Source organism: Bacillus manliponensis (assembly GCF_000712595.1).
Classification (GTDB): domain Bacteria; phylum Bacillota; class Bacilli; order Bacillales; family Bacillaceae_G; genus Bacillus_A; species Bacillus_A manliponensis.
In genome coordinates this window covers 57,672-288,357 of record NZ_JOTN01000004.1, presented here as the reverse complement: position 1 = coordinate 288,357, position 230,686 = coordinate 57,672, and the positions used below count along the sequence as shown (strand labels likewise).

Here is a 230,686-nt window from a genome sequence, read left to right as displayed (position 1 = left end):
AACTTCCCCCATACAATGCGGCGAGCTGCAAGTTGTAATTTCGCATCACGATGCACAATACATGGACTTTTCCCGCCAAGCTCTAACGTAAGTGGAGTCAGTTGTTTTGCTGCTGCTTCCATAACAATTTTCCCAACAGATGTACTTCCTGTGAAAAAAATATAATCAAATGGCTGCTCAAGCAAAATCGTACTCTCTTCTACACCACCCTCTACAACCGCTACAAGTTCTTCTGGAAATACTTCTCGTACTAACTTAGTAATGATACTCGATACGTTGGGTGTTAATTCTGATGGTTTTAATACAACAGTATTTCCTGCTGCAATTGCACCAACGAGCGGTGCTATCGCAAGCTGAAATGGATAGTTCCAAGGAGCAATGACAAGCGTTACACCATACGGCTCTGGAACAACTTTTCCTTTTGATCCAATATGAGTAATCGCTGTTTTTACTCGCGTTGGTTTACTCCATGAAGATAAATGCTTACAAATAAAAGAAATTTCTTTTAACGTATAACCCACTTCCGTTGTATACGACTCATTCTCTGATTTATTTAAATCTAGCTTTAACGCCTGAAAAATCTCATCCTCATAGCGCTGAATGCCCTCATATAGCTTTTGTAAATATTTTTTTCTTCCTATTATATTCCTCGTATTTCCATTGTAAAAATAATCCTTCTGTTTCACTACAAGAGAAGAAATGTTCATACATGCATTCCCCTTCCATCTCTATACTTCTATTTATATAAACTCATTTTCTCTAATTCAACATGCTTTCCTTTCATTATATATTACTTCATTCACTAGTTCGTACATATTTGTTCAAAAAAAATACTGCTGAAAAGAGTTCTTTTCAGCAGTATTTTCGATTAGCGACGTAACCAAACTGCACCTGCAGAATGATCATCCGCTTCTCCAACAACTTCAAATTTCAATCCGAACTTCGGAAGCTTGCGCCCTGCATCTGGAATTGTATTATTAATATATGATTTTGAATCATCAAATTTCGTGACTCCTGCTAAACCTTTATAATCATACACTCCGTTTGTTAAACTTGAAACTTTCCACGCTGGAGTGTTCTCAAAAGAGAACGCAGCGTCAGCAATTTGATAACGAGTTCCTCCAACTACCGGCTTACCATCTAACTGACCAACTACTGCCTCTTGATGAGAATCCACAACTCCTAAGAAACCTTCACCAGGGTGACTACCTACCCAGTTGTCTTTATAATTTTCGTCCGCATACCAAACGACAAGACCTCTGTTATATACTGGTCCACGTGAGTGTTTCAGCGCTTCATCAGATCCAGCATAGTTTCTCCACTCTAAATAATAGTAGCGCTTCTTCTTTTCAATTCCGTTTGACACAACAAAGCCGTCTAACTTAAATTGCGGTTCACCTTCTGCATCATCAGAGAATACAACTTGTCCATCTACAGTTAAAGATGCATTATCAAGTCCAAAACCATCTGGTGCTACGGCAGGATCCGTCGTATATTCAAATACAAGTTTCACCTTTTTCCCTTTAAACTGACTTAAATCATATGACTTATCAATCCATTTACCGTCAGTTGTATCATTACCATTTTTAATATCTTCATCACCTAACACATCCACTAACGTTTTTGTTCCATCTTCTGCTACCGCATTTACTTCTAAGAAATCATAACCTGCTTCAATTTCATATAGCGTTTTAAAATCAAACTTCGCATTTGTTGCACTTGTTAAATCGAACAAAGGCGTTTCCATTACTGTATGAATCTTATCGTCTCTTGTACTGTAATAAAACTTTTCACCAAATGCTGGTTGTACTCCTTTTATTTCTTGATCCGGTAAATTCACACGAATCATACCTGGTCGCTTTGTTTTAGAGACACTTTGATCTAAATACGTTGCTAAACCGATACCTTTTCCTAACTTTTCATAATCAACCTCTACGATATTCGCCCAGTTTCCACTTATGTTCTTTTGTAAAAACTCTTTATTTTGTGGAGAAAAGCTTGTTGGTGTTGTACCAGCAATTTTACCATTCCAACTACCACCACTCATAATTGACCATGATTGAACTGGTTCACCTTTCCCCGTATACTGCGTATCATATTCATCCGGAAGGCCTAAGTCATGTCCATATTCATGTGCAAATACACCAACTGCACCATCTTCTGGCTCAATTGTATAATCAAATGCTGCCATCTTTCCGCCCCAATATGGAACTGACGCCTCTGTACCATCAATTGCGTACGGTGTATTTTCATGAATTGTCCAGCGATGTGACCAAATTGCGTCATCACCTAATCGACCACCACCTGCTTCTTGACCAACACCAGCATGAACTACCATTAAATGATCGATAATTCCATCTGGTTCATTATGATTTCCATCCTTATCTCTATCAGCTAAATCGAGTTCATCAAAATCAGCTAAGTTCATTCCACTCGCAACAGCTGCATTTAAAGCATCCTTTACAAACCCACGTGCTCCGTAAGGACCTTTGTTATCACGTCCTCCGTTAGGATGATCGCCACCGTAATCAGCAGCATTCCCAGGAACTGTTAACCAATCTGAAACAGTTCCGTCTACTGTATAACTTCCGCCAGACTGTTCTTCAAAATATTGTTTGAAAGTATCAACTTTAGAGCCATCAAACAATGTAAACTGTTCATCACCAAACAGCATTTTTTCATAATGTTCTTTGTTAAAATCATCTGCATACATATAGTTTGGTACTTGATCAATATTGTTACGTTTAAAATCATTAAACTCTACGAGTAATACAAGAACTTTATCAGTCCGAACTTCTCCATTATATGGAACTGCTTGCGCGGGAGTAGTTGGTACCTTTCCGTTCAATTTTCTATTCGGATTAACAGGCGTCGCTACACTACTACTAGGCTCATGAAGTTTTTCTTTTGCCTTTTCATTTGCATCATTTACCTGTTTCATAAATTCAGATGCTTGCTCCGTTACGCTGTCTTCTTTTCCAGAGCTCTCCCCTTGCTTTTTCTCAATATACTTTTCTAACGCCTTTTCTGTCTCCTTTTTGGAAGCATTTTTGTCAATCACACCACGTTCTTTTAGAGCATCTGCTAAGCGCTCCTCTGGAATAATGTGATGATCGATTGGACTTGATGGCAGCGCTTTAGCTGATGACGCTTCAGCTGCCTGTCCAAATCCAAAGGTGCAACTTAGCACCGCTGCCGCAGTTAATGTCGACAACACTTTAAATGGCTTCTTTCTCATCTCTGTTTCCTCCCCCAATATAAAATAAGTACTACCGCTAAAATATATTAAAAATTCTAAAAATTTTCAACATTTATTTTTATATTTTTTCAACTATCAACTTATATTCCTAATGGGTGGATATAGCGATTTAATAATGTTTTCTGAAAATATTGATAAATAAAGATGGAAATATTACAATTTTAGTAAATATAAATAAACAGCACTATGATCCATAAAAATACATTACATAGTGTTGAATAGGCTTATGTCGTATGTCAGTTATTACAGCTATTACTAGGGAGGAATATAAGTTGCAAAAAGAAAATATCGAAGTACTAGATCAAGAATGGCTTCGCTTAATGCACGAAGCACAAAAACTCGGATTATCAATCGAAGAAATTATACAATTTCTGAAAAATCCCATTCTACCAAGCAAAAACTAATCTAACATTTTTTTAGGAAAAATTTATGCTATAATCATTACATCATAAGTCGATTACATACATAGGAAAGGTGCGCTAAAATGATTGGAGAACGTATAAAAAGACTTCGCTTGCAAAAAGGAATTTCTTTAACAGAGCTTGCCGAAAAAGCCGGCGTAGCTAAATCTTATATTAGCTCTATCGAACGAAATCTACAGCAGAATCCTTCCATTCAATTTCTTACAAAAGTAGCTGCTGTTCTACATGTTCCTGTTGACGTCCTATTACATGACGAGCCAACAGACAAAACTGAGCTAGACGCCGAATGGACAAACCTTGTAAAAGAAGCAATGAACTCCGGCGTTTCAAAAGAACAATTCAAAGAATTTTTAGAGTTTACAAAGTGGAAACAAAGTCAAAAATAATATGATAAAAAGATTACCTTCTAAAAACAGAAGGTTCTTTTTATTTTAAAACAGAAGCGGGCACACCCCGCTTCTGTTTTCTTATATTATCTTTCTTCACCTTCAGTTTGCTCTGCTTCAAACGTCCATTTTAAGTTCAGAGAATCACCTTGGAATTTATTTTGATCTTGCTTGTTATCTACAAATTCAAACTCTACCCATAAATAATCATCAGTTCCAGCTTCAAGGCCAGACTTCTCTCCCCACTCCGGTGAGAATAAATCTTTTGCTACTGCATCTGGAGTCATATCTTTTAATTCTGCTAATGTTTTAGAGTATACTGGCTCAGCTTCTTTATCCCAGTTCCAGAAGAAGTTTACAACGATATGATCTGCAAGGTCTTCACCATTGTTATCACCTTTTGCATCTTTTACTTCATAGTCAGTTAATAGGTTTACAGTTTTAATTGGTAAAGAGCCATCATTTTTCAATAAGAATTCTCTCTTCACTGTGTCACCAGGCTTTAAATTATCCAGATCTACTAATACTTGTGGATCAACATTTAAATCTAGTGTACCTGCTGCAAATGTGTTATTTGTTTCTGCTTTGTCGCTAAAGAATGCAAATGTTCCTCCACCAATTAAAGATAATCCTAATGCTGCAGATGCAACTCCCATACCTAACTTTTTCTTTAAAGTCATTTTAAATTTCCCCCACTCTTTTTTTATTGTTAGCTCTTATGTAACTAAGAGATGTAACTAATAGAGTAGCTGCTTATTTCAACGGTGTAAGGTGCATATCGCTTTATCTATGTTCTTTAACAAGCTCTACACTGTTCATTATAAAGAACAATACTTTTGACAGAAAGCTGAAAAAAAGAGTGAATTCTTGGTTTTTCATGTCCTTTTCTTTAGTTTTCTTTCTTTTTCGATAATTGGCTTATATTTTCTCTGTTTTTCATTCTCTTATTATTATTTACAAATTTAAAAAATATCTTTCTCAAGTATATATCGTATTTTTCTCTTGACAAAAATATTAGTATATAAAATAGTCATAATATTCAATCCATTATATTCGTTATTTTCTTTGTTTTACATATAAAATTCATACAGTGAATAAGATAAAGACCAATAACTAACCATATTTTTACACACTAACCACCTGTACGTGGTAACATTATATTTTTACTTAGTATTAAATCTTCTAGAAAATTATCTTTTTCTCTACAAAAAATAAAGTGAAACTTCACTCAGTGGGGGTTTTCTCCATCCCTCACTGAGTGTTAGCCCGACCAATCGGGCTTTTACATTCAAAAGCGAAGACGACTGTTCAAGCACGACAAGTACAAGAGATAAGCCTTGGCGTGGCGAAGTTTTCCACAGAACGGCTTATCTCTTGTACTTAGGAGTCGTAGCTAGATTCGGGCTGTTAATCTCCTACCTAAACTTCTTCGCTTTTTCTCAAGTTTTGAGGTGGCAGTCCTACAGCCCGCAAATAGCGGGATAAAGAACATCTTTACCACTTTCTCTCCCATTGTGAGAGCTTTATACCATTTTCTAATACCTCCATCAAATGTTATGTGTTTATATCATGGCTTTAGCTAATTCTCAGTTTAAAATGAAAAAAAAAAGTGGGTTTCCCCACTTTTTTGTTTGCAGTATATTATCTTTCTGTACCTTCTCCTTGCTTACCTTCAAATGTCCATTTTAAGTTCAGAGAATCGCCTTGGAAGATATTTTGATCTTTACCATTTTCAACAAACTCGTATCTTACTAATAAATCATCACTATCCCCATTCTTTAATCCACCATTCTCAGCTAACCAACCGCCAAAAATACTTTCTTCTACTGCATCTGGAGTCATTCCTTTTAAGTCAGCTAATGTTGTTTGGAAGACTGGAACACTTAACTTATCACCGTTAATGATAAATGATACTTCAATATGCTTTCCAAAGTCTTCTCCGCCATTATCACCTTTTGCATCCTTCACAGTATATTCTGTTGCTAGTTTCACAGATTCAATATCCAAGCTACCACTGTTTGTTAATTTGAACGTACGGTACATAAAGTCACCAGGTTTAATGTTATTTACATCGATAATTGTCGTTGGGTCTACGTTAAGATCTAATGTACCTGCTGCAAACGTATTATTTGTTTCTGCTTTGTCACTAAAGAAGGCAAACGTTCCACCGCCAATTAAAGATAATCCTAAAGCTCCAGTTGCAACACCCATACCTAATTTCTTTTTTAGACTCATTTCGTATTTCCCCCAATTATATTTATATATTTGTTAACCTCCAAAATGGAGAGTATAACCACCGTATTGATAAATCACAATTTCATTAGTTATTACTTGCTGACTGCTCTTGTTCAGTAGGCTGAGTAGGTTCACTTGGTTGTTCCGGTTGCTCTGGCTGCTGTAATTCTGCTTGTTTCTTCTCTTCTTCCGCTTTCTTTAATGCCTCTTGCTGTTTCTTTTTTTCTTCCTCTAACAATCTCTGCTTTTCATCTTCAATCGCTTGTCCTAATGCTGCAATATTTGAATCTATTGTCTGAAACATAGCCTCTTCACTTATACCATTCGTCATATGTTGCACTTGTTCAAAACCAGCTTGTACATACTTTAAAACGTCATGTGCAGATGGTACATCGTTTTCCTTTACATTTTCTGTTGCCATGTTGTAATACGATTCAATCTCGGCATAAACGGTATGTAAAGCTGTAAGCTCGTTTTGAATGTCTCCCTTTCTTTGCTGCCATAGAGAATATTGTTCTTCCATCTCTATGACCGTTCCATGTCCAATCGCTGCATTGTTTATTTCGCTGTAATAATGAGATATTGTACTACTATGCCCTTCTGCCTTTCTTACTAAGTCTTCAATTGTTTTTGGAAAAACAATTGCTGCTGACAACACTGGTTTCACTACTTGCTGCGTAGAAAAGGCTGCTTCTGTATGCGTTACAATTTGTGATCCCATATAAAAAGCAATAGAACATATACACGGTAATACGAGTGCGCGTTTTACTTTATTAGGAGTTTTCGGCATAACTATCCCTCCTACCACATCTATTTTCTTAATAAAGAACCTGCAATTTCATTATAAAGAACAAAAAATAAAAAACAATCGTAAACTTTATATAAATTTCGACATTTTTGTTCACATTTTACATAATCTGTTATAAAGAAAATGATATGCATCCTGTACTCTATAACATAAAAAGACTATCAAATTGATAGTCTTTTTATGTTATTATCTGTCTTCACCAGCTTCTTGTTGTGCGTCAAATGTCCATTTCAATTCAAGTTTGTCGCCTTGGAATTCATTTTGATCCTTCTTATTATCAACAAACTCAAATTTCACTGTAAATTTATCATTCTTTCCAGCAGAAATACCTTTCTCATCCCAGAACCAAGCTGAAAGATCGTTATCTACCGCAGTAAGTGTATCACCTTTTAATTTATCTAACGTCGTTTGTTTTACAATTGTTTCATGCTTATCAACATTTTTTAAGAAAGTAACTTTAATGTGCTTACCAAAATCCTCTTTATTATCACCTTTTGCATCTACTACTTTGTAATCTGTCTTCAGCAATACTTTTTTAATATCTAATGTACCTTTATTTTCTAATTTGAAATCACGCTTAATTGTATCGCCAGGTTTTAAATTACCTACGTTTACAATTGTTGTTGGATCTACGCTAAGATCTAACGTACCTGCTGCAAATGTGTTGTTTGTTTGCGCTTTGTCGCTAAAGAATGCGAACGTTCCTCCGCCGATTAAAGATAAACCTAGTGCTGCTGATGCAACGCCCATACCTAATTTCTTTTTTAAACTCATTTTCTACTTCCCCCAATTATATTTATATATATTTGTTAACCTCCAAAAATGGAAGGCATAACCGAGTTAGACAGACTGTTCCGCAGACTTCTTTTTATCACTATCAATACTACGAATAGCACTAAAAATAGAAATTGCAGAATACCCTAGTAAAAACACTCCTGGAATAATGAGGAGCAGCGCTGCACCAGCTTTAGAATTCGCGTAATTTAATAAGTAACCAACATAAGGAACTGTAATATCGGCATACTTCCCAATTACATTTTGCGCAAGTACTGGCTCGGAATCTGGCCCATTATTGTTATCACCCTTCGTTTCATACATAACTTGTCCATTTACGTTTTTCACATCGATAATACGGTGAGTAACAATACGATCTTCTTTCTCTTTGTACGTAATAACGTCATCTTTTTTATATTGAGAACCATCTTTCGTTGGCTCAATCGCAATAATCGATCCTGTTAAAAATGTCGGCTCCATTGAACCTGATAATACCGTTTTAAATTGGTAACCCATCACAGTAGGAGTACCACCACTTGCTTTCGACGAAATAACAACAAATGCTAAACAAACCATCACTGCAAATAAAACAAATGAGATAATATTACTAATTATCTTCCAAACAAATTTCATTCGTCTCGTCTCCTATTCATGGTTTTATGAACTCTATCATTTCACAAAATAAAAGTTCTTTATAAAGAACTTAATTTCATATTATAACGAACTTTAGGATAACACAATAAAAGTTTTACATTTTCTCACAATTAATATCCTCCATTTTTCTACTTAAATAGACAAAAAACACCACATTACTCAAATAAAAAAGAAAGTTACTACTTTATTTCCTAGTAACTTTCTTCCTTACAACATACATTAACTTATCTGCTTTTCTTTCTTAGAAACAACATTCGTTCTGCGTCGTCTGCCAACATAAATTCCAACTATCGCAACTATAATCACGCCAGCCCCAATACCTGCAACTAGCTTCCATGAATAACTTTTCACAACTGGATTGCTTGCTTTTTTTGGACTTTCAAACGCTATATCTTCTGTAGAAAGAACATTTACACTTTCTAACGTTTCATTATTTTTCATCACATCCACCGTTCCAATCACATCTCCGCGGTGAATACCTGTTTCATATAATGATTTTTTATCAATTTCACTTTGTTTAAAAACAGCCTTTACATTTTTACCTTCATTTTGCTTCATTACAAGCTCAATACTTTTCTCTAACTCACCGTCAACTTGTTCTTCTAAATAATTAGCTTCCTCGTTCCAACTATTTTTATCAAGAACCATCTGTTTTGTAAACTGTGGAAATGCAAAATCAGCAAGCTTTTTCATATCTTCATAAATAGCTGGTCGATGAGAAGCCATCACCACGTTAATAATACGATTTCCATCTTTCTCATTTAATTGAACAAGTGTATTACGTGCTTCATCTGTAAATCCTGTTTTTCCACCGATACAATATGGATTTTCGAAATATCTACCTTTATTAAAGATCGAAGCCGTTTGCAATGAAGTTGTAACAGTCGTTTCTTTTGTATTCATTGCCGTCAAAATTTCAGGATATGGAAGGACTCCTCTCGTAATCATTGCCATATCATAAGCAGTTGTATAATGATTTGGATCGTGCAGACCACTTGATGTTACAAAGTTACTATCTTTTGCTCCAAGTTGTTTCGCTTTCGCATTCATCATAGCTGCAAAGTTCTCCGCAGTTCCCCCAACATGCTCACCAATGGCATATGCAACATCATTAGCACTTAGCACCATTAAAATCATAAGCGCTGTATCCCGGTCTACCGTTTCCCCCACTTGTAACTCGATTTGATAATTACTTTTCACCTGATCTAACGCTGTTTGTGAAAATGCAATTTGTTCGCCTTTTTCCGTATGTTCCATTAATAAAATGGCAGTTAACACTTTCGTCATACTGGCAGGATATGCATATGCATATGCATTTTTATCATATAATACATCCCCTGTCCTTCCATCAATAGAGACCGCAAACTGACCTTCTACCTCTGGGACAAGCTGACCTTCTGCATACATTGTTACAGGTGTAACAAAAAATAGTAGACTTGCAACTACAAAAGCAAACGCTTTCTTCCAAAATACCATATTCCTCTCCCTTTTCTTCCCCGCTTCACTTCCATACGTATACAAGCAAAGCCATTTTCATTACTATCTATTTCATTCTCTATTTATTTCCATTTTTGACTATATCATATTTTAAAAAGAAAATATATATAGTGACTGAGTTTTCATACAATTTATTGGTATAAAAAATCCCCTTCTACTATAATGTACCCTTTTATTTTTCGCAATGTATTTTTATACAATAAAAAGCAAAAATAACTAAAATAATAGAAAAAAGGACACTCTTCATTGAAAGTGTCCTTTTAAAATTATCTTCTCTCTTTACGTTTTTTCATATACCAAACTAACACGAAAAGGAATACAAGTCCTAAGATAATATAAGTAACTGTTGAAAAAATATCCATATAAGCAACAATATCTTTCCAAGAAGCTCCCACTGCCGCTCCTAAGTTTACTAACACTGTATTCCAAATTAACGTTCCCGCTGTTGTAAAGACAAGGAACAACGGAAAATTCATATTAGACATCCCCGCAGGAATCGAAATTAAACTACGAATAAGTGGAATCATTCGGCAAAAGAATACCGTCCAAATTCCATATTTATCAAACCAAGCATCTGCCTTATGAATATCTTCCTTTGTTAAACGAAGTATATATCCATAACGATCAATAATTTTCTCTAATCGCTGCACATCTAACAAGCGACCAACACCATATAACAATACAGCCCCAACAACCGAACCAATTGTTGCCACTGCAATAACACCCGTAATCGTTAAATCCGACGTCGTCGTCACAAACCCACCAAACGTCAAAATTACTTCTGATGGAATTGGTGGAAATAAATTCTCAAGGGCAATTAAAAAGAAAATGCCTAAGTAACCAAACTGCTCCATAATTTGTGTAATCCAAGCTTCCATGTTTGTCTCCTTCTACAAAAAAACAATATAAATATAACCATTCTCTTACTTACAACTCTCTCAAATTCCCTTGACAGAAAAATAAGAAAGATTATATCCCTCGATTATAAATGAAAAAAATAAAATAAACTACTATGCTTACATTACATTTTTGTAATGTTTTTGTAAATTTGATGCTTATTTATCCCGCATTAACGGGCTGTAAGACTTCCAACTCAGAACTTGAGAGAATGCGAAGCAGTTTAGGTGGGAGATTAACAGCCTGATTGGTCGGGCTAACAATCAGTGGGAGATGGATCCACTGATTGAAGGTTCACTTTATTTCCATATTTCAATCAAAAACCATTGTAAGATTTCACTCAATTCTGTATAATTAACCTAATAGAGTTCCAAAAGAGATTTAAAACTCTCTACATATCATGATCCCGTAGCTCAGCAGGGAGAGCGCCACCTTGACAGGGTGGAGGTCGCTGGTTCGAACCCAGTCGGGATCATATCATACGACAAAAAAGCGTTTTATTAATTAATAAAACGCTTTTTTGTCGTATATTTAGCCGCTCATGATATAGAAACAATTCGTTGACAAGTTTAATAATATTTTAATACCTAAAAATGAATCTGCTTTTTCTAGTGTAACTAGTTCAACATCTAATTTTGAAGATACGTCCAAATATTTATTATTGATGTTTGGATACATGAATAACACTTACACTGTGTAGAGACACTGGAACCAGTTTTAATTATTATGGAATTAAAAAGAACGCCTCCTTAAGAATAGGTAAGCGCCCTAAGTTTTCAATAAATCAACCTGTATCTCCATGAGCTGAGCTCTGTAGAGTATTAATAGCTGCTTGAGTGTTAACTGGAGTCTGTGTGCCTATCGTTACAATTGTCATCAATAACATTCCTAATAATAGCTTTTTCATTTTAACGCCTCCTTTTTAAAAATTTCTTTTTTAGCTTCATAACTTAAGTAAAAATATTTACTTCCTTGTTCAAAGCTTCCTTCTTTATGGAATTGGACTGCTAGTTCTTCCATGTATTCTTGAACGTATTCCCATAATCTTTCGTTTTTAAGATAGCCCATTCCTGCTAGTACTGCTTTTTCTAATTCTTCAGCAGCAACTTTTTTGTTTATTTCTCTTAGAATTGTAAAGTGATACTGATATTCTTCGTTTCCTAATTCTTTGCAAATAGTTAAGCCTTTTTCAATGAGTTGAGATGCAATTTCTTCTTCACCTAGTTTGACATGTTCTTTTGCTTTAACAAAAATAGCTTTATAATGATGAGGTTTCTTTTCAACAACTTCTGAAAGATATCGAATTGCTAAACTAGAAAGGTTTTGACTTGCATACATAAAGCCCAAGTTATGACGAACTAGTAAGATTGCTTTCTCATTCTTTTGCTTTTGAAATGTATCCATTGCAGTAACAAAGTATTCTTCAGCTAGTTCAAATTCCTTTAGATGCGTACAAGCTAACCCTAATAAATTATCGCAATAGGCTGCTTTTAATTCATAGTTTTCATGTTTAGCAAATATATCTCTAGCTTTTGTGCCGTGCTTAATGGCTAAAAGCGCTTGATAAATATGATAATGATATGTTGCTAAGTTATAATGAAATTCTGCTTCTTCCAGTTCATCAGGAATGTGTTTGAGTAAAAATTCTGCTTTATCATAATGTTCTTTAGCAAGGTTATAATTGCCGATTGCATTTGAATGAACAGCCTTATAAAAATGATAGTAATAAGATAAAAAGTTATCGGCGGGAATATCAAAAGATTCAATTTTATCAAAGCTATTCTTTGAAACACTTAAATTATCGACTAAATATTTATAACCGAAATCTAACAGGTAATAGTAAAGTAACATGTTTGAGTCTACTTCGTTATTGTGAATGATGGAATTAATTTCTTCTTTTAAACTATGGGCATTATCTATATTACGTGAACGTATTTCTTGATACCAATCGCTTAGTAACTTTGAAATTTGTTCATTCCCCTTTATTTGAACGTTCATGAAATCCCCTCTCTTTTTGAATATTCCTACAAACAATGATAGCAAGAATACAGTTTAATGAAAATTTACTTTTATATTTCTCAACATTCGTTTGACAATTCCAGCTTTAAATTCAATAGCAGAATGCAATTCTATTATATGAGTCTTATTAACACTTTTCATTTTAGTAGGTGAAATGGCTTGGTACTGTGAACTAGTCTCATATGGTATAATTTGTTTATGAAATAAAAGGGAAATTAGGAGTTATATTATTTTTTGATTAAGTTAACGACTGAAAGTTTCGTACAGGAGGTCAACCCATGAGTCTAAACATGTACATAGGGGAAGTACAGGCACAAACAGAAAGCATGAATGCTTTTTGTAACGCAACAATTCAAGGGATGGAAGAAGTAATTCGTTCAATTGATGCGTTTACAGGTGACATCATGCTTCAAGGTAAAACGTATGATAGTGCAAAAATATTCTTTGTGCAAACGTATCGGCAGTTAGCACAAGGAATTATTTATTTATGTGAAGAATTAATTCGCCAAAACGAGGTATTTCCAAGTGACTTTCAATCAGAGGTTGCTACAGTAGATGTGATTGAACAAGAAATACTTGAACAAATTCGAGAACTACAGCAAATGATTGCAGCCATTGAGGCAATGAGTGAACTAACGCCTGAGACGGCAGCAATGCTACAAATTTATCATGCGATGAAGCGAAAACTAGAAGATAAGTTAGAACGTTTACATCAATTTAACGCGTCTTCTAGCAATAATTATACTACAGCCCTTCAGTTAGCTACTAGTATCGCAAAAGGGCTTGCAGAAGTACAAAGTGGAAAAGGATTTCAAGCTGTCAGCGGAACATTTCATATCGAAAAATTAAATATGGAATGGGCAAAGCCAATTCAAGTGATTACGGAAGAGAGAAATCGTCAAGCAGAGAAACTAAAAGTTGAAGTGAATGATAATAATACTGAAAAATCTTTATTAGAGAAAATTTTGAGGGGTATTTATTATGGTTCGGGAAAAGTGATTGAAGGTATTGAAGAGGGGTTCGATTCGCTAGATGATACAGTAACACAAGAAAACCTTAAATATGCTGTAGGTCACCCTATAGAAACATTTTTTACGATGTGGAATACCTTATCAGATTCATTTATTAATGACGTTGTGCATGGTGATGCTGAGAGTACTACAAGTTGGATAATATCTGCGTTTATGGAAGTTGGTTTAGGGGTGGTTAGTGATAAAGGGATAAGTAAAGTAAGTAAAATAGGTAAAGTAACTACACTAGGAGAAGATACGAATGTATCTAAATTCTCCGAAGTTGTTTCATCTATTACAAATAAATTACCGTTACAAGACCGATTTGCATTTGTTGGTGCTAGTGAATTTAAAAATACTCAGAGAAATCCTATTGGTTATTTAAAAGAAGCACATGATACATTTGTGTTCTTGAAAAATGGGAAAAGCAAGATTAAAGATGTACAAGAAGTAATAAAGGATTATGCTGATAAAGTACTTGATAGAGTAAATGTAAAAAATGAATATCCCGATTCATATACAGCATCTAAAGTATTACGTGAAGAACTTAAGGATGCAGGAATTGAACCACCACCGTATCCTAATGCAGCACATCACATTGTACCTTGGAATGATGGTAGGGCTGTGGAAGTACAGGAATTATTAAAAGAGATTGGAATAGACCCTGATTCTGCTGCAAATGGGGTGTTTTTACCTTATCAAGTGAATGATTATGTGACCACTGAAGTTTTACATGTAGGTAACCATTCTAAAGAGTACATCAGAGAGGTAACAGAAAGGCTGAATAGTGTTATAGAAATGGGTGGCACTCAAGCTGATATAGCTGAAGTTTTACATCAAATAAGACAAGAGTTATTAGAAGGTAAAATAAAACTAAATGAACCAAGAAAATAACTATATCTTAGTAAATAAATAGCGAAGGAGAATATACATATGAAAATTTGGCAATTAAAAAGTTCAACTGACGATTATCAAACCTTTCAATTATTAAACTATGAAGAAGACAAGGGATATTTTAAAAATACTTTTAATTCTACAGTGAGTTTATCAGGTTCATGGACACCTAAATTTATTGAGATAACAGATGAAGGATATCAAAGTGATTGTCCTATTTTTTGGGGGAAATCTGGTGTACAAATAATTAGTGAGAAAGCTAAGCAAGTATTAGAACCTTTAGTAGGTAACAATGTTGAATTTCTACCATTAATCCATAAAACAACAAACGAAAAATACTATGCTATTCACATTTTACATGTATTGGATGCACTTGATATTAATAATACAATATTCAAAAAGTTAAGTTCAGGTTTAATAATAGGCTGTGAAAAATTTGTATTTATTCCTAGTGTTGTTCAAAATGAAATGATTTTTAAAGTGTATATAAATAAAAGAGTTCACCCAAACTACTTTTTTGTATCAGATGAATTTAGAAATGCAGTTTTAGAAAGTGATTTAAAAGGTTTTGAATTTGTAGAAGTATGGGATTCAGAATCAGACATGTGAAACTAAAATATTTTACAAGTAGTGAAAAGGATATATTTAAGCATGTAAAGATGCTTTAGAATAAGCAAGAAACCCTTGTTAAAATGAATAGTAAAAAAGCGCTTCTATATTATGTGATTTATCCATAATATAAAATTCTCGAAAATAGTATAACAAACCACTTCACTACATTTTCCAATTACTATAAAAGTATTTTAATTAGAAGGGTGAAGAGGGCTAGTTCGAACCCAGTCGAGATCACATACACTTCACTTACACTACAATGAAAAAACATTCTATCACCGTATAGAATGTTTTTTATTCACTGATTCAAACAATACAAAAAGAGAGGGCACATAAGTATCCCTCTCTTTCAGATAACTGATATCAATCTTCTTCCTCATCCAAAATCTCTTCAAAAGCAGCAGATACTTTTTCAAAATCCTCGTCGTTCTCAATGTATGAAAACTCACCATCTTCTTCTACTCGTAAAAAGAAAATATCAATGTCTTCTTCTGTTTCTTGTTGAATGTCTTCTACGAAACCAACAGCGATGTATTCTGCTCCTTCAACGCTCATTACTCCAAGCACTTCAACCTCTTGCTCTTCGTTACTCTCATCGCTAAGAGTAAAAACTTCTCCTACTTCAATTTCTGCCATGTTCATGTGCCTCCTTTCATACTGTTACAAAAAAATTCAAGTCGCATACATACTAACATATTTTCCCACAAAAAACTAAATTCATGCGTAAAAAATATAATTTTTTCACTACCATTATGCATCCACCTTCAGATATTTTTGAAGAACGTTGCCATAATAAAAAACAACCTACAATTCAGTTTAGCTGAATTACAGGTTGTTTTTTCTAGATTGTTTGAATGAATCAACCGCCAGTATTTCCATCTGCCATTGTTTTCAGTGTACTAGCAACTTTGTTATTTTCTGTTGAACCATGTACACCAAATGTTAGTGTGAAAATTGTTGCAAGTCCCATTAAACTAAGTACTACCTTTTTCATTTTAATGCCCCCTTTTTATGCACTTCTTTTTTAGCTTCGTAGCTTAAATAAAAATATTTGCTCGCCTGTTCAAAACTCTTTTCATTATGATACTGCACAGCAACTACTTCAGTATGTTCTTGAACATACTCCCATAATTGTTCTCTTTTAAAGTACTCCATTCCTGCTAAAACTACTTTTTCCAGCTCACTTGCTGATTCTTTTTGCACTACTGATTTTAAAATTGCCAAACGATACTGATATTCAGCATTTTCTAATTCACCACATATTGTTAATCCTTTTTCAATCAATTCTAAAGAAATTTCTGTTTCGCCCATTTTAAATTGTTCTCTCGCTTCAACAAATAATGCTCTATAATTATTTGGCATTTTTTCATTAACTTCAGATAAATATCGAATTGCTAACGGCGAAAGGTCTTGATTGGCGTACATTAACCCTAAATTTTGACGGACCATAAGGATAAAATGCTCTTCCCCAACCTTCTGAAAAGCATCCATTGCAGCAGTCAAATACTCCTCAGCTAGTTCCCATTCTTTTAGATGGACACAAGCTAGCCCATACAGATTTTCACAAAATGCTAGGTTTAGCTCATTACCATCATGTTTAGAGAAAATCTCTTTCGCTTTTGTTACATGAGTAATCGCCAACAATGATTGATACACATGGTAGTGAGATGTCGCTAGTTTGTAGTAAAACTCCGCATGCTCCAGCTCATCCTCAACATAATGTAAAAACGATTCTGCTTTCTCGTATTGCTCTTTCGCTAGTGTGTATTCCCCAATTGCGTTAGCATGAATCGCTTTTAGAAAATGATAATAGTAAGCTAATGCGTTGTTTGTTGGTACACCAAAGGAGTCAATTTCTTTAAAACTATCTTTTGACACTCCTAAGTTATCAATTAAGTAGTTATAGCGGAATTTGAATAGTAAAAAGTTCTGTTGTAACTCTGGGTCTTCGTTAATCTCATTTATGTTTAATTCTACTTTTTCTTTTAAGTTGTTTGCTTTTTCTAAATGTCTGGAACGAATTGCTACGTACCATTCGTTCAACAATGTTGCAATTTGTTCATGCCCCTTTGTTTGAATGTCCATGAGTACCCCCCTCTGCTCTTTATATGTTTCTTTACTAAACAATAACAAAAACCAACATAGAAAAAATGTGACAATTTTATTTCTCAAGAATTTTCAGATAATTAATTAAGAAGTTGGTTTTTCTTTTCTAAAAGGTTTTCCCTCCTAAATACTACTTGTAGGTGAAATGAACATTATATCTTGACTATAAATATATCGGAATTCTTTCTCTTATTGAATTGAATTTTTTATTTTTCTCCTATGCAATCTATGTTAATCTATATTAAGTAATATTGAAAAATAAAGTGAAACTTCACTCAGTGGGGGCTTTACAGCCTGTTAATGCGGGATAAACTTGAAAGAAAGGTTTTTATATGTATTACAAACAGCCAAGTATACTTCATAAATTAATTGAACCTACTATTGTATTTTTAGCACTAGCAATGAGTTCTATTTCTTTTAACCTATTTACACCTATATATGAATATTTCATACTTTTATTCATTTTATTATTTTTTGCAAATCATTATGGCATAAAAATCTCTTTATTTGTATTTTTAGAAATAGTGATTTATGTATTACTCGTTGGTACATATAAAGGAGAAAATATTTTATTATACTTCTTTTCACTAGAGTATTGGCTAAGTGGATTATTTTTACTCATTATTTGTATATATGTTGGTAGTATGAGTACTTCTCATAAAGAAAAATACAGAAATATTTCTAAAAAAAATACTAAACTACAAGATGACAATAAGCATTTACAACAAACGGTAAAACAACTAAACGAAGTAAGAGTAGCATTGCGATCACGTGCAATCGAATCAGATAATCATCTATCAAAAATGTTTCATATGTTTAAATCACTCAATAATACACATCCTGAAATTGTGTTAGACGAAGGAATGAACATATTAAAAACTTACTTCGGAGCAAAGAAAATAGCTATTTATTACGTTGATGATAATAAACAATCACTTCGTATTAAGCTACGACTAGAAACAGGGGAGCAATCTTTTCCACAATCTATATTAGTTAATACAACTTCGCAAGTAATTAAAAACGCTTTAGCATACAACAAACCTTTTTTCCGAACAAATAATGATTTTGATTATGCACCTCTCTTAGTTGGACCTATTTCCGTCCAAAAGCAAATTCGTTATTTAGTCGTATTAGATGAAATTGAATTTTCTAAACTTACATCGGATCAGTTTGAGCTCTTTATTTGGTATTTACGTTGGATGGGAGATACATTGCAATATGCTTCAAATGCTTGGTTAGAGGAAAAACATACTCGAACATTTCCTAATACAAATCTTTATCGCGCAACAGAATTTAAGCATTTACTTCATATTGAACAAAAGCGCTTTAAAACATTAGCGCACCCTTATTCTTACTTTGAAATTCAGTTATGTAATCCACCTTTACTCAAATTAAATGCTATTTTAACAGCAAATTTACGTGAAATTGATATTTTCGGATACGATCTAGAAGAACAGAAATTAATGGTGTTACTACCAGGGACAGAAGAGCAATTTTTACCTCGAGTAAAAGAGCGTGTTATAAAAGCTGTTGCATCCGAAATGAAGGTACCAAAATAGATTTAATAAAGCATAGATTCACTTTATTAAATCTATTTCTAAATACTTTCCTACTACCTTATCAATTGCATATAAACCTAAAAGTATACCCCTGGCTATAAATAATAGACCGGGGGTATACTTTATCATAATTGTTTTAACAACAATCCCAGTTATATAAAACGTTAGAGAAGTTTAAATTTCGCAAGTCGTCTTCCTTAATGAAGAAATTTGCCACACCTGAATCTCCCCACATAATATCATTTTCCCCATCATCCGTATCTATTTGAAGAAGTAATATATTATGGCTAGAGTAGTTATTCTCCCTTTCTCTTGGATCAGTTTGTGTAAAGTACGGATAGCCTCCTATTTTATGTCCAGTGCTATGTAAATATTCTGCACACACTTCCCACATATCAATTGTTTCACCATCCACTTCAACCATTTCATCCAAATCTATAATTCCCTCAGTTAATTCTTCAAAGCGATAATCATACATACTCATTGCTTCATATTTTGATTGAAAGGATAGCCTGTATTCATCTGTAAACGGGAGCATATCTTTATCAATTTCATCCATATAATCAAAATCTGTTACGAGTAAAGACTCATCTGTTATAACATCTTCATAGTAAACAGTGCGAAAATTTTTCTGGCTTGTTTGTTCATCAAAATCCATACCGTACACATCATCTTCATATGAAATGAAAAACTGTAAAATCCCCTTTTCAGGCATATTTTCTAGTTTAGGCATCTCCGTAAAATTCAACTGTGCTAATAACATCATAGCTTTCCCATTCTCGTCTTTTGGATGTTCCACTGTTAAAGGAAGGTACGGATAACCACCAAATTTACTTTGAACCAAAGAAGTATTTCCTTTATGCGCCTTAATTTCTACATAAGGGCGTATTGTTGTTTCCAATATATCTTTATACGACTGTAAAACCAATGGCCATTCAACATGAGATTTCAAACGAACGCCTCCCCTTTTCATATACCTCTAAATAGAACATTTGTTCTCATCCTGATTGTACAACAACTCTAGAATAAGTTGCAAGAAAAAAACACACCTTCTAAAAAAGAAGCTGTGCCTTCTTCTTTATGACGTAATAAACTGCATAAGTTCCCAATTCATATTCACTCTTTCTTCTATAAATAAACCGTGGCCACTATTTTCAAACGGAACGAGTTTAGAGTTTTTAATTCCTTCATGCATCAACTTCGCAAAGTCGAACGGACAGATTTTATCATGCACGCCGTGAAAGATGGCAGTTGGTACTTTAATTTTTGCTAAGTCTTGCCGTAAGTCTTCGTCACGAAGTGCTTTGGCCGATTCAATTACGCCGTGGCTCGAAGATTCTAGCCCTAATCCATATGTCCATTGCTTCAAAAATTCATTAATTGGTCTTGAGAAAAATAGTTCACTAAAATCATGCAGTGCTTTCGGCCTATTTTCATATATCCCTTTAATTAATTCATTTACTGCTTCTTTCGTCATGCCGTATGGATAGTTTGGCCGCTGTACAAATGACGGCGCCGCAGCTCCCCAAAGGATAAACTTTTTAACATGATGTCCACTGTGACGGGCCATATAACGAATCGTTATTGCGCCACCCATCGAAAAGCCAATAAGTATAATGTTTTGTAATTGTAGTTTATCAATAACTACACGTATGTCATCTGCCATTCTATTATACTCATACCCCTTTAACGGATGATCTGATTTTCCAAAACCTCTTAAATCAATTCCTATAAAACGATATCCCTTTTTTAAGATAGTTTCCATTTGATATTCAAACATTTTTTGATTTAATGGCCATCCATGTATACAAACGACGGGTGTTCCCTCTCCTAAATCCTCGACATGCAGTGCAACTTCTTTTTCTACCTTTATATAATGACTCATTCCCTTCCCCCTGCTCCATCTCCAATTTTTTATTTCCATAATGATGTGTATGAAGAAGAAAGGAATTTAGAACTGCAGCTTACAGAAGCGGTAGTAGCATAAAGGTTATCCTATTATAATAAAAATATTTAATTATAAATTCTAAATATTTTATTTTTTGTGTTATATTTCGTTTTATTGTTGTATAATAATCTTGCAAGCGCTTATTATTTTAATATACATAATCCAAAAGGTTATTAATGGAAAATATTTTATACAATTTTCACTTATCAAGATGTGATGCAAGCATTAAATCCATTTTCTAGTAAGTTGTTTCATAACATAAACTGTTTACTTAGATGATAAGAAATTGTGAATGTTTTTTTACAAAGCACATAAGTAATAACGTTTGGTATTGTGTAAATTATTGTAATAACATATAGAGTAAAGAAAAGAATTTATGTAAATCCAAGAAAAAAGACAGAAACCCTTCTTTTTAGGTAGAATAGAGCATCCGGCCATGCATAGTAACGGTCAGTGCCTTTTCCTACCCCATGCCACGTGAAAACAAAAGTAGTAAGTGAGATCACTTCTCTTGCATTTTGACGTAGCAGTGGTTTACATGGCTAGAAATTAAATTGGATTTATATGTATGTTACTGAGCAAAGATTACGAAAATGAAAAAGAGCAAAAATGCATCATTCTTGTCCCAAGAAAGGAAAAAGAAAATGCATTGGGAGGTTTTGTCAAATGACGAGTAATAATACGAACCCTTGGATGAAATTCCACGGTCCGAACCTCGGTTACGTCATTGAGCAGTATGATCTTTACGTAGCTGGCGCAGAGTCTGTGGACCCTGAACTAAAAGAACTTTTTATAAATTGGGGAGCTCCTCCATTTTATAATGTTACAGCGGAGAACAATACGCATACAGCTGTTCCTTCTCAAAACGCTGCTGACATTCAAAAAGTGATTAAAGCAATGAAAACAATTGAAAGCATTCGTTCACACGGACATTTATCCGCACAAATTAACCCGCTAGCAGAGACAGCAGAAGGACAGTCTATCTTGCATGCGACAATGAACGGGCTTAGCGAAAACGATTTGAAAGCGATTCCAGCGAAGATGGTTTGGGAAGATGCACCAGCAGAAATCCAAACTGCTTTTGATGCGATTAATAGATTAAAAGATGTATATACAAAATCATTAGCTTACGAGTTCGCCCACGTACAAGACCATGAAGAGCGTGCATGGTTATATAACATGGTAGAGTCTAATAAGCTACGTCAACCATTACCAACGAAAAAACGAACTGCATTGTTAAAACGATTAACAGCAGTAGAAGGATTCGAACAGTTTTTACACAAAACATTTGTTGGTCAAAAGCGCTTCTCGATTGAAGGCGTTGATATGCTTGTACCTGTACTAGATGAAATTGTGGCTGAAGGTGCAAAGGGCGGCGTAAATGATGTCATGATTGGTATGGCTCACCGCGGACGTCTTAGCGTACTTGCACATGTATTAGAAAAACCATATAGCAATATGTTTGCAGAATTCAAACATGTAGACATTGAGTCTGATGAGAAAAACAGCAATGCTGGCTGGACTGGTGACGTAAAATATCACCTAGGCCGCAAGCAAGTTGTTGGCTCTGACACAGTTCAAACTCGCGTAACACTTGCAAACAACCCAAGTCACCTTGAATTTGTTGATCCAGTTGTTGAAGGTTATGCACGTGCTGCACAAGAAAGCCGTAGTAACTCTGGTCACCCTGAGCAAGATATTTCAAAAGCATTTGCAATTTTAGTACACGGTGACGCTGCATTTCCTGGTCAAGGTATCGTGTCAGAAACATTAAATTTAAGCCGATTAGATGGTTACCATACTGGCGGATCCATTCATATCATTGCAAATAACGCAATTGGCTTTACGACAGATAGCTCTGACTCTCGTTCGACAACATATTCAAGTGACCTTGCAAAAGGCTTTGAAGTACCGGTTGTGCACGTGAATGCTGATGACCCGGAAGCCTGCCTTGCAGCTGCTCAACTTGCTTATGAGTATCGCACTCGTTTTAACAAAGATTTCGTTATTGATTTAATTGGATACCGCCGCTATGGACATAACGAAATGGATGATCCAGCAGTGACGCAGCCACACGTTTACAAAAAAATTACGAAACACCCTACTGTTAGAGCATTATATGCAGAGCAATTACAAAACGAAGGTGTTTTAAATAAAGATGAAGTTGAAACAATTACACAGTTCATTCAAGAACAACTAAAATCTGACTATTTACAGCTTCCAGCTGCAAATACAGATGATGTCCCAGCTGAAGTAAACATTCCAGAAGTTATTGCAGCTGGTATTCCAAAAATGAACACAGGTGTTGCACTGAATACGTTAACGCAACTCAATGAAGATTTACTACAATGGCCAGAAGGCTTTAACGTATATCCAAAGCTGAAGAAAATTCTAGAACGCCGTAGAAATGCACTTCAAGACGGTGGAAAAATTGAATGGGCACTTGCTGAAGCGTTAGCATTCGGAACAATTTTGCAAGATGGCACACCAATTCGCCTAACAGGACAAGATTCACAGCGTGGTACGTTCGCGCAGCGCCACATTATGCTGCATGACGCAGATACAAATGAAACGTATTCACCATTGCACCGCTTACCAGAAGCGAAAGCATCTTTCGCTGTTCATAACAGCCCGCTTTCAGAAGCTGCTGTTGTAGGTTATGAATATGGTTATAACGTATTTTCACCAGAAACACTTGTTATGTGGGAAGCACAGTACGGTGATTTCGCAAATACAGCACAAGCATTATTCGATCAGTTCGTTTCAGCAGGAAGAGCGAAATGGGGTCAAAAATCAGGTCTTGTCCTTCTTCTACCACACGGCTATGAAGGTCAAGGTCCAGAACACTCTAGCGCTCGTCCAGAACGCTTCTTACAACTCGGCGCTGAAAACAACTGGACAGTCGCAAACTTAACAAGCGCAGCGCAGTACTTCCATATTTTACGTCGTCAAGCTGCGATTCTTGGTACAGAAGCTGTTCGTCCGTTAGTGATTATGACGCCAAAGAGTTTATTACGTCATCCATTAACAACTTCAGCTGCTGCTGACTTAAGCGAAGGAAGCTTCCAAACTGTACTTGAGCAACCAAACCTTGGCACAGATGTAAAGAAAGTAAAACGTCTTGTGTTAACAACTGGTAAGATGGCAATTGATTTAGCAGTAGAAATTGAATCTAATAAAGAAGCACATAATTTAGATGAAGTTCACATTGCACGTATCGAACAACTTTACCCATTCCCTCTTGAGAAGGTTCAAGAAATTGTGGATCGTTATCCAAACCTTGAGGAAATTGTATGGGTACAAGAAGAACCGAAAAATATGGGTGGTTGGCACTATATCGCACCAACGTTATACGAAATTGCTGCCAGCAAGTTAAAAGTTGGTTATATTGGACGCCCAGACCGTTCCAGCCCATCTGGTGGTGACTCTTACGTTCATAAAAAAGAACAAGAGCTTATTATAAATCAAACTTTAAATATGCATTACGCAAAAAAGCAAGATCCTATTCACAATAAATAAGGATAAGCGGGACTTCCCCGCTTACCTTTATGAAATACCAATGAAGATTACGAATATCAAACATAATGTTAGGCAAATAAGGGGAGGACATGAAAAATGATCGAAATTAAAGTACCTGAGCTTGCGGAATCTATTACAGAAGGAACAATTTCACAATGGCTTGTCAATGTTGGCGACAAAGTTGAGAAAGGCGAAAGCATTGTTGAGCTAGAAACAGATAAAGTTAACGTAGAAATCATTGCAGAAGACTCAGGTATTGTAACAGAGTTACGCGGAGAATCTGGTGATATCGTAGAAATTGGTCATGTTATCGCGGTATTAGATGCAAACGGTACGGCTGCAGCACCAGTTGCAGTTGGCGTAGGTAATGCAGAAGAAGCAGCTACAGTTGTAGAAGAGCCAAAACAAGAAGCAGCACCTGCTCCTACAACAGGCGCTCAACCAATGCAAGGACTTCCAAATACAAATCGTCCAATCGCATCACCAGCTGCTCGTAAAATGGCAAGAGAGCTTGGCATTGACTTAAATACAGTATCTAGCAGCGATCCATTAGGACGTGTACGACCACATGATGTAGCAGCACATTCAGCTAACGAAGCGAAAAAAGCTGAAAAACCAGCTCCAAAACCAGCTGCTCCAACTCAAGCGGCTACTGATTTTGAAAAGCCAGTTGAGCGCGTAAAAATGTCTCGTCGTCGTCAAACAATTGCAAACCGTCTTGTAGAAGTTCAGCAAACAGCTGCAATGTTAACGACATTTAACGAAGTTGATATGACAGAAGTTATGGCGCTTCGTAAAGACCGTAAAGATGCATTCGAAAAGAAACATGATGTACGTCTTGGTTTCATGTCCTTCTTCACAAAAGCAGTTGTTGCAGCGTTAAAACAATTCCCATTATTAAACGCTGAAATTCAAGGTGATGAACTTGTACTTAAGAAGTTCTATGATATCGGAATCGCTGTTTCAGCTCCAGAAGGTTTAGTTGTTCCTGTCGTTCGTGATGCAAACAAACTAAACTTCGCTGAAATCGAAAGAGAAATTAGCACACTTGGTAAAAAAGCTCGTGACAACAAATTAACATTAAAAGAACTACAAGGTGGTACATTCACAATTACAAACGGTGGCGTATTCGGTTCTCTTATGTCAACGCCAATCTTAAACGGACCACAAGTAGGTATTCTAGGTATGCATACAATTCAACTACGCCCAGTTGCAATTGATGCAGAGCGCATGGAAAACCGTCCAATGATGTACATCGCATTATCTTACGATCACCGCATCGTAGACGGTAAAGAAGCAGTTAGCTTCCTTGCAACAGTAAAAGCATTACTAGAAGATCCAAAATCTCTATTATTAGAAGGTTAATAATTAAAGCCCCGCCTGCATAAGCAGACGGGGCTTTTTTATTTAGCTTCCAACTCCAACTTGACTCTGTAACAAGTGCCGAAATACTCCCCTTCTCTCATTTGCTAATTGCTGAAATGATCCTGTTTGTACAATTTGTCCTTTATCTATCACAATGACTTGATCTGCATTTCGAATTGTCGACAATCGGTGCGCAATTACAATAATGGTAGTCTTCCCTTTTAATTGTTCTAACGCCACTTGGATTTTCTCTTCATTTTCTGTATCAAGTGCGCTCGTTGCTTCATCTAAAATAAGAATAGATGGCTTTCGTAAAATGGCACGTGCCAATACAAGCCGTTGCCTCTCTCCACCAGAAAGTCTCACTCCACGATCTCCAATCACTGTATTGATGCCACTTGACAGTCCCTTAACAAATTCAGAAGCTGCTGCAAACTGTAATGCTTCCCACATCTGCTCTTCCGTCGCATTCGGTTCAACCATAAGTAAGTTGTCTCGTATGCTTGCATTAAATAAAAATGGATCTTGTGAAACATAACTAAGAGTTCGCCTTAGTGACAACACATTCTCATTCGTAAGAGGTGTACCATCGATTAATACCTCTCCTGTTTCTGGCTGCAAAAGCCCCATTAAAAGATCAATTAACGTACTCTTCCCCGCACCTGATTTTCCAACAATAGCAGTCATACTATAAGCAGGAATATTTATATTAATATTTTTAAGTGCATAAGTATCACTCGCCAAGCTGTAACGAAATGAAACATCCCTACATTCTATTTCCTGTTCTAAAGACAGTCGTTCCACATGCTCATATTGCCTCACATGTTGTAATTCTGCTTCCTGCCCACACTCTTCCTGCAATTGAATTAAAGATTGAAAAGCTGGTATGCTTGCTGCTAATTGTTCAAGGTTTGATTGAATCGTTGTAAATTTTGGCCATAGTCTGGAGAAGATGAGGATAATTAGTAGTAGTTGTGTTGGTTGAGCGTGAAACATCTTTATAGATAAAAAAATAAAAAGTGCAATTAATAAAGCGGATGTAACTTGATAAACAAATTGAGACATCGTTTTTACATGTATATACTCATGTTGTTCTTGCTCCATTTTTGTTGTCAAATTACGAATCCAGTTCAAATGGGATACTTCTAAATAATTCGCTTTAATATCTTTTATGCCGTTCAATTGATCTGTTACCCCGGCTAAATACGCTTTGGATAACTCAGATGTTTTACTTCCTAGTGCTCTAGATCGCTTAATAAACTTCTGAGAAAAGAAGGCAAGAGCAAAACCAGAACAAAGTACAAAAAGTGTAATTGGTACAGATACAAGAAATGCTAGTCCTACTTGTACAATACTGAAAATGAAAGAGGTTAATAATTGCATAGCTAAACGAACGCCTCCACTAACACGTCCAATCTCTGTTGTTAGTATATTAATAAGATCCGTTTTTCTCTTTGTCACAAAAAAGCTCCAATTTGAACAGAGCATTTCCTCATACACCCTTAACCGTAAATACCGAATAAAGCCTTGATGAATCTTCATATTTCCAATTGTTATACTGCGTTGCATGAGGCTCTGACTAACAACTAATAAAACATATATACATAGAATAAGAGGTAAACTTACTGCTAGAGGAAGGTTTTGAAAGAATGCAAAAGCTTCAAAAACAGTACTATCCCCTGTATTTGTTATTCCGCCTATACTTAACATAGGAATTAACAAGAAAATACCCATTCCTTCAAGAAAACTAATAAAAATCATTCCTGAAAGATTAACATAAAGGCTCTTTCCTGCAAAAGAATGTAATTGCTTTACAAAATATAAAATATGATCCATTTTTACATCCTCCTACGATAAAACACGCTTCCTCGTTTTTCTCCAAGCCCATAACATAGGACGTAAAGGGAAATATAAAAAATGTAATATCTTTGGTAAAGGCAACGTTTTTGTGTCCTCTGCATATGGATATAAAAAACTAACGATAAAAATAAATTTTTGTACGTTTGTTTTTAAAGAGAACAAATAACGTTCATGATACTTACATACTTCTTCTGGAACAGGTTCTGTATGTAAATTTACCATCCTTTCCAAATAAAATATTGTACTTTGTGCCAATCTCCTAGGCTTCCTTTTTATTAAACAGGAAGATATGCTCTCTGGTATGACTGTATTAAATAATTGAGAAGATAAAATAAGTGCCTGACCAGCTATATGACGACAGTGATATTTTTTTAATAACTTATTAACTACGTCCCACTCAATGTCCTTTTTACATAACTGGTCGATATCAAGTAACCACCGCAACCTAGACCAACCGTGACGACTTCCATGGTTTAACAGGAAGATAAACAAATCTTCTTTTCCTAAACAATATATTGGATATGTTCCAATATAACTTATTCGCTTTCGTTCCCAAAGTTCATGAAATGTCGGTTCCTTACAAGGACCTGGATGCAATCTCCAATGAATCTCTAGTTTCATTTTTTTCTCTGGGTGGTAATATGTTACATGATGCCGCCGCCACTTCCATTCACTTAAAACTGTTTCAAAGTCAGCTTCTTTCACATACCCAAGAGGTAAAAGTAATTCATGCACCTTTTTTAAATCTTGTATAGGTACGATAACATCAATATCTCCCGAAGTTCTTAAAGAAATATTTTCATAGAAATCCGCAGCGATAACTGGCCCTTTTAAAAACAGGCTACGTATTTTCCTTTCTGAAAACAACCTACTGATTTCTCCCATTTCTCTACTTAAATACAACATTTTAAATGTATTATTTTTAAACTTCCTACACAACTCCTGTATAACGTACGCTGGAATTGTCCCCTCATCAACTTCTTTTATTTTTGGATATAAGAAGGGATAAATGCGATGATGTACAGAAAGTGCAAGAAATTGACTCCAGTCAATTTCCTCAAACCATTTTCTATTAATAGTTTCCATTTCTTTCGAATTGCTTTTTTTTATCATTTCCAATTGTAACTGCAGTTCTTTCGATACATGTAATAAATCTAAACTACAATCATTATTCATCAAAGTCTCGTTTACACTCTGTTTGGCGAACTTACCAACAACTGTGAACTTTTCCATGCCTTCTAATCCAGTTACATAAAAAGAACCACTGCGTAACCATGCATGGGCAATCATCCTACCATCTGTATCTTTTGCTGTCCCAAAATACAAGGTACTTTCTAATCTCCTTCTTTCTAGCATCTTCATAGCTGCAATTGCTTTAACAAGACAGTGACTTTCCCAAAAGGTATAAACACTCATTATATGTATTGCATCAGAAACCTTGCTTACTACAGATTGATTAATATGATCACGACTTACAGGTGTCTCGTCCATATAGACCCCTAGTTTTGGAGCGAGTTTATAAAATGGCATAGCCTTTAGAATTCGAGCCCATCCTAAATAGAAAAAAGCCTCTAAAAGTAAAAACTGTTTCGCTCGATCCATTGATAAAAAACGCTTTATCTTTCTGACAATGTCCATTCACTCTCTCCTCCCATTCATCAATCTTTATGTTTAATGCAAATCAAATCTTCCTCATATAATTGAATTAAAAAAGAACGTACTTGTTCCTCACAATCCTCTCTTTCTACATCATACTCTGACATAAGTATGGTAACGACCTGTTCGATAGAAACCGGTTCCTTCATTATATTCCAAATTGCGCCGCCTATTTTTCCTAAGTTGTAATACTTACCATTCTCCACACTCATCATCACAGTCTCTCCATCCATATCACTGACTATGTTTCCTTCACATTGAGCAACAATACTACTTAATGAAACTTCCCTTAAATTAATCATTCTTTCTCCCCCTTACGTATAGAATCTAATACTACATCCACTAATTCATTTGCCGTAAAACCATCGTTTGGCCTTTGCAATTGAAACATATCAATCTGATTTACGATATTAGCACACATTTTAAAATGCCACTCTAACAAACCTAACCGGCCAATTAAAAAATTACGATAAGTGTGAGAAAACATAGTACGAAATCGTTCTAATTTTTTAATACTATGAATTTGAATGTCATCTCTTTCTCCTTTTACTAGTTCAAACAAACCCGCTAATGGTAAAGTCTCATTTACAAAACGAGAAGAAACCGGTACAGCATATTTTGTTTCTCGTTCAAATAACGGACTATACTCTACCTTGTTCATACCAAAGGCGTAAATACTTTCTTCCCACAATTTTTGCTGCGGATAAGATGGTGTAACAAACGGAATGCCTTTTTCAGAAACCGATACAGGAATGACATCGTCACTTATCAGTTCATATCCCTTCTTTAAGAAAGCCGAAGCTAAGGTTGACTTTCCTACACCAGAATTTCCAATAAAGGCATACGCCTTTCCATTAATAGCTATTGCACTCCCATGTAAAGGAAGTATCTTTCGCTGCATTAATAAGGCACCCATACAAGTACCAAGAATATAAAGACGTAATTTTCCTTCATCATACTTTTCTATTGGTGAAACAATGATTTTTTTCCCTTCTAGTACAGAAAATATAGCAGTGTCCGTAATTCGAAACATCACCATACGGTCTGTCACAATAAATTTTCTTGTAGAATTGGCTAACTCGTTCCACACCTTTGTTAAATCCTTAACTTCAATTACAACATCTGCTCTACCTATATCGATCTCATACGTTGACAGTTCTGGCAGCAAAAATTCACTACATACAGTTAATCCAAACGCTTTATAAATCTGCCTTTTTATTGTTCTCATCTTATTCACTCCAACTAGTTAAAGCATACAGTTTAAAAATAAGCCCTCATACTTAATGTATAAGGGCTCTCTATACTCATTTTGTTAAAGATGATTACATTAACTATAGTGAACATCTTCGTCTGGATCAGTCTGTTCGGCATCAGCAATTCTCAATCCTGGTCCAGCCATTGTCATATGAATAGTAAGTATTTCTAATTCTGGTTTTTCCCATTGTTCTTTCATACTATCACCTCCTTTCAAACATAATTTTTTAGAAAGCGATATACAATTAAACTGCGCATCAACACTTTAAATTCTGCATCAAACGCGTACTCTGGACGAGGTCCATTTTGAAATTTTGCAATTGCCTCATGAATAACATTCATATTTATAAGTTCAATCATTTCTTTATCTTTAGTAAGCTGATGTACTTCCTCTAAAAAAGATGACCAATGAGGAAACATCCGCTGTATACCATCTGCACCTTGAACACCTCTTGTTCTTTGATTCAATCTGACTGTATCAGGAAGAAACGTTTTTGTAGCTCTACGGATGAGTGCTCGATCCATTCCATTTTGTACAAATTGTTCATTTGGAACAGATAAACAAAATCGTACAACTCTTAAGTCATTCGTCGGATCACGGTTCCACAAACCATAACGTAAAGATAGTTTTGCGTTATTTGTCCCACTTATTTGCCATGATACAACTTCATCAAATTGCTTCTTTCTTGCTTCGTAAAAATTAGGTAGAGCCGAATCCGTTATATCCATCCCATATTGCTCGAGCTGCTGAAAAACGTTAGTATCCTTTGCGAATTCAGGATTAATAAGCACTGGAAATTGATATAGATTACGAGGTTGGAATAACTTATTTACCCATGGACAAGCTCGCTTTCCTACTAATGACAAAATTCTTTTTCTCCCCACACCTTTTTTATCACTAAACTGCTGTAACTCATTATAAAAGCGAATCCATTTCAAACTTCTTAAAAGAATGGCGTAATAATCTAAAGCCGCTCCAAAAGAAACAGTATAGTTCCCTCTTCCACCATTTAAAAGTACTCCAATTCCTTTATTATTTGCTTGTTCATAAATACCCTTTAACCAAAATGAATTCTCAAAAAACTTATATGGCATCTCTAGCATCTCTAGGTAATCATCAACTTCAGAGAAAGGACTCATCTCTTTAAAATCCATATAGTAATCTTTAATATTCCCAACATATTGCACAGTTTTTTCAATAAAAGGCTTTTCATTTGCCACTCTACTTTTAGGTGTCCAATCTGTAAAATCTTCTACAGGAATATAACTAAACGTATGTAACGCTTTCTCTTCCTTTCTCAACTCTCTTGCTGCAAAACTAACGACAGATCCTGAATCCAAACCGCCACTTAAATGTGCACCTACATTACGATATGTCCGTACTCTTGCTTTTACAGCATTTTGAAACACTTCTCGAAACGCCTCTTCATATTCTTCATTCGACTTTAACCTTAATTTCTCCTCAATAGAAAATGTACAATATCTTGAAAATTTCATGCCATCTTTAGTAACGGAGATAGCGTGAGAAGGAGGAATTTGATCTATCGAATAAAAAACAGACGAAGCTGCCTCAACCGTATCAAGAGTCGTAGGAATCGCTAAAAACTGAGCTAGCCACTGTGTATTTAACTTTTTTTCAATATAGGGTAATGTAAATAGTGGCGTTATAGCTGTACAAAATACAAATCGCTGAAAATCATGATAATAATATAGCGTCCGATTCCCTGAAAAATCTCTTGCTCCAAAAAGCTTTTTCTCTTTCTCATCCCAAATCATAAACGCAAAATCACCAACTAAATACTTCGGGGCATCTTCTCCCCACTTTTCATAAGAAAGTAAAATTAATTCACTATCGGTCATCGTTTTTCTTTTGTCATGGTTCATTTGCAGTCTATTGAATAGTTCATCACGATTATCAATAATGGCATCAGCAGTAATCGCTAATTTACGAATCGAATCATAATAAGGTAATTGTTCATGAATGGATTCTGGGGTAATCCACTGTGCATGGCAACCAAAGAAGATTTCTTCCCTATGCCACATTTGTATATCATTAGCGGGAAATTTTTTTAATGCATCCATTAAACGATTTCCTTGTTCAACGGGTACAGGATTATTATGGAAATGTAAAATACCAGTTATAGCACTCATCTTTTTCCTCCTATTACGGTACAAATGCGAACATTCAATACAAACAGAAGTTGCCTTGCTATAACTACTATATGAAGAGAAGAAATCTAATTCATCAAAAATAGAAGAGAATATTTGTAGGTTTGTTCTATAACTTGTTATTGTGGACAAAATTCGTTCTATACAGAGAACTTATGTGAATGACCCCTCCTTAACACTCTTTCGAGTTGTTTGAAGAAGGGGCTTCCTGTTTCATTGACCGTCGCATAGCGGATCATCCGACTCTGTCTTACACAATCTCCACAGGCGTAGATTATACTGTTCGGACACAACCTTGCCCTACAGTTTATGTGATTTTGTTTGCCTCAAATAATTCTTCTAATGCTTTTTGTATGATGTTGAGACTTGCATTATGGTCTCTATCAAGAACTGTTCCACACTTCGTACAAATATGGGTACGAATAGAAAGAGATTTCTCTACTCGATTGCCACAAGAAGAGCAATCTTGAGAAGTGTATTTGGGTTCTACTTTGATAAGTAAGCCGCCATTTTTTTCACATTTATAAGCAAGCATATTTCGGAATATGCCCCAGCCCGCATCCGAAATAGACTTAGATATTTTTCTGTTTCTAACCATATTTCGGATATGTAGATGTTCTACAGCGATGATAGAGTAGGCTTTTGATAAGTTACGGCTTAGTTTGTGCAAGAAATCTCGGCGCTGGTTCGCTATTTTTTCGTGGAGTTGCCGGACACGTTGTACTTGTTTTCTATAATTAGCAGAACCCTGTTTCTTTTTAGAAAGCTTTCGTCCAGCTTTCTTTAATTGGTTTTCTTTCTTACGAAGAAACCTAGGATTTTCATATTCTAAACCATTAGATAGAACGGCATACTTATGAAGTCCAACATCAATGCCTATTGCGTTATTCGTATCAATAGTAGGTGGTGGTGCCTGTCTTTCGACACAGAAAATAGCGTACCACCTTTTGCCTTGACGCTTGATGATAAGCTGCTTAATTGTTCCTTCAATTGGTCTATGAATCAGAGCATGTATTTCACCTAGTTTTGTATGATATAATTTACCATTAGGAGAAAAAGACATCGCCATTCGATTCCCCTTTTTATTGAACCCAAATTGAGGGAATGTCATACTGGAATACTCGTTATACTTTTTCTGTTTTGGGTATTTTGCATCCTTACGAAAGAAGTTATCAAATGCTTTTTTCAAACGTACAAAAACTTCCTGTAACGGTTGTGAAGGCACTTCCTTTAGAAATGGATACTTCTTTTTATCAAGGGTAAGTTGTCTTTGCATATCATAACGATTGTAATTTTCCTTGTTTTGCTTATATTTACGTTCCTTATCTAAAAGAGCAGCATTGTAGGTTTGACGACAATATTGCAACCAGCGGTCTAACGTTTCTTTTTGTTCTTCTGTTGGAAACATTTCATACTTTTGATTCAACAACACTGTCATCCCTCCAGTTCAAGTCTACTTTGTAACAAGAACAGAATAATCCGCACTCCAAAAGGAAACGTTTGTTCTGTTTTTTATTATAGTACATAGCAAGAGAAACATGCAACAGATATCCTTTGGCTAACGCCAACGAAATTCATCCCCTCCCTACTCATTGGGCTTCACCCTTCTCACTCCTTGAGGAAGGGGACTTCTTTCGGAACGCGTTAAAATTAAATTATCACTTAGCTTGTATCCTGTCAATTAAAAAACGAAATTTTCTGTCTTTTAAAACTCATCTTTTATTTCACGTTATTAAACTCTATCCATCTCTCGAATTACTCCATTTAATGAAGTCTATCAATATTTGATATTCATGAATTTTTTCTTTTTCAACCCCAGCTTTTTTTAGCTCAAAGATAAACTCTATCCATTCTCGCTCAGGTGCATGTTTCATTTCTGCATTCGTATTGATTGTAAGCAATGTACTAAGATCCACGTCTAATACAAGTGCAATTTTTTTTAAAACTTGTACCGAAGGATTTTTATTTATATCTCTCTCAATATTACTTAAATAAGACTTAGAAACTTTCGCTTTTTCAGCTAACTCAGATAAAGTAAGCTTTCTCTTTTTTCGAAGCTTACAAATATTTGTCCCTATCATTGTATTACCCCTTACTCTCCTTATTTTTATATCTCTATTTACAAAAAAGCATCTCTTAAAATACAAATATACTTAAGAGGTACTCTATGTTATAAAATATTTTGGATACATTGAATAACCCTTTCTTGATCTTCAACTGTCATATTTGAACCCGAAGGAAGGCAAATTCCCTTCTTAAATAATTCACTACAAACATCTTCACCTTCACTATGAGAATAATATTTACTCTCCCGAAAAAGCGGCTGCAAATGAAGTGGCTTCCAAACCGGACGCGCTTCTATATTTTCCTGTTCAAGCGCCCTCAATACATCCTTAGCAGAAACGCCCTCTTCTTCAATTGTTAATGTTGTAAGCCATCGATTTGAGTATGTATTCTCAAGTTCACGTATAAAGTGAAACCCTCCTATATCGGATAATTGTTTGGCATATCGCTGGAATATATCCCTTCTCACTTTTATTCTTTCTTCTAAAACCTCTAATTGCCCGCGGCCAATCCCTGCTAATATGTTACTCATCCGATAGTTGTATCCTATACTACTATGTTCATAATACGGGGCTGGATCCTTCGCCTGAGTCGCAAAAAAGCGTGCTCTTTCCAATGCTTCTATATCATTAGAAACGAGCATACCTCCGCCCGAAGTTGTAATAATTTTATTTCCGTTAAACGAATATACCCCAAACCTTCCAAATGTACCGCTTGCTTTTCCTTTGTATGTAGAACCAAGTGACTCTGCTGCATCTTCAATAATTGGAACACCATATTCATCACAAAGTGAAATAATCTCATCCATTTTTGCACTTTGTCCATATAAATGAACAACAATAACCGCCTTTGGTAATCCCCCTTCTCGCGTAGCATCTACTAACGCTTTTTCCAAAGCTTGCGGCGACATATTCCACGTCTCAAGTTCTGAATCGATAAATACCGGCTCAGCTCCTAAATACAAAATTGGATTTGCACTTGCAACAAATGTAAAGCTAGAACAAAATACTTTATCTCCTCGCCGCACATCTAATAACTGAAGCGCTAAATGAATTGCTGCTGTTCCAGAACTAACAGCAGCACCACCTCCAGCCCCCACAAAAGATGCTAGCTCTTTTTCAAAAGCATCCACATTTGGACCAAGCGGGGCAATCCAGTTTGTATGGAATGCATCTTGTATGTATTTTTGTTCGTTTCCACTCATGTGCGGGGAGGAGAGGTAGATGCGCTGTTTGTTTTTAATCATTTCCATATCATCACAACCTTTATATAGGCTTTTGTTCAAGTAAAAACATGTGACGCAATACAGGAATGGTACAAAGTTCTTTTAAATTACTAATTTCATAATGGGCCTTATGATCTTCTTCCACTATAGAACCATAATAAATGCCATCTTTTCGATTAATGTGAACTGTCGTCCAACCTAACTTTTTAGCGGTGACAAAGTCTTTTGTTAAATTATCTCCTATGTATACACATTGATAAGAAGAAACTTGAAGTGATTTACTCATTTCTTCATAAGGAACTCGACTTGGTTTCCAATATTCTTTTCCAAGCTGATCTGTAAGAATGATAGAATGCAATCTTTCAGGCAATTTTAATGCCTTCACTTTCTGTTCTTGTGTAACCAAATACCCATCTGAAATAAGACCAACTTTAACGCTAGGAAACAAATTATCTAATACCCACTCTGCCTCTTCTGACAATGTAATGTTTGGTTCATGTGATCGATAGTGTTCTATCATAGAACTTATTAAACATTCTTCATAAAGAACATCCAATTCCTCAAGTACCTTATTAAAGATAAACTTCCTTTCTCCTTGATTAAATAATTCAATTGCAGTGTGATAAAACCCCGTTTGTCTATGATTTTCAACAAACCAATTATCTACCGCTTTTAACCCACTGACTACATAATCTTTCTCGTTATACAACGTATCATCCATGTCAAAAACAATTGCCCTTATGACCATATAGAAACCTTTTCCGTAAAAGTTGCTTCATCATACCTAAGCATCATTACATTTTCTCTCCAATTAAAATCCTGTTCTGTGAATACTAATCCTTGAACCATTTGAATACTCCATAAAGGGAAATTTGCTCCTGCTTCTATTGATAACGGTATCCCACCGCCAAACCGAGGGTTAATTTCGATAAAAACAATTTCTCCATTATCCTTTTTAAAGCATTGTAACGTAATACAGCCCGATGGGTTCGGCAAAGCTTGTATTACACGCTCTACTGCTTCAATAATCTCATCATCTTTCTTTGTAATTCCTTTACTAACCTCACCAGCCCTTGTTTCAATACGCAATCTTGGAACAATCGTCTTTATATTACCGTAAAAATCTATCATCACATCTACTGTATATTCTTCTCCACAAACGTACTCTTGCACCATCGCGTTCTCAATATAATCTTTAAAAAAATACAATTCCTTTTCATTCTTTACTTTTGTAACCCCTTTACTAGAACTTCCATCGTAAGGCTTAATTAATAAAGGAAAGCTATATTGACTCTCTACTAGCTCTTCATTGGTATATACTTTCGGAGTAGGGATGTTATAATTGGTAAAAAATTTGTATGTTTTGATTTTATTATTCGCAATTTCATTTAATTCTTTACTAGAAACAAAGACTTTCACACCCTTCTCTTCAAACATGATTTTATTTTCAGCCAAAAGAATCAACTCAGTGTCGATTAATGGAATTAATAAATTAATATTTTCTTCTTCACAAATCTTCAACAACTCTTCTACATAACTCTTATCAGTTACCTTTGGAACAATAAAATGTTGATCACTAAAAAAGGCAGTTGGAGCTGTTTCTTTAAAATCTGCAGTAACAATTTTCCCATTAATATTTTCTTTCACAAATACTTCCTTAAACTTTTTTAACAAAGCTACCCTTCTTCCAGAACTAGTAAACAGAATATTGATATTATTTTTCACCATGTTCTATACTCCCTTTGAAAATTGGCATTGTTACATGATTTCCGTTTTGTATCCCCTCTGATCTAATAACCTTTGCAAAAGTCATATATAGAATTTTCAAATCCAACAGAAAACTCCAATTCTCAACGTACCATATATCTAGGTCAAATTTTTCATCCCATGAAATGCTATTCCTTCCATTCACCTGAGCCCAACCTGTAATTCCCGGCTTTACATCATGACGTTTCGCTTGCTCAGCAGAATATAAAGGTAAATACTCCATTAATAACGGTCTCGGCCCTACTAAGCTCAATTCTCCTCTTACAACATTTATAAGCTGCGGTAATTCATCTAAACTATATTTCCTAAGAAACTTTCCGAAAGAAGTTAAACGAGATGAATCTGGTAACAAATCACCTTCAGCGTTTTTTTCATTAGTCATTGTACGAAACTTGTAAAGGTAAAAAGGTTTTCCATGTATTCCTGGTCGCTCCTGCTTAAATAGTATTGGTGAGCCAAGTTTTAGCCGAACTAGGATTGCTACTATAAAAATAACGACAGAAAAACATAATAATAACGATAAGGAAATACATACATCAAATATTCTCTTCATCCGTCATCCGCTCCTCATTATTTTTAACTATGTTCTTTTACCTTACAAACCTGAGGTATTACTTTCTCATTAAAATCATTTTCATCCACTTGTATTAATAAACCCACATTGCTATACATTTTTCGTACTCAAAGAATTTTTCTGTAAACTTTCCTCACTAAACAATTAACTCAGTTATATACCATATGTTTCTTGCAATATGATTAGAGCTTCTATTTTAAGATTCAAAGCATTTCCTACCATAACAATTTCACAAATAAATAAAAACATATGGATTAACCACATGTTTTTAAATGAAGAAATATATTAACTGTGACGTCACTCCAAAAATTTATAACTTTTCTTAAAAAAAGTATCAATTTAGAGTAATATCTGTGTTTTCTATCATTCGAACACCATCACGTACTGAAATCATAACATTATTAAAAATACATTTTGCGATTGTCATATGGTTCGGTTTCGTTAACCAGTTCAGATTAATTTTGCTATTCTCTAAATAACTTGTAAGAAGAATTGAAGATTCTAGACCACTAGTTGACTTCCCAATTCCCACTCTTATGAAATTACTATTAGTCATTACAACCTTTCCTTCAAAATTAACGTCTACATTTTCAAACAAACAACAATCTACCTGTATTCGTCTCCGATATTTTGTATCAGTGGAACCAAATATTATATCGCCTCCCATCCTCTTCGCTTTTGCCTTTATAAACTTACCATTACTTATATTACAACATTCTAAATTAGCTGCACCTTCGATTACCGTTAACCCTTCCACTGTTATAGGCCTCCCAGCATAATTAGCTGGTGGTTTAATATCTACATCATAATTCTTAACAGTAATATTTCTAACAATTCCTCCTGTCATGAGTAAGGTAAGTCCAACATCAACTGCAGTATTAGTTCTCCAATCCTTCTCGATTACAATATTTGATATATAACATCTCCCATAATTGTATCGACTAATATTAAACCCAGGCTCTCCTTCATCTGTGATAGTAACAGGCGTACCTCCTTCTACTTCAGATACTTGAAAGCTTGTATTTGTTCTATTTACAACATAATATAATTTATTTACATCAATCCCTGCTGGGACCTTGCCCTGCCATTGTTCAAAGCATATTTTTGCTGTATTTCCCATTCCATGCGGCACATTAAAAGTAAAGGTTCCAGTAGTGGCATTAACCACCGGTGTTCCAAAATATCCGTAAACACTAGATACTGTAAATGCCCCATCTTTTATGTGAACGTTTTGTACAACAGAACCCTCAACTTCCATCACTCTACACTGCCCATTCGTAAAAGTAGCTCCATTAACAAAATGGTCTCCTTTAACAATCAATGAACAGTTAATAAAAGTGTTATTAAGATACTTTATTCCCATTGTTTTCTCATAAGAGCTGACATTCCCTATGTTATAACCCTCAAATATATTATTTTCAACAATTACATAGTTCCCATCAACATTTACAAAATGCCCACGTTCATTGCCATAAAGATGGTTATTAAATACATATATTCTAAAATTTAATTCTAATCCATCCTTTTTATAGTAAGGAAACTTATAAGGAATATTACTTTCCCCTACCATAGACTCAATATCTATCCCAAACATAGGAGCAGTACCATTTCGGAAATCGGATGTAACCCCATCCTCCGCTTTGCCAATATGATGTATTTCATTTTCAAAAACATACGTATCATTTGAAGCAGCTAGAGTAATTCCTTGTCTTCTACAATGATGTACATTACAGTGATGAATGTAAATATGTGATCCCATCTCCTCTTGAGTATACTCTTCAGGATTCAATCTATACTGTAGCCACCCTGTCGAAATTCCATCACCTGTAAAATCTCTTATTTCTACATGATGTATTTCAACATAATTTGCACCAAGTATTTCTATGCCTTGTCCCCACTCATGAGTATAATTTTGACTATCAACCTTTGCATTGATTTGAGCGATTTGAACATCACTTAAAGATGAGGATGTAATATCAATAACAAAAAGCATTTTATTTGCTGCTTCTATAGGAGCAAACCATCCACGGCCAGTTGAAGACGCCGGGGCAAATTGACCATTTGTTCGAGCACCAACTAACGTACTACTTGAAACAGTATCTTTATACTGATAAAAACTATATCCTGAAGCTTTTATACTAGATATAGACCATAATCTGAATGCTCTTAATAACCCAGGGTTATCATATCTATCAATTACCTCACTACGAATAAAGTTAGGATTGTTATTTAGGGATCCATCTACATTTACCCCACCTCTAACAAACCTAACTCCAATTTCATAAATATGAGTCTTTTTATCCCCAACAATTTCACCACCCGTAATCTTTACATTCTTTAAACCTTTAACTTCAAAGATCCGATACCACGGTGATGAATTTGTTTCTAATTCTAGTGTACAGCCATCCATCATCTCAAAATGTATACCACTTTGCATAACAATACAAGAAAATGATGTATCGTCTACCTTTAATTTATATGTCCCACTAGGTAATATAATGTGATTATATCCTTGCAACTTCCCCCATACTAATGCATCATTTATCCCTTTTGTAGTGACAACAGCATTTGTCCCATCATTTCTAATCCCCCATCGCTCTAATTCTACTAGGTACGAATTAGAAGAAGATTCTACGATTGAAGATTGAAATGCTTTTGGAATCCACCTCGAAGTAACACCATCATAAGTCAGTACATCATGATGAACAGGAAGCGTAGTGGACAAATCTATATCGTCAAGATCACTAAGATTCGCTCTAATCACCATTATCAAATTACACCTCTTTAGTTTTTTTATATAGTATGTAACAAGATAAGGATTAGATTGGATGGACATTCCTATAGTAGATATATTTTTGTAAAACAATGGAGCTTATCCTATCTTCCTGATCACTTCACATTATGAATGATTTGTTTTCTTATAACTCCGGTTTGCTTGATTAGATTTAAATCTTGTAAGCAAAGTTTCTATAATATTTACAGCTATGTCAAATAAGTATTTAAACTCCTTAGTTTTATAAAAAATACATATATATATGCAATGCGGGATAATAAAACAAATAGCTCCCCTAAGAATTAAAGTGTATAAATTATTAGCTGCAATGATACTACATACGAAATTTGTTAATAGGAAAGTCCCAATACCTACAGCTACATAATAGAAATACTTAATGTAATAGTGACTAACAGGCTTAGAAAATACCTTTTTATATACTAAATTAGGTGTAAGCCAAAATGGAACAGCTAACATACTTACAAGTGTTCCAATAAAAACGCCTATTATACCAATATATTGAACCAAAATAATAGAAATAATAAGATTAATAGCTGCCTGGACTAAAGGAGCATATCGATCTTCATGAAAAATACCAGCTGTCGTTTTCATTGTAGTTATCGCATTTCTCATGCCTCTTTCATAAAAGATGATTATTAGTATAATTAGTACACTCTTATCCATTAAATATTCTGATCCTAACCACAAAGTAATGAAAGGTTCTAACATAATATATAAAGAAATAGTAAAAAAAGAGTATAACCAAAAATTGAGAAACATATACACTTTATATATACCATAAATTTTTTCTGCATTTTCATTCGCCACTAAATTCCCTACACTATGATAAACATTATTAAAGATTTGATTAATAAATGTTCTACAAATCTCAATCAACATATTATAATTAGCATACAATCCAACTGCTGCAATACTGACAAAGGAAGAAATTATAATATTATCAGTGCCAAGAACTAAGTAACTACCTACATTTTGCAATACTATCGCTTTCGTATTTTTCATGATGCCAGCTCTTGTTTCTTTATCAAGCTTCCCCGACACTTTCTTCTTTAAAAATGGATACATTTTATTTGCTATATGTGACAAAATAATAGTGGTAATAATAGTAAGTGTACCCTCTATTATTAAATATAAAATGTAGTTTTGTGTATAATATAAAATTCCAACTTTTAACGAAGTGGATAAAATTGAAGATATTGAATATACCCCTGTTACTACATAACCCTTTTGACATACGTTCAAAAAAGAATTTTTATGTACAAAGAAATATGTTGCAACTGTATTAAATAGAAATATTACATAAATGAGGTGGATATTTTCAACACTTGAATCTTTAACAAAAAACTCAAGAAAAGGCATGATAGACAGTCCTAACAATAATATTATAGTAGCTATGACCATATATACATTTCGATAAAACTTCATTAACACATTGATTTTTTCTTGATCATTTTCAGCAACAGGTTTATAGAGACTGTACATGATACTAACCCCTATTCCCGCTTCTGCCAACGACAGCATAGCTACTATGTTAGTAAGGAGTCCGTTTATTCCTAGATATTCAATACCTAAACTGTTGATAAACACAGTTCTTGAAATAAAACTTAATGATGTAATAATAAGTTGACTAGCTAAACCTGCAGATATGTTAATGATAGAATTTTTTGTTCTCATCTTCTCTCCACTTTTATTTTAATAATTATACATTTTCTGTAATGTACCCCCAGCTATGTGTTATAAATACTGTTATTTCTTTCTCATCCCTCATTTTTATTTAAATATGCACTAATTAATCGAATACAAAAACCTTGTGTGAAAGGTAATATGTTGAACAAAGTAGAATAAATTCCTATATCTTTTGTATCGCCTTGAGAAAAGTCCACAGCTCCATCCCTTCTAGTAACCCTCATTAAGTAACCTATAGCTTTCTCTGTACTTACTAAACACTCTTTAGAAATCCCTTCTATTCTCGCAGCATTTAGTAAGTACCACGCTAATGTAGCTGTAGCAGACGAATCACTTCTACTCTCATCTCTAGTCACAGTCCAACCCCAGCTCCCATCTTTTTTTTGAAAACTCATAGAAGCTTCAGCAAATCCCCTTATAATTACTTCTAATTTGTTTTTATATTCATTATCTCGTGGCAATTCATTCCAGGAATCGATAAGGCCTATTGCAAACCACCCAAGCCCTCTTCCCCATCCATATAATCCAAGCGGTACTTTCTCTTCTATCTCATAAACATGACATGGTATATAATGTTTATTTAACATGCCATATTGCTCATACTCTTTAATTTGTTTTACTGCTAAATCTATACATTCTTCTTTTTCAAATCGAATACCATAACAAATTAAAAACGGGCATATGAACCCTATTGTATCCACATATCTGTAATTGTTCATAAACTTTCTATATTCCACAGTCCCATCTGCCCCTGTATGTTTTTTTATTATCTCCCACGTATAATCTAAAGCAGGTCTATACTGACATACATCAATAAAATCCAATTTCATAATCGCATAGGCAAGTATAGCAGCATCTATATTCTCAGGCTTTTCAATCCATTGACCGTTACTATCAAATTTTAAGTCTAAAAATTTTAACACTTTATTTTGGACCTTTGTATCTTTCTCCCCTTTATAAGTTTCAGACAAACCTAAAATTAGAGATGCTTCTTGCCAATATTGTATAGTGCTTTTCGTATAATTCCCTTGCAACATATCGATTATGACTAATCTCGTATTGTCTGTTACTTTTATTTTAGGTATATTCTCTAACCATCTCAGTCCTTTTTTTGTTATCGCTTTATTCCATTGAGACTTATCCTCATATCTTCCAATATGAATTCTTAATGCCCAATCTTTCATTAAAGGTATTATGTCTATTAAAATAATTATTAAACTAATAAAAGATATACTATAGATTAAACCTGTTAATATCATATATACACCTTTCTATCTAAGTTTATCCCGCTATTTGCGGGCTGTAAGACTCCCACCTCAAAACTTGAGAAATACAAAGAAGCTTTGAGCCCGATTGGTCCAACTAACAATCAGCGGGGGATGGCCCCCCCACTGATTGAAGTTTTACTTTATAAATTATTCACTCTACGTATCCGACAGCATGATCTAATTCTCTCTTCATCTTAATTCCCATATTTAGTGTAATATTTTCATCTATCGTCCAGCTTCTATCATAAACGTGTGCTGTTTCCATATTTAATCTATGCTTATTAATATAATCCTCAGTTCTTCCTAACACTTTAGCTGGATTTCCCCCTACTATATGTCCGGCTGATACTGATTTCGTAACTACACTTCCTGCAGCTACAATTGCATTCTCTCCCACTATAACCCCAGGCATAATTAAGGATCTTGCACCTATAAAAACATTGTCTTCTATTTTTATTTTCGCGATTTTTGTATAATTTAAATACCGTTTAGTACTAGCATCATGTGCAAGAAGATACACCTGTGGTGCAAATGTAACATTATTTCCAATCTCTATTAACCAACAATGTGCATAATCAATTGTACTTCCAGTCAATCCATGACAATTTTCCCCAACTTTCATACCTCTTCGTAAACAAGCTTCTAATGTTAACTCTTCACGAGAGATCTTTCCTAATCTTATCCTTAAAAATTTTTTTATTCGATTAAACATAATTTCCTCCAAATCATTTCTATTATTAAATCCATAACCGACCAAAATCACTTACAAATGAAGTAAACTATATAAAGACTCTACTTCTTTTTCTGTTCCAAAATCCTCCCCTTGAAGGTTATGAACAAACTTTTTTCTTAAACTTTCTTCTGTGATTAATAACTCAAGACTATTTGCCACCGATTCAGGGTTCATTTCTGCAATCATTCCATTAATATTGTTTTTTATATGATTATTAGCTGTTGTAAAATTCGTAATGAGTATTGGTTTTGTTAATATTTTCGCTTCATCTATAGAAATAGACTTCCCTTCATATCTAGATGTCTGTATATATATGTCCGAATGTTTTATATATGGATATGGATTTTCCTTCACACCTAACAACTTTACTCGTTCTTCTAGTTTTTTTTCTCTTATTCCTTCTATTAATTGCTCTCTCTCATTCCCCTCTCCTACTACATACCATTTAATGTCGTATCCTTTTTTAACAAGCATATCAATTGCTTGCAAAGAGATATCGAGACCTTTTTCTTTAGCCAATCTTCCTACAGAGATTAATGCAATCCCCCCATCCTCTTCTTTAAAATTTATTTGCTCACATGACATTTTCTTTATCATTCTTGAAGAAACAATATTGTGTATACATGTAATTTTCTCTTGATACTTCGGAAATTCTTCTTTCAAGATATTCACTAGTTCTTCTGACACAGTCACTATATAATCCAGCTTCTCAAAATAAAACATCTCTTTGCTATGATTAAGCCCTAACTTATTGTAATCGGTATGTATCCACCCGATTTTACGTTTCGCTTTTACCTTATCTATACAAAAATAAATAGGATTCTTTTCTTGGAATCCTATTGCTACATCATATTCTTTATTTATTTCATGAATTGAAGTTGACATATGTCTCCATAACTTTTGCTCAATCACAGCACTATTGGTTTCTGTTTTAGAAAAATACCCCAACATTATTCTTGAACAAATTGTTTTAAAACTTCTTTTCTCCATCAATTGTATTAATGATTTTTTAAAAGGCATATCAAAATACTTATAATTAACGGGCTCAGGTAATAATCTAACCTCTGAAGGAATTTTCTTAAAAAACATTCCCGTGTGCTTAAATAAAAACAAGTCCACATTATATTTAGAGTAATCCATAACTTCTAACAAAGAAATTAGGGCTTTTTCTGCCCCACCACAATGCAAACTATTCATTACAAACAACACATTTTTTTTCATGAAAATCACCTATTAAAAAATTTCATATAGTTTATATATCTCATCTTCCGTTCCTAGCTGCTCATTCAATAAATTGTTTACTAGCCTATCTTTTAATTCACTATCTCTTATAAGTTTCTCAATCCCTTCTGTAATCGCTTGAGAATTCATATCTACAATTAATCCATTTATACCGTTATCAATTTGATCTTTTGCAGTACTAAAGTTTGTAACAATTATCGGTTTTTTCATTATCTTAGCCTCATCAATTGCGATTGACTTTCCTTCAAATCTAGATGTTTGCACATAAATATCTGCTTGCTTCATATAAGGATAAGGATTAGATTGTAAACCTAATAAATGTACTCTATCCTCCAATTTGTTCGCCTTTATTAATTGAATTAAATGCTCTCTTTCTTCTCCCTCACCTATAATATTCCACCGCACTTTATATCCTTTATTTATCAGCTCTTTACAAGATTCAATGGCCAATTCAAAAGCTTTTTGGTAATGTAGTCTTCCTATTGAAAGAATAATGATTTCATTTTCCTTTCTTCGGTAAACATCTCTTTGTTCTCGCTCTGCCATTTCATATAACATATTTGGCGATACAACATTATATATAACACGCACTTTGTCTTTTTCTTCAGGGAATCGGTTCATTAAAATAGTAGCGCACTCTTCAGATACCGTAACAATATGATTTAACTTACAAAAGTACATTTCATCAAACTGTGAGTCCATGCCTAATTGATTATAATCAATGTGTATCCAACCTATTTTTTTATGAGCTTTTATTTTATCTACACAAAAATATGTAGCTGTTTTCTCTAAAAACCCAACAGCGACGTCATACTGCTTTTCTATTTCATTTAATGAACTGGAAATATACTTCCAGCTATATTGCTCCTTCATTGATATATTTTCAGCCCCTCTATTCTTGATAGAGAACATTATCCTGTTATATGCCAACAATATTTTACCTTTTAAAATAAACTCTTTAACGGATAAGAATAACGGTAAAGTAAAGACAGAATACTGATCTGGTATGGATAGTACATTAACTTCTTTTGGTATCAAATCCATAAATATACCTTTAGGATTAAACAAAAACAGATCTACATTATAAATATTATAATCTATTTGAGAAAGTAAATTTACTAAACTCTTTTCACCACCGCCAGCAGACAAACTCGGCATAATAAATAATATATTTTTCTTCATTTATCTACCTCGTTGAGTTCAGTTCTTTCAAATACTCTACCGCTTTATAAGAACGCTTTTTTATAGTAGGAATAGACTGCTCTAATAATTTTTTTAACCCTTCTTCTTCTCTAATCATCTCATCGAACATAAATTTCAACTTATCACAATCCGAAATCTCATCTATGCTTAAGACTAATTTCTCTTCTCCAAATAAGTCCTTTGCTATTCCTTTTGACTTTACACTATAGCCTAACACCATTGTCGGAACATAACTTGAATAGGCAGCTATCGTAGCATGTGTTCTTGCTCCTATAAAAAAGCGCATCCTGCTTATATACCCCTTATACTGAATTGCATTTAATTTATCCGATAAAAGTAATACTCTACCCGTATCTTTAAATTCCCCATAATAGTCAGATAAAATATCGTAATCATTATTCCCATCTTGTATGACATGTGGCGTGAGAGCAATTGTAAAATCTGTTGTACATAATATATGCTGAATGAGTTCTCTAACCGCTATTTGGGACTTACCATTCCGCTTCAAAATGAGTGGACTAAAATTTAGACCTATTGTTTGTCCATCACGCCATCCTTTAGGTAACTCTAATTCTTCTTTTTCCATAGTAAATGCAGCATCCGCACTTAATTTCACGTTATTTAAACCTCTACTCTTTAACATGTTATAAGTCAATGTTTCACGAGCTATTATTAAATCAAATATACGTAAATCTTCTAACTTTCTTTCAGACATATCCTCTTCTCCTATGGAGCATCCCCATAGAACTAATTTCTTTCCCTCTGTTTTTACTTTCTTATCAACCTCATACCATCCTGGTTGCTCTCCATAGCAATAATTATCTCCACCAATAGATAAACACATATCTACATCTTTTATACGTTTCATTACATTATGATGAATTTTACTTAAAGCATAAGATTCATCATTAAAAAACTTCACCTTAAGTGAAGAGATAAACCAAGCATGAGAATATTTCTTTATCTGTTGATTCGATCCATCATATATATCATCTAACTGTGTTATAATTCTATCTGTTTCTGGTTTATCTGATGCTAAATAGACCTTTGCTCCTTCAATTTTTTCTTTTATCATACTGGTCGAGGAGCGAGCAATTGCTTCACACCCCCTATTTAGACTACCACCGTGAAAAAACATCATAATCTCCATTATAAAATTCCTCCATGCCTTATTTATTTCTAAACCTACTATAGAGCATTGCACAATATAGCCCTAAAATAAATTCTCTTTTCATCATAGCAAGTATACATTTTTCATATCTTCCTAAAGCATTTTGGACTTGTTTATGATAGATTGGTAATGCCTCTTTAACATACTTATTTTGCACCATCTTTTTTATATATTTATACCTCTTTCTAAAACTCATATCCTTTGATGGAAGGAAATAGATATAAATATATGACATAACATTTTTTATTAACTTAATTGATTTTAGCTGTTGTATTCTTAAAATACCCATCTTTTTACGATATATTTCTGGCAATGTTGTTTGGTAAACTTCCAACGATCTATTAAAGTAATCCTTTTCTACTCTATTTCTTGTTGCACTTCCTTCTACTTCTCTATAGTTATAACCTGTATAATCTATATACTGTGTTCTAATAGCATGACCAAAAAAACTTTGATTAAATATTCCATCCTCTCCTAATAAAATACTTTTAGGAAATTGCACATTCGCTTCTCTTATTAATTGATTTTTATAAATTTTATTGCATACAGAATTTAAGTTATCTTCTTTCAAAAAATAAGGTAATAGTTCTAGTTCAATATAATCCTTTTCAAGAACAACATTCATGGGGAAGGGGTATTTTATAATTCCTTTAGGGTCATCTCGCTCACTTTGAAGGTTTGATATAACTACATCACAGTCGCTTTGTTTTGCTATATTGTATAACATCTCATACATATCTTCTTCAACATAATCGTCAGCATCAACAAATCCAATGTATTCTCCAGTAGCAGCTTTTAAGCCTGCATTCCTTGCAGTACTTACCCCTTGATTTTCTTGATTTATAAATTTAATTCTGTTATCTACCTTTTGATACCTTTCAATAATTTTTTGGCTATCGTCCTTTGAACCATCATTTACAAATATGAATTCACATGATTGAAGCGTTTGATTTAACAGTGATACGATACACTGTTCCACATATTTTCCTGCATTATAAACCGGTATGATTACACTTACTTTTTTATCCATGATTGAACCACACCTTTATTATTAATCTCTCACATTAAAAAATTTTCACCTTGTTACACTTCTATAATTCTGTCTAATTTTTTTAATTCATAACCATTGCTATAATCTCTGTTTTGTAGATTTTCAATTAGTGTTTTTCGCAGTTGACTATTTTTGTATAAATTTTCAACCCCTTCAACTAAAGCTTCAATACTCGCCTCACAAATTAACCCTTCAATCCCATCATCTAACTGGCTACTCGCGGTAGGATAGTTAGTAATTAATATTGGCTTTCTTAAAATTTTGGCTTCTGTTACAGTAACAGCCTTACCTTCATATCTAGATGGTTGTACATATAAGTCACATGCTTTTACGTATGGGTATGGATTCCTTTTCTTTCCTAATAATATAAAGCTGTTCTCTAAATTTAACTCTAATATCATTTTTTTTAGATATACTTCCTCAGAACCGTATCCTACTACATACCATTTTATGTTATGAAGACCTTTGTCATGTAATATACGAAGAGCTTTTATAGCAATATCAAATCCTTTAGCATACGATAATCTTCCAACAGACACGATGTGAAAATTACTATCTTCGCATTTTGAAAAACACTCCTCTTTAACAGCCATTTCCCATATAAATTCTGGTGAAGTAATATTTTCTATAAGAATAATTTTTTCTTTTAACAATGGATATTGAGATAAAAATGCACTTGTACACTCCTCAGAAATAGATGCAATATGATCAAAATGATTCCACATAGTAAAATCTATTTTGTTATCAATTTCTAACGTACTGTAATCTGTATGAATCCACGCTATTTTTTTTTCTGCATTTATACTATTAACTACAATATCATGAGGCCACGCATAGCTAACAGCAACATCATATTTTTTCATCTGTTCAGGCAAAAAATATGATATATATTTTAAAACCAATTGCATTTGTATATATCCGGATCCTTCTGTTAAATTTTTACGTTTTGATTTCATCTCAGCTAGAATCTTACTGAATATTCTAATTAAAGAAGTTAAATAATGCCCCTCTCTCATACATTGTATAATTGTTTTTCTAAACACCGTATATTCAGCAATCTCTGGCAGGATATTCACTTTTTCAGGAATTAAACTCATAAATTCACCTGTATGGTTACATATCAATAAATCTACGTCGTATTTATTAAAATCAAGGTTTGCAAGCATATTAATTAAACTTCTTTCTATCCCACCAATCTCCATATCATATATAGAAAATAAGATTTTTTTCTTCATAATGCACCCTCACTAACTACTTGTGCCCATATAATGAATTAAAGTGTTATCTCTTTTATTAACAAAGAGTGTATTAGAAGGAATCTCTCCTTTTACTACACTACCAGCGGCTACTACGACATTATCACCAATAATTGTATCTTTTAAAATAACCACATGTGAACCAATCCAAACGTTTTCTCCTATTATAACCTCCCCTTTTATCATATGATCACCTGGTAAGCCTTTATAATTGTGATCATGATCATTGATACATACATAAGGAGCAATTTTTGTTCCTCGTCCAATCGTTACCTTGTTTATACAATTAATATTACAATTATCATTAATGAAGGTTTTCTCTCCTACACTTAATACCCCATCAAAATCCATTCTTATACTTACATTTTTTCTTATGAATACAAACTTACCTATACTTATTCGCGAATTTTTATTAAAAATCTCTATTGTACTATTCCTCTGAAGTGAAAATATAGAGCTGTTTATATTGCGAAAGTAAATAACTTTATAAAGTCCTCCTCGTAAAACGCCTACTAAATGCGCTATATTCATTAATAAAGTCAAATATACTCCCCTATTTCGTCCTTCTTTAAATAACGTTTGAATTATTTTCTTTAATATACTAATCATCGTGTTTCTCCTTCAACACTTTCCCATTATCCAAGCGCTCTCTTAATTTTGCTATATTTTCCCCTCCTATAAGTTTAGACAGCATGTATTTTAGATTACTTTTCAACCTTGCTTTTGGTGATAACCAACTTTTATAAAAATGATGCATCGCATATGTCTCCTTAGTGATAAACTTTCTGCAATTAATATAATCGTATGGAGAAAAGTATGTTTGTGGATAAAAAACTCCTAAACCTTCTAATTGTTGATACTCTCCGTTTTTTTTCAACCCCTTTTCTTGGAGCATCTTTGTTACCATTGCCACATTCGTGAAATCATCGTAACTACCATCCTTTTGTATGAACTGCTTCCCCTCATACAAATCTAGAAATTGCTTTATAAGTGGATTTCCTTTCGCAGCCCCAATTGTACTGGTTGCAATATAGTTCTCTTGCTCAAATCCCCAAAACGACTCGTGATGAAGCATGTCGTCAAAAGACTTGAACACTTCAACATCAGTATCTAAGTAAATTCCCCCATATTGATAAAGAACGTATACTCTCACATAATCACTGACAAATGCAAATTTTTTAGCTTCATAAGCTTCTTTTACATATAAATTACAATTGATATCAAAATTCTTTTCATTCCACTCCTTAACTTCATATCCTGATAAATTTCTTTCCCAACTATTAATACATCTTTTCACAATATCAGGTTTTTCTTTACCCCCAAACCAACAATAATGAATAATACGAGGTACCTTTTCTATGCCACTCACCACCAATAGCTTTCATTTTGAAGACTTCAGAAAAACTCACTCTTATAAACAATCCCCAGTATAAAAACATGTTCATAAACAAAATAAATGAAGTAACACACTAAAATGGCGTAGTAAATCAACTTCTGATCCTTTTCGGTGAATACTTTTACAACCCAAGATATGAGTATTAACTGATATAATCCAAAATAAATAGAAAACCTCGCAAAGATCCAATTTTGCGTTGAAATCAACATAAATACTGCTCCAATTAATGCCATATTTACGATATAATCACTTTTTGGAAAGAGCTCTCTTAGTTTGTCTCTACCAACATAAGCAAGTGTAAGCGGTGCTGCTTCAACTGCTACGCGAAGTATATTTGCACCACCTTCATGAAAGTCTTTGTAGTGGCCATATTGTGTATCTCCTATCGTTGCAAAAACTACTTCAGAAAATTGGTTAAATCCTAAAACAATTAATACTGCTCCAAAAATAAAAAGAAATGTCATGGCTGACCAAGCTTTTCTTCGAACTAAAAAATATATTGGCAGTAGCACAAGTGCACTTTGGTGAAATGTAGATGCGAATAAAACAACTAGCGTATATTTTTTCCAATTTCCATCGAGAAGGTATTTTGTTGCAGCAAAAATAATAGCCGCTGCTAAATATTGTCTAATACCGTTCATTGAGGTTAAATACATGCCTGATGTGATGTACACATATAAACTAAGTTCAAGTAATCGCGAATATCGATATAGAGTAAAAACGATGAGAACATTCGTAATAATTGCAGTAATAAAAACCATCACTTGAGGGTCGTTTGTATAATTTTTCAATGCCATTTGAAAGACACTAAATCCCCAATCCTTATTGTTTTGAACATATTCCCAATTAAAATCAGTAACCGTATAGGCATGCATGTAGAAATATGTGTCTCCAATATTATTACGAAGACCAGATACCAATACGAGAGAAAAAGCGGCTAAAATGACAAATAATTTATTAGATTTTATTTGTATAGCATCCATCGTTACTGGTACCGCAAAATATCTTGCGAACAAAGCAAAAGTGAAGACGATAGCAAGATTCATCCAAAGTATAGTCATGTATAAGTCCCTTTCAGCTTATTCCAAGATTTTTCGTTTTATCTGTTGTTTTATTCATAATGTAATAGTGTAATAACGCACCAAACGGAATTGCGAGTATAGTAAGTGTTTTACAAGGTGACTCACTTATAAACTTTTTGTTCTTACTTATAAAACTACTAGAAACATAGTGAATCGCTTGCCTATATTTAAAAGACCAATTTGCAAACGGTAATTTCATTAGCTCTTTACGGTAAAATGCAAAACCTTTTGGGTTCTTTCTATATTGCTTCAACATGTTCATTGATGAGCCATCTGGCATGTATTCTACGCAGCAAAGGACTTCATTCATTAATAACATTTCATATTGTTGATCAAGCATATGATATTTGTACGCTAAGCCGACATACTTTTCATTTTGAAAAAGAGGATACGGATATTGTTTTGTTAGTTCTGTTCTGTATACAAGTTTTTTATCACCCGTTACACCGTACTTGTTATAAAGCGAAAATAAAGTCGCACGTTTTAAATTCCCAGGAAACGTTGAACCAATTATCCGCCCATTTGTATCAGAATCTAGTCCAATAATACCGCTCACTTCAGGATTACCGTATCTTTCCCAAAATAAAATGATTTTCTCTACAGCATCACTTGGCATATAATCGTCAGAATCAATACATACATTTAATTCTGTCACTATCCTTTCATAAGCACTGTTATGAGCGCCATGCATCCCTTGATTCTCTTGCCAATAATATTGTATTTCAATTTCATTTTCTTCTATCCATTCTTGCACAAGTTCTTGCGTATTATCACTAGACCCATCGTCTATAATGAGCCATATAAAGTCTTTACATGTTTGATTTTTCAAACTTTCATAACAATGATGAAGACAATATGCCCGGTTATAAGTAGGTGTAAAGATTGTTAGCTTTTTCAATACATTCACCTCGCCATTGTTATATAAAAATCATGTGTTAATTCTGCAGTCTGCTTTATGTCATATCCCGCATCATGTAAAGCTTTCTCGTTTACCTCTCTCGAAAAGCCATTAACTTTAATTTCATTTATCCCTTCTAGCCATTCCTTTTCGTTATAAAGAGATATACGCTTCACTAAAGCCATCCCCAAATCTACTTCTTTTGTAATCGTATTTGAGATTATACAAGGTAACCCTGCTCCTTGCGCTTCTATAAGTGTTACCGGCAAACCTTCATGAAGCGATGGAAATAAAAATACATCAAATGCTTGAAGCAAATGATGTATTTCACTACGAACCCCGAGAAACTTTACGTTCTTCTCTATATGTAGCTCCTTTACTCTTTCTTCTACCTTAGATCGAAGAGGTCCGTCACCCACTAGTATAAGCATCGAATTAGAGTGTACTTTAAGTACTTGAGCAAATATTTCTACAAGAAACAAATGATTTTTTTGGTATGCAAACCTTCCCACATGCCCAATTACAAACGTATCGTTATGAAGTTCTAAACCTTGCCTCATCTCTTCTCTAATTTCCTCAGAAAATGCAAACTTATCATATTCAATTCCATTTTTTAATACTGTAGCTTCTCTTTCAAATAACCATCGAGCAGCTGCTTCTGAACATGCAAATAAATGTGTAGCGCTAGGCAAAATAGCATTTCCAGCGTACCATTTATATAACTTAGCTAATGCGCTCCCCTCACTACTTGTATTATGACTATGAGCAATTCGGTGTGGAATTCCAGTCCGCTTTGCTTCTCGAAGTACAAGCCCACTCATTTTATCCATATGTGAATGTACAATTTTATATTGCTGATTTTCTGTAAAAAAGGAACGTAACGCTTTAATATATCCCCAATGCCCAACATCCGTCACATATGGAATGCGATAAACTTTTCCACCTAGCTGCCTAATTTCTTCATCAAATACTCCTTCTTTACAAGTTAAAAAATCAAATTGGACTTGAGAGCGATCTATGTTTCGATATAAATTCATAATCATCGTTTCTGCTCCGCCGCGGTTCATATTCACAGCAGCATGTAATACCCTTAACGGAACGCCCATCTTATTTCCTCCGTTTCGCTCCTAAATGTACTATAAATTGTTTTCTGCTCTTCTAAGACTTGCATCACGCTATATTGCCTTTCTACTTTGGAACGCCCACACTTCCCTAATTCCTTTACTAGGCTTGGTTTCTCATACAATAACTGTATTTTATTAGATAGTTCTACAGCGTTGTTAGGGCTTATAACCCATCCATTCTCCCCATCCCCCACAAGCTCCCGATGCCCCCGATTATCTGTAGCAATAACCGGTAAGCCGCAAGCCATCGCTTCCATAATATTTACTGGTAAGCCTTCGCGTAGACTTGAGGCAACAGCAATGTCACACATTGGTAAGATACATTCAATATCATTCCGATAGCCAAGAAAGTGAACCATGTGCTCAACATGCAACTCCATTGCTAGTTGGCGACAGTCTTCTATGAGGGGGCCATCTCCTGCTAGTAAAAGCTTTGCTGACGGAACTTTTTCTTTAATAAGTGCTAATGAACGAATGAGTAATTGTTGATTTTTATTTTTGTTAAATTCTGCAGCATAAAACATGAGAAAGTCATCTTCGTTATAGCCAAATTCCATTCTTAGTGACCGTTTATGAGACATTTCTATCGGCCGGAAGCGTTCTGTATCTACTCCAATTCCATGGATTCGCTCGATACAATTTGCTTTGAAGCGATGTTTTATCGCCAAATTATAATCTTCTTCATTGATTGTAATAAGACAATCCGTATGACGAGCTAGTCCTTTTTCAATTGGATAGTAGAGGATCCAATTCATAAGTGGTGACCCTTTACAAAAATGAAATCCGTGAGCAGTGTACAGTACTTTTGTTCCTTTTTTTCTCGCTAAACGGGCGGATAAACGAGCGAGTACTCCACCCATCGGTGTATGGCAATGGATAATATCGTATTGGTTATCGTTAATAATAGAGGTAAGTGCTTGATATGCACGAAAGTTTTTAAGTTTTAGAGGAGATCTTTGAATAGGAATGTTATATTTTTTATTTACATATGGAAGATTGATATTACCATTTGCCGCAACATGTACTTCCCAGCCTTGTTCTGTGAACCATTTCATATATGGTAAATGAAATGACTTGAAATGGTAATCAACTGTTGCACAAAACAACACTTTGTTAGACACGTTCATCACATCCATCTCACTATTTTTGATAGATTTTTGATCTATTGTGATGCTATCTTTCTTCTTTTTTAATTTCCATTTACATATGTAGGTAGTAACGGTTTTGGAAGTTTATCGTTGTTGGCTACATATAATAATTTATTTCGTAACTCCTCTTTATTTAGTTCTTCGTATATAGAAAGAATATTTTCAATTTCTTCTATATATATGTTTGTTTCTTTTCCAATGTAAATTCTAGGATGGATTTGTTCTTCATGAACTTCATCATCTGTTAATAATTCTTCAAACAGTTTCTCACCGGGTCTCATCCCTGTGAATTCAATTCCAATTTCATCTATGGAATTACCGGATAGTTTAATAAGATTTTTAGCAAGGTCCACAATTTTCACCGGCTCACCCATGTCTAATACAAAGATTTCCCCACCTTTTGCTAAAGAGCCAGCTTGGATTACAAGCTTTGAGGCTTCTCGTATCGTCATAAAATAACGAATCATCTCAGGATGCGTTACAGTGACTGGGCCACCCTTTTGAATTTGCTTTTTAAATAAAGGAATAACGCTTCCTCTACTTCCTAATACATTTCCGAAGCGGACTGCTACAAATTTAGTATGACTTCCTTTGTCCTGTTGCTGAACGATCATTTCAGCTAATCTTTTTGTTGCTCCCATCACGCTAGTTGGATTCACCGCCTTATCAGATGAAACCATAACAAATGTATCAACATCATATTTTTTCGCTGCTTTTGCAACATTCATCGTACCTACTACATTATTTTTCACAGCTTCTTCGGGATTATATTCCATAAGAGGTACATGTTTATGGGCTGCCGCATGATAAACAACATGCGGACGATATTGATGCATAATTGATAATATTTTCCTCTCATCTTGTATATCCGCAATTTCTGGGATAAATATTGTCTTCATATCACCATAAGATTCTTTTAATTCCATATGAATAGAATAAATACTATTTTCACCGTGACCTAATAAAATGAGTTGCCGTGGCTGAAATATTGCAACTTGCCTACATATTTCTGATCCAATTGATCCGCCAGCGCCCGTGACTAACACAACTTTATCTTTCACATATTCAGAAATGCTATTTATGTCTAATTCTACTGGCTCCCTACCTAATAAGTCTTCTACTTGCACATCACGAAATTCATTCACCGAAACTTTTCCGGTCACTAAATCTTCTAACATCGGTAAAATTTGCGTTTTCACTTTTGTGTTGGAACATTCTTTAAAAATTTCATTCAATTCCTTTTTTCCAAGAGAAGGAATTGCGATAATAATACTCTCAATACGTAATCTCTCTACTATACTTTCAATTTCCTTTACCCCACCAACAACTGGAACACCTAAAATATGCAATTTATGCTTTTTCACATTATCATCAATAAATGCAACAGGTAGTAGCTCTGCCTCATTATTATGTAATAACTGTCTTACAACCATTGTCCCTGCAGAACCGGCACCAATTATTAAAGCCCTTTTCTTCGTACTCTTCTTTTGAAAATAAGAATCTCGCATGAGCCTCCAAAGAAAACGTGATCCTCCGATTAATAAAATATGCATCATCCAAGTGACAAGAAGTAAACGAAAATATACTTCCTGTAAAACTGCTTGTTGCAAAATAGCTGTCGTTACAATTGATAATGTAACGGCTTTAAAAATAATGAGTAGTTCCCCAACACTTGCGTATTCCCAAGCCTTTTTATACAGCTTATAAATAAAAGCAAAAAAATGATGACTAACTAATAATGTAATAGAACTCATGACCGATGAAAACGCAATAACATGGAAACTCGCATTCACAAAAAAAGAACTAAAGAAAATCGCGCTTAATACAATTACTGAATCTATAATGAGTAATAGCGATATCCTTTGCTGGTAGGTCACACCTCATCCTCCTTAACCCTTTTCATTTCGAAATCATGTGAAACATTTAACAAACAAAAGAATAACAAATGGAAACTGCTCACTACTGAATTAACTACGCAATCAAAACTTAAAATAAAAATATTGGGCATCTAACCCTCCCTCACATCACACTCTCGACGACTTGCGTCTAAGGTTTTCAATAACCCACAGTATGACCGAGTGCCCCCATTGATAACGGTAAGGAGACATCACCATATATCAAACCGAAAAACTATTATGTTTTTTCGTTTAAAATCGCTCCGACTAAGCGCCCTTTTGTGAACCCTAGTATTCTTTTCGCTTCTAAAGCAGATTCATTCGCTGTATGATGACAACTGACTACTAACAGTACACCGTCACATTGATCCGATAAAATACTCGTATCTGACACCTCTAAAACAGAAGGAGAATCAAATAAAATGATGTCATACTGCTCTACCGCCTGTTTTATCAATATTTCCATCGCCTCTGAACTAAGCAGTTCCGCTGGATTAAATGGGATTGGTCCGCTTGTTAATACATAAAGGTTTTCAACTTCTGTCTTTTTTACCGCTTTCTCTAAAGTGGATCTTCCAATTAAAATCGTCGTTAATCCTATATCATTTTCAAGATGGAACATGCTATGAATGGATGGGGATCGTAAACTTGCATCAATAACCAATACTTTTTCTTCTTGTCCTGCAATAGAAACTGCAAGATTGGCCGTCACAGTTGATTTTCCTTCTCCTCCATTGGGAGAAGTAATGACGAGTGTTTGATCTTTACGAATAATAGATGAGAATTGAAGGTTTGTACGAATGGTACGATATTGTTCAGCAATCTTACAATTTGGAGCAGTATGCGTAATTAAGCTTTTTTCCTTGAATCTTTTTCTTCTTTTAAAAACCACCTTTCTACCTCCCTTACAGGTGCAGATACTTTCTTACTATACTTATCTACTGTATTTCTTTTATTCATTTTTGAAATACTCCCTAACGTAGGAATATCTAATAACATTTCAATCGATCGCTCTGATTTAACCGTGTCGTCTAAAGAATCTAATAAGAAGATAAAACCGATACTTAATATAAGTCCAATACAAAAAGCCATCATAATTGTTTTTTGATGGTTTATATTCATCGGTACTGCATACTGAGAAGTCTTTGCTTCTGATAAAATACTAACATTTTCAAAATTCAATATGTTAGCAGCCTCTTGCTTGTAAACAACTGCTGTCGTATTGGCAATTTTAGCTGCCAGCTTAGAATTTGTATCGACAACATTAATTTTTACAATTTGTGATCCCTGTACATTTTCGGTACTAATTTGACCACTTAAAGCACTTGCAGAACGGTTTATATTTAGTTGTGCTGCTACTTTTTCTAATACGGCAGGTTCATTTACCATAACTTTAAGGGTACTCATATTTTCGTTATTTGCTGGAATAATAATTCGAGAGGATGATGCATATAAAGGAGTTTTGAAGAATAGCGTATAAGCTGCTCCAATTGATGTAGCGATGATTATAAACATAGCCATAATCCATAATCGTCTTCTTACAATAGTAAATACGTGCTTAATATTTATTTCTTTTTCCATACTTCTCCTCCATTTTCTTTATACTTAAAAATATTATAAGTAGAAGGATGATTTTTTATGGATATGATAGATTTATGAAAAGCTCGTTCTATTTAAAGTAAATTTTAGTTCTTTATACAAAACGAGTCAAGAATTATTTTTAGAAAATTCCAATTTATATATGGCATATTTTCAAACTTACATTTATACTCTCCTAACTCATTCATTTATTATAGTTAGGAGAGTATAACTCATTTATTCCCCACGTCTTGCCGCCTGCTGAATCGGATCCCATACGCTGTTATATGGAGGCGAGTAACTTAAATCAACATCTTCTAAATCGTGAAGTGTCATTTTATTGAACAATGCCATCGCAAGTACATCTATCCTTTTATCGACCCCTTGCTCTCCAATAAATTGTCCACCTAACAGTTGCTTTGTATCAGCACGATACAATAGCTTTACATGTAACGGCCTTTTACTCGGATAATATCCAGCAATGTTTGTGGAATCCATTTTCACAGTTTTATACGGTATATGCAGGGCAGTGGCTTCTTTTTCATTTAAGCCTGTTCGTCCTAACGTGAGTTCCATAAATTTAATAATGCTCGTTCCGATGATACCTTTAAACGCTCTTCGTTTATCAACCATATTCAATCCAGCAATCCGCCCTTGCTTATTTGCTGTTGTCCCAAGCGGAATATGGTCATGTATTTCTTTTATGATGTGATAATGAGTAGCACAATCTCCTGCTGCATAAATATCTTCTACATTTGTTTGCATATAAGCATTTACGACAATTGCACCTTTTTCATTTGTTACAATCTTTGTTCCTTCTAAGAAATTCGTATTTGGCCTCACACCAGCCGATACTAACACAAGCTCTGTTTTATATGTCCCTTTATCTGTTTCTACAAACTCAACTTTTCCGTTTCCTTGAAATAATTTCACGTTTTCATTTGTCAACAACTCAATATTATGTTTTGCCGCTTCTTCATGAATATAGGCTGCCATATCCGCATCGTAAATCGTACCAACATGTTCATTCCGTTCGATAATCCGCACCTTTTTATCCAGTTCTACAAACGTCTCCGCCATCTCAAGACCAATTGCCCCGCCGCCGATAATTGTTACATCTTCAACAGTTTGATTTTGAAGCGTCTCCATAATTCGCTTTGCATCTGGAATTGTCTTTAAAAGATGAATCCCTTCTAAATCATTTCCTTCCCACTTTGGCATAACGGGACTCACGCCAGTTGCAATTAACAAACGGTCATATTCATACTGAAATGGTTCAAAAGTTTCTGTATGTACACCATGCACAATCTTAGTAGATGGATCAATGCGAGTTACTTCATGCTGGACTTGTGCATCAATACCGTATTTATTCCGAAATGTATCAACATCTCTTGCAATTAACTTTTCCATCTCTGAAATTACACCGCTAATCGCATAAGGAAGGCCACACTGCGCGTAAGAATAAATATTTCCTTTTTCTAACGTAATGACCTCTGCTTCTTTATCGTTACGAACAATTTGCATAGCCGCACTCATCCCGGCTGCATCTCCTCCGATAATTACGTACTTCACACTATCACTCCTTCTCTCGGTTACATTTCCCATATTGTGTTATATTTATCAAATCATCCAAAGTCTTCTTTTTTATTGTCCCATTCATATAACCCTTGTTTCAACTAAAAGCACTTCTCTATTTCGTTACATGAAAGCCAGACTTCAAGTTAACTTACCACATAATAAAAAAGAGGATCAAACATGTTGATATTTCTCTCGGTTTAAATTAAAATCAATTAAAGATATAAAGGGTCTTTAATATACTTTTATTAAAAATAATAATTATAGGACTTTCTTATAAAGGGAAACTTCACTCAGTGGGGTTTTCTTCATCCCCCACTGAGTGTTAGTTGAACCAATCGGGCTTTTAATCTCCCACCTAAAACTTCTCTGAATCCTCTAAGTTTTGAGGTGGGAGTCTTACAGCCCGCAAATAACGGGATAAAAATACGTAATCAAACAATGGAGGTTATTCAACATGAATGAAAAATTTGCATTCAATTCTCAAATGGTCCAAACATACGATAAAAATACTCGCGTCTCAGTTCCTACATATGATATGTTGCTTGCGATGATTCAATCCTATTTTCGAGCTCAACTAGGTGAAAAGGAGGCATCCTTACTTATGGTTGGTGCTGGTGGTGGGAACGAGCTCGCTGCATGGGGACAATCCAATCCAAAATGGACGTTCACCGGAGTTGATCCTTCCGAAAAAATGCTGAATATGGCTAAGCATAAAACGCTTCAACTAGGCCTTGAAAATCGAGTCAAACTTATCGAAGGAACAATTGATAATCTTCCGGATACGGAATCGAAGTTCGACGCAGCAAGCTGTATTTTAGTTCTTCACTTTATTGAAGATATGCAAGAGAAGTTAAATCTACTCAAAAACATTAAAAATCAATTGAAGCCTGGAGCACCATTCGTACTCGTTAGCGCCTACGGTGACCGAGAGAGTTCCGAACTGCAGGACAGAATAAATGTATGGAAAACTTTCTACCTAGATATTGGATATGAAAGAGCTAAAGTAGACAGTATGGGGAAAATCATTATGAATATTTCTTTCATCCCTGAAAATCAAATTGAATCGTTACTAAAAGAGTCTGGCTTTACAAATATAACTCGCTTTTATTCGACTGGACTTTTTGCAGGATGGATTTGTCATGCGTGATGATTAATTACTATATGTACAACGTTAGTAATCTTTTTGTTGGATTAACAAGAAATGAAATGAGAGCATGTTTTGATTATTTTTCAAGCATGCTCTCATTTCATAACAAACATCAGCTATATGTTGATGTTATGGGATAAATCGTAAAAAGCCTTGCTACATAGCAAGGCTTTCATTTCACTCACATTATAAAACGCCACACGACCACTTCAAGCAACACAATACAAACTGTCCCAAATATCATAAGCGTTGTCTTCTTTAATAACTCGTTTTCCTGAGATGTGATATTACATAGATGTGCTCCAAGGGTAATGCGAGATGGGCAAGCAATTGTCGCAACGGAAGAACTTGTATTTTGCACTGTCGTCACAAATTGCCATGGCAGTCCTACATTTTGAGCCGTTTGCATTTGGAGCTTAATAAACATCGCATTCGACCCAGCGTTACTGCCCGTTAAAAAGCCCCCCATCGCTCCAATAAATGGTGCGATAAATACAAACAACGTTCCAAATGCAGCACCAGCTTCTTTCGCCAATAACGTATGCATCCCTGCAGTTCCCATCACTTCTGAAATACTAATAAACATTGTCGTTGTAATCGCAAACGGAATCCATTGTTTTACCGTTTGTTGTAATGATTCTTTTATGACAGTAGCCGGGATTTTGAAAAAAACAACCGTAAATATACAAGTAACGCCAAGCCAAAAGCCTGGTGAGTATAATAGTTCTAACTTGTAAGAATAAGATGGCAAATCGAGAACTACGTGTGATTGAAGGAATGTATGTACAGATGGAATAAGGCGAGACAGTAAAATACATACTGTTAAAAATAAATAAGGACTGATTATTTTTATAATCGAAACTTCTCTTTGACTCGCTGCTGCATGTTCTGAGTAAACTGCTCTTTCATGCCTCTCCGTTACTTTAATGATGAAAAATCCAAATGTAATTGTAACGATTGCACTTAAAATCCCCGCAAGTTCCACGCTTACATATACATTACATAAATACATAGATAAAGAAAATAATAGGAAAAAACCTGTCGCTTCTTTCCACTTTTGAAGTAATGCACGCTTTCCACCAACAATATAAAGCGCAAGAATAATAAAGTATGCAAAAATTGGTATCGTTAATATCGCTGTGCCTGTTCCAAGCTCTTTCAATGGCATTTCAATTAATCCTGATCCAATAATCGTTCCCGTTGCCATCGCTCCCCATGAACTAGCCATTAGCCCGATAAACGATAAGAGTACAGATTGAAACGGTGTGTAACCAAGTGATAGAAAGATAGGTGCAGCAACCATAAAACCAATCCCAAACCCACTTACCGATTCGATAAGTGGACAAACACCAAAACACATAAGCAGCATTTGTAGTAAGCGATCATGTGTAACATGTTCCATAAAGCGGGCGACTTGGTCAATATAACCCATTTTGTTCATAAGGTGAAATAAAAAAATACCAAAAAAGAGAACGTACCCAACAATAAAACAAATAAGACCACCTTTAATCGTTGCATGAACAACTTCCTTAGCTTGCAGCCGAAATGTAGGTAACAACAAAACGATAAAGCAGCATACACCGTACGAAATAACAGAAGCCTTCAACGATGTTTGCTTAAACATAAATAAACAAACAAAAATCATTATAAGTGGCAGGAGAGCAAATAGTATCTCCATATCATCATCCCATTTCTAAAAATATACAATTTCAACTATTATATAATAAAATACAGAAAATTCAAATTTTAACAAAAAAAATCTACTGCACATTATTTGAAATAAGATTGCCTCATGATTTATTGTAAAGAATATATATTTCCTATACTTACCTGAAAGGGAGTGTAATTGTTGCGCAAAACTTGTGTCCCAACTGGGGTTGAACTAAAAGACACTGGCTTTGGCTATACGTTGTCTTTAGTAGCTGGCAAATATAAAATGATCATTATATATTGGTTGTCTGAAAACGAAGTTATGCGATATAACGAATTGAAGCGAAGTATCGGTACCATTTCTTTCAAAACACTAAGTATCATGTTAAAAGAATTGGAAGCAGATGATCTTATCATACGTAAAGAATTTCCCCAAATTCCTCCCAAAGTTGAATATTCACTATCTGAACGTGGTCGTTCTCTCATTCCATTATTAAATATGATGTGTGAATGGGGAGAAAAAAATCGTTTACAAGCTTCGGAGTAACAGCAGCTAGCCTTTTAAATGAAGAGAAGTATCCCCTCATTAAGGAAATACTTCTTTTCATTCATCTTTCCTTCTCACAAACTATTAATAAAGTCCAAATAACCTTGAGCGCTTGCCTCCAATTTTGTTGCTTCTAGTTCATTTTCTACTTCTTCGTTTTCACCCGGTGCACTTTCCTTCCCATAATAGGCAAAGAAAGAACGATAGTCTGCATGACAATACAGGAATGTCATTTCAAATGGAAGTAATATTTGTTCAAGGGTGTATTGGTACCTTCCACTTTCCTTATAATCTTCTTCTCTAATTCCTGCTGATACACTTAAACCAACTTTACGATTCTTTAATTTATCTCCTCCATTTGAACCATAAGCCCATCCATAAGCTAAAACATCGTCAAACCATTTCTTTAGGAGGGGCGGACAATGAAACCAATATATAGGAAACTGAAAAATAAGATTACCATGTGATTCAACCAATTTTTGTTCCTTTTCCACATCTATATTTCCATGAGGATAGATTTTATACAATTCGTGAACGGTATACTTTTCCGGATACTTTTTTAATTCCTCTACCCATCGTTTATTAATAATGGATGTTTCTATAGTAGGGTGCGCTACAATAACAAGAGTTTTCATAAATTCGTCCTCCTTAAATAGTATCTATATCTCGATATTAAAGCGCATACTAAAAATATGTAAGTACGCACTTTTATTACAGGTACTTTCATAAAGGTAAGTATCAAGTTACATGCAAAAAAGCCCAAAGTTATTCACTCTGAGCTTTTTTGCAATAGATACCCCTCATAACAGAAACTCCGCTTTTATCACGCTCGCTACTTCTGCTGCGTCCAAATGTGTATTGTTGATTTTTCATATAAAACTCTTTCGTAATTTTCTCTAATTCTTGTCCGGCATTCATCTTTCCCACAGCTTGTGGTCCAAATAGTAATACTAACTTCATAACACTCTCCCTCTATTTCACAGCTAAAACAAGATCCTCTAACTCTTTAAAATTCCCCTCTTGTAACAACTCAATTACTTTACTCCCAACAACAACGCCGTCACATGTATGAAGAAGTTCTGCAATTTGATTTGTCGTTGATATTCCAAATCCTGCAACAACAGGCAAATGAACATTTTCCTTTACTTTTTGTAAATAACTGTGCAGCTCCTCTTGAAAGTCACGTCTTACGCCTGTTACACCAGCTACTGTAACAGCGTACACAAATCCTTTTGCTTCACTTGTAATCTTTTGAACACGCTCGCTTGGACTTGTGACGGTGACAAGCGGGATGAGAGCGATATTTGCTTCTTGAAGAAGCGGTGCAATAATTGCTTGTTCTTCATATGGAAGATCAGGAACGATAATTCCATCTACCCCGGCTTCTATACACTCCTTTACGAACCGTTCTTTTCCGAAAGCTAACACTGGATTTAAATATGTCATCATAACAAATGGAATCTTTACATCCATTCTCACTTCTTTTAAAGCTTCAAAAATACTACTAAGTGTCGTTCCATTTTGCAGTGCGCGCATTCCTGCTTGCTGAATTACCTTACCATCCGCTACAGGGTCTGAAAACGGAATCCCAATTTCAATTACACTTGCACCAACCTTATCAAAAAAGCGAATATGCTCTTGTAATTGTTGTAAGCCACCATCACCTGCCATTACATATGGAATAAATGCTTTCTTACCATTTTGAAATGCTGCTTCAATTCTCTCTACTCCCATTTTTTACACTCCTTTTATATAATGTTGTACACTCTCTACATCTTTATCACCGCGCCCAGATAAGCAAATAACCAATCCTTCATCACGTTTCATTTTTGGTGCTAATTTCAATGCATATGCAACTGCATGTGAGCTTTCTAATGCTGGGATAATTCCTTCTTTTCTTGTTAACAGCTGAAACGCTTGAAGCGCTTCTTCATCCGTAATGGAATGATAAGAAACACGACCGATATCTTTCAATAAACTATGTTCAGGCCCAACACCTGGGTAATCAAGACCAGCGGAAATGGAATGCGCTTCTTGAATTTGTCCTTCTCCGTCTTGAAGAAGATACATCATCGAGCCATGTAAAACACCAACACTTCCTTTCGTTAACGTTGCGGCGTGCTCTTTCGTATGAACACCTTTTCCCGCTGCTTCTACGCCGTAAAGCGCAACTTCTTCGTCCTCAACAAACGGGTAGAACATTCCCATCGCATTACTTCCGCCGCCAATACACGCAACAACCGCTTCTGGTAATTTCCCTTCTAACTGTGCGTATTGTTTTTTCGTTTCGCTCCCAATTACACTTTGGAAGTCACGAACCATTTGCGGAAATGGATGTGGCCCAAGAACTGATCCCATGACATAATGCGTATCGTGCACATGAGCAACCCAGTAACGAAGCGCCTCGTTTACTGCATCTTTTAACGTACCGCTACCTGCTGCAACGCTTTCTACTTTTGCTCCTAATAACTCCATTCGAAACACATTTAACTTTTGCCGTTTTACATCTTCTTCTCCCATAAAGATGACACACTCTAAGCCAAGCAGCGCACAAACAGTCGCTGTTGCCACGCCATGCTGACCTGCCCCTGTTTCGGCCACTACTTTTTTCTTGCCCATTCGAACGGCAAGAAGCGCTTGCCCAATTGTATTATTAATTTTGTGAGCACCTGTATGATTTAAATCTTCACGTTTCAAATAAATTTTGGCACCGCCGCAGTAATTTGTTAAATTTTCTGCGAAATAAAGCGGTGTTTCTCTACCGATATATGTTTGTAAATAATACTGCAGTTCGTTCTGAAACGTTTCATCCTTCATCGCTTCTTCATAAGCTTTCTCTAGTTCTAATACAGATTGCATCAATGTTTCTGGTACGTAACGTCCTCCATAAATTCCGTAATGTCCCTTTTCATCTGGATATGCATATGTCATCAGTAACACTCCTTCACTTTTTTTATAAACTGTTTTATTTTCTCGATATCTTTTTTCCCATTCGTTTCAACACCGCTACTTACATCAACCATGTACGGTCTCACAATGCCAATGGCTTCGGCAACATTTCCTACATGTAAGCCACCTGCTAATATGCTTTTTCTTCTTAATTCATCTGGTAAATTTTTTACGATTTCCCAAGAAAATGTTTTCCCATTTCCTCCGTAATATTTCTCTTTTGGACTATCAAACAGTAGAAAATCTGTTTCATATCGCGCAGCTTGCTCCACATCTGCACTTGTATGCATTCCAAGCGCTTTTATAGACGGAATATTAAGATTTTTAACAAGGTTATTGTCTTCCTCTCCGTGTAATTGCACGTGTGTTAATCCGCAATACGATGCGGTATGTTCTATTTCTACAGGAGATTCATTCACGAAAATGCCAACTTTCATAATATGACTCGGAAGCTTTCCAATCATTTTCCTTGCCTTTTCTTTTGTGACCTCTCGTTTACTTTTCGCAAAGACAAATCCAACTGCATCTGCTCCCGCTTCACATGCAGCAAGCGCTGTTTCCATATCAGTAATTCCGCAAATTTTTACTTTCATGATGTCACCTGTAACATGTTGAAAAAGTCGCTTACAGAAGGAGCCTTCATAAATGCCTCTCCAACAAGAATACCATTTGCACCTGCTTGTTTAACGCGTATGACATCTTCTTTTGTATGAACTCCACTCTCACTAATCCAGCATAAGTTTCGCTCGTTTAACTTTCTTCCAAGCGTTTCAGTTATTTGTAAATCAACTTCAAATGTTTTTAAATTTCGATTATTAATCCCAATAACATGTGGCTGTAGTTTCATCGCCACTTCTAACTCCGCTTCGTTATGCACCTCGACAATTGCTTCTAGACCTAGCTCATTTACATAGTTATATAGCTCTACTAACCTTTCTTCTGATAATGCGGCTACGATTAATAAAATAATGTCCGCTCCTGCTTCGTATGCCCGGTCAATTTGAATTTCATCGATAATAAAATCCTTACAAAGAAGCGGAAGGTTTACATGTTCCCTTGCAGTTTGCAAATCGTGAAATGATCCTTTAAAAAATTGTCCGTCTGTTAAAATTGAAACAGCTCCTGCTCCGCCTTTTTCATATAGCTTTACTTGTTCTTTTACGTTAGCATGTAAATTGATGTCTCCTTTCGACGGAGAGGCTCGCTTCATTTCTGCAATAACAGTAAATGTCTCGAGCGCCTTTACGAGAGAACGCTTTTGTCGTTCCTTCCGTACAGGTGTATATCCCTCATACAATTCTGCTACTTCTTTTTTCTTTTGTTCAATAATCTTTGTTAAAATTGTCTCCATCTTAATTCACCCTTTCTAACTTTTTATGACTTTCCTTAAGAAGTAAGTGTAACTTCTGAAGCGCCTTCCCAGAATCAATGCTATCAGTTGCAAACTCTATCCCTTCTTCAATCGTATCTGCTTTTCCATTTGCAAATAGGGCAAGCCCTGCATTCAATAGAACCGTATCACGGTATACACTTTGTTCTCCTTGCAGTACGCTTAGCGTTATCGCTGCATTTTCTTTTGCCGATCCACCTTTAATACTTTCATTATCAACTTTTGAAAAGCCATATGCTTCAGGAGAAATAACTACTTCTTGTAATTGATTTTGCTTTAAAACGACAGCGTAATTTTCTCCTTGGAGTGATGCTTCATCAAGAAAGCCACTGCCATTGACCACAACCGCTTGTTTTCGCCCTAACTTTTGCAGTACTTCTGCAACAGTGCGAAGCATATCACGCTTATAAATCCCTACAAACTGCGTCTCCAATTGAACCGGATTTGTTAATGGCCCAATTAAGTTAAAGATTGTTGGTACATTTAATTCTTTGCGTACTTTCATAATGCGGCTAAGTGCAGGATGCATCGCTGGTGCAAATAAGAAAGCAATTCCAACCTTTTCAAGCAGGCTATCAATATGCGAGACACTGCACGTAATATTAACGCCAAGTTCCTCTAATAAATCTGCGCTTCCTGTTTTACTAGAAACAGCACGGTTTCCATGCTTTGCAACTTTCACTCCAGCTCCTGCTAATACGAAAGCTGCTGTTGTGCTTACGTTAAACGTTTGTGCACCATCCCCGCCTGTACCACAGTTATCCATCGCTCCTATAACTTCCTTGGAAAATGGAATTGCTTTTTCACGAAGAGCACGCACAAGACCGTACATTTCATCTGCATTTTCTCCTTTTGCTTTTAACAATGTTAAAAACGCTGCAATTTCACTTTCTCTTACATCATCCTCTAATAACTTAAGACCAGCTTTATAACTTTCTATTTCCGTTAAATCTTTGCCTTCTATCAACTTACGAATGTACTCATTCATACACGTTCCCCCTCTTTCACATCGGATAAAAATGCTTCGATTAATTTTGCGCCTTCTTCCGTCGCAATCGATTCTGGATGAAATTGCAATCCAAAAAGCGGATAATAATTATGACGGACTGCCATAATTTCACCGTCATCCATCGCTGTTGCGAGTACATCAAAACAAGCTGGAAGCGTACTTCTTTCCGCTACAAGCGAGTGATAACGCATCACACTAAGCGGTTGCCTCGCGTATGAAAACATTGCTGTACCGTTATGTTTTATAAGCGATGTTTTTCCGTGTTTTACCTTTTCTGCTCTTACAACTTTCCCACCAAAAGCTGTAACAATCGCTTGATGACCAAGACAAACACCAAGAATCGGAACACGATTATAAAAATGTTTTACAACATCAACACAAATGCCTGCATCCTCTGGTTTACCAGGACCTGGAGATAGGACAATTGCTTTGGGTTTCATTTCCTCTAATTGCTGAATTGTTACTTCATCATTACGAAGTACAACAATTTGCTCCTTATGAGCTGCTAGCAATTGATACAAGTTATATGTGAATGAATCATAGTTATCAATTAAAACAATCATTTCATCACCTCTAAAAGTGCTTTCGCTTTGTGTAATGTTTCTTCATACTCTGCCTTTGGATCAGAGTCATATACAACGCCCGCTCCCGCTTGCACATATGCAGTTCCATCTTTTACAACCATCGTGCGTATTGCTAGTGCCATATCCATATCTCCTGAAAAAGAAACATATCCAACTGCACCGCCGTATACATTTCTCTTCTCTGTTTCAAGGTCATTTATAATTCCCATCGCCCTAATTTTTGGAGCACCTGATACTGTTCCAGCAGGTAAGCAATGGGCTAATGCATCAAATCCACTCTTATTTTCTCTTAATATTCCGTAAACTTCAGATACAATGTGCATCACATGAGAAAATTTTTCTACCTTCATATATTTTCGAAGAGCAACAGAACTTACTTCACTCACCCTGCCAATATCGTTTCGTCCTAAATCAACAAGCATCATATGTTCTGCTCGCTCTTTTTCATTTGCAAGCAATTCTTTTGCAATTTGTTCATCTTCTTCTCTCGTTTTCCCCCTAGCTCTCGTTCCGGCAATTGGATTTGTCATCACTTCATCCCCTCTTACCGCAATTAAGCTTTCTGGTGATGAACCAAGTACAACATACTCCTCGAAATCAATATAAAACATGTAAGGGGAAGGATTTGCCGTGCGAAGCTTCCTGTATAATTGAAATGGATTTCCAACAAACTCACTTTGCAAACGTTGCGATAATACTACTTGAAAAATGTCTCCCGCTCGAATATGTTCTTTCGCTTTCTCCACCATTTCACAAAATGCCTCTTCTGTCGTCACAGATGTGAACGATAAAGAAAATACACGATCCTGTTCGCATGTTTCTCGGTCATATAATAACTCTCGTTTGTAAGCTTCCATCTCTTCATATATTTCTTCATAAGTTAAAGAGTCTGTATTTTTATACACATATACTAACGACACTTTTTGTTTTACATGGTCATATACAACAAATTGACGATAAAGGAGCAAATGCACTTCTGGGATTTGTAAGGAATCCTCCAGCTCATCCCCGATGTGCTCATACTGACGAATGACATCATAACCAATGTAACCAACCGCACCGCCGCAAAATGGGAATAAACTTTCAAACCTATTCGTTACTAACATCCCTTCTAATACTTTTAAAACATGTGCTTCTCTTACTTCGGAAACACCTTCCTTCGTTATTTCTACAGTTCTCCCGTCACTTTTTATTTCACCATATGGATTACATCCTAAATAGGAATAACGCCCTTGATCGTGATGTAGCTGCGAACTTTCTAATAAAAACTTTTTCTCACCTTTCATGCGCCGGTACAGTGTAATTGGTGTTACGCTGTCGCCTTCTTCTTCTTGCACGATGAGAAACGTCTCTCCATTTTCTTTTCTCGTTAGAAACTCTTCTTTTGTTAACATATCTTCTCAGCTCCTCTATAAAGTGAAACTTCAATCAGTGGGGGTTTTCTTCATCCCCCGCTGATTGTTAGTTGAACGAATCGGGCTTTTACGGGCTGTTAATCTCCGACCTAAACTTCTTCGCTTTCTCTCAAGTTTCGAGGTGGGAGTATTACAGCCCGTTAATGCGGGATAAAATAAAAAACGCCCTCTGCATATCTAAATATGCAGAGGACGATAAATTTTTACCGCGGTACCACCTCTTATTGGATGCATAGCATCCCGCTTTGTTCAGGTACAATATTATACCCTATCCTTGTAACGGCGGAACCCGTGTATACCTACTATTCGTTCAGCATACCTCTCGTAAGCCCATTCTGTATATCGTATCGCACTGGGCTCTCACCTAATCCCAGCTCTCTGAAGCGCCTATTATATACATACTCTTCTTACTCATCGATTTTCTCTATTCTTTTTTGCAAAACAAAAAGGGAGTCCTGTCCTATAAAAAGGACGGGAACTCCCGTGGTGCCACCTTAATTCGTTACAAAAGTAACGCACTTTACCGTATCGATTATAATACGTGTCTCTTGTAACGATGAGATCTTTTCGCCAAAGCCTACTCCTTACGTTTCGGTTTGGAAGCTCCGAAGCCCATTCAATATTACATCCATACTGATTCGCACCAACCATCAGCTCTCTGAAATATCCGCAATATTTACTCTTCTTCATCAACGCTCACTTTTTTAAGTTGAACTCATTATATGATTTTATTTTTCTAAAAGTCAATACCTTTTTCCTAAAAAAAATTTTCTGTACATTCAATATTATATTGACAAAACAACCTATTTTTATGTAAATATAATAAATACTCTATTCATTTTATGTATCTGCAGTACGAAAATCTATTTTTTAATTTCCTATATACTCTCCAGGTTATAGTTGGAAATAGAGGGAATATAAGTTTAAAACACATAAAAACAAATAGATTATGATATATCACAAAAATAAAAAGCACCTCAAAAACGCTTACAATTCTGAAAATTCTTATTTGTATATAGATTTTTCAGAATTATCATGTTACATTATATTTATGCAATTCATCAAAAGAGAAGACTTAGAAAGGGGATTTACAAATGGATACGCAAATTTTAATTTCCATTTCGATCTACATGATCGGGATGCTCGTAATTGGCTATTTTGCCTACAAGCGAACATCCAACTTAACAGATTATATGCTTGGTGGTCGTACATTAGGTCCCGCAGTTACTGCATTAAGTGCAGGAGCTTCTGACATGAGTGGCTGGCTTTTAATGGGATTACCCGGTGCAATGTTTGCAACTGGACTGAGCAGCAGTTGGATTGCCATTGGATTAACTCTTGGCGCCTACGCAAACTGGTTATATGTCGCTCCTCGCTTACGTACCTACTCAGAACTTGCAAACAATTCTATTACAATTCCTGAATTTTTAGAACATCGTTTTCATGACAAATCTCATCTGTTACGTCTTGTTTCCGGGCTGGTTATTATGATTTTCTTTACTTTTTATGTATCTTCCGGACTCGTATCAGGTGCTGTTTTATTCCGCACTACATTTGGAATGGACTATCATACAGGTCTATTCATCGTCGCTGCTGTTGTTGTTGCCTATACATTATTTGGCGGCTTCTTAGCAGTAAGTTGGACAGACTTTGTACAAGGCATTATTATGGTTATCGCACTTATTCTTGTTCCTGTTGTTACAATTATGAATGTAAATGGGCTTGGGTCTGCATTTGATACAATTCAATCGATTGATCCAAAACTACTTGATATTTTTGAAGGAACTTCTATACTTGGCATTATTTCTTTATTCGCTTGGGGTCTTGGTTATGTTGGACAACCTCACATTATCGTTCGCTTTATGGCAATTTCATCTGTAAAAGAAATTAAAAGCGCTCGCCGCATCGGCATGAGCTGGATGATTTTCTCCATCATTGGTGCTATGTTTACAGGTCTGATTGGGATCGCGTACTTCTCACAAGAAGGTATGACATTAAAAGATCCTGAAACTGTATTTTTAAAACTTGGAGAAATTTTATTCCATCCACTTATTACAGGATTCCTGTTAGCAGCAATTTTAGCAGCGATTATGAGTACTATTTCATCACAGCTTCTTGTTACATCAAGTGCTGTAACTGAAGATTTATACCGTACATTCTTTAAGCGCTCCGCATCTGACCGCGAGCTTGTGTTTGTTGGAAGAATGGCCGTACTTGGTGTTGCACTTATTGGTATTGCTCTTGCCTTTAAACAAAACGATACAATTTTAGCACTTGTTGGCTATGCATGGGCTGGTTTCGGTTCTTCATTCGGTCCTGTTATATTACTTAGCTTATACTGGAAGCGCATGACGAAATGGGGCGCACTAGCTGGTATGATTGTCGGTGCAACGACAGTTATTTTTTGGACACAATCTGCATATTTAAAAGGATTTTTATACGAAATGATTCCTGGTTTTGCAGCAAGCTTAATCGCAATTATCATTGTAAGCTTATTAACGAAACCATCAAAAGAAGTACAGCAACAATTTGAAGAATTTGAACAAACGCAGTAAATAAAAAAAAAGCCGTAAATTTCTCCTAGGAGGTGCTTACGGCTTTCTTTATTGTTCGACAATTTTTTTCCTAAACTTAACAAATTCTTTATATTTCGTTAAATTCTCGCTAACACTACGTATATATAGTGGAATTAAAGAAACGAAATAGAAAGGAGAGAACAATACGATGACACCTTTACAATCCAAGCTTTCTTCTCGCATAGCTACTTCCTATGCAAAAATATATAAGACTCCTAACTATCATAGCTCCCTGCCCTCTTCTGTTACACCTGTTATAGGTATATACGTGAATTTAGAAAAGTTAAAAGTAAAAATTGGTCATACAGTAAGCGTTAGTGCTGCCGTTCTCCCTTTGCACGCCACAAACACAAAAATCACTTGGAAGAACATGCACCCTCATATCGCTTCTATGAAAGTTCAAGGAAATACCGCAACTGTAACTGGTAAACAAGCAGGGCAAGCAGTACTTATCGCTACAACAGCAGATAACGGTTTCCGTGATTTATGTATCGTTCACGTCCAACCTTATATGACAAAGCGTGATTAACTATAATGTTCCGTTTTTTGCGTATGCAGCGCCTTTCCCATTCCTTTTTGCTGTTGCATTAAGAAAATTGATACTCCAAGAAGTACGAGCATGCTTCCAATTACTTGCATCATATTTAATGTTTCTCCTAATAAGAAGAAAGCAAGAATCGTCGCTCCAACAGGTTCTCCTAAAATACTCATCGAGATTGTTGTCGCATTCACATAATTTAATAGCCAATTATGAATCATATTTGATAAAGTTGGCACTGTTGCAAGTAAGAAAAACATTGACCAATCCCATGAAGAATAACCGGTAAACGGAATACTTAATGCGATGTTATACACCGTTAAAAATAACGCTGCAAATGCAAACACCGTAAAGCTATAAATCCAGTGTGACACCTTTTTCACTGTCGTCTGTCCAATGAATAAATAGCCAACAACTGCAATCACACTGAAAAAGGACAAAATATCTCCAAAGAGCGCTTGCTCACTTAAGCCGATATCTCCCCAAGCAATAAAGGCTACTCCAAAAATCGCAACCCCCATTGTTAATATAGCAGTAACCGTTGTTCTTTCTTTAAACAGAAAAAAACCACCAATTAACGAAATAATTGGCTGAAGTGCTAAAATCATTGTAGAACTTGCTACAGTTGTGAACTTTAATGATGCAAACCAAAGAAGAAAATGAAGCGCTAAAAAGAATCCAGATCCAGCTAAAAACAACCAATCTTTCCTCTCAATCCACTTAAATTCCTCCCGCTTCATCCAAGCGACCGGAAGCAATAAAAGAACCGCAATCCATAAACGGTACATACTTAAAATAGATGACGGTGCTGATGATAATTTAACGAAAATAGCAGCAAACGAAATGGCAATAATAGAAATCGCTAACGGCAACGCAATCGATCTTTCCTGTTTCAAATGTTTCTACCTCCTGGTGCTATCATAATTATATTTATCGTAAACAAATTTACTTTGTTACATCAAAATGTATAAATACTTTGTATTATTTCAGAATAAGACCGCTAAAAGCCATAAGAATGTTTAATGCAGTATGCCAAATGATTGCAGGAACAATACTTCTAGATTGAACAGTAATCGCTCCGTAAAATATTCCTCCGATAGCAAAAGCAATGCACATCCCCCATGGAAAACCGAGTGAATAATGCTGTAATCCAAAGCCTAAGCTCGTTATCACAACTGCCCATTTTTCACCTAACTGTTCTGAAAATCGGCTCAAAAGGCTACCTCTCCAAATCAGTTCTTCAAATACAGCATTTGTAATTGAAAATATAATAGCTAATAACCATATTTCTTCAAAAAAAGAAGGGGTATTTCGAATGATAAATGGCATAAAGATAACAATGTTAACTACTAATGCGATTAACAGAAAAGCCTTAACACTTATTCGGTGAAAACCCGACCAAATGAACGGAAAATAAATAAATTCGTTCCACTTCGGCTTTTTCCAATATGTAATACACGGAAGCTTAAAAGCAAAAGAGAAAATGAACAAGGGAATCAAAATAAAAACTAGCGATGCCCGATTGAAAAATAAACGTAATTCCTCTAATTGAATTTGTATAATCCAATTAGAAGAGACATACAGATACACGAAAAATCCAATGCCAAATAAAACATTTGTGACGACAAACAATTTCATACTTTTATCAAAAATAACAAAAAGAAAAATAGCAACAGCTACCCATATAAGAATAAACAGATAATTGCTTAATTGTATCAAAATGATAAGTGTCACAAATAAAAATAAAGAAGCTATATTTCTAGTTAAGGTATTATCCATAACTCCCCCCTTTGAAAGAGTCGTTCTCAATTGTTTCACACAAGCCTTCATGTCTCTTATACAAAACAAGCTTCTCTCTCTCCATACATTCTATATTATACTTTTCTAGTAACACCCATGCCTCTCAGACAATACATGCTCTTCTCTCACTACCTACCTGTGTTTCAAACACGAGTGGTGGCACAAAAGGGCACCAACCATTACTACGCATGGCAGCTCCTCTCTACAACCGCAAAAACGAGGTTTTAAACTTTTTCGCTCTTTCCCCACCTCATTATATCCATTTTCCATCCCCTCCGAAATACTAATTTTTTAGATTCTTCACATTCTTATGGTAAGATACAATTGTAGTAATTTTTTATTATAGGAGAGATGGCAGAGATGAAACAAACAATGGGGAAATTAGAGGAGATTTCATTTTATAGTACAGCGCTGCAAGAAGATGTTCAGCTTCTTGTTTATTTACCAGCAAATTTCACACCGCTTCATAAGCATACGGTTGTTATCGCTCAAGACGGAAAAGACTATATACAATTTGGAAAAGCGCACCGCGTAGTTGAACAGTTACGTGAGACGGAAGAAATCGATCGTACCATTATCGTTGGTATTCCATATAAAAATCCAGCAGATCGTAAAGAAAAATATCATCCAAATGGCTCACAAAATGCAGCATACATTCGCTTCCTATCTCATGAGCTCGTTTCTTACTTAGATGAACAATACCCAACATATCAAATGGGTAAAGGTCGTGTATTAATTGGAGATTCGTTAGGTGGAACTGTCTCCCTTATGGCAGCACTTATGTATCCGCATACATTCGGCAAAGTCATTATGCAGTCACCGTTTGTAAACGAGGATGTATTAGAAAAAGTACGTTCATTTAAACAACCAGAAACACTTGATTTATATCATATTATCGGCACAGAAGAAACAGCTGTAAAAACAACAGATGGCAACATTTCTGATTTTGTTACGCCAAACCGTGAACTACATGCACTTTTAAATGAGAAAGGCTATTCTTGTTACTATGAGGAGTTTGAAGGAGACCATACGTGGAAATATTGGCAAAAAAATGTACCACATGCCTTCCAAACGATGTTATCTATGAAATAAATAAAGAAGTTTTCTGAATCATCTGATATAATGTAATGGGAAACTTGTTTCATACATGTATTCACGTTCACAAAGGGAGGAATTGAGACATGAAACTAGGTATTGTAATTTTTCCATCAAAAATGATTCAAGATAAAGCAAACGGACTGCGCAAGCGTTATGATCCGCACTATGCGTTAGTTCCCCCGCATATTACATTAAAGACACCATTTGAAGCGCCAGAAGAAAAATTGGAAACGATTGTGCAGGAACTACATACCATTGCAAGTAAAACAAACGGCTTTACATTGCACGTTGGAAAAGTAAGTTCATTTGCACCTGTAAATAATGTGCTATATTTTAAAGTAGAAAAAACACCTGAACTTACATTTTTGAATGAAGAAATGCATAAAGGTATTTTCACACAGGAGCGTGAGTACGCTTTCGTTCCGCATCTTACAATTGGACAAAAGCTGTCAGATGCAGAGCACGCTGACGTATTAGGGCGCTTACGTATGAAAGATTTTTATTATGAGCAACCGATTGATCGTTTCCATTTACTGTACCAATTAGAGAATGAAACATGGACAGTATACGAAACGTTCCATTTAGGAAAGGGGCAACAATAACTTGCACACTGAAGTCGTACAAAATGAAACACAACTAAACGATGCTTTTTTCGTTCGAAAACAAGTATTTGTAGACGAGCAACATGTATCGGCTGAAGAAGAATATGATCAATATGAAAAAGATGCCCAGCATGTCGTATTATACGATCAAGACATTCCTGTTGGGGCCGGTCGCTTTCGTATTGCCCAAGGCATTGGTAAGATGGAACGCATTTGTGTATTAACTTCTCACCGCAAAAAAGGCGCTGGGAAACTAATTATGGATGCTTTAGAAAGTGTCGCGAAAGAGCATTCTCTTTCAAAACTAAAGCTACATGCACAAACGCACGCTGAAAATTTTTATCATAAGCTTGGGTATGAAACAGTTTCCGATGTATTTATGGAAGCGGATATTCCTCATGTTGTTATGGTAAAATCCATATAAAAAAGCGCCAATGAAGGCGCTTTTTTATATTGGTTCAACTCACAATTAATGGCGGATAAAAATATTAATTGCATTTTCACTTTATAACTTTTGCTGTTTTAACGCTCCTACTAAGCTAGTAATTTGTGAAATATAAGAAAAAATTTCTGTTGAAAATATAAATTTCTCTTCTGCAAAACGATGTAAGTTCTCAATTTGTTTATCTTGCGCGATAAATTGAGTAGAAACTTCCTGCAATACAGTAGAAAATGCTCTCACCTCTTCATGAGTAAGCGCTGTTTTCTCTTCAATATATTGAATTTGCTTAGTTAATTGTTTTTCACACTTTGAAATTTCATTAAATATATGACTCGCTGTACTTGTAAGGATAATTGCTTGATTTAAATCTTCTACGCGGTGCTTCATATCACCTGATAATGTATGTACGGTTTCATCAATACGTTTTACTTTTTGATGAATTTCTCCTAGCGCCTGTTTACTTTGATCAGCCAGTTTTCGCACTTCATCTGCTACAACAGCAAATCCTTTTCCAAACTCTCCTGCTCTAGCCGCTTCAATAGAAGCATTCAGCGCCAATAAATTTGTCTGCTCAGCAATTTCTTCCATCGTATATGTAAAGGATGAAATTTCTTTAGCATCTGCATTTAGCTGCACAATTGTTGGTTCTAACTGATGAAACATCTCATTCGTATGCTGCATTTGCTTAACTAGTTTTCCAACACTGCTCTGTCCCTCTTCTACAGTCTTAATATTTTGTTTATTTTGAAGAGTGATCTCTTTCGTTACCTCTTGAACATTGTCTGTATATTGTACAATTTGGTCAATATTTTCAGTCGTTTTCTGCAATACTTGTATTTGTTCTTGTAAATCATCTTTCATATGAGATGCATATTCCATCATTTCACTATCTTTAAAAGAGTTTTTATGGCTTACTCCTTTTAATAATGTAACGAGTTCTTCCATTCCACCTATAATTTGATCCATTTCTTCTTTCGTTAACCGCTCTGCCTCTTCTATTACTTGTTGTTTACTTTCGTCATTCAGTTTCTTTTTAAATAGTTGTAATCCCAGCATATTATCCCCTCCTCTTTCCAAAGGCTAGCATTACTAACGTTTGATTTAACTGCTGTTTTCCAAGTTGTTCCCCGTAACTAGAAAATCCAGACAAATTCGGCACTTTACTTAAATGTGTATTTAAAAGTGGAATACTGCCTTCCAATTCAAACTGTAACTTACGTAAAATACAGTTCATCGCCAGTACACCTTCTATTTGCACCATCTCTTCTTCTAACTTATGAATACTCTCCTGCAATTTATCTACTGCTGATTCTACTTGTAATAACTCAACTGTTTCGTCCTGAAATACTTGGCAGTAAAACTGAATAGAGCCATCTGACATTACTTGAAATGGAGAAGCAATCCAAATATCGTTATGAATTCTACGACCAATCGGATTTTTCATAAAATAGTTTGATAAATTCGCAGGCGACACTCCAAGGAGGCGCGCATATTCACTACTAGCCGTTCTACCATTCATTTCATGTATAATACGCTTCTCCATATCAGCCTTCGTAATTTTCATCTTTTTCCCTGTGGAAGAAAAAATATTTTCCTTCTGAATAGCGATATGTAAATCTGTCTTTAGAAAAACGACAGCACCGCCTTGTGAAGAAACAACCCCATTACAAGATACAAATGTTTGTTCAAACTTTCCATCATCGCCAGCTGTACCACCGATAACAGGGAATTCGTCATATGTAAAAATAGAATTCACAACCGATAACATCTTCTCTTCTCCCATAACTAGACCATTTGGGAAGACAAGGGCAAGCTCCGATCCTCTTGCTGGCTTTCCATTACGGTTAATACCAATACTGTTTGCTGCTTCTATTAGCTTTTTCCTCGAAAAGATTGGGTATTTTACAATATCGTCCATTAGTACCGCTTTTGCTTTACATGTACCTTCATAAAATGCCATGACAGATAAGCTGTTATTAGCGAATCCTTTCGCATGAATCTCTCCTGTTGTTGAAACACCAACAATTTCACTATCTTTATATTCTTCATGAAATAACGCCGTTAACTGAGCGAAATCATATTTTGTACTCGAAAAAAACAAAATGAATGCAGGCTTCTTATTTAATTGATTACGAATGGATGAAAAAGCTTCTAACGAAGTATTGTGATTTGCATGTAATGAAGTGATTTTCGACATATCTTCCCTCATCTCTTTTCTCTCTAAAATGTAAAAACTTCCTTTTTTACATAATATTCTATTATAGAGATTAAATAAACTATTATTACGCTTTACTCTCACAAATATTTCATTTCCATTGCCTTTTCTCTTTTCTTCCGATAAAGTTATATTTTGATCCCAATAATTGAAGGTGAAGGTATGACGAAAAAGACATTTTCACAACAATCATTAACTCATTCTAGTACGCCACGTGCGACTTATCATATTCCAAAAACATCTACAGATCTCATTCAAGAGCATGATTCGGACGCCCTTTATTTTCGTGCGCTTGAAGAAAGAGGAATTTATTTAAATGAAAAGCAAGTACAAGCCGTTCGCCAAACAGAAGGTCCCGTTCTTACACTAGCTGGTGCTGGAAGTGGAAAAACATCTGTTTTAACGACACGTGTTGGCTATTTAGTGAATGTAAAAGGTGTTCACCCGCGCAATATTTTACTATTAACTTTCACTCAAAAAGCAGCAGAAGAAATAAGAAGCCGCGTTGCAACGTTACCTGGTATGACAGCTACTGCAAGTCAATATGTCGTTGCCGGTACGTTTCACTCTGTTTTCTTAAAATTGCTTCGTAGCCAAGGATATAATCAACAAATTTTATCAAACGAAAAACATAAACAAGTCATCATCAAGAAAATTTTAAAAGAATTACGATTAAAAGATGACTATGATGCAGAAACAATACTAGCAATGATTTCTCTTGAAAAAAACAAACTGAATCGCCCCAAAGATGTAAAAGCGAAAACGCCTGTTGAACGTGAATTTCAAGAAGTATATACACGTTACGAAGAAGTAAAACAACAAAATAACTATATCGATTTTGATGACATTTTATTAGAAACGTTTTACATGCTAGAAAATAACGCACCATTGCTATTGCAGTTACAAAATCGATTTCATTACATCGAAGTTGATGAGTTTCAAGATACGTCGTATGCACAGTATGAAATTGTCAAACTATTAGCGACGCCGCGAAATAATTTATTCATCGCTGGTGATGATGATCAAGCAATCTACGGATGGCGCGGGGCAAGTCATCAAATTATTCTTTCATTCCCAAAAGAATTTGAGAATACAACGATTATTTCACTCGACACAAATTATCGCTCAAATCCATATATCGTTGGACTTGGTAATGAAGTCATTAAATTAAACCGAGAGCGATTCGAAAAAGAATTATATACAGTGCGCGAAGAAGGCGTGAAACCTTTTTATATAAGACCTGATACAACACTCGAAGAGGCAAATCATATTTTAGAACTTATTCAACAAAAAGTTGAAAGCGGAGAGCGAAAGTACCGTGATTTTTGTTTACTCTACCGTACTCATGCCGTGAGTCGTTCACTACTTGATCAACTCACAATTCATGAAGTACCGTTTATTAAATACGGGGCAAGTCAGTCTTTCTATGAACATTCTCTTATTAGACCTGTACTTGACCATTTAAAACTCATCGTAGAACCATTTAACTTAGAAGCATTGTCTAGCATTTTACCAACGATGTATATTGGCCGTGATGCATGTATTTCTTTCATTGAACGAGAGCAATGGAAATATGGTGAAGGACGTTTCCCTTCTTTACTTCATTTCTTATTACTAAATCCACACTTAAAACCGTTTCAAGTGAAAAAAGTAAATGAATGTATCGATTTCCTAAAATTTTTGAGAGAGCTTGAACCGAAAAAAGCGCTAAAAGAGATTATTAAAGGAAAGGGTAAATATATCGAGTACTTACAAAGTAATGAACGCTCATCCTTTACAATGCAAAAAGAAATACAAGAAGAGATGTTAGAAGAGCTTATCGAATCTGCGACCCGTTTCACAAGTATTCCAGCATATTTAGAATTTGTCACAGCAGCTGTGCAAAACCAAAAGGAAATGGAAGCATTAAAAACAAACAAGCAGCAAGATGCAATCTCACTCATGTCGATTCATAACGCAAAAGGACTTGAGTTTCCATGTGTCTGCCTTCTTGGCGCAAGCGATGGGATACTTCCGCACTCTTCTGCCTTACAAGAAGCGAAAGATCGTGTTACGGACTCATTAGAGGCATTAGAAGAAGAACGAAGACTTCTATACGTTGCGATTACTCGTGCGAAAGAAGAATTATACATTTCATCACCACAATTTTTCCGCGGGAAGAAATTAGATGTCTCTAGGTTTTTATTTTTAACAAGAAATGATGTAAAAACATCTAAAGTGAAGCTGTAGTTGTGGAAAAATAAAGTGAAACTTCACTCAGTGGGGCTTTTCTTCATCCCTACTGAGTGTTAATTTTACCTATTCCTCTTCTTACTCCATGTTAATGTGGGAATCAAATGATCTATCCCAAAATTAATCACGTCGTTTCCAGTTAAAACCATCTAAAGCGAATAGCAAAAGAAGGCTTACTCCTATTTGAATAGCGTAATATCCCCCCTAATATATTCATATTCTAAGAGTATATAAGAACGTGGAATAAGGGGTGAATACAATGAATGAACATTTCAACGACGAAAATCATCCGCATTTAAATTTTCACTGTGTATGTAGTGTTGTTCGCTTTATACATGAACTGCAAGAGTCTGCATCTGCTACATGCCAAGCCGGCTGTGATGTTCCATTCTTAGGTGCACATTATGAAGCGAACGCAGCAAATACACGCCCTTTTATTTTATATACAAAATCCGGAAAGCCATTTGAAGCATATGTTCCTTCATCAAATATGACAAACTGCTTATCACCAATCTTCCGAGTAGAAAGCATTGATAATGACTGTTATGCTGTATTACGTGCATTAACTGTATATGTAGACGGTGAACCTTCCGATGCCAATCCTATTAATACGTATTTAAGTTTACCGCATACAGCATTACACTCTACCTCTTCTTGCGTCATTGTTGATTTAAATTCTTTTTCTGGCATTCAATGTTTACGGGACACATATGTTGCTAATTATTAAATCTACTTTTTCCGAAAAAATACTCGTAATAGTCTATTTGAAATTTCTTCACTACCACATTTCTGAAATGGGTAGTTGTCCTCAATGTTGTAATGTTATCAATGAACTTTAAAAAATGGTTTCGGCATAGCACCGAAACCATTTTCTATATTTCTACAAATTCTGTTATTACATCACGTACTTTATCCCGCTATTTGCGGGCTAACAATCAGTTGGGGATGGAGACCCCCGCTGATTGAAGTTTCACTTTATAGAGATTCTGTACCGAACTATGAACAGTCTCCTTTTTCTATCTTTGTTTCTTTTGATTTGAATTATTCTTCTTACCACCGCAATTGCAACCCTTCTTCTTTACATATCCTTGCTGTTGTAAGTTTTGCTGTTGCGCTTGATATTGATTCCATTGTTGAGCCGACTGTAAATTTTGATACTGGCGTTTCATATAAACATCTCCTCTACTATACAATCTCAACCAATTTAGTATATGAACAACCCTTCTGCCCTGTTCCCCTATTTTATTACCTATATGCAGAAAAAATCATTTCCAATACTCTAAAAAAGGAAGGGACTATACAAACTAAATGCCCGTAGAGCACCGAGGAATGCAGCTACCCTTAAAAGGAGGATGAAAAAGCACTATGGAAGCTTCACCTTCATTCTTCTATAAACCGGCTTAAAATCGTCTCAATTATTGCTGCAACACCAGCAATAGCTAATATATATATAAATGGCTCTGCAATTCGAGGGATCCAGTAATATAAAAGAAGTAAAAATGCACTTATCCATACACCTGTACACCAATAGCAACTCAACAATTCACCGATCCACTTTTGTAACCCACGCCCTTTTGCTTTTGTGTATGTGGATACTGTGCCATCTGGCTCGGTAATTTGTAATTCTTCAATAAATGGTGCACGTAAAAAGGATGTAATTTTATCATAAACAATAAGACGTGTTAACCGAAACGTTGCACAAGCAAACACAACAAATAATAACCAGCTATTGATTAGCATTCTTCCACCCATCTCTCCTTTACATCCATTCTTGCCTATTTGTAAAAAAAAGCTTAAGAGCAGTAACCGATTTATCTCCTCTGTAATATCCTACTAATGTAAATCAAACTTAATGATAAGGAGTGAAATCGATGACTTGTAATGATAACGGCCACTCATCGTCCAATTGCGTATGTGAAGTTGTGAGGTTCATTAATGAACTACAAGATTCTATTACGGACAATTGTTTAACTGGTTGTGACACGCCATTCCTCGGCGGAAACTGCAATACACCATTTGCAAATACTCGTCCATTTGTAGTATTTGATAAAAGCGGTGACTTATTTGTCCCTGCCAGCTGCTACTCTGTACCAGGCCTAAGTGTTCCTCTTCCGTCACCATTACTACGTGTTGAAAGTGCAGATGACTGCTGCGCGGTATTACGCTCGTTAATACCTGATGTCTCTTGTTTAACTCCTGAAGACATCGAATTACTAGCAGCTAGTGTAAACCCTGTTCTAGGTACAGCGAATGTAATTGATGTAGTATCTAGATTATTAGTCTGCCAATATTCAAATGGTATCACAAGAGCTGATGGTGCTTCAGTGCTACAAATTCCTTTAAAAGCTTCTCAATTCTGTATCACAGTAGACTTAAGTTACTACAGCTCGATCCAATGCTTACGCGACGCTCACGTTCGTGGAGTATAATAATTGTAAATACAAAAAACTATTAAGGTGGTAGATTCGTCTACCACCTTTTCATATACTTAAAAAGCTAGCATCTGAATCGAAAGAATATCCTCCATCCTCACTCTCATTTCTCTAGGCATTAAACGTTGTAAATTCCCCCTCTTTGGCAACTCAATTAATACATACCCGGACTCATATTTAACTACAAATCCAACAAGTGTATCATGCTTTGTCTTCACCCGGCAGCGAATTGATTTAATATAATGGGGACGATCAATTAAAAAAATGATCTTTTCTTCATTCGTCATATCTTTAAATGGCTTATTGCGATGTAGTTGTGAAATCGGGACTTTTTCTGGTTGACCTACATTTTTTATTTCCTTTTCTTTTGTTTCCTCTATTTCATCTAATACCTTGGTTTCCTTTAGTGCTTCCTCTTCCTTCATTTCAGCATTTACTTCTTCTAACACTTCTGCCTCTTCTACTTCAGCATTCTCTTCCTCTAACTCCTCTGCTTCTGTTATTTCAGCCTTCTCCCCCTCTAGCCTCTCTGCTTCCTTTATTTTGGCCTTGATTTCCTCGAATATCTCTGCCTCTGCTATTTCAGCATTTACTTCCTCTAACTCCTCTGCTTCTTCTATTTCAGCATTTACTTCCTCTAATTCCTCTGCTTCTTCTATTTCAGCATTTACTTCCTCTAACACTTCTGCCTCTTCTGTTTCAGTATTTACTTCCTCTAACTCCTCTGCTTCTTCTATTTCAGCGTTTACTTCCTCTAACTCCTCTACCTCTTCTGTTTCAGCATTTACTTCCTCTAGCTCCTCTGCCTCTTCTGTTTCAGCATTTACTTCCTCTAACTCCTCTACTTCTGCTATTTCAGCGTTTACTCCCTCTAACACTTCTGCCTCTGCCATTTCAATATTTACTTCCCCTAATACCTCTGCTTCCTTTATTTCTTGTTCTTGAACCGGTACTACTTTCGTCCCTCTCCCCTCAACCCTTATATTCCCTTTTTTCGAGTACTCATAATTTTTAGTTGTATTTGCTGTCTGCTTTATCTCTTTCTTCGATTTTTCCAACGAATCATGCTCTGATTGTGGTTTTGCAACAAACGTTTTTTGTATATGGGTACCCTGAAAATTTTGTCCTGCTGTATATATTGTCGGAGATGGATTGTTGTTTTTACGCCTACCCTTCACCGCTGATCCCTCCTACATGTAAAGCATCGCTCTGTTATATGTATATTCACGAGTGAACCGAACTTGCATGTAATTTTAAACAATATGCCTAAGCAAAAAAATTTGTAAATTCAATGAAAACCTATCACACATCTCTATTCCCTAGCAAAAATACCTATCATTCAATAGAACACTCTATCGCATCACTAGGTTTCTATCACAACAGCTTATTTTCTCTTAAAAATACACTTTTGTCCTGTCGCCAACCTTATCCCAAGTGCATTTACTATATTAGATAACAGATAGGGGGTGAAAGAAAATGTCATATCCACAATCATTTTCATTTGCGTGTCCATGTCCAACACCGTGGGCGCCACCAGCTAAGAAAGAAGAGCATAAAGGCTGTAATTGTCAATGTAAAAGTAGTTGTAAGGACTGCTGTGATGTTTGCTTAAAAGAAAAATGCTGTGATGAAGCAGCTGTTCACCTTGCAAGTGCTTTATCGCTAAGCCTAGGTACAGGGTCAGTAGTACCTTTACAGACAGTTGCACAATCACCAGATGGAATTAGAGTTATTTCACCAGGCATCGTACAAGTTGAAGAATGTGGAAAATATTTAGTCGGCTTATTTGTAACTGTATCAGTAGGCGTAATATCTCCACTGGAATTAGTTCTTGAAAGATGTGATGGATCTATCCGTGTACTTCATATTGTATCGACTCTTCTAGTTGTAGGATTAGCTGATACTTTCTCTGCAATCCTTTGCTTAGAGCCAAGTGATAGACTATATTTACGTAATCCATCAATAGCAACCGTGCAAGCTGGAGTATCTCTTTCTGTTGCAAAACTTTGCTGTGACTAAACTGAGATAGATTAATTCACTAATTAGATTACAAAAAAGAGCTGTTTCATAAGTCAATGAAACAGCCCTTTTTGTAATAAAAATTGATAGGATTTCAAAATAGCAAGCTCTATAAATTAAAATGCTTGCAAAACTAAACAAAGAACTAAAGTCAAGTGGACTTTAACTAATACATTTGAAGAGAATCTACTATGATAAAAAGTAAAAGAGACAAAAGAAAATTTTCAGCAGATTTTAAGCAACAAATGATTCAACTATATCAATTTAAAAAACCCAAGAAATGCATTGTTAAAGCATAGGGGTTAATTCCATACTCCATTATCAATAGCCAACCAAATTAGTATATTTGACTCATTGTAAGAGCAGAATAACAATACTGCTAAACAGCTGGAATTGAAAGCACTAAAAAAACAACTTCTTATAGAAAATACCGTTTCAAAGTAAATGTCTAATTTAATAATTTTTTATTATATTTCCTCTTTCTCTTTAAGCATTTTGCTTACATACTTTCTATTAGCCTGAACCAATTCATTATCTGGTACAAATACAGCAGCCTTCTCATTATGTTCATAAGCTTTCTCATAGTCCTCAACATGGCAATAACAAATACATAACTGCAAATGCGGAAACCATGTGTGACAAGCCCGATCAACAAGAGGACTGTTTGTAGGAACGGGAACTTCCAAAGCATTTTTATACCAATATATCGCTTTCTCATACTCCATCTTTGCCGAAAGAAAGAAATAGCCTAATCGGCAACATATTTCAGCACGTGGAATATCATATTTTAATGCCAACAAGCAACTATCAATAGCTTCATCCCACTTGCCAACATTAACATAGCAATCTGCTAATTTTGAACAAGCATAAACCTTCTCTTCTATTCCATATTGATCTTCTTTCGTAATGTTATTGTATAGCTCAATTGCTTTTTCAAACTTCTGATGCCCCAAGCACTCACCAGCATAATGAATTACTTCTCTCGTTGTTAATTGCCGTCCTCGCTCGATTGCTTTTTCAAATATCTGCAAGTTCCGATCTGTTATTCTTTTTTCTTTTTTATGCACAATTCCAATATTACTTTTCAATATATTTCCACTTACATCTAAGTCTTCATGTACGACTCCACTCCACTGGAACTTACGCTCTCTCTTTACTAATCGTTTCCGATCTGTACTGATAACTGGATTTCCATGCTTATCAAAAGTAACATGATACAACATCGAAACTACATCAATATTTTTACTTAAGCTCTTTTTTAAATCCAAAAACTTTTCTTTCTCCTCTTTCGGTAATACATCATCTGCATCCAACCACAGAATATAATCCTTCGTCGCTTTAGAAAATGAAAAATTACGTGCTGCTGCAAAATCATCAATCCACTCAAAATCAAAAACTTTATTTGTGTACTTCTTTACAATTTCCTTCGTTTGATCGCTTGAGCCAGTATCCACAATAACAATTTCATCGACAACTTCTTGAATTGAATCTAAACATCTGGCGATTGTATCTTCTTCATCTTTTACAATCATGCATAAACTGATAGTAGGGATCTTCTTTTTCACGTTTATTACCTCCCACCTTAAAATATAATCAGCATCTTGTTTTACATTGTAATTATGTCCGCTTCTCTTATGAAATCTTATGTATTTTTCATGTCCTTCGTTCCTTACAAGTCATACTTTTAAAATTCAATAAATCATATATAAAGAAAACACAAAAATATTATTCATTTATTAATTAATTGAAGATATGTCCATCAAATACGAACCACACAGTTCTCTGAGTAACATATCTCCTATATCAGCATAAAGTAGTTGTAAATGGGCAAATAACAATAAATTTATACTCATACTTAATAAATATATTAATGAACAACTTTTCTATTTCGTGAAAATTCATATTCATTTCAAAGAAAGGAGATGAGTAGTTGGTGAACGTGAAACAAACCCCAGCTATCTCTATAGTTACGCTTGTATTTAATGTGGAAAATTATATAAGAGAATGTGTAGAAAGTGTATTAAATCAGACATTTACTAATTTTGAATGGATTATTTTAAATAATGGATGTACAGATAAAACTAACGACATTTTAGATGAGTATGCAAAAAAGGATAACAGGATTAAACTATTTCGCAATCCAAAGAATAGTGTTTTGCATAACGAACCGTTTAATCCAGATTTTGTTTATTATATTGAGCACCTTACCTCTAAATACTATTGCATGCTTGATAGTGATGATTACCTTCACACAGATTTTTTAAAGGATTTATACACAGCTGCCCAAATATATGATGCTGATATCGCTATTGGTGGTACTGAAATGTTTATGGATGAAAATGTACAAATTTTCCAAACACGGATTCCTCCTAAATTTTATACAAAAGATATAGCAAGTTTAAGTGATATATTGCCACAAATCTACGGTTGTTTTAGACCAGTGTGGGGGAAGTTGATTAAAGTTACAGTTGTAAAAAAACAACAGGAATACAGAAAGCAATTTCCACTGAACCTTACTAATGGATCGGATACTGTATTTAACTTAGATTGTTTAAGATTCTCTAACACCGTTGTAGGGATTGATAAAGTACTTTATTATTACAGAATTAGAAAGACATCATCTTATCATACACAGATCGACACAAACAGGTACCTAGATTATGTAACCATTTATGATGAAAGCACAAAGTTATTAAAACAATGGAATAAACTAAATGATTCAACTTTAAATTTTATTAACCATGTCTTATATTTATCAATTTATGAATGTATAGATATGACGGCTAACTCTCTAGTCCTTCCCCTATATGAAAAAATAAATATTATTGAAGCAATTTGTAATGATCAATATTTATATGGAATTCTTAATCAGAATGGATTAACCATCAATTTATTCATAGATACACAAAAAAGTGTAGAAGGAATTATAGAAGAACTGACAAAAGATGAGTTCCAAGTTGCAGTCCAACACTACATTTATAGACTTTTCACATCAATAAAGATGGAAAAATCTAATCCCTTAAATAAACATCGAGCAATCTCCCTGTATCTTTCCGCCCTATGTGATGAAAAAAACCGAAACAGATTCGGATCGGCTTTTCTATATGACCTTTTTACATTTCTAGAGAAGGATATACTAGCTGACTTAAAAAACTCTGGTCTAAAGAGTGCATTTTTAGCTTCTAGTCCTGTTTTACTGCGCGAATTAGTTAATTCTCAATTCGCTCATGTAATCCAGATATGCGAGGAACACTCTGGGGATAAAAATTATGCTCTAATTAAAGAAGAACTTCAGCGAGAAAGTAAAGATGTTAACGAATCGATACCTCAAGTAAACGCATCTATCCAAAAAGAAATGTCTGATACAGAGCTGGTAAAAGAAATGAATTTGCTAATCAGTATTCTTGACCACTATCCACTTGATAAAGAAGCTCTTTCCTATAAAGTAGAACTTCTAATTTTACAAAAGGATATGAAAATGGCACTAGAAACAGCTGAAGTTTTACGTGTGTTCTACCCTAATGACAGTACTACAATGATAGCAGTTTCTCATGCATTTACGTATGCAGGACAAAAAAATACAGCTAAAAAACTTCTCAAGCAAGCATTGAATATATGCACGGACAACAAAAAACGGTTAGAGATCATCAAACAGCTTGAAAATTTTTAGAAACGCATTGGAAGGTGAACAAGACATGAAAGTTGTGATTTTAGCCGGCGGATACGGGACTAGAATCAGTGAAGAAAGCCACTCGAAACCAAAGCCGATGATTGAAATTGGTGGGAAACCAATTTTATGGCACATTATGAAAATATATAGTCATTATGGATATAACGACTTTATTATCTGCCTTGGATATAAAGGACATGTAATTAAAGAGTTTTTTGCAGATTATTATTTGCATACTTCAGATGTGACTTTTGATTTTGCGAATAAAAACATGCTAACGATACATAACAATGTATCAGAGCCATGGCGCGTAACACTCGTAGATACTGGACTAGACACGATGACAGGTGGCCGAATTAAACGAATAAAAAAATTTATCGAAAATGAACGGTTTATGCTAACTTACGGTGACGGTGTTTCAAATGTAGACATCAGCGCCCTAGAAGCTTATCATGCACAAGCGGGTGGCCATATTACGCTAACTGCAATTCAACCTGGTGGACGTTTTGGTGTACTTGACATAGATGATAACACGAACCGCATAGAGCGTTTTGTAGAAAAATCACTAGAAGACGGCGGCTGGATTAATGGTGGATTCATGATTGTAGAGCCAGGAGTGTTTAATTATATTGAAGGTAATCAAACAATTTTTGAACGTAGTCCATTGGAAAGGATAGCAAGCGAAAAGAAATTAAACGCTTATAAGCATTACGATTTTTGGCAGTGTATGGATACCCAGCGTGATAAAGACATACTTGAGGGTTTATGGAAAAAGAATATTGCACCGTGGAAAGTCTGGGAATAGCATTACTTTTTAAAAAATGGGGTGTTTGTTTGGATATATCAAAAATAACAAGAGAAGATATGTCGTTCATCTATCATTCCCTATCAAATGCAGATAAACAAAAACTAAAAGAAACCACAATATTCATAACCGGCTTTGCGGGTTCACTAGGTTATTCTCTGCTATATTTTTTTGCCGAATATGGTGAACAACTTGGGATAAAGAAAGTTTATGGTATTGATAATTACATGTTTGGAAAACCTAAATGGATCGAATATATCTCTAAGCATCCTCTGTTTGATTTGCGTGAACACAATGTTATTACTTGTGATTTTGACTTCGCTAGTAGTGCAGACTTAATTTTTCATATGGCATCACTTGCATCGCCTGTTTATTATCGCCGACACCCTATTGAAACAATTGATGCCGATGTTACTGGGCTTCGCCGTTTGCTTGATTTTTACAAAGACAGATCTTTACAAGGTTTTCTGTTTTATTCTAGCAGTGAAATTTATGGAGATCCTAATCCAACTTATATCCCTACTTCAGAAAGTTATTGGGGTAATGTCAATACTTGCGGACCACGAGCATGCTATGACGAATCAAAACGCTTCGGGGAAACACTTTGTTATAATTTTGCACAGCAATATAATATGTCCATCAAAGTAGTACGCCCTTTTAATAATTATGGTCCTGGTATGAAGATTAATGATCAAAGAGTTGTGGCTGATTTCGCAAAAGCTGTAATGGATAATGACGATATCATTATCTATTCAAACGGAAAACCTACCCGCACTTTTGCCTATATAGCTGATGCAACAGTTGGATATATAAAATGCGCATTGTACGAAAAATTTGATATATTTAACATCGGTTCTGATACCCCTGAGCTTACAGTTTCACAATTAGCAGAATTGTACCAAAAGATAGGTGCTAATCTATATGGCTATAGCGGGAGCGTTGTTTTCAAAACTCATTCAGATAAAGAATATTTGACAGACAATCCCCATCGACGCTGTCCTGATATAACAAAAGCAAAACAACTACTCCAATATAAACCGCAAATTCCTATTGATAAAGGAATTAGAAGATACCTTCAATATTTAGGAGAATGCGATAGGAGTGAATATGAATGGTAGATGAATTTTCACTTAAAATGGTAACAAAAGAGAAGAGCCCCCTCCCTCTATTAAAAAATATATATTCTAATCTACTAAAAAAAGACAATAAAGCAATTGTTTTGTTTGGAGCTGGCTTTATGGGAACCTCCTATTTAAAGTTTTTAAGAGAAATCACTTCTAACAAAATATTCTTTTGTGATAATAACCCCCGAAAATGGGGAACATTTATAGAAGGGGTTCCTGTAATCAGTTTGCATGATTTGAAGACAAAGCATCATAATAGTCTTATTATTATAACTTCTATAGCCTATTATGACGCAATACTCCTCCAACTCAAAGAAAGCAACTTACACAATAACTTACCTCACAACTTATCTAATAAACTAGCCAAGGATATACTAGCATCCGATATTTTCAATTATAAAAATTATAAAAATTACTTTAACATAGTACAAAAACATTTTTCTAAATTTAAAGAAACATATAGTATCCTTTCTGATAATTGTTCGAAAGAAATTTTTTGTCAAAGAATTAATTATTGCATTACGTTAAATTCGAAATATCTCATTCCTTTAAGAAGTACATCCGCTCAATATTTTGAATCACCTATCATCTCTTTCTTAAAAGATGAAATATTTATTGATGGTGGAGCGTATACAGGAGATACAGTAGAAGAATTCCTAAAACACACCAAAGGAAACTTCAAAAAGATCTATTCTTTTGAACCAGAGGAAAGTAAACATAAAGAATTTCTCGAGAATTTTTCTGATATCACCAATATTACCCTTATATCTTATGGCCTTTGGAATAAAAAAGATGTACTCCGTTTTAATGCCAGAAATGACGGTTCAAGTGGTGTAAATAAAGATGGAAACATAGAAATTCCTGTCACTTCTATTGATGAATACCTTAATGGAAAACCCGTTACTTTTATAAAAATGGACATTGAAGGTGCAGAACTTGAGGCTCTTAAGGGAGCGGAAAATACCATTAAAACATATAAGCCGAAGCTTGCTATCTGCATATATCACAATCCTCTGGATATTGTTGAAATACCGCTTTACCTAAAGAGCATTGTGCCTGAATATAAATTCTATTTAAGACACTACGGTAACGGCATAAGCGAAACTGTTTGTTATGCTGTCACTACCTAAAGAAAAAGGGAGGATAGAAATGAACAATACATTTTCTCTTAATGTACTAGAAACAATGATACAAGACTCAAATACATTTATACAAAGAGAGATCTACGAACAAATAAATAACAACAAATCAATAATATTATTTGGAGCTGGAACTTGGGGAACTAGCTACTTAGAAGCAATAAAGAATTCTTTTAATACAATTTTATTTTGTGATAACGATCCATCAAAATGGAAAGATACTGTAGAAGGAATACCTGTCATTGGTTTTGATGAATTAAAAAAATCATACAACAACTATTATATAGCTATAACAACCTTGCAATATTATGATGAGGTTCTACAACAACTAGAAAAGAATCATTTAACTGACAAATTAGTACATTTAGACGTCCTCTTAACCAGAAACAATTATGATAGCTTTGTTAAAGCCTATGATTTACTTGCCGATGAACATTCTAAACAAATTTTTTATGAAAGAATTTGCTATTGTATTACTGCTAATCCTAAATATCTTATTCCTTTAAGGAGTAAAGGCCCTCAATATTTTGAACAAAATATTCTCTCTCTGTCAAATAAAGAGGTATTTATTGATGGAGGTGCCTATACAGGAGATACAGTAGAAGAATTTCTAAAACAAACCAAAGGAAACTTCAAAAAAATCTATTCTTTTGAACCAGAAGAAAGTAAGCATAAGGAATTTTTGAAGAAGTTTTCTCCCTTAAAAAATATTAAACTTATACCTTATGGGCTTTGGAAGAAAAACGATGTATTACGTTTTAATTCTAAAGATGATGCTTCAAGTAGTGTAAATAAGAATGGAAACATAGAAATCCCTGTCGTTTCTATTGATGAATATCTTGATGGAAAACCTGCTACTTTTATAAAAATGGATATTGAAGGTGCTGAGCTTATGGCTCTGAAAGGAGCAAAAAAAACCATCAAAAAATATAAACCGAAGCTTGCTATCTGTGTATACCATAAACCACTTGATTTAGTACAAATTCCCCTATTTTTAAAAGAGCTTGTACCAGATTATAGAATCTATTTAAGGCATTACAATATTAATCATTGTGAAACGGTTTGTTATGCCATAATAGACTAAATCTATTAAACACAATGCTAATTTAAATAGGTACTGAACCTAAAATGGTATTGTTTATAAATGAAATACTAATCAATCTAGGTGTAATTTTAAAAAATGATGGATATTTACGGAAGACTAATAGAGAAAATCTTTTGATTGACTTTGTTACCAAGAAGAAACAGAAAGGATAATTCTATGATGAAATTAAATTTTGCAGTGAGAAGATATTCATCTTTCCAAAAATACAAAATGTTGCGCGAAAGAAAAATGAAATATCAATTATCTAACGTAGCACTTCATATACAACAAGCATATTTAAAATACACAATATCCGGAGTTCTCTCCAATCCATAATTGAAATGGTGGGTAGCTTAAAGATGAACTATACTATTACAGTGTTAGGACTTGGTTTTGTAGGACTTACTACAGCTTTAACATTCGCTGAAAAAAAACATAAAGTTTATGGTTTTGATATAGATAGTTCTAAGATGGATATAATAAAATCTGGAAATCTTCCTTTTATTGAACCTGAACTTAATCGTATTTTACTTCGTCACAACAATCATAATTTTATAGTCACAAATGATATAGAAGAGGCTGTAATAAACAGTGAATTTATATTTTTATGTGTTGGAACACCTTCTAAGGACAATGGGGAAGCAGATTTAACATACATCTATTCTGCACTTGATATGTTTACCTCTGTTCTACATGATGGAAAATATAGAGTAATTGTTATTAAATCTACTGTTCCCCCTTCTACAACGTCAGAAAAAGTAATTCCATATTTACAACAAAAATCACTAGCTGTTGGCGAGATATTTAGCGTCGCTAATAATCCTGAGTTTTTACGTGCAGGAAAGTGTTGGAATGATATGATAAATGCAGATCGAATTGTTTGTGGTGTTTCTGATCAAAAAGGAGAAGATATGCTTCGCTCGTTATACAGTCGGTTCAACAGTCTTTTTTTTCCTGTATCCTTAAATACTAGTGAATTTATTAAATATTTATCAAATACACTTCTGGCCACTATGATTAGTTACGCAAACGAGATGTCAAAAATCGCAGATACAATCGGAAATATACAAGTAAAAGAAGCCTTTCATATCTTACACATGGACCATCGTTGGGGTGACTGTGATATGCGAAACTATGTTTATCCTGGTTGCGGATATGGTGGCTATTGTCTGCCTAAGGATACGCAGGCAATGTATGCGCAAGCATTATCAAAAGGCTATGAGCCTCATCTCCTTAAGAACGTTATTGCAGTAAATAATACTATGCCTCAATTTATGGTAGATAAGATTATGCGTATTGCCAAACCATTCGATAAAATAGGTATACTAGGACTATCTTTCAAACCAGGCTCAAACGACGTTCGTGATAGTTCATCTGCAAAAATTATTTCACTGTTACTAAAAGCTGGTTATAACAATCTAATGGCTTTTGACCCTCTGGCAAATGAGGCTTTTGATAGAGAATATAAACTAAATCAAATTCTATATTGTGATAGTCTGGAAGATATGTGTGAGAAAGCTGACATTCTCGTTCTCACCACGGCATGGGAAGAGTTTGCTAAAGCAGATAAAAAATATCCAAATAAACCAATTATCGATTGTCGATATTTCCTATGAGGTGATGTATTTTGCCAATTTTAAGTATCATCATACCCATTTTCAATGTTGAGAAGTATTTAGATAAATGCCTGGGCAGTATACTAAATCAGGATTTCAATGATTATGAGATTATCTTAGTTAATAATGGATCAACGGATTCAAGCGGAGAAATCTGTGATATATATGCTTCAGAGCATAATAATATAAAGGTAGTACATCTTAAGAAAAATTTACTTCCTGCTGGTGCACGGAATATTGGCTTATTAGCTGCCGTCGGTGAATATATACATTTTTGTGATAGTGATGACTATTATGTAGCAGGAAGCTTTTCACGCATTGCAGATTTATTGTATGATCAACTTCCATCTGTGTTGATGGGACAATTTATTTGTGCGCCTGAGAAAGGTGCTTTTATTTGTAATGACATTCAACTGAATCCAGAAGTGTTTACACATAGAAATGCGAGTATAATGGCTGAGTATCTTCTCAGTTTACCCAATATGCTATATGCACCATGGAGACTTATCGCCAAACGAGCACTCTTAATATCTAATAAGCTAACATTCCCTGAAGGCTGTCATTCAGAAGATGAAGAATGGTTTCCAAAAGTAATATGTAGCGCTGGCTCATTTGCTTTACTAACTGAACCTTTTTATTATTACCGTCCTAGAGTTACAGGTTCTGTTACTTCAAGCAAAACATTTTTAAATAGTAAATCTCACCTTGCAGTAGCAATTAACTTATTACGCTTTTTATATAAAAACAAATACACGGATGCTCGCCGAGATTTTATTTACTCTCGTGTTAATTTTTTAATTGGGTTATTCGCAACACGATGTGATACCTTTAACACAAAACAGTTACACGAATTAGCTGACTTAATCGAAAATAACTTGGATTTACTTCCTATGTTAGATGAACTATCTTATTCAAATCATTTATTCGAATTTATAAATAATCATGGGTCTTACATAGGAGTATGTCTCTATCAAACACTTGTCATAAAAACGACACTTAAACTAATATATGGGAAAGAGAATAAAGATATTTATATATTCCCGACTGGATACAACGGAGAAGGAACAGCACGTATACTCAAAAATGCTGGTTATAATGTGAAAGGATTTATCGACAACAGTATATTAAAAAACGAATGTACAATTGATGAATTACCAGTAAATCTACCTAGTATTTTGAAAAATATGCCCCCAGAGAAACGAAATCATATATTTGTTATGGTAACTACACAAAGAGATAACGTTGCACAATCTGTAATGAAGCAGCTATCTGATTTGGGACTTGATAAATCTCAGTTTGTCAGCAGGATCTATTAAACTGTTATGGATGAAGGAGTATATAAAAATGTCAAAAACACTTCCTGTAATCAGTGTTATTATGTCCACATATAATCGAAAAAATTTTCTACCCCGCGCGCTAGAAAGCATACTCTCTCAAACATTTAAAAACTTCGAATTGATTTTAGTAAATAACGGTTCTACTGATGGTAGTAATAAGATATGTGAGGAATACAAAAAGAAAGATTCTAGAATAAAAGTAATTACTGTAAAAGAAAATCTTGGTGCTCCTATAGGTAAAAATGCAGGGCTTGATGCAGCCTCATCTAAATATCTTACATTTGTCGATGATGATGATCAATGTGAACCACAAATGCTAGAATTTCTCTGGGATTTAGCAAATGAATACCATGCTGATATCTCTTTATGCGGTAGCTGGAATGTTTTTAACGGAAAAAAAGAACCATATTTTATCTTTAAAGAACTTCTAGTACTAGATAAAGTGCAAGGTATTGATGAACTGTTAAAACGCGAAAAATACAATGTGGCGCCACCAACTAAACTATTCCGTAAGTCTCTGTTTGAGGAGATACGTTTTAAAGAAAATGTAATCGTTGATGACATTCATATCATTTATAAGGTTTTTTCCAAAGCGCATCGTGTAGTAGCACATGGCAGACCTCTTTATCATTTTACAAAACATAACAATAATATGACGAGTTTTATCCAAACAAATAACCTTTCGCCTGAATTACTTAATGAATACTTATCAGCCTTCCGTGAACGAACAAAATATCTTAGCACTGAAGTACCAGAAATTACGATGAGAGCAAAGTATTCAGAATGGTCTTTCATGCTTTCCATGTGCTACAAGATTAAAAAATACAACTGCACATCATGTGCGAAATTGTATAATGTAATGGCTGAATCAATACGAGCAAGTTATCAAGAATGGTTAGATAGCCCATTTATAACAAAGAGAGAAAAAAAAATACTTCCTAGCATCTTAAATCTCTCCTCCAACTTGTTCGATACCACTTAATAATGAAAATAAAATCTGATTATAATTATTCGTATTATAAATCTTTATGAATAATCAAATATAGACTTTATTAGTTAGTTTCGATAAATGACAAAATGATACAGGATGAAAATTATTTTGTCATTTATTAAAAACAATCCAAATATAACATTTTAAAAATCTATAAAGTTGCCTATATCATTTCAGTCACCTTGTGCATTTAATATGTATTGAAAAGCTGTTGGAGGTGACTACATGAAAGAAAATGAATTATCTAATAAAACTTATTTAAAAGGGCCAATCTTTTCTGCTGCAATAGGCCCTGGGCCGGCCGGACCTCAAGGGATCCAAGGCGATACTGGGCCTCAGGGAGTCCAAGGGCCTATCGGTGATACTGGACCTCAAGGGATCCAAGGGCCTACCGGTGAGACCGGACCTCAAGGGATCCAAGGGCCTACCGGTGAGACCGGACCTCAGGGAATCCAAGGGCCTCAAGGCGACACTGGACCTCAAGGACTTCAAGGGCCTCAAGGCGACACTGGACCTCAAGGACTTCAAGGGCCTCAAGGCGACACTGGACCTCAAGGACTTCAAGGGCCTCAAGGCGACACTGGACCTCAAGGACTTCAAGGGCCTCAAGGCGACACTGGACCTCAAGGACTTCAAGGGCCTCAAGGCGACACTGGACCTCAAGGACTTCAAGGGCCTCAAGGCGACACTGGACCTCAAGGACTTCAAGGGCCTCAAGGCGACACTGGACCTCAAGGACTTCAAGGGCCTCAAGGCGACACTGGACCTCAAGGACTTCAAGGGCCTCAAGGCGACACTGGACCTCAAGGACTTCAAGGGCCTCAAGGCGACACTGGACCTCAAGGACTTCAAGGGCCTCAAGGCGACACTGGACCTCAAGGACTTCAAGGGCCTCAAGGCGACACTGGACCTCAAGGACTTCAAGGGCCTCAAGGCGACACTGGACCTCAAGGACTTCAAGGGCCTCAAGGCGACACTGGACCTCAAGGACTTCAAGGGCCTCAAGGCGACACTGGACCTCAAGGACTTCAAGGGCCTCAAGGCGACACTGGACCTCAAGGACTTCAAGGACCTACCGGTGAGACCGGACCTCAAGGAATCCAAGGGCCTACTGGCGACACTGGACCTCAAGGACTTCAAGGGCCCACCGGTGAGACCGGACCTCAAGGACTTCAAGGGCCTACTGGCGACACTGGACCTCAAGGCGATACTGGGTCTCAAGGACCTCAAGGGCCTCAGGGCATTCAAGGGTTTCAAGGCGATACTGGACCTCAAGGGATTCAAGGACCTACCGGTGACACTGGACCTCAAGGACCTAAAGGCATTCAAGGTCCTCAAGGCGATATTGGGCCTCAAGGACCTCAAGGCATTCAAGGGTTTCAAGGCGACACTGGACCTGAAGGGATTCAAGGACCTACCGGCGACACCGGACCTCAAGGACCTCAAGGACCTCAAGGCATCCAAGGGCCTCAAGGCGATACTGGACCTCAAGGATCTCAAGGCATCCAAGGACCTACTGGCGACACTGGACCTCAAGGTATTCCTGGCGGCCTCCTTGCTGCTCTAAGCGCAACAAATAATGCTAAATCAGAAGCCCTTTCAATAACAGCAGGTAGTCCAGTTCCATTTAATACTCCAGGTACTTCATTTGGAACTAGTATTACTCAAGCCGGTACCACATTCAATATCAATGCTGCTGGGACGTATAGGGTTACAGCTATATTGTCCACAGCCCTTCTTTCTGCATTAGGGGGGATTATTGCCGAAGTGGGTGGAAATCCTGTTGGGGCACCCGTTACACTTATATCTGCCGGTACACAACTTGTACTTGATACTGTGTTCACCACTGAAGAGGCTACTACTTTAGAAATCGTTGTAACTGGTCTCGCACTCCTTCTAACAAATGGAACTAGCGCAAGTATTATCATTGAACGACTTAACTAATTAAGAGTAAAAAGGAAAACTATCAAAAAAGCCGTTTCCATCCGATGCAACCCCGGACAGAAACGGCTTTTTTAATTTAAGTTAGGCACTTTTTATCCTAAAATATGATATCCAGAATCAACATGAATATTCTCTCCAGTCACACCACTTGCTAAGTCACTGAATAAAAATAGTGCTGTATTCCCTACTTCTTCTTGCGTTACGTTACGACGAAGTGGCGCACGCTCTTCAATTTGTTTTAAGATGCTGTTGAAGTCGCCAACACCTTTTGCTGATAGTGTACGGATTGGTCCTGCTGACACAGCGTTTACACGAATGTTATGCTGACCTAAGTCGTTTGCTAAATATTTTACGCTTGCTTCAAGCGATGCTTTTGCAACACCCATTACGTTGTAATTCGATACAACGCGCTCTCCGCCAAGGTATGTTAATGTTACGATGCTGCCGCCTTCTGTCATTACTTCTTTTGCAGCTCTTGCAACAGCTGTTAATGAGAATGCGCTAATGTTTTGTGCAAGTAAGAAACCATCGCGAGATGTATCAACGAACTCACCTTTTAAGTCATCACGGTTTGCAAAGGCAATACAATGCGCTAAGCCGTGGATCGTACCGACTTCTTCTTTAATTGTTTGGAAGCACTTTGCGATATCTTCATCGCTTGTTACGTCACATGGTAATACAAGTGACTTCTGTCCTTCTAATGATTCTGATAAGTCACGTACATTTTTTTCTAAGCGTTCTCCAGCATACGTGAAAATTAAATTTGCTCCTGCATTATGTAATGCACGTGCAATTCCCCAAGCGATACTGCGCTGGTTTGCAACACCCATAACGACGATATTTTTACCTTGTAAGTTGAGAAGATTCATTTTTTATCCTCCTATATATCAATAAATATTAGTTGTTATTAGTACCTAATACTATTTTCATATTACCATAAAATGTTCGAAAGGCAAACAAAAAATCACTCACACATTTTGTTACTGATTTTTTGTTTCGATAAAGAAGCACTCTAATCCTTCTTACCAAGATAGTATTTTCATAAATCCGCTCTGCTATAATGTGTTACAATCACACACACTTTCATCTAGAGACTCCTTTTAACGGTAGCCACCACTTCTCGTTTCGTTCATACCAACGTACCGTTTCTTCAATCCCTTGTTCAAACGTATAAGCTGGTTCCCATCCTAATTCTTCTTTCATTTTTTCTGCATCAATTGCATAGCGTCGGTCGTGTCCTAACCGGTCAGGGACAAATTCAATGCTTTCTTTCCCCTTTCCAAGTAATGAAACAATGTTCTCAACAATTTCGATATTTGTCTTTTCATTATTACCACCGATGTTATACACTTCTCCTAGCTTCCCTTTATGTAATACAACATCAATTGCATGGCAATGATCATGCACATGAAGCCAATCTCTTATGTTTAATCCATCTCCGTATATTGGTAATTTCTTTCCTTCTAGTACCTTTGTAATCATAAGTGGAATTAACTTTTCTGGATATTGATATGGTCCATAGTTGTTAGAGCATCGCGTCACAATAATTGGTAATTGATATGTTTTGTAATAAGATAAGGCAATCATATCTGCGCTTGCTTTACTAGATGAGTACGGACTACTAGGATCTAAAGAGGTTGTCTCTGTAAACTTCCCTTCTTTTCCTAACGAACCATATACTTCATCGGTTGATATTTGAATCATTTTGATATGAGGATACTTTTTCACTATCTCTAATAACGTAACGGTTCCAATGACATTACTATCATAAAAAGGAATCGGATTTTCAATACTCCGATCTACATGTGATTCTGCGGCAAAGTTAATGATTGCATCCACTTCATATTCCTTTACGACATGTTCTACTAATTCACGATTTTGAATACTACCTTTTATAAAAACATAGCGAGAATCTTGCTCCACAGCTGTTAAGTTCGCAAGATTCCCACTATACGTTAATGCATCATAGTTAATAATGCGGTAATTTTCATATGTTTGTAACATGTAATGAATAAAATTACTTCCAATAAATCCAGCTCCGCCAGTTACTAATATATTCATTTACAACTCTCCTAGTTAAAATAAGAAAAGCAAGTGAGTGTAAGACTCTTTCTATTCTCCATTAAATTCTTTTTCAAAGTTTATAATTTGTCATTCACAAAGAAACATGCGTGCCAGTACCTTGTCCACTAGCCCGTTATCATATTATAAATAAGCCTCGTCTTAAGTACCAGTTATTCATATCGTTCACCTCGAGTGAATGCCTTAAACATTTTGTATATGATTCTTCTCTATAATAATCATAATATCAATCATGACGCACTGTTTTCATTTGTATACAGCAAAGTAAATCATCAAATAATACCCGACTGGAAGAAGGGGCTTCTTGCTTCCAGTCGGGTATTAGAAGCCCAACTATGTGTTATACAGTCTCCATAGGTGTAGATTGTACTATTCGAACAAACTTTTAAAATAATTCCGGTTATACGCTATCGCAGGATGATCCGGCACGTATGTTGCTGCTAATTCGTTATAATAGTAAGCTTTTTCCTGTTGACCTAAACGACTGTGACAGACACAGAGTTGTAAAAACGGTACCCACGTATAATTTGTTGGATTATAAAAAGGAGCATCAGTTGGGACCGGAACTTCTGTTGCTGTTTTATACCAATAAATCGCTTCTTTATATTTCTCTTGCACCATATAAATACTTCCTAACTGCGTACAAATTTCACCGCGCGGAATGTCATAGTGAAAGGATCTTATACATGCTTCAATTGCTTTTTGCCACTGCTCTAGCTTCTCATAGCAATCTCCTAACTTCCCGGCAGCGTTAATATTATCTTCTTTCCAACCAAGCCCATCGTTCAAAAACTTCTCATATAGTACAATCGCTTCTTCATATTTTTGATTGTCGACACATTCATTTGCATAATAGTAAACATCACGAGGTGATAATTCTTCCCCCCTCGCAACTGCACTTTCATAAATCTTCAAATTCCGATTTGTCCATTCTTTTTCTTTTTCATGTGTAATTCCAATATCACTTCGCAAAATTTCTCCATATACTGCTAAATATTCATGAACTTTACCAAACCATTTAAAATTACACTCTCGTTTCACAAGTCGATTGCGCCGCGAGCTATATGACGGATTTCCGTTCACATCAAACGTCAGATGATACAGCATTGATACCGAATCAACTTTTCTATCCAGTTCTTTTTTTAATGCCTTCAAACTCTCTCTGGAATCTCCCGGCAAAACATCATCAGCATCAAGCCACAATATATATTCCTGCGTCGCCTTCGAAAAAGAAAAATTACGAGCTGCCGCAAAATCATCAATCCATTCAAAGTTGTATATATGAGGCGTGTATTCCGAGGCGATTTCTTTCGTTCGATCAACAGAACCTGTATCAACAATAATCATTTCATCAACAATCTCTTTTACAGAATTTAAACATCTAGCTATTGTTCCTTCTTCATCTCGAACAATCATGCATAAACTGATTGTAATCTCTTCTTCCACACTATCACCTTCTTCTCACTCCATCATATGTAATAAAAACAGTTTCTTTCCAAAAACAACAATTAAGTCCATGATTCACCATCTGACATTTCTTACGTAAATATCAACAACATATTTGCAAACAACTAAAAATCGGCTAAGATGGTACTAGTGTCTTTTTTATAATGTGAATGGCTTTTATATGCTAAAAATCCAGATTTCACAATATAAATAACGAGCAATAGAAAGGAATACAGTACGGTGAAAGATAAAAATTCTCAATATCGAATAGATTACGCGTTAATTTTCATTTTACTTGCCATTGCCATTGTAAGCTGCTTCGCAATCAATAGCGCACAGCCGTCTTTACCAAAAAATTTGCAAGGCATTAACTTTATGGCCAAACAAATCCAATGGTATATTATCGGGATTGTCGCAATTGTTGCTGTCATGGTCATCGACTTTGATCGCTACAAACAAATTGCTTGGTATTTATATGGGTTTGCTATCATTCTTCTACTTGGACTTGAATTTAAAGTACCAGGAGCAATGACAATTAAAGGGGCAACAGCTTGGTACAATGTACCCGGCATTGGACGCTTCCAGCCTTCTGAAATTACAAAGTTGATTTTAATTCTTGTTATCGGGCGTCTTATCGTCAATCATAATGAGAAATATCCAATTCGTACCCCGCGTGAAGACTTGATCTTACTCGGAAAAATTTTCGCTGCTGCCCTGCCGCCATTACTTCTTATCGCAAAAGAGCCGGATTTAGGAAACACAATGGTTATTTCTGCAATGATCGCAGCAATGATTTTAGTTTCCGGTGTACGCTGGCGCTTTATTTTCGGGTTAGCCGGCATCACAATCACAGTTGGAGCAGGTCTTGTATATACGTACTTTGCACATACTGCATTCTTCAAAGAGCATATTTTAAAGGAATATCAATTAGACCGTTTCTACGGTTGGCTAGCACCTTATGAATACGAAACACAAGGATATCAGTTGCGCCAAGCACTGCTTGCAACAGGATCTGGCGAAATGAATGGAAAAGGATGGGAAAACGGACAAGTATATTTCCCAGAACCACATACCGACTTTATTTTCACAAACATCGCTGAACAGTTTGGCTTTTTAGGTGGAAGTGTTGTTATTTCATTGTTCTTCTTACTCATTTATCGTATGATTCATATCGCCTTAGAAAGTAACGATCCATTCGGTAGTTATATATGTGCTGGAACGATTGGGATGTTCACATTCCAAGTATTCCAAAACATCGGAATGACAATCGGATTATTACCAATTACCGGTATTACACTACCGCTTATGAGTTACGGAGGAAGTTCGTTACTGACCTATATGATTGCCATCGGCTTCGTACTAAACGTAAGGTCTCGAACAAAAACATTTATGTTTGATTAAACCATATCCATTTGGGTATGGTTTTTTTCTATGTTCATTAGAGGTATACTAAGAAAAAATAAAGCAGGTGATGGAAAATGAACTATGATATTTTCGGGGACATTCACGGTTGTTTTGCTGAATTTCAAGCATTAACGGAAAAGCTAGGTTATAGCTGGGAAAGCGGACGACCTGTCCATCAACAAAAACGGAAGCTTGCTTTTGTTGGTGATATTACAGACCGTGGACCTGGTTCTTTAAAAATGATTGAAATTGTGTGGGAACTTGTGATGAACAAACAAGAAGCATACTATGCGCCAGGAAATCACTGCAATAAATTATACCGCTTTTTCCTTGGGCGCAATGTAAAAATCGCACATGGACTTGAAACAACCGTTGCTGAGTACGAAGCATTATCAACTCGCGAGCAAAAAATCATACAAAAAAAATTTATCGACTTATACGAAAAGTCTCCTCTCTATCACATACTTGATAAGAAGAAACTGATTGTTTGCCATGCAGGAATTCGTCAAGATTACATAGGAAGAACAGATAAAAAAGTGGAAACATTCGTCTTGTACGGTGATATTACAGGTGAAAAACATCCAGACGGTTCACCTGTTCGCCGCGACTGGGCCCAGCATTATAACGGAGACGCTTGGATTGTATACGGACATACACCTGTAAAGGAGCCTAGATTCGTAAATCATACGGTTAATATTGATACCGGAGTCGTATTTGGAGGACAGCTCACTGCTCTTCGGTATCCGGAAATGGAGACAGTGTCTGTCCCTTCTACAATGCCATTTGTTCCAGAAAAGTTTCGTTCGATTGACTAAAGAAAAAGCTGTTACCATCTTCGTTATGGTAACAGCTTTTTCATATCTTCCGGTATATCAGCATGAAATGTCATGCTTTCTCTTAATATAGGATGCCACATCGTCAAACTTGTACTATGAAGCGCTTGGCGACCAATTTCATCTAGCAGCCCCCCGTACAAATCATCCCCAAGCAAAGGATGACCGATATGCGCCATATGAACACGAATCTGATGGGTACGCCCTGTTTCTAATCGAAGTGCAACGTGCGTTTTATTTTCCATTCTGCGCAGCACCTTAAAATGCGTCACAGCTCTTTGTCCACCTTCACGTACCGTCCGCTCGATAATACTTTCTTCTTTCCGAGCAATTGGGGCATCGATTGTACCGCTATCTTCTCTCACAATGCCATGAACAATTGCCTCATACGTTCGTTCTACTTGCTTATCTTGATGTTGCTTTGATAGCAAATGATGCACGAAACGATTTTTTGCGATTAGCATCAATCCAGACGTATCGCGGTCTAACCTCGTTACAATATGTACTGTACTCGCTAAATTTTGCTTATCGTAATGATGAAGAAGTGCATTTGCTACACTCCCGGTCGGATGTTCTCGCGACGGAATCGTTGACATATATGGTTCCTTATTCATCACAAGAATAGAATCATCTTCATATACGACAGAAAGCGGGAGATTTTCGCTTTTCATTCCCTCGCTTCGCTGCTCTGGCGGGAAACATATTGTTAATTGTTCTCCCTCTTGCAGCATATGCCGTACATTTGCAGAAACACCATCTACTTCAATAGCACCGCCATGAAATTTAATGTCCGTTAAAGCCGCTTTTGAAATACCTTTTTCTTTTACAAACTGACGAATCAAAAGACCTTGCTCTTCTTCGGTAATGTGCCATGTTAATGTATATCTTTTCAAACAGATAAACCCTTTCTAACCCTCTGTTACAAATGAATCACGAACTCGTTTCCAAAACGGGAACGGGCGGAATCGTACAAAGCGTACTCTTTCATCTGCAACGCGGTATTGAATTGATTTGACATCTTGGTGGACCATCGTCAAATGGTCAATTGTTATTTGTAAGTTCATCCCTTTTGTTGGTTTTATCACACACGTATGATGCTTTGGCAATACAAGCGGTGAGCCAACTGTACGAAAGACGCGATTGTTAATCGACGCCATTTCAGCAATTTGAATCGCTTCTAATGAAGGATGAATAATGGCTCCGCCTAGCGCCTTATTATATGCCGTACTCCCTGATGGTGTAGAAACACAAAGGCCATCACCGCGGAACGTTTCAAAATATTCACCACGAATTTCAACGTCTGTTACTAATGTACCTTCACAACTTTTCACTGTCGCTTCATTTAACGCTAAATGTTGTGATTCTTTTCCGCCCTTTACATAGCGAATAATCACTTCTAGAAGCGGATATTCTACAACTTGAAACGGCGTTTTTGCAATTGCAATAACAAGCTTCTCTACTTCTGCTGGAAGCCAATCTGCATAAAACCCTAAGTGTCCTGTATGTACTCCAACGAAAGCCGTTTTATCAAGACGTTTACAATAACGATGAAACGCATGTAAAAGCGTACCATCTCCCCCTACTGAAACAACGATATCCGGCTCTTTTTCATCCATCACCAATCCGAAATCACGTAAATATTCTTGCATTGTCGAAGCAAGTGCGTTCGATGATTGATCCCCTTTTGACATAATTGCAAACTTCATGGCCCAACACCCTTTAATTTGTTATTCTGAATCTGTTGACTCTTGTTTTCTTGAAAAAATCTTTTGTGCTTCTTGAATTTCAAGACGAATCGATGACATCTCCTCATCTAATAAGAAAGCAGCCTCCGCAGCACGCTGCAGACGTAGTTCAATATCTTTTGGGAACCGCCCATGATATTTATAATTTAAAGAATGCTCGATTGTTGCCCAAAAATTCATTGCGAGCGTACGAATTTGAATTTCAACTAATACTTTCTTTTCCCCGCGGATTGTTTGCACCGGATAACTAATGACAACGTGGTAAGAGCGATAACCACTTTCCTTCTTCTGCGTGACGTAATCACGCTCTTCCACAATTTCAAAATCGTTTCGCTTTCTTAACATCTCAACGACCGTTTTAATATCCTCCACAAACTGACACATCATACGAAGACCCGCAATATCTTGCATATCTTCCCCAATACGTTCAATTGGAATGTTTCGTTTTACCGCTTTATCCATAATGCTCGGTGCAGATTTTACTCTTCCCGTTACAAATTCAATTGGGGCATGCTCAGCTAACATCTCAAACTGAGAACGCATTCCTTTTAGCTTTATTTTTAATTCTTCCACCGCTTGATGATACGGCGCTAAAAATTCTTCCCAATTTCGATTCATTCAAACCACCATCCAAACGACGTTTCTTACAGAAACACTTTCTCTACTTCATTTACAAGTTCCTCTCCGTAGTTTGCGTTTCCTTCAATATTTTCAACTAAGTATTCAACTTCTTCTTTCATTGCTGATAGTTCAAGCTCAACTTCATTTACACGAACAAACATCGTCATGTCATTTTTCATTGCTTCGTGCATTTCTTCCCAGCATGTATGAGGAATACTTACATATATAAACGACGTCTCATTCTCTAAAATGTATAAAAACGCTAAGTTATCTGAGTCTACAAGTACGTGATCACGTGTTGATAATTCCTCTACACGTAGTTCTGTATTTTCTGCACAAAAAATAAGAGCATTCTCTTTTTTTTCTACGCTCTTAACTTGAATTTTATTTTGCATAATTGTTAATTCCTCCAACCATAATCAAATTCCTGTCACTATTCACAGTTTTATTGTACCATAACATACACCGAAACAAATAAGACATTGAATCAAAATTATGAAAAAGCGATAATGTGTACAATACATTTCATCCCAAAAGGAGTAAAAATATGAAACAAGAAATTGAAATCGAATTTAAAAATATGGTTACAGAAAAAGAGTTCCATACATTATGTAGCGCCTTTTCTATCGAACATTTCCAAACGCAGGTGAACCACTATTTTGAAACGGATACATTCTCATTAAAACAAGCTGGTTCTGCTCTTCGTATCCGTCATAAAAACGGAAAGTACACCTTAACATTAAAACAACCAGCTACAGTTGGTTTGTTAGAAACACACCAAACTGTTACCGAAGTAGAAGCAAACAAAATGATGGAAACGAACACGATTGTAGAAGGTGCAGTACGAAATCAATTGCAAACGCTAGAAGTTCCTGTTTCTTCTTTAACATATATGGGAAGTTTAACAACAGAGCGCGCGGAAATACAATATGAAGATGGCACACTTGTATTTGACCATAGTTTCTACTATGACCAAAATGATTATGAACTCGAATATGAAGTAACTGACGAACAAACTGGAAAACAAAATTTCCATGCTTTATTAACAACACATAACATCCCTGTTCGTCATACAGACAATAAAGTAAAACGCTTTTTCCTTGCCAAACAGAAAAAAGCAAGGTAGAGTGAATTTTTGAATAAGATGCATACAAGCAATAGTCCCCCGTGCCAGCACGGGGGTCTTATATGTCAGCGATAATGAAGAGTAAGCGATTTATTTGCCCTTTCTCATCATTCATTGCTACAATGTATATACATTTGATGGAAAAAGGAGATTTACATGATGAGTAATCAACAAATGACACCATTTGAAGCAATTGGCGGTGAAGAAGTTCTTGCAGCATTAGTCGATACATTTTATTCCTATGTGAGCAAACACCCTGACTTATCTCCCATCTTCCCAGACGATTTAACAGAAACGGCTAGAAAACAAAAGCAATTTTTAACGCAATTTTTGGGTGGACCAAGCCTTTATACAGATGAACATGGTCATCCAATGCTACGCGCTCGCCATCTCCCGTTTGAGATTACGCCAGAGCGCGCTAAAGCTTGGTTATTATGCATGGAGCAAGCGATGGATGATACAGGCGTTGAAGGACCAATTCGAGAGTTTGTATTTGAACGCCTTACGTTAACTGCCCATCATATGGTTAATACGCCAAGTAAATTAGGTGAAATATGATGGAACGTAAAGAAAATCAACATATGCTGCTCACACCACCTTCGAAATGCGAACGAAAATCTGTTGAAGCACATTTGTTTATTGATCCACTTTGCAAAGACTGTTGGGATATTGAGCCGCTTATGATTAAACTTTGGCTCGAATATGGAAACCATTTTACAATTCGACATGTATTAACCGGAAAAGTAGATGGTGCCGCTGACTCCCCACACAAATGGAATAAACCTGCTAATATTCGATTTGTGTGGGAGAAAACAACAAGTCTTCATGGATTTTCGTGCGACGGAAAAGTGCATATGAATGATGCAGCATCCACACCATATATTACTTCTCTCGCAATTAAAGCGGCAGAGTTGCAAGGGCGAAAAGCAGGGGCGAAATTTTTAAGAAAATTACAAGAATATATTTTCTTAAACAATGTAATAAAACCAGATGCGTCGTTACTATTCACATGCGCAGCCGAAAGTGGTATTGATTTAGAAGAATTTAAACAAGACTTACACTCAATTAGTGCAAAAAAAGCATTTCAATGCGATTTAAAATTTACAAATGAAATGCACATCACGGAAATCCCGTCCCTCGTCTTTTTCCATGTGAACTCAGATGAAGAAGGCATTAAAGTGTCTGGCATTTATTCTTATGAAGTTTATGTACAATTGTTAAAAGAAATAGTAAACGAAGATATGAAGCCAAAACCACTTCCACCTTTAGAACTATTACTAGAAGCATTTCAATTTATGTCTTCACAAGAGCTAGCTTTTATTTACAATTGCACACAGCCAGAAATTGAAAGAGAAATGAAGAAATTATTATTGAAACGACAAGTACAAGCAATTGATGTAAAATGCACTCGATATTGGAAATGGATTACAAAAGAAAACGACCTAGTGTAAACACTAGGTCGTTTTCTTTACGGCTTATAAAAATATTAAAGGGGATGGGAGAAATTTCACGTTCAAACAAAGGGGTATATGTTTGTATGTGAATTCGTTCACGCTTATTATATTACAAGATTCGACGTCAGATGACAAGACCTTTTGTCGAATTTCACAATTCTGTCACATTCTAAACGCTTTCATACATGAATATACTATAAAACACTGATAGAAAGGGGCTAAATCATGAAAAAATACCATATATTACTTCTTGCTTTTCTGCTATTACTCACTTTCTCCTTCTATATTCTCGCATTACTGGAAACCTTCCCACTTCTTTTATCGTTACCACTTTTGTTTGGATCCATTGTACTCATCGTTTCCTACATAAATGGATATAAACGTTTTAAAAGATTTTAACAAAAAGAAGCCGACCCACAAAATACATACGTATATTGTGGATCGACTTCTTTAGTTTTCTTCAAATAATAACGCTTCTAATTCATTTAATTTCTCTTCAAATACTTGCAATGCTTCTTTCACAGGTTCTGGTGATGTCATATCTACACCTGCTTTTTTCAACACTTCAATTGGATAATCAGAGCTTCCCGCTTTTAAGAACTCATTAATATAACGTTCTACAGCCGGTTCTCCTTCTTCTAAAATTTGTTTCGATAATGCTGTTGCAGCGCTAAAACCTGTTGCGTATTGGTATACGTAATAGTTGTAATAGAAATGCGGGATACGAGACCATTCTAAGCCGATTTCCTCATCAATAACTACGCTATCTCCGAAATATTTCTTATTTAATTCATAGTAAATTTCCGTTAACATATCCGGCGTAACCGCATGACCTTCTTGTACTTTCTTATGAATTGTATGCTCAAATTCAGCAAACATCGTTTGACGGAATACTGTGCCGCGGAAACCTTCTAAATAATGATTTAATAAGTATAAACGTTTCTTCTTATCTTCTGTCGTCTTTAGTAAGTAATCGTTTAATAACGCTTCATTACATGTAGATGCTACTTCTGCAACGAAAATGGAATAATCTCCGTATACGTGCGGCTGCGTTTCTCTTGTATAGTAACTGTGAACAGAATGTCCAAATTCATGAGCAAGTGTAAATAAGTTATTCACGTTATCATGCCAGTTCATTAAAATGTATGGATTTGTTCCATATGCACCTGATGAATACGCTCCGCTTCGTTTTCCTTTATTCTCATACACATCAACCCAGCGGTTTTCATATGCTTCTTTTAAAATGTCAACGTACTCTTCACCTAGTACATCTAATGATTTTAATAGTAAATCTTGTGCTTCTTCATATGTTACTTTCATTTTCACTTCTTGTACTAGAGGTGTGTATAAATCATACATATGAAGCTCATCTAAGCCAAGTGCACGCTTACGAATATCAATATAACGATGTAATAAATGTAAGTTTTCATTTACTGTATCAACAAGTTGATCATATACAGACTCTGGAATGTTATTATTACTTAGTGCTGCTTGACGAGCAGAATCATACTTACGTACACGTGCATAGAAGTTATTACGTTTAATTGCACCATTTAACGTACTTGAGAACGTATTTTTATATTTGCCATACGTTTCGTACACAGCTTGGAATGCATCGCGGCGCACGCGTGCATCTTCACTCTCTAAAAATTGAATGTAACGGCCGTGCGTCACTTCTACGTCTTCTCCGTCTTCATCAGTAATAGACGGGAACTTTAAATCAGCATTGTTTAACATACCAAACGTATTGCTTGATGCACTCATTACTTCAGAAGCTTCTGCTAACAACGCCTCTTCTGCTTCAGATAATACGTGAGGACGCTGACGTGTAATTTCTTCTAATGCATGTGCATATACATTTAGTTCTTTATTTTCTTGTAAAAATGACTTCAATTTCTCTTCTGGAATCGTTAAAATTTCTGGCACAATATAAGCCATTGCACTAGAAGCTTGAGAATATAAGTTTTTCGCACGATCATTTAATGCTTGGTATGTTGAATTTGTTGTATCTTGGTCATAGCGCATATGAGCATATGTATATAATTTACCAAGTCGCATTGATACTTCATCTTCGTACTGCAATGCTTCTAGTAATGCTGCAGCTGAATCACCAAGTTTTCCTTTATATTCAGCTAACTTAGGAATTACCCCCTTAATTTCTTGAAACTCGTTTTCCCAATCTGCATCTGTCTTAAAAATATCCTCTAAGCGCCACGTATATTTTTCTTCAACTTCACTGCGCGGCGGTAATGTTTTTGTTGGTTTTTGTTCAGTCATTAAAACTCCTCCTTATCTATATCAATCCCGTTTACTCTCTAAAATACAAGCTAAGCCTTCTTGCTTCCTACTTTTTATTCCAACACAGTACTCGACAGAATGAGCCGCTGATCTTGATTATCCTTAGGCTGAGCTCATACTTAAACATATAATCATGTTCTCCACTCACACTAAGGCTATCCAAACAAAAACGGCACTGACCGTTACTACACTCAGCCAGTCCCTCTCTACCATCTAAAAAAGAAAGATTTTAAAAGCTTTTCAGTATTTTCAAAAGGATTCATATAATACCATTCGATTCTTGTTATGTAATTCCCTTCTCACACCTCTCTATTATATCCTCTTTTCTATCTATCATGTTGTACTTCGACTCAAAAAGAGACAATGCAGCACACACCATTTCCTCATCTAAATTGCTCATTTCTCCTTCCATTTTCACGATAGAAAACGAACGCTTTTTTCGATATTTGTAAAGACTCACTTCCTCTACCTGTCCAATCCTACATAAAAATCGCATATATTCTTTCACCGCTTCTTCCCAAAAGTTTTTTGGAAAATACGGGAGATGCCGGAGACGGATTCCTTTATGACGGGAAACGTATTGAAAAACTGTATGCAATGAGATATATTCCCCGGTTGCTAGAGACTCAAGTAACTCAAGGACAATATATGCTTGCCAAAGGAATGGATGTGTTTGAAATGAAAGTGAAGACGGGAGTGGAACACCAATTTCAGGAGGAAAATAAAAAGGAGGAATTTGTTTTTCATAAAGAAGATGTAAAAAGGAACGCTGACTATACTTCCATATTTGTAAACTATTTGACCGGAGATACCGCTTTTTCTGTAGCCACTCTGTTTTTAGTCCCCCTATAGAAAAGGGGAAACGTTCCAATAAAGAAGAAAATGTAGTAGTACGTAGCGGTAAATGTATAAGGTGTGAAAAAACAATCGATGAGGAAAATGGAATAAGCGGAGAGCCTTTGAAAAATGATTTTTCATTTGGACAAAAATAGAGGAGATATGGATGAGGATAATATTGCGTACATAACGAATGAAATGAAGATAACGAAAGTCCATATGCATTATGGTGCTTTAATCGATTTCCACCTAACACCCATATGATTTGTATTCCTTCTTTCCAATACGAATGTGTACGCTTTAGCCATTCGTTATTCGAAATTGTGGCACACTGATATTCAATCGCAAACTTCCTATTCTCTATCGTTACGAAAAGATCTGGCCGTTGTTTAATATTCGGCAAATAATGTTCAACTTCAACTTGTAAATTTTGCGACTGGAACCATCTATATAATTGGGCTTTTCCTCGCATATGATATACAGATTCTCTTTCGAAATGCGCGAGACAATTATCTGATTTTTTATGGGCAAAGTGCCATCTGTTCTGCTTCCCTATTCTTAGACCTACTTCTAAATGGCAAACGGGACAAAAGAACCTTTCTTTCTCACGAATCATGCGTAATTGTTTCTCATTCCAACTATGAAGAAGATGTAATAATTGACCGTTCTCTCGTTTTGCAACAAACACATTATCACTTCCTTTCTCACCCATGTGTATTCTACATATAATGACAAACTCCTTTTATGTTTATCGAGCCAATCGCCTGTTGCAATATACGTACTTAATAAGCCCTTCACATAAAGTGAAACTTTAATCAGTGGGGGTTTTCTCCATCCCCCACTGATTATTAGTTGAACCAATCGGGCTTTTACGGACTGTTAATCTCCCACCTAAACTTCTTCGCTTTTTCTCAAGTTTTGAGGTGGGAGTTTTACAGACCGTTAATGCGGGATGAAACGAGGGGCTTATTAAGTAACTTTTCATCGCGTCTATATCTTACACTTTCATCTCTATTACTTTTTGCTGGTGTTTCTCTAAAAACTCCGCAATACGACGGTATACTTTGATTTCATTTTCTTTCTTTGAAAAACCATGTCCTTCATCTTCTAACACCATATACTCAACATCGCGTCCTTTTTCTTTCAACGCCTCATACATTTGATCAGACTCCGCTTGCACAACGCGTGGGTCGTTTGCACCTTGAATAATAAGCATCGGTTTTACCATGCCATCTAAATACGTGATTGGTGAGTCTTCTGTTAACTTCTCCTTATCACGTTCTGGGTGACCTACCCAGCGGTCCATAATTGGCTTCCAATGTTCCGGAACCGATTCAATAAACGTGAACAAATTACTTACACCAAAAATATCAACGGATGCACGGAAATATTCAGCATGACGGCCTGATAATAATAACGTCATATAGCCACCGTAGCTGCCTCCGACTACAAATAACTTATCACGATCTGAAATTCCTTGCTCAAACAACCACTCAATACCGGCTACGCAATCAAGACGTGGTCCTTCTCCCCAATCGCCTTCAATTACTTTCGTAAACTTCGAACCATAACACGTACTTCCGCGGAAATTCGGCGCAAATATCGTGTAGCCAAGACCGGTCATGTATTGGAATAACGCACGGAATTGTTTCCGCTCTGCCCATTGTGGTCCACCATGCGGCCAAAAAATTGTATAATCATTTGCCGCTTCCTTTTGCGGTTTGAAAAGAAGAGCTTCAATTTCTAAACCATCATACGATACATAAGTAATTGTTTCTGGATCTGACAGACTATCGCTTTCTACACCTAATACACGATTGTTCGTTAGCATCGTCCATTCTTTCACACCTTTACCTTTGTGTAGCATGAAAATATTTACCGGCGCGATTGCACTATGACCTGCCACATACACATTACCGGACTCTGCGATATGTAACTGATTTACAATATCAGCTGGCAATGTTATCGGTACTAATGACTGATCCTCTAGCGATAAGCGATATAGGCGATCCTCTACTCCTTTATTCGTCCTGATATAGCAGCTTTTTGATTCCTTATGATATTTAATCTCCTCAACGCCTTCTGCTGCAAATTTTTGGACGATATTAAATTCTTTCGTCTGCAAGTTAAATGACGCCACATATACAAAATCTGCGTCATAGTCTGTTATAAATAAAATCGTATTTTCATCTACGAATTGGCATGAATAGGTTACATGTTCCACTTCACTTGGTGGCGTTAATAGCATCATTTCTCCGTCACACAATGCATAAGCTAACGAATATGTGTTACTAAAATGTTTATGAATAATGAGTGTCTTCTCATCTTCACTTACTGCTATTAAACTAGTCGGTGCGTCCTCACCAGTATGCAAGAGCTTATCTTCCTTCGTTTTCAAATCATAACATCTGACATTCATATACTTCTCATTATCACGGCTCGTTGTATAATAAATACGCTCACCGTCTTTTGATAGATAAGAGAAAAATTGCTTTTCATCTTTTTCAGCTGGAATTAAAGGAAACGGCTTTCCGCCTTCTGGACGAAGCGCATGAATTTTATAATTCTCATCACCATCGTGATCCAGACCTAATAAAATGTAGTTTCCATTTGGGTCCAACTTAATGAAGTCACTTATTTGATTGCAGTACGTTAATGGATATGGATAGGCATTTGGCAAGTCCATTGCCCATAAATTCGGCTTTCCATTCATATTTGAAGCGTACACAAGCCGCTTCTCATCCTTACTTATCGCAAATGCTCCAATGTTATACGTTTGAAAAAACTGTTCTGCATCATGGTGCTGGAAATCAATCATTCCTATTCCACCCTTCATTTCATTATCCATGCATAATTGCATGTACATAGTTAAGTATAGTTTTATTTTTCTTTATTTTCAATTTATTAAAAATAAAGAAAAAGTCGAATCATGACAAACAAGATGTCAAACCCAACTTTTTCTTTACTCTTCTAAATAGCTATAACAAAGGTGATAATAAGCGATATGTCGATTCTACAATACGCATCACAAGGCGACGATTGTGGAACCGCTCTTTATGAATTTCATTTGATACTGTTAAGTCATCTTCAAAATCTTGCACAAGCTTTTGAATACTTTTTGTATCATATAAAAATGCATTAACTTCAAAGTTTAAATGGAAACTTCTCATATCCATATTTGCTGTACCAATCGATGCTAAATTTGAGTCAACGATGACAATTTTACTGTGTAAAAAGCCTTTTTCATATTCATATATTTTGGCTCCTGCATCTAATAGCTCTGGAAAATAAGAACGCGATGCGTAGAAGACGGTGCGCTTATCTGGCTTACTTGGCATTAAAAGGCGGACATCAATTCCGGCAAGTGCGGCAACTTTCAGCGCTGATAGTATATCATCATCGGGAATAAAATATGGCGTAGCAATCCAAATTGACTTTTTAGCAGAAGCAATCATCGCAAAATATAAATGCTTAATAGTTTCCCACTGCGTATCTGGTCCCCCTGCAACGAGTTGTATACCACCCAATCCCTCTTCTTCTACTGGCTCAGCTTGCAAATAATCAGGAGTAATGACAGCCTCACCCGTCATATAAAACCAGTCTTGTAAGAAGATGAGCTGCAAGCTTTGCACTGCTTCTCCTCGTAAATATAAATGCGTATCCCGCCAAAAACCAAAATATTTATTTTCTCCTAAATATTCATCACCAATATTTAACCCACCAACAAACCCTTCATCTCCATCTATGACAATAATTTTCCGATGGTTACGGTAATTAATTTTGTCATTTAAAATCGGGAATCGCACAGGAAAGAACGGAACAACTTCGACCCCCGCACGTTTTAAATCTTCAATATAAGAATTTGATAATTTAAAGCTCCCTACCGCATCATATAAAAAGCGAACGATGACACCTTCTTTTGCTTTTTCGATTAAAATATCTTTAATCGTTGTCCCAAGCCGATCGTCACGGACAATGTAATACTCCATATGAATATGGTGCTTCGCTTTTTTTAACCCTTCTAAAATCGCGTGAAACGTTTCATCACCATTTGTTAACACTTTTGTTTCCGTTTGAAAGGATATATTATGTGCGCCAAGTCGCTCTGCTAAACGAAGTAGCATTTCTTGATGTTGATGCTTTTTTAAAATTTTTCCCTGGTTTTCTTCACCTTTATATTGTAAAAAAGCTTGTTCATCTAAGAGAGCTTTCTTTTGGAACATTCGTTTTCTTCGAAAGTTTTGTCCAAATAATAAATATGCAAAAAAGCCTACTACCGGTAAAATGCCTAAAACAATAAGCCACGTTAATGTTTTAGAAGGATGTCGGTTTTCTAAGAAAATGACAAAACTAATGAGAAAACCCGATATCGTAAAGAAAATACTTAAAATACCTAAAAACGAAACGTTCTTCATTTCGATTACACCTGAATATAACGTCATGTCTATTATCATACGTAATGACATAAACGCAAAAAATATACCCACCAAAAAGAAGAGTAGTTTTAATATATTTTTCATCTCTTCCCCCCTCACTTACACACCTTCTACATATAGTATGTCCCACACATATAAAAAGCCGATTTCATTCTGTTGAAATCGGCCTAATTTTTAAGTGTAAAATGGGTGCGAATTGTTTCTAATGCTTTCTCAGCAACAACTGCTTTTCCATATTCACGTATACGATGAATTGTTAACGTTGACTCTTCTCCGTATTCTAATATAATGCTTAAAATGCGATCTATTTCCTCTTCATCATGTAGCACTTCATCAAATTCTACATATACATAATAGCGGCCTTCAAATGAATGTAACTCATCTTGTATATCTTCAAATACAAGGCGATGACTTAGCGAAATCACATGTTCAAAATCATCAAATCGAATTAAAAAGCCTAACGTTCCATCTTCGTGAAATGGCGTAACCGCTTCTTGTTCTTCCTCTTTTTGTTGTTGAAATAGCGCTTCTACTTTCTCATCAAGAGGAATATCAATAATTTTATCTAGACCAATTGGTAATTCTAATTTTTGTCCATCTTTTGAGAGTTCAGCTCTTGTTACAAGCACCTCAATTCCTTTATCCATCGCTTCCACTTGAATCCAAAGAGGTCCGTCAATGAAAAAGTCATCGTAATCACGAGCTTCATCCATCATCTCCCAAAATAACTCCTCACTTCTTTCGCGGTTATACCAAATTTCCTCACGGTTAAACCCACGATCTTCTATATCAATGTACGAAATATAAAATTTCATCGTATGATCGTTAATTCTTTCGATATCCAAAAAAACCTCTCCCTTCCTATTTGGAATGGTTATGAAGGGATTCCCCACTCATATTACAAAAAATTATAATCTTGTACTCTCATTTTATGATAAGATGAGCCAGAATGGAAATAAAATCACCTTATTTTGAAAAAAACAGTTATTCACCTATTTCCAAAGCCCTATATTTTTTCTACCAATACATCAAATCATTGTATACAAGTAACCATTCTACACTCTAACTGAAAATAATCTTTCATATTCCCCTGTTTTACATATGAATACTTAGAAAAATTCTATTCTAGTACATATCCTGGCGAAAACTTGCGTATGTCTGTATAAGGACAAGATAAAGTGAAACTTCACTTAGCTTTCTCCATCTTCACTAAGTGTTAGTTGAACGAATCGGACTTTTATGGGCTGCTTTTCTATGGAAGTAGGAACTTGGCGGTCCATTAAAGCGGGACAAACGGAGGCCGAATACATGGAATTAGAATTTTTAACATCTATACTGATTATCATTGGGATTGATGTTGTATTAGGTGGTGATAACGCTATCGTTATTGCCCTTGCAAGCAGAAACTTACCAGAAAACGAGCGTAATAAGGCCATTATTCTCGGTACAGGCTTAGCAATTGTTCTTCGCATTTTACTTACCATTCTTGCTGTTTATTTGCTCGATATCCCTTTTTTACAGCTTGTCGGCGGCATCATGCTCACTCTTATTTCCGTGAATCTACTAACAGACCAAAGTCACGATCTTTCTTCTATACAAGCAAAAACAACTTTATTTCAAGCTGTACGCACAATTGTCTTCGCAGATCTTGTAATGGGGTTTGATAATGTACTTGCTATCGCTGGAGCAGCACATGGAAATTTTTTATTAGTCATTACCGGATTACTCATCTCCATACCGATTATTATATGGGGAAGTAAACTCATTTTATTATTTATGGAACGCTTTCCACTTCTTATCTACATAGGCGCTGCCATTCTCGCTTATACAGCTGGAAGAATGATAACGCATGAACAATCTCTTTCATCATTTTTCATAAGCAACCCAACTTTCGCGTCAAGCATACCCATTCTCTTTGTTCTGACTGTACTATGCATTGGCTATATCGTAAATCAAATGCGACTACGCAACAGAACAAAAAAACTGTAATTATGCTAAAAACCTTCTACAAATCAGTAGAAGGTTTTTATATAATAAATAACATTATACTTAATTTACAAGACGCTGAGCTTCACGTAACTGGAATGTTCTTACCGTACGTGGTAAGAAGCGGCGAATTTCATCTTCATTATACCCAACTTGAAGACGCTTTTCATCGATCATAATTGGACGACGAAGAATGCCTGGGTTGTTACGAATTAACTTATATAAGTCTTGAAGAGGTAAAGATTCTAAATTAACATTTAGTTCTTGGAAAACTTTCGAACGTGTTGAAATAATCTCATCCGTCCCACTTTCCGTCATACGTAAAATTTCTTTAATTTCCTCAATGGATAATGAATCCGAGAAAATGTTTCTCTCCGTATATGGAATATTATTTTCCTCTAACCATAATTTCGCCTTTCTGCAAGACGTACAACTTGGAGAACTATATAGTGTTACCATACATTACTCACTCTCCTTAAAAGTACATTTTTGTACTCATTAACTTTTCATATTTGAAAGAATTCCCTTGTCTTTAACCTAGTTGTCTTCCTAATAAAACAAACGAGTTCACAAGCAATTAGCACATCACTTACAAACAAGTATTCTTTCCAAAAACAATTACTTTAAATAAGTAACTTCTATAATCATTATACAATATATTTGTGTAGAAATATACAGTAAATTCACCTTAGAATGTTTGAAAAGAGCTGCCAAAAGTTATATAAATTGTAAGACAAGCCTAAAGAACATTTGTTCTTAATACTATTGTATCAAATTGTTCTCCTTCTTGTCTATGCGTTTCAAAAGAAAAGTCTGAATTTGTAACAATTATATTGTCTAACTTTTCTTTCTTTTATTCCCTTTCTCACATACAATAGAAGTAAGTGTACAACTCTCCACAAATATTAATAAAGTGAAACTTTCTACCATTATGGTATATCACAGCACATAGCTTCAAAAGGCAAATGACCACTACTATGTCAGTTACTCTCTTTCCATATTATATATACATTTAACAAAAGGAGGACGTTCTATATGGTTGCTTTTTTTATTGACTTTGCAATTGTTGCACTCCTCGTTATCGGCATTACTGCTTTTATCGGTGTCATTACAAATAGCATCGGAGAAAAAGTATTTGGTAGGAAAAATAATATGAAATTTGTCAATCAGAGCAGTCGAATGCAATCGAGCTGGAATAAAGTTGGCGGAAACAATATTTATAAGAAAAAAACGTATTAAAAAACGAAGCAGGAAAAGCCGCCTGCTTCGTTTTTATATGTGTATAGGTACATCTTATCGTTTTACTTATTTACTTACGTAAGCCCATTTCAAGCTCATGTCGCCGCCGTATTTATGCATGTACAGATCTTTAATTGTTTCACGCTCTACACGTGCTGATCCACGTTGATAAATTGGTGCGATTACTGCGTCTTCAAATAACATTTTTTCTGCTTTTAATAAATCATCCCAGCGCTTGTCTAAGTCAGAACCATTTTGCTTCGCTTCTCGGATAAGTTTATCGTATTCCGGGTTAGAGTACGACATTTTATTTTGCGCTCCGTCCGTTACGAACATATCTAAGAATGTCATTGCATCTGGGAAGTCTGGACCCCAGCCACTGAAGGAAATATCAAACTCGCCGCTGCTTTCTAACTTTAATACTTGTGCGAATGGTTGTGTTTGAAGGTTTACTGTTAAGCCTGGTAAGTTCTTTTCTAATTCACCTTTTAAGTACTCACTTGTTTTCTTCGCAAGATCTGAATCAGAGTTTAATAAAGATAGCTCAACTTTATCTGTGCCTAACTCTTTCAAACCAGCTTCCCAATATTTTTTCGCTTCTTTTGCATCAGCTTTTACCATTTTACCGTTTTCTTTACGGAAGTCTTTTCCGTCTGGGCTTTTAACGAAGTCTTTCGGAATTAAACCGTAAGCAGCTTGAGAACCGTTATTGAACATTGTATTTACCATTACTTCACGCTCAAAGCCCATAGAGATTGCTTTACGAATATTTTTATTCGCTAATGCTTCATTTTTCTGGTTTAAACGTAAGAAGAATACTGTCGGCTCATCCATCGTTTTGAAGCCTGGATCATTACGATATTTATCTACAAATTCTGCTGATAAACCAGCGCGATCTACTTCGCCTGTTTCATATAGGTTAACAGCTGTTGCTGTTTCTTTTACGACATTAAAGTTTACTTCTTCTAATTTTACTGTTTTCTCATCCCAATATCCTGGGTTTTTCTTTAATTGATAGCTTTGTTCGTGCTTCCATTCACTTAATACGAATGGACCGTTATAAAGTGTTGTATTTGCTTCTAATCCGAACTGATTCCCTTGTTCTGTTACATATTTCTCATTTAAAGGATAGAACAGCGGATAAATTGTTAAATCTGCAAAGTACGGTACTGGATTGTCCAGTTCCACTTCAAATGTATAATCATCAACTGCTTTAACACCTAATTGATCTGGTGTTAATTCACCTTTATTAACTTTCTCTGCATTTTTTACGTCAAACATAATATATGCTGATTTTGCAGCTGTCGCTGGGTCAACCGCTCTTCTCCAAGAGTATACAAAATCATGTGCTGTTACAGGATCGCCATTTGACCATTTTGCATCTTTACGTAATTTAAATGTGTATTTTTTACCATCTCCAGATTTGTCATGAGTTTCTGCTACACCTGGTACTAACTTATCATCTTTTTCAAGACGATATAGTCCTTCCATTGTGTTGTTCATTACTTGTGAAGATGCCGAATCTGTTGACAACGTCGGATCCATTGTTGGAATTTCTGACGCCGCAAGTAAGTTAATCACTTGCTTACCGCTTGTTTTGTCCCCTTTTGCCTTTGCTTTTGACTCCTCTTTCGGAGATCCACAAGCCGCTAACATCATGCTCATTGTTAATGCTGATGCAAGTAGCACTGGTACCTTTTTCTTCATCCTTATGCCCTCCCTATGACACGTTACCCTGCCTAAGCAGAAAGAATTGTATATACTTTCTAATAATTCATATTATACATGCAAATATGATTTTTGTATATCTTTTTTTCTTTCTTGCTAAAATTTTCTGTTAATATGACAACATTTGTAAACGCTTCAACAAGTAATACATAGCGTTTTAATAGCTCAAAAACCAATTTGATTGAATAATTTAAATTATCAGAGAATAAGTAACTGTTTTTGTCGCAATAGTTTATTTACTAAAGTATTATTCATTATTCATCTATTAAATATGTCCCTATATTCCCTCGAAATAAAAAAACGACCTGAAAACAGGCCGTTTTTCTCTTATTGATAAATTTCTTTATATTTTTTATACTCTGCTTCTGAACAAAGAACGAAATGTCCAGGACGAATTTCACGCATTTGTGGCTCTTCGTTTCCGTATTCATGCTGAGACGGATCATAAATAATACGCTTACGATTACGCTCATAGTCTGGATCTGGAAGTGGGATCGCTGATAATAGTGACTTTGTATATGGATGAATTGGATGCTCGTACAGTTCATTACTATCTGCAAGCTCTACAATTTTACCATGATACATTACACCAATACGATCGCTAATATATTTTACCATCGATAAATCATGGGCAATGAATAAGTATGTTAATCCTTTTTCTTTTTGCAGATTTTTCAACAAGTTTACGACTTGCGCCTGAATGGATACGTCAAGTGCTGAAATTGGCTCATCGGCAATAATAAAGTCTGGATCTACCGCAAGGGCACGTGCAATTCCAATACGCTGACGCTGACCACCAGAGAACTCATGCGGGAAGCGGTTTGCATGCTCGCGATTTAAACCTACTGTCTCAAGTAGCTCATACACACGGTTGATACGATCTTCTTTGTTTTTTGCTAAACCGTGAATATCGATGCCTTCTGCAATAATATCTTTAACAGTCATACGTGGGTTTAATGATGCATAAGGATCTTGGAAAATCATTTGCATTTTACGGTTAAACTTCTTCAGCTCTGCACGTGATTTTCTTCCGTGAACATTTTCACCATCAAATTTCACTTCACCATCAGTTGCATCATATAGACGAATAATCGTTCTACCCGTCGTTGATTTACCAGAACCAGATTCTCCAACTAGTCCAAATGTTTCACCGCGGTAAATGTCAAACGTGACATTATCAATCGCTTTTACAACTCCACCACTCACATTAAAGTATTGTTTTAAGTTTTTTACTTCAATTAATTTTTCACGATTATTTGTCATGTTGTTCACCTGCTTTCATTTGACGAATGCGTTTCTGAACAATTTCAGGTGGCTCTACATAAGGAGCTTGCTCATGAAGCAACCAAGTTGCTGCATAATGCGTATCACTCACTTTAAATAAAGGTGGATCCATTTCGAAATCAATCTTTAACGCTTGTGGGTTACGCGCTGCAAATGCGTCGCCTTTTGGCGGTTTTAATAAATCTGGCGGCGTTCCAGGAATTGCATATAATTCATCTTCTCCACCGTCTAAACTTGGCATAGATGCTAACAGTCCCCATGTATATGGATGCTTTGGATTGTAGAAAATTTCATCAACCGTACCAATCTCTACAACTTTTCCTGCGTACATAACTGCAACACGGTCCGCAACGTTTGCTACTACACCTAAATCGTGCGTAATGAAAATAATTGCCGCTTCTGTTTTTTGCTGAATATCTTTCATTAGCTCTAAAATTTGCGCTTGAATCGTTACATCAAGTGCTGTTGTTGGCTCATCGGCAATTAATAACTTCGGATTACAAGCAAGTGCCATCGCAATTACAACACGCTGTCTCATACCACCTGAGAATTGGTGTGGATATTGCTTTAACCTTGCATCAGGATTTGGAATTCCTACAAGATCAAGAAGCTCTAATGCAACTTTACGCGCATCAGCTTTGCTCATATTTTGGTGCTTAATAAGCCCTTCCATAATTTGATTTCCAACTGTCATCGTTGGGTTTAACGATGTCATCGGGTCTTGGAAAATCATCGCAATATCTTTTCCGCGTACTTGTTGCATTTCTTTTTCTGATAACTTCGCTAGGTCACGACCTTCAAATAAAATTTCTCCGTTTTTAATACGGCCTGGCGGGTTTGGAATTAGTCCCATTAACGCTTTAGAAGTAACGGATTTTCCTGAACCCGATTCCCCTACAATCGCTAAAGTCTCACCTTTTTTTAAATCAAACGTTACTCCGCGAACTGCTTGTACTTCACCAGCATGTGTATCAAAGGAGACTTGTAAATCTTTTACTTCTAATAATGTTTTCATCTCTTTTTCTCCTCTCTGCCTTACTTACGCATTTTTGGATCTAACGCATCACGCAGTCCATCACCTAATAAGTTGAATGCTAAAATTAGCATACTGATTACAGCCGCCGGAATAAACATCATGTGTGGATACGTCTGAATAGACTTAAATCCATCACTTACAAGAGAACCAAGTGATGCAAACGGCGGTTGAATTCCTAAACCGATAAAGCTTAAGAACGCCTCTCCAAATACTGCTCCTGGAATTGTAAACATCGTCATAACAATAATAGAACCCATAATATTTGGTACTAAATGTTTAACAATTAATTGTGTATTTGTTGCGCCAAGCGTACGAGATGCTAATACATACTCTTGATTTTTTAACTTTAATATTTGCCCACGTACAATACGCGACATACCAATCCAACCTGTTAATGCCATCGCAAATGTAATTGATAAAATCCCTGGGTCCATTACAATTACCATTAAGATAACGATGATTAAGTATGGAATACCGTTTAACACTTCCGCAAAACGTTGCATTAAGTTATCAACTCGTCCACCATAGAAGGCAGAAATACCACCATACGCAACCCCAATCGATAATTCAATAAATGATGCTAAGAATGCGATATATAAAGATACGCGTGTTCCTTCCCACGTTCTTGTCCAAATATCACGTCCAAGGTCATCTGTACCAAACCAGAAATACTCATCAATACCACGTTTTTCATATTGATCGACGCCATATTGGTCAACACCGTCAAATGGTAACCAACTAATGTTCTCAATAACTGGCATTTTCGGTGGAAGTTTCGCACGATTTAAGTCTTGATCCTTATATGAGTAGTTGCTCATCATCGGACCGAATATTGCAAAAAATGCAACAATTGCAAGTAAAACAACACCAAACATAGCTCCTCTATGTTGAACAAGACGTCTTCTTGCATCTTGCCAATACGTTAAACTCGGACGGGCAATTTTCTCATTATCAACGTCTGCTTGATTTGCTGGTTGAAATAAATCTGGAGATATTTTCTTCATATCTTTCATTATTTTTTACCTCCTGCTAAACGAATACGAGGATCAACTACACCGTATAAAATGTCGACAATAAAGATAACAAATACGAATACTGCACTATAGAAAATTGTCGTTCCCATGATAACTGTGTAATCCTTTAAAACGATGGAGTTAACAAATTGCTCTCCAAGCCCTGGTACCGCAAAAACTTTCTCAATAACAAGTGTACCTGTCATTAAACCAGCTACCATCGGTCCTAAAATTGTAATAACTGGGATAAGCGAGTTACGAAGTGCGTGCTTAATAATAATTGCACCTTGGCTTAATCCTTTTGCTTTTGCCGTTAAAATGTATTCGGCTTGCAATACTTCAATTAACTCAGCACGTGAGAAACGTGCAATTGTTGCAATAATACCTACTGATAATGCAACTGTTGGTAAAATTGTATAATTAAAACCTTTCCAAAAGGCTACTGGTAACCATCCTAATTGTACAGCAACATAATACTGTAATAACGCAGCAAATACGAATGATGGAATCGACATACCAAGTACCGAAATAAATGTAGCACCGTAGTCAACCCACGTATTATTGCGAAGTGCCGCAATGATTCCTAATAATAATCCAATAAATGTACCTAATATAATAGCTTGAAGTCCAAGTTGTGCAGATGGACCAATACGGTCAACAATCATATCTGTTACCGGACGGTTATCATATTGGAATGATACCCCTAAATCACCTTGCGCCAAATTTTTCAAATAGTTCGCATATTGAACAGGAACTGGATCATTTAGACCATATTTCTCTAAAATAATCTCTTGCTGCTCTGGCGATAATTTCTCTTGGTTCTTCAGTGGAGAACCTGGTAGCAACTTCATTAAAAAGAATGTTGCACTTGTAATTAAAAATAGTGTAATAAACATGTACGCGAAACGTTGCAATGTATAACGTCCCATACTAGCACCTCCCCATTTTTCTCAAAGCAATTAAGATGGTTCTAAATTTTCTTACTTTTATTTTTTTAAAATAAAGGTATATGCCCATCATAAGCATATACCTTTGTAAACAATGATGGAGTGAAGCACTTTATAATTGAGCAAATGCTCTTTTGTAAAAAAATCACTGTCATACTCGTGTTCTATAACACGTTATTTAAACAGTAACTTTCTTTTTGATTATTGAAAGATTATTCTACTAAGATAATACGCTCGAGTTTCCTATTCATAAATCAAGAAAATGCGTATTTCCCTTTATGTTGTATTCTCTTCCTTAACTGCAATTTTCACTACCTCACTTACAGAAAAGTCAAATTGCAAGAATAATCTCCAAGTTTCTACATTTTTCATTATACATATAATAAGACGATTGTGAATATAGTTTTTTATTTTTTTGTTAAAATTTTTAATTTAAAATGTATATTATTTATTTTTTGTAAAGAAAGAATATACTGTCTCTTGTATTTTATTGTAACAAAATACGGAATTATGTATAATTTTCTAATAATTATTTGTAGTTCTCATTATAACTTTTATAGTATAATAATTCTAGTAATTTTTTTCGGAGGGGAGTAATTTGAACAAACTTTTCACACATATTTGTATATTAATGGGGATTTCTATTATTAGTTCTAGCATAATATCTCTTTTTTCTTCTCATTCTTTTTTATTTGATTTTGTTAACTTTTCATTCTACTTTGGTTTGGCCTTTATTATACTTGGGGGCTTCCTATTTTTAATTCAGCGCGGATTTTTTAATATAACAATATATGCGCTTCGTAAGCTCGGCCGCTCCAAAGACAAAAAAGTAGAATCTTTAATAGAAGGTGATGAAGAAGAAGAAGATCCAAAAGAAGCGTTATACCGCACATATTCGTTCACATGGACATATCCGGTTATCATTACAGGTCTTGTATTATGGTTCTTCTCAACTGTCATAAGCTTTACTGTTCTTGTATAATTTGCAATCAGTATGTACTGTGTTATAATAGTGAAAAATCATATACATGCGTTGATAAAGAAGAGTACATATTGACTTAATTTCAGAGAGCTTGTGGTTGGTGCAAACAAGTAATTGAACAATATGGAATGGGCTTTTGAGCACCAAACCGAAACAAAATCGGAGTAGGCTTTGGCGTTTATCCAGACGTTACAATGGATAAAGAGATTTTGCCTTAGCAAAATAATTAGGGTGGCACCGCGGTCCATTCGTCCCTACCAATCGGGATGAATGGGCCTTTTTATGTTAAAAAGTGGAAGCGACTCCTTAGGCCCGTCGGCTAAGGTTCTTTCGCACAGAAAGTGTCCTTTACTTTCTCGGGCGGAAGGTTCTTAGACACGAAGATCTCGCTGCCGGAGCTGGATTCCATAAAAAGCGCAGGCTGCTGTATCCCTAAGCAAAAATCAACCTAAAACCTCGTAGTTCAAACTTAAAACTACATATATAAATTAAGGAGGACATCATTATGTCAGTTATCTTTTCAGGTATTCAGCCTAGTGGAACTATTACACTTGGTAACTATTTAGGAGCAATGAAACAATTTACAGAGTTACAGCATGAACATGATTGCTATTTCTGTATTGTAAACCAACATGCCATTACAACAATGCAAGATCCAGTACAACTTCGTAAAAATATTCGTAGCCTTGCCGCTTTATATGTAGCATGTGGTATTGATCCAGAGCAATCCACATTATTTGTTCAGTCAGAAGTTCCAGCACATGGTCAACTTGGATGGATTATGCAATGTATCGCATACGTTGGTGAATTAGAGCGTATGACGCAATATAAAGATAAATCATCAGGTAGAGAATCTGTACCTGCCGGACTATTAACATACCCACCATTAATGGCAGCTGATATTCTACTATACAATACAGAAATTGTTCCTGTTGGAGATGACCAAAAGCAACATATTGAATTAACACGTGACTTAGCAGAACGTTTTAATAAACGTTACCGTGAAATCTTCACGATTCCAGAAATTCGCATTCCAAAAGTAGGTGCGCGCATTATGTCATTAACAGAACCTACGAAAAAAATGAGTAAGTCAGATCCAAATCTAAAATCAATGATCAGCATGCTAGATGATCCAAAAACGATTGAAAAGAAAATTAAAAGTGCCGTTACGGATTCAGATGGCATCGTAAAATATGACAAAGAAAACAAACCAGGCGTTTCAAACTTATTAACAATCTACTCTTCTGTTTCTGGTAAAACGATTGAAGAGTTAGAAGCACAATATGAAGGAAAAGGATACGGAGACTTCAAAGCTGATGTAGCACAAGTCGTTGTAGAAGCAATCCGCCCAATCCAAGAGAAATACAATGAACTAATTAACTCACCAGAACTAGATGAAATTTTAGACAAAGGTGCAGAAAAAGCAAACCGCGTTGCAATGAAACAACTGCGCAAAATCGAAAACGCAATGGGTTTAAGTAGAAAAAGACGATAATATAAAAAGTAGAGGCGACTGCTTAGGACCGTCGGCTAAGGTTCTTTCGCACAGAAAGTGTTTTTACTTTCTCATGCGGAAGGTTCTTAGACGGGAGGGCCTAGGAGCCGGAACTGGATTATATAAAAGGCGGAGGCGAATCGCTTAGAATGGAAGTTGGATGGAGCTCCTGACGTAGAGGCGCTTTTCGCCTCGCAGAAAGGCGCGAAGCCAACGACCATTCTTGCTGCCGAGCTGCCACTCAAAAGAACACTTTTCGTGATTTTTTGAGTGGCAGCTCTTTTTTTGTAGCACCCTTGTGCGGGATTCAGCGGTTTTAAGATTTTTTCAACGATTCACCTATTCCACATAAAAGAATATAATTTCCGCTCACAATGAACAAAAGCTGACTCAAAAGACATTTCTTTGCCTTTTGAGTCAGCCCTTTAATTTACCTTTTGTTCATTTTCCATTTCCCATAACTTTTCAAAGAATGGTTGTCCCTTTACAAGTCGTTCACAAAGTTGTTCGTGCTTATTGGACCAACCATATTTCGTTTCTTCATATAAACGATTCCAAACATCTTCAAATTTCATATGTTGAACATTTGGATATGCGTTTGGTTGCCACTCTGTATACCAGTAACGTATTTCTGCTGGGTTTCTTGTTGTATGTAGTTGATCTAGCGCCATAAACAGCAGTTGTTTTAACTGCCTCTCCTTGCGTGTTAAACCATTCATCATATTAGGAGATGGCGATAAAATATGATGTTCTCTTTTTGGTTCTTCCATTTGAAACTCGTATGTTTCTACTGATGTGTTTTCAATCATTTCGTATACCATTTGTTCTTGACGAGGAATTAACCTACTTTTACGAATTGGCACATTATAGCCAATCGTATCAATTGCGATAATTCCTTGTCCGTCAGAAATAACGAAGCAATATTCAAGCTGTGTGCGTTCATGATTTTTTCGGATATACGCTTTATGATGTACGTCTTCCAACAATCTCGGCGGAAGTTCTAACAGTTCGTTCTCGATGTAATGATATAATGCGGAATCTACTTTTAATAATGGCACTTGATCTAATAACTCAATCGTATCTTCCTTCCGCCATTCATAGAAATGACATACGTTATACCCATTTTCTTCACCTTCAAACCAATTTACCCATACATCATGTAGATATAACATTTCTTACCCCTCACTTCACAACTGTTTGTATCCCTCATTATTGGCATCTTTCATTAAATTTATTCCACTAAAGGAAATATATTCTATATACATTTATTCTGAAAAAACGACATAACATTGCATTTTTCAAGCTTATTTCTTATTCTTCCATTACACAGGAACAATTTTAGATTTATATACTTATTCCACCCTCCACTCGTTAACCCTTTCACTCTTTACAAACAAAAAAACTCAGCAACGGCTAAGTTTTTTGAAACGAATATGCTTTTTGTAAAATGTCTTCAGCCTCTAACTTTAAAAGAGACAAACTATTTTCTTTCTCTGACTGTACACAGTCTTTTACAATGTGAAATCCAATATTATATCCAGCCATTTTCGGATACGCCCCTAAACCATTTAATATGATGTCATGCTCTCTAGTCCCTCTCAGCACATGACACTTTCCTTTCACAAAGCGGTTCCAAAAATCAATTACATCTTCTTTTTCATAATAATTTGTCCACGGTGCATAACAGCTTGCTGAATGCCTTTCATATACTGCTTGTTCAGCCAATCCTTCCATAATCATCGTATCAAGCAGTGTATAATTCTCTTCCTTTTTCTTACTATTATATATCCGGCAAATATGATGATATTCGTGTGTTAAAAGCGCGCGTAACTCTGCAATTGTATTTTTAGAGCTAATAAATAAAAAAAGTGCGTCGCGCATCGATAATCCAGCTTTTCCGTTATATTCTTGTTGAACAATTTTATTATATGAATCGGACAATAAAATAAACACAGGAACATCAGGGCCACCTAACCATTCTTTTAACTCCTCATATTCTATTGCTAGCTGATCCCATATTTTCTTTTTTTGTAATTCATCAATTTCGCGCTCACCATCTTTGATAGGACGGAACATTCCTTTTGAAACAAGAAATCGATAAATCATTTCCTTTCGAAAGGGAATATACGTTGTAAACCGCTCACATATTTTTTCTGGCTCTCTGTAATGAGCTCGCATCCATTCCGCCGTTTGCATCACTCCCATTGTATCCCTCCCGCTGATTGAAGTTTCACTTTATCCCGCATTAACGGGCTCTAAGACTCCCACCTCAAAACTTGAGAGACGCAAAGAAGTTTTTTGGGGAGATTAACAGCCCGTAAAAGCCCGATTGGTTCAACTAACAATCAGTCGGGGATGAAGCCCCCGCTGATTGAAGTTTCACTTTATTTCATTCATATGCAAAAGTACAATATTTGCACCTCATTTTATCCACCAAAAAAAGCAGCGAGAAAAACTCGCTGCTTTCAAAACTTATTTATATTCTTTAAAGATTAACACGGCATTATGACCACCAAAGCCTAGTGAGTTACTTAATACCGCACGTACCTCTTGTTCTCTCGCTTTATTTGGTACGCAGTCTAAGTCACATTCTGGGTCTGGTGTTTCATAGTTAATTGTTGGAGGAACAACTCCATCAGCAATTGTTTTTACAGATACAATTGCTTCAACTGCACCAGCAGCGCCTAATAAGTGACCTGTCATTGATTTTGTTGAACTTACAGCCACTTTATATGCATGTTCACCAAACACTTCTTTAATTGCCATCGTTTCATATCTTTCGTTCGCTTCTGTACTTGTACCATGCGCATTAATATAATCGATATCTTCTGGCTGAAGATTTGCATCTGCTAACGCTTGACGCATCGCACGAACACCACCTTCACCGCCAGGAGCTGGAAGTGTAATATGGAACGCATCACCTGTTGCACCGTATCCAACAATTTCAGCATAAATGTGAGCACCACGCGCTAACGCATGTTCCATTTCTTCTAATACAAGGATACCCGATCCTTCTCCCATTACGAAACCACTGCGGTTTTTATCAAACGGACGGCATGCTGTTTCTGGATTTTCATCAAATGATAATGCTTTTGCAGAGCTAAATCCTGCAAATGCCATATTTGTTAATGGCGCTTCTGCTCCACCTGTTATCATCGCATCTGCATCACCGCGCTGAATCACTTTAAATGCATCACCAATCGAGTGTGCACCAGAAGCACATGCCGTTACTGTACAAGTATTAATACCTTTTGCACCTAATGCAATTGATACTTGACCTGCTGCCATGTCAGGAATCATCATTGGTACGAAAAATGGGCTAACGCGGCGTGCGCCTTTTTCCATAAATGTTTTAAATTGCTCTTCGTATGTCTCCATACCACCAATACCAGAACCAATCCAAACACCAATGCGTGGTCCATTTTCTTCTGTAATTTCTAACTTCGCATCTGCAACAGCCATTTTTGCTGCTGCTACTGCGTATTGTGTAAAGCGATCCATACGACGCGCTTCTTTTTTATCCATATATTTCTCGACTTCAAAGTCGTTAATTTCTGCTGCAACCTTTGCAGGAAATTGGCTTGCATCTAAGCGTGTAATACGTCCAATGCCTGATACACCTTTTTTAATATTTTCCCACATTGTTTCTACATCATTTCCTACTGGAGTTACAGCACCTACTCCTGTAATTACAACACGCTTTTTTTCCATACAAAATACACTCCTTTTCTCTCAGTCCTTATTTACCCCAACGAAGAGCAACTGCTCCCCATGTTAATCCGCCGCCAAAACCAACTAATATAATAAGATCACCATCTTGAATGCGTCCATTTTGCAATTCTTCTACCATTGCAATTGGAATTGAAGAAGCTGACGTATTTCCAAACTTCTCAATCGTCATACTCATCTTTTCAGGCGGTAAATCCAATCGTTCTCTTGCTGATTCCATAATGCGCACATTCGCTTGATGTGGTACAAGGAAACTTACATCTTCCTTTGTAAGTCCTGCTTTCTCAAGGACACGTAGACAAGAATCACCAAGCTGACGAACAGCGAACTTAAACACTTCTCTACCGTTCATCATAACATATTCCTCTTGATAAAGGTGCTTACCACCACTTCCGTCTGCACCAAGCTCAAAGGAAAGAATTCCTTTCCCTTCTGAAACAGCCCCCATGACTACTGCACCCGCACCGTCTCCAAATAGTACAGCTGTATTACGATCATTCCAATCGACAATTTTTGATAGCTTATCGCTACCTATTACTAATACATGCTTATATGCACCTGTTTCAATAAATTGCTGCGCTGTAATCATTCCATACATAAAACCAGCACATGCCGCACTAACATCCATTGCCGCTGCACGCTTTGCTCCAATCGCTTCTTGTACAACGCATGCAACCGCTGGGAATGAATAATCTGGTGTTACTGTCGCAACTAAAATTAAATCAATTTCTTCTCCGCTTACATTTGCATTTTCAAGTGCTTTTTTTGCTGCTTCTACAGCCATGTGTGAAGTATTTATCGTATCATCGGCAATTCTTCTTTCTCGAATGCCTGTTCTTGTTCGAATCCATTCATCGGACGTATCCATTATTTTTTCTAAGTCGTGGTTTGTGACTACTTTTTCCGGCACATATCTTCCAATTCCTAAAATGCCTACGTTCACGTCGCACCCCTCCGTTTTATATCAAATATTATGACTTGGTACTAATTTTAAATGAAAACCACCCTTTTGTCTATATCGTAATTTATCTTATCATTCTAAAAAATAAAAGCCGGTATACACCGACTTTTATTTTCCCGCTTTTCCAAGCTCGTATGCTTCATTCATTACTTTCATTAATAACTCTAAAACAGGCTGCGCTTTTTCCATATCAAGCTCGATTCCATTTGCATCTAAAATCGCCTTTGCTTCCGGCAAATGTTTAAAAGCGATTTGTAAAAACTGCATGTTCTTTTCACTCATGTATCATCATCCTTTCGACATCTAAACTTCGTAACGAGTACGAAAAATACACTCTTCATTTTATACTTACGCTATAACGGAACACAACGAAAATATAAAGTGAAACTTCACTCAGTGGGGAGTTTCTTCATCTCCACTGAGTGTTAGTTGAACAAATCGGGCTTTTACGGGCTGTTAATGCGGGATAAAGTGAAACTTCAAATCCCCTTTCCTTTACCGCGTACTTCGTTCTTCATACAACTCCTTGTATTGTTTTATATGTCTTTTTTGTTTTTTCAAACCTTCTACTAACGGTACACATTTTTCAAGTATTATCATTTGCTCTCCATCTCTTTTTTCACTCTGCACAACATCCATTACTTGCATATTAGGCTGTAACTGTTTCATTCCTTGCTCCCACAGCTTTTCTTCACCACTTCCAATTTCATACGTTCCCACATAAGCTCCTTTTTCACCACTGCTATATAAACACACACACACATCTTCCACATATAAAAGGTCATGATACCTTTCCTCTATTGTAAATGTCTTCTCACTATTTATAACATCACTTAACAAGAGTCGATGATAGGCCATAAAAGAAGGCTGCCAAGGACCATACACTGCTGGCACTCGCAAAATACTATAGTATTCACTATGCTTCTTCACTTGCTCTTCTAGTTTCGTGAAAAATTGGCTATTTTCATTATTCTCTCGTTCTGCTGAAGAGAGTACAACAAACTTTATTCCTTTTCGCTTACAAAATCGGCCCATTCGTTTCACATACTGCATACCAATTTGTTCATCACGAAATCCTGTTTTTCTATTAGGCTCATATAAGCAAAAATAAACTGTATCAATCTCATTCTCCTCTAACAGCTGCCATCCTTCATCTTCTTGCAAGGAATAGTAAGAAAACGATGCATTACGCCCAATTAAAAACAACTTCTCTTCATCAATTTTTTGTAAATTTTCCCGTCTATCAAAATCAATACCGTACACTTCTACATTTTCTAACAGCATTTTTTCAATAAGATTGTAACCAATAAACGTCCATGCCCCAACAATACAAACACACTTCACCTCATCCACTCCTCTCTACACATGAACAAAAGCTCCTTATATATGTATACAGGAGCTTCATAAATCTTCTTCATACAGATTAAAAAACTGACATGTTTTTTGCGCCATTTTATATTTCACATCCGGCAAATGAAACGATAATGATGTCACACTCTGCTCCCTAATACGTGTTGCTTCATATTCACGCAGCAGCTGTTTCCGTTCCTTTTTCTCTTGAATCGAAACAAAAATCTTCACCGGTACAGGAGAAGACAAATAGGGAAAAGCCTTCTTTGCAATCGCTCCATCAACTTCTACATCCTCTTCTAAACTGTATGCCCCCATCAACTCTCGAATTAATCGTTTATAAAAAAACTTATGCTCTTTTTCTAACTCTAAATGAGCGGGTAAATGTAAGCACGGATTAAACATAACAACAGACCGAATGCATTCTGGATATTGATGCATCATTTGCAAGGCCACAAGAGCTCCCATTCCTTCCGCTACCACATGAATCTTTTCATTTAAAATTTCCTTCTTCATCACAACATGATATAAGCGCTTCGCTAAACGAACAGCTTGATCATTCCCCCAGTGCCTTCCATATAAGTTAGAAGAAAAAATCGTATAACCGTTCTTTCTCATCTCATTCAAAAGATGTGAACGCCCGGCATGTTGAAGCCATAAACTTGTAGCATTCTCAACGAAATAGTTATAATCCCCAATCAATAAAACACCAAAACCATTTGGTTTTATCGGCAAATGAACTACACAAGGTTCTCTTTCTAGATAAAAAAAACGCTCCGTAATACTCATACTTCTCCCGCCTTATATAAAGTGAAACTTCTTTTTGCGAACGCTTTTCTCGCAAAAGGTTAGTTGAACCAATCGGGCTCTTACGAACAGTCCTTCTTCCCCGCCTTACTACAATTACTGTTCGTTTGAGCGGGGTAAAGTGAAACTTCTTTTTGCGAACGGTTCTTTTCATAAAAAGTAGCCAAACTCACCCAGCCCCTTAACAAACTATTTGTGCACCGCATATTCATACGTGCAGGGCTTCTACCTCAAAAGTTGCTCTTTTATAATGTATGACGGTAACCTGTATTTGCTTTCCAAAACGTTAAATATTTTTCTATATTCTTTTATTAGTTGTGTTACAATATAGACAGATTTGAACGAATAGGGGTGTGAAAAAATGCGTGTAATTTGGGCCTTTATTTGGTCGTTCGTACTTACTCACATGGTAAGTTATGTTGTTGGCTCTATGCTTGGTAGTACATACAATTTCCAAGAAGCAAGCATCTACTCTGTTGCTGTAACTGTACTTGTATTACTAGTGGGCGCAGCAATTCCAAACGAACCAGTAGAACAGCACTAAAAAAGTCCGGTTTCCCGGACTTTTTTATTTCACTTTCACAATTAAATTTTCATTCTCAACATCAATTACAACGTGATTATGATCCACAATATTACCTGCAATCAGCTCACGTGCTAACTTCGTTTCAATTTGTCTTTGCACATAACGCTTCAACGGACGCGCTCCGTACATTGGGTCAAATCCAGATTCGACAACAAACTCTTTCGCTGCATCTGTCAGTTCTACTGTAATATGACGATCCGCTAATCGACTTTGTAATTCCTTCACAATTTTATCAACAATGCCTTTAATCTCATTTGTTGTGAGTGGCTTAAATAAAATAACTTCGTCAACACGATTTAAAAACTCTGGTCTGAAGTGGCCGCGCAACTGATTCATTACAAGACTTCTTGACTCTTCCTTAATTGAACCATCTTCCTCTAAGCCTTCTAATAAATATTGTGAGCCGATATTAGATGTCATAATAATAACCGTATTTTTAAAATCAACTGTACGTCCTTGCGAATCCGTAACACGTCCATCGTCTAACATTTGTAGTAAAATATTAAATACTTCTGGATGCGCCTTTTCAATCTCGTCTAATAAAATAACGGAATATGGCTTACGACGCACTGCTTCTGTTAATTGACCACCCTCTTCATATCCAACATATCCTGGAGGTGCTCCAATCAGACGAGATACTGCATGTTTCTCCATATACTCAGACATATCAATACGGATCATTTGCTCTTCACTATCAAATAACGATTGCGACAATGCTTTTGCAAGTTCCGTTTTCCCAACACCTGTTGGTCCTAAGAAAATGAACGACCCGATTGGACGATTTGGATCTTTAATACCAGCGCGGGAACGAAGCACCGCATCCGCTACAAGTCCAACTGCCTCGTCTTGACCGATTACACGCTCTGATAAAATTTCTTCTAAGCGAAGTAATTTTTCGCGTTCTCCTTCAACAAGCTTCGCTACTGGGATACCTGTCCAGCGGGATACGATATTTGCAATTTCTTCTTCAGTTACTTCTTCGCGAAGAAGTCGATTATCTTGTTCTTTTTGCAAATGTGCTTCTTCTGCTTCTTGTATTTCCTTTTCTACAGCTGGAATTTTACCGTGACGAAGCTCAGCTGCTTTATTTAAATCATAATTCGCTTCTGCCTCTTCTAATTCGCGGCGCAACGTTTCGAGGCTTTCGCGTAAGTCACGCACTTTATAAATTTCCTCTTTCTCTTTTTGCCACTGCGCACGCATACCACTTGCCTTTTCTTTTAAATCGGACAACTCTCGCTGCAATGTTTGTAAGCGCTCCTGACTTACGCGATCTGTTTCTTTACTTAATGCTGCTTCTTCAATTTCAAGTTGCATGATGCGGCGCGTTACTTCATCAAGCTCCGTTGGCATGGAGTCAATTTCAGTACGAATCGTTGCACACGCTTCATCAACTAAATCAATTGCTTTATCTGGTAAAAAGCGATCCGAAATGTAACGATCAGATAAAAGTGCCGCTGCAACAAGAGCACGGTCATGAATATTTACACCGTGATAAATCGCAAATCTTTCTTTTAAACCACGTAAAATGGAGATTGTATCTTCCACTGTTGGCTCTTCTGCTAATACTTGTTGGAAGCGACGCTCTAACGCTGGATCTTTCTCAATATATTTTCGGTACTCATCAAGTGTAGTTGCACCAATACAATGAAGCTCTCCGCGCGCAAGCATTGGTTTTAACATATTTCCAGCGTCCATTGCACCTTCTGTTTTTCCAGCTCCAACAATTGTATGAAGTTCATCAATGAACAGTAAAATTCTACCTTCACTTTTCTTCACTTCATTTAATACAGCTTGTAAACGCTCTTCAAACTCACCGCGAAACTTCGCACCAGCAACAAGAGCACTCATATCTAAAGCAAAAATTGTTTTATCCTTTAATCCTTCTGGAACGTCTTTTTTAACGATACGCTGTGCTAACCCTTCCACAATTGCTGTTTTTCCGACACCTGGCTCACCAATTAAAACCGGATTATTTTTCGTTTTGCGAGATAAAATACGAATCACACGGCGGATTTCACTGTCTCTTCCAATAACAGGATCAACTTTTCCACTTCTTACTTCCTCAACTAAATCACGCCCGTATTTTTGTAATACTTCATATGTTGATTCTGGATTTTGACTTACCACTCTTTGATTCCCCCTTACTTCTACTAACACTTGCTGTAGTGTTTGTTCTGTAATATGAAATTTATGAAATAACTGCTTTACATCCCCTTGCTCTTCACAAAAGGAAAGTAAAATATGTTCAACAGATATATAGTCATCTTGCATTTGTTTCGCTTTCTTTTCGGCTCGAGCGAACAATTGCTGCAGTGCATGTGTCACATATACTTTCCCAGCCTCTGCACCACTTCCTGTTACAGATGGCTTTTTCTGTAGCAATTGCTCTACTTCTTTTCGTAACTTGTCTACATCGATATTCATTTTTTCAAAAATGCGTAACGCCAATCCGTCTTGTTGCTCGAGTAATGCGAAAAGCAAATGGACGGTATCCACCTCTTGATGATGCCGCGAAATCGCTATGGATTGCGCATTCCTAATCGCCTCTTGTGTTTTCGTTGTCATTTGATTCACGTCCATCTTCACCACTCCTTTACACTTTGACTTTCTTTGACCTTTAATTTAATTATACAATATCTTTCTTAAAACAACAAATCCCGCAGTCTAACCTGCGGGATTGTTCACGGCTTTCTTTTATAAGTCCACTGTCTATTATGATTTGAATTCTCCGGAAACGTGTCACCCGCAGAAAGTTTTACTTGTTTTGGATTTTTGACCAAGCTACCTGTTTCACCAATCTCAACATATGTACCATTGTTAGGTGCTTTTTGACCAGCTCGAAAGCGATGATTTTGTCCCATCATCCATCCTCCTCTATGTTGTCATTACACTTATAGTATGTCCGATTTTAAAAAACACTTTCTGTTATGTTTAGGAAATTCTATCGATTTATTTTTCACATCACTCGTGACACTACAAGGAACTGACTACTACTTAACAGCGACAGTTCAACAAAGCTTTTATGATTTTTTCTCCACCAAAGCTGATGCTTTCGAAACAAAAAGACCTTCCCTCTCATTTCATACCTTTGTTTCACATCATTCGTGGCACTATAGGGCACTGACCGTTACTATTCATCGACAGTTCCTCTCTTCTACCCTAAAAAGAGCGGTTTTTCCAGTTATATTTTTTCACTTTCTTCATATACATAACATCACATATTTTTCATGGGACAAAAAAAACTGACCTGTGGGGAGGTCAGCTAAAAGGAGAGTCAAACAACTTATACGAGAAGATTACATTTTCATTATAGACAAGAGCTTAGTAAAGATGTAACCCTTTTCACATTTTATCCAAAAGGAAAGAAACATTATTTGAACTTTCTAAAAACAACTTGACTTTTCTCGTTTTCCAATTACAAATAGTGGACAGAGAAAGGAGATAGGACGTAAGATAAAGTAAAACTTCAATTAGCGGGTTTCTTTTTCATCCCACTAATTATTAGTTTGCTTTTATCCCGCTATTTGCGGGCTGTAAGACTCATCAGGAGTATTACAGGTTCATTAAAAGTATATAAAAATTTTTCATAAGAGGGGAAACTATGAAAAAACAACATTTAATCGCATTAGATTTAGACGGAACGTTACTGACAGACAATAAAATAATTTCATTACGCACAAAGCAAACAATTGAAAAAGCAAAGCAACAAGGACATGTCGTTGTCATTTCAACTGGTCGTCCGTTCCGTGCAAGTCACAATTACTACAAAGAGCTTGACTTAAATACACCAATTGTCAATTTTAACGGCGCTTACGTGCATCACCCTCTTGATAAAAATTGGGGCGTACACCACTCTCCTCTTGAGCTAAAAACAGCAAAAGAGATTGTAAGTGCTTGCTTCGATTTTGGGGTAAAAAACATTTATGCCGAAGTCATAGATGACGTATATGTTCGCGAAATTGATGAAGATAAAAAACATATTTTCGAATTTGGTTCTCCTAACATTTTCACAGGAGATTTATTGCACATTTTACAAGATCATCCGACATGTTTATTAATTGATACAGACGATGAACAATCACATGCGATTCGTAAGCATTTAACGGATATGCATGCAGAGGTCATTGACCACCGTAAATGGGGCGCACCTTGGCCAATTATCGAAATCGTAAAAACAGGATTAAGTAAAGCAACAGGTTTACAAAAAATTGCGAGTCATTATAACATCCCAAAAGAGCATATTATTGCATTTGGTGATGAAGATAACGATTTCGAAATGATTGAATATGCTGGACACGGAATTGCAATGGGGAATGCAATCCCCGCTTTAAAATCGCTCGCAAATCATACAACATTAACAAATGAAGAAGACGGGATTGCCATCTATTTAGAAGAAACACTTGGATTGTAATCTAAAAATTCCCTGCTTATAGCAAAAAGAAAAATGCACATAATATAAGTGACGTAGCGATACGTCACTTATTTTCTGCTAAGGGGGAATAACGAATGGGTAAAAAGAATAAGTCTAAACGTTTCACCCAACAAGGTGCGGATGCTGTTTCGCAGCATGACGCAAGATTCCCGTACCGTAGTACATTAGCTGAGGCAGAAAAAGAAAGAAATAACTCTTCTCTCGGAGGGTTCTAATGGGAAACCTACTATTCCAACAGGCACGTGACGCCGTGTCGAACGCTATTTCTTGTTCAGATGGCACAGAGCAGCAAGAGCTTGTATTCAAAGCAAAGAATGCTTTGTTATCAGCTTATACGAACTCTTCTACTGCCGAAAAAGTTCAATTGCGCGAAATGCAGCAACAGCTGCAACAAATTTCTCACTCCATGTAAGAAAGAGGACCGATTATTCGGTCCTCTTTCTCTTTGTTAATCTTTACGAAATAACCCAAATACACCTACCGTTTGAATAACATTTGTAAACGCACCCGGATCTACTTTCTTTATAACTCGCTCTAACTCATATAACTCATAACGTGTAATCACAATCATTAACATTTCTTTATTCTCATTTGTAAACGCTCCAGTTGCTGGTATAGTTGTAATCCCTCTCACCAAACGGGAATGAATCGCTTTTCGCACATCGGTACCATTTTTTGTAACAACAAATGCAGTAAGCTTTACATGTCTCGTATGAATAGCATCAATAATACGTGATGATACATATAACGTCACAAGCGTATATAATGCTTTTTCCCAGCCATATACATAACCAGCTGCGATAATAATAATCGCGTTAAATAGAAAGAAATACGTTCCAACCGGTTTATCTTTCACTTTCGATAAAATCATCGCTATAATGTCTAATCCACCAGTCGATGCTCCCCATTTTAACGCCAAGCCAACCCCAATCGCTGAAATTAACCCTCCGAAAATGGCATTTAAAATAATATCGTTTGAAACAGCACGAACTGGGATAATTTCTAAAAATAACGTCATAAACACAACACATAAGAAACTAAATAACGTAAATGATTTCCCGACTTTTTTCCAAGCTAAAATCACAACCGGAATATTAAATAAACTAAACAATAAACCCGTTGAAACATGGATGGATGTAAAATCAGCTAACACTTGCGAAAGAAGCTGTGATAAACCAGCAAACCCACTTGCGTATACTTTCGCTGGTGTCAAAAACAAATTAATCCCAATCGCATTTAAAAGACCTGCGATTATGACAATGGCTAACTTTTTTGCCAGCTCCACGTAATTTAATTTTAAGTCCATATGTCCTATCCCACCTTCACCGGAATGTACACATAGTTTGAACGAAAACGGAAAAGATAAACATACAACTGTTCAGAAAGGGGCGTCTTTACATGCCACACACAAGCGATAACGACAAAAAAGCACGTGATAACAACGCAAAGCGCGCACAAAAAAACGAACAAGAGCAAAAAAATATACAAGCTGGAAAACGCGCATACTCTAAAAAAACAGATCACCTATAAAAGACAGAGCTGGCTCAAAAGACCGCCTTTTGAGTCAGCTTTTTTGTAGGGATTTCAAGAGAGATTCAGTCACTTTTGTATGTAATTCAGTCACTATCAAGTTTTTCCGGCCACTTTTCTGTTTAATTCAGTCACTTTCGAGTTTTTTCAGCCACTTTCTTCAATAATTCAGTCAATCACTACATTGGAAAAAACATCCTCAAAAAGTCATCTCAAATTCACATGTTGTTCACTTCATTTTTCTACAATAATAACAACAATAAATGATGAGGTGTTCATAATGAAAAGTAAAAAATTATATATCGCGGCTGCTACACTTGGTACACTTATGTTAGCAGCTTGTGGGTCCCCTGGTAACTCCGATCCTATCGCAACATCGAAAACAGCCACAATTACAAAGCAAGAATTTGACGAGCAATTAAAAGAGCGATTCGGAAAAAATGTATTGTATGAAATGATGGCACAAGAAATTATGACAGAAAAATATAAAGTATCGGATAAAGAAGTAGATACGGAATTCAAAAAAATTAAAGAACAAATGGGCGACAACTTTAAACTTTCTTTAGAACAAAGTGGTTTTAAAAACGAAGATGAATTTAAAGAACAAATTCGATCTAGCTTAGCTATTGACAAAGCCGTCAAGAAAACTATTACAGAAGAAGATATAAAAGCACGCCACAAACCAGAAATTAAAGCGAGTCATATTTTAGTAAGCGATGAAGAGACGGCGAAAGACTTAAAGAAACAACTTGATGAAGGCGCATCGTTTGAAGAATTAGCAAAAGAACATTCTGAAGATCCAGGTTCTAAAGAAAACGGCGGAGACTTAGACTACTTCGGTTCAGGAAAAATGGTACCTGAATTTGAAGAAGCAGCTTATAAGCTAGAAGTTGGTCAAATTAGTGACCCTGTTAAATCTTCAAAAGGCTATCACATTATTAAATTAACAGATAAAAAAGAATTAAAACCATATGATGAAGTAAAAGATGATCTTCGTAAAGAACTTGAAAACGAACGAATTCAAGATAATACATGGCGTCAAAAAGTATTAACAGAGGAATTAAAGAAAGCTGATATTAAAGTAAAAGATAGTGATTTAAAAGATACGTTTTCTGCTGTTTTAGAACAATAAGAAGAAAAACTCCGAACGGTTACTGTTCGGAGTTTTTCTTTTTAAAGTACGTCCAACCTTCTTCTTGGTATACTTTTTCTTCTTTCATTAATTTTCCTAATGCACGCTTAAACGCACCTTTACTCATGTTAAAGCGCTCTTTAATGTCTTCTGGGTGACTCTTATCCCAATATGGCATTGCGCCCCCGCGGCTTTCCATATACTCATAAACCACCCCTGCATCATCTTCCATACCTTCTTCTTTACGTGGAAGAAGAGAGATGTTAATAGTTCCATCTTCTTTTACATCAATAATACGACCTGTTACACGCTCACCAATGCGAACTTGTTCTTTGCGCTCTGATTGATGCAAGAATGCACGGAAATGCTCATCTGTTAAAATAAATGAACCAACTTGCAGCGAACGGAATACTCGTCCATTTACATTTTTGTTATACATTGATGGTGTTGCTGGAACAACAATATCTTGCATATCTGCATCTCTTGCTGGAATTGCAATTAAACGGCCGCGATTTGTTAGTTTTAATGTACAATATAACTCATCGCCTTCTTCTGGCCAAACAGGTGTATAAGATGGGAACTCGTCCGCTGGTACTAAAATATCTTTTGAAACACCGATGTCAACGAAAACACCTAAATGCTCTTTTACCTTTACAACTTTTACCCAGTTCCAATCCTCAGTTGTAATAACCGGCTCATGCATCGTTGCAGCTAGACGCTCTCTATGATCAAGGTATAAAAAGACATCAATCGTATCGCCCTCTTCAATTTCGCCTGCAACTTCGTTTTTATGTAAAAACACTTCTTCCTCTTCGTGCCCAACCATATATCCAATTTCAGTTTCTCGTAAAACAGTTACCTGTTCTATTGACCCTGGTTGTAGATTCATATTTGTACTTCCTTTCTATAATCAACTGTTACATTTATCTTTCCAAACAAAGGTCCATTATAACACGTTTTTTTCTCCATTTGTTCAAAACGAGAAATTTCACTATAATAGAAGTGGAAATAAAATCAGACGGTCATTTTTGATCAACTACATAATAAAACTCTTTATGAGAGTGAGATTAATCCGGAGGTGTCCATTATGGCAAAAGATAGTTCTTTTGACATCGTTTCAAAAGTAGAATTCCCAGAAGTAACAAATGCAATTAACATCGCGTTAAAAGAAATTCAAAACCGTTATGACTTTAAAGGTAGCAAAAGCGACATTAAGTTAGAAAAAGAAGATCTTGTCTTAACTTCTGACGATGAATATAAGCTAGAGCAAGTAAAAGACGTTTTAATTTCAAAATTAATTAAACGTGACGTACCAGTGAAAAACTTAGAGTACGGCAAATTAGAAAGCGCTTCTGGCGGGACTGTACGTCAGCGTGCAAAAATCCAACAAGGTATCGATAAAGATAACGCGAAGAAAATTAACACAATCATTAAAGACTTAAAGTTAAAAGTAAAAACACAAGTACAAGATGATCAAGTTCGCGTAACTGGAAAGAGCCGCGATGACTTACAAGCTGTAATCGCAGCTGTACGCGGTGCTGATTTATCAATCGACGTTCAATTTATTAACTATCGATAACAAAAAAATCCTCTTAGGAGGATTTTTTTCCAGGCTGTGGGGAAAGTCCCCACAGCCCTTTTCTTATACAACATATAGACCTAAAACAGGAGTTTCGCATCCGTATTTTGTATGTTTTTTGTTTTTCTTCTTGAAAATTTAGGTTTCTCGTCACTCTGCAAAAAAATCCTCTTAGGAGGATTTTTTTCGTTTCTTTACCGCAATTAAAAAGGCTATAAACGCCACATTCACACTAACAATCGCAAGAATAAACCACCAATTTAAGCCCGTTTTTTCACCGACTGCATATATGTTAGCCGTTTCTCGTTCCACAACGAGATGATACTTCCCATCTGTTTTTCTAACAATTCCCTCTTCTAATAAACCACGCAATTCCTGTTTCCCATCAAGTTCTTCCGAAGATAAAGTAACCTTTTGCGTTTCTGTCGTATTATTCATGACAACAAGTGAAGTTTCGCCTTCATAACTTCTTTTTATGACACTCATTCCATTTTGATCGTGTAATAACTCCATCTCTCCCCGCCTTAATGAAGGCCTACTGTTTCGAATCTCTCCAAGCGTTGTTACGTAATGTAAAAAATCTTTATCTGTTTTAAAATCCATTAGCCGGCGATTATCAGGAATTTCTCCACCATCAATCGCAATTTCTGTCCCGTAATACACAACCGGAATGTGCGGCGTTGTGTACAAATACGTAAGCGCTAATTTCAAGCGTGTTGGTGGATAATGTTCATTTTCCTTTGCCACACGTGCAAATCGCTTCGTTTCATTATTATCTAAAAATACAGCTTGTACCTGTTCTAAATTACGAGCTGTAACATCATATAATGACTTCACAGAAACGTTCGTCTTCGTTAATACATTCTTCATTTGTTCGTGGTACTCATGCTGAAAATTGTCCTCTCCAAGAAATAGAAAATCCTTCTTCTCACCTTGAATCCGTTCCATCATTATGTGTACTTCCTCACGGTTCGTATCTTTTGTATTTCTTATATAAAATCCATCCATGTTCGTTTCTGTTACGAAAAAGACTGCGTAATCAATCATCGCTTCCTCTTCTTGCATAACCCATTCGACAATGACTTTCATATCTCGTTTATGTGCTTCCTGCACAAGAGTTACCACATCCTCCATCGCACCAAAATGAGGATTGATTTTCGCTTCGCCAGTTGGTTTATACCCATCATAACTTTTACTATCAACAAGTGGCGTTACCATAATCGCTGTAAATCCCATTTCTTTTATGTAATCGAGTCGCTTTATAATCCCCTTTATATCCCCGCCTTGATATGCCTGCGCATCATGTATATTCACTTTCGCATCATTGTGCGGATCTCCGTTATAAAAGCGGTCAACTACGATGGAATATACCATCTCATCCTCTAAACCTTCTTTCATTTCTGCTCCTACCTTTAGCGGTAATAGCAACAAAAATACAACAACCAATACCCAAGTCCTTCTTCTCCAAATATTCGTCACAATTTATCCCCCAACATTCAACCTTTTAATTATAAGAATATTATACCAATTCAGAAGTCAATCGTATAGAAACGAGTTATCTCAATCTTCATGTTAGAATTCCTTACATAAAAATTATAATTTTCAGAAAAATTAGTTGATTTTCTAATTAAAGTGGAATATGATACTAAATATAACAAAAGATGTTATAAAATATAACATTATAGGAGGGCAAAAATGAATATGAATGACTCTGTTTTTTTGTTTATCACAACGGCAATGGTCATGCTCATGACACCGGGCCTATCCCTTTTCTACGGCGGGATGGTTCGCAGCAAAAACGTACTGAGTACAACGATGCATAGCTATAGCGCAATGGCAATCGTATCCATTCAATGGATTTTGATTGGTTATTCCTTATCATTTGGACCAGATTGGAATGGAATAATCGGAAGTTTTGACTGGTTCGGATTACAAAACGTCACATTCACACCAAACGAAGACTACAGCGCTACAATTCCCCACAACTTATTCATGATGTTTCAACTTATGTTTGCCATTTTAACTCCCGCTCTAATTTCCGGTGCTTTTGCTGAACGAATGAGATTCTCAGCATTCCTTATTTTCATACTTCTTTGGACGACACTTGTATATGACCCTGTTGCTCACTGGGTATGGGGCGTTGGCGGTTGGTTACGCGAACTCGGCGCCTTAGACTTTGCTGGCGGAAATGTTGTTCATATTACTTCAGGTGTCGCTGGCTTAGTGTTAGCAATTTTTCTTGGAAAACGAAAAGATGCCGAGAGTGCTACGCCGCATCATCTACCTTTCACAATATTAGGGGCTGGTTTACTTTGGTTCGGGTGGTTCGGCTTTAATGTCGGCAGTGCACTCACGATAAATGATATTGCCATGACAGCATTCATTAACACAAACACAGCAGCAGCCGCTTCTTTATTAACGTGGATTTTAGCCGAATGGTTTTTCCAATCGAAGCCAACTGTACTTGGTGCAGCGTGCGGGGCAGTTTCTGGGCTCGTGGCAATTACGCCTGCTTGCGGCTTTGTCACACCGATGTCTGCACTTTTAATTGGAGCAATTGGCGGGGTTCTTTGTTTTACCTCTGTTTACTTCTTAAAACATAAACTTGGATATGACGATACACTTGATGCATTTGGCTGCCACGGCATTGGCGGAACATGGGGTGGGATTGCGACAGGTTTATTTGCAACAACATCAGTCAATAGCGCCGGCGCAGATGGGTTGTTTTATGGAAATGCAGCGTTACTTGGAAAACAAGCCATTGCAATCGGTGCCACGTATGCATTTACCATTATTATGACGTACATCATCATTAAAGGAATCAGCTTATTCCTTCCAGTTCGCGCTAATGAATACGAAGAACATATGGGATTAGATATATCAATGCACGGTGAAAAAGCGTATGAGCATATAGAAAAATCCCCACGAGAAGTTACGATTCAAACAGAAGCGAAATAACATTACAACACAAAAAGAGGTGACTATATTTAGCCACCTCTTTTTTATTTGAGATTGAAATAGAATGTAAGAGTTTCAGTTACTTATTATCTGGTGCTCCTAAATATGCTGAGATATCCACCTTTAATGCTGTAGCTAAGCGCATACCATACTCACGATCTGCACGGAAGAAGTTACAAATTGCTAATAACTTCGTCTTTTCATCTACGCTTTGCAAGTCATTTGTTAAGTTTGCAATTAAATTATCTTTCTCTTCTTTCGAGAAGGAACGATAACGCTCACCCGCTTGTTCGAAATCATTTGGCTTATCAATTTTTTCACGAGATACATAACCTTCTAGTTTCATAGTTGAATCACGGTACGCTGCATCTTCAGTTGGGTTTTCCGCATGGCGACTTGGCTCGTAATTGATTGTTGAAGGCTGCTGATTTACTTGCATAAATCCATCGCGCTGCTGGTTATGCACTGCTGCATACGGACAATTTACCGGAATTTGTAAGTAGTTCGCACCTAAACGATAGCGCTGTGTATCTGGATATGAGAATAAACGACCTTGTAATAATTTATCTTCTGACGGTTCAATCCCTGGAACTGTTGCACTCGGCGAGAAAGCCGCTTGTTCTACTTCCGCAAAGAAGTTTTGCGGATTACGATTTAACGTCATCGTTCCCACTTCCATTAACGGGAAGCGATCCTCCGGCCATACTTTTGTTGGATCTAACGGATCAAAACTTAATGAGTCCATTTCATCTAACTTCATCACTTGTACGTAAAGATCCCACTCTGGGTAGTCACCACGCTGAATAGCCTCGAATAAATCACGCGTTGCATGGTTAAAGTCTTTCCCTTGCATTTTTTCCGCCTCTGCTGCACTAAAGTTACGTACACCTTGTTTTGGTTTCCAGTGATATTTAATATATACAATTTTCCCCTCTTCATTTATCCACTTAAATGAATGTACTCCGAATCCTTCCATCTCACGATAGTTTGCAGGTGTACCGTAATCAGAGAATACCCACGTTAACATATGCGTTGATTCCGGCGTTAACGTCATGAAATCCCAGTAACGATCTGGCGTTTGAACATTTGTGTCCGGAGCTGGTTTTAAAGAATGTACCATGTCAGGGAACTTCATCGCATCGCGGATGAAGAATACTGGTAAATGGTTCCCAACGATATCGTAGTTTCCTTCTTCTGTGTAAAACTTTACCGCAAATCCACGTGGATCACGTGCTGTTTCCGGAGATCCTTGCCCGTGAATTACTGTTGAAAATCTCACGAATACAGGTGTTTCTTTCCCTTCATCTTGCAAAAATGCTGCTTTTGTATAGTTTTTCATATTCTTTTTCGTAACGAATACGCCGTGAGCACCGGCACCACGCGCATGAACAACACGCTCAGGAATACGCTCACGATCAAAATGAGCCAACTTTTCTAATAAATGATAGTCTTCTAGCAATACAGGACCACGACGACCTGCCGTACGAGAATTTTGGTTATCTCCCACCGGAGCACCTTGGTTTGTTGTTAAACGATTATTTAAATTCCTCAAATGGAGAACCCCCTGTTTTGATAATGATTTCTTTTTTAAAATTATTATAAACAAAGTATAACAAACGATAATTACACTGTCAAAAGAATTATTCTAAATAAAGTCTTTTTATAAAAACCTTCATTTAGGCGAACCACTTACTCTATATATAGTACATACCCCCTTCTATCTTGTTTGAAACATAAAGAAGGAATGAAATGCAAAATAAGCAAAAATTCTATTAACTCACTTATTCTATTAACCTACTAATAAAAGTTATCTATACGAGAAAGAGATATACTGAGAACATCTCCCTTCAAAAGAAGCGCTCCTAGCATATCTCATACCCCACCTACTCTTTCACATTAATATTATATTCCTTAAACCATACATGCATTTGTGCCAAATGCGCTAATAGTTGTGGACCTGTCATCAATTGCCCAAACCATGGCGTTTGGAATGCACTTCCTCCTGATTCAATTAACCCTTGTAATTCTTTTCGGTCAAATAGTTCATGTAAAATCGAATCTTTCTCTGTTAACAATTGTTGTAGCCATACTGTAACCGCATCTGTATAGTATGGATTATGAGTTTTGGGATAAGGACTTTTCTTTCTATATAACACATCATTCGGCAAAACTCCCTCTAGCGCCTTTCTCAATAGACCTTTTTCGCGGTTTTTATACATTTTCATTTCCCAAGGAATATTCCACGCATATTCGACAAGACGGTGATCTGCAAATGGTACACGCACTTCTAAGCTAGCTCCCATGCTCATTCTATCTTTTCGGTCTAATAGCGTCGTCATAAACCAAGTCATATTTAAGTAAAATAATTGTCGCCTTTTCGCTTCTAAAGAGCTCTCTCCTTCTAATATCGGCGTTTCTTTAATGGATTCTTCATAACGCTTTTGCACATAATTACGTAACTGTAGTTTTTCTCTCCATTCTCTTCGCAATAATTTCTCACGCGCCTCCGTTGATCGCATCCATGGAAAGTTACTTGATTGTAAGTCCTCCTCTCGGTAAAACCACGGATAGCCGCCGAAAATTTCATCTGCACATTCTCCTGATAAACTGACGACAAAATCTTGTTTAATTTCCCTACAAAACCAAAGAAGTGATGAATCAATATCAGCCATACCAGGTAAATCACGAACGAGAACCGCTTCTGTTAAATATTCGGCCAATTGCTCATTAGAAATTACGCACCGATGATGAATTGTATGAAAGGTATCTGTCATCTTCTCAATGAACGGACTATCTGAATTTGGCTGAAATGCATTTGCTTTAAAATATTTTTCATTATCTTCATAATCAATCGAATACGTATGAAGTCTTCCTTTTCCTTCATCTGCATAGTGCATTGCAGCAAATGCTGTAATGGCACTTGAGTCAACACCACCTGATAAAAACGTACATAACGGTACATCGGAAACGAGTTGACGTGTTATCGCATCTTGTAATAAAAACTGAACTTGTTCTACTGTTTCCTCAAATGTATGTGTATGCTCTTCACTGACGACATTCCAATAACACCAAATCTTTACTCCATCTTTTGAAAACGTCAATGCATGCCCTGGTCTTAATTCTTCTATTCCCGCAAATATACCATGTCCGGGTGTTCTCGAAGGTCCTAATCCTAACACTTCCGCTAGCCCTTCTGTTGTGATTTCTGCTTTGACATTAGGATGAGCTAAAATAGCTTTTAGTTCTGATCCAAACAGTAACTTTCCATCTTCATATTTATAAAATAATGGCTTTACCCCAAGGCGATCACGTGCCATAAATACTTTTTCTTCCTTTTCATTCCACACTGCAAACGCATAAATACCATTTAAGTGACGCGTACACTCCTCTCCCCATTCAATATAAGAAAATAACAATACTTCCGTATCAGAATGCCCTTCAAATGTATACCCTTTTTTCAATAGTTCTTTGCGAATATCTTCTGTATTATAAAGCTCACCGTTATAACAAATTGTGTAGCGATTATCTTCTTTTTTCCGTGTCATCGGTTGCTTTCCGCCTTCTAAATCAACAACCGCAAGACGTTTATGACCGAAGAGAGCATGCCTACTCATCCACACATTTGTATCGTCGGGACCACGCTTCGAAAGCGTTTCTGTCATTTTCGTAATCGTTTCTTTCTCATGCTGTAAGCCATGCTTGTAATCAATCCATCCTGTAATTCCGCACATGATACAATCATCCCTTTCTCATTTGTGCTAACGAATTCATCCCGCATTAACGTGCTGTAAGACTCCCACCTTAAACTTTAGAGGATTCAGAGAAGTTTAGGCAGGAAATGAACAGCCCGAATCTAGCTACGACTCCTAAGCAATCGAGTCACAAGCTAATCCTTTCTGCAACAAACTACGCCATGCCAAGGCTTAGCTTGTGCTTGTCGTGCTTGAACAGTCGTCTTCGCTTTTTGATGTAAAAGCCCGATTGGTTCAACTAACAATCAATGACGATGGAGAACCCTCACTGATTGAAGTTTCACTTTATCCCAGACTTTATTAGGCTTCAGTATATGCCCATTTTTCATTGTATGTTCCTTATGTTTAAAGAAAGACTGAACTGTCTATAACAAGAACAAAAAACGTTATCAAAAGGAGAAGGCAAGCATGAAACAACGGAAACATATTTTATATACACAACCACGTGCTCATACGGTCGGCAACGTAGAATTTATCAATCGAGAATGGGTATTTTTTGATGAAGAGAATGATGAAGCTTTTTTATTAGAAGATATTATTGAAGATGGATTTGAGCTGCTATATCACAATAATTGGTTACCAGCTCGCTTCTACGAAGAAAATACACTTCAAGTTGCAGATGAAAAGCACTTCCTGCAAAATGGGGAGACTATTCGCATTCGAAAAAAACTACTCGTAAGTTATCAAGAATGGCTGGAAGAACTTCCTGAATCCTCTTTTTTATTGTTAACAGATACATTACAATCAATCGGTTACTCCTTATATGATTGCATCTACTGTCACAACTTCTTATCTTTTCAACAAAAAGATAAACTGCGCGAAGGAGTTAATTTCCTTACGTTTGATAATGAAGATATAATTTGCAGTGTCCATCATCATTATGTTCGTAACAATACAATTACAAAAGATAACTTCACCTTTGTAAAAGCAAACGGTGAGCAACTACATATCAACATATAAAGTGAAACTTCACTCAGTGGGGGTTTTCTTCATCCCCCACTGAGTGTCAGCCCGACCAATCGGGCTTTTACAAGATAAAAAAGCGAGACTAGATTATCTAGTTTCGCTTTTTATACCCCTTCTACACACTTTTCAATCATTTGAATTACTTCTTCATATCCTTTTTCCTTCGCAATATGAAGCGCTGTTTTGCCATCATCTTTTGTAACGTTAGTATCGGCACCTTTTTCTAAGAGTAGTGATACAATTTGCGCATTTCCTAGTAAAGCCGCTTCATGCAAGCTTGTCCAGCCGCCGCTTTGCTTTGCGTTTATGTCGGCGCCATTCTCTAGCAATAACGAAACTAATGCCGCTTGATTATTAGCAACCGCAGCATGAAGAGGCATATTTTCATTATTATTTTTTGCCCGTATATGAATATCCGCTCCTAACATTAACAACATATTCGTAGTTTCTTCATGACCAAAGTAAGCTGCTAAATGTAGTGGTGTCCAGCCATCGCTACTATGTATATTAAGAAGACTATTATCCTCTTTTATTAGTTTTTCTACTACCTTCGTATTTCCGTTCATCGCTGCTTCTGTCACATTTTTTATTGTATTCACCCTTTATTCTCACTCCTTTTAAATAAACGAAATATTCTTTCTTTTTATCTTAGCATATTCCCAATAAAAAAATGTCTGAAAGAATCGAGAAAATCCATTCTTTCAGACATTTTGTTTCTATTACGCAAACGGTTTAAAACCAATTGGTAAACGCAGTCCTAAGTATAATACAACAACAAGCGCAATAATGAATAAAGTCCAAACAACCCCTGTTGACTTCTTTTTACTTGTTCTAACAAGCACCATTTCCATTGTACCAATCACTAATACGCCAACAAACATTTTCAAGCCATACATCATGTGCATCTTACTTGTTGCATATTCCATAATTCCTTGGTATAGCATGAAACCACTAATGATAATAAGAATATACACAAGGCGAAGCCCCATATGTATACCTTTTCCTTTTCTTCCCGCCGTGTACATAGAATACGCCACGAAAAATAAAAGAAGTCCTAACACCCACGCTGTAATATGCATATGTACCATATTACTTTCTACCTCCTCTTTTCCACACTTTTTCATTTTATATCATACCATGACAAATTCCTCCAAGGAAATATTTCGCTTTTTCGCAATTATGATGATATAATATTTAGAGTATTTACAAACTTCTTGTAAAACACAAAGGGGGAACTATCATGATTCAAACAAAAGATATGATTGAACTAACAGAAACTTACGGAGCTAACAACTACCACCCACTTCCAATTGTTATTTCTAAAGCTGAAGGTGTTTGGGTAGAAGATCCTGAAGGCAATCGTTACATGGACATGCTTAGTGCATACTCTGCGGTGAACCAAGGTCATCGTCATCCAAAAATTATTGACGCATTAATTGATCAAGCAAATCGTGTAACACTTACTTCTCGTGCATTCCATAGTGACAAGCTAGGTCCTTGGTACGAGAAAGTTGCACAGTTAACAAATAAAGAAATGGTACTTCCAATGAACACAGGTGCAGAAGCTGTTGAAACTGCAATTAAAACAGTGCGCCGCTGGGCATATGATGTGAAAAAAGTAGAAGAAAACAGAGCAGAAATTATCGTATGTGAAGATAACTTCCATGGCCGTACAATGGGATCTGTTTCTATGTCTTCTAATCCAGAGTATAAGCGCGGCTTCGGTCCAATGCTTCCTGGTATTAAAGTTATTCCTTACGGTGATATTGAAGCATTAAAAGCTGCGATTACACCAAATACAGCTGCGTTTATTTTAGAGCCAATTCAAGGTGAAGCAGGTATTAACATTCCAGCAGCTGGTTTCTTAAAAGAAGCATTTGATGTATGTAAAAAAGAAAACGTTTTATTTGTAGCGGATGAAATCCAAACAGGTCTTGGCCGTACTGGAAAATTATTCGCTTGTGATTGGGACGAAGTAATTCCTGACATGTACATTCTTGGTAAAGCGTTAGGCGGCGGTGTATTCCCAATTTCTTGCGTTGCTGCAAACCGCGACATTTTAGGCGTATTTGAGCCAGGTTCTCACGGTTCAACATTTGGTGGAAACCCACTAGCTTGCGCTGTTTCTATCGCTGCTCTTGATGTACTATTAGAAGAAAAGTTAACAGAGCGCTCTTTCGAACTTGGCGAAAAGTTAATGGCTCAGCTACGTACAATTGAAAACCCAATGATTACAGACATTCGCGGAAAAGGTTTATTCATCGGAATCGAATTAAACGAACCAGCACGCCCTTACTGTGAGCAATTAAAAGCTGCAGGTCTATTATGTAAAGAAACACACGAAAACGTAATTCGTATCGCACCACCTCTAGTAATTTCTGAAGAAGATTTAGAGTGGGCGTTTGAGAAAATTAAAAACGTACTTTCTTAATAAAGAAAAGCTGCCTTCACTGAAGGCAGCTTTTTCGTATAAAGTGAAACTTCACTAAATAGGGGTTTTCTCCATCCCTCACTGATTATTAGTTGAACCAATCGGGCTTTTACGTGCTGTCTATCTTCCACCTAAACTTCCTCGTTTTCTCTCAAGTTTTGAGGTGGGAGTATTACAGCACGTTAATGCGGGATAAAAAGAAAACCTCTCTTTATTTAACTTCATTTCGAAGCGTTCCAACACGTTCTACTGTAATTTCAACTGTATCACCTTTCTTTAAAAAACGTGGTGGCTTGAAGCCCTTTCCAACCCCAGCTGGCGTACCTGTCGCAATCACATCACCTGGTTCAAGTGTCATTCCCTTACTCACAATCTCAATAATTTTTTCAATGGGGAACATCATATGTTCCGTATTAGAAGACTGACGAACTTCCCCGCTTACTTTCGTTTCAATATGTAATTGATTTGGGTTTTCGATAGCTGATTTATGTACAATTGCTGGTCCCATCGGACAAAACGTGTCGAAACTTTTGCCGATGAAAAATTGTTTATGCTTTCGTTGTAAATCACGAGCAGTTACATCGTTCACAATTGTGTATCCAAATACATATTCCATTGCATCTGCCGCTTTAATTCCTTTCCCACGCTTTCCAATGACGATTGCAAGTTCTCCCTCGTAATCTAGCTCATTCGTTAACTCTGTATAAGAATCAATATGTGCACCATGACCAATTACCGTTGTTGGTGATTTCGTAAACATAATCATATCTTCAGGAATCGCTTCTTCCCCGCCCATTTCCACAGCATGTTCACGATAATTTTTACCAACGCAAAAAATATTCTTCGTTGGCCTCGGGATTGGCGCTAATAACTCCACTTCTTTTACAGAATAATATGCCTTTGTTTTATTCTCCTTGGCCCATTTCACAACTGCATTTACTTTTGTAAAAAAAGTTTCTCCTTGTTCAATACAAAGTAACATTTCCCCGGGAATTGTCATTTCTTGTCCCATTTCTACTTGTGCTTTCTGCATGTGCAACACTCTTTGTAATTCTTCATCCATAACACCAACAAATACTTCATCTGCTTTCTTTACTGTAACAAAGCGCATGTTTTTCATCCTCCATTTCAAAACTTATACCCTAACTTTATTCGTACTTTTTCGCAAAAACCCTCTTTATAACATTCTGTTTTTTTTACAATTTTCTATCTATTTTCCCGCAAAAAAATATTTTTGTGACAAAATATGTAGAAAATAAACTTCTTTTAGCGAAACGGTTTCTTTTTTATGGAAAATTTGTATAATATGTACTAAATACATTATTAAAATCTATAAGGGGACGGAGCCGATTCTATGTTTGAGCAAGCAATTGAAAAAAAACGTGAAAAAATGAAATACTTAGCCGAACGTCACGGAATGACATCAAAAAAAACCGTTCATTGTAGCCAAGAACTGGACAAGCTCTTAAATGTAATACTATTCATACAAGCACACCCCCATACAGAAGGTACAGATGCACACTCTCGTTAGTGTATATCTTTCATATTAGCCAAATTATACCTCTTACTAATTCAAACTGCGCCCTATCCAGTTCGAACTAGTAAGAGGTTTTTTGCTTATTTTTTAAGAAAAGACACATTTTTACCAATACGCCCATACAATAGTAATGTAAAACATATCGACAGTTATTGTAAAAATGAATATACAAATTTTTAATATGAAAGGTGTTTGCTATGCCAGCAATGGTTGGACATATTCATATTGTAAATATTGGTTCTAGCGGTGTATTTCATATTGGCGATGTATTTGCTATCCGTCCGATTAGTTATTCAAAAGCATTTGCTGGGGCTGGTTCTTTTAACGTAGGAGATAATATTTCCGTATATAACTATGAAAATACAACAAGCGTAAGTGATAATGATGGTGTGGATCAACCGATCGTCGGCACCTATTAAGGAGGGGGATAGAAATTGAAGCTATATGTACAACAAAGTATCGTCATCCACAACTTGCGAGTGGATAGTATTACGACTTCCTCTGTATTTCAGATTGGAAGCGCAGGCAGCATTAAGGCATTATCTAAGTTTTCAAACACTGGTGGTTTTACGGCTCCTATCCGTGACCTAAAAGCAAAAGGACAAATTATTTCTATTGACCCTCCTAGTTCTTCTTAATCCACTACTTTCATAAATATATATCATTACATCCTCCATATGGAAAAGGAGGCCTAAACTAGTGAACCAAGATTTATACACGTATTTACAACAACTACAACAAATGATCGCGCAGCAGCAAGAGCAAATATGCACACTCGAAGCAAAAGTACAAGAGTTAACTTCACAAGTAGAAGAACTAAAACGGAACCCACCCTCCTCCATCGGAAAAGTAGAATATAAGTTTGACCAATTAAAAGTGGAAACATTAAGTGGCACATTAAACATCGGGTTAAATCCATTTACAAGTAGTGGTGGAACAATCGAAGACTTTGATGTCGATACAGAAACATTGAAAGTAAATCCTGAAACGGGGGAAAATCCTGATTTTTATCAAGATATTATTCAAGAAATGCATCGCTATTTAGATGAAGAAGCATATAACCGAATTCTCTACTTTGAAAATGAGGCAAGGACCCCTCTTGATGATATGTATAGACAAATGATGATTGATGACATAAAACAACAAATGGAACATCGCCTTCCATATTACTTATCACAAGTACAGCCATACACTGAAATTACATCTAATCCACAATATATGAAAGAAGTCATTATTCAATCAATGAAACAAGATATCGATAAAGCATTTCTTTCCTTCATTCAACATATGCCGCATAACTTCCGAAAGGAGTGAGTATATGAATTTCACAGTTGTAAATCATTGTATTAAAGTAGGCGCAATTAAAATGAACGGGATTTCATCGTCAGCGTTATTTTTAATTGGTGACGCCAATCTCATTATTTCTTCGTCTATTTTAGATACACCATTTGAATCTGTAACAGGAGGGCCGTTTGTACCACTCATCACTGATGTACCGGCTACTCGTGGTTAAGGGAGACTTTTATGTTCGGACACATTTCCGTTGTTCATCAAGCTTCTGTTGTTTCGATGGGGATTAGTGGTGTTTTTCAAATTGGGGATACAAACCAGATGGAACTGAAAAGTAGAGCACTTGCTGTTCACCGTGAAACCTCAACCTTCCTTACAAGAGAGGGAGATTTAGAAGGATTTACAATATTTACAGATGATAAAATTACCATTCCATCTCGAAAGACAAATGTAAAGATGACCGTTATTAATGAAAATCCTTTTATAGAAGTAGACTGTGTTAAAGTATACAGCCTGTTAAACGCCGCTTGCTGGCAAATTGGTTCAGTTGATTATGTTTTTTCGAATGCACGTATTAAACAAATTCGTCAATTTATTACGGAAGAACCTCGCAAAGAGTAACATCATATAGTAGTGAAAAGTATATTGATAAAGTAGGTGAAAATCATGCCGTCTGTCGTTGGGAATTTAGTCGTTCAAAACAGTAACGGCTCTTTCAATTTGGGAGACTTTTATAACGTTTCCCCAAAAGAAAATACGAAAGCATATAATGGTTCCGGTTCATCAAATGTTGGTTTCGTCGTCAATACATTTAATGGTATTAACGGTACAAATACCTTTGATCCAGATGTTGCAGACCAAGATCAAATTGCAACTGCATAAAGTGAAACTTCACTCAGTGGGGTTTTCTCCCTCCCCTACTGAGTGTTAGCCCGACCAATCGGGCTTTTACGGGCTGTTAATCTCTCACCTACACTTCTTTGAACCCTCTAAGTTTTGAGGTGGGAGTTCTACAGCCCGCAAATAGCGGGATGGAAAAAGGCAGAGAAGAATCTCTGCCTTTCTTTTTTATCCTTCATCTCCACCATCAAAGAAATCGAAGAATCCACCATCTTCTTCTCCAGCAGAGTCTTCCTCTTCAAAACCTAATGCTTCTGCCACATCTTCAACCATATCATCTAAATCTAACATTTCACTCAGCAACATACCACCTAATATGCCCATTGCTAATCCACCAATCATCCCGCTTGTTGAATGACTATGACTTCCATATCCATTTGATGATGAGTGAGCTATGTACGAAAATGGTTTTTGATATACATAAGGTTTTTCTACCGCTTCTGCTATATACTGCTTCAGTGTCCCTACTAATTCCTCTTCGTCTTGCAATACAACATTCTCTAAGAAGAACTCTCGCTTCACCTCAATCTCTTCATAGCCATGGCGACAGTCTACTTCCATCCAAACACGTACACCGTCTTCCTCACATGCAAAGCGAAGTTCTACTTCACTTACCTGCCCAGAAGACACTTCTGCTGGGAAGAAGGCAAATTCTTGACCGTACTTATCCAATCCGCCAGAATTTCCTTTTTCACGAAATCCTAAACTTCCTAGTGCCTCAAAAATAGACTGAACTCCTTCTGGTACCTCTACCATTAAAGGATCTATATCCGTACGATCAACACCACCTTCAATATCAAGCTGTGTGTCAAAATAATAGGAAACTTTATGTCTTGAAACTGGTAAATTTACCGGAATTGTATATGTAAACGGAATCACTTTCAATTCTTTTGGCGACACAACACCATCTCCTAAAAGCGGGATTGACGTCACTTCACGTGTAACCGTTCCTTCTTTCGTTATAACACTCATCATAAGATGGACGGATAAATGATTCATTTTTTGCTTTACTTCTCCACCTTGTATATGTACTTCACCATGCACTGTATCACCAGCTATATACGGACGGTTTTCAAAGCGCAAATCAACCTTAGCGGCACCTTTTCCGAACCGGGCTAAAAATTTTTTTAACATTCTGTTCTCTCCCTTATGTCATTGTTTTATGTATAGGAACAATCAGCAACTATTAACTGCTGATTGTTCTTATTATCAAATTTTCAGTACGTGACTACCATCAAAGAAATACAAATATGTCTCCCTCACTGGTTGATGTAAACTTTTTTCGAGCGCCTTTCTGTATAGCGAAAGCTGAACATGGTAGCGTTCTTCTAACACTGGCCTCGCTTGCTCAAATCCGCCAGGGAAGCGGCCTTCAATTGTATCTGTTTTAAAATCGATTAACACAATACCATCCTCTTCTTCAACCATACAATCAATGACACCTTGAACAAGTACAGATTCACCAGGGCTACCGCTCCAGTCTTGATATGCCTCTTCAGCAGGTAACATCATTGTAAAGGGAACCTCACGCTCTACACTTTTTGCAGCGACTAGTCGTCTTCCAAGTTCTGTTTCAAAGAAGGACACGATTTTTTCAGCTTGTATTTCTTCTGCTTGCTCATATGTTAACAGTTCTTTGTTAACCATTTCAACAATTTGTTCTGCCACGCTCTCCACTGTGATTGGCTTTTTCAAATCAACATACTGCATAACCGCATGCACTGCTGTTCCTCGCTCTGCATATGTTAACCCTTTCTTCTCCATAAAACGTGGGCGCGTTTGTATCGGGGCACGAAGTTTTTTTATAAACGAACCATCGCTTCCTTCTTGCACTTGATAGTTTCGTTTAATTTCCGTAACCGATTGTTTCGCTCTATGCACTGTTGCATCACGGAATCCATATTGCCACGTTAACTTATCGTATACGTCTTCCTTCTGCTCACTTTCAAGAGGAACTGGCTCTTTTGCGCGAAGCGCTTCTAACAAATCTTGCTTTTCTTCTTTTAATAAAACAGGCGCTTGTAAAGTAGCTCCATCAATCGCTTCTACTTTAAAACTTGCTCCGTAACGATAAATATCATCAGGGATTAGCCCTTGTCCTAACTCTAATAACGATTCACTATCACCATGCCTAAATAAAGAAGGGGCAATCCAATCTAAATAACAAGTAGCTCCAGCGCGCACGTAATCTGGCAATAGCCACTGGGCATGGTCTCTTGCCTCGAGCCATTTCTCCATCTCTTTCCCTTTTCCTTTTACCGTTCCGATTAAAATGAGCTTTTCCTTCGCGCGTGTTAATGCAACATATAATACGCGCATTTCTTCAGCAATGAGTTCCATTTTCATCTTTCGCTTAATCGCAAGCTGTGAGAGCGTCGTATATTTAATCCGTTTTTGCGGATCAATAAACTGCGAACCAAATCCTAAATCTTTATGAAGCAAGAAGCGCTTCATTAAATCTTGCGTATTAAATTTACGACCAAGTCCTGCAACAAAGACAACTGGGAATTCAAGTCCTTTACTTTTATGAATCGTCATAATGCGAACGACATCTTCTTGCTCACCAAGCGCCCTTGCTGTACCCATATCATCGCCACGCTCTAAAATACGTTCAATAAAGCGCAGGAAACGGAATAGACCGCGAAATGATGTTGCTTCAAATTGACGAGCGCGGTCATATAACACACGTAAGTTTGCTTGTCTTTGCTTTCCAGCAGGAAGACCACCAACAAAGTCATAATATCCTGTTTCACGATACACTTTCCAAATTAAATCTGACAGTGACTGCTGACGGGCAAACTCACGCCAGCCCTTCAATTGCTCATAAAACAGGGACACCTTTTCATATAGTCCTTTTTCAGTATCTAGTGGTGCTCCTGTTAAAAAGGAGCGTAGCACTTCATAAAATGAACCTTTCTTTCCGTGCGTACGAAGCGTCGCAAGCTCTTCATCTTTCAGCCCAACAATCGGAGATCGAAGCACTGCCGCAAGCGGAATATCTTGCATCGGATTATCGATAACACGAAAGACGTTCATCATGATATTTACTTCTGTCGCTTCAAAGTAACCTGTCGCAAGCTCTGCGTATACAGGAATACCTTGTTGCTTCAGCTCTTCCATAATTTGCGGTGCCCATGGCATCGAACGCAGTAAAATAACAAAATCACGATACGTTACAGGACGCATACCTGTTTTCCGGTCGTATACTTCGTAGCTAGAATCGACCATCTCTTTAATTCGCTGCGCAATAAGACGTGCTTCTAGCTGCGCTTTTTCCAATCCCAAATCTTCATCATCTGTTCCTTCGTTATCCGGCTCGCTAATTAAAATAAGTTCTCCTGCTGTATCTACGCCTTCTGGGTAACTTGCTCCAAGCTTTAATTCCGCATCTTCGTCGTAATTAATTTCCCCTACAGATTCACTCATAATTTGTTTGAAAACGTAGTTTGTACCAGCTAGTACTTCTTGACGACTGCGGAAGTTTTTCGCTAAATCAATTTTCATTCCGCCATCTACGCCTTCAGGGGTAAAGCGTTTATATTTCCCTAAAAACAGCCCTGGTTCTGCTAAACGGAAACGGTAAATCGATTGCTTCACATCGCCAACCATGAACAGATTTCCTTCTTCTTCGTTCTCTTTCGTCACAAGCTTCACAATCGATTCTTGCACGAAGTTTACGTCCTGATACTCATCGACGAGCACTTCAGCAAATTTATTGCGGTATTGCATTGCAACTGGTGATGGATGAAGCTGACCGTCGCGAGAGCGTTCACTTAAAATTTGCAAGCAAAAATGCTCCAAGTCCGTAAAGTCAACCATCCCTTTTCCTTGTTTCATCACTTGGAAACGTTCTGCAAATTCTTTTACAAGTGAAACAAGCTTCCCTAGCACAGGATGCATATCTTGAAAATCACGTAAGAAACTTTCTGGTTTACGGCTAAATAACTCCTCTTGTAACTTTTTCACTTCATCTTTCGCTTTAGCGCGCAGCGTATCAACTTGAGCTACCACATCTTCGTTATAGTCTGCTTTCTTTATACGCTTTAACGTTTGCCAAGAAACGTTTTGCATCACTTCATATGTGCTTTGCCACGACTGATGAGACGCCTGAATTAGCCCTTCAAGTAAGAGAAGATCCGCCTGCAATGTTTCCACGCGCGGCGCTGGTCCGTCTGGTAACATCGCAAGTTCAATTGCTTTTTCAACATATTGCTTCGCCGTTTGTAATTGAATCTTTGCATCATCTAGCAAATACGTCGCATACATTAAGTCTTCAATCGATTTCCCAGTCACATCGTATGCATCTACTAATTTATCAAGCCAGCGATTTGGGTCCGGATGCGCTCTTGATTCTGTATGAAGCGCTAAAATCATACGCTGCAAGTCATCGTCATTACGGTCACTCGTATAACGATCAACAAGTTCAAAGAAAATAGTATTATTTTCTTGACTATACTCTTCTTCTAATATGTCTCCAAGCACTTCTTCCTTTAACAGCTCATTCTCTGTTTCGTTTGCAATGCGAAAACGTGGATCAATATCAAGCATATAGTAATAACCACGAATCACTTGCAAACAAAACGAGTGAATTGTCGAAATGGAAGCTCGGTTTAATAAACTTAGTTGTTTTCGAATATGCTGCGAAGCTGGATTATCTGCTAACACTTTCTCTAGCGCTTCACCAATTCGGTTTTTCATCTCTTGCGCTGCTGCATTCGTAAATGTAACAACGAGCAAACGGTCTACATCAACTGGATTTTCCTCACGAATAATTTTGCGAATAATACGTTCAACAAGAACCGCTGTTTTCCCCGATCCAGCTGCTGCCGCTACTAAAATATCACGCCCGTCAGCAACAATCGCCTTCCACTGATCATCTGTCCATTGACTGCCTTCTGGCTTTGCTGGTAAGTTATTTATCATTTGTGGGCCTCCTCTCTCATCTTTTCAAGTGCTTCACTATCTTTCATATCTTTTAATGATCTATATTCATTATCTTCTAACGACTCATCAAATTGACAAACAGAGCGGAAGTTACAGAATGTACACGCTGTTTTATTTCCCATCTTATACGGTGTAATATCGATGACACCATCTGTAATGTGCGTTCCGATATTTTCAAACTTTTGATGAACGTACTTTTGCAGTACATCAAATTCTTGTTCACTTGCAATACTTGATCTTGCACTAAAGCTCCCATCTTTCTTCAAGCCAGCAGAAATAATATTTGAACTTCCTGTCGTTAATGCGTGATCCATTAAACGAACAACATCTGCATCACCAAGAACAAGACCTTTCATTTTAAATTTCTTTAAAATCTCTTGTTCAATTTCAGCTTCGCCTGCGTCGCCTTTCATTTCTACAATTGGATTATGAATATGGAAATATAAAACGCCAGCAGGCGACGCTTGTCCTGATCCTTTCATCCATTTGCTCGCATTTGACGTAACAACATCTAAATACGTCAACATTTGCAATGCTAAACCGTAATACACTTCTGTTAAATCTAACGCTTTTGCACTTGATTTATAATCGATAATACGTAAATACGTGCCGCTCTCATCTTCCGCTTTATCAACGCGGTCAATCCGGCCAACCACTTCCATTTTCACACCGTTTGCCAGTTCAAATTGCATTGGTGGTAAGGAGTCTGCTCCGCCCATACCAAATGGTACTTCTAGGTCAACTGGGACGAATCCACTTGCCTTTGCATGTTCACGAAGCACAAGTGATGTACGGAAAATAATTTGCTGCAATTTATGCTTTAAATAGTGATGACGATTCGAGCTTAATAAAATTTGGCGCTGCAATAACGGCGCTAATTCTTCAATCACAACTTGTGATAAATACTCGCATTCTTTCACTGTTAAATCCGCCCACGTACGATTTTCTCGTAACAATTTATCAGCAATTTTCTTTAAAGCTGCGTGGAAAAGTTCTCCGATATCAGGTGCGTCTAATTTGAAAATATCACGCTCACGTAATGACAATCCATGCTGGGCAAAGTGCGCGTATGAACAACGATTAAAGAGTTCCATACGCGAAACGCTTCCTTTAATCTTTTCACCATATAACTCGCGGCTTACATCATTGCTCAGTTTCTCAGCACGGTTGCGGTAAAATAAACTTGATAAAACGCGGCTGCTTTTTTGTTTCCATTCGTCTGAAGTGACATAGAAATTATATACGTCCCACCAGAAACTTAAATTCCCTTCAAATCCGTAACGTTTCCAGTTTTGCAATTGCTGCGTCAAATACGACATCGTAACTTCTGGCGTTGCAATGTACGAAATTTGCTCACGAATCGATATATCATTCACATCATTTGTTAAAAACTGTTCTTTTATAGAAGGAAACATTCTTTTCATTCTTTTCATAAAGCTAGAAACAAGAAGTGTCTTTCCCTCTTCATCTGCAAGCGGGCAAGAAAGATATAACTTATCCGATGCACATGTCACGGTCTGATAAATAACAAATTGTTCATCTAATAGTTTGCGACGTGTTGTTGGGGCAAGTAAGGTGCCCGCTGCAACGAGTGCTTCTCGCTCTTCGTCTGATAGCACTCCTTCTTCAGTTGGTGCTGCCGGAATAACCCCTTCATTTGCTCCAACAATGAAAGCGGCGCGAATGTTCGAAAGACGAGAGCGGTCAATATTTGCAATAATAACCTGATCTAATGATGGCGGGATATTTGCGAATTGAAGCGACTCAAGCCCTGTCGTCATCACATTCATAAACATCGATAAGGACATCTTCTCGTCACCAAGCATCTCAACGAACGTATCAAGAAGGCTCATTACTTGCTCCCACACTTGATCATGATCTGTTGCAAACAAGAAATCCCCTTCCGCTTCTGCTTTCATACGTAACTCTTCAAGCTTCTTCGGTACATCTAATTCTTCTAAAAATAAATATACAGCTTCACACATGCTCATTGGTGTCGTAGCACGCTTTAAACGCTTTTGCAAACGAATAATCGGCGTTCTCACGACGCCTCGTAAACGGTTTACTTTCTCTTCCATTTCACGCTCACTGTTCGTTTGTGTTCCTTCACCCCCATCTAATGAGCGATAACGACGGTACGTCCATGGGTCTTCTGAAGTCCACCTTTTTCCTTGCACACCGTACGCTAAACAATAGTTTTCAAACTCATCCATCTCTTCGCGCATGCTTTCTTTATTCGCATCTAACGGATATAACAGCTCCGTTTTCACGCAGCGAAATACCGCATCATAACGCCAATTCCCACTAATAACTTCAAGTGCTGAACGAATACATTCAATAAGTGGATGATGTGACATCGAACGCTTTTGATCGATAAAGTGTGGAATATTATAATCAACAAACAACGTTTTCATTAAGTCATAATAACTATCTCCGTTACGAAGAAGAACTGCAATATCGCGGTAACGATAACCCTCTTCTGCAATGAGGCGACGAATTTCGCGGGCCACTCCCTCTACTTCAGCACGCAAGTTCACAGCGTTATATAACGTAACATTTGATTCACCTTCAAATTCTTTCGGAAAGCGTGCTTCATAATATGCTTCTAAATGCGCAAGTCCAGATGAACGGAATCTTGGTTGTTCTTTCATAAAAATCGTTGGCTGTAACACCATTTTCTCTTCACGAGCTATTTGTTTTACATTTTCATACGTAACGATTGTTTGGTGAAATAAATCCAGTTCACTTACTGGCATTGCTAACGTCTGTTCGTCTAACGTTAACGTTACTTTCACTTTTGCACCATAACGCATAAGCTGCCGAACAATTTCTAATTCTTGCGGTGAAAATGAATGGAACCCATCTATATAAATGTCCGCATCTTTTACATACTCTGAGTGCGGAATTTTTTCAAATAATAGTTGTAAATAATCTTCTGAATCTAAATACTTTCCAATTAATGCGCGTTCAAAGTCATCATATAAAAGCTGTAAATCGTACATTTTATTTGCTAATAACTTTTGTTCATTGCCGCTACTATTTGCCTCTAACTCTTGCCACATCGTATATACGTTAGATGGTGTTAAATTGTAGCGTTTAAATTCCGTAATCATGCTGCCAAGTTGTTCGAAAAATCCATTTTGCTCTGCAGCTTTTTGGAACACATGTAATTCTTCCTTGCGCGCCTCCACAATTTTTCTAAGCAACATATGAACGCCTGCTTCATCAATATGAAGACGACTTGCACCACCAACTTCTTGCAATACTTTCCATGCTAAACGGGAGAAACTAAATACTTGTGCTCGAATTGAGCTTTGCACTTCTTCGCTACGAATTAAAGCTTGCTGCGTTTGGAACGTCATTTGCTCCGGAACAATATATAAAATCGCATTTCCTCTTGGTCTTCGCTTTAACTCTTCTTGCACTTCATGTAAAAGAAGTCCACTCTTTCCACTACCTGCTCGTCCTATTACAAATTGAAGCGACATAAAACCCCACCTTTCTTCCTTCACGAACGCTAGTTTGCCAATATAATTGTATGATACAACAAAAAAAAAGACAAACAGCGACTGTTTGCCTTGCAATCATTATTTCTTTTGTTCAAAGTCCATTTCCACATCACGAATTGGCCAGTACCGTAAGTCTACTTTTCCGACAATCTCGTCAATTTTCACAAACCCAAAGTGCCGGCTATCCCAGCTTCCTAATCGGTTGTCACCGAGGACAAAAATATATCCGTCCGGAATAACTTCCTCTCCAGTAACTTCTTCTAACGTAAAATCCCCCGTTAGTAAATGCCCATTCATTGCTTTTTTGTACTCCTCTAAATACGGCTCCGCTACTGCTTTTCCGTTAATATACAACATGTCATCTCTATATGCAACATGCTCTCCTGGTAATCCAATGACTCGTTTCACATAGTCGTCATTGCCGTTTGCGTGAAATACAATAACATCGAGTCGACTTAAATCACTAACTTGATAACTCACCTTATTTACAACAAGCATATTTCCATCCTGAAGTGTTGGCATCATTGACTTTCCTTCTACGATATAGGTTGAAAAGAAAAACGTTCGAAAAAAAACAGCTAATATTACACCAACAAAAATGATTTTGATCCATGCTAGACCCTCTTTTTTCCACGCTTTCTTCATCGCTTCACTCTCCTATTCGTTTTCAGGATGTGATTACAAAGAAGACTAGTCTCGAGTTAACTCTAATTTCACTTCAATTTTTTTACCAACATACCATAAAATAAAAACCGCAATCGCTACAACGACTGTTTTAATCGGATTATAAATAAATGACATTAAATCATGTCCAATATAGCTAAGCACAAAAATCATCACAAACTTTCCAAGTCCAAGCGCGAGTACAAACTGACGTTTACTAATACGAGATAAACCCGCAACAACATTAATAAGTGCAGATGGTGTAAACGGGAAACAAAACAAAATAAAGATAGGCGCAAATCCTTTTCGCTCAATCCACATCATCGCTTTCCTTACTTTCTCATGCTTATTTACAAAAGAAAAGAAGCGACTCCTACCAAATCGGCGAATAACAGAGAATACAATTAACGCACCCAGTACAGAGCCGATCCATGAATATAAAAATCCAAAACCAAGCCCAAATGCCGCTGCATTTGCCATTACAAATAAAATAAGCGGAAGTGCCGGAATAATCGCTTCAATCATCGGAAGCCCAATCCCAAGAAGAGGACCAAACGCACGATAACTACTGACGAGTTGTTCCATATTTTCTATTGTGAAATACTCTCGAATTGTTTGAAGATCCATTCTATTATGTACCCCTTTATGTTAGTCCTTCCCTTACTTTACCACTGTTGCCTTATTCGGGGAAATAGTATATATGACAAATGAAGATGTATTATTAATATTCCATGTTTTCCGTTAGAAATCCTCTTTCATACGCCCTTAACTAAAGCAATAAATAACAACAAAAAAAAGGACAGCATATGCTGTCCTTTTTCGCTGCTATCTATACAATTAGATTTTTGCAACGTTTTTAGCTTGTGGTCCACGGTTACCTTCTTCGATTTCGAAGCTAACTTTTTGGCCTTCTTCTAAAGACTTGAAGCCGTCGCCAGTGATTGCAGAGAAGTGTACGAATACATCGTTTCCGCCTTCAACTTCGATGAAACCGAAGCCTTTTTCGTTGTTAAACCATTTTACTTGTCCTGTTACTGTCATGTGAATGACCTCCTGAAATAAATAATTGTAGTCTTCTAACATAAAAAAAGAATCCATACATGATCAAAAACCAAACATAATATAAAAGCAGAAAAGATAGCATTGCTTTCACAATTTCTTGGCGCTTGATAATATATGGATTGCTTGATTTAAGTATTTAACTAAGTATTACTATAACATACTTTTTCTAAAACACCAAATGTTATTTTTATCAAATAAGAAAGAAAAGCTGAAAAACTGAAAAAAACCTTATTTTTTGGGATGGGAGAGTGCGGGATTCTCTCTATATCCGTAACTTTTTGTTTAGTAATGGTTCCAAAACCATAATTCCCCTTTAAACTAAAGACGTTAATCAGTGGTGAAAAATAAATGAACCGATACTCTACAGCATCGGTTCATGACAACATTATCCTTCTACATTTACAGCATATGTTTTTTCATAAAGCGGTGTTAGTTCTAACACTTCACTTGGGTTCATTGTCATAAATGCAAGCTGTACTCGTTTGCCTTTTCTATCTTCAAACGCTGCACGGAGCTGGGCAGTACGGCATACTTGGTTTTCAAAACTTCCTCTAGACATTTCTAATTTGATAGCTTGTCCATTTATAAAAGTGATAAAAAGTGTACCTGGTAAAAGTTCTTTATTATTTACAACATGAAAGTGTGATAGCCATGCACACTCTTTTCTAGAGTAGGAAAGTGTCGGAAAGAAATAGAGGTAATCAACGGGACTTATTGCAATCGGCGCTTTATGCGTAATACCTGTTAGCTCTTTTGTCCCTTCTTTTCTGCCAAAGAAATTTGATCCATGCAAACGACAGCTTTGTTCAATAATCTCAATTGGTTTACAGTAGACAAAAAACGCATCCTCTTCTTCAATTACGCGCGTCACAATTTCCTTATCATTTAACACAATTGGAAGCAGCGCCATTGTTTTACGATTCACAATATACTCTTGTACATACCGTTCTTTTTTTTCCATTCTCTCTCTCGCTCCTTTTTTCCGTTTTCGAACTACTTTATAAAAGTATTTCGCATAAGTAATTGTATCATTTCACCAAAAGGAATAATTTTTATTTTCAATTTTTTTACAATTAATTTGCATAACGTTAAAAGTCATTACACTATCCTTGAAAAATCAATAAAGAGACTTAAAAATTTATCTAGAGAAAAAGTATAATAACCTTTTATGTAAATTATGTTTATTACTTTTTGAAATATTTGTAATAAAACCCTCTAGCAAAGAATTTCTAAATTTTTGCTAGAGGGTTTTATTGTTTTCTGTATAGGAAGAAATATTTTTGTGGGAATTGCTACAGAGCCTTTATTAATAAACCTCATCTCACGTTCATACATACTTAACATTTACAGTTTTATCCTAAAGTTGGTATCATTTACTTGTATAAAAAGGGGGAGGATTCATGAGTTTAAACATGTACATAGGAGAAGTACAAGCGCAAACAGAAAGTATGAATGCTTTTTGCAATGCAACGATTCAGGGGATGGAAGAAGTAATTCGCTCTATCGACGCTTTCGCATTAGACGTCACACTAAAAGGAAAGACATATGAAAGTGCGAAAACATTTTTCATGCAAACATACCGCCAGTTAGCGCAAGGTATTATTTATCTATGCGAAGAACTAATCATTCAAAATAATGCCTTTCCAGCTGACTTTCAAGCAGAGGTCGCGACAGTTGATGTAGTTGAACAAGAAATACGCGAACAAATTCGAGAACTGGAGCAAATGATTGCAGCAATTGCAGCAATGGATGAACAAACACCTGAGACGGCAGCAATGCTACAAATTTATCACGCAATGAAAAGGAAACTGGAAGATAAACTAGAACGGTTATATCAATTCAATTATTCTTCTAGTGAGAATTATCGTACAGCAATTGAATTAGCTTCCAGTATTGCAAAAGGGCTTGCAGAAGTACAAAGTGGAAAAGGATTTCAAGCTGTCAGCGGAACATTTCATACTGAAAGGCTAAATATGGAGTGGGCAAAGCCAATTCAAGTGATCACAGAAGAGAAAATGCGAAAAGCTGAGGAAGAGCGTATAAAAGACGAATCATTACTCGATAAATTTAAGGATGCTGTCGAGGATGGAGTAGGAGCGCTGGATCAGGCGTCGGAAAAATTTTTCCACACCCTAGAAAATACTCCTATACTCGGACAACTTTATAGCTTCAAAAAAGGAATGGATGAAGCGGCTATAGATGGACTTAAAGGATTAGTAAATACGTTCTTACACCCAATAGATAGTTTTGAAAGTGCCATGTATGCTCTTTCTCATCCACAAGAAACATTCAATTCTGTAACATAGGCTATTAGGGATTCATGGAATCAAGAAGTTGTAAATGGAGATTGGAATAGCAGAGCTAAATAGTTTGGAAATATGAGTATGCAAGCCTTGTTCATGGTTGTAGGAACAAAAGGGGTAGATAAAATTTCAAAAGTAAGTAAATTTTCAAAGGTGGATAAACCTTCAAAAATTAATAAAAGTGTAAACTTCATACAAAGTATAAAAAACGTATTAAATCCCAATAAGTATAGGCAATTCATCGACATGTTGAATTACCTTTTAATGCCCAAAAATCAACTTGCTTTTGAAGGTGGAAATGTTGTAGACTCTTCCTCAGATAGCACTACCTTTAAACAAGCTGAAGAAAAACTATCGACCTATCAGTTTAATAAGGGGACGGATGAAACCAATACATCTGGAAAAGCAACTCAAACATTAGAAGCGGCTAGAGAACAACAACGTATGGTAATAGAATCAGTAGAAAGTGGCAAAGTAGCCCTAAAAACAACGAAGCGTAAAGGGAATTATGGTGAAATGAAGATGGATGACTTTTTTGAAAGTCAAACCTATACCAGAATTAGTGATGATCGTGTATTAACATTGGATCAAAAAATTGTTAAGGGAATAGATGCTGTATATGAAAATTCATCTCCACCACCTAAGTATGTAATAGCGGAGGCTAAGTACAACACATCCAAGTTGGGAAAAACAAATGATGGTAAGCAAATGAGTGAAGATTGGATTCTTGGAAGTGAAAGATTAGATAGCACTTTGTCAAAAGAAAAAGCAGATGAAATTGTGACAGAAATGGTGTTAAACCCAGAAAATGTTCAAAGAATTGTTATTCAGGTTATGCCTGATGGAACAATAGTAAAGAAAATTCTTGAAATATAACAGATGGGAGAGAAATTATGCTAAGAGATAAAATTAAAACTGATATATATTTTAACGAATTTATCAATTATGAGGAAAAGCGAATAGAAAAATTTTTATTATTGGTTGAAAAAGTTATTGAGGAAAGAGGAAAAGATGATAAAGGTTTAAAGAACGGATATATAGCATTGCAAGGTTATTATTTTAATAAATTAAGGGCAATGTACTCTGCGGGCTATTCTATTCAAACTATTCGTGATTTTTTACCTGAAGTAATAGATATTATGGAAAAAGCATGGAATAAAGAAAGTGGATATATACGTATGCTATGGATGACATCCATAGCAGTAATGCTAAATATTGAAGATAAAGAATTTAATAGACTAATAGCAATGATAAGGAAAGAAGGACTAAATGATTATTTGATTAATTATTTTATTGCTTTTAGAAATGGTGAGCCCTCAGATTTTTATGAGCAGAGTGAATTTTACGTAAAAAATCCATATATAAAATTAAAGGAAGTAATTGAGAGCAATAAAAATTCACAAGAGAATTCTATAAAAAATTTAGAAAAATATATAAAAAAGTATTGGTATACAGGACATTCAGATGAAGCATGGTACGACGCACATGAAAATAAACATGATATTTATAGTGGTTACTGGAGTTTTGAAAGTGGTGCAATCGCAAAAATTTTAAAATTAGATGATAGTATGTTAAAAGATGTTCCGTACTACCCATACGACATGGTGCATTTTAAAGATGAGTAGATTGATTCTGCGATAAAAATAATCTTAATAAAGAAGGTGACTTTGCATTGAAAGGAAGTCATCTTCTTTTGTTGTATATTGAGAATAATAAAGTTTATCTTACTGTGGATTTATGAAATACTTAGCCTAGAGTAGCATGTTTTTTATTAGGGGGAATCTCGTGTATGATTTCATTAACAATGGATTTGAACAATAAACAATCATTAGAAAAGATAATCTTAATAAAAATATTAGGTATTGTTAATGCTTTAGAAGAAAATCTAATTACAATTGAAGAAGCTGAAAAAATTCTGTTTAGTCCGTATACGATTGAACTATTAAAAACTAAAAAAGTGTCTAATGAAGTTCTCGATATACTCATTCTAGGAACTGAATTAGAAGATGTATTGAGTTTAATACCAGATAAATTAAATGATAGTTTATCAGAAATAAAACAGTTATCTTTTCAATTACTGAAACAAAAGAATAAGTATGAGATTGATGATAAAGTATTAAGGTAAAAAAGAAGCATTTTGAGGAGGAATCATTGAAATGAAGAAAACGATACTAAGCTTAATGGGATTTGTAACAGTTTTCACTTTCACCATAGGCGTTACAAATGTAGACAAACCTCAAAAATCTTATGAAGGCATTCAACGTTTGTCTGTTGGAGATCACGGCGGTTGATTTGCTAAGATAAAGTTAGAAGAGGCCGACTCAATGTGTGATATGAGTCGGTTTTAATTGTTATTCCACTAAGGAACCATCATCATTAAATCTGCATTCCTTACAAAGGCTAATTTCATCATGCATATCATCACTAATAATAAATACGGCATAAATAAGGTAGTTCCCTCATTCATGCCGCTTCCTTTTTTATCAACTTGTAAACTGCTCCTCCTCCGTCGATCCTTTCAGCGCTGTTGTTGATGATGTACCACCTGATACAACTTGCGCTACTGCGTCGAAGTACCCTGTACCTACTTCGCGTTGATGACGCGTTGCAGAGTAGCCGTGCACTTCTGCTGCAAATTCTGCTTGTTGCAACTCTGAATATGCTGCCATGCCGCGCTCTTTGTAGCCACGAGCAAGTTCGAACATGCCGTAGTTTAAGGAGTGGAAACCAGCAAGAGTTACGAATTGGAACTTGTATCCGTAAGACGCGATTTCTTTTTGGAAGTTTGCTATTGTTTCATCGTCTAGCTTCTTCTTCCAGTTAAATGATGGTGAACAGTTGTAAGCAAGCATTTTTCCTGGGAATTTCTCATGGATTGCATCTGCAAAACGCTTCGCATCTTCTAAGTTTGGCTCAGATGTTTCACACCATACAAGGTCTGCGTACGGCGCATATGCTAAGCCGCGAGCAATCGCTTGGTCAAGACCTGCCTTTGTACGGAAGAAGCCTTCTGGCGTTCTTTCACCTGTAATGAACTTTCGATCAACCGGATCAATATCACTCGTAATTAAATCTGCTGCATCTGCATCTGTTCTTGCGATAATAAGTGTTGGTACACCCATTACATCCGATGCAAGGCGCGCCGATATTAAATTACGGACTGCCGTTTGCGTTGGCAGTAATACTTTCCCGCCTAAATGGCCACACTTTTTCTCTGAAGATAATTGGTCTTCAAAGTGAACGCCAGATGCACCAGCTTCAATCATACCTTTCATTAATTCAAATACATTTAGCTGTCCGCCAAAACCAGCTTCTGCATCAGCAACGATTGGTACGAAATAATCAACATCGCCGCTATCTTCCATATGCTGAATTTGATCTGCACGCTGAAGCGTTTGGTTAATGCGTTTAACAACAGCTGGTACACTGTTCGCTGGATATAGACTTTGGTCTGGATACATTTGTCCCGCTAAGTTTGCATCTGCGGCTACTTGCCAACCGCTTAAATAAATTGCTTTTAATCCCGCTTTCACTTGTTGCATCGCTTGGTTCCCTGTTAGTGCACCAAGTGCGTTAATGTAATCTTCTTTATGAAGGGAATCCCATAGTTTTTCTGCACCGCGCTTTGCTAACGTATGCTCAATATCAATTGATCCACGCAGACGAATGACATCTTCTGCCGAATACGGACGCTCAATCCCTTTCCATCGTTTATCCATTTCCCAGCTTTCTTGTAATTGTTGTACGCGTTCATTTTTCATTTTTCTATCCCCTTTTCACTTTATAAAATTTCATAACCCGGTAATGTTAAGAATGGTACAAATTCATCATTATGAATTAAATTTGTAAATAACTTCGTTGCTTCTATAAATCTTCCGTTCTCAAAGTTTTCTCTCCCAATCTCTTTCTCTATTTTTTGCAACTCTTCAGCTTTTAACGTTTCTACTAAAGCAAATGTAATGTTCCGTCCATCTTCTAGTTTCCCACCCTCATGACGAATCCATTGCCACACTTGCGCTCTTGAAATTTCCGCCGTTGCCGCATCTTCCATTAAGTTATAAATCGGTGCTGCTCCTCGTCCACTCAGCCACGATGCGATATATTGAATGGCAACGCTAATATTTGTACGAAGTCCAGATTCTGTAATCGTTCCCACTGGTACTTCTAACAAGTCCTTCTCTGTTACATGAACATCTTCACGTTTACGATAAATTTGATTGTTCGTATTCATCACGCGGTCAAACACTTCCATTGCAACTGGTACAAGTGCTGGATGCGCAACCCACGTACCGTCATGTCCTTCAAATGCTTCACGTTCTTTATCCGCACGCACTTTTTCAAATGCTGCCTCATTTGCCTCTGGATTATTTTTAATTGGAATTTGCGCTGCCATTCCGCCCATTGCCGGTGCTTCGCGGCGGTGGCACGTTTGAATCACGCGTAAACAATATGCACGCATAAACGGTACAGTCATCGTTACTTGCACACGATCTGGCAGTAAAAATTGTTTATGATTGCGGAAGCTCTTCAAAAAGCTAAAAATGTAATCCCATCGTCCACAATTTAGGCCAGCTGAATGTTCACGTAGTTCATATAAAATTTCATCTACTTCAAACGAAGCGTGAATCGTTTCCACTAGTACAGTTGCTTTAATCGTTCCGTTTGGAATGCCTACGTATTTCTGTGCAAATTCGAAAACATCGTTCCAAAGCCTTGCTTCTAAGTAACTTTCTAGTTTTGGTAAGTAAAAGTATGGTCCACTTCCTTTTTTTAATAACTCCTTCGCATTATGGAAAAAGAATAAACCGAAGTCTACGAAACTCGCAGACATTACTTCTCCATTTACTTGTAAATGTTTCTCCTCTAAATGTAAGCCACGTGGGCGCACGATTAAGACCGCATGCTTTTCATGCAAACGATATTCTTTTCCATTTTCATTCTTATGTGAAATCGTTCCCTTAATCGCATCTCGCAAATTGATTTGCCCCTCTACAGTGTTCTTCCATGTTGGCGAATTAGAATCTTCAAAGTCAGCCATGAACACACGAGCACCAGAGTTTAATGCATTGATAACCATCTTCCGATCAACCGGCCCCGTAATTTCCACGCGGCGATCTTCTAAATCTTTTGGAAGTGGTGCAATCGTCCAATCATCAGCACGAATATGCGCTGTTTCTTTTAAAAATGTCGGAAATTCCCCCGCATCAATTTTCTCTTGCTTTTTCACTCGGCTTTGCAACAGTTCTTTTCTTCGTCCATTAAACTTTTCATGCAACTCCTTCATAAAAGCGAGTGCTTCAGGCGTTAAAATTTCTAAATACGCTGGTGTTACTTCTCCAACGAGTGTAACCCGTGAAGTTTGCGTCGACATATTAGCATCCCCTTCTTTAAAACTGTTTTATAACAGATTTGATTTTTATGGTTATATTATATAACAAATTTTCAGAAAAGAAAGGATTTTTTAGAATTTTTTTACAGTATCTATAAATCCATTTATCCTGCAAAACAAGAGAGAGCCCATTCCCCAAAGGTTAGGCCCTCTCTTGTTGTAACTATTTTCTCTCTTCGTACTCTTCAAACGTGACAATACGCTCAAAAATTGGTGGATGTGTATATAAGAAAAACTTTACGAGCGGCGGTGGATTCACTTGGCTTAAACTCGTCTTTGATAAATATTGAAACGTCTCTACACCAGATTCCCCATCACCCGTCATTTCTAATGCATATTGATCTGCCGCCCTCTCTTCTATGCGCGATATATAGTTTTCAGCCGGACTGACGAAAAAGGATAACATAGAAGATACTAAGAAAAAGAGTGGTAATACAGAGAAACTTGTTGCTTTTGAAATATGCAGTGCATGCCCCCATTTTCGAATACACATATGAACAATTCGGCTAATGAGGTACATGCCGACAAACGTCATGACAATATACATTCCTACTCCTATGTATATATGTTTCATCACGTAATGGCCGATTTCATGTGCCATGATAAATAATATTTCTTTATCTTTTAACTGTTCAAGCGTCGTATCCCAAAGAACGATACGTGAATTTGAGCCAATTCCTGTTACATATGCATTAAGTGAGTTTGTCTTTTCTGACATATTCACTTCATACACGTGTTCAGCGGGAACATTCCCCTCATCTGCTAATGCTAAAATCTTTTTCTCAAGCTCTTTATTTTGCAGCGTAGAAAATTCATCATATAAAGGTGCAATCACAACCGGCTGAATAAATGTAATAAAAAGTGTAAACGGAACAGACAATGCCCAGCCACATAACCACCAGCGTTTTGGGTATTTTTGAATGAGCCATAACAATACAGAAACAACGATAAACATGAGTAAATAGTTCACCCAAAAATCAATAACGTTTTCCTTCATCCAGTTTGCTGTTGTTTGTGTGGAAATACCATAATCAACCGAAACTTTTCTACCAATCCACTGAATTGGTAAAGAGAATACAGTTGTAAGAAGCGATAAATAAAATAAGTAAATCGCAATTTGGATTGTTCGTATTTTCACCGTTTCCTTCGCCCACGTTTCAAACCTTTTTGAAACGCCAAGGACAAGAACAAATAATAAAACGAGCCATTCAAACGGTACACTTAGGAAAAACAATAAATATTTCACCTTTGAATATTCTTGACTAAGCGTTAGTTCCTTTGCATTCATGAATGTTTGCGGATCCGCACTCGTCCCTTTATACATGTCTGGAATGATTTCATGATTTAAGCCAAATAAATACCAATACATAAAAAGTGCAAAACAACCGTACAAAAAAAGAGCTCCCCAAATAATCTTTCTTCGCATTCTTCTCCCTCCTCTAAGCTGCCTGTCTATTATTATTGTAGTCCGCTCTTTTGAAAATAGAACAAGCTGTAGAAGTGTAACCGTATTTCTTTTTTAGAGAAAGGAAGTAAAAAATCTCTTCGGTATGATTCAAACAGGAAGAGAATATGGATAAGTAGAAAAGACTTGGGTTATTAAGAAAGGGTTGATGAAGAACGATGAATCAAATAAGTGATAAAGTTCGAACATACTTTGAGGAGTTCAACCAAGCTCATAATGCATTCAAGCCAGACCTCCTCGCACCTCACGTAATAGATCCTCTTGTAGGTGCCGATCCTAATGGCTCTATTCAAATCGTATCAAAAGAAGATTATCTAGCTGGGACTGAAAAAAGTCAGGAGTATTTATATTCCCTTGGCTTTCAATTCGTCAACACAATTCCAGTTGAGGAAATTCCTTTAAACCCTTACTATACACTTGTAAAAACAAAGGGTACGATGCGCCTTGAGAAAACTCCAGGTGAGCCACTAGATGTAATCCATGACACCATTTACATCTTATACATGAAAGATGTAAAACCTAAAATGGTATTTACGCTTTCTCACGAGGATCCTATGAAAATGGCAAAAGACCAGCATGGCATTTCTTACGGTGAACAACTTTCATGGGACGAGATGCTTTGAAAAATTTATGAAATGATACTATATAAAAGACAAAAAAACGCTCGGTTTTCCAAGCGTTTTTTGTCTTTTATATAATTGTTTCACACCAAATTCTCCCTCATGCATAACATGTGCCTAGAAGCCTACGTAAAGAGGTGAAGAAAATTAAGAAACTTTTTATGAAGCACGCTTCTCTTTCACTTTATGCATAAACAACGCCACAACAATTAAACCAATTGTAAACACCAAACAGCTTGTCGCAAAGTTAAGCCATTCAATTTGTTCTTCTGGACGACCGTGAACAACAAGTTGCAATACCCCAAATGCGACAATCATCATAATAAATTCAATAACCGCGCCTTTTTTTATAGAGTCCATTCTATTAGTCCTTTCTTGTTCAAATTTAAACAATCTATTGTATGATTTTTATAAAGAAACTGAAGTCTTGAAATGATAATTCACTATACTTAATGCTTCCTTGTACAATTAGCAGTAGCAACAAACCTGTAATACATAAATAATTTACTTTACGTTCATTACTCCCCTCTGCAATTACACCTCCGCTAATAAAAAGAAGCCCTAATAAATGCAGTGCAGTATATGTAAAGAAATTCGCTGTTTCCCATTGAAAAATTACATTTACTGTCGTCAGCATAACAACAATCAAAATAATTACATAAAACAAACGAATTGATCGTATCATTCGGCTCATAAAAACCCTCGCGTTTTCAAATTTTTTAAAGGCGTTAAAACCGCTTCTTGTTTCTTAGCGAGACTGTCACTCGATGTATGGTAACGGTCAGAGCCTTTGAGTACCTCATCTTTTTTTATAAAAGGATGAAACGAAAGCAATCTCTCATTTAATTAAAAGATTGCTCTATGAATACTATATAATCGTTTTCTTAATAACGTTTTATATCATAGTAAAATTCTTGCCTCAAAAATTGAAAGAAACAAAGAAGTTTATGTAGAGTAAGATTGTTAGCCCGCTCTACCTATATGCAACGAAGGAGCACCTCTACCTATGTAACGACGGTTTGCAAACCAGAAAATTAATACGAAGTTTAATCCAATCATAAAGGAGATTGCACCTGTTAGATACATCGTATTTCCTTGCATACTTTTTAACACTTCTTCGCCGTTTTCATAGAATACGCGGAATGTCATAAATAGCGTAACATTATATAAGAAATGAATGCTCATCGTCATCAATAAACTTTGTGTACGAATGTATACAATAGATAATACGATGCTAGCAGCAAATGCTCCTACTAAGTCTGCATGAAAACTTCCAAATAAAATGGCGACAGCAAAGATCGCTTTCTCGGTGCCCCATTTTACAGCAAAACGCTGAAATAAAAACCCGCGAAATAACAGTTCTTCTATTACTGGTGCAAGTAACACAACAATAATAAACTCTATGGCTCCTGCGTTTGTTGCTTTTAATCCCTCTGCCCATTCGGACAATTTTACAACTGGACTTTCCATAAAGTGAGGAGTAAACCATGAGGAACAATATAATAGAACAACAAAAAAACCGTAGCAAAAAACAAGTAATCCTCCTGTAATCCCAACGACATGAAGCGGTTTATACCGCTCTTTTCGGTTTACAAAAAACGACCACGGTATACGGTGACGCTTATATTCGTAACATAGCCATAAAGCGGGAAGTATATAGAAGCACAGTGCTTTTATAGAAGAAAATAATTTTGCTGAATCATGCAGCATTTGCTCCCAATATAGAACTGCTACATGATCTAATATAGATAGTACAATAAATAAAATTAAAAAATAGCGAACGCGTACATAATAAAATGGATTCACCCTAATCCCCCTTCTATCCCTTACCGTACTTCTATCATAGCAAACAATTCTTATTTTTATTAAAAGCGAACCTTAAAATTACCTTAAAATAAGAAAGCAATTCCACAAATTACAAGAAAATGGTATGATAAACGTTGGAATAAAGGGGGATTCATAACATGCACGATGCGAATATTTTACTTGTTGATGATGAAACTGCTATTTTGCAATTATTAACGACTGTTCTTCAAAAAGAAGGATTTACAAACATCACAACAGCAACTTCTGCCGAAGAAGCGATGCCTCTCGTTGAATCATATCATTTTCATCTTATTATCCTTGATGTGATGCTACCTGGAAAATCAGGATTTGAACTTTGTCCGATGATTCGAGCAAAGACAGACTGCCCAATCTTCTTCTTAACAGCCAAAACATCTGATTTAGATAAATTATCAGGTTTTTTATATGGAGCTGACGATTATATTACAAAACCATTTAATCCACTTGAAATTGTAGCACGTGTGAAAGCACAGCTGCGCAGACAAATGAAATATGAAAGTAAAGCTGTACCAAATACACACACATTATCGTTTGGTCGTTTTCAAATTGATAAACATGCAGCCGAGTTAATTGTAGATAACGAAGTGACCGAATGTTCGGCTCAGCTATTTCAACTACTTCTCTTTTTCTGCGAACATCCAAATTACGTCTTTTCAAAAGAAGAGCTATATGAAAAAGTATGGGGAAGCCCAGCATATGACGGCGATGATAATACTGTTATGGTGCATATTCGAAAGCTACGAGAAAAGATTGAACTTGACCCAAGTCACCCAAAGTATATAAAAACAATCCGCGGACTTGGTTATAAATTTATACCAGGTAGGTAACAAATATGAACTTACGCAAACGACTTATTATCCAGTTCATTATTCAACATGCCATCATTTTAATTTCAGCACTCTTTGCTGTGTTCATTGCTTTTATGTACCTAATTAAACTTCTTGATGACGTATGGTTTCAGCCAAATTTCTCTAGTTCTGATAGCTTTACCGTCTCTCAATATGTGTATAAAGACGATGATCAAATTATATTGGATGGCGAAGTAAAAAAATATATAAAAAAGAAAAGTGATTGGCTACAAGTTGTAAATAACGATGGTAAGATTTTATATTCTTTCAATCTTCCTGCAGATGTACCAACATCGTATACGAAAACATCATTAGTTCGCTACTTAAAAAAGGAAATTCAAACACCTTATAAACTTTCATATTGGGAAATTGATATGGAAGGTGAACAAACAGTTGTCATTTACGGTGCATCAATGAAAAGTACAGCACTTCTGCAAACATTACAAGCAAAGCGCTCTTCTCCAGATGCTTCAGAGTTTTCATTAACAGAGGAGGAAAAAGAGCTTCTCATAAGCGCAAATGCCAAACTGCAAGTGTTCGATAAAAATGGAGAGTATATCTCTTCATTCCCAACGCCGAAAAAAACATCTTTCTCACCTATAACAACAGCACTTGCAGAAAAAGAGCCGTGGAATTATAAAGAAAATATTGCTAGTTTTTACAACGCTGATAAAGAGCTATTCTTTATATTAACGACACCAAATAAACATTACTACCCTGATGAAGAAGCAGATACCCTTGTAGCAAAAAAGATATTAACAGGATTAGGCTTTATCCTTCTTGTATTAGCTTTATATTTAATCATTGTCGCAATTTGGTATGGAACAAAATTTGGAAAGCCGTTACTTCATATGATGAGATGGTTAAAAAATATTGCAAGCGGTACGTATGAAGAGCCTGTAAATCGAAAAGGAAAATATACTCGCTTTAGACGTTCTGGCCGTGAAAAATGGTCTTTCCGCCTATTTCGAGACGTAATTCATGCGCTAGAACATCTTACAGCAACGTTAAAAAAGAACGAAGCGATGCGACAGCAAATCGAAAAGACGAGAGAAGAATGGATTACAAGCTTAACGCACGATTTAAAAACACCACTTAGCTCAATTTACGGCTATGCTCTTTTATTAGAATCAAAACATTATAACTGGAACGAAGAAGATATTCAAAAGTTCGGCGCTGTCATGCGGGAAAAATCACAATATATTACAACACTGCTTGATGATTTAAGTTTAACGTATCAACTAAAAAATGAAGCGATTCCGTTTGAACACGTGCCAATTGAAATGAACCAGTTTGTCCAAAAAATATTGTTGCAGTTCATTAATGATCCAGCCTTGCAAAATCAAAACATCGAGTTCATTCCAAGCTCTAATCCAGTTCACTATCACATCGAACCAAAATGGTTTCAGCGCATTATTGAAAACTTAGTTGCAAATGCTGTGAAACATAATTATATCGATACAAATGTGCTCATTTCATTAGCACAAGATGAAGCGTCATTTACCCTCTCCATTTCCGATGACGGAAAAGGAATGGATGAACAAACGAAAGAACTACTATTTGAACGCTATTACCGCGGTACAAATACAGAAGAAAAAGATGTCGGAACCGGACTTGGCCTTGCCATTGCAAAACAACTCGTCCTCGCCCATAACGGAACAATTTCCGTAGATAGTGAACTTGGAAAAGGAACGACAATTACGATGAAATTTCCATTCCATAAGGATAGTGACAGAAAAAACTGCTCAGAGGTATAACACTCTGGGCAGTTTTTTTATTTACACTTCGCAAACTTCATTTCAGGCAAAATTGCTTGTAACTCCAGTAAATCATCGATGACGAAATCAGCTTGAGCGAGCTCATCTTCCTGTGCAAAATCGAAATTACACCCAATCGTAATAAAGTCGTTATCTTTCGCTGCACGAATATCAGATAGACGGTCCCCAACAACTGCTGCTTCTTTTATATGATATTTTTCAGCAATCGCTCGAACTAAGTCTCCTTTATCAAGCGTCTTGATTTGTTGAATGCTAAATGTTTCCGTCACCCAATTATCTAGCTGATAGTATCTCACAATTGCTTGTAAATACTCTGTTAAACCGTTACTTGCTATGTAAATGGAACAGCCACTTTCTTTTAAATAACCGAAAACTTCCTTTACATTTGGATATAAAGCACCTTTTCCGCCTTTTATGTTCTCAATTAACCTTTCTAAAAAATAAGCATCCACTTGTTCCCTTACTTCGTTAGAATGATTTGGTAATAAAGCTTCCCAAACTTTTGGCAAAGGGACACCCATAATTTCACGGTATGTATCAATCGGCGTTTCTGCATCCCATAAGTTAAGTGATCGTAAATGATTAAACGTATCATCAAGTGACAATTCTAAAATTTTGTCTGTTTGAAACAGTGTTCCATCCATATCAAAAATGAGTGATTGTAGCATTGCTTTCTCTCCCCTTTATATCTCCTGTTCAATTATCTTAATTTTCTTATATATTTTAACACAAAACTACAACTCATCCTTCATGCACATAACTCGTCCTTACCTCTTTCTTATGAGACGATAAAACAATATTCGTTGAAGGTGTTCCATATTTCATTGCTTCATCAATGAATATCTCTAAAGTCTCCACAGAATGAGTCGCTACTTTTGCGATATAACTAATTTCTCCTGCTACTCGGTAGCATTCCAATACATCCGGATGATTGTTACAAAAATTCGAAAGCGCTTTACAATCCTTTGATTCAAATAAGATAAGAGCCACAATGTGCCGATCTAACTTTTTTAAAGCTATACTCGCATGATAACCTTCAATCGTACCATTATCTTCTAATTTTCTTACTCGCTCAATTACAGCTGGTGGAGACAAATGGACAATTTTTGCTAAATCTTTCATTGAGATTTTAGCGTTTTTTTGTAATTCATTTACTATCATTTGATCGACTGTATCCAAATTTACACAACCTTTTTTTATAAAGTTTTATAAAACCATTCCCTTATTAAATAAAGTCATAGCGCAACTGAACCATTTCCAAACTCTGTTATTAATATATATTTCTATCTAAAATAATAACAAAGGGGGCTACAAAATGAAAAAGATACTTTTATTATTAGCAGATGGATTTGAAGCTGTTGAAGCTGGTGTATTTACGGATGTTTTCGGCTGGAACAAATGGGAAGGTGATGGATCTACTCAATTAATAACAGCTGGACTACATAAACAGTTAACATGTACTTGGAACTTTACGGTGATTCCTGAAGTAGTTGTGACTGAAATTGACTTAGAAGAATTTGATGCCTTAGCAATTCCAGGAGGATTTGAAGAGGCTGGCTTTTACAATGACGCTTTTCATGAAACATTCCTTGAAGTAATTCGGCACTTTCACGCTAAACAGAAACCGATTGCTAGTATTTGCGTAGGGTCTTTACCACTTGGAAAAAGCGGGATACTACATAATAAAAAAGCGACAACGTACAATCATCCAACGAGCCATAGAAAAGAACAATTACAAGTATTTGGTGCTAATGTCCAACATGCACCGATCGTTCAAGATGGCCATATCATTACTTCTTCCAATCCGGCAACTGGATTTGACGTTGCTTTTCTCTTACTGGAACAATTAACGTCAAAAGAAAACGTTAAGCGTGTGAAAGATTTAATGGGGTTTGGATTATAAAACTAGAAGCTGTAACTAAAAGAGCACATTATCATAGGAGAAATACTCCTTATGACAACGTGCTCTTTCATATATATGAAAGCTACCTTCCAACTAATACAAACACATTTCCATCCGGTGCTTCCATAACAGCCACATGCCCTGATTCTGTTTGAAACGGCTCACGTATCCACTTTACTTCACCATGTTTCTGTAACTGTTTATATGTTTCTCGTACATCCTCTACCAATATTTCAACTTCTGTAAAGTCAACATCTGGATGATTACTTACTACAAGCTCTGAGCTTTGTTCATCTGGAAACTTAAGGCCTACTAATCTCCATATGTAACCATTTTCCAACTCACGCTCAATGCCCCAGTTTTCTTTTAAGCCCATTGCTGTATAAAAACGAAGCGACTTTTCCATATCTTTTGTATGTACACACACGCATTCTAGTTTTTTAAACATATCTTTTCCCCTTTGTGTAAAAAAGAAGCTGTTCACTGAACAGCTCCTTTTATTTTTATTGTTTCTTCTGCACCGGAAGCCAAATTTCAACTTGTGCAAATTCACTTTTATCTTCATGACAACGCTCGTCATATAACTCAAACTCTACAACACCAGTATGCTCGTATCCTGAGTGTGGGAACCATTCAGAGAAAATCGCATTCCACGTTTGGTGGATGGAAGATACCATATCTTTATGCGGTACTTTAGGCGTTGTAAACACTGCGTACGTTGCTTCTGGGAACGTACGGCATACCATATCATCCTTAGCATTATCAAAGCTTGTAACTTCTGTTCCAATAATATAAGTGAAATCTCCAGATTCTAAATTGAAGTCTGTACACATCCCAAGCTCAATCATACTTTCTTGATGAACTTGATTTGGAATCTTGTCATAACCTTTATTTCCTAAGTACTGCTCCCAAAGTGCTGGGATCTCTCTTTGACTTCTTCCGTCTTTATTCGACGTCTTTAACTCATATCCAATCACTTTTAACTCAGGCTTCTTCTCTAAACGAAATTCCATTTGTATTCCCCCTAAATATGGATTCCACTTCCGCTGCTTTACATTTACCTTTCCGTATAACGGCGTTGCAATCTTTTGCTTTCGATATTCACGCGGCGTCATGTGAAACAGCTTTTTAAAGGCGCGAATGAACGTTTCATGAGATTGAAAGCCATGCTCAAGTGCAATATCGAGAATCTTTTCCTCTGTATGAGAAAGCTGATAAGCTGCCCGGGCGAGCCTTCTCTTTCGTATATACTCCATCACAGAGTCACCTACCATCGCTTGGAACACACGGTGAAAGTGATACTCCGAAAACTTTGCAACAGAAGCAAGTTCCACAAGTGTTCTTCTCTCCATCACATCTTCTTCAATATAATCAATCACTCGCTGTATTTGCGTTTCATAACTTTCCATCTCCATTCACCCGCCTTATGCTTCTTATCATACCGGAGTATACATTAACGTTCTTGACGTTTTTTGCTTTGTTTCTTATCTATCAACAAAACATCTTTAATTCCTATTATAATAATATAAGTTAACTAATAACCTACACTTAACAAAGGGCTATCCAAACAAAAGCGGGGCTACCCTCTTTACATCCCTTTGTTGAAAACATAGCGTGAGGCACTTAAGGGCACTGACCGTCACTATCCATAGAGTAACCATCTATTCCTCCCTAAAAAAAGAAAGGCTTTTATCTTTTTATTTTATAAAAATTTGTAACTTTTTTCTAATAGATTCGTTGATATAAATGAGGAGGGAACATAATGAGCAAACAGCAAACACTAGAGCACATTTACAAACAACATATGCAAGACTTATTTCGTTATCTCCTTTCCCTCACCGAGCATGTCCAAACTGCAGAAGATCTTATGCAAGAAACGTTTTATCGTATGTTGATTCACATCGATTCTTACAAAGGAGAGAATATTCGTCCTTGGCTTTTTACAATCGCTTATCACGCATTTATTGATTGGAAACGAAAAGAAACGAAGTATCCATCAAGTGAAGTGCAAGAGTTTCATCTTCCAAATGCCGAAAGTGCTGAGCATACCTTTTTCACGAAACATACAATTAAAGCTTGGCTCGATCACATCTCTTCTTTACCACTTACAAGAAGAAATATTTTATTATTACGTGATTATTACGGATTTTCATATGATGAAATCGCAAAAATGACAAACGTTTCGCTAGCAAAGGTAAAAATTGAGTTACACCGCGCCCGCAGGGAAGTACGACTAACGAAGGAGTGAGAGAAATGAATTGCGAAGATGCAAAAGAACTTTGGGAAAAATACGAGAGTGGTACTATTACAGATGAAGAGCAAGAACAGCTAGAAGAGCATATTGGAACATGTGCGATATGCGAAGAAAGATTAGATGAACTTCTTGCAAAATATGAAAAACGAAAACTTCCGCCAATACATGATGTGCAAGTTCCGTTTTGGAAGATTAAGTGGAAACATCGTATAAAGATGATTGTTTTGACGATTTCTGCAGCGGTTGGTTTATATCTTTTCGGATTAGCATTGTCAGCCCTTTATTATATGTCAAATGACCAAAATCAATTAAAGGACGTAGAGTACATTCCAAAATTGGCACTTGAAGCGATGATGCCTAATGTACAAATCCCTGGAACAGCTACAAGTATAAACCCTTTCTTTCGAGCAGAAATGAACGCACCATTAGTAAAAATGATGGGACAAGAAGAAATTCCGCTTGGAGAAGTTACAGTTAATAGTTTCTTCTCCAACATATCAATAGAAAAAGAGTGGTTCAATCGTACTCTACAAAACGAATTATACTTTGCCCATCCAAATACTAAAACGAAAGAACTAGATAATTTTCACGAAACAATAAGTAACACGTGGAATACATTACATACACTCCCAGAGGGAACAGTAGCAGAACTGGCGATTTCATTTAAAAATCCCTACTCAATTGAAGAGATTGATTCTATTCTATATGAAAATTTCGGGGCACAAGAAATACCACCTACGCCAGCTTGGTATGCACTTGATACAGGATATGAAAAAGAAGATGCAAATCCTTATCTATCTAACTTTAATATATTCGGATTCTCTGGAACAACCAAAGATCATGGTGTTTTATCAACAATGGAATTATTAACTAAACATGAAAACATTATGCACAACGTCGGCTGGTATAATTCAGAAAAACTCCATCTACAAAAGCGTTATAAATACGTAAAAAAACATGGTGTAAATGTATACGGTGTCGTAATTACTGGGCCATCAAAAGAGTTACTCAAACTACAACATGCAAAAGAAATTCGTTTCGCCTGCCTTGGTGAAGTACGATTATGGAATGGTTTAAATCACGGTGAAGCAGGATTACTACAATAAAAAGCTGAGCGGTCAACTTCCGCTCAGCTTTTTTATTACACTTGCATCGCTTGCTCTTTCAATACACGTCTCAGTAATTTCCCTGTCGTGTTCTTCGGAAGTTCCGCTAAAAATTCAACACTGCTTGGCACTTTATATTTCGCAAGATGCTCAGCACAGTATGCGATCAGTTCTTCTTCTGTTACAGTTTGATCTTTGAGCACAACAAATGCCTTTACTGCTTCTCCTAAGCTTTCGTGAGGTGCCCCGATAACAACAACTTCCGCTACTGCTTCATGCGCATATAATACCTCTTCTACTTCACGTGGATATACGTTGTAACCACCTACAAGGACAATATCTTTTTTACGGTCTACAATGTAGAAGTAACCTTCTTCGTCCATTTTCGCTAAGTCACCCGTATATAACCATCCGTCACGAAGTGTTGCCGCTGTTTCCTCCGGTGCTTTGTAATATCCTTTCATTACGTTTGGCCCACGAACGATTAGCTCACCCACTTCACCAACAGCAACTTCTTCACCTAGCTCGTTCACAACTTTATTTTCAACGTTCCAAATGTTCGTGCCAATTGAGCCTGGCTTACGCGGGCGATCAAGTGGATTGAAACATGTTACAGGTGCAGCTTCTGATAAGCCATACCCTTCAGAAACAATAACGTTAAATTTCTTTTCAAAGTTTGTTAATAACGCAACTGGCATTGAGGCCCCGCCTGAAATGCAAAGACGTAACGTTTTTACATCTTCTGCATTTCCGCCTTCATGTAAGAATAAATAGTTGTACATTGTTGGAACACCAGCGAACACTGTCGCCTCATATGTACGACATAGTCTAAACACTTCTTGCGGACTAAATTTTGGCAACATTAAAATTGTTGCACCATTTACGATTGGTGCGTTCACCGCAACTGTTAGACAAAATACATGGAACATTGGAAGTGCTGCAACAACGCGGTCGTTCTCACTATACTGTAAGTAATTTGCGACATCGTCAGCGTTACTATATAAGTTTTTATGCGTTAACATTGCGCCCTTTGGTTTTCCTGTTGTGCCTGACGTATATAAAATAACTGCTATGTCCTCTTCGTCAATCGGCGCGCAAGGGAAAGATACGTCTCCAGCTTGCACAAGAGTCGTAAACGTTTTCATTTTTTCGTTTTCTTCGTAAGTTTTTTCAGGTTGAGTTTCACAAATGATGATATGTTCAATAGAAGGAAGTCTTGGTGTAAGAGATTGCATAATTGGTAGAAGGATGTCTAGTGTGATGATTGCTTTAACGTCTCCATTTTGCATAATGTAATGCATTTCGTCTGCTGTGTAAATCGGATTGACTGGAATAACGGTTGCGCCCGCACGCATAACGCCATACAGCCCAATTAAAAAATGCGGTGAATTCCCAACGATTAATGCGACATTGTCCCCTTTTCCAATGCCCATTTCCGCTAAACTACTAGAGAACTTAGTGACCATATTATTAAAATAGTCATAAGAGACAGACTGATCTTGAAATACGTAAGCTGTCCTTTCCCCCTGCTTTTGGGCTGTTTCAGCCAACGAGTGAACGAGATTCACATAAACCCCACCTTTGTTAAATTTTTTAAAAAATTCTAAATATATTATATTTAAAGAAAACGAAACATTCAAGTTAAATCTAGGAAACTGCATATAAAGATCAGTTTTATATTACATTGTTACACAATCAATTCCCTAATTATGTTAAAATCCAAATGAGTGCACACAACGGGAGGGACAATTGATGTATCGCTTAATTCGGGACAATGTAAGATTTATAAGTGCTATCATTTTTTCTTTCATCGCATTTTTTATACTAGCAGGACATGGACACGGTGTAGACAAAACACTATTTGAACAGCTGTTTACCGCTACATTTATGACTTTTCTCTTACTTTTTATTAATTGGGCATTGCAAGATACAAAAGAGGATTGTTAAAGCGATGAAACGATTCGTCATTATTACAGTAGGAAAAACTCATAGCGGGAAAACAACATTTGCAAGAGCGTTAGAAAAAGAATTACATAACTCCTTCGTAATGGACCAAGATAACCACGCTACATTTATCAATACATTTTATACAAACTTATTGCCAAAACACGGACCTAACACCTTGAAACATGCCATCTCACAACTTATTGTCAATCATGCAATCGAACATACTGATTCTCATATTATTATTTGTAACGCAAATCGCAGTCGAAAAGGTCGTTCATATTTGCTTGAAGAGCTATTTCCAAAAAATATCTTTACTCGTATTCTCGTTCATTTTGATATTCCAGATGATATTTTGCAAAAGCGAGTTGTAAATAGTAAACGTAGCACTAACATATTTAGAGGCTCCTATTCTAGTTTTGAGGAAGTTCTCGCTCAGCAACAAATTGAATCTCTAAAAGATGATGTAGTAGACCCGGTAGAAGATGAAGCTGATCATTTATTTGTCATTCGGGATAATGAAGAGTTTGATTCTATTATTCAAAGGATTGTCCATATTACTGAACGGACATAACCATACATACTGAAAAAAACCGCTCACTATGAAGATGTGAGCGGTTTTTCCTATATAAAATTCATTTTAGAAGAACAACGTTAAGAAATCTTCTGTTGTAATATTACCAAAGTAACGATTCATTTCAATATCAGCTAATGCCTCTGTAAATGCTGCTTTATCAAATCGTTTGCCAATTAGACGCTCTTCAATGTGATGAACATCTTCAATACCGAAGAAATCACCATAAATTTTGCATGCAGTTACGATACCTTTACTTACTTCTAAGCGGACATCTACTTGTCCAACTGGGAAGCGGTGTGATTGTTGTAAGTTGAACTTCGGAGACTTTCCGTAGTTCCAGTCCCAATTGCGATAACGCTCTTCAGAAATTTTATAAATTTCTTTCCAGTCTTCTTCTGTTAACTCATACGTTGGAATTTCACTTTCGCCTTCGAAAATGGTTTCTAACAGAAGCTGTCTAAACTGCTCGGTTGTCATTTTCTCTTGTAAAAACTCAGTAATATTCGCAACGCGGCTACGGATAGATTTAATTCCTTTGGATTGGATTTTATCCATCTTTACATTTAGCGCTGAAACAACGTGTTCAATTTCAGAATCAAATAATAGTGTACCGTGGCTGAACATACGTCCTTTCGTTGAAAACTGCGCGTTACCAGAAATTTTACGTCCTTCTGCTAAAATGTCGTTACGTCCGCTTAGTTCGGCATTCACCCCTAATTTCGCTAATGCTTTCGTTACAGGTTCTGTGAACTTTTTAAAATTACTAAAGCTATCGCCGTCATCTTTCGTAATGAAACTAAAGTTTAAGTTTCCTAAATCATGATATACAGCGCCGCCGCCAGATAACCTTCTTACAACGTGGATGCCCTGTTCACGTACGTAATCCGCGTTAATTTCTTCCGCCGTATTTTGATTTTTTCCGATAATAATGGACGGTTCATTAATGTAAAACAGTAAGTATGTCTCATCAATGTTTAAATTTTTCACACAATATTCTTCAATTGCTAAGTTAATCGTTGGATCTGTAATTCCTTTATTATCAATAAATAACATATTTTCACCTCAAGATTCCCAAACGTAACCGCTATGCGCTAATGTAACGCGGCCGTTAAAAATTTGTTTTGCTTCTTCAACTAAATCTTTTTGATTACCTACATGTGGCAAGTGCGTTAATAACAGCTCTCCGACATGCGCAGCATTGGCAATCTCCCCTGCTTCTGTACTGTTCATATGCCCTGCTTTTGAACCATCTTGGTTTGCGTACATGTTACATTCACAAATAAATAAATCAGATTTTTCTGTAAACGGGATAAATTCCGCCATATAACTAGAGTCCGCTGTGTATACAACTGTTTTCCCGCCAGCTGTAATACGCATCGCAAAACATGTCACAGGATGGATTGTTTTCAAAAATGAAATCGAAAATGGGCCAATTTGCAGCTCTTCTTCCGGATTGTACGCAATCCCTTTCGTATACGGCTCATGTGTTAGCGAAGCAAATGCTGCTTCATCAAACGTATGGCCATAAATCGGAAGCTGTGGTAATTCCCCTTTCGTCATACTTGTAATTAAGCGAGCATATTGAAGAACACCAACGTCCGCAATATGATCGTGATGATAATGCGATACGATAACCGCATCTAAATCCGACATGGAGATATACTTTTGCACCTGTGCTAGTACACCACTCCCGCAATCAACAAGTAAGCGAAATCCATCATGTTCAAATAAATAACCAGACGTTGCTTCTCCTGCTTCTGGAAACCCGCCCCAAAAGCCAACAACTGTCATCTTCATCTCTCTTCATCCTTTCTATATGTAAACCAACTTTGATTTTCTCATATGTAAACAGAAGCTAACCAAACCTTCTACTCAGTTTCCATCTTTACTTTCGCGAAATGTGTAGCAGTCGATATTACTCACCTGTGTTTTATTACACAACATGGAGCTAAAAAGAATGACCACCACTAACCCACAACCGCCCAACTTCAAGCTATGCATACACAAAAAGAATCCCTCTCACTCTCTAATTGTGTTTTCTAACGCGGCGTGTGGCAGTCAATGGTACTGACCGTTACTATCCATCGAGTAACCATCTCTCCAACCTTAAAACAGAACGGTTTTTTCTTTCTTTCTACAGTCTTAACTATAATCGATTTTCTACACATTTTCATTATTTTTGAATTTGTTATAAAACAGTTGTTGACCTTACTTATTTGTACTAATACAATGTTAGTAAGAAATGGAAATGGAGGGATTTACATGTTAGATCAACCGATGGAGTTTTTCAGAAATTTACCACCAAAAACGTGCTCAAATTGCGGGAACACAATTGATGAGCAGCATGAGGCATATCATAACAAGTGTGACGACTGTGCACGCGAAGAATAATAGTTTATGAACATAACAAAAAAACCTAGTAGAAAATATCTACTAGGCTAGTAACATCGCATTCTTCATCGTTGAACCTTTCACCAACAGCTCTAATTCAAACTCATATAATTCTTTATTACGATAATTTTTCGTATGGATTTTATCCATCATAAGCTCAACAACTTTTCGCGCCATTTCATCAATTGGTTGCTCAATAATTGTAATACCCGGCGCTGTAATTTCTGATAAAATTTGATTATCAAAGCCAACCACAGCCAAATCATTTGGAATGTCCCAGTCGTGACGTTTTGCTTCTGCAATAAGTCCTGCTGCGACTTCATCCCCACCTGCCAAAATTGCGGTAGGATTTTTTTTGTCTTTTAATAAGTCATGGAATATTTTTCTTCCGTCTTCTACAGAGAAAACGCTTTCAACAAAGTCTATTGATTCAACTTCTCTGCTTTTTTCTGTAACAGCACGTAAAAATCCCATTTTGCGTTGCTGACTTACTAAATTTGATTCTCGTCCTCTGCAAAATACAAGTTGACGATAACCTTGATCTAGCACATGCTTTGCTGCTATGTATGCCCCTTGTGCATGATCAAACTTAACTGTTGGAATATTTGCCTCTTCTATATATTCATTGCACAGAACAATCGGTCCATGCTGTAAATACGGTTCTACATTCTCCCATGGATTTTCAAGTGAGCATAAAATAATCCCATCGACTTGCTTCGTCGCTAGTAATTGTAAATACTCCATCTCTTTTTCTGGTAAATATCTCGTTTGACAAATAATCAGCTTATATTTATGATCTGATGCGATAATTTCTAACGATTCAATGAATTTACTGAAAAAAGGATTCGTAATACGAGGCACTAATACCGCAATGGTTTCCGCCTTTTGCTTACGAAGTCTCCTTGCCGCTGAATTCGGAACGAAACCAAGATGTTTCATCGCCAGTTGTACTCTCTTTTTCTTCTCATCTGATACATACGGGTGATTATTAATTACCCGAGAAACCGTTGTTCTTGATAACCCCGCTAATTTCGCCACGTCCTCGATCGTTGACACGAAATCCTCCCCCTTTGAGTGAAAACGTTTTCTTAAATTGATTATATAGTATATAATTGGAAAATTCAATACGGATAAAAACAAATTTACTATATTGATATTGCAAATGCGGGGAAGTTATATATTTATTACACTTTTTCACAAAATAGACTCTCTTACACTTGGACACTTCTTCTCATAATGGATTATAATTGTCCATACATTCAGTCTGTTTTACAGCGATGAAATCTGACCTTAAAACAATTATTTTTATCGAATGACTGCTAACAAATTAATAAGAACCGAGGGATATATTTGATTATAAAAGGCGAATCACCTGATTATTTAATTTCTCATTTTGAGCTATCTTATGAAGAAGAAGCAAACTTCTTACATACTTTTATTTCCGAAAACGAAAGAATTATTTTCCCTTATTTTTCACGTAACTTTAAAAATGCAGAACCTGCATGGAAACAATTTGTTGAAGATCGAACACTCTTTATAAGTGAAAGTTGGTCATTTTATGACTGGCTACACAAAAATGTTTATTGGTATTCACCAAACAATACTGAGGAATTGATTCAAATACTAAAGGATGACTACCTTTACGTTTGTTATGTAATCCCTAAAGATCAAAGTAATGTAAATCATTATAAATATTTCATTCACGTGGCTGAACACCTCGTTGATGAAGAAGAAGATCCAGATGATGAGTTTAGAGGAATGTTTTTAGAGGCGGAGCCTGAAACTCGTTTTGAACAAGACGTTTTTCCGAAGTTAGAAGAACAGTTTCATTTACAAAATAAGCTTGGTTAATTATGTTATATAACAAGAGCCCTAGAAATTACAAAGCTCTAGGGCATTCCTTATTAACAACTTAAAATATCTATCTAACTTTTGGGATTCACTTCACTTCCAGTTACTTTATAAATCATGGCATTATAATAATAAATCCCCTCTCCTTTTATCCTATTAGAACTAAATAACTATTCTTCAAATCCTATTACCAACCATTCATCATCATCATCAAAAAACGTAACATATTGTATATAATATTTTAATTAAGTTTGTATCGTTTTCTTATTGATTAGTTTAATGTCTATTAAAAAAATATATTAATAAATTTCCTTGTATTATCTTTGTTACCTGATTAATAAGATGCTTTTTCTTTTAATTACTAATTTATATACTGTAAAAACGAAAATTCCAAAAATAAGAGTTGAGAAGGCTGGTAAAATCTTATCATTTGGCACGTATACGCTCCAAAAAGAATTAATAAGCGCATGAAAAATTAGACACATAAAAATACTTTTAGTTGCATTATAAATTGTAGTTAGTACGAAGGATACGGCAATTGTCGTAATTGCAAAAGATATAAAATCCCTTTGAGATTGGTTCGTTCCTGGAATGAACCATAACGGAAGGTGCCAAATAGCCCATATTATGCTCACAATTACTGTACTAAAAAATGCCGAAAACCTTTTTTGAAGGGCAGGTTGTAAGAACCCTCTCCATCCAATTTCTTCAAGCCCACCACCAATAATCATTATTGGAAAATTAAGTAATGCCACGTATAATGGCTTTTGCATCGTTGCCCCACCAAATATTGTCGGAAGATAGCAGCTAATAAAAGCTAGAACAATGATCAGAATATACCATGCAAGATGATGTTTAGGATTAACAATATTTTTGATAAAAACTCTAAACTCCTCTTTTGATCCATATTTTTTCTTTAGACTAATTTCAATGATCGCTGGCATGATACCCCCGAAAACAAACAATATCATTGCCAATGGAGTTCCGAATGTAGTAATGTTCAATTTTATTAAGCTAATTAATATCCCCCAAAGCCCCCACGTACATATAAAAGTACATATTAAATATCGTTTAATATCATTATTCATCTACTTGCCCCCTTTGTTTCAATTAGAGCATAAATTTGAAAGGGAGAAAACTCTTTATGTAAGATTGTTCCAGTATTCCAAAGAAACGTCCATACACATCCTGTCGTCATAAAGCTAAGATTTTGCACTATCTATAAAGCAAAAAAGACGTTATCCTTTCTGTAGAATTAAATGTAAATATACTTTTTTCAAAGGAGGAATCTAATGTATATATCAAACAGAATTGGCTTATTTAGCTGGGTTACAACTTGCCTATACTTTCTAATTGAACCTTTCTTTATTTTCACTTCTACAGCACCTTATAACTATTTGCATCATGCAATGAGTGATCTAGGTGTAACAACCTGCGGAAAATTCACCTATGAAATAGCTCCTTATGAAATATGCTCTCCTAATCATTTTTGGATGAATTTACTCTTTATTATTAATGGATTAACATTTTGCATTGGAGTACTATATATTTCACAACATCTAGAAAAAACAATAATTAATAAAATAGCAACATTTTTTATACTTCTAATAGGAGTCTCCACTATAGTTTCAGGATTAATTCCTGCAGATGTAAGCCTAATTGGGCATTCTATTCTAGTTTGGATAGGTATGCTTACTGTATACCCAGGACTATTTATTTTTGCTAGGAATCTTAAAAAAGCTAGAAAATGGACATATTTCTGTTTACTAAGCTTAATATTAATAGCAATCCTTATCTCACTTGTTTTTCTTTTCCCCTTACCTTCAGGTCTACTACAAAGACTTTTTTATCTCGTTCTTTTCATTTGGGGAACTGTATCAACCTACAAATTAATAAAATGAAACTTCACTCAGTGAGGGTTTTCTCCATCCCTCATCCCTCCGCATAATATTTTAAAATCTGCACATACTATAACTGCATCATGAGCTTCCAATATGAGCAGCATTTTCTTTCCCATTCCCTTGGGGTGAGCAGTTAGCTTTTGCTAGCTGCTCTTTTCTGTATTAAAATGATTTTTTTATATTCATCAGTCGTCTAACATTTACAAAACCTTAACATTATAACTATATCCAAATTATTAGATGTATGTTACTATAATTGAGTCAGTCACATTATTTTCCTTGAGCATTCCCCTTCGTAAACCTTAACTCCTATCCTAAGTTAAGGTTTTCCTTTTTTAATTGGACGGATTTACCATTATTATTTCCCAAAAATTCGTGTTATGTTTGTTCAGTCGAGTGTATCTTAATCGACAAACTACCCTCTGAAACTCCGTTTTTACGGGGTTTCTTTATTTAAGAAGAAGCTCTTATTACCTGTTCACAATATCGTAACATCCAATTACATTTATAAATTTAGATATATGTTAAGATCATTACATAACCAATTGAAAATCCTTGTTTAGAAACCCCACAAGCCCTGACACCCCCCTCATCCTGTCAGGGCCTGTTTTTATTCAAATAACTATTTTGTTGTAGTTTCGAAACCTTTACTTTTTGTAATTCATTTTATTTAAATGATTTCATATCTCTTTTTCTTCAATATTTAACTTTTTGACATGAAATGTTCCGCTGGTAGCTTGAAATCCTTTTGCGATACTAGAAGCTAATTCAAGTGCTGTGCGATAATTCTCGTTAGAAGAGTAATTAAATTCACAAATCACAAATGAATAAAGACAAATAAAAAAAGAATGAACCCTGTATAATATAAGGTTCATTCCTTACTAACTGCCTCTAATATTTATCTAACTCTTTGTTTGCTTACCTTATGTCTACTTACATTATCCACTATTCCAATAGTTGCTTTCTCATTTTGTGCGTTTCTAAGTCTGCTAATCTTACAGGAATAGGTAAGCGACTCTCTCGATTAATACAATTCATAACAATTTCAATACTAGTATCTAAATCAATCCAATTCCCACATGAAACAAAGATTGGCTTCACATTTTTTGACGTTCTCAAAGCTCGGCCATATATCTCCTTATTAATCACAATATCAGTATACGCACCTACTTGATTGCCCGGCATAATAAAGTCTATATCCTGAATTCTAAGGTAGCTTTTAGCTACACCAATTGTCGGTTTATTTAATAGAAAGGATGCATGGGTAGCAATTCCCATATGACGGTAATGTAAGTATCCATTTCCATCAAACATATATAAATCGGGTTCATTAGATAATTTCTTTGCCGCTTCAAGTACTAAAGGTAATTCACGGAAAGCTAAAAACCCTGCAATATAAGGAATATTTATTTCTCCATAGCTATACACCTTTTCAATAACTTCCTTTGTATAATAATCAATCCTAACAATACAGCATATACCATACGTTGTATTATTTATATTCCAGTAAGCTAAATCTACCCCTGCAATAGTTTTAATTTCACTAATATTAAAACTGTTGATAAGGCTTACTTTAGATAATAGTTCGTCCTGAATATTAATAAATTCATTTATCAATTCCATACTATCTAAATCTACTTTTTTCATTCTATACCACGTTTAGAAAAAGATTCGATTAACTTTAAATCTGTTTCTGTAGGAGAATTTTTTTGTTTTATGATACATCCTTCAATATCCCATTCTGTATAATAAAGAGCTATACCATATTTGTATTCTCCTTCAAATTTTAGCTCTCCACTTTCATACCATATTCTTTCGGTACCATTACTTTGTCCATGAATTAATTTTTTGATTGATTTTACATTTCCATTTTTATAAAACTCTACTAACTCGCCTTCAATAAAACCTTTTACATAATTTGAATAGTACATCAAATTCCCATTGTCATATAATTCATAGGCTAAGCCAGTAAAAGGTTTTCCATTTTCATCTTCAGGATTATCTAAAACTTCATCACTATAAGATGTAAACCATAACTCTTCGTCAAAGTCAGTCCCATGTTCTAACACATAGTCTTTATTTAAAATATCAATTTGATTTTCCAATCTTTTTCACCTCTGAACTAAACTCAAATCCTTCAGTAATAAAATTACAATGCAGACAGGTTGGCATCATCATACCTGACGGTTTTAATTTTTTACCAGATCGCACCACATGAGTAATAAAATTCGAATCACTCGCTTGCGGGTTCGCCAGTAAAGCTTTATTTAACGAGTACACTTCTGCATGGGACCCTGCTCCATACGTAAATGTATATCCCTCTTTAACATTTTTCGGCATATTAATAATCCGTTGCTTTATTAAAGGGTGTAACTCTTCCGGAATCTTACCTGATGCATTATTGATTCCAAAATAATATTTACCTGTTGTTTTATCAAAAGTTCCAGCAACTGCAGGTCCCATCTCTCTTTTAGAAATCCCCAGTTGATTTAGCCTTTCAACTTCTTGGACTACAGCACCACGTAAATTAATCCTTTGATTCAATTCTTGTGAAGTAAACTTCCCATATTTATTTCGCAAGTACTCTATTCTACTTAAATTTTTATGACTACTATTAACACCTTTAACCGCTTCAGAAGTCATCTTTGCAGCTTTACCTAGCTTAACTAGTTTCCCAACTGGTGTAACACCCGCTACTACCATTCCCCCAGCTACAAATCGATTCCAAGTAGACAATTTTTCGCCGTTAGATGGATCGATACCTTCTAAAACACGGCGAACATCGTATTCACCAGTCATTTCACCTGTTACATCTCTTGCTAGCTGCTTACCATCAAAGTTGTTTTCTTCTGATTCTAATTCAGGTCTTTCGCAAGCTTCTCCATCTTTAACTACATTCTCAGCTTTCCTAGCCTTCTCCTCCGTAATCACTTGAATCGGCTTTGCCCATTCCATATTTAACTTTTCAATATGAAATGTTCCGCTGACAGCTTGAAATCCTTTTCCGCTTTGTACTTCCGCAAGACCGTTTGCGATACTGGAAGCTAATTCAAGTGCTGTGCGATAATTCTCACTAGAAGAGTAATTGAATTGGTATAACCGCTCTAGTTTATCTTCTAACTTCCGTTTCATAGCGTGATAAATTTGTAGCATTGCGGCCGCCCCAGGTGTTTGTTCCTCCATCGCCGCAATTGCTGCAATCATGCGCTCAAGTTCTCGAATTTGTTCTCGTATTTCTTGCTCGATGACATCGACTGTTGCAACTGCGGCTTGAAAGTCAACTGGAAAGGAAATATTTTGACGGATTAGTTCTTCACATAAGTAGATGATTCCTTGCGCTAACTGGCGATATGTTTGCATAAAAAACGCTTTTGCACTATCGTATGTTTTCCCTTTCAGCGTAACATCTAGTGCGAAAGCATCAATTGAGCGAATTACTTCTTCCATTCCTTGAATTGTTGCATTGCAAAACGCATTCATACTTTCTGATTGCGCTTGTACTTCTCCTATGTACATGTTCAAGCTCATGACTTCACCTCTGAGGACAGCTTTTTCCTTTCATAGTAAAGTTCATGCTCTCGATCCTCTAATCGTTTCTTTTCTTGTCGCAATGCTTCTTTTTCATTTTCCAGTTCAAGTGTTAGCTTTCGCTCGGTATGTTGTACATCTTGGCGCATATCAAGAAAAGAATGTCCTAACTCTTTATCTTTATACCAAGTTTCTAATACACGGTCAAATACTCGGCGCCCTTGATTCTTTAACTGATCTAATGCCAGTTCCCTTTGTTCCTGTTTTTGAATAGCAAATTGATTATGCCGTTGTTCCTCGGAGATTGTTTGTAGTTTGTTATTCAGCTCATTCATTTTTTGTTCTGTATCACAATTCATCTTTATCCTCCCATCCCTATCATCACAAATTAACGAAAGTGTCTTTCAAGTAAGGGCGAGTTGCTAAAGTTGTTGTGAAGTTCGTTATCCATTCTCTCAAACTCTTTTACAACAGAACGAATATTGTTAATTCCTTGTTGAAATGCATTCTGAAATTGTTTTGTTAACTGCATCGTCTCATCATTTGCACTCTGAGCTTGTGTATTCACTGTTAATGTAGTTCCATGTGATTTTGTAATCGTCCTACTTGTGGCACTTTGAACCGTATCCGACGCCCTTCCCATTTGCGTCGCAATTTGTTCTGCCGTTTGAAAATTGCTTTGAAATTTTCCCATCTCTTTATTCCTTTCTTATTATTTTTGAGAAACATTAAAAGTAAATGAACTAATTCCACACCTTTTTTTGCTCTCTTTCTTTTTCAGTTCTACTTTTAAACACAAGGAAAATTATACCATAAAATCAACATAGTAACTCCTAAAAGTATCAGTTTGACAGACCCTCGTTTACTGTCTAAAGATGCAAGACTTCTCTCTTCTTGCATCAGAGTTAGGATACCCAAAAGCAAACATACGTTCTATACTATTACCTTAATTATACCTCACCTTCGGAACAAAATGCAAAGATTTACTTTAGTTTGAGGGTGAATTTTTTAAGCTAAAAAAACAAAAAATGGCTCCGGTACAATACCGAAACCATTTTTTGTTTCTATTATGCTTCTTCCGTAAACTTACCAAATTGGCGCTTATGCATCCAAGTTAATGATGCGATTGTTCCAACTGATAGTAAAACGATGAAGACTACTAAAATGCCTGCGTTTTGCCACATGAAGTTAAAGTCTCCGCTCGATACAATCGCTTTAAAGCCAGATACTGAATATGTCATCGGTAACCATGCGTTAAAGTGTTGTAAGAACTCTGGAATTAATTCCAGTGGGAACGTTCCTGCACTTGTCGTTAATTGAAGAATTAACGTAATGATCGCAATGAAACGTCCTGCATCTCCAAACGCTGTTACTAAACATTGAATTAGCGCAATAAACGCTAAGCTTGTTAAGATACTAAATAGGATAAAGTATGGAACACTTTGTACTTCAATACCTAAACCAAACAGTAAAATAACGTCTGCAACTAACGCTTGAATAATACCTACCGCTAATAACACACCAAACTTACTAATAAACCAGCTAAATCCAGACTTTGGAACGCCAACTGTATCACGTAGTGGATATACAATTGATAATAATAATGCTCCAACGAATAGACCAAGAGATAAGAAGTACGGTGTAAATCCGGTTCCGTAGTTTGGAACTTCTTGAATTTTCTCCGTCTTCACTTTTACCGGATTTGCAAACATGTTATATGTTTCATCCGTTCCTTTTACTTCTCCTGTTTTCTCAGCACCTTCACCAAGCTTTGTTGCTAGTTCTGTCGTGCCACTGTTTACTTCGCCTAGGCCGTTTGTGATTTGAGTAGAACCGTTTGCTAGTTCATTTACTCCTGCAATTAATGGTGCTGTCTTTTGAGCTAACTCATTTGCACCTGCTTTTGCTTCGTTGAAGTTTGCTCCAAACGTACTAAAGCCTTCTACAAATTTATCTTGACCATTCTCTAATTTCTGAATCCCTTCCACTAAAGTATTCAACTTTTGTGTATCAGGCAGATTAACTTGTAAACCACTCATTTGCTCTTTCAATGTATTTGTTCCAGCTGCAATACCAGCTGATTGTTTTTGAGAAGCTGTCAAACTCTTCATTAGGCCATCAATCGATGGTTGTAACTGAGTTTTATATTCCTCTGGCAAACCTTCAACTGCTGTTTGCAAAGCAGTTAATTGGTTCACTGTAGCAGTCGCTAATTGTGCATTTGATTGTGCTACTTGATCTAACTTTCCAACTTCCTCAGATTTCGTTTTTAAGCCCGCAATTTTTGGCTCTAGCTCTTTCAAACCTGATAAAGATGCTTTTACTTCCGTATTTAACTGATGAATACCGCCTTGAACCTCTTTTGCACCTGCAGCCAATTGACCTTGCCCATCTGCAAGCTTATTCATACCTGTAGCTAAATCTGAAGTACCTTTTTTCAATTTATCTGATTCCGTAAGCATCGTATTTAATCCATCCGTCACTTTACGAGATCCATCTTCCAATTTTACTGTTCCATCATGGAGCTTATTTGCACCCTCTGAGGCATCAGTAAATCCTTGGGAAACTTCTTCAACAGATGCAAACATTTTTTCTGCATATGTTTTTGTTAACTCACTTGATACTTCACTTTTAATATGCTCAACTGCTGTTGAACCGATTTGTGAAGATAGGAAGTTTAAGCTTTCGTTCGGAATGAACTTTAAGCTTGATGGCGTTGGATGATCCGTTAGTAATGTTGTAGCATTACTTGAGAAGTCTTCTGGAATACGAATTAACATGTAGTATTTTCGTTCATCCATTCCTTTTAACGCTGTTTTTTCATCGACGAATTCCCATTTAAAGCTTTTATTATCCTTTAAATTGGCGACGAGGTCTTCCCCACCTTTAATTTCTTCGCCCTCTAGAACTGCGCCTTTATCTTCATTCACAATCGCAACTGGTAAATCATTTAGACGCTCATATGGATCCCAAAATGCCCATAAGAACATTCCAGCATATAAAATCGGAATGAATAAGATCCCAATAATCGGGATTAAAATCTTCTTGTTTTTAATAATCTCTGTAAACTCTTTTCCTAACAGTGTAAATCCTCTCATTGTTGCTTCTCCTTTCATTTAAAATCACTTTTACTTCATTTGGGCAATGATGTCTCTATATGATATGCCCTTAAAAATCCTTTATGACCATTTTGTTCATTTGGTCATATGCGACAAATGAAAAAGATTATCCTTAGACAATCCTACACATAATTTGTTGCTATTTTACATCCCTTCATAACTTATGACCGATTCGTTCATTTGGTCATACTTTATTATATTAAAAGGATTATCTTAATTTGACAATCCTTTTATTAAATAAAGTTCAAAAAGCTCCGCGATTCGTTCTTTTTCTAACGGTTCGTGATGTTTTTCCCAATCAAAAATAAGCGATATATACATGCGAAGCATAATAAATGCTGTAATTTCTGTGTCACACTCACGAATTTCACCTTTTTGAATCGCAATCTTTAAATAAACTTCAATGTAAGAAATAATTTCACGATCCACTTGCTGCAGAACCTCTTGTACTTCTTTCGTTCCCATATCTCGTTCTTCTTGAATGAGCTTAATCATAAGTTGATGCTCTTTGCGGAACTCTAAAATACGATATAGGGCAAGGCTTACGTTTTCAACAAAAGAAACATTGGAATCAATTGCTTCCTCTGCCACGTATTTCATTTCAGCAATTAAGTTCGAAATAATTTCGCCAAATAATTCTTCTTTATTTTTGAAGAATGTATAAATCGTTCCTTTTCCGACATTCGCAAGCTTTGCAACTTGATCCATCGTTGTTGCTTTATAACCAAATGCAGAAAAAGATTTTGTTGCTGCCTCGATAATCGAGCGTTTTCGATCAACTGACATATTTCCACCTCCTAATTGACCAAATGAACAAATTGGTCATTAGTACATTTTTCATCATAACATAGGTCTCTATTCTTTTACAAGTACTGGTTTTATGTAAAGTGAAACTTCAATCAGTATGGCTCTTCATCTTGCAAATAGCAAGATAAGTGATGATATCGTATATTGTAGCATAAGAACATGATGAACTGGGACCTATACCTAATTTACATTTAATTGAGAAATAAAGTGAAACTTCAATCAGTGGGGGTTTTCTCCATCTCCCACCTAAACTTCTTTGCTTCTCTCAAGTTTTGAGGTGGGAGTCTTACAGCCCGCAAATAGCGGGATAAATAAAAAAATGCCCCTTTACCTATTTGCAAAGGGGCATTTCCATTACGACGCTTTTTTCAAATCAATTTGTGCAAGAACTGGATCATGATCACTTACACGACCGTGTTCTTTCATTCCATTTGTATTCATGTGAACTGGGTCTACTACCGTATGCGGTGCAAGATTATTTGTTACGAAAATATGATCTAACACTTGTGCATTTCCTTCATGAATGTATGTGTAACGATTTTCCTCTGGCACTGTTTCTAACATGTTTTGCATGATGTCACCTTTTAATGCGGCTAATGGCTTTGAAAATTCAAAGTCATTCATATCGCCAAGTACAACAACCGCTGCGTCTTTATGGCGTTTTTGAATATCGGAAACAAATGCATTTACTTCTTTCGCAATCTCTACTCGCTTTTCTTCACTTTGTAACACAAGCGGCTGAATTTTCCCAAACGGAGAAGCATCTCCTAATTTCGAATTAAAGTGATTTGAAATGACAACAACTCGCTCGCCGCGGAACTGGAATTCAGCAGCTAATGGCTTACGTGAACTCGCAAATGCATCACTATTTTCTCCGATGCGCACAACACTTTCCTCAAGTAACTTTGGATTTTTCGCTAATTTTACACGTGACGGGTTGTAAAGGAATCCAACGCGAATGTTTGCTCCAGGAGCTCCGCCGTCTACATTATTTTGCGGTGCAATTTCTACATATTCATATTCCGGACCACGAATGGCTTTAATCGCATCAATCAGTCTCTTTGCACTTTGTGATGCATCTGTCGTTCCATCATTCACTGTACCGTTGTTATCTTGCATTTCTTGAATACCAATAATGTCTGGCATTCTTAAATTATATTTGATTGCATATGCTAACTTTTGTACCTTTTCATCTGATGTTTCTTTTTCATTTGCAGAGAAGTTTTCAATGTTAAATGTTGCGACAGTTAACTTCCCTAAACGTGGCTGAATGCTCGTTCCTGCTTGCTTAAAGCCGCCATCTGTCACAGTTGGAAGTTCCGTTGCTGGCGTCACGCGGTATGCACCGTAATCATAACCAACAACACCTGTTATATCACCAGTAAACTGATCGCCTACTTTTGCAACATAATCACGTGATACTTTAATCGATAAACGCTCTGGATTAAAGTTGTCCGCTTGTAGTAAAGGTGTACCAAACTTCGTTGTTACTTTATTTGTACCATTGTTTACTGTTACATATAAATTCCCATGCTTTTGCGGTGCAATAATCGTTGGAGACGGCGCTGTTACAAGCATCCCTTCTAAGCTTTCATAAAAATCAATTGCATCTTCAGACGGATCAAACGTACTAAATGCATCATTATCAATAATGTCAGCTGGAAGTTGTAACCCGTTTTTACCTAGTACTATTGCTGTTGGCTTTTCTACATTTTGAGCTGTTACAGTGACTTCACTCGCTTTAATTTCAGTTATTGTTAAGTCTGTCTTAAATTTGTCAGCATAACCTGGGCCTACAAACTCTTCTACTTGTCCATTTATAGCAACTGCATCTCCTACAGCTACTCCTGCACCTTTTTTGTACACATAAATACCTTCTGATGTAGCTGGGTCATTATCTGGCTTTGGATCTTGCATGTAAAAACCATATGTATCTACCGCTGTAACAACACCTTCTACACCACTTACCTTTTGATCGTCATAAGGTGAAGTATGCGATTTTCCTTGAATATCATGAATACGAATTGCTTCCTCTGTTGCGACTTGGAAAGAAAACGTCATAACAGGTGCCGCTTCCATTCCTTCTTTTACGGCAATTGCCTTTATGACAAGATTTCCATTTACTGTAATCGATTCCTTATATAATGAACTTTCTGTAGATGGCTCAGTTCCATCTAACGTGTAATAAATATTTGCTCCTTCAGTCTCTGTTGCTAGCGTAACTGCTGTTCCTTTTTGAACTGTACCACCGTTTGGCGTAGCAACAACTTGTTTCACACGATTTTGTGTTTCACCTTCAAATTCATATGCTGTAACTTCTTTCAAACCTGGACTGCTAAAATAAGAATCTAACGTTCCAGTTAAACGTACTTTTTTCCCTACATTTTCTGGCTTGTCCTTCACATTTACCGCTGCTCTTACTTCCCCTTTTGGCAATTGAACCGGCATAATGTTAGCTGGATTTGTTTCATCAGGAGAATCTGCAATGGCAACGTTTGTGTCTCCAAATTTCGCCGGGTCTTTCGTATACTTAGAAGGACTTTGTGTGTAACCAACGATATAGCCTTCTACTACTTCGTTACTCTTCCCATTAGTTTGGAACACTTCAATTGCTTCTTTCACCGTTAACATACGGCTTGCTTCTGCTTTCGTGATAACATCTGTACATAACAGAAACAGTGTGAATGAAATTAAAATGGCGACGATTCTTTTCAATGTCATCATTTCCCCCTACTTCATAATTTTTCATATTTTACAAGTCCTATCATAACAAGTTGTTCGTCAGAAAGAACTTTTCCAACGAAAACTTTACAAATAATTAAAAATTTTTACAATAGCAGCATGTTGAGAAATAAAAGTTTTAAAAATCGAATATTCCGTCTTTTATTATAGATAAATTCATTTTGAATGGTTACTGTAATCAATTTTTGACCTACTAGTTGAGAAAGTATCGTTTAAAAAATTAAATCGTTACATAAATTATAGTATCAATAAAAGGGGGTACTTGAATGACTGTTTACAACTATCACGGTGACGGACTGAATACAGATAGAAAACAGGCAACACATAAAACACGTTTAATTAATGATGGTCTATATAAAACGATTAAGTGGGATAAGTTGAAAATTGAGCAGGAATTAGCTAGAACGAATACACTAGTTGATGTCCCCTTACCTACTATTAATGGGAAAAGTGAAACACAACCTGTATGGGATTTAAAAAAATATTCTTTTTTGTTACAAAATCAAATACCTGATACTGTTCATCCAAAGTTGTGGGAGCAAGGGAAATTAAACCTTCATTCCGGCTTATATCAGGTGACAGATCGTATCTATCAAGTTAGAGGATTTGATTTGGCTAATATGAGCCTAATTCGAGGGGAAACAGGTTGGATTATAATTGATTGCTTAACTTCTAAAGAAACCGCAACAGCAGCACTTCAATTAGTAAACAACCATTTTGGAAATGTCCCAATTAGCGCTATTATTTTAACTCACTCCCATGCGGATCATTACGGGGGAGTTTTAGGTGCCTTGCATTCAAACACTGAACAAAATATAACTGTATATGCTCCAGAAGGTTTTATGAAAGCCGTGATTGAAGAGAATGTAACTGCCGGCGTAGCGATGTCTAGGCGCGCCATGTATATGTATGGAGAAGGATTACCTCTTGATGAAAAAGGACGGGTAGATAACGGAATAGGAAAAGAGCTTTCTGGCGGCACAATGACTCTTCCCGATCATGTGGAGGAAATATCAAAAAGTGATAACGAGCTTTATGTGGAAAAGGTTATTGATGGTTTACATATACAGTTTCAGCTTACACCAGGTACAGAAGCGCCTGCGGAAATGAATATTTATATTCCAAGTGAAAATTCTTTATGTATTGCGGAAAATTGCACAGCAACCATTCATAATTTGTATACTTTAAGGGGCTCACAAGTGAGAGACCCAGTAGCTTGGGCAAAATATTTACAAGAGGCTATAGATTTGTTTGGTGATCGCCTGAGCACTGTATTTAGTGTTCATAATTGGCCACGTTTTGGTAACAAGCAGTGTATTGATTACTTGGAAAAACAAAGAGATGTATATCAATACCTTAACGACCAAACATTACGATTAATAAACCAAGGTTATACATTAGACCAAGTCGGAAGGATCGTAGAGCTTCCACATAGCTTAAAAGATGAATGGTACAATAGTTCATTTTATGGAACAGTCAATCATAACGCGAAGGCCGTCTATCAAAAATATATGGGATGGTATAGCGGGAATCCAGTGGACTTAAATAAATTATTCCCAGAAGATTCAGCGAAAAAATATGTTGAATATATGGGCGGAGAAGAAACTGTTCTAGAAAAAGCAAAGAAATCCTTTCAAGATGGAGAGTACCAATGGGTAGCGGAAGTCATGAAACAAGTGATTTATGCAAATCCTAGCAATAACAACGCGAAGCTTTTATGTGCTGATGCTTTAGAACAACTTGGTTATATCGCAGAATCAGGTCCTTGGAGAAATGTCTATTTAACAGGAGCCTATGAACTACGTTTCGGGAATACAGCTAAATCAATCGAAACCATATCAAAAGAAGTACTAGACGCTTTACCACTTCAAAATATATTGAGCTTATTTAGTATACGAGTTGATGGCATAAAGGCAGGAGATTATAACTATAAAATCAATTTTGTAATTCCTGATCGAAATGAAGTAGCCGCAACCGAAATGAAGCGTGGGATATTTAGATATTTGAACAATGAACTAGCAGCAGATGCAGACGTAACCGTTACGATGTGGAAAGAGCAATTATATCAACTCGTAACTACGAATGATCAATCGAATACCTCCACTATCATTATTCAAGGAGACGCAGAAAAGTGGCGATTATTTTTAGCGGCACAAGATACAATGGATCCAAATTTCAATATCGTGACACCTATTTCTGAAAACGAAACGAATAACTCGTAGGAAATAAAAAAAGGACTTCTCAAAAGCCGGTTTCCCCACTTTTGAGACAGTCCTCTTTTACTGCGCTAGTCGTTCTGTTTGATTTGTACTTTCTAGATACGATAATACTTGCTTCACAGCCGCTTCACCTTGGTCAATACAATCAGGAAGTCCGGCTCCAGCATAGGAGCTTCCTGCTAAGTAAATGCCTGGTAGCTCTTTATCCATAAATGATTTCAGCTCTGCCATGCGCTCTTTATGCCCCACTGTATATTGCGGCATCGCGTCTTTCCAGCGACTTACAACTGTAAATTCTGGTTCTGCTGTAATGTCCATCGTTTTTTGTAAATCTTCTAACACAACTTTCACCATTTCTTCATCCGTTTGCTCGACAATTGCCTCATCACCTGGGCGACCAACATAACAACGAAGTAATACTTTTCCGTCCGGCGTTGTATGCGGCCATTTTTTATGCGTCCATGTACATGCTGTAATGGTAAAGTCACTGTTACGAGACACAACAAATCCAGTTCCGTCAATATCACGTTTGATTGCTTCTTTCGGGAACGCCAAGGCAACGTTCGCAACAGATGTTGACGGAATGTTGCGGAAGAAACGGAATTCTTTATACTGCCCAAATAAAGTTGGCAACGTTTTATGAGAAGAAGCAACCACAATGGCATCCGCTTCGATTTCTTTTCCATTGCTTAGCGTAATGAGATAGCCATGACTTGCCTTTGTCACTTTCTCAATACGTGTTCCCTTCACTACCGTTCCTTCTTCTAAACGGTCTTCAACCGCATCTACAATTGACTGAAGACCTGTTTTTAACGTTAAGAAAATACCTTTTGGCTTCGCACCCTTCGGCTTTTTAGGCGCTAATGTACGCATACCTAATGAAATGCTGCGGTACTTTTGCTCCACTTGGTAAAACTGAGGGAACGTCGCCATTAAGCTCATTTGATCGATGTCCCCTGCATAAATTCCTGAAAGCAATGGTTCAATTAAGTTTTCAACAACTTCTCGCCCAAGGCGGCGACGGAAAAAGTGTCCGAGTGATTGATCAGAAACCGGCTTAGAACGTGGCAATACAAAATCCAATCCCGCTCTTATTTTTCCTGCTGGTGAAAATAACCCTGAAAATAAAAACGGTGTAATTTGCGTTGGGATACCCATCATTGAACCTTCTGGAATGCCATGTAGTTCGTTATTGACAAGAACGTAAGACTTTCCTGTCGCGTTGTTGACAAGCTCTCCACCAAGTCCTAATTCACGCGCCAGTCTTGCGGCGCTCTCTTTTCTTTCTAAGAAAGAGTCCGGACCACGCTCAATTGCAAACCCATCCTTTCGCAACGTATGAATTTTGCCTCCAAGTCTTCCCGATGCTTCTATAAGCATCGTATCAATTGGCAATTGTTTTTCACGAATTTCCTTTTGCAAATAATATGCAGCCGTTAATCCTGAAATCCCTCCGCCAATAATCACCACCTTCTTGTTCAACCGAACTCATCCTTTCTTTCCGTTATGAAACAGTATTCCATTTTTTTAATACTACATCTGTTAAACACTCGATAAATGCTTCACCCGCATTTGGCATTGCTGGGCGATAATATGTCGCTCCAATTTCATCCGTAACGATTTTACATTCAATATCGTTGTCATATAACACTTCTAAGTGATCAGCGACGAATCCAACCGGTGCATATACAAATGATGTATAACCGTACTTTTCATGTAATTCACGCGTTAAATCTTGCACATCCGGTCCAAGCCAAGGCTCTGGTGTGTTACCTTCACTTTGCCAGCCGACAGCGTAATTTTTCACTTCTGCTTCACGCGCAATATAATCTGCTGTCTCACTTAATTGATCAGCATATGGATCGCCAAGTGCAACGATTTTTTCTGGCAAGCTATGCGCCGATACGATTAGCACTGTTTTTTCACGTTCTTCTTCCGTCATTGGCCCATAAATTTTCTTCAGTTCATCTACCCAATACTGAATAAACTTCGGCTCTTTATACCAACTGTCAATGCCATAAATCTTTAAATTCCCTAGCTTTTCTGCTTCTTCCTGCGCACGTCCTACATATGACTTAATGCTAAATGTAGAGTAATGAGGTGCTAAAACAAGTGCAATTGCTTCTTCAATTCCATCTTCATGCATCTTTGCGACTGCATCTTCAATGAACGGCTCGATATGTTTTAAGCCAAGGTACATGCAAAACTCCACATCATCTTGCACCGCATTTAAATTCTTCTCTAACTTTCCTGCTTGTTCTACAGTAATTTTTGCAAGAGGTGAAATTCCACCAATTGCACGGTAACGCTCTGTTAACTCTTCTAATGCTTCTTGGCTCGGTTTACGTCCTCTGCGAATATGAGTATAGTAACGCTCAATATCTTCCTCTTTGTACGGCGTTCCGTACGCCATAACAAGAAGTCCAATTTTCTTTTTCATATTCAGTCTCCTTTACTTCGCCAGTTGTTCTTTGGAATAGCTATGAATAAACGCTGTTAGGCGCTTTAATGTTTCTGGATTTACTTCAGGGAATACACCGTGTCCTAAGTTGAATACATAGCCTGGCTGTTTCATTCCTTGATCTAAAATTCCTTTCACATGCTCTTCAATTACTTCCCACGGAGCTAGTAAGTATGATGGATCCATATTTCCTTGAACCGCTTTATGAATACCGCGCTCGCGTGCCTCTTGAATTGGAAGTCTCCAGTCAAGACCTACTACATCAAGCGGAAGGTCTTGCCACTCATTTACTAAATGACTTGCGCCAACTCCGTGCATAATCATTGGGACATTCATCTCTTTTAGCTCAGAAAAAATGCGCTCCATCGCTGGCTTAATAAAGATGCGATAATCCGCTGTATTCACTGCACCAACCCAAGAATCGAATACTTGAATTGCTTTTGCACCAGCTTCAATTTGTGCTTTTAAGTACACAATTACCATATCTGCAAGCTTATCCATTAATGCAAACCAAGCTTTTGGCTCTGTGTACATAAACGCTTTTGTCTTATGATAGTTACGTGATGGACCACCTTCAATCATGTAACTTGCTAGTGTAAACGGTGCACCTGAAAATCCAATTAACGGTACATCAAGCATTTCTTTCGTTAATAGACGAATTGTATCTAATACGTATGGTACATCCTCTTCTGGATGAATTTCTCCTAATTTTTCTACATCTTGTAAGGAGCGGATTGGGTTATCAATTACTGGACCAATTCCTGATTTAATTTCAACATCTACACCGATCGCTGGAAGTGGTGACATAATGTCTTTATATAAAATCGCCGCGTCTACATCATATTGATCAACAGGCAACTTTGTTACATATGCACAAAGCTCTGGTTGATGTGTAATTTCAAATAAAGAGTACTTCTCTTTAATCTTTCTATATTCAGGCTGTGAACGACCAGCTTGCCTCATGTACCAAGCTGGCACATAATCTGTTCTTTCCCCTTTGCATGCTTTTAAAAATGTATCATTGATTTGTCTTACCAAAACCGTTGCTCCCTTCTCTTTAACACACATTGTAACGAATCCTATTTTTTATCCCGCATTAACGGGCTGTAAGACTCCCCCAAAACTTGAGAGAATTGAAGGATTTTTTTGGGGAGATCAACAGCCCGTAAAAACCCGATTCGTTCAACTACCAATCAGTGGGGGGTGAAGCCCCCACTGATTGAAGTTTCACTTTATCTGTTCTTACTATACTCCTAGTAAAAACAAAATGTACAACATTATGTACGATGTTCATGAAATTGACACAAATGTTCATAAAAATCTTTCTATATTTGTCGAAACATTCCCATTATATCACAAACTGTACAGTGAAACTTCAATCTGTAAGGGTTTTCTTCCTACTTAATACGAACAATCAGCGAAAGCGCTGCCTTCGCTGATATACGTTCATTTCTATCACAGCTCTTCTAGCTGTTCACCGCATCCTTTTCTACTTTTGTTTTCATATCATAAGTGGCAAAGCTCTGACCGTTACCATACTTCGCTAGGACTTCTCTCCAATCTCAAAAAAGAAGAGTTTTACGGTTTCACCACTTTCGTCTTCTCACCTTCACGTTCCGTCTGCGGGTTGTACGGAACAACATAAAACTGCGGCCGCGAAAATACGTTAATAAACGGCGCCTCATATTCTCCTTTCCCAACCACTGTATCAACATGAACTGTTTTTCCTCCATCTACTTTATACACTCGATACTCAATGCGTTTATCAAATAAAGGTGTCCATGTTAACTTTGCTGTAAATAGGCTAAACGGTGTGAAGGAAAGCTTCGCTTCAAAGTCTTTTAATTTACTTAACCGAATTGGCCTTCCAATTGTTTCAACGCCGCGTGGTTGCTGAAAGGTTTCCTGCACTTGTACATTTGCTTTCGTTAAAATACTTTTAAATAACTCTGTCGGTGAAGAGCTATCACCTCGTATGTAATGCCCTTCATCTGTCTGGTCATATCCCATCCAAATCGCACCAACAACTGTTGGCGTATAGCCAACGAACCAAACATCACGAGCACCTTCTCGTTGTTTAGGAAGCGAAGTCGTTCCCGTTTTCCCAGCTAAAGCTCCTTTATAAACACCTTTTCTAGCCGTTCCTTCCTGCACGACGCCTTCTAACATTTTCGTCATATACCAAGCCGTTTGTTTTGAAAAAACTCTCGTTTCTTTCGTACTTGCTTTGCCAATGACTTCACCGCGTCGATTCAATACTTTTTCAATTACGTACGGCTCAATAATCTTTCCATTTGCTAAAAAAGCACGATACATTTTTACAAGGTCAAGCGGGGAAATCCCTTCTCGCAAGCCGCCAAGTGCGGTACTTAAACCAGATTCAGGGATGTGAACATTTCCTTTTTCCAAATAGCTTTTCCCTTGTTCCACACCCATTTCCTGAAGCAGAGAAACAGCTGGCACATTTGCGGATTGTAACAACGCATCATACATCGTCATTTCTTTTGAATATTGGTCATTATAATTTTTTGGCATATATCCTTCAAACGATAACTTTTCATTTTTCAACAAAGAATACGGCTTATATCGCTTTGTTTCTAGTGCAGGTGCATACACAAGCAATGGCTTTAATACAGAACCTGGCTGCCTTTTTGCATAAACCCGGTTCAAACCACGCGCGACGTAATGTCTTCCACCAATCGTCGCCTTAATTCCCCCTGTTTTACTGTCCATTAATAAAAATGAACCTTCTATTTCCTTATTTTGCATCGGGAAATTACGGTTATCTTGAAATTGTGCATACGCTACCTTTTGGACTTTCTCATCCATTGGGACAACGAATGTATAACCGCCCCGAAGTACTTCTTGATGTGACAATCCATAAATGCGCGCAGCTTCATCTATCACCATATCAACATATGGCATATAAGCTAACTCACGCTCATCTTCATTCGTATGAAGCGCAATCGTCTTCCCTTGATAACGAACCGTTTCTTCCGCTGATAAGTACCCTTGCTTATGCATAAGTGATAACACGAGATCGCGGCGCTCTTTACTTTTATATGGCTCTAGGAGCGGTGAATAACCATTTGGTGCTTTTGGAAGCCCCGCTAACATCGCCCCTTCTTCTACCGTTAGCTTTTTCGCATCTTTATTAAAATAAAATTTCGCAGCTGCCTGAATCCCGTATGCACCATGTCCGAAGTAAATATGGTTCAAATACATTTCAAGTAGCTCATTTTTCGTATACTTTTGTTCTAAGTAAAAGGCGATTGCTACTTCTTTTGCTTTTCGTGTTATCGTTTTTTCATGCGTTAAAAAGACGTTTTTCACTAGTTGCTGCGTAATGGTACTGCCACCTTCTACTTTCCCGCCCGCTGCGATATCCTTTAGCAATGCACGTATAATCGCAGACGTATCAATGCCATGATGCTTATAAAACCTGGAATCTTCTACTGCAATAAACGCTTGTTGCACATGCTTTGGAATCTCTTCAACCGGGATAAGTTCTCTATTTTCAACGTAAAGCTTCGTAATTTCCTTTCCCTTTTGGTCAACGATGCGCGAAGAAGAATGAAATACAAGTCGTTTTTCATCCATCATATAGCCACCAGCAAGCACAATCACTTTATATAAAGCAATCGCTAATACAACTACTGCCGCTACACTTATCACACTCCACTTTACTCTCTTCATTCAGCATCCTTCTTTCCAAATGATGGTACAGTTATTATTTGGAAAAACGAAACCTTTATGTATAATCATCGAAGTTTTTTTAAGGACTTGCTATAATGAAAGTAAATGTAAAGGGGGTTAAAACATGAAAGCAATCATCTCATATGAAACATCGCTAGAGCAGGCACATTTCGTAGGAAAAAATGATGAAAAGAACATGTTTTATAAAGAAAATACAGAGGAAAACGTTGAAGGAACACTTCAATATGATGTATTAGACGCTGTCGGAGAATTCAACGGACAAAACGGCTTTATCGTATGTAATAACATTCCTGTTACAGAAGAAGGAAGAGAAACGTTTGAAAACCGCTTCAAAAATCGCGCTGGCCTAATTGAAAACGAGCCTGGCTTCCAAGCAATTCGCGTACTTCGCCCATTAACAGACGGTACATACGTTATTATGACGATGTGGGAATCAGAACAAAACTTCATCGACTGGACAGAATCAAGATCATTTGAAAACGCACATAAAAAACGCCCTGCACATGCGCAGCCTCCTCACGGGGAAGCACAAACAAGCATTTTTGCAGGACCATCATTTGTGACGAAGTTTACTGTATAAAAAAGATGCCGCCGGTGCGGCATCTTTTTTGGTGAAATGGCCGATAGATTTTGAAAATAGCCGATAAACCGCAAATAATCGCCGATAGAACAACGCCAATAAAAAAATCACCCTTACGAAAGGGTGATTTCCTTGTTTTTGTACCAGTTGTACATATTCTCAGCATCTTCTAAGCGCGTGTGCTCTAATTTATAATGAGACGCTGCGCTATAAAATGTGTACGTACATAACTGATCTTTCCGCTGGAAGTATGATTGCTGCTTCTCAAGCGATTGAATGTGTCGTCTTCTAACAAGCCCTGTGTATTTTGCAATATTTCGGTATATGATTGCTAACTGATCACCATTTACTTTATAACCAGCAGCTCTATACTGAGCGTAGCCAATTGCGATGAATAATAGTAATAACGGTAGTAACGCAAAGGTGAACATATATTTCTCAAAATAAACAAGTGCACCTGCAACTGGAACTGCTAGTATACCGAAATAAATCATACTTTCAATAATATAACGTCGTAATGCTGTTTTTGGTAAAGCTGTTAGCTGTTCTGGAACCGCATACGGTAGTTCTAAATAAGATAGAAGTTCTCCTACTCTATCTTTCTGAATGAGCGGGTGTAACACTACCTTCTCTTGTCCACCTTCTTCCCCAACGCTTTGAATTACTTCTACGTTAACTGTACAGTAACCAAACGGTTGACGGAAAAGACCTTCTTTTATCGTAATACCTTGAATACGATGCAGCTTTAGTGCAATCTCTTTTTTCTCATACAAACCTTGTGCAATTCGAATTTCATCATTCTTTCGGTACACGGTAAAGTTTGCATGCTTCATCGCATAGCGAATCGTTGAAAGAATCCATGATAAAACAAGTAACACCCCACCAATTAACATCCAACCGTAAATATCATGGCCCATAATATAGGACTCAGCTTTTTCAATAATCCAATTTGGAATATAATCATTCACTTGAGACCAAACGACAAATAAAAGCGAGAATAGAAGTCCAATTTCTCCTGATGTAACTGACGCTAATAAAATCTCATTCCACGTTAGCTTATATACTGTTGATGGTTTCTCTTCTTTTGTTGTCGTTTCTGCAAGAGCTTCATCCATTTGTTCTGCTTCACTTACATCTTCGTTTAAAAGTGCAATTAGTTCTTTTGCCTCTTCTACACGAATACCTGCTAAATTCACTTCCGGCTCCGATCCGCCACCAGCTGTTTCAATCTTTAACCTTGTTAAACCTAACAGCTGATAAAAAATGTTTGAACTCGTTTGGATCGTTTGTACGCGCTCTTTATTTAAATAACTTTCTTTTTTCGTAAATATTCCTTGTTTAATGTGTAGAATATTATTTTCGACCCAATACACTTTAAAATACCAACTAACCGCAACAAATATGAGTGCAATTACAAAAAAGCCTAGTGGAAGTAAAAATCTAAAAATCCCCATATCCCCACTAAATATCGCAAGAAAAATAATTGGATACAGATTCGATAACTTCAGCTCAAGTAATATCGTAATCGGATGCTGCCTTTTATACATCATCCTCACTCACTTTCGCTAACTCTCCAATTTGACGCTTTAATTGCTCAGCTTCTCGAATTGTCAATCCAGGAATGCTGTGCCCTGTTGCCGCCGTTGCAATCTTCAGCTCTGCCAGTCCGTACTTACGCATAAGTGGTCCTTGTTCAACCGTTACGTGTTGAACGCGAACCATCGGAATTAACACGCGCTCTACTGTGTACATCCCTTTTTGAATTTCTAGTTCATCCTCTTGTAGTCGATAACTATAATAGCGCTGACGCATACTTGGGAACACAAGATAAGCAAGCGGTGCGTATGCAAGAAGACAAATTACAAGGCCACCAAAAATCCAGCCCGTCCAGTCAAACTTAATCATGAGTATAAAATAGGCAATTGTAACAATAAGGCCAATTCCCGATGTAACGAGTGAGCTAATTTGCCACACTTTCACCATATTCGGGTGAATTTCATTTTCCAATGGTTGCATATAATCACTCCAAATGTAAATTTATAAATACAAATTGAAAAAAACTATAAAAAAGAATTTCTTTTTATGTGGGAGAGATTCTCCCCACAAAGCGTAGCGGCAAGCTAGTACTCCGCTTTAAAAAATCAAAATGAATTTATATATTTTTATTTTACTATAAAAATTGACAGTTTCGTATGAAAAAGAAACCATACTCCTACTATTTTCCATCACAATAACTTAGCTGTCTAAAAAGCAAAAAGACGTTCACTCCATATGAACGTCTTCTTTCATTACGCCTTTTTCACAAACTCAGACTTTAATTTCATCGGTCCGAAACCGTCGATTTTGCAGTCAATGTCATGATCGCCTTCAACTAAGCGAACGCTTTTTACTTTTGTACCGATTTTTACAACTAAAGATGTACCTTTTACTTTTAAGTCTTTAATTACTGTGACAGCGTCGCCATCTTGTAATACGTTTCCGTTCGCGTCTTTTACAACTTTTACATCTTCATTAGCTTCTTCTTGCTCTCCAGACCATTCGTGTGCACATTCTGGGCAAACGAATAGTGCGCCATCTTCGTACGTATATTCTGAATTACATTTTGGGCAATTTGGTAGTTCATGCATAAGTTTTGTTCCTCCATTTACTACGATTCATTTTACAACATCTATCATCATGCCATAGTCTTCCCAGATTGACAACCGCACTCCGTTGTTAGTAAGGAAAGAGCTGCGTAAGAAGAATTCAGCGATTACTGTGTCGAATCCAGCGATTTTCCAAATTATTCTAAATCATTAATCCTTGCTGCCTTAAATAACGAACGCGGTAACAATTTTTCGCCACTTCGCCAAGGCGGCCAAGTAGCTGGTAGTTTGCGTATGCGCCAACTGGTGCTCCGATAATCGGAACAAGCTGAAGCATCTTTGCTAAATCAATATAATCACGGTACTCTGTCTGAAACTTTTCCCAATCCATTTCAGCTTCCTCATCTGTATCCCACGTTTCAATCGCTCTCCAAACGGCTTTTCGGTGTTCATCACTTGAGAAAGCAAGCTGGAAAACGTGAAGGATGAAAAGCCGTTCTCTTTCGTCTGCTGTATCAAATCCGTACAATGTTGCTACGTCAAATAAAAACTTAATTTTAATGCTAAGTAATAGCGGGAAATCAGCAAGCCCTAATAAAATACCACCAGCACCTGTTCCTGCTCCTTCCACCGCTGCAACTTTTTTATATTCCTCAAGTTTTTTGGCTACTTCTTCATCTCTTCTTTGTAATGACCAATCCGTCTCTTTTAACTTTGGCTTAATAAAATGAGAACCGGCGCTTAATGTTTTCACCATCGCTTTAATCGTTTCTGTTAAAGCACGTTGCACTTTTTCTGGAATCATTTCTTGCACTTTCACTTGTACTTTCTTTGATAAACGTGTCACGATAGAAGAATCTTTAATCATCGATGCTTTCCAATACTGTAATTCTACTATGACCTTCTTTTCATATTCGGCCATACTCTCTCTCCCTTTCATATGGATCACTGAATTCGTTTTGCTACGTATCGATACACAAATAATGTGCTAAATACGATGTTCCCCGCAAGTAGCGCACCTGTTATAACGATATTTGTTGTTGCAACTGCAAACAGCACTGCCAAAATTACACTACCAATAATCAATACGCTGTGTAACAGTTTCAAGAAATCTTTTCTCTTTTCTTCTTCTCTAACTGGATATAAATCAAGCCATAATGTTAAGCGATGATGTTTCCAAAGCGGCATTAGCTGATATCCAATTAAGTATAAGAATAATATGCTGACGATGACTCTTCCGTATAAAAATGGAATTGCGTATACAAGAGCACCGCCAATGACGAGCAATCTCATATATAATCCAAAGTAGTTGCCTGCGCGTAAAAATGTACGTGTATATAAGTATAAATATGTTCGCTTTTCGCCAATTATTTGCAAAATAAAATCGAGCCACTTTCGGCGTGCTACTCGTTCTTTTAATGCTGGTACATCAACAAACATGTTCGCAATGCGGTATAGCACCATCATTTTCTTTCCTTCTTCGGCAATTAAGTACTCCCAGTTTAACGGTTTTCCTTTGACAGATTGCTGTAAGAGAACGGAGTAAACCATCATTAAGACAACAATGATACCGATGTATAGGAAAGATACACGTGCCACTAAACAATAAATAAACGCAACGTTTACAATAACGCGCATAAGCCAATCGAAAAAGCGCATACGTGGATCAGTCATATACGATACTTCCCACGTCATAAACAAGTTCCACGCTTTCAAAATAACAGCTAATAAGACAATAATCATATATGTATTACCGGATTGCCCCGTTTGCTGTAAATATAAAGGCGCAAGCGCAGCTGCTACCATTGCGATGAAATATAAATGCTTTATAAACGTAAAGCGAAAGGCTTTTAAAAAGTATCCTTTTAATCGCTCTTCAACTGGTAGTAAATAAACGAGGTCCGCTTCTTTTAATAACGTTTGCACAGAACCTACCGTCACGACGATTCCTAACAATACTGCGATGACGACGGCTGTAGGAAACGCTGGGGTAAGCGTTTCTAACCATTGCTGATAATAATACGCACCTGCCCCGATCATAAAGACGAAAATAAATTTTAAATGGTCATTAAAAACATACTTTCCATATGTACGAGCTTCTTTAATAAAATGACGAAACCTTTCTTTCCATAACGCGTTACTATTCATTGGCCTCTTCCTTTGTTAACGCAATATAAATATCATCAAGCGTTGCATTTGGCATATTAAACTGTTGCTGCAATTCCTCTAATGTACCTTGCGCGCGAATTTGTCCTTCATGCAAAATAACGAAAGCATCACAGTAACGTTCTGCCGTTGCTAAAATGTGTGTGCTCATTAAAATGCCAGCGCCGCTCTTTTTCATCTTGTCCATCATTTGTAATAACGATTGGATTGCTAATGGGTCAAGCCCAACAAACGGCTCGTCCACAATGTATAAAGATGGCTCAACAAGGAAAGCACTCATAATCATCACTTTTTGCTTCATCCCTTTTGAAAAATGAGACGGGAACCATTTCAAGCGATTTTGCATACGGAATTCTTTTAAAAGCGCGTTCGTACGTTCTTGAAATTGCTTGTCTCCAATGCCATAAGCTGACGCGGTAAGCTTTAAATGCTCTTCTAATGTTAATTCATCGTACAACACCGGTGTTTCCGGAATGAATGCAAAGCTTGAGCGATATGCCGTCATATCTTCCTTTAATTTCTTTCCACGGATTGTAATATCACCGCTCTTTGGCTCCATTAAACCGATAATATGTTTAATTGTTGTACTTTTCCCAGCGCCGTTTAAACCAATTAATCCAACTAATTGCCCTTGTTTTACAGAAAATGAAACATTTTGCAACACGGGGCGTTTCGTATATCCACCTGTCACATTGTCAACTCGTAATAAATCTTCCATATGACACCACTTTCTTCTATATGTATGTTGTTATCATCTTACCAAAAAAATGAAGTTCGTTCATCAGTACAAAGACCGATTCAAAAAATAAAAATTCCTTTACATAACTTTTACAAAACAGGACATCATAAGTATTGAAGAAGGAACACAATAAAAAAGCAGCCATAACAACGATGAAATATCATCTTGAAATGGGGTGTCGATTAAAGACTCGTTACCGCTTTATACGGAGCATGTTACTTGTTCTTTTTAGAAACGGGGTGTCTCGCGGAGAATAGCTACTGTTTTATAAAAAAGACAATATCATTTCAAAGGATTGCTTAATCATTTCAATACAAATGAGGTGTCTGCGGCAGAAAATAGTCGAAGTACCACGCATTTCCTAACTAAATGAGGTGTTTCCAAAAGGTACGTCAATTCGCATCGCTTTTTTAAATCCTTCTTCAGAAAGCAGGAAGCTTTATCAGCTTCCTGCTTTTCGTGTTTTTCTCAAGTATGTAAGTATGGTAAAATACGGCTAAGACTACTGAAAGGATGAGGATTATGAACCATACTGCAGACAACTGTATTTTTTGTAAAATTATTGATGGGCAAATTCCATGCGCAAAAGTATATGAAGATGAACATGTACTGGCATTTCTTGATATTAGCCAAGTAACAAAAGGACATACACTTGTAATTCCGAAAGAACATAAACAAGACGTATTTGCGTTAACACCTGAAGTTGCGTCACATATTTTCTCTGTCGTTCCTAAGATTACGAATGCAATTAAAGAAGAATATAATCCTGTTGGTTTGAACTTATTAAATAATAACGGTGAGCAAGCGGGACAAACTGTATTCCACTTCCACCTTCATTTAATTCCTCGTTACGGCAAAAACGACGGATTCGGTGCGATTTGGAAATCAAACCAAGACAATTACACAGGAGCAGATTTACAAAACATCGCTGAAACAATTGCAAATCGTGTAAAATAGGTTTTATTATCATAACAAAGAAAGCAATAATGTACATAAAAGACCGATTCCTCCAAGCAAAGCATAACGAACTGCATTTTGCTTTAGCCAAAATCTCGGAGGATATGCTCTTTTTTGTTTCATTACTAAAAATAGATGCATTGCTCGTACAAGAAAGAAAAGACTGACAACCAAACAAATTGTTGTAATCAATGTCATTTTTCGCCCCCTTGTCTTATGCATATGCACTATTTTTCACATCATGAATATGAACAAAAAATAAGGAGGCTCTTCTGATGTCAAAATCTAAATCCTTTTTAACAGGTGTTATATGTGGCGGCGCTGTCGCTGGACTAGCTGTATTATTTTCCACTCCGTCTTCTGGAAAAGATATGAGAAGTAAACTAAAAGAAAAAGGTACCGATTTAAAGAAAACATTAGCTGATATTACAGCTGATACGAAGCTACTAAAGCGTCAAATTGCTGAAACAGCTTATGAAGGCAAAGAAGTGATGCAAGAGTTAAAAGAAGATATGCATGAAACGTTATCAACATGGAAAGAAGATATTTCTCAAAATAAACGCCACATTGAGCGTGAAATTGAGGAAATCCAAAAATCAATTGAAAAGTTGCAACAAACTGTGCCAGAAAAAGCTTAATTTGCTACTTGCTTAGTTTTTGCATATAACAACTTTTTTTACATTTTTCTTCTTAAAACGACACGTCCGCGAGATGTGTCGTTTTTTTATGCACAAAACGTACTATTCCTGTAATTCCCTTTTGTCACGTATACCAGTGAGGTTGTAAGAACCTCTTAATTAAAACGCTTACAAAAAGATGAGAAATATGTATAAAATTGTGTTTTTAACGAAAAATTTTCACAATTCTAACAAAAACACTTTATTAATTTTTATTTTACTGGCATAATAGATAGTAATGAATGAGAATTGTAAAGTGGGTGAACAAATGAAAAATGAAGAAAAGAATTATTCAATGAAAGAAGCAATGATTTTTAGTCAACGTATTGCACAATTATCAAAAGCATTATGGAAATGTGTTGAAAAGGATTGGCAGCAATGGATCAAACCATATGATTTAAACATCAATGAACACCACATCTTATCAATTGCATATCATCTAAAAGGAGCTTCTATCTCTGAAATTGCAAAGTTCGGTGTGATGCACGTTTCTACCGCATTTAACTTCTCAAAGAAGCTAGAAGAACGCGGCTTACTTGTATTCTCTAAAAAAGAAGATGATAAACGAAATACGTATATTGAGATTACCGAAAAAGGTGAAGAGTTACTACTACAACTAATGAAAGAATACGACCCTGAAAATAACTCCGTCTTTAACGGCGCTCTTGCCCTTCGTAACTTTTATGGTAAATTTCCAGAAAACATCGAATTAATTGCTATTTTACGCAACATTTATGGTCAAGACTTTATCGAGATTTTCGAAAGATCATTACATAGCATTGAAGAAAATTTCGAAGAACATGACAAGCAACTAACAAAAAAATGATGACCAATTATTCATTGGCCATCATTTTTAAAAACTCTTGCATTAACGGTTGAAATAAACCTTGTTTCTCAAGCGCTTCTGCGGTCTCCATTAATTCGAGATCATTTGGAAGCGCTTTTTCAAATTGTGTAAGAAGGGAGTCAAAGAACAGTAAGCCCTCTTGCTTCTCTATGATGTATTGCTCGTTCATTTGTTCACATTCACGCAGCAAACGTTCTATATCTTGCTTTCTCACTTTTCTCTTTATAATTAAAGAATAAAATGGACACTTATCTTCATCGATCATATTAAAAAGAAGTCCCACATAATATTCAGCTTGCTCGAGGCGCTTTACGACGTCCATTTTCTCCCCTCACTTTCTCTCACTCGGTCTGCTATTTCTGGATTTTAGAACACGAACAAAATATCGTATGTTACAATATATACGAGTATATGTATTTTCATTATAAGGAGGTTCCTCCTCGTGACTACAGTAGAGTATTTCTTTATCTTATTTGCACTTCTTGTTCTATTTTACACGAATTTCATGACACATACACTGTGTGAACAAAAAGAAATATCTGATGTTCGCCAAGCGGGTGTCTTTCGTTTTATTAACGTATGTATTACCATTTTACTAATTTCTAGTTATGTAGAAATTCTATTTCACAAAAGCTGAGGAGGACTCTCCTCCCTCAGCTTTTTCCTCTATAAACAAATTATACCTACTATAATCAATAAAATAAACAGGACAAGCAATAAAATGAGTTGTGAATTCATGCAAGGTCCTCCTCTTTCTTCATAAATTCTCCACTGTTATAAAGTGAAACTTCACTCAGTGGGGAATTTCTTCATCCCCCACTGAGTGTTAGCCCGACCAATCGGGCTTTTACGGACTGTTTATCTCCCACCTAAACTTCTTCGCTTTTTCTCAAGTTTTGAGGTGGGAGTCTTACAGCCCGCAAATAGCGGGATAACAATTGAAATCTGACACTAGCTCTCTTTTTTCTAACGTTATATAAGCGAAAACGAAAACATACTACTTTTTCAACTACATATATCAGAAGTATATGATCATGCGTTTTTCGCCTAACAGAAAGGGTTTAGTTCTTATTGTCGTATGTATTTATGTATATGCAAACGCCTAGACAATGGTACCTTTCACATCTAGAAAGGTAATGGGTAAATTTTCTTTATCAATAGGAAAACATATAGAAATATGGTATATTAAACTTTGTACATATTGCGCATACTATAAGGTGATTCATTCACGAACAACGCGTCAACCATTCATTTTGGTTCTATTTCCCACCTATCTTTATAGGGGTCAAAGGGATGAATAAAATACATACATAGTAGGAGTGTTTGAGAAATGAAGAAAGCAATGCTTGCCCTAGCGGCGACAAGTGTTATCGCATTATCAGCATGTGGATCATCTGATAAAGTCGTTACATCAAAAGCTGGTGACATTACACAAGAAGAGTTCTACAATGCAATGAAAGAAAACCAAGCTGGTCAACAAATGTTGAAAAACATGGTAATGGAAAAAGTATTTATCAACAACTATAAAGTTGACGATAAAGAAGTTGATAAAAAGTTTGAAGATACAAAAAAACAAATTGGCGATCAATTTGATATGCTATTAGAGCAACAAGGTTTAACTGAAAAATCATTCAAAAACAGCATCCGTGCACAATTAGCAATGGAAAAAGCTGTTTCGAAGTCTATTACAGAAAAAGACTTAAAAGCGTTAAACAAACCTGAAATTAAAGCAAGCCACATTCTTGTGAAAGATGAAGAGACTGCGAAAAACATTAAAGCAGAGCTTGACCAAGGTAAATCTTTCGAAGAATTAGCGAAAGAAAAATCTGAAGATCCAGGTTCTGCTGAAAACGGCGGCGACTTAGGTTACTTCGGACCTGGTAAAATGGTACCAGAATTTGAAGAAGCAGCTTACGGCTTAAAGAAAGACGAAATCAGTGAGCCTGTAAAAACACAACACGGTTACCACATCATTAAAGTAACTGACATTAAAGAAGCGAAGCCTTACGAAGAAGTGAAGGACGAGCTAAAAGAACAAGCTATCGCAGCGAAGTACCAAGACGCTAAGTTCATGGAAGACTTAATTGCGAAAGAACTGAAAAAAGCTGACGTAGACGTGAAAGATAAAGATTTAAAAGAACTTTTTGAAACACCTAAAGAAGGCGAAAAGACAAAAGAAGAAAAGTAATAATAAAGAAAGCTCGGCTGCTGCCGAGCTTTTTGTTATGCTAGGAATCCCGCTATCACAAACGTACCAAGAATGAGAATGAGGTGACTCATGAATATCCTAAAAGAAATTCTCGTATTCTTTTTTAACTTTGCGATATCTCTAAACATGCTATTTAACAGCCGAGCACCACATCACCATCAAGCTAAGAAAAGCAAACACCCCATAACGAAATTATTTTACTTTTGGGATTACGAGTCTCTTAATAGGACATTATGTTAACCTTACATGTATATGATATACAAGTTCTATTAAGGCTATTATAAAGAAAAATCAAAAACAATTGAGTTGGAAGGGTTAGAAGAATAATATGCAAAATAGCGTGAAAGCTGCCCATCGTTTCTGTGGTGATAACAAGGAAAGTTTAAAAGAAGATAGTTTATGTGGCTGTTTTTATTGTTTAGAAATATTTCATCCATCTGAAATTGAAGAATGGATAGATAGTAATGAGAGCACAGCTCTTTGTCCCTACTGTGAGATTGATTCTATAATAGGTCAAAGCTCTGGATTCCCTATTACTAAAGAGTTTTTAAGTGAAATGAACAAATATTGGTTTTAATTTAGGAAAAACTAATTCGTTTCCGCTAACGATAATTATGTGAACACGAAAGTCCCCCAGTTAAACAACCTGGAGGGCTTTTAATAGTCTTCTAAATACATTGAATCCCGATAATAATTCTTTATGTTAACTTGATATGTATAGAGTATACATATCATATTTATCTATCTTACGTTAATAGAATTCTCATATAATAGACATAACATCATGATTTACAAAGGAGATACAAGTGAAAAAATTTTTAATTAGTTATGCTACAAGTCTGCTTACTTGTGTTATGGGGTGGCCCTTGATTGCATTTATTTCTGATCCTAGTCATTTTGATTCGACCGATTTATTTGGATTCATTATGATTTTCATCATTTATGGTAGTATACCAGCTCTTGTAGCTTGCCTAATCGGGGAATTGTTATACAGAAAAATAAAACGATGTAGGGAGTTGCAATTTGGAGTTCCTATATTTATAGGACTAGCAGT

The 230,686-nt window shown here is 36.4% G+C and carries 219 protein-coding genes, 1 tRNA gene, 4 pseudogenes and 3 other annotated features (2 of these 227 only partly in view); of the genes and pseudogenes, 80 read left to right on the top strand and 144 right to left on the bottom strand.

What is annotated here, in order from left to right; genetic code table 11:
- Together BAMA_RS07365 and BAMA_RS07360 are read right to left on the bottom strand one after the other, a co-directional pair.
- Positions 1–707: the 5' portion of an aldehyde dehydrogenase gene (locus BAMA_RS07365; RefSeq protein ID WP_034637767.1), read on the bottom strand. Its footprint begins 661 nt before the window's first position; 707 of the gene's 1,368 nt are visible here — the first part of the coding sequence; its start codon is at positions 705–707; its stop codon lies beyond the left edge, outside the window.
- A gap of 161 nt (positions 708–868) precedes the next feature.
- Positions 869–3,238, bottom strand: coding sequence for an immune inhibitor A domain-containing protein (locus tag BAMA_RS07360; protein WP_034637765.1), 2,370 nt, complete (start codon positions 3,236–3,238; stop codon positions 869–871).
- Between the two features lie 293 nt (positions 3,239–3,531).
- On the opposite strand from BAMA_RS07360, the gene BAMA_RS23870 reads away from it, so the two are divergent.
- On the top strand, positions 3,532–3,663 hold the full coding sequence (locus BAMA_RS23870) for an anti-repressor SinI family protein (protein ID WP_235184427.1): 132 nt from the start codon (positions 3,532–3,534) through the stop codon (positions 3,661–3,663).
- 80 nt (positions 3,664–3,743) lie between these two features.
- A complete protein-coding gene (locus BAMA_RS07355) occupies positions 3,744–4,067 on the top strand; it encodes a helix-turn-helix domain-containing protein (RefSeq protein WP_034637763.1) in 324 nt (107 codons plus the stop codon).
- 86 nt (positions 4,068–4,153) lie between these two features.
- On the opposite strand, the gene BAMA_RS07350 is transcribed toward BAMA_RS07355, so the two are convergent.
- The 7 genes from BAMA_RS07350 to BAMA_RS07320 form a co-directional block, all read right to left on the bottom strand.
- Positions 4,154–4,747 (bottom strand): CalY family protein, encoded by a 594-nt coding sequence (locus BAMA_RS07350; protein ID WP_034637761.1) that lies wholly within the window; start codon positions 4,745–4,747, stop codon positions 4,154–4,156.
- A 961-nt stretch (positions 4,748–5,708) separates the two neighbouring features.
- Complete coding sequence (locus BAMA_RS07345; protein ID WP_034637759.1) at positions 5,709–6,302, bottom strand: CalY family protein; 594 nt, start codon at positions 6,300–6,302, stop codon at positions 5,709–5,711.
- A gap of 85 nt (positions 6,303–6,387) precedes the next feature.
- Positions 6,388–7,092 carry a DUF4047 domain-containing protein gene (locus tag BAMA_RS07340; protein ID WP_051758887.1) on the bottom strand — a complete coding sequence of 235 codons (705 nt, stop codon included), beginning with the start codon at positions 7,090–7,092 and terminating at the stop codon, positions 6,388–6,390.
- Between the two features lie 204 nt (positions 7,093–7,296).
- Entirely contained in the window at positions 7,297–7,884 is a 588-nt protein-coding gene (locus BAMA_RS07335; protein WP_034637758.1) for a CalY family protein, read from the bottom strand.
- A gap of 66 nt (positions 7,885–7,950) precedes the next feature.
- Positions 7,951–8,517, bottom strand: coding sequence for a signal peptidase I SipW (sipW, locus tag BAMA_RS07330; RefSeq protein ID WP_034637756.1), 567 nt, complete (start codon positions 8,515–8,517; stop codon positions 7,951–7,953).
- Between the two features lie 240 nt (positions 8,518–8,757).
- A complete protein-coding gene (locus BAMA_RS07325; RefSeq protein WP_034637754.1) occupies positions 8,758–10,014 on the bottom strand; it encodes a D-alanyl-D-alanine carboxypeptidase family protein in 1,257 nt (418 codons plus the stop codon).
- Positions 10,015–10,301: 287 nt separating this feature from the next.
- Positions 10,302–10,913, bottom strand: coding sequence for a DedA family protein (locus BAMA_RS07320; protein ID WP_034637753.1), 612 nt, complete (start codon positions 10,911–10,913; stop codon positions 10,302–10,304).
- 421 nt (positions 10,914–11,334) lie between these two features.
- Between BAMA_RS07320 and BAMA_RS07315 the strand changes: the two genes are divergently transcribed.
- A tRNA-Val gene (locus BAMA_RS07315) sits at positions 11,335–11,407 on the top strand.
- A gap of 309 nt (positions 11,408–11,716) precedes the next feature.
- On the opposite strand, the gene BAMA_RS25380 is transcribed toward BAMA_RS07315, so the two are convergent.
- Both BAMA_RS25380 and BAMA_RS07310 read right to left on the bottom strand, forming a co-directional pair.
- Positions 11,717–11,839, bottom strand: a complete 123-nt coding sequence (locus tag BAMA_RS25380; protein ID WP_265182707.1) for a hypothetical protein — start codon at positions 11,837–11,839, stop codon at positions 11,717–11,719.
- The gene (locus BAMA_RS07310) at positions 11,836–12,930 is read right to left on the bottom strand and encodes a response regulator aspartate phosphatase (protein ID WP_034637752.1); all 1,095 of its coding nucleotides are present in this window, start codon (positions 12,928–12,930) and stop codon (positions 11,836–11,838) included. The genes BAMA_RS25380 and BAMA_RS07310 overlap by 4 nt, the downstream gene beginning before the upstream one ends.
- A 299-nt stretch (positions 12,931–13,229) precedes the next feature.
- Here BAMA_RS07310 and BAMA_RS07305 point away from each other — a divergent pair, with 299 nt between their 5' ends.
- Entirely contained in the window at positions 13,230–14,855 is a 1,626-nt protein-coding gene (locus BAMA_RS07305; RefSeq protein ID WP_034637751.1) for an AHH domain-containing protein, read from the top strand.
- Between the two features lie 39 nt (positions 14,856–14,894).
- Entirely contained in the window at positions 14,895–15,464 is a 570-nt protein-coding gene (locus BAMA_RS07300; protein WP_034637750.1) for an imm11 family protein, read from the top strand.
- Positions 15,465–15,830: 366 nt separating this feature from the next.
- Here the strand turns inward: BAMA_RS07300 and BAMA_RS07295 are convergent, their stop codons facing one another.
- From BAMA_RS07295 to BAMA_RS07290, 3 genes are all read right to left on the bottom strand, one after another.
- The gene (locus tag BAMA_RS07295) at positions 15,831–16,109 is read right to left on the bottom strand and encodes a DUF1292 domain-containing protein (RefSeq protein ID WP_200874665.1); all 279 of its coding nucleotides are present in this window, start codon (positions 16,107–16,109) and stop codon (positions 15,831–15,833) included.
- 217 nt (positions 16,110–16,326) lie between these two features.
- Entirely contained in the window at positions 16,327–16,461 is a 135-nt protein-coding gene (locus tag BAMA_RS25375; RefSeq protein WP_265182706.1) for a hypothetical protein, read from the bottom strand.
- Positions 16,458–17,552 (bottom strand): response regulator aspartate phosphatase, encoded by a 1,095-nt coding sequence (locus BAMA_RS07290; RefSeq protein ID WP_034637747.1) that lies wholly within the window; start codon positions 17,550–17,552, stop codon positions 16,458–16,460. Before BAMA_RS07290 ends, BAMA_RS25375 begins: the two co-directional genes overlap by 4 nt.
- A gap of 353 nt (positions 17,553–17,905) precedes the next feature.
- Here BAMA_RS07290 and BAMA_RS07285 point away from each other — a divergent pair, with 353 nt between their 5' ends.
- Positions 17,906–19,132, top strand: coding sequence for a nucleoside-diphosphate sugar epimerase (locus tag BAMA_RS07285; RefSeq protein ID WP_034637744.1), 1,227 nt, complete (start codon positions 17,906–17,908; stop codon positions 19,130–19,132).
- 136 nt (positions 19,133–19,268) lie between these two features.
- Here the strand turns inward: BAMA_RS07285 and BAMA_RS07280 are convergent, their stop codons facing one another.
- Positions 19,269–20,084 (bottom strand): YwqG family protein, encoded by an 816-nt coding sequence (locus tag BAMA_RS07280; protein WP_415782866.1) that lies wholly within the window; start codon positions 20,082–20,084, stop codon positions 19,269–19,271.
- Between the two features lie 126 nt (positions 20,085–20,210).
- Positions 20,211–21,017 carry an alpha/beta fold hydrolase gene (locus BAMA_RS07275; RefSeq protein WP_034637738.1) on the bottom strand — a complete coding sequence of 269 codons (807 nt, stop codon included), beginning with the start codon at positions 21,015–21,017 and terminating at the stop codon, positions 20,211–20,213.
- Positions 21,018–21,746: 729 nt separating this feature from the next.
- Here BAMA_RS07275 and BAMA_RS07270 point away from each other — a divergent pair.
- A complete protein-coding gene (locus tag BAMA_RS07270; protein WP_034637735.1) occupies positions 21,747–24,599 on the top strand; it encodes a 2-oxoglutarate dehydrogenase E1 component in 2,853 nt (950 codons plus the stop codon).
- A gap of 96 nt (positions 24,600–24,695) precedes the next feature.
- The gene (gene odhB, locus BAMA_RS07265; protein ID WP_034637731.1) at positions 24,696–25,964 is read left to right on the top strand and encodes a 2-oxoglutarate dehydrogenase complex dihydrolipoyllysine-residue succinyltransferase; all 1,269 of its coding nucleotides are present in this window, start codon (positions 24,696–24,698) and stop codon (positions 25,962–25,964) included.
- A 42-nt stretch (positions 25,965–26,006) separates the two neighbouring features.
- Here odhB and BAMA_RS07260 read toward each other — a convergent pair whose 3' ends face one another.
- The 32 genes and pseudogenes from BAMA_RS07260 to BAMA_RS07110 all read right to left on the bottom strand — a co-directional run bounded on the left by BAMA_RS07260 (position 26,007) and on the right by BAMA_RS07110 (position 61,630).
- On the bottom strand, positions 26,007–27,800 hold the full coding sequence (locus BAMA_RS07260) for an ABC transporter ATP-binding protein (protein WP_034637729.1): 1,794 nt from the start codon (positions 27,798–27,800) through the stop codon (positions 26,007–26,009).
- 12 nt (positions 27,801–27,812) lie between these two features.
- A complete protein-coding gene (locus BAMA_RS07255; RefSeq protein ID WP_034637866.1) occupies positions 27,813–29,000 on the bottom strand; it encodes a nucleotidyltransferase domain-containing protein in 1,188 nt (395 codons plus the stop codon).
- Positions 29,001–29,462 (bottom strand): annotated as a pseudogene (locus tag BAMA_RS25135) (lasso peptide biosynthesis B2 protein); the annotation flags it as partial.
- A gap of 20 nt (positions 29,463–29,482) precedes the next feature.
- Entirely contained in the window at positions 29,483–29,782 is a 300-nt protein-coding gene (locus tag BAMA_RS07250; RefSeq protein WP_034637727.1) for a lasso peptide biosynthesis PqqD family chaperone, read from the bottom strand.
- Positions 29,779–30,708 carry a phosphoenolpyruvate carboxykinase (ATP) gene (locus BAMA_RS07245; protein WP_034637726.1) on the bottom strand — a complete coding sequence of 310 codons (930 nt, stop codon included), beginning with the start codon at positions 30,706–30,708 and terminating at the stop codon, positions 29,779–29,781. Before BAMA_RS07245 ends, BAMA_RS07250 begins: the two co-directional genes overlap by 4 nt.
- Before the next feature lie 99 nt (positions 30,709–30,807).
- Complete coding sequence (locus BAMA_RS24445; protein ID WP_034637720.1) at positions 30,808–30,933, bottom strand: paeninodin family lasso peptide; 126 nt, start codon at positions 30,931–30,933, stop codon at positions 30,808–30,810.
- A gap of 14 nt (positions 30,934–30,947) precedes the next feature.
- Positions 30,948–32,885, bottom strand: coding sequence for an asparagine synthase-related protein (locus BAMA_RS07235; RefSeq protein WP_034637716.1), 1,938 nt, complete (start codon positions 32,883–32,885; stop codon positions 30,948–30,950).
- Positions 32,886–33,210: 325 nt separating this feature from the next.
- Positions 33,211–34,341, bottom strand: coding sequence for an RNA-guided endonuclease InsQ/TnpB family protein (locus tag BAMA_RS07230; protein WP_034637714.1), 1,131 nt, complete (start codon positions 34,339–34,341; stop codon positions 33,211–33,213).
- 301 nt (positions 34,342–34,642) lie between these two features.
- Complete coding sequence (locus BAMA_RS07225; protein ID WP_034637712.1) at positions 34,643–34,984, bottom strand: helix-turn-helix domain-containing protein; 342 nt, start codon at positions 34,982–34,984, stop codon at positions 34,643–34,645.
- 89 nt (positions 34,985–35,073) lie between these two features.
- Positions 35,074–36,213 (bottom strand): DegT/DnrJ/EryC1/StrS family aminotransferase, encoded by a 1,140-nt coding sequence (locus BAMA_RS07220; RefSeq protein ID WP_415782873.1) that lies wholly within the window; start codon positions 36,211–36,213, stop codon positions 35,074–35,076.
- Between the two features lie 19 nt (positions 36,214–36,232).
- A complete protein-coding gene (locus BAMA_RS07215; protein WP_034637705.1) occupies positions 36,233–36,940 on the bottom strand; it encodes an HAD family hydrolase in 708 nt (235 codons plus the stop codon).
- Positions 36,931–37,920, bottom strand: coding sequence for an ATP-grasp domain-containing protein (locus BAMA_RS07210; RefSeq protein ID WP_034637703.1), 990 nt, complete (start codon positions 37,918–37,920; stop codon positions 36,931–36,933). Before BAMA_RS07210 ends, BAMA_RS07215 begins: the two co-directional genes overlap by 10 nt.
- Positions 37,907–38,512: a sugar transferase gene (locus tag BAMA_RS07205; RefSeq protein ID WP_034637701.1), complete on the bottom strand. Its 606-nt coding sequence runs from the start codon at positions 38,510–38,512 to the stop codon at positions 37,907–37,909. The genes BAMA_RS07210 and BAMA_RS07205 overlap by 14 nt, the downstream gene beginning before the upstream one ends.
- Before the next feature lie 355 nt (positions 38,513–38,867).
- Complete coding sequence (locus BAMA_RS07200) at positions 38,868–41,300, bottom strand: right-handed parallel beta-helix repeat-containing protein (RefSeq protein ID WP_034637699.1); 2,433 nt, start codon at positions 41,298–41,300, stop codon at positions 38,868–38,870.
- 132 nt (positions 41,301–41,432) lie between these two features.
- The gene (locus BAMA_RS07195; RefSeq protein WP_034637698.1) at positions 41,433–43,001 is read right to left on the bottom strand and encodes a lipopolysaccharide biosynthesis protein; all 1,569 of its coding nucleotides are present in this window, start codon (positions 42,999–43,001) and stop codon (positions 41,433–41,435) included.
- Positions 43,002–43,084: 83 nt separating this feature from the next.
- Positions 43,085–44,272 (bottom strand): glycoside hydrolase family 88 protein, encoded by a 1,188-nt coding sequence (locus BAMA_RS07190; protein WP_034637695.1) that lies wholly within the window; start codon positions 44,270–44,272, stop codon positions 43,085–43,087.
- Positions 44,273–44,432: 160 nt separating this feature from the next.
- Positions 44,433–44,993 carry an acyltransferase gene (locus BAMA_RS07185; protein WP_034637692.1) on the bottom strand — a complete coding sequence of 187 codons (561 nt, stop codon included), beginning with the start codon at positions 44,991–44,993 and terminating at the stop codon, positions 44,433–44,435.
- A 51-nt stretch (positions 44,994–45,044) separates the two neighbouring features.
- A complete protein-coding gene (locus tag BAMA_RS07180; RefSeq protein ID WP_034637690.1) occupies positions 45,045–46,235 on the bottom strand; it encodes a glycosyltransferase in 1,191 nt (396 codons plus the stop codon).
- A gap of 12 nt (positions 46,236–46,247) precedes the next feature.
- Positions 46,248–47,438: a glycosyltransferase gene (locus BAMA_RS07175; RefSeq protein ID WP_034637687.1), complete on the bottom strand. Its 1,191-nt coding sequence runs from the start codon at positions 47,436–47,438 to the stop codon at positions 46,248–46,250.
- A 4-nt stretch (positions 47,439–47,442) separates the two neighbouring features.
- The gene (locus BAMA_RS07170) at positions 47,443–48,609 is read right to left on the bottom strand and encodes a polysaccharide pyruvyl transferase family protein (protein ID WP_034637685.1); all 1,167 of its coding nucleotides are present in this window, start codon (positions 48,607–48,609) and stop codon (positions 47,443–47,445) included.
- Positions 48,610–48,628: 19 nt separating this feature from the next.
- Complete coding sequence (locus BAMA_RS07165) at positions 48,629–49,660, bottom strand: glycosyltransferase (protein ID WP_034637682.1); 1,032 nt, start codon at positions 49,658–49,660, stop codon at positions 48,629–48,631.
- A 53-nt stretch (positions 49,661–49,713) separates the two neighbouring features.
- Entirely contained in the window at positions 49,714–50,916 is a 1,203-nt protein-coding gene (locus BAMA_RS07160; RefSeq protein ID WP_034637679.1) for a glycosyltransferase, read from the bottom strand.
- Between the two features lie 12 nt (positions 50,917–50,928).
- Positions 50,929–51,546: an acyltransferase gene (locus BAMA_RS07155; RefSeq protein WP_034637677.1), complete on the bottom strand. Its 618-nt coding sequence runs from the start codon at positions 51,544–51,546 to the stop codon at positions 50,929–50,931.
- Entirely contained in the window at positions 51,539–52,306 is a 768-nt protein-coding gene (locus BAMA_RS07150) for a glycosyltransferase family 32 protein (protein WP_051758889.1), read from the bottom strand. The genes BAMA_RS07155 and BAMA_RS07150 overlap by 8 nt, the downstream gene beginning before the upstream one ends.
- Positions 52,307–52,332: 26 nt before the next feature.
- Positions 52,333–53,394 (bottom strand): EpsG family protein, encoded by a 1,062-nt coding sequence (locus tag BAMA_RS07145; RefSeq protein ID WP_034637675.1) that lies wholly within the window; start codon positions 53,392–53,394, stop codon positions 52,333–52,335.
- 13 nt (positions 53,395–53,407) lie between these two features.
- Positions 53,408–54,313 (bottom strand): glycosyltransferase family 2 protein, encoded by a 906-nt coding sequence (locus BAMA_RS07140; RefSeq protein ID WP_034637674.1) that lies wholly within the window; start codon positions 54,311–54,313, stop codon positions 53,408–53,410.
- A 5-nt stretch (positions 54,314–54,318) separates the two neighbouring features.
- Positions 54,319–55,419: a glycosyltransferase family 1 protein gene (locus BAMA_RS07135; RefSeq protein ID WP_034637672.1), complete on the bottom strand. Its 1,101-nt coding sequence runs from the start codon at positions 55,417–55,419 to the stop codon at positions 54,319–54,321.
- On the bottom strand, positions 55,404–56,564 hold the full coding sequence (locus tag BAMA_RS07130; RefSeq protein ID WP_034637670.1) for a glycosyltransferase family 4 protein: 1,161 nt from the start codon (positions 56,562–56,564) through the stop codon (positions 55,404–55,406). Before BAMA_RS07130 ends, BAMA_RS07135 begins: the two co-directional genes overlap by 16 nt.
- 62 nt (positions 56,565–56,626) lie before the next feature.
- The gene (locus BAMA_RS07125; protein WP_034637667.1) at positions 56,627–58,462 is read right to left on the bottom strand and encodes a polysaccharide biosynthesis protein; all 1,836 of its coding nucleotides are present in this window, start codon (positions 58,460–58,462) and stop codon (positions 56,627–56,629) included.
- A 256-nt stretch (positions 58,463–58,718) separates the two neighbouring features.
- Positions 58,719–59,372, bottom strand: coding sequence for a CpsD/CapB family tyrosine-protein kinase (locus BAMA_RS07120; protein ID WP_034637661.1), 654 nt, complete (start codon positions 59,370–59,372; stop codon positions 58,719–58,721).
- Positions 59,330–60,061, bottom strand: coding sequence for a YveK family protein (locus tag BAMA_RS07115; RefSeq protein WP_034637660.1), 732 nt, complete (start codon positions 60,059–60,061; stop codon positions 59,330–59,332). Before BAMA_RS07115 ends, BAMA_RS07120 begins: the two co-directional genes overlap by 43 nt.
- 234 nt (positions 60,062–60,295) lie before the next feature.
- Positions 60,296–61,630, bottom strand: coding sequence for an FAD-dependent oxidoreductase (locus tag BAMA_RS07110; protein WP_034637658.1), 1,335 nt, complete (start codon positions 61,628–61,630; stop codon positions 60,296–60,298).
- Between the two features lie 460 nt (positions 61,631–62,090).
- On the opposite strand from BAMA_RS07110, the gene BAMA_RS07105 reads away from it, so the two are divergent.
- Positions 62,091–62,783: a class I SAM-dependent methyltransferase gene (locus BAMA_RS07105; RefSeq protein WP_051758886.1), complete on the top strand. Its 693-nt coding sequence runs from the start codon at positions 62,091–62,093 to the stop codon at positions 62,781–62,783.
- 181 nt (positions 62,784–62,964) lie between these two features.
- Here the strand turns inward: BAMA_RS07105 and BAMA_RS07100 are convergent, their stop codons facing one another.
- Entirely contained in the window at positions 62,965–64,461 is a 1,497-nt protein-coding gene (locus BAMA_RS07100) for an L-lactate permease (RefSeq protein ID WP_034637656.1), read from the bottom strand.
- A 171-nt stretch (positions 64,462–64,632) separates the two neighbouring features.
- Between BAMA_RS07100 and BAMA_RS07095 the strand changes: the two genes are divergently transcribed.
- A complete protein-coding gene (locus BAMA_RS07095) occupies positions 64,633–64,980 on the top strand; it encodes a winged helix-turn-helix transcriptional regulator (RefSeq protein WP_034637654.1) in 348 nt (115 codons plus the stop codon).
- Between the two features lie 74 nt (positions 64,981–65,054).
- Here the strand turns inward: BAMA_RS07095 and BAMA_RS07090 are convergent, their stop codons facing one another.
- From BAMA_RS07090 to trpE, 9 genes and pseudogenes are all read right to left on the bottom strand, one after another.
- Positions 65,055–65,615 carry an NAD(P)H-dependent oxidoreductase gene (locus BAMA_RS07090; protein WP_034637652.1) on the bottom strand — a complete coding sequence of 187 codons (561 nt, stop codon included), beginning with the start codon at positions 65,613–65,615 and terminating at the stop codon, positions 65,055–65,057.
- Positions 65,616–65,865: 250 nt separating this feature from the next.
- Positions 65,866–65,940 (bottom strand): annotated as a pseudogene (locus BAMA_RS25525) (shikimate kinase); the annotation flags it as partial.
- Between the two features lie 12 nt (positions 65,941–65,952).
- The gene (gene trpA / locus BAMA_RS07080; RefSeq protein ID WP_034637648.1) at positions 65,953–66,714 is read right to left on the bottom strand and encodes a tryptophan synthase subunit alpha; all 762 of its coding nucleotides are present in this window, start codon (positions 66,712–66,714) and stop codon (positions 65,953–65,955) included.
- Between the two features lie 3 nt (positions 66,715–66,717).
- Positions 66,718–67,911 carry a tryptophan synthase subunit beta gene (gene trpB, locus BAMA_RS07075; protein WP_034637645.1) on the bottom strand — a complete coding sequence of 398 codons (1,194 nt, stop codon included), beginning with the start codon at positions 67,909–67,911 and terminating at the stop codon, positions 66,718–66,720.
- On the bottom strand, positions 67,911–68,522 hold the full coding sequence (locus tag BAMA_RS07070; protein ID WP_034637641.1) for a phosphoribosylanthranilate isomerase: 612 nt from the start codon (positions 68,520–68,522) through the stop codon (positions 67,911–67,913). The genes trpB and BAMA_RS07070 overlap by 1 nt, the downstream gene beginning before the upstream one ends.
- The gene (trpC, locus tag BAMA_RS07065; RefSeq protein WP_034637639.1) at positions 68,519–69,280 is read right to left on the bottom strand and encodes an indole-3-glycerol phosphate synthase TrpC; all 762 of its coding nucleotides are present in this window, start codon (positions 69,278–69,280) and stop codon (positions 68,519–68,521) included. Before trpC ends, BAMA_RS07070 begins: the two co-directional genes overlap by 4 nt.
- Before the next feature lies 1 nt (position 69,281).
- Positions 69,282–70,307, bottom strand: a complete 1,026-nt coding sequence (gene trpD / locus BAMA_RS07060) for an anthranilate phosphoribosyltransferase (protein WP_034637636.1) — start codon at positions 70,305–70,307, stop codon at positions 69,282–69,284.
- Positions 70,304–70,891, bottom strand: a complete 588-nt coding sequence (locus tag BAMA_RS07055; protein ID WP_034637634.1) for an anthranilate synthase component II — start codon at positions 70,889–70,891, stop codon at positions 70,304–70,306. Before BAMA_RS07055 ends, trpD begins: the two co-directional genes overlap by 4 nt.
- On the bottom strand, positions 70,888–72,306 hold the full coding sequence (gene trpE / locus BAMA_RS07050; protein ID WP_034637632.1) for an anthranilate synthase component I: 1,419 nt from the start codon (positions 72,304–72,306) through the stop codon (positions 70,888–70,890). Before trpE ends, BAMA_RS07055 begins: the two co-directional genes overlap by 4 nt.
- A gap of 206 nt (positions 72,307–72,512) precedes the next feature.
- Positions 72,513–72,751 (bottom strand) — a binding site (T-box leader).
- 40 nt (positions 72,752–72,791) lie between these two features.
- Positions 72,792–73,029 (bottom strand) — a binding site (T-box leader).
- A gap of 437 nt (positions 73,030–73,466) precedes the next feature.
- On the opposite strand from trpE, the gene putP reads away from it, so the two are divergent.
- Positions 73,467–74,882 (top strand): sodium/proline symporter PutP, encoded by a 1,416-nt coding sequence (putP, locus tag BAMA_RS07045; RefSeq protein ID WP_415782872.1) that lies wholly within the window; start codon positions 73,467–73,469, stop codon positions 74,880–74,882.
- 169 nt (positions 74,883–75,051) lie between these two features.
- Positions 75,052–75,432, top strand: coding sequence for an Ig-like domain-containing protein (locus BAMA_RS07040; RefSeq protein WP_034637628.1), 381 nt, complete (start codon positions 75,052–75,054; stop codon positions 75,430–75,432).
- Here the strand turns inward: BAMA_RS07040 and BAMA_RS07035 are convergent.
- Positions 75,429–76,337: a DMT family transporter gene (locus BAMA_RS07035; protein WP_034637625.1), complete on the bottom strand. Its 909-nt coding sequence runs from the start codon at positions 76,335–76,337 to the stop codon at positions 75,429–75,431. The two genes, BAMA_RS07040 and BAMA_RS07035, sit on opposite strands and share 4 nt — an antisense overlap.
- An 85-nt stretch (positions 76,338–76,422) precedes the next feature.
- On the bottom strand, positions 76,423–77,220 hold the full coding sequence (locus tag BAMA_RS07030; RefSeq protein ID WP_034637623.1) for a CPBP family intramembrane glutamic endopeptidase: 798 nt from the start codon (positions 77,218–77,220) through the stop codon (positions 76,423–76,425).
- Positions 77,221–77,601: 381 nt separating this feature from the next.
- On the opposite strand from BAMA_RS07030, the gene BAMA_RS07025 reads away from it, so the two are divergent.
- From BAMA_RS07025 to BAMA_RS07015, 3 genes are all read left to right on the top strand, one after another.
- Positions 77,602–78,333 (top strand): alpha/beta hydrolase, encoded by a 732-nt coding sequence (locus tag BAMA_RS07025; RefSeq protein WP_034637621.1) that lies wholly within the window; start codon positions 77,602–77,604, stop codon positions 78,331–78,333.
- A gap of 89 nt (positions 78,334–78,422) precedes the next feature.
- Positions 78,423–78,941, top strand: a complete 519-nt coding sequence (locus tag BAMA_RS07020; protein ID WP_034637619.1) for a YjcG family protein — start codon at positions 78,423–78,425, stop codon at positions 78,939–78,941.
- 1 nt (position 78,942) lies between these two features.
- Positions 78,943–79,365, top strand: coding sequence for a GNAT family N-acetyltransferase (locus BAMA_RS07015; RefSeq protein ID WP_034637617.1), 423 nt, complete (start codon positions 78,943–78,945; stop codon positions 79,363–79,365).
- Between the two features lie 81 nt (positions 79,366–79,446).
- Here BAMA_RS07015 and BAMA_RS25610 read toward each other — a convergent pair whose 3' ends face one another.
- Both BAMA_RS25610 and BAMA_RS07005 read right to left on the bottom strand, forming a co-directional pair.
- Positions 79,447–80,046 carry a methyl-accepting chemotaxis protein gene (locus BAMA_RS25610; RefSeq protein ID WP_415782871.1) on the bottom strand — a complete coding sequence of 200 codons (600 nt, stop codon included), beginning with the start codon at positions 80,044–80,046 and terminating at the stop codon, positions 79,447–79,449.
- Positions 80,047–80,440: 394 nt separating this feature from the next.
- Positions 80,441–81,580, bottom strand: a complete 1,140-nt coding sequence (locus BAMA_RS07005) for an FIST signal transduction protein (protein WP_034637612.1) — start codon at positions 81,578–81,580, stop codon at positions 80,441–80,443.
- 180 nt (positions 81,581–81,760) lie between these two features.
- Between BAMA_RS07005 and BAMA_RS07000 the strand changes: the two genes are divergently transcribed.
- A complete protein-coding gene (locus tag BAMA_RS07000) occupies positions 81,761–83,827 on the top strand; it encodes an ATP-dependent helicase (RefSeq protein ID WP_034637609.1) in 2,067 nt (688 codons plus the stop codon).
- Positions 83,828–84,089: 262 nt separating this feature from the next.
- Positions 84,090–84,557, top strand: coding sequence for a CotY/CotZ family spore coat protein (locus BAMA_RS06995; RefSeq protein ID WP_034637607.1), 468 nt, complete (start codon positions 84,090–84,092; stop codon positions 84,555–84,557).
- 289 nt (positions 84,558–84,846) lie between these two features.
- On the opposite strand, the gene BAMA_RS24435 is transcribed toward BAMA_RS06995, so the two are convergent.
- A complete protein-coding gene (locus BAMA_RS24435; RefSeq protein ID WP_157405963.1) occupies positions 84,847–84,999 on the bottom strand; it encodes a cytochrome C oxidase subunit III in 153 nt (50 codons plus the stop codon).
- A 211-nt stretch (positions 85,000–85,210) separates the two neighbouring features.
- Positions 85,211–85,570: a DUF1360 domain-containing protein gene (locus BAMA_RS06985; protein WP_034637860.1), complete on the bottom strand. Its 360-nt coding sequence runs from the start codon at positions 85,568–85,570 to the stop codon at positions 85,211–85,213.
- 131 nt (positions 85,571–85,701) lie between these two features.
- Here BAMA_RS06985 and BAMA_RS06980 point away from each other — a divergent pair, with 131 nt between their 5' ends.
- A complete protein-coding gene (locus tag BAMA_RS06980) occupies positions 85,702–86,259 on the top strand; it encodes a CotY/CotZ family spore coat protein (protein WP_034637604.1) in 558 nt (185 codons plus the stop codon).
- A gap of 59 nt (positions 86,260–86,318) precedes the next feature.
- On the opposite strand, the gene BAMA_RS06975 is transcribed toward BAMA_RS06980, so the two are convergent.
- Positions 86,319–87,440 carry a CotO family spore coat protein gene (locus BAMA_RS06975; RefSeq protein ID WP_034637601.1) on the bottom strand — a complete coding sequence of 374 codons (1,122 nt, stop codon included), beginning with the start codon at positions 87,438–87,440 and terminating at the stop codon, positions 86,319–86,321.
- Positions 87,441–87,738: 298 nt separating this feature from the next.
- On the opposite strand from BAMA_RS06975, the gene BAMA_RS06970 reads away from it, so the two are divergent.
- The gene (locus BAMA_RS06970; RefSeq protein WP_034637598.1) at positions 87,739–88,281 is read left to right on the top strand and encodes a hypothetical protein; all 543 of its coding nucleotides are present in this window, start codon (positions 87,739–87,741) and stop codon (positions 88,279–88,281) included.
- 467 nt (positions 88,282–88,748) lie between these two features.
- On the opposite strand, the gene BAMA_RS06965 is transcribed toward BAMA_RS06970, so the two are convergent.
- Positions 88,749–89,813 (bottom strand): glycosyltransferase, encoded by a 1,065-nt coding sequence (locus tag BAMA_RS06965; RefSeq protein ID WP_034637858.1) that lies wholly within the window; start codon positions 89,811–89,813, stop codon positions 88,749–88,751.
- Positions 89,814–90,214: 401 nt separating this feature from the next.
- On the opposite strand from BAMA_RS06965, the gene BAMA_RS06960 reads away from it, so the two are divergent.
- From BAMA_RS06960 to BAMA_RS25720, 10 genes and pseudogenes are all read left to right on the top strand, one after another.
- On the top strand, positions 90,215–91,951 hold the full coding sequence (locus BAMA_RS06960; protein WP_162176055.1) for a glycosyltransferase family 2 protein: 1,737 nt from the start codon (positions 90,215–90,217) through the stop codon (positions 91,949–91,951).
- Positions 91,952–91,976: 25 nt separating this feature from the next.
- On the top strand, positions 91,977–92,756 hold the full coding sequence (rfbF, locus tag BAMA_RS06955) for a glucose-1-phosphate cytidylyltransferase (RefSeq protein ID WP_034637856.1): 780 nt from the start codon (positions 91,977–91,979) through the stop codon (positions 92,754–92,756).
- Positions 92,717–93,874, top strand: coding sequence for an NAD-dependent epimerase/dehydratase family protein (locus BAMA_RS06950; RefSeq protein WP_235184426.1), 1,158 nt, complete (start codon positions 92,717–92,719; stop codon positions 93,872–93,874). The genes rfbF and BAMA_RS06950 overlap by 40 nt, the downstream gene beginning before the upstream one ends.
- Positions 93,868–95,010, top strand: a complete 1,143-nt coding sequence (locus BAMA_RS23450; protein WP_051758885.1) for an FkbM family methyltransferase — start codon at positions 93,868–93,870, stop codon at positions 95,008–95,010. The genes BAMA_RS06950 and BAMA_RS23450 overlap by 7 nt, the downstream gene beginning before the upstream one ends.
- 19 nt (positions 95,011–95,029) lie before the next feature.
- Positions 95,030–96,103: an FkbM family methyltransferase gene (locus BAMA_RS06940; RefSeq protein ID WP_051758884.1), complete on the top strand. Its 1,074-nt coding sequence runs from the start codon at positions 95,030–95,032 to the stop codon at positions 96,101–96,103.
- A gap of 359 nt (positions 96,104–96,462) precedes the next feature.
- Positions 96,463–97,719, top strand: coding sequence for a UDP-glucose dehydrogenase family protein (locus BAMA_RS06935; protein ID WP_034637592.1), 1,257 nt, complete (start codon positions 96,463–96,465; stop codon positions 97,717–97,719).
- Between the two features lie 11 nt (positions 97,720–97,730).
- Positions 97,731–99,035 (top strand): glycosyltransferase family 2 protein, encoded by a 1,305-nt coding sequence (locus tag BAMA_RS06930; protein ID WP_034637590.1) that lies wholly within the window; start codon positions 97,731–97,733, stop codon positions 99,033–99,035.
- A 28-nt stretch (positions 99,036–99,063) separates the two neighbouring features.
- Complete coding sequence (locus BAMA_RS06925; protein WP_034637588.1) at positions 99,064–100,038, top strand: glycosyltransferase family 2 protein; 975 nt, start codon at positions 99,064–99,066, stop codon at positions 100,036–100,038.
- A gap of 234 nt (positions 100,039–100,272) precedes the next feature.
- Positions 100,273–101,595 (top strand): annotated as a pseudogene (locus tag BAMA_RS06920) (collagen-like domain-containing protein); the annotation flags it as partial.
- Positions 101,587–101,991 carry a BclA C-terminal domain-containing protein gene (locus BAMA_RS25720; RefSeq protein ID WP_476727060.1) on the top strand — a complete coding sequence of 135 codons (405 nt, stop codon included), beginning with the start codon at positions 101,587–101,589 and terminating at the stop codon, positions 101,989–101,991. The pseudogene BAMA_RS06920 and the gene BAMA_RS25720, both read left to right, overlap by 9 nt.
- A gap of 92 nt (positions 101,992–102,083) precedes the next feature.
- Here the strand turns inward: BAMA_RS25720 and fabI are convergent, their stop codons facing one another.
- From fabI to BAMA_RS06905, 3 genes are all read right to left on the bottom strand, one after another.
- The gene (gene fabI / locus BAMA_RS06915) at positions 102,084–102,860 is read right to left on the bottom strand and encodes an enoyl-ACP reductase FabI (protein WP_034637587.1); all 777 of its coding nucleotides are present in this window, start codon (positions 102,858–102,860) and stop codon (positions 102,084–102,086) included.
- A gap of 214 nt (positions 102,861–103,074) precedes the next feature.
- Positions 103,075–104,052 (bottom strand): dTDP-glucose 4,6-dehydratase, encoded by a 978-nt coding sequence (gene rfbB, locus BAMA_RS06910; protein WP_034637586.1) that lies wholly within the window; start codon positions 104,050–104,052, stop codon positions 103,075–103,077.
- 390 nt (positions 104,053–104,442) lie between these two features.
- The gene (locus tag BAMA_RS06905) at positions 104,443–105,489 is read right to left on the bottom strand and encodes a tetratricopeptide repeat-containing glycosyltransferase family 2 protein (protein WP_051758888.1); all 1,047 of its coding nucleotides are present in this window, start codon (positions 105,487–105,489) and stop codon (positions 104,443–104,445) included.
- Positions 105,490–105,759: 270 nt separating this feature from the next.
- Here BAMA_RS06905 and BAMA_RS06900 point away from each other — a divergent pair, with 270 nt between their 5' ends.
- Entirely contained in the window at positions 105,760–106,920 is a 1,161-nt protein-coding gene (locus BAMA_RS06900) for an FtsW/RodA/SpoVE family cell cycle protein (RefSeq protein WP_034637583.1), read from the top strand.
- 77 nt (positions 106,921–106,997) lie between these two features.
- Positions 106,998–107,738, top strand: coding sequence for a bis(5'-nucleosyl)-tetraphosphatase PrpE (prpE, locus tag BAMA_RS06895; protein ID WP_034637581.1), 741 nt, complete (start codon positions 106,998–107,000; stop codon positions 107,736–107,738).
- A gap of 23 nt (positions 107,739–107,761) precedes the next feature.
- On the opposite strand, the gene BAMA_RS06890 is transcribed toward prpE, so the two are convergent.
- From BAMA_RS06890 to BAMA_RS06875, 4 genes are read right to left on the bottom strand one after another with little or no spacing between them, the layout of a single operon-like run.
- Positions 107,762–108,649 carry an RluA family pseudouridine synthase gene (locus BAMA_RS06890; protein ID WP_034637579.1) on the bottom strand — a complete coding sequence of 296 codons (888 nt, stop codon included), beginning with the start codon at positions 108,647–108,649 and terminating at the stop codon, positions 107,762–107,764.
- Positions 108,650–108,664: 15 nt separating this feature from the next.
- Positions 108,665–109,462: an NAD kinase gene (locus BAMA_RS06885; protein ID WP_034637577.1), complete on the bottom strand. Its 798-nt coding sequence runs from the start codon at positions 109,460–109,462 to the stop codon at positions 108,665–108,667.
- Positions 109,463–109,483: 21 nt separating this feature from the next.
- Positions 109,484–110,119, bottom strand: coding sequence for a GTP diphosphokinase (gene yjbM / locus BAMA_RS06880; protein WP_034637575.1), 636 nt, complete (start codon positions 110,117–110,119; stop codon positions 109,484–109,486).
- Between the two features lie 26 nt (positions 110,120–110,145).
- Complete coding sequence (locus tag BAMA_RS06875; RefSeq protein WP_034637573.1) at positions 110,146–110,517, bottom strand: UPF0738 family protein; 372 nt, start codon at positions 110,515–110,517, stop codon at positions 110,146–110,148.
- Positions 110,518–110,669: 152 nt separating this feature from the next.
- Between BAMA_RS06875 and BAMA_RS06870 the strand changes: the two genes are divergently transcribed.
- The 3 genes from BAMA_RS06870 (at position 110,670) to BAMA_RS06860 (ending at position 112,699) form a co-directional block, all read left to right on the top strand.
- A complete protein-coding gene (locus BAMA_RS06870; protein WP_034637570.1) occupies positions 110,670–111,248 on the top strand; it encodes a CYTH domain-containing protein in 579 nt (192 codons plus the stop codon).
- A 159-nt stretch (positions 111,249–111,407) separates the two neighbouring features.
- On the top strand, positions 111,408–111,806 hold the full coding sequence (locus BAMA_RS06865; RefSeq protein WP_034637565.1) for a globin domain-containing protein: 399 nt from the start codon (positions 111,408–111,410) through the stop codon (positions 111,804–111,806).
- Positions 111,806–112,699 carry a ClpXP adapter SpxH family protein gene (locus tag BAMA_RS06860; RefSeq protein ID WP_034637563.1) on the top strand — a complete coding sequence of 298 codons (894 nt, stop codon included), beginning with the start codon at positions 111,806–111,808 and terminating at the stop codon, positions 112,697–112,699. The genes BAMA_RS06865 and BAMA_RS06860 overlap by 1 nt, the downstream gene beginning before the upstream one ends.
- Before the next feature lie 453 nt (positions 112,700–113,152).
- On the opposite strand, the gene pepF is transcribed toward BAMA_RS06860, so the two are convergent.
- The 5 genes from pepF to mecA all read right to left on the bottom strand — a co-directional run bounded on the left by pepF (position 113,153) and on the right by mecA (position 121,118).
- The gene (gene pepF / locus BAMA_RS06855; protein ID WP_034637560.1) at positions 113,153–114,979 is read right to left on the bottom strand and encodes an oligoendopeptidase F; all 1,827 of its coding nucleotides are present in this window, start codon (positions 114,977–114,979) and stop codon (positions 113,153–113,155) included.
- A 304-nt stretch (positions 114,980–115,283) separates the two neighbouring features.
- The gene (locus tag BAMA_RS06850; RefSeq protein ID WP_235184425.1) at positions 115,284–116,525 is read right to left on the bottom strand and encodes a competence protein CoiA; all 1,242 of its coding nucleotides are present in this window, start codon (positions 116,523–116,525) and stop codon (positions 115,284–115,286) included.
- 309 nt (positions 116,526–116,834) lie between these two features.
- Entirely contained in the window at positions 116,835–118,655 is a 1,821-nt protein-coding gene (locus tag BAMA_RS06845; RefSeq protein ID WP_034637554.1) for a S9 family peptidase, read from the bottom strand.
- Between the two features lie 160 nt (positions 118,656–118,815).
- The gene (cls, locus tag BAMA_RS06840) at positions 118,816–120,357 is read right to left on the bottom strand and encodes a cardiolipin synthase (RefSeq protein ID WP_034637552.1); all 1,542 of its coding nucleotides are present in this window, start codon (positions 120,355–120,357) and stop codon (positions 118,816–118,818) included.
- A gap of 83 nt (positions 120,358–120,440) precedes the next feature.
- Positions 120,441–121,118 (bottom strand): adaptor protein MecA, encoded by a 678-nt coding sequence (gene mecA, locus BAMA_RS06835; RefSeq protein WP_034637550.1) that lies wholly within the window; start codon positions 121,116–121,118, stop codon positions 120,441–120,443.
- Positions 121,119–121,581: 463 nt separating this feature from the next.
- Here mecA and BAMA_RS06830 point away from each other — a divergent pair, with 463 nt between their 5' ends.
- The gene (locus BAMA_RS06830; protein ID WP_034637549.1) at positions 121,582–122,262 is read left to right on the top strand and encodes a TerC family protein; all 681 of its coding nucleotides are present in this window, start codon (positions 121,582–121,584) and stop codon (positions 122,260–122,262) included.
- Between the two features lie 60 nt (positions 122,263–122,322).
- On the opposite strand, the gene spx is transcribed toward BAMA_RS06830, so the two are convergent.
- A complete protein-coding gene (gene spx, locus BAMA_RS06825; protein WP_034637547.1) occupies positions 122,323–122,718 on the bottom strand; it encodes a transcriptional regulator Spx in 396 nt (131 codons plus the stop codon).
- A gap of 576 nt (positions 122,719–123,294) precedes the next feature.
- On the opposite strand from spx, the gene BAMA_RS06820 reads away from it, so the two are divergent.
- A complete protein-coding gene (locus BAMA_RS06820; RefSeq protein WP_034637545.1) occupies positions 123,295–123,498 on the top strand; it encodes a hypothetical protein in 204 nt (67 codons plus the stop codon).
- A gap of 66 nt (positions 123,499–123,564) precedes the next feature.
- Here BAMA_RS06820 and BAMA_RS06815 read toward each other — a convergent pair whose 3' ends face one another.
- From BAMA_RS06815 to opp3b, 5 genes are all read right to left on the bottom strand, one after another.
- The gene (locus tag BAMA_RS06815) at positions 123,565–125,205 is read right to left on the bottom strand and encodes a peptide ABC transporter substrate-binding protein (protein WP_034637541.1); all 1,641 of its coding nucleotides are present in this window, start codon (positions 125,203–125,205) and stop codon (positions 123,565–123,567) included.
- A 348-nt stretch (positions 125,206–125,553) separates the two neighbouring features.
- On the bottom strand, positions 125,554–126,489 hold the full coding sequence (locus BAMA_RS06810; protein WP_034637538.1) for an ABC transporter ATP-binding protein: 936 nt from the start codon (positions 126,487–126,489) through the stop codon (positions 125,554–125,556).
- Complete coding sequence (locus tag BAMA_RS06805; RefSeq protein ID WP_034637536.1) at positions 126,479–127,525, bottom strand: ABC transporter ATP-binding protein; 1,047 nt, start codon at positions 127,523–127,525, stop codon at positions 126,479–126,481. The genes BAMA_RS06810 and BAMA_RS06805 overlap by 11 nt, the downstream gene beginning before the upstream one ends.
- 20 nt (positions 127,526–127,545) lie before the next feature.
- Positions 127,546–128,562, bottom strand: coding sequence for an oligopeptide ABC transporter permease (opp3C, locus tag BAMA_RS06800; RefSeq protein WP_034637534.1), 1,017 nt, complete (start codon positions 128,560–128,562; stop codon positions 127,546–127,548).
- A complete protein-coding gene (opp3b, locus tag BAMA_RS06795; RefSeq protein WP_034637532.1) occupies positions 128,559–129,488 on the bottom strand; it encodes an oligopeptide ABC transporter permease in 930 nt (309 codons plus the stop codon). Before opp3b ends, opp3C begins: the two co-directional genes overlap by 4 nt.
- 616 nt (positions 129,489–130,104) lie before the next feature.
- Here opp3b and BAMA_RS06790 point away from each other — a divergent pair.
- Complete coding sequence (locus tag BAMA_RS06790; RefSeq protein WP_034637531.1) at positions 130,105–130,488, top strand: DUF3899 domain-containing protein; 384 nt, start codon at positions 130,105–130,107, stop codon at positions 130,486–130,488.
- A gap of 42 nt (positions 130,489–130,530) precedes the next feature.
- Positions 130,531–130,747, top strand: a binding site (T-box leader).
- Between the two features lie 246 nt (positions 130,748–130,993).
- Positions 130,994–131,983: a tryptophan--tRNA ligase gene (gene trpS / locus BAMA_RS06785; RefSeq protein ID WP_034637530.1), complete on the top strand. Its 990-nt coding sequence runs from the start codon at positions 130,994–130,996 to the stop codon at positions 131,981–131,983.
- Between the two features lie 425 nt (positions 131,984–132,408).
- Here trpS and BAMA_RS06780 read toward each other — a convergent pair whose 3' ends face one another.
- The 7 genes from BAMA_RS06780 to BAMA_RS06750 all read right to left on the bottom strand — a co-directional run bounded on the left by BAMA_RS06780 (position 132,409) and on the right by BAMA_RS06750 (position 138,812).
- Positions 132,409–133,155 carry a YjbA family protein gene (locus tag BAMA_RS06780; protein ID WP_034637529.1) on the bottom strand — a complete coding sequence of 249 codons (747 nt, stop codon included), beginning with the start codon at positions 133,153–133,155 and terminating at the stop codon, positions 132,409–132,411.
- A 241-nt stretch (positions 133,156–133,396) separates the two neighbouring features.
- Positions 133,397–134,188 carry a DUF2268 domain-containing putative Zn-dependent protease gene (locus BAMA_RS06775; RefSeq protein ID WP_034637526.1) on the bottom strand — a complete coding sequence of 264 codons (792 nt, stop codon included), beginning with the start codon at positions 134,186–134,188 and terminating at the stop codon, positions 133,397–133,399.
- Between the two features lie 267 nt (positions 134,189–134,455).
- Entirely contained in the window at positions 134,456–135,694 is a 1,239-nt protein-coding gene (gene fabF / locus BAMA_RS06770) for a beta-ketoacyl-ACP synthase II (RefSeq protein ID WP_034637523.1), read from the bottom strand.
- 28 nt (positions 135,695–135,722) lie between these two features.
- Positions 135,723–136,655, bottom strand: a complete 933-nt coding sequence (locus BAMA_RS06765; protein WP_034637519.1) for a beta-ketoacyl-ACP synthase III — start codon at positions 136,653–136,655, stop codon at positions 135,723–135,725.
- Positions 136,656–136,781: 126 nt separating this feature from the next.
- Positions 136,782–136,955 (bottom strand): ComZ family protein, encoded by a 174-nt coding sequence (locus tag BAMA_RS06760; protein ID WP_034637516.1) that lies wholly within the window; start codon positions 136,953–136,955, stop codon positions 136,782–136,784.
- Between the two features lie 213 nt (positions 136,956–137,168).
- Positions 137,169–138,017 carry an NAD-dependent epimerase/dehydratase family protein gene (locus BAMA_RS06755; protein WP_034637514.1) on the bottom strand — a complete coding sequence of 283 codons (849 nt, stop codon included), beginning with the start codon at positions 138,015–138,017 and terminating at the stop codon, positions 137,169–137,171.
- Positions 138,018–138,074: 57 nt separating this feature from the next.
- On the bottom strand, positions 138,075–138,812 hold the full coding sequence (locus BAMA_RS06750; protein WP_034637512.1) for an alpha/beta fold hydrolase: 738 nt from the start codon (positions 138,810–138,812) through the stop codon (positions 138,075–138,077).
- Positions 138,813–139,191: 379 nt separating this feature from the next.
- Here BAMA_RS06750 and BAMA_RS06745 point away from each other — a divergent pair, with 379 nt between their 5' ends.
- The gene (locus BAMA_RS06745) at positions 139,192–139,374 is read left to right on the top strand and encodes a YjzD family protein (RefSeq protein WP_034637509.1); all 183 of its coding nucleotides are present in this window, start codon (positions 139,192–139,194) and stop codon (positions 139,372–139,374) included.
- A gap of 24 nt (positions 139,375–139,398) precedes the next feature.
- On the opposite strand, the gene clpB is transcribed toward BAMA_RS06745, so the two are convergent.
- Complete coding sequence (gene clpB, locus BAMA_RS06740) at positions 139,399–141,999, bottom strand: ATP-dependent chaperone ClpB (protein WP_034637506.1); 2,601 nt, start codon at positions 141,997–141,999, stop codon at positions 139,399–139,401.
- A gap of 101 nt (positions 142,000–142,100) precedes the next feature.
- A complete protein-coding gene (locus BAMA_RS06735) occupies positions 142,101–142,280 on the bottom strand; it encodes a YjzC family protein (RefSeq protein WP_034637503.1) in 180 nt (59 codons plus the stop codon).
- A 740-nt stretch (positions 142,281–143,020) separates the two neighbouring features.
- Here BAMA_RS06735 and BAMA_RS06730 point away from each other — a divergent pair.
- The 3 genes from BAMA_RS06730 to BAMA_RS06720 all read left to right on the top strand — a co-directional run bounded on the left by BAMA_RS06730 (position 143,021) and on the right by BAMA_RS06720 (position 144,263).
- A complete protein-coding gene (locus tag BAMA_RS06730) occupies positions 143,021–143,830 on the top strand; it encodes a Cof-type HAD-IIB family hydrolase (protein WP_034637499.1) in 810 nt (269 codons plus the stop codon).
- Positions 143,831–143,925: 95 nt separating this feature from the next.
- Positions 143,926–144,066 (top strand): hypothetical protein, encoded by a 141-nt coding sequence (locus BAMA_RS06725; protein WP_034637494.1) that lies wholly within the window; start codon positions 143,926–143,928, stop codon positions 144,064–144,066.
- The gene (locus BAMA_RS06720) at positions 144,066–144,263 is read left to right on the top strand and encodes a DUF3813 domain-containing protein (RefSeq protein WP_034637491.1); all 198 of its coding nucleotides are present in this window, start codon (positions 144,066–144,068) and stop codon (positions 144,261–144,263) included. The genes BAMA_RS06725 and BAMA_RS06720 overlap by 1 nt, the downstream gene beginning before the upstream one ends.
- 36 nt (positions 144,264–144,299) lie before the next feature.
- Here the strand turns inward: BAMA_RS06720 and BAMA_RS06715 are convergent, their stop codons facing one another.
- The gene (locus BAMA_RS06715; RefSeq protein WP_034637488.1) at positions 144,300–145,157 is read right to left on the bottom strand and encodes a YitT family protein; all 858 of its coding nucleotides are present in this window, start codon (positions 145,155–145,157) and stop codon (positions 144,300–144,302) included.
- A gap of 92 nt (positions 145,158–145,249) precedes the next feature.
- Between BAMA_RS06715 and BAMA_RS23845 the strand changes: the two genes are divergently transcribed.
- Together BAMA_RS23845 and prsA (BAMA_RS06710) are read left to right on the top strand one after the other, a co-directional pair.
- Complete coding sequence (locus BAMA_RS23845) at positions 145,250–145,381, top strand: DUF3941 domain-containing protein (protein ID WP_084157910.1); 132 nt, start codon at positions 145,250–145,252, stop codon at positions 145,379–145,381.
- A 280-nt stretch (positions 145,382–145,661) separates the two neighbouring features.
- Positions 145,662–146,513 (top strand): peptidylprolyl isomerase PrsA, encoded by an 852-nt coding sequence (gene prsA / locus BAMA_RS06710; RefSeq protein WP_034637487.1) that lies wholly within the window; start codon positions 145,662–145,664, stop codon positions 146,511–146,513.
- Between the two features lie 19 nt (positions 146,514–146,532).
- Here prsA (BAMA_RS06710) and BAMA_RS06705 read toward each other — a convergent pair whose 3' ends face one another.
- The gene (locus tag BAMA_RS06705; RefSeq protein WP_034637482.1) at positions 146,533–147,402 is read right to left on the bottom strand and encodes a CvfB family protein; all 870 of its coding nucleotides are present in this window, start codon (positions 147,400–147,402) and stop codon (positions 146,533–146,535) included.
- Between the two features lie 198 nt (positions 147,403–147,600).
- Here BAMA_RS06705 and BAMA_RS06700 point away from each other — a divergent pair, with 198 nt between their 5' ends.
- Positions 147,601–148,092 carry a YajQ family cyclic di-GMP-binding protein gene (locus BAMA_RS06700; RefSeq protein WP_034637480.1) on the top strand — a complete coding sequence of 164 codons (492 nt, stop codon included), beginning with the start codon at positions 147,601–147,603 and terminating at the stop codon, positions 148,090–148,092.
- A gap of 171 nt (positions 148,093–148,263) precedes the next feature.
- Here BAMA_RS06700 and BAMA_RS06695 read toward each other — a convergent pair whose 3' ends face one another.
- Positions 148,264–149,571: an alpha-amylase family glycosyl hydrolase gene (locus BAMA_RS06695; RefSeq protein ID WP_051758882.1), complete on the bottom strand. Its 1,308-nt coding sequence runs from the start codon at positions 149,569–149,571 to the stop codon at positions 148,264–148,266.
- Positions 149,572–149,787: 216 nt separating this feature from the next.
- Between BAMA_RS06695 and BAMA_RS06690 the strand changes: the two genes are divergently transcribed.
- Positions 149,788–151,050 carry an ammonium transporter gene (locus tag BAMA_RS06690; RefSeq protein WP_034637478.1) on the top strand — a complete coding sequence of 421 codons (1,263 nt, stop codon included), beginning with the start codon at positions 149,788–149,790 and terminating at the stop codon, positions 151,048–151,050.
- Between the two features lie 79 nt (positions 151,051–151,129).
- Here the strand turns inward: BAMA_RS06690 and BAMA_RS06685 are convergent, their stop codons facing one another.
- Both BAMA_RS06685 and asnB read right to left on the bottom strand, forming a co-directional pair.
- Complete coding sequence (locus BAMA_RS06685; RefSeq protein ID WP_034637475.1) at positions 151,130–152,602, bottom strand: catalase; 1,473 nt, start codon at positions 152,600–152,602, stop codon at positions 151,130–151,132.
- 331 nt (positions 152,603–152,933) lie between these two features.
- Positions 152,934–154,781, bottom strand: a complete 1,848-nt coding sequence (gene asnB / locus BAMA_RS06680) for an asparagine synthase (glutamine-hydrolyzing) (RefSeq protein WP_034637473.1) — start codon at positions 154,779–154,781, stop codon at positions 152,934–152,936.
- Positions 154,782–155,210: 429 nt separating this feature from the next.
- Here asnB and BAMA_RS06675 point away from each other — a divergent pair, with 429 nt between their 5' ends.
- Complete coding sequence (locus tag BAMA_RS06675) at positions 155,211–155,762, top strand: DUF2777 domain-containing protein (RefSeq protein ID WP_034637471.1); 552 nt, start codon at positions 155,211–155,213, stop codon at positions 155,760–155,762.
- 110 nt (positions 155,763–155,872) lie between these two features.
- Here the strand turns inward: BAMA_RS06675 and BAMA_RS06670 are convergent, their stop codons facing one another.
- A complete protein-coding gene (locus BAMA_RS06670) occupies positions 155,873–156,334 on the bottom strand; it encodes an ankyrin repeat domain-containing protein (protein WP_034637842.1) in 462 nt (153 codons plus the stop codon).
- 153 nt (positions 156,335–156,487) lie between these two features.
- Positions 156,488–156,856, bottom strand: a complete 369-nt coding sequence (locus BAMA_RS06665; protein ID WP_034637469.1) for a YisL family protein — start codon at positions 156,854–156,856, stop codon at positions 156,488–156,490.
- Positions 156,857–157,008: 152 nt separating this feature from the next.
- Between BAMA_RS06665 and BAMA_RS06660 the strand changes: the two genes are divergently transcribed.
- Positions 157,009–158,199 (top strand): ornithine--oxo-acid transaminase, encoded by a 1,191-nt coding sequence (locus BAMA_RS06660; RefSeq protein WP_034637467.1) that lies wholly within the window; start codon positions 157,009–157,011, stop codon positions 158,197–158,199.
- Positions 158,200–158,410: 211 nt separating this feature from the next.
- On the opposite strand, the gene BAMA_RS06655 is transcribed toward BAMA_RS06660, so the two are convergent.
- The gene (locus BAMA_RS06655) at positions 158,411–159,310 is read right to left on the bottom strand and encodes a fumarylacetoacetate hydrolase family protein (protein ID WP_034637466.1); all 900 of its coding nucleotides are present in this window, start codon (positions 159,308–159,310) and stop codon (positions 158,411–158,413) included.
- Positions 159,311–159,553: 243 nt separating this feature from the next.
- Here BAMA_RS06655 and BAMA_RS06650 point away from each other — a divergent pair, with 243 nt between their 5' ends.
- The 7 genes from BAMA_RS06650 (at position 159,554) to BAMA_RS06620 (ending at position 161,908) form a co-directional block, all read left to right on the top strand.
- Entirely contained in the window at positions 159,554–159,730 is a 177-nt protein-coding gene (locus tag BAMA_RS06650) for an aspartyl-phosphate phosphatase Spo0E family protein (protein WP_034637465.1), read from the top strand.
- Between the two features lie 203 nt (positions 159,731–159,933).
- Positions 159,934–160,155, top strand: coding sequence for a spore germination protein (locus BAMA_RS06645; protein ID WP_034637464.1), 222 nt, complete (start codon positions 159,934–159,936; stop codon positions 160,153–160,155).
- A 15-nt stretch (positions 160,156–160,170) separates the two neighbouring features.
- Positions 160,171–160,374 carry a spore germination protein GerPB gene (locus tag BAMA_RS06640; RefSeq protein WP_034637462.1) on the top strand — a complete coding sequence of 68 codons (204 nt, stop codon included), beginning with the start codon at positions 160,171–160,173 and terminating at the stop codon, positions 160,372–160,374.
- Positions 160,375–160,435: 61 nt separating this feature from the next.
- Positions 160,436–161,050, top strand: a complete 615-nt coding sequence (gene gerPC, locus BAMA_RS06635) for a spore germination protein GerPC (protein WP_034637459.1) — start codon at positions 160,436–160,438, stop codon at positions 161,048–161,050.
- A 4-nt stretch (positions 161,051–161,054) separates the two neighbouring features.
- Complete coding sequence (locus BAMA_RS06630) at positions 161,055–161,249, top strand: hypothetical protein (RefSeq protein ID WP_034637456.1); 195 nt, start codon at positions 161,055–161,057, stop codon at positions 161,247–161,249.
- An 11-nt stretch (positions 161,250–161,260) separates the two neighbouring features.
- A complete protein-coding gene (locus BAMA_RS06625) occupies positions 161,261–161,647 on the top strand; it encodes a spore germination protein GerPE (protein WP_034637452.1) in 387 nt (128 codons plus the stop codon).
- A gap of 45 nt (positions 161,648–161,692) precedes the next feature.
- The gene (locus BAMA_RS06620; RefSeq protein WP_034637449.1) at positions 161,693–161,908 is read left to right on the top strand and encodes a spore germination protein; all 216 of its coding nucleotides are present in this window, start codon (positions 161,693–161,695) and stop codon (positions 161,906–161,908) included.
- A 186-nt stretch (positions 161,909–162,094) separates the two neighbouring features.
- Here the strand turns inward: BAMA_RS06620 and BAMA_RS06615 are convergent, their stop codons facing one another.
- The 7 genes from BAMA_RS06615 to BAMA_RS06585 all read right to left on the bottom strand — a co-directional run bounded on the left by BAMA_RS06615 (position 162,095) and on the right by BAMA_RS06585 (position 173,065).
- On the bottom strand, positions 162,095–163,060 hold the full coding sequence (locus BAMA_RS06615; RefSeq protein ID WP_034637447.1) for a sporulation protein: 966 nt from the start codon (positions 163,058–163,060) through the stop codon (positions 162,095–162,097).
- A 75-nt stretch (positions 163,061–163,135) separates the two neighbouring features.
- Positions 163,136–166,849 (bottom strand): helicase-exonuclease AddAB subunit AddA, encoded by a 3,714-nt coding sequence (addA, locus tag BAMA_RS06610; protein ID WP_034637445.1) that lies wholly within the window; start codon positions 166,847–166,849, stop codon positions 163,136–163,138.
- Entirely contained in the window at positions 166,846–170,358 is a 3,513-nt protein-coding gene (gene addB / locus BAMA_RS06605; protein ID WP_034637443.1) for a helicase-exonuclease AddAB subunit AddB, read from the bottom strand. The genes addA and addB overlap by 4 nt, the downstream gene beginning before the upstream one ends.
- A gap of 99 nt (positions 170,359–170,457) precedes the next feature.
- Complete coding sequence (gene lepB, locus BAMA_RS06600) at positions 170,458–171,024, bottom strand: signal peptidase I (RefSeq protein WP_034637441.1); 567 nt, start codon at positions 171,022–171,024, stop codon at positions 170,458–170,460.
- Between the two features lie 45 nt (positions 171,025–171,069).
- Positions 171,070–171,669 (bottom strand): TVP38/TMEM64 family protein, encoded by a 600-nt coding sequence (locus BAMA_RS06595; protein ID WP_034637439.1) that lies wholly within the window; start codon positions 171,667–171,669, stop codon positions 171,070–171,072.
- 210 nt (positions 171,670–171,879) lie between these two features.
- Positions 171,880–172,083 (bottom strand): cold-shock protein CspD, encoded by a 204-nt coding sequence (gene cspD, locus BAMA_RS06590; protein ID WP_034637437.1) that lies wholly within the window; start codon positions 172,081–172,083, stop codon positions 171,880–171,882.
- A gap of 406 nt (positions 172,084–172,489) precedes the next feature.
- Positions 172,490–173,065: a competence protein ComK gene (locus tag BAMA_RS06585; protein WP_034637434.1), complete on the bottom strand. Its 576-nt coding sequence runs from the start codon at positions 173,063–173,065 to the stop codon at positions 172,490–172,492.
- Between the two features lie 439 nt (positions 173,066–173,504).
- Between BAMA_RS06585 and BAMA_RS25125 the strand changes: the two are divergent.
- The 5 genes and pseudogenes from BAMA_RS25125 to BAMA_RS25370 all read left to right on the top strand — a co-directional run.
- A pseudogene (locus BAMA_RS25125) lies at positions 173,505–174,119 on the top strand (T7SS effector LXG polymorphic toxin); the annotation flags it as partial.
- Between the two features lie 534 nt (positions 174,120–174,653).
- Positions 174,654–175,283, top strand: a complete 630-nt coding sequence (locus BAMA_RS25120) for a hypothetical protein (protein ID WP_420834700.1) — start codon at positions 174,654–174,656, stop codon at positions 175,281–175,283.
- Between the two features lie 17 nt (positions 175,284–175,300).
- A complete protein-coding gene (locus BAMA_RS06575; RefSeq protein ID WP_034637432.1) occupies positions 175,301–176,032 on the top strand; it encodes a PoNi-like cognate immunity protein in 732 nt (243 codons plus the stop codon).
- A 164-nt stretch (positions 176,033–176,196) separates the two neighbouring features.
- On the top strand, positions 176,197–176,532 hold the full coding sequence (locus tag BAMA_RS06570; RefSeq protein WP_051758881.1) for a DUF3969 family protein: 336 nt from the start codon (positions 176,197–176,199) through the stop codon (positions 176,530–176,532).
- Positions 176,533–176,563: 31 nt separating this feature from the next.
- The gene (locus BAMA_RS25370) at positions 176,564–176,698 is read left to right on the top strand and encodes a hypothetical protein (protein WP_265182705.1); all 135 of its coding nucleotides are present in this window, start codon (positions 176,564–176,566) and stop codon (positions 176,696–176,698) included.
- 192 nt (positions 176,699–176,890) lie between these two features.
- Here BAMA_RS25370 and aceA read toward each other — a convergent pair whose 3' ends face one another.
- The 3 genes from aceA to BAMA_RS06555 form a co-directional block, all read right to left on the bottom strand.
- On the bottom strand, positions 176,891–178,168 hold the full coding sequence (gene aceA / locus BAMA_RS06565) for an isocitrate lyase (RefSeq protein ID WP_034637429.1): 1,278 nt from the start codon (positions 178,166–178,168) through the stop codon (positions 176,891–176,893).
- Between the two features lie 20 nt (positions 178,169–178,188).
- Positions 178,189–179,778 (bottom strand): malate synthase A, encoded by a 1,590-nt coding sequence (gene aceB / locus BAMA_RS06560; RefSeq protein WP_034637426.1) that lies wholly within the window; start codon positions 179,776–179,778, stop codon positions 178,189–178,191.
- A 181-nt stretch (positions 179,779–179,959) separates the two neighbouring features.
- Entirely contained in the window at positions 179,960–181,222 is a 1,263-nt protein-coding gene (locus BAMA_RS06555) for a M48 family metallopeptidase (protein WP_034637423.1), read from the bottom strand.
- A 197-nt stretch (positions 181,223–181,419) separates the two neighbouring features.
- Between BAMA_RS06555 and BAMA_RS06550 the strand changes: the two genes are divergently transcribed.
- Complete coding sequence (locus BAMA_RS06550) at positions 181,420–181,884, top strand: hypothetical protein (protein ID WP_034637420.1); 465 nt, start codon at positions 181,420–181,422, stop codon at positions 181,882–181,884.
- A 156-nt stretch (positions 181,885–182,040) separates the two neighbouring features.
- Here BAMA_RS06550 and BAMA_RS06545 read toward each other — a convergent pair whose 3' ends face one another.
- From BAMA_RS06545 to BAMA_RS06535, 3 genes are all read right to left on the bottom strand, one after another.
- A complete protein-coding gene (locus tag BAMA_RS06545; RefSeq protein WP_034637418.1) occupies positions 182,041–182,241 on the bottom strand; it encodes a hypothetical protein in 201 nt (66 codons plus the stop codon).
- A 34-nt stretch (positions 182,242–182,275) separates the two neighbouring features.
- Positions 182,276–182,575: a hypothetical protein gene (locus tag BAMA_RS06540; protein ID WP_034637416.1), complete on the bottom strand. Its 300-nt coding sequence runs from the start codon at positions 182,573–182,575 to the stop codon at positions 182,276–182,278.
- Between the two features lie 269 nt (positions 182,576–182,844).
- Positions 182,845–183,687 carry a CPBP family intramembrane glutamic endopeptidase gene (locus BAMA_RS06535; protein ID WP_034637414.1) on the bottom strand — a complete coding sequence of 281 codons (843 nt, stop codon included), beginning with the start codon at positions 183,685–183,687 and terminating at the stop codon, positions 182,845–182,847.
- Between the two features lie 158 nt (positions 183,688–183,845).
- On the opposite strand from BAMA_RS06535, the gene BAMA_RS06530 reads away from it, so the two are divergent.
- Positions 183,846–184,553 carry a response regulator transcription factor gene (locus BAMA_RS06530; protein ID WP_034637411.1) on the top strand — a complete coding sequence of 236 codons (708 nt, stop codon included), beginning with the start codon at positions 183,846–183,848 and terminating at the stop codon, positions 184,551–184,553.
- A gap of 5 nt (positions 184,554–184,558) precedes the next feature.
- Complete coding sequence (locus BAMA_RS06525; RefSeq protein WP_034637410.1) at positions 184,559–186,331, top strand: sensor histidine kinase; 1,773 nt, start codon at positions 184,559–184,561, stop codon at positions 186,329–186,331.
- Between the two features lie 17 nt (positions 186,332–186,348).
- Here BAMA_RS06525 and BAMA_RS06520 read toward each other — a convergent pair whose 3' ends face one another.
- Both BAMA_RS06520 and BAMA_RS06515 read right to left on the bottom strand, forming a co-directional pair.
- Positions 186,349–187,020: an HAD family hydrolase gene (locus BAMA_RS06520; RefSeq protein ID WP_034637409.1), complete on the bottom strand. Its 672-nt coding sequence runs from the start codon at positions 187,018–187,020 to the stop codon at positions 186,349–186,351.
- A gap of 73 nt (positions 187,021–187,093) precedes the next feature.
- Positions 187,094–187,531 carry an Lrp/AsnC family transcriptional regulator gene (locus BAMA_RS06515; protein WP_034637407.1) on the bottom strand — a complete coding sequence of 146 codons (438 nt, stop codon included), beginning with the start codon at positions 187,529–187,531 and terminating at the stop codon, positions 187,094–187,096.
- Between the two features lie 136 nt (positions 187,532–187,667).
- Here BAMA_RS06515 and BAMA_RS06510 point away from each other — a divergent pair, with 136 nt between their 5' ends.
- Positions 187,668–188,255, top strand: a complete 588-nt coding sequence (locus BAMA_RS06510) for a DJ-1/PfpI family protein (protein WP_034637400.1) — start codon at positions 187,668–187,670, stop codon at positions 188,253–188,255.
- A gap of 82 nt (positions 188,256–188,337) precedes the next feature.
- Here the strand turns inward: BAMA_RS06510 and BAMA_RS06505 are convergent, their stop codons facing one another.
- Together BAMA_RS06505 and BAMA_RS06500 are read right to left on the bottom strand one after the other, a co-directional pair.
- On the bottom strand, positions 188,338–188,703 hold the full coding sequence (locus BAMA_RS06505; RefSeq protein WP_034637839.1) for a VOC family protein: 366 nt from the start codon (positions 188,701–188,703) through the stop codon (positions 188,338–188,340).
- A 55-nt stretch (positions 188,704–188,758) separates the two neighbouring features.
- Positions 188,759–189,664 (bottom strand): AraC family transcriptional regulator, encoded by a 906-nt coding sequence (locus BAMA_RS06500; protein WP_034637838.1) that lies wholly within the window; start codon positions 189,662–189,664, stop codon positions 188,759–188,761.
- Between the two features lie 353 nt (positions 189,665–190,017).
- Between BAMA_RS06500 and BAMA_RS06495 the strand changes: the two genes are divergently transcribed.
- Both BAMA_RS06495 and BAMA_RS06490 read left to right on the top strand, forming a co-directional pair.
- Positions 190,018–190,503 (top strand): RNA polymerase sigma factor, encoded by a 486-nt coding sequence (locus tag BAMA_RS06495; RefSeq protein ID WP_034637399.1) that lies wholly within the window; start codon positions 190,018–190,020, stop codon positions 190,501–190,503.
- A gap of 5 nt (positions 190,504–190,508) precedes the next feature.
- Entirely contained in the window at positions 190,509–191,615 is a 1,107-nt protein-coding gene (locus BAMA_RS06490) for an anti-sigma factor (RefSeq protein WP_034637398.1), read from the top strand.
- Between the two features lie 35 nt (positions 191,616–191,650).
- On the opposite strand, the gene BAMA_RS06485 is transcribed toward BAMA_RS06490, so the two are convergent.
- Entirely contained in the window at positions 191,651–193,183 is a 1,533-nt protein-coding gene (locus BAMA_RS06485) for a fatty acid--CoA ligase family protein (RefSeq protein ID WP_034637397.1), read from the bottom strand.
- A gap of 184 nt (positions 193,184–193,367) precedes the next feature.
- On the opposite strand from BAMA_RS06485, the gene BAMA_RS06480 reads away from it, so the two are divergent.
- Both BAMA_RS06480 and BAMA_RS06475 read left to right on the top strand, forming a co-directional pair.
- Positions 193,368–193,562, top strand: coding sequence for a hypothetical protein (locus BAMA_RS06480; protein ID WP_034637396.1), 195 nt, complete (start codon positions 193,368–193,370; stop codon positions 193,560–193,562).
- A 4-nt stretch (positions 193,563–193,566) separates the two neighbouring features.
- A complete protein-coding gene (locus BAMA_RS06475) occupies positions 193,567–194,133 on the top strand; it encodes an AAA family ATPase (RefSeq protein WP_034637393.1) in 567 nt (188 codons plus the stop codon).
- Positions 194,134–194,199: 66 nt separating this feature from the next.
- Here BAMA_RS06475 and BAMA_RS06470 read toward each other — a convergent pair whose 3' ends face one another.
- Together BAMA_RS06470 and BAMA_RS06465 are read right to left on the bottom strand one after the other, a co-directional pair.
- The gene (locus tag BAMA_RS06470; RefSeq protein ID WP_034637391.1) at positions 194,200–195,189 is read right to left on the bottom strand and encodes a lipoate--protein ligase; all 990 of its coding nucleotides are present in this window, start codon (positions 195,187–195,189) and stop codon (positions 194,200–194,202) included.
- 9 nt (positions 195,190–195,198) lie between these two features.
- Positions 195,199–195,933 (bottom strand): MBL fold metallo-hydrolase, encoded by a 735-nt coding sequence (locus BAMA_RS06465; RefSeq protein ID WP_034637389.1) that lies wholly within the window; start codon positions 195,931–195,933, stop codon positions 195,199–195,201.
- A 465-nt stretch (positions 195,934–196,398) separates the two neighbouring features.
- Here BAMA_RS06465 and yhfH point away from each other — a divergent pair, with 465 nt between their 5' ends.
- Positions 196,399–196,527 (top strand): protein YhfH, encoded by a 129-nt coding sequence (gene yhfH, locus BAMA_RS23840; protein ID WP_084157908.1) that lies wholly within the window; start codon positions 196,399–196,401, stop codon positions 196,525–196,527.
- Positions 196,528–196,569: 42 nt separating this feature from the next.
- On the opposite strand, the gene BAMA_RS06460 is transcribed toward yhfH, so the two are convergent.
- The gene (locus tag BAMA_RS06460) at positions 196,570–197,583 is read right to left on the bottom strand and encodes a LacI family DNA-binding transcriptional regulator (RefSeq protein WP_034637387.1); all 1,014 of its coding nucleotides are present in this window, start codon (positions 197,581–197,583) and stop codon (positions 196,570–196,572) included.
- Positions 197,584–197,877: 294 nt separating this feature from the next.
- Between BAMA_RS06460 and BAMA_RS06455 the strand changes: the two genes are divergently transcribed.
- Positions 197,878–198,378, top strand: coding sequence for a hypothetical protein (locus BAMA_RS06455; RefSeq protein WP_034637386.1), 501 nt, complete (start codon positions 197,878–197,880; stop codon positions 198,376–198,378).
- Between the two features lie 326 nt (positions 198,379–198,704).
- On the opposite strand, the gene BAMA_RS06450 is transcribed toward BAMA_RS06455, so the two are convergent.
- Positions 198,705–199,466 (bottom strand): CPBP family intramembrane glutamic endopeptidase, encoded by a 762-nt coding sequence (locus BAMA_RS06450; RefSeq protein WP_034637383.1) that lies wholly within the window; start codon positions 199,464–199,466, stop codon positions 198,705–198,707.
- Positions 199,467–199,670: 204 nt separating this feature from the next.
- Here BAMA_RS06450 and BAMA_RS06445 point away from each other — a divergent pair, with 204 nt between their 5' ends.
- A complete protein-coding gene (locus tag BAMA_RS06445; protein ID WP_034637381.1) occupies positions 199,671–200,279 on the top strand; it encodes a DUF998 domain-containing protein in 609 nt (202 codons plus the stop codon).
- Positions 200,280–201,224: 945 nt separating this feature from the next.
- On the opposite strand, the gene BAMA_RS06440 is transcribed toward BAMA_RS06445, so the two are convergent.
- The 8 genes from BAMA_RS06440 to BAMA_RS06400 form a co-directional block, all read right to left on the bottom strand.
- Positions 201,225–201,926: an endonuclease V gene (locus BAMA_RS06440; protein WP_034637379.1), complete on the bottom strand. Its 702-nt coding sequence runs from the start codon at positions 201,924–201,926 to the stop codon at positions 201,225–201,227.
- A complete protein-coding gene (locus tag BAMA_RS06435) occupies positions 201,923–202,384 on the bottom strand; it encodes a toxin-antitoxin system YwqK family antitoxin (protein ID WP_034637373.1) in 462 nt (153 codons plus the stop codon). Before BAMA_RS06435 ends, BAMA_RS06440 begins: the two co-directional genes overlap by 4 nt.
- Positions 202,368–203,807, bottom strand: a complete 1,440-nt coding sequence (locus BAMA_RS25500) for a YwqJ-related putative deaminase (RefSeq protein ID WP_200874663.1) — start codon at positions 203,805–203,807, stop codon at positions 202,368–202,370. Before BAMA_RS25500 ends, BAMA_RS06435 begins: the two co-directional genes overlap by 17 nt.
- The gene (locus BAMA_RS06420) at positions 203,804–204,166 is read right to left on the bottom strand and encodes a DUF3958 family protein (protein WP_034637371.1); all 363 of its coding nucleotides are present in this window, start codon (positions 204,164–204,166) and stop codon (positions 203,804–203,806) included. The genes BAMA_RS25500 and BAMA_RS06420 overlap by 4 nt, the downstream gene beginning before the upstream one ends.
- Positions 204,167–204,195: 29 nt before the next feature.
- Positions 204,196–204,501: a TIGR04197 family type VII secretion effector gene (locus tag BAMA_RS06415; RefSeq protein ID WP_034637369.1), complete on the bottom strand. Its 306-nt coding sequence runs from the start codon at positions 204,499–204,501 to the stop codon at positions 204,196–204,198.
- 373 nt (positions 204,502–204,874) lie between these two features.
- Positions 204,875–206,905 (bottom strand): YhgE/Pip family protein, encoded by a 2,031-nt coding sequence (locus BAMA_RS06410; protein ID WP_034637367.1) that lies wholly within the window; start codon positions 206,903–206,905, stop codon positions 204,875–204,877.
- Between the two features lie 234 nt (positions 206,906–207,139).
- Positions 207,140–207,712 carry a TetR/AcrR family transcriptional regulator gene (locus BAMA_RS06405; RefSeq protein WP_034637365.1) on the bottom strand — a complete coding sequence of 191 codons (573 nt, stop codon included), beginning with the start codon at positions 207,710–207,712 and terminating at the stop codon, positions 207,140–207,142.
- 375 nt (positions 207,713–208,087) lie between these two features.
- Entirely contained in the window at positions 208,088–210,454 is a 2,367-nt protein-coding gene (locus BAMA_RS06400) for a DUF6359 domain-containing protein (RefSeq protein WP_034637362.1), read from the bottom strand.
- A 287-nt stretch (positions 210,455–210,741) separates the two neighbouring features.
- Here BAMA_RS06400 and BAMA_RS06395 point away from each other — a divergent pair, with 287 nt between their 5' ends.
- Positions 210,742–212,697: an alkyl/aryl-sulfatase gene (locus BAMA_RS06395; protein ID WP_034637359.1), complete on the top strand. Its 1,956-nt coding sequence runs from the start codon at positions 210,742–210,744 to the stop codon at positions 212,695–212,697.
- A 57-nt stretch (positions 212,698–212,754) separates the two neighbouring features.
- Here BAMA_RS06395 and hemY read toward each other — a convergent pair whose 3' ends face one another.
- The 4 genes from hemY to BAMA_RS06375 all read right to left on the bottom strand — a co-directional run bounded on the left by hemY (position 212,755) and on the right by BAMA_RS06375 (position 218,851).
- Entirely contained in the window at positions 212,755–214,176 is a 1,422-nt protein-coding gene (hemY, locus tag BAMA_RS06390; protein ID WP_034637356.1) for a protoporphyrinogen oxidase, read from the bottom strand.
- Between the two features lie 22 nt (positions 214,177–214,198).
- Positions 214,199–215,134, bottom strand: a complete 936-nt coding sequence (gene hemH / locus BAMA_RS06385) for a ferrochelatase (RefSeq protein WP_034637353.1) — start codon at positions 215,132–215,134, stop codon at positions 214,199–214,201.
- Between the two features lie 12 nt (positions 215,135–215,146).
- The gene (gene hemE / locus BAMA_RS06380; RefSeq protein ID WP_034637832.1) at positions 215,147–216,193 is read right to left on the bottom strand and encodes a uroporphyrinogen decarboxylase; all 1,047 of its coding nucleotides are present in this window, start codon (positions 216,191–216,193) and stop codon (positions 215,147–215,149) included.
- Positions 216,194–216,733: 540 nt separating this feature from the next.
- The gene (locus BAMA_RS06375; protein WP_034637346.1) at positions 216,734–218,851 is read right to left on the bottom strand and encodes a transglycosylase domain-containing protein; all 2,118 of its coding nucleotides are present in this window, start codon (positions 218,849–218,851) and stop codon (positions 216,734–216,736) included.
- 124 nt (positions 218,852–218,975) lie between these two features.
- On the opposite strand from BAMA_RS06375, the gene BAMA_RS06370 reads away from it, so the two are divergent.
- Positions 218,976–219,452, top strand: coding sequence for an antibiotic biosynthesis monooxygenase family protein (locus BAMA_RS06370; RefSeq protein ID WP_034637344.1), 477 nt, complete (start codon positions 218,976–218,978; stop codon positions 219,450–219,452).
- Between the two features lie 113 nt (positions 219,453–219,565).
- Here the strand turns inward: BAMA_RS06370 and BAMA_RS06365 are convergent, their stop codons facing one another.
- The 6 genes from BAMA_RS06365 to BAMA_RS06340 all read right to left on the bottom strand — a co-directional run bounded on the left by BAMA_RS06365 (position 219,566) and on the right by BAMA_RS06340 (position 224,921).
- Positions 219,566–220,999, bottom strand: a complete 1,434-nt coding sequence (locus BAMA_RS06365; RefSeq protein WP_034637830.1) for a PH domain-containing protein — start codon at positions 220,997–220,999, stop codon at positions 219,566–219,568.
- Positions 220,992–221,468, bottom strand: a complete 477-nt coding sequence (locus tag BAMA_RS06360; protein WP_034637343.1) for a PH domain-containing protein — start codon at positions 221,466–221,468, stop codon at positions 220,992–220,994. Before BAMA_RS06360 ends, BAMA_RS06365 begins: the two co-directional genes overlap by 8 nt.
- Before the next feature lie 272 nt (positions 221,469–221,740).
- Positions 221,741–222,079, bottom strand: coding sequence for a zinc ribbon domain-containing protein YjdM (locus BAMA_RS06355; RefSeq protein ID WP_034637342.1), 339 nt, complete (start codon positions 222,077–222,079; stop codon positions 221,741–221,743).
- Between the two features lie 160 nt (positions 222,080–222,239).
- A complete protein-coding gene (locus tag BAMA_RS06350; RefSeq protein ID WP_034637340.1) occupies positions 222,240–222,959 on the bottom strand; it encodes an EcsC family protein in 720 nt (239 codons plus the stop codon).
- Between the two features lie 23 nt (positions 222,960–222,982).
- On the bottom strand, positions 222,983–224,185 hold the full coding sequence (locus BAMA_RS06345) for an ABC transporter permease (RefSeq protein ID WP_034637338.1): 1,203 nt from the start codon (positions 224,183–224,185) through the stop codon (positions 222,983–222,985).
- Positions 224,178–224,921 carry an ABC transporter ATP-binding protein gene (locus BAMA_RS06340; protein WP_034637337.1) on the bottom strand — a complete coding sequence of 248 codons (744 nt, stop codon included), beginning with the start codon at positions 224,919–224,921 and terminating at the stop codon, positions 224,178–224,180. Before BAMA_RS06340 ends, BAMA_RS06345 begins: the two co-directional genes overlap by 8 nt.
- A gap of 543 nt (positions 224,922–225,464) precedes the next feature.
- Here BAMA_RS06340 and BAMA_RS06335 point away from each other — a divergent pair.
- Positions 225,465–225,899 carry an HIT family protein gene (locus BAMA_RS06335; RefSeq protein ID WP_034637336.1) on the top strand — a complete coding sequence of 145 codons (435 nt, stop codon included), beginning with the start codon at positions 225,465–225,467 and terminating at the stop codon, positions 225,897–225,899.
- Positions 225,900–225,908: 9 nt separating this feature from the next.
- Here BAMA_RS06335 and yhzF read toward each other — a convergent pair whose 3' ends face one another.
- A complete protein-coding gene (yhzF, locus tag BAMA_RS06330) occupies positions 225,909–226,097 on the bottom strand; it encodes a membrane protein YhzF (protein WP_034637334.1) in 189 nt (62 codons plus the stop codon).
- A gap of 77 nt (positions 226,098–226,174) precedes the next feature.
- Here yhzF and BAMA_RS06325 point away from each other — a divergent pair, with 77 nt between their 5' ends.
- Together BAMA_RS06325 and BAMA_RS06320 are read left to right on the top strand one after the other, a co-directional pair.
- Positions 226,175–226,537, top strand: coding sequence for a YtxH domain-containing protein (locus BAMA_RS06325; RefSeq protein WP_034637333.1), 363 nt, complete (start codon positions 226,175–226,177; stop codon positions 226,535–226,537).
- Positions 226,538–226,844: 307 nt separating this feature from the next.
- Positions 226,845–227,402 carry an HTH-type transcriptional regulator Hpr gene (locus BAMA_RS06320; RefSeq protein WP_034637332.1) on the top strand — a complete coding sequence of 186 codons (558 nt, stop codon included), beginning with the start codon at positions 226,845–226,847 and terminating at the stop codon, positions 227,400–227,402.
- 7 nt (positions 227,403–227,409) lie between these two features.
- Here the strand turns inward: BAMA_RS06320 and BAMA_RS06315 are convergent, their stop codons facing one another.
- On the bottom strand, positions 227,410–227,745 hold the full coding sequence (locus BAMA_RS06315) for a DUF1878 family protein (RefSeq protein WP_034637331.1): 336 nt from the start codon (positions 227,743–227,745) through the stop codon (positions 227,410–227,412).
- Between the two features lie 120 nt (positions 227,746–227,865).
- On the opposite strand from BAMA_RS06315, the gene BAMA_RS06310 reads away from it, so the two are divergent.
- Positions 227,866–228,060 (top strand): hypothetical protein, encoded by a 195-nt coding sequence (locus BAMA_RS06310; protein WP_034637330.1) that lies wholly within the window; start codon positions 227,866–227,868, stop codon positions 228,058–228,060.
- Between the two features lie 29 nt (positions 228,061–228,089).
- On the opposite strand, the gene BAMA_RS25105 is transcribed toward BAMA_RS06310, so the two are convergent.
- On the bottom strand, positions 228,090–228,188 hold the full coding sequence (locus BAMA_RS25105; RefSeq protein ID WP_235184428.1) for a YjcZ family sporulation protein: 99 nt from the start codon (positions 228,186–228,188) through the stop codon (positions 228,090–228,092).
- A gap of 565 nt (positions 228,189–228,753) precedes the next feature.
- Between BAMA_RS25105 and prsA (BAMA_RS06305) the strand changes: the two genes are divergently transcribed.
- The 3 genes from prsA (BAMA_RS06305) to BAMA_RS06295 all read left to right on the top strand — a co-directional run.
- On the top strand, positions 228,754–229,611 hold the full coding sequence (gene prsA / locus BAMA_RS06305) for a peptidylprolyl isomerase PrsA (RefSeq protein ID WP_034637327.1): 858 nt from the start codon (positions 228,754–228,756) through the stop codon (positions 229,609–229,611).
- Between the two features lie 349 nt (positions 229,612–229,960).
- Positions 229,961–230,209, top strand: coding sequence for a hypothetical protein (locus BAMA_RS06300; RefSeq protein ID WP_034637318.1), 249 nt, complete (start codon positions 229,961–229,963; stop codon positions 230,207–230,209).
- Between the two features lie 229 nt (positions 230,210–230,438).
- Positions 230,439–230,686: the 5' portion of a hypothetical protein gene (locus BAMA_RS06295; RefSeq protein ID WP_034637317.1), read on the top strand. Its footprint extends 133 nt past the window's final position; 248 of the gene's 381 nt are visible here — the first part of the coding sequence; the start codon lies at positions 230,439–230,441; the stop codon falls past the right edge of the window.

Coding starts and splice junctions, on each gene's coding strand:
- BAMA_RS07360 (WP_034637765.1), bottom strand. CDS start 3,238: ATGAGAAAGAAGCCATTTAAAGTGTTGTCGACATTAACTGCGGCAGCG.
- BAMA_RS07355 (WP_034637763.1), top strand. CDS start 3,744: ATGATTGGAGAACGTATAAAAAGACTTCGCTTGCAAAAAGGAATTTCT.
- BAMA_RS07350 (WP_034637761.1), bottom strand. CDS start 4,747: ATGACTTTAAAGAAAAAGTTAGGTATGGGAGTTGCATCTGCAGCATTA.
- BAMA_RS07345 (WP_034637759.1), bottom strand. CDS start 6,302: ATGAGTCTAAAAAAGAAATTAGGTATGGGTGTTGCAACTGGAGCTTTA.
- BAMA_RS07340 (WP_051758887.1), bottom strand. CDS start 7,092: ATGCCGAAAACTCCTAATAAAGTAAAACGCGCACTCGTATTACCGTGT.
- BAMA_RS07335 (WP_034637758.1), bottom strand. CDS start 7,884: ATGAGTTTAAAAAAGAAATTAGGTATGGGCGTTGCATCAGCAGCACTA.
- sipW (WP_034637756.1), bottom strand. CDS start 8,517: ATGAAATTTGTTTGGAAGATAATTAGTAATATTATCTCATTTGTTTTA.
- BAMA_RS07325 (WP_034637754.1), bottom strand. CDS start 10,014: ATGGTATTTTGGAAGAAAGCGTTTGCTTTTGTAGTTGCAAGTCTACTA.
- BAMA_RS07320 (WP_034637753.1), bottom strand. CDS start 10,913: ATGGAAGCTTGGATTACACAAATTATGGAGCAGTTTGGTTACTTAGGC.
- BAMA_RS25380 (WP_265182707.1), bottom strand. CDS start 11,839: ATGAAAAAGCTATTATTAGGAATGTTATTGATGACAATTGTAACGATA.
- BAMA_RS07310 (WP_034637752.1), bottom strand. CDS start 12,930: ATGAACGTTCAAATAAAGGGGAATGAACAAATTTCAAAGTTACTAAGC.
- BAMA_RS07305 (WP_034637751.1), top strand. CDS start 13,230: ATGAGTCTAAACATGTACATAGGGGAAGTACAGGCACAAACAGAAAGC.
- BAMA_RS07300 (WP_034637750.1), top strand. CDS start 14,895: ATGAAAATTTGGCAATTAAAAAGTTCAACTGACGATTATCAAACCTTT.
- BAMA_RS07295 (WP_200874665.1), bottom strand. CDS start 16,109: ATGAACATGGCAGAAATTGAAGTAGGAGAAGTTTTTACTCTTAGCGAT.
- BAMA_RS25375 (WP_265182706.1), bottom strand. CDS start 16,461: ATGAAAAAGGTAGTACTTAGTTTAATGGGACTTGCAACAATTTTCACA.
- BAMA_RS07290 (WP_034637747.1), bottom strand. CDS start 17,552: ATGGACATTCAAACAAAGGGGCATGAACAAATTGCAACATTGTTGAAC.
- BAMA_RS07285 (WP_034637744.1), top strand. CDS start 17,906: ATGTATTACAAACAGCCAAGTATACTTCATAAATTAATTGAACCTACT.
- BAMA_RS07275 (WP_034637738.1), bottom strand. CDS start 21,017: ATGAGTCATTATATAAAGGTAGAAAAAGAAGTTGCACTGCATGTCGAG.
- BAMA_RS07270 (WP_034637735.1), top strand. CDS start 21,747: ATGACGAGTAATAATACGAACCCTTGGATGAAATTCCACGGTCCGAAC.
- odhB (WP_034637731.1), top strand. CDS start 24,696: ATGATCGAAATTAAAGTACCTGAGCTTGCGGAATCTATTACAGAAGGA.
- BAMA_RS07260 (WP_034637729.1), bottom strand. CDS start 27,800: ATGGATCATATTTTATATTTTGTAAAGCAATTACATTCTTTTGCAGGA.
- BAMA_RS07255 (WP_034637866.1), bottom strand. CDS start 29,000: ATGAATAATGATTGTAGTTTAGATTTATTACATGTATCGAAAGAACTG.
- BAMA_RS07250 (WP_034637727.1), bottom strand. CDS start 29,782: ATGATTAATTTAAGGGAAGTTTCATTAAGTAGTATTGTTGCTCAATGT.
- BAMA_RS07245 (WP_034637726.1), bottom strand. CDS start 30,708: ATGAGAACAATAAAAAGGCAGATTTATAAAGCGTTTGGATTAACTGTA.
- BAMA_RS24445 (WP_034637720.1), bottom strand. CDS start 30,933: ATGAAAGAACAATGGGAAAAACCAGAATTAGAAATACTTACTATTCAT.
- BAMA_RS07235 (WP_034637716.1), bottom strand. CDS start 32,885: ATGAGTGCTATAACTGGTATTTTACATTTCCATAATAATCCTGTACCC.
- BAMA_RS07230 (WP_034637714.1), bottom strand. CDS start 34,341: ATGACAGTGTTGTTGAATCAAAAGTATGAAATGTTTCCAACAGAAGAA.
- BAMA_RS07225 (WP_034637712.1), bottom strand. CDS start 34,984: ATGATAGGGACAAATATTTGTAAGCTTCGAAAAAAGAGAAAGCTTACT.
- BAMA_RS07220 (WP_415782873.1), bottom strand. CDS start 36,213: ATGATTAAAAACAAACAGCGCATCTACCTCTCCTCCCCGCACATGAGT.
- BAMA_RS07215 (WP_034637705.1), bottom strand. CDS start 36,940: ATGGTCATAAGGGCAATTGTTTTTGACATGGATGATACGTTGTATAAC.
- BAMA_RS07210 (WP_034637703.1), bottom strand. CDS start 37,920: ATGGTGAAAAATAATATCAATATTCTGTTTACTAGTTCTGGAAGAAGG.
- BAMA_RS07205 (WP_034637701.1), bottom strand. CDS start 38,512: ATGAAGAGAATATTTGATGTATGTATTTCCTTATCGTTATTATTATGT.
- BAMA_RS07200 (WP_034637699.1), bottom strand. CDS start 41,300: ATGGTGATTAGAGCGAATCTTAGTGATCTTGACGATATAGATTTGTCC.
- BAMA_RS07195 (WP_034637698.1), bottom strand. CDS start 43,001: ATGAGAACAAAAAATTCTATCATTAACATATCTGCAGGTTTAGCTAGT.
- BAMA_RS07190 (WP_034637695.1), bottom strand. CDS start 44,272: ATGATATTAACAGGTTTAATCTATAGTATATCTTTTATTAGTTTAATA.
- BAMA_RS07185 (WP_034637692.1), bottom strand. CDS start 44,993: ATGTTTAATCGAATAAAAAAATTTTTAAGGATAAGATTAGGAAAGATC.
- BAMA_RS07180 (WP_034637690.1), bottom strand. CDS start 46,235: ATGAAAAAAAATGTGTTGTTTGTAATGAATAGTTTGCATTGTGGTGGG.
- BAMA_RS07175 (WP_034637687.1), bottom strand. CDS start 47,438: ATGAAGAAAAATATATTATTTATTATGCCGAGTTTGTCTGCTGGCGGT.
- BAMA_RS07170 (WP_034637685.1), bottom strand. CDS start 48,609: ATGGAGATTATGATGTTTTTTCACGGTGGTAGTCTAAATAGGGGGTGT.
- BAMA_RS07165 (WP_034637682.1), bottom strand. CDS start 49,660: ATGGATAAAAAAGTAAGTGTAATCATACCGGTTTATAATGCAGGAAAA.
- BAMA_RS07160 (WP_034637679.1), bottom strand. CDS start 50,916: ATGAAGAAAAAAATCTTATTTTCTATATATGATATGGAGATTGGTGGG.
- BAMA_RS07155 (WP_034637677.1), bottom strand. CDS start 51,546: ATGATTAGTATATTAAAGAAAATAATTCAAACGTTATTTAAAGAAGGA.
- BAMA_RS07145 (WP_034637675.1), bottom strand. CDS start 53,394: ATGACTATACTTTGGATGAATCTTGCTATCGTCTTCACTTTTGCTTTG.
- BAMA_RS07135 (WP_034637672.1), bottom strand. CDS start 55,419: ATGGGCGTTCCGTTAAGGGTATTACATGCTGCTGTGAATATGAACCGC.
- BAMA_RS07130 (WP_034637670.1), bottom strand. CDS start 56,564: ATGAACGTGTCTAACAAAGTGTTGTTTTGTGCAACAGTTGATTACCAT.
- BAMA_RS07115 (WP_034637660.1), bottom strand. CDS start 60,061: ATGGAAAAAGAAATAAATATTAAGCACGTATTTACTATTGTAAGAAGA.
- BAMA_RS07105 (WP_051758886.1), top strand. CDS start 62,091: ATGAATGAAAAATTTGCATTCAATTCTCAAATGGTCCAAACATACGAT.
- BAMA_RS07100 (WP_034637656.1), bottom strand. CDS start 64,461: ATGGAGATACTATTTGCTCTCCTGCCACTTATAATGATTTTTGTTTGT.
- BAMA_RS07090 (WP_034637652.1), bottom strand. CDS start 65,615: ATGAAAACTCTTGTTATTGTAGCGCACCCTACTATAGAAACATCCATT.
- trpA (WP_034637648.1), bottom strand. CDS start 66,714: ATGGGAGTAGAGAGAATTGAAGCAGCATTTCAAAATGGTAAGAAAGCA.
- trpB (WP_034637645.1), bottom strand. CDS start 67,911: ATGACATATGCATATCCAGATGAAAAGGGACATTACGGAATTTATGGA.
- BAMA_RS07070 (WP_034637641.1), bottom strand. CDS start 68,522: ATGAAAGTAAAAATTTGCGGAATTACTGATATGGAAACAGCGCTTGCT.
- trpC (WP_034637639.1), bottom strand. CDS start 69,280: ATGGAGACAATTTTAACAAAGATTATTGAACAAAAGAAAAAAGAAGTA.
- trpD (WP_034637636.1), bottom strand. CDS start 70,307: ATGAATGAGTACATTCGTAAGTTGATAGAAGGCAAAGATTTAACGGAA.
- BAMA_RS07055 (WP_034637634.1), bottom strand. CDS start 70,891: ATGATTGTTTTAATTGATAACTATGATTCATTCACATATAACTTGTAT.
- trpE (WP_034637632.1), bottom strand. CDS start 72,306: ATGTTAACAAAAGAAGAGTTTCTAACGAGAAAAGAAAATGGAGAGACG.
- putP (WP_415782872.1), top strand. CDS start 73,467: ATGCTCGTAATTGGCTATTTTGCCTACAAGCGAACATCCAACTTAACA.
- BAMA_RS07040 (WP_034637628.1), top strand. CDS start 75,052: ATGACACCTTTACAATCCAAGCTTTCTTCTCGCATAGCTACTTCCTAT.
- BAMA_RS07030 (WP_034637623.1), bottom strand. CDS start 77,220: ATGGATAATACCTTAACTAGAAATATAGCTTCTTTATTTTTATTTGTG.
- BAMA_RS07025 (WP_034637621.1), top strand. CDS start 77,602: ATGAAACAAACAATGGGGAAATTAGAGGAGATTTCATTTTATAGTACA.
- BAMA_RS07020 (WP_034637619.1), top strand. CDS start 78,423: ATGAAACTAGGTATTGTAATTTTTCCATCAAAAATGATTCAAGATAAA.
- BAMA_RS25610 (WP_415782871.1), bottom strand. CDS start 80,046: ATGTTTCATCAGTTAGAACCAACAATTGTGCAGCTAAATGCAGATGCT.
- BAMA_RS07005 (WP_034637612.1), bottom strand. CDS start 81,580: ATGTCGAAAATCACTTCATTACATGCAAATCACAATACTTCGTTAGAA.
- BAMA_RS07000 (WP_034637609.1), top strand. CDS start 81,761: ATGACGAAAAAGACATTTTCACAACAATCATTAACTCATTCTAGTACG.
- BAMA_RS06995 (WP_034637607.1), top strand. CDS start 84,090: ATGAATGAACATTTCAACGACGAAAATCATCCGCATTTAAATTTTCAC.
- BAMA_RS24435 (WP_157405963.1), bottom strand. CDS start 84,999: ATGAAACGCCAGTATCAAAATTTACAGTCGGCTCAACAATGGAATCAA.
- BAMA_RS06985 (WP_034637860.1), bottom strand. CDS start 85,570: ATGCTAATCAATAGCTGGTTATTATTTGTTGTGTTTGCTTGTGCAACG.
- BAMA_RS06980 (WP_034637604.1), top strand. CDS start 85,702: ATGACTTGTAATGATAACGGCCACTCATCGTCCAATTGCGTATGTGAA.
- BAMA_RS06970 (WP_034637598.1), top strand. CDS start 87,739: ATGTCATATCCACAATCATTTTCATTTGCGTGTCCATGTCCAACACCG.
- BAMA_RS06965 (WP_034637858.1), bottom strand. CDS start 89,813: ATGATTGTAAAAGATGAAGAAGATACAATCGCCAGATGTTTAGATTCA.
- rfbF (WP_034637856.1), top strand. CDS start 91,977: ATGAAAGTTGTGATTTTAGCCGGCGGATACGGGACTAGAATCAGTGAA.
- BAMA_RS06950 (WP_235184426.1), top strand. CDS start 92,717: ATGGAAAAAGAATATTGCACCGTGGAAAGTCTGGGAATAGCATTACTT.
- BAMA_RS23450 (WP_051758885.1), top strand. CDS start 93,868: ATGGTAGATGAATTTTCACTTAAAATGGTAACAAAAGAGAAGAGCCCC.
- BAMA_RS06940 (WP_051758884.1), top strand. CDS start 95,030: ATGAACAATACATTTTCTCTTAATGTACTAGAAACAATGATACAAGAC.
- BAMA_RS06935 (WP_034637592.1), top strand. CDS start 96,463: ATGAACTATACTATTACAGTGTTAGGACTTGGTTTTGTAGGACTTACT.
- BAMA_RS06925 (WP_034637588.1), top strand. CDS start 99,064: ATGTCAAAAACACTTCCTGTAATCAGTGTTATTATGTCCACATATAAT.
- fabI (WP_034637587.1), bottom strand. CDS start 102,860: ATGAATCTTCTCAACTTACAAGGTAAAAATATCGTCGTTATGGGTGTT.
- rfbB (WP_034637586.1), bottom strand. CDS start 104,052: ATGAATATATTAGTAACTGGCGGAGCTGGATTTATTGGAAGTAATTTT.
- BAMA_RS06905 (WP_051758888.1), bottom strand. CDS start 105,489: ATGATTGTTCGAGATGAAGAAGGAACAATAGCTAGATGTTTAAATTCT.
- prpE (WP_034637581.1), top strand. CDS start 106,998: ATGAACTATGATATTTTCGGGGACATTCACGGTTGTTTTGCTGAATTT.
- BAMA_RS06885 (WP_034637577.1), bottom strand. CDS start 109,462: ATGAAGTTTGCAATTATGTCAAAAGGGGATCAATCATCGAACGCACTT.
- yjbM (WP_034637575.1), bottom strand. CDS start 110,119: ATGAATCGAAATTGGGAAGAATTTTTAGCGCCGTATCATCAAGCGGTG.
- BAMA_RS06875 (WP_034637573.1), bottom strand. CDS start 110,517: ATGCAAAATAAAATTCAAGTTAAGAGCGTAGAAAAAAAAGAGAATGCT.
- BAMA_RS06870 (WP_034637570.1), top strand. CDS start 110,670: ATGAAACAAGAAATTGAAATCGAATTTAAAAATATGGTTACAGAAAAA.
- BAMA_RS06865 (WP_034637565.1), top strand. CDS start 111,408: ATGAGTAATCAACAAATGACACCATTTGAAGCAATTGGCGGTGAAGAA.
- BAMA_RS06860 (WP_034637563.1), top strand. CDS start 111,806: ATGGAACGTAAAGAAAATCAACATATGCTGCTCACACCACCTTCGAAA.
- pepF (WP_034637560.1), bottom strand. CDS start 114,979: ATGACTGAACAAAAACCAACAAAAACATTACCGCCGCGCAGTGAAGTT.
- BAMA_RS06845 (WP_034637554.1), bottom strand. CDS start 118,655: ATGATTGATTTCCAGCACCATGATGCAGAACAGTTTTTTCAAACGTAT.
- cls (WP_034637552.1), bottom strand. CDS start 120,357: ATGAAAAATATATTAAAACTACTCTTCTTTTTGGTGGGTATATTTTTT.
- BAMA_RS06830 (WP_034637549.1), top strand. CDS start 121,582: ATGGAATTAGAATTTTTAACATCTATACTGATTATCATTGGGATTGAT.
- spx (WP_034637547.1), bottom strand. CDS start 122,718: ATGGTAACACTATATAGTTCTCCAAGTTGTACGTCTTGCAGAAAGGCG.
- BAMA_RS06820 (WP_034637545.1), top strand. CDS start 123,295: ATGGTTGCTTTTTTTATTGACTTTGCAATTGTTGCACTCCTCGTTATC.
- BAMA_RS06815 (WP_034637541.1), bottom strand. CDS start 125,205: ATGAAGAAAAAGGTACCAGTGCTACTTGCATCAGCATTAACAATGAGC.
- BAMA_RS06810 (WP_034637538.1), bottom strand. CDS start 126,489: ATGACAAATAATCGTGAAAAATTAATTGAAGTAAAAAACTTAAAACAA.
- BAMA_RS06805 (WP_034637536.1), bottom strand. CDS start 127,525: ATGAAAACATTATTAGAAGTAAAAGATTTACAAGTCTCCTTTGATACA.
- opp3b (WP_034637532.1), bottom strand. CDS start 129,488: ATGGGACGTTATACATTGCAACGTTTCGCGTACATGTTTATTACACTA.
- trpS (WP_034637530.1), top strand. CDS start 130,994: ATGTCAGTTATCTTTTCAGGTATTCAGCCTAGTGGAACTATTACACTT.
- BAMA_RS06780 (WP_034637529.1), bottom strand. CDS start 133,155: ATGTTATATCTACATGATGTATGGGTAAATTGGTTTGAAGGTGAAGAA.
- BAMA_RS06775 (WP_034637526.1), bottom strand. CDS start 134,188: ATGGGAGTGATGCAAACGGCGGAATGGATGCGAGCTCATTACAGAGAG.
- fabF (WP_034637523.1), bottom strand. CDS start 135,694: ATGGAAAAAAAGCGTGTTGTAATTACAGGAGTAGGTGCTGTAACTCCA.
- BAMA_RS06760 (WP_034637516.1), bottom strand. CDS start 136,955: ATGAGTGAAAAGAACATGCAGTTTTTACAAATCGCTTTTAAACATTTG.
- BAMA_RS06750 (WP_034637512.1), bottom strand. CDS start 138,812: ATGAGTATTACGGAGCGTTTTTTTTATCTAGAAAGAGAACCTTGTGTA.
- BAMA_RS06745 (WP_034637509.1), top strand. CDS start 139,192: ATGCGTGTAATTTGGGCCTTTATTTGGTCGTTCGTACTTACTCACATG.
- clpB (WP_034637506.1), bottom strand. CDS start 141,999: ATGGACGTGAATCAAATGACAACGAAAACACAAGAGGCGATTAGGAAT.
- BAMA_RS06735 (WP_034637503.1), bottom strand. CDS start 142,280: ATGGGACAAAATCATCGCTTTCGAGCTGGTCAAAAAGCACCTAACAAT.
- BAMA_RS06730 (WP_034637499.1), top strand. CDS start 143,021: ATGAAAAAACAACATTTAATCGCATTAGATTTAGACGGAACGTTACTG.
- BAMA_RS06725 (WP_034637494.1), top strand. CDS start 143,926: ATGGGTAAAAAGAATAAGTCTAAACGTTTCACCCAACAAGGTGCGGAT.
- BAMA_RS06720 (WP_034637491.1), top strand. CDS start 144,066: ATGGGAAACCTACTATTCCAACAGGCACGTGACGCCGTGTCGAACGCT.
- BAMA_RS06715 (WP_034637488.1), bottom strand. CDS start 145,157: ATGGACTTAAAATTAAATTACGTGGAGCTGGCAAAAAAGTTAGCCATT.
- BAMA_RS23845 (WP_084157910.1), top strand. CDS start 145,250: ATGCCACACACAAGCGATAACGACAAAAAAGCACGTGATAACAACGCA.
- prsA (WP_034637487.1), top strand. CDS start 145,662: ATGAAAAGTAAAAAATTATATATCGCGGCTGCTACACTTGGTACACTT.
- BAMA_RS06705 (WP_034637482.1), bottom strand. CDS start 147,402: ATGAATCTACAACCAGGGTCAATAGAACAGGTAACTGTTTTACGAGAA.
- BAMA_RS06700 (WP_034637480.1), top strand. CDS start 147,601: ATGGCAAAAGATAGTTCTTTTGACATCGTTTCAAAAGTAGAATTCCCA.
- BAMA_RS06690 (WP_034637478.1), top strand. CDS start 149,788: ATGAATATGAATGACTCTGTTTTTTTGTTTATCACAACGGCAATGGTC.
- asnB (WP_034637473.1), bottom strand. CDS start 154,781: ATGTGCGGAATTACAGGATGGATTGATTACAAGCATGGCTTACAGCAT.
- BAMA_RS06675 (WP_034637471.1), top strand. CDS start 155,211: ATGAAACAACGGAAACATATTTTATATACACAACCACGTGCTCATACG.
- BAMA_RS06670 (WP_034637842.1), bottom strand. CDS start 156,334: ATGAACGGAAATACGAAGGTAGTAGAAAAACTAATAAAAGAGGATAAT.
- BAMA_RS06665 (WP_034637469.1), bottom strand. CDS start 156,856: ATGGTACATATGCATATTACAGCGTGGGTGTTAGGACTTCTTTTATTT.
- BAMA_RS06660 (WP_034637467.1), top strand. CDS start 157,009: ATGATTCAAACAAAAGATATGATTGAACTAACAGAAACTTACGGAGCT.
- BAMA_RS06655 (WP_034637466.1), bottom strand. CDS start 159,310: ATGCGCTTTGTTACAGTAAAGAAAGCAGATGAAGTATTTGTTGGTGTT.
- BAMA_RS06650 (WP_034637465.1), top strand. CDS start 159,554: ATGTTTGAGCAAGCAATTGAAAAAAAACGTGAAAAAATGAAATACTTA.
- BAMA_RS06645 (WP_034637464.1), top strand. CDS start 159,934: ATGCCAGCAATGGTTGGACATATTCATATTGTAAATATTGGTTCTAGC.
- BAMA_RS06630 (WP_034637456.1), top strand. CDS start 161,055: ATGAATTTCACAGTTGTAAATCATTGTATTAAAGTAGGCGCAATTAAA.
- BAMA_RS06625 (WP_034637452.1), top strand. CDS start 161,261: ATGTTCGGACACATTTCCGTTGTTCATCAAGCTTCTGTTGTTTCGATG.
- BAMA_RS06620 (WP_034637449.1), top strand. CDS start 161,693: ATGCCGTCTGTCGTTGGGAATTTAGTCGTTCAAAACAGTAACGGCTCT.
- BAMA_RS06615 (WP_034637447.1), bottom strand. CDS start 163,060: ATGTTAAAAAAATTTTTAGCCCGGTTCGGAAAAGGTGCCGCTAAGGTT.
- addA (WP_034637445.1), bottom strand. CDS start 166,849: ATGATAAATAACTTACCAGCAAAGCCAGAAGGCAGTCAATGGACAGAT.
- addB (WP_034637443.1), bottom strand. CDS start 170,358: ATGTCGCTTCAATTTGTAATAGGACGAGCAGGTAGTGGAAAGAGTGGA.
- lepB (WP_034637441.1), bottom strand. CDS start 171,024: ATGAAGAAAGCGTGGAAAAAAGAGGGTCTAGCATGGATCAAAATCATT.
- BAMA_RS06595 (WP_034637439.1), bottom strand. CDS start 171,669: ATGGATCTTCAAACAATTCGAGAGTATTTCACAATAGAAAATATGGAA.
- cspD (WP_034637437.1), bottom strand. CDS start 172,083: ATGACAGTAACAGGACAAGTAAAATGGTTTAACAACGAAAAAGGCTTC.
- BAMA_RS06585 (WP_034637434.1), bottom strand. CDS start 173,065: ATGGAAAAAAAAGAACGGTATGTACAAGAGTATATTGTGAATCGTAAA.
- BAMA_RS25120 (WP_420834700.1), top strand. CDS start 174,654: ATGTTGAATTACCTTTTAATGCCCAAAAATCAACTTGCTTTTGAAGGT.
- BAMA_RS06575 (WP_034637432.1), top strand. CDS start 175,301: ATGCTAAGAGATAAAATTAAAACTGATATATATTTTAACGAATTTATC.
- BAMA_RS06570 (WP_051758881.1), top strand. CDS start 176,197: ATGATTTCATTAACAATGGATTTGAACAATAAACAATCATTAGAAAAG.
- BAMA_RS25370 (WP_265182705.1), top strand. CDS start 176,564: ATGAAGAAAACGATACTAAGCTTAATGGGATTTGTAACAGTTTTCACT.
- aceA (WP_034637429.1), bottom strand. CDS start 178,168: ATGAAAAATGAACGCGTACAACAATTACAAGAAAGCTGGGAAATGGAT.
- aceB (WP_034637426.1), bottom strand. CDS start 179,778: ATGTCGACGCAAACTTCACGGGTTACACTCGTTGGAGAAGTAACACCA.
- BAMA_RS06555 (WP_034637423.1), bottom strand. CDS start 181,222: ATGCGAAGAAAGATTATTTGGGGAGCTCTTTTTTTGTACGGTTGTTTT.
- BAMA_RS06550 (WP_034637420.1), top strand. CDS start 181,420: ATGAATCAAATAAGTGATAAAGTTCGAACATACTTTGAGGAGTTCAAC.
- BAMA_RS06545 (WP_034637418.1), bottom strand. CDS start 182,241: ATGGACTCTATAAAAAAAGGCGCGGTTATTGAATTTATTATGATGATT.
- BAMA_RS06540 (WP_034637416.1), bottom strand. CDS start 182,575: ATGAGCCGAATGATACGATCAATTCGTTTGTTTTATGTAATTATTTTG.
- BAMA_RS06530 (WP_034637411.1), top strand. CDS start 183,846: ATGCACGATGCGAATATTTTACTTGTTGATGATGAAACTGCTATTTTG.
- BAMA_RS06525 (WP_034637410.1), top strand. CDS start 184,559: ATGAACTTACGCAAACGACTTATTATCCAGTTCATTATTCAACATGCC.
- BAMA_RS06520 (WP_034637409.1), bottom strand. CDS start 187,020: ATGCTACAATCACTCATTTTTGATATGGATGGAACACTGTTTCAAACA.
- BAMA_RS06510 (WP_034637400.1), top strand. CDS start 187,668: ATGAAAAAGATACTTTTATTATTAGCAGATGGATTTGAAGCTGTTGAA.
- BAMA_RS06505 (WP_034637839.1), bottom strand. CDS start 188,703: ATGTTTAAAAAACTAGAATGCGTGTGTGTACATACAAAAGATATGGAA.
- BAMA_RS06500 (WP_034637838.1), bottom strand. CDS start 189,664: ATGGAAAGTTATGAAACGCAAATACAGCGAGTGATTGATTATATTGAA.
- BAMA_RS06495 (WP_034637399.1), top strand. CDS start 190,018: ATGAGCAAACAGCAAACACTAGAGCACATTTACAAACAACATATGCAA.
- BAMA_RS06490 (WP_034637398.1), top strand. CDS start 190,509: ATGAATTGCGAAGATGCAAAAGAACTTTGGGAAAAATACGAGAGTGGT.
- BAMA_RS06480 (WP_034637396.1), top strand. CDS start 193,368: ATGTATCGCTTAATTCGGGACAATGTAAGATTTATAAGTGCTATCATT.
- BAMA_RS06475 (WP_034637393.1), top strand. CDS start 193,567: ATGAAACGATTCGTCATTATTACAGTAGGAAAAACTCATAGCGGGAAA.
- BAMA_RS06470 (WP_034637391.1), bottom strand. CDS start 195,189: ATGTTATTTATTGATAATAAAGGAATTACAGATCCAACGATTAACTTA.
- BAMA_RS06465 (WP_034637389.1), bottom strand. CDS start 195,933: ATGAAGATGACAGTTGTTGGCTTTTGGGGCGGGTTTCCAGAAGCAGGA.
- yhfH (WP_084157908.1), top strand. CDS start 196,399: ATGTTAGATCAACCGATGGAGTTTTTCAGAAATTTACCACCAAAAACG.
- BAMA_RS06450 (WP_034637383.1), bottom strand. CDS start 199,466: ATGAATAATGATATTAAACGATATTTAATATGTACTTTTATATGTACG.
- BAMA_RS06445 (WP_034637381.1), top strand. CDS start 199,671: ATGTATATATCAAACAGAATTGGCTTATTTAGCTGGGTTACAACTTGC.
- BAMA_RS06440 (WP_034637379.1), bottom strand. CDS start 201,926: ATGAAAAAAGTAGATTTAGATAGTATGGAATTGATAAATGAATTTATT.
- BAMA_RS25500 (WP_200874663.1), bottom strand. CDS start 203,807: ATGAGCTTGAACATGTACATAGGAGAAGTACAAGCGCAATCAGAAAGT.
- BAMA_RS06420 (WP_034637371.1), bottom strand. CDS start 204,166: ATGAATTGTGATACAGAACAAAAAATGAATGAGCTGAATAACAAACTA.
- BAMA_RS06415 (WP_034637369.1), bottom strand. CDS start 204,501: ATGGGAAAATTTCAAAGCAATTTTCAAACGGCAGAACAAATTGCGACG.
- BAMA_RS06410 (WP_034637367.1), bottom strand. CDS start 206,905: ATGAGAGGATTTACACTGTTAGGAAAAGAGTTTACAGAGATTATTAAA.
- BAMA_RS06405 (WP_034637365.1), bottom strand. CDS start 207,712: ATGTCAGTTGATCGAAAACGCTCGATTATCGAGGCAGCAACAAAATCT.
- BAMA_RS06400 (WP_034637362.1), bottom strand. CDS start 210,454: ATGACATTGAAAAGAATCGTCGCCATTTTAATTTCATTCACACTGTTT.
- BAMA_RS06395 (WP_034637359.1), top strand. CDS start 210,742: ATGACTGTTTACAACTATCACGGTGACGGACTGAATACAGATAGAAAA.
- hemH (WP_034637353.1), bottom strand. CDS start 215,134: ATGAAAAAGAAAATTGGACTTCTTGTTATGGCGTACGGAACGCCGTAC.
- BAMA_RS06375 (WP_034637346.1), bottom strand. CDS start 218,851: ATGAAGAGAGTAAAGTGGAGTGTGATAAGTGTAGCGGCAGTAGTTGTA.
- BAMA_RS06370 (WP_034637344.1), top strand. CDS start 218,976: ATGAAAGCAATCATCTCATATGAAACATCGCTAGAGCAGGCACATTTC.
- BAMA_RS06365 (WP_034637830.1), bottom strand. CDS start 220,999: ATGTATAAAAGGCAGCATCCGATTACGATATTACTTGAGCTGAAGTTA.
- BAMA_RS06360 (WP_034637343.1), bottom strand. CDS start 221,468: ATGCAACCATTGGAAAATGAAATTCACCCGAATATGGTGAAAGTGTGG.
- BAMA_RS06355 (WP_034637342.1), bottom strand. CDS start 222,079: ATGCATGAACTACCAAATTGCCCAAAATGTAATTCAGAATATACGTAC.
- BAMA_RS06350 (WP_034637340.1), bottom strand. CDS start 222,959: ATGGCCGAATATGAAAAGAAGGTCATAGTAGAATTACAGTATTGGAAA.
- BAMA_RS06345 (WP_034637338.1), bottom strand. CDS start 224,185: ATGAATAGTAACGCGTTATGGAAAGAAAGGTTTCGTCATTTTATTAAA.
- BAMA_RS06340 (WP_034637337.1), bottom strand. CDS start 224,921: ATGGAAGATTTATTACGAGTTGACAATGTGACAGGTGGATATACGAAA.
- BAMA_RS06335 (WP_034637336.1), top strand. CDS start 225,465: ATGAACCATACTGCAGACAACTGTATTTTTTGTAAAATTATTGATGGG.
- yhzF (WP_034637334.1), bottom strand. CDS start 226,097: ATGACATTGATTACAACAATTTGTTTGGTTGTCAGTCTTTTCTTTCTT.
- BAMA_RS06325 (WP_034637333.1), top strand. CDS start 226,175: ATGTCAAAATCTAAATCCTTTTTAACAGGTGTTATATGTGGCGGCGCT.
- BAMA_RS06320 (WP_034637332.1), top strand. CDS start 226,845: ATGAAAAATGAAGAAAAGAATTATTCAATGAAAGAAGCAATGATTTTT.
- BAMA_RS06315 (WP_034637331.1), bottom strand. CDS start 227,745: ATGGACGTCGTAAAGCGCCTCGAGCAAGCTGAATATTATGTGGGACTT.
- prsA (WP_034637327.1), top strand. CDS start 228,754: ATGAAGAAAGCAATGCTTGCCCTAGCGGCGACAAGTGTTATCGCATTA.
- BAMA_RS06300 (WP_034637318.1), top strand. CDS start 229,961: ATGCAAAATAGCGTGAAAGCTGCCCATCGTTTCTGTGGTGATAACAAG.